The following is a 230686-nucleotide window of genomic DNA, read 5'->3' as shown; positions in this document are numbered from 1 at the left end:
ACGGCGCGAGCTTCTCGGCAGCGTCGAGCAACGCCGGCGGCGCGTCGACACCGCGGCGTACGGCGAAGATGATCTGTGCCCGCAGCTGGGCCAACTGCGCACGGCCGAGGCCGTCGAGCGGGGCGCCTTCGGCCATAGCCAGCAGCCGCTGCGCACCTTCCAGTGCGCCTGATCCGACCTTGGCCTCGGCCGCAGCGAGCGCCCGCCGGCCACGACGGCCGGGATCCGGCGTCAGCTCCGCCGCCCGCTGGAGGAACGCGGCGGCAGCGGCGATCCCGCCGCGAGCCCGCGCGCGTCCGGCCGAGCGCTCCAACTCGTCGGCGACCGACTCGTCCAGGCCGGGCGCCGCGTGGCCGTGATGCCAGGCACGCCGATCGGCATCGAGTTCGGCGTCGGTCGCGTCAGCCAGCGCCGCATGCACCCTCAGTCGGTTGGCCGTGGGCGCAGTCCGGTAGACCGCGGACCGCACCAACGGATGCCGGAACCGAACGTAAGCGCCGAGTTCGATCAGCCCGGCCTCCTGCGCGGGAACCCCGGCCGCGATCCTCAGTCCGAGCAGGGCTGCCGCGCGCCACAGCAACGCGACGTCACCCACCGGCTCGGCTGCTGCCGTCAGCAGGAACAGCCGAGTCTCCTCCGGGAGCGCCTCGACCTGTCGCAGGAAGTTCCGTTCGAGCTGATTCGTCAGTGGCGACGCGTTCGGAAGCTCGAATCCGCCGGCGAGCTCGGCCGGGCTCAGACCGCGCGGAAGTTCGAGCAGCGCGAGCGGATTGCCCCGCGACTCGGCGATGACGCGATCCCGCACCTGGTCGTCCAGCCGCCCGGGCCACGCCGCGTCGAGCAGCCCGCGCGCGTCCCGGTCCTTGAGCCCGCTGAGGATCACTTGCGGAAGCCCGGCCAGTTCGCGCATCTCACTGGACCGCCGTACGGCGAACACCAGCCCGACCGACTCCGCCAACAGCCGGCGGGCAACGAACGCGATGGTCAGCGCCGACGCCTCGTCCAGCCACTGCGCGTCGTCGACGACGCAGATCAGCGGCTGTTCCTCCGCGGCCTCGGACAACAGCCCGAGTACTGCGAGACCGACGGCGAACCGATCCGGAGGCGTTTCCGCCCGAAGCCCGAACGCCGTCTCGAGCGCCAGCCGCTGCGGCTCGGGCAGCCGCTCCCGCAACGGAAGCATCGGCGCACACAACTGGTGCAGCCCCGCGTAGGGGAGCTCCATCTCGTACTCGACCCCGACCGCATGGGCCACCCGGCAACCGACCGCACCGTGCCGGATGTAGGCCAGCAAGGCCGACTTCCCCGCACCGGGATCGCCCCGAACCACCAGCACCTGGCTCTGCCCCGACCGCACACTCTCCACCAGCCGGTCCAGCACCAAACACTCGTCCTGCCGACCCCGCAACCCGTACCGCGGATTATCAGTCGACATGAACTTGGACGCTACAGCCGCCCACCCGCCGCTGCCAACGCTGATAAGTTCGAAAAGTTCCCTCCGTTAGTTTCTTGCGCGCACGGTGGGTGGGGCGGAAAATCACCGTACGGTCGCCCTCCACGTCCGCGTGATGCCGCTGCCCCGGTTAGGAGTGACGTGAGATTTTCGTTCCGTGCTGTCCCTGCTCTTGCCATCGGTGGGCTTGTCGCCGCGATCCTGGTTCCACAGGTTTCCGCTGGCACGCCCGCCACAACCGCTGGGTCCCCTGTGTCAGCTGAAAGCGTCAACCTCTCACTGCTGCCGGGTGCTGTCGCCTCGGCAAAGTCCCAACGCACGACCGCGCCGGCGTTGACGTACGCGCCGGCCAACGCCACCGACGTGTTCGTGCACAACGGCTGGACGTCGAACTACGCGTCGGTCGGTAACGGCTACGACCCGACCCAGGACTGGTTCCAGGTAAAGCTGGCCACGCCGTCGCCGGTGTACGAGGTGTTCACCCGGTGGACCTCGCCGGCCAAGCCGTCGGAGTACGAGCTGCAGGTGTCCACCGACGCCGACTGCCAGACGTGGACGACGGTGGCCCACGTGCTGAATCCGGCCGACAAGGATTCCCAGGTGATCGATCACCAGGATCCGGTCACGTGTGTCCGGATGCAGGCGCTCGCCACGACGTCAACCGTCGGGTACACCATCAATGAGTTCGAGCTCTGGACCGGTCCGAAGCCGCCGCCGACGGTGGGACAGATCATCCCCGTGCCGGTGAAGCAGACGCCCGGCAGCGGCCAGCCGTGGCAGCTCACGAACAAGTCCCGCATCGTCGTCTCGAGCAGCGCGCTGACCGCGACGGCCGAGGTACTCGCCGGCTACCTGCGGCCTGCCACCGGGTTCGTCCTCCCGGTCGTGACCGGTTCACCGACCACCGCTGACATCGCGCTCAGCACCGGCTCGGTCGCCGGGCTGCCGGCCGACAAGACCGCCGAGGGGTACTCGCTCACGGTGTCGAGCGGCGGCGCGAAGATCGTCGCTCCCCAGCCGCACGGCCTGTTCAACGGGTTCGCCAGCCTGCGGCAACTGTTGCCAGCGGCAATCAACGCACAGACCGAGGGAACCGGCCCGTGGACGGTCCAGCCGATCACCGTGCTGGACTACCCGCGGTACGAGCACCGCGGCCTGCAGCTGGACCCGGCGCGCAACTTCATGACCGTCGCCGAGATCCGGTCGATGATCGACCAGCTGGCCGCGCTCAAGGGTGACAAGCTGCACCTGCACCTCAGCGACTCCCAGTCCTGGCGCCTCGAGATCAAGGGCTACCCCGCCCTGGACGGCACCGGCTGCAACGGAGCCGCCTGCATCGCGGGCTTCTACACCCAGGAGGACTTCAAGGGCCTGGTGAAGTACGCCGCCGACCGCTTCATCGAGATCGTCCCCGAACTGGAAGGCCCGGCCCACGCCACGGCCGCGGTCCGCTCCCTGGGCGGCGTCGCGGTCATGGGCTGCCAGGGCCAGACGCAGACCGACCGGTTCTGCACCAACCCGAACGACCCGGCCAGCGAACGCGCCCTCGCGTTCTGGCGGGACGCGATCGCCCAGCTCGCCGCGATCTCCCCCGGACCGATCATCCACATCGGCGGCGACGAGGCCATCGGCATGCCCCACGAGGACTACAAGTGGTGGATCGGCCAGATGGAGAAGATCGTCAACGACAACGGCAAGCAGCTGATGGGCTGGAACCCGGCCCTCGAGGGCTACGCGCCGGGCTCGACGTCGATCAACCACTACTGGTCGGACTACACCGGCGGCGGTCCGCCGCTGATCAAGCCCGAGTGGTTCAACCAGCACCGTCCGGTCATCACCACCCCGGAGTGGAACGCGTATCTCGACTTCGGGTACGACGGTTCGCCCGGCCGCACGCCGCGGACCGAGCTCGACAAGGCGTACGGATGGGACCCGGAGTGGGTCTACGAGAAGTACCGCTCGGTCTGGGCCCAACCGGCGTACGGCGGCCCGAAGGCGGAGGACATCATCGGCATCGAGGCGCCCATCTGGGGCGAGCAGATGCGCGGCCTGGCCACCAACGAGTACATGGTCTTCCCGCGGCTGGCCGGGATCCTGGAGAAGGCCTGGTCGCCGAAGGTGCTGACCCAGGACTACGACTCGTACGTGCAGCGGCTCAGCGTCGCCGGACCGCGGTGGGCGTTCGCGAACGTGAACTACGGCTCGATCGCCCAGGTCAACTGGACGCCGGACTCGATGGGCACGGTCACCCGCTTCGGCGTCGACCGGACCATCACCAACGCACCGCTCGGACGTCTGGCCGCCGGCTCGATCCCGCCGGGTGAGGTCACCGCCTCGATCGACTGGGGCGACGGCTCTGCCGCCGAGACCGCCGCTGTCGCCGGACGCGACTACGTGGCAAGTCAACGCCAAGGCAGAAGCCTGATGACCGTCAGCGGGAGCCACACCTACCCCGCCGACGGGACCTACCACGGCACCGTCACCTACACCCGCCAGTCCCAGACCTGGGTCGTGCCGTTCGTCGCAACCGGCGTCCCGTCCTGTACGACGATGCTCAGCGGCACGCACAACGGCCCGCTGACCGTCTCCTCAGGCGTCGCCTGCTTCGACGGCGCCACGGTCTCCGGACCGGTATCCGTCGCCTCCGGCGCCGGGCTCTACGCCACCGGATCCGAGTTCCGCGGCCCGGTCTCAGCATCCGGCGCAGGCAACGTCCTCATCTGCGGTACGACGGTGTCCGGCCCGGTCAGCGTCTCCGGCCGGACCCGGGTCTGGCTCGGCAACCCGGCCGGCGAATGCGGACCGTCAACCATCAAGGGCCCGGTGTCGCTACAGAACAACACCGGCTCAACCGTCGTCGCCGGCAACCGCATCAGCGGCCCGCTGTCCTGCAGCGGCAACAACCCCGCCCCAACCAATGCAGGCCAACCCAACAATGTGTCGGGCCCGAAGTCGGGCCAGTGCGCCAAGCTCTGACACATAGCTGACCGAGGTCGAGCCACCGGCCGAGAGGCTGATGGCTCGACCTCGGCATGCCGGGGTCGTGTCCGGGCGACCGCTCTCCTAAGTTGTTTACAAGCGAACTGAGGAGGCGGGCTGTGGCTGAGACGGTTGCGGATGTTGTGGTGGGGACGCTGCGGGAGTCTGGGGTGCGGCGGGTTTTCGGGGTTCCTGGGGATTCGTTGAACGGGTTTACCGATGCGCTGCGGCGGGACGGGGGCGTTGCCTGGCAGCACGTGCGGCATGAGGAGGCGGCGGCGTTTGCGGCGGCCGGTGAGGCCGCGTTAACGGGTGAGCTGGCTGTTTGTGTCGGCAGTTGTGGGCCGGGGAACCTGCATCTGATCAACGGGCTGTTCGACGCGAATCGCAGCGGCGTACCCGTCCTCGCCATCGCGGCGCAGATCCCGCGTGAGGAGATCGGCGGGAGTTACTTCCAGGAGACCCGCCCGGAGGAGCTGTTCCGGCAGTGCAGTGTGTACTCCGAGCTGGTCAGCGTGCCCGAGCAGCTGCCGCGCACGCTCGCGATGGCCATGCGTGCCGCGCTCGAACGGCGTGGGGTCGCGGTTGTCGTCGTACCGGGTGAGATCTTCCTGGCTCAGGCGGAGCGTGGTGCGAAGGCGCTCGAGATCCGCGCGTCGAAGTCGATCGTCCGGCCGGCCGACGAGCCGCTCGCCGCGGCGGCCGACGTACTGAATGGTGCGAAGGCCGTGACGATCCTGGCCGGGGCGGGTTGTGCCGGGGCGCACGATCAGCTGATCGCGCTTGCGGAGGCGCTGAAGGCTCCGGTGGTGCATGCGTTCCGCGGCAAGGAGTTCGTCGAGTACGACAACCCGTACGACGTCGGCATGACCGGGCTGATCGGGTGGAGCTCGGGCTACCGGGCGATGGAGCACTGCGACGCGCTGCTGATGCTCGGCACCGACTTCCCGTACCGCCCGTTCTACCCCGACGACGTGCCGGTCGTGCAGGTCGACGTACGCGGGGAGAACATCGGCCGCCGGGTCCACGTCGACGTGGCGCTGGTCGGGACCGTCGCGGCCACGGTCGACGCGCTGCTGCCGCTGATCAAGTCGAAGAGCGACTCGGATCACCTCGACCGGATGACGGCTCATCACCGCCGCGCCCGGAGCCGGATGGACTCGCTCGCCGAGCAGGGCCGGAAGGAGTCGCCGCTGCACCCGCAGTACGTCGCCGCGACCATCAACCGGCTCGCGTCCGACGACGCGGTCTTCACGGCAGACGTCGGTACGCCGTGCATCTGGGCGGCACGCTACGTGACGATGAACGGTCGGCGTCGGCTGATCGGCTCGTTCAACCACGGCTCGATGGCGAACGCGCTGCCACATGCGATCGGCGCGCAGGCGGCGTACCCGGACCGTCAGGTGATCAGCCTGTCCGGCGACGGCGGGCTGGCGATGCTCCTCGGCGAACTGCTGACGCTCCGCCAGCAACGGCTCCCGGTCAAGGTGGTGGTTTTCAACAACGGCGCGCTGTCGTTCGTCGAGCTCGAGATGAAGGCGGCCGGCATCGTCACGTTCGCCACCGACCTCGACGACCCGGACTTCGCCGGCATCGCGAAAGCCACCGGCCTGTACGGCGCCCGCGTCGAAACCGCCGACCAACTCGAACCGGCCCTCCGCGCCGCCTTCGACCACGACGGGCCGGCCCTGGTCGACGTCATCACCGCCCGCGAAGAACTCTCCCTCCCCCCGAAGATCACCCTCGAACAGGCCAAGGGCTTCACCCTCTTCGCCACCAGAACAATCCTCTCCGGCAACGGCGGCGAACTGATCGAACTCGCAAAAACCAACCTCCGCCAACTCCAACGCGAGTAGCAGCTACGGCTTCGCTTCCTCGACCAGACGACGGTGCAGCTCGACCGTGAGGGTGTGGATCTCGCGGGTCAGCTGGGTGTTCGACTTGAGCTCGAGCTCGGACTCGCTGAAGTCGTGGTCGGCTTTGGCCTGCTGGAAAGCAGCCTGCCGGTTCTGCCCGATCATCACGAACGTCGACAAGAAGATCGCCTCGAGCGAGACGGCCAGCGTCAGCGTCGGCCACGGATTGGACTCGAAGACCAGCATCCAGACAGCGAACAGTACGACGTGCACGTACACGAAACGCATCGACCCGGCGAACGCCGTGATCTGGTCGGCGATCCGCAGTTGCAGACTCTCCGCCCGCTTGGCCGCCAACTCGACCACGACCGGGTGGTGGGGCCGCTCATGAACCAGCTTGTCTTCCACGTGACCTCCCAGGATGATGCCAGCGCTGCGGGCGAGTCCGGGCTGTGGGCTGGACCCGGGTCGTTCAGGAGAGCTGAATGTGGTTATGGACAACTCGTACTCAAGCCTGCCCAACCTGCGGGTCACGGGCGCGAACGGGATCGACTACGCGTATCGCGACGCCGGCGCCGGCGCCGGCGCCGGCGCCGGGGACGGCGTACCGCTCGTGTTGCTGCAGCACTTCCGGGGGAATCTCGACAGCTGGGACCCGGCGTTGATCGATGCGCTCGCCTCGGGGAAGCGGGTCGTCACGTTCGACAACGTCGGGGTCGGCGGATCGAGTGGTACGACGCCGCGGACCGTGGAGCAGATGGCGTCGGACGCGGTCGTGTTCCTGGAGGCCATGGAGTTCGACCAGGTCGATGTGCTCGGGTTCTCGCTCGGCAGTTTCGTCGCGCAGGCGATCGCGCTGACCCGGCCCGCCATCGTACGGCGGCTCGTGCTGGCGTCGTCAGCGCCGCAGGGCGCCGACGGAATGCACGGGTGGGCGCCCGAGGTGATCGGTGCCATCGGCAAGCATGAGACGAGTGCCGAGGAGTACTTGAGCGTCTTCTTCGCCGACTCGCCGTCGAGCATCGCGGCCGGCAAGAAGACACTGCAGGGCGTCTACGGCCGGACCGACGGCCGGGATACCGCGACCAGCTGGGAGACGCGCAATGCGCAGTACGACGCGGTCTGCACGTGGGGCATCCCCGATCACGCGGCGCTCCAGCGACTCAGCTGTCTGACGCTGCCGGTGTTCGTTGCTAACGGCAACAGTGACCCGATGATCCTGCCGCACTACTCCTATCTGCTCGCGGGCCTCATCCCCCACGCGCAGCTCAAGATCTACCCCGACTCGGCCCACGGGTTCCTGTTCCAGCATCACGCCGAATTCGCGACCGACGTCGGGAGCTTCCTCAACGGCTGAGTTGTTCGCGGGCTGCCGCGATGAGTTCCTCGTTGGTGTTCGCGTGGCCGCCCAGGCCCCAGCCGCCGGGGACGGCTTCGGTGAGCAGCACCCAGGTGCGGTCCGTGAGCGTCGGGTCGCCGGCTGCGTCCGCGATCATGCTCGTGAACCTGCTGACCACGGCGAGCTGCTTGTCACGGTCCAGAGCGCCCGCGTTCGTCAGCACCTGCACGCGGACGTAGTTCGACTCGCCGTCGACGTTCGACAGATCGCCGGCCGGCAGCTCGTGCACGAACCCGGCGGTGTTCTGCCGGAACATCGGAATGTCCGGAACCTCTTCGATGCCCATCAGGGTCGCGGCGAGATCCTTCGCCAACTGATGCTTGTCCGCAAACGTGCCGGCAGTCGCGTATACGTCGATCATGGGCATGGTCGTCCTCCTTGGCTGTGACGCCCAGCATCCGACCACGCGCACCTCGTCAGGTATCCGCAACCTGACTGCACTCTCGCGCCGGGGGCGGTAGGTTGCCGGGCATGGACTGGAAGCTTGAGTTGGTGTCGGTGCCGGTTTCGGATGTGGACCGGGCCAAGGCGTTCTACACCGAGCAGATCGGATTCGTTGCCGACCATGACCACCAGGTGACGGACGAACTCCGGTTCGTGCAGCTCACGCCGCCCGGTTCGGCGTGCTCGATCGCGCTCGGCAGCGGGATGGACCAGGCCGAGCCCGGCTCGGTCCGCGGGCTGCAGATCGTCGTCCCCGACGTGGACGCGGCGCGGGCCGAGCTGACCGGGCGTGGGGTGGAGGTGTCGGAGGTCCAGGAGTTCCCCTGGGGCCGCTTCGTCTTCTTCAGCGACCCCGACGGCAACTCCTGGGCCCTGCAACAGATCACCAACCGTTAGGGCGGTCAACAGTCTGCCGGACCAGTGCGGCGTACTCCGCTGGTGACTCCTCCCAGGCGTAGTGCCCGGTGTCGAGGACCGCGAGGTGGTTGTTCGGCAACCGCTGCGCAAGAAACTCGGCGTTCGCAAGCGGTACGACGTGATCGTTGCGAGCGCCGACGATCGTGACCGGAGTCGTGATCGTCGGGAGAAGCTCCGCCAGCTCAGGCAGCTGCGACGGGTACCGGCGTACGTAGCGCATCGACTCGACGAAGCGGTCGCCCTCGTACGACGTGAGGTAGTCGGCCCGGATCTCGTCCGGGACGCCGCCGGCGTGGGCGTTCATCGCCGCGTTGACGACGGCATGCGGGTCGACGTGCCGGTACTTGTCGAAGTCGGGGTCGACCACCCACGACAGCAGCGGCTCGCCGAGCTGGAGCGGAACGGCGACCCCGCCGGCGCCGACCACGACACCCGCGAACAGGTCGGGATGGTCCGCGGCAGCGAACAACGCGGCCGCCGTACCGACGTCGGGCGCAACGACGTACGGCCGGCCCAGCTCGAACTCGGCGACGAGGTGGCTCAGGAATTCGCCCATGGCCCGCGGCGACAGCAAGTCGTCGCGCCGTTCGGACTGGCCGAACCCGGGCAGATCCACGGCGACCACTCGGAAACGCTCGGCCAGCGTCGTCCAGATGCGATCGAAGGCGTACAGGCTCTCCGGCCAAGGGCTGGTCAGCAGGATCGTTGGCTCGTGGGAGCCCTCGCTGTCGGCGTAGCGGATCCGGACGCCGTCGACAGTACGGAACCGGACCTCGGGAATCGTGGTGGTGTTCATGTCCTCCAGACTGGCCGCGGGACAGGCAGAGTCGCGCCCGTGCAACCCACTGGTGGTCCAGGCCCGGGACGAGGCCCGTCATTGTCACTGGTGTGAGCGTGCGCCGTGGGCGAGACGGTGGTGGCAGGAACAAGGAGGTCACCATGAAGCTCTTCCGCGGGCGGCGCGAGGCCGTCGCGGTGCGCGAGGCCCAAGCAAGGCCGGACGACGGACCGGTCATCGTGCTGGTCGGCGGGCCCGACCACGACGCGCTGGACTGGGCCGCGGCCGAGGCTGCTGCGCGGGGATCCGAGCTGCAGCTCGTGTACGCGTTCCGGTGGCCGCCGCAGCTGCTCGACCCGCTGGCCAACTCCGCAGTGGATCTTCGCGCTCGGGACGATGTCGACGCGGTCCTGACCAACGCCACCCACCGCGCCCGCCGCATCGCGCCCTCGCTCCGGATCACCACCACCGCCTTCCCGGGCAGGCAGACGCAGGCCCTCATCAGCGTGGCCCGCGAGTCCGAGCGGGCCCTGGTAGTGCTCGGCCACGGTCGCGGCCGCCTCGAACGGGCGCTGGCCCGCCGCCTCAACCGCCGTACGACGGCCTCGCTCGCCGTCATCGGGCTGTCGGCCGAGGGCGCCATCGGTACGTCGGCCGGCCGGGTGGTCGTCGGCGACGGGTCGCCGGACGCGGTCGGCTTCGCGTTCCGGGCCGCCCGACGCCGCGGCACCGGTCTCACGGTCGTGCAACCCACGGTGCAGGTCGAGGACGCCGTGATCATCTGGCGCATGGCGTACCCCGATGTCGACGTCCGCTGGGAGTTCGCGCCCGGCTCGATGGACAGTCTGGTCCTCTCCGAATCGGCGGGCGCCGCGCTCACGGTCCTCGGTCCGGGCCAGTCCTCGTCGTACGACGTCCTGCGGCTCGCCCGCGGTCCCGTCGTACTCGTCGGAACCACCGCTGCCTGACCGTTTGCCTTCGAGGCATTGCCGGTGAAAACCTGATCGAATGGCGGAGCGTGAATTGCGGGGGCGGCAGCACGAGCTCGCCGTGCTGGACCGGATGCTCGAGGCCGCACGCCAGGGACGCAGCGAGGCCCTGGTGCTCCGCGGCGAGGCCGGCACCGGCAAATCGGCGCTCCTCGACGCGCTGACGGCGAACGTCAAGAGCTGCATCGTCGCGCGCATCGTCGGGATCGAGTCCGAGATGGAGCTCGCCTACGCGGGCCTCTACCAGCTCTGCCGCCCGTTCCTCGACCGGATGGAGCGGCTCGCGCGCCCGCAGCACGAGGCACTGGGGATCGCGTTCGGCCAGCAGGACGGACCGGCCCCGGACCGGTTCCTGATCGGCCTCGCCGTCCTGAACCTGCTCTCCGACGCGGCATCCGAGCGGCCGGTGCTGTGCGTCATCGATGACGCACAGTGGCTCGATCTGATGTCCGCGCGGATCCTCGCGTTCGTCGCCCGGCGGCTCGAGGCTGAGTCCGTCGTGATGGTGTTCGCCGTTCGCGACGGGGTGGACCACGAGCTGACCGGGTTCAACGAGCTAGAGATCCGCGGCCTCGACGACGCCGACGCGCGGGCCCTGCTCGACTCGGTCCTGCCCGGACCGGTGGACCCGCGGGTCCGCGACCGGATCGTCGCCGAGACCCGGGGCAACCCGCTGGCCCTGATCGAGCTCCCCCGCACCTGGACCGCGGCCGAGCTCGCCGACGGCCTCCGCAGTACGACGCTCGCGACCCAGATCGAGGACAGCTTCGTACGACGGGTTGAAGGACTGCCCGCCGATACCCGCCTGCTTCTGCTGGTCGCAGCGGCCGAACCGCTTGGTGACGCGACCCTGCTCTGGCGCGCGGTCGAGCAACTCGGTCTGGGCGCCGACCCGGCCGCGGCGGCGATCGAGGCCGGGCTGATCACGTTCGGTCAGCACATCGCCTTCCGGCACCCGCTCGTGCGCTCCGCGGCGTACCGGACGGCGACGGCGCAGGACCGGCAGGCTGTGCACCGGGCCCTGGCCGACGTCACCGATCCCGAGATCGACCCGGACCGCCGCGCCTGGCACCGCGCCCAGGCGACTGTCAGGCCCGACGAGGATGTCGCGGCCGAGCTCGAACGTTCCGCGCACCGGGCGCAGGGCCGCGGCGGCTTCTACTCCGCCGCGGTGTTCCTCCAACGCTCCGCCGAGCTGACGCCCGATCCAGGCAGCAGAGCCCAACGGATGCTGGCCGCCGCCGTCGCGAAGCGCAGCTCCGGCGCGCTCGACTCGGCCCTGGAGCTGCTCCGCGCGGTAACCGCCGGTCCCCCGGACCCGCTCCGGACGGCCGAGGCCGAACACCTCCGCGGTGAGATCGCCTTCGACCAGGGCCGTGCGCGCGAGGCCGCCAGCGGTCTGCTCGCCGCGGCCAAGCAACTCGAACCGCTCGATCCCGAGCGCTCCCGGGTCGCCTACCTCGAAGCGATGTCCGCCGCCATCTGGGCGAGCGGACCGAACGCGCCGGGCATCGTCGCCTACGCCGCAGCCGAAACCCCGCCCGTGCCTGCCGACTCCGAGTCGCCGATCGACGTTCTGCTCGAAGCCCTCGCGCTGCGCTACACCCGCGGCTACGCGGCGGCCGCGCCCCACCTCATCGCGGCTCTCGACCGGGCGCGCGCGGCGGAGGTCGGCACCGAGGACGTCGGCGACTGGTTCTGGCTCACCGGCAACCGCGGTATCGGCATCGTCGCGATCGAGGTCTGGGACCACGAGGCCGCGCTCGAGCTCGCGACCCGCCAGGAGCGGACCGCTCGCGCGACGGGTGCGCTCGTACAACTGCAGTTCGCGCTCAACTTCCGCGCCAACATGCTGTGCGCGACCGGCGATCTGGAGACCGTGGTCCGTCTCGTCGAGGAGGACGCCGGCATCGCCGCCGCGACCGGCAACCCCAGCGTCGGCACCGGCCGGCTGTTCCTCGAGGCGTACCGCGGCAACGAGACCACCGCGCGGAAGCTCATCGAGACAGCGATCCAGCGGGCGACCGACCAGAGCCAAGGCAGGGTCGCCGCGTTCGCGACGTTCACGAACGCCATCCTGCACAACAGTCTCGGCCGCTACGACATCGCCAAGGACGCCGCCCTGCAGGTGTTCGAGCAGGACGTCCTCGGGTACGACGTACTCGTCGTCAGCGAGCTGGCCGAGGCCGCCTCCAGGACCGGTGACACCAAGCTGGTCGAGACTGCCCTCGCCTGGTTGACCGAGCGGACGACCGCCACCCCGACGGACTGGGGCCTCGGCATCGAGGCACGCGTCCGCGCCCTGCTCACCTCCGACGAGAGCGGCTACGTCAAATCGATCGAGCACCTCGGCCGGACGAACCTCCGCATCGAGCTCGCCCGTTCCCACCTCCAGTACGGCGAATGGCTGCGGCGCGAAGGCCGACGGGTCGACGCCCGCGAACAGCTCCGGATCGCGCACGAGCAGCTGGACCAGATGGGTCTCGAATCCTTCGCCGAACGCGCCCGGCACGAGCTCCTCGCCACCGGCGAGACCGTCCGCAAGCGCCGCCCGGACACGCTCAACGACCTGACCGCGCAGGAGGCGCAGATCGCCGGGCTGGCCCGCGACGGGATGACCAATCCGGAGATCGCGGCCCAGATGTTCATCAGCCCGCGCACGGTTGAGTGGCATCTGCGCAAGACGTTCTCCAAGCTCGGGATCACGTCCCGCCGGCAGCTTCGGGGTGCGCTGGCTCGCTGACGGACACCAGTGTGTTCCACGGGGGCGACGCCGTACGGCGGAACGCACCATGGGCCTCGTGGACAGCAAACTCGAAGCAGTCGTCGTACCCGTTTCCGATGTCGACCGGAGCCGGCATTTCTATCGTGCCCTGGGCTTCCGCCTCGACGGCGACAGAACGGTGGACGCGGGACTGCGGGTTGTTCAGCTGACCCCACCGGGCTCGTCGTGCTCGATCCTCATCGGCACGGGGCTCACCTCCGCCACGCCGGGCTCGGCCTGCGGCGTACTCGCGGTGGACGACCTCGAGTCGGCCCGCGCCGAGCTCGAGGCCTGCGGCGCGGCCCTCGGTCCCGTCTCCCGCTGCGAGACCGGTGCGGAGTACGTGGAATTGTCCGACCCTGACGGCAACCGCTGGTTGTTGACAGCCTGAAACGACGAACCGGCCGGAGCATCGTTGCTCCGGCCGGGGTTCGTGCGATGAGCGATCAGCGGGCGGCTCGCTCGATCACCTTGGTGACTGCCGCGGGCTGCGAGACCAGCACCAGGTGGGAGGCGCCGTCGATCTCGGTGATCGAGGCTCCGGCGCGCTTGGCCATGAAGCGTTCCGCGGCCGGCGCGATGGCGTGGTCACCGGTCGGGACGACCGCGTACTTCGGCAGCGCGGCAGGCGCTGTCTTCTCAACCGGCTCGCTGAACGCGGCGGCCGCGATCGGACGCTGGGCGGCGATCGCCGCGGCTCCGACCCGAGCGGGGATGTCGGCAGCCAGCACCGGGCCGGCCGTCTTCGGGTTCAGCGCGAGGTCGACGCCACCCGGGTAGCTGATCGTGTAGGTCACTGGACCGAGCTCGCTACCGGGGAACTGCGAGTTCAGCGCACCCAGCGTCTCGCCCGCCTCGGGGATGAACGCCGCCACGTAGACGAGCGACTTCACGTCCGGAGTGGAGGCCAGCTCGCTGACCAGCGCGCCGCTGTACGAGTGCCCGACGAGCACCTTCGGACCGGGGATCCCGGCGAGTACTCCGCCGAGGTACGACGTGTCGGACGCGATGCCCCGCAGCGGTACGGCCGGAGCCACGACGTTGTAGCCGTCGCCCTGGAGCCGGGTGATCACCTGGGACCAGCTGGAGCCGTCGGCGTACGCGCCGTGCAGCAGGACGATGGTCGGCTTCGGCTTCGAGACCGAACTGGTGGCTTGTGCGGTGGTCGCACCGGCGAGCAGCAGGGCTCCGCCGAGGACTGCGAGGAGTAGGTTCCTGAGCTTCTTCATTGCGGTCATGCCTCCGAAACAGTGGTGGTGAGGTTGCGGTTCTCGATGGCCTTGACGGTGTTGTCGAAGGCCTTGCGCAGGACGTTCTTGCCGCCGAGCGCGAACAGGGTGGCCAGCAGGTGGCCCTTGAGGTTCTTGCCTTCGCGGACGATCACGACGTCGATCGAGGTCGTGCCGTCGGCGCGGCGGGTGAAGGTGTAGGTGTGGCCGGACGCGCCGCCCCAGGTGTTGGAGTCGGTGGTCGTCAGTACGACGTGGTTCAGGTCGGACCAGTCGTAGTGCAGGCGCTCCCAGACGCCGCCCGAGCCCTCGGTCACATCGGCGTACCCGCGGCCCTGGTCGTGCACCTTCAGGTAGTCGTCGTGGCTGTTGGCGAAGATCTCCGCGCGGCCCGGCCCGAAGTCGGTGAGCGCGGCGACGAACTGCTCGGGCGTCGAGGTGGTGGTCTCGGTGAAGTGGATCGTGGTCATTTCGGTTCCGTTCCTTGGTTGGTGATCCGATGGCTCTACTGTTCGGCGTTCGCGGACGCGTCACGCCAGGGGAAACCACGGGTCCGCCCGCGTGCGGCCATCGATGCGTCGGCACGTGCGTGGGCGCACGTCACGGGGCCAGGGATTGCAACGGGCGCGAAGGGAGCAGTGCAGGGGCGATCGTCGATGGCATGAACACCAACCGGAAAACCCTGGCGAACGCTCGCCGCGTGCAACTCAACGACCGGGCCGACCTGGCTCGTCTGACCGCCGTTCCGCAGCCGCGCACGGACCTGGTTGCCCGGCTCGCCACCGTTCCCGGCCTCGTCCGCCCCGGTGTCGCCCACTGGGACATGAAGGAACGCCTCCCGCTGCACCCGCTCTCGGTCGAGAACGCGTACGGCGACCCGCGGCTGCTGCCCGACCTCGGTGCCGCTGCCGTGGACTTCGCCCGGCGTATGGGCGTCGAGGTCGTCGTCGGCGCCGAGACCGGCGGTATCCCGCTCGCGACCGCGGTCGCGCTGGCCGCAGGCCTCCCGTTCGCCTTCGTCCGCAAGCCCGGGTACGTCGGCCACGAGGACCACGAGCCGAGCGTCCGCGGTGCCGCCGTCGCCGGCCGTAGGGTGCTGCTCGTCGACGACGCGGTGTCCTCCGGCGGCGCGCTCGAGGCGTTCGCGGACGAACTGCAGGCCGAGGGCGCGATCCTGGTCGGCGCCTTCACGCTGGTCGACATGCGCGACGTCGCCACCTCGGTCGCGCCGATCGCCAAGACCCTCCCGATCGAAGCAGTCGCCACGTACCTCGAGGTCCTCGACGCCGCCACCGATCACGGCGTACTCGATCCGGCCGTTCACCGCCTGGCCGTCGACGCCCTGGTCAACCACTGGTCGAACGACGACCCCCGCTGGTCCCTGCTCGACCATGCCGCCTGAGGCCGCCTGAGGCTGCCTGAGCCGGTTTGTCCGCAGGCCCCGGTAGGGTCCTGGCCGTGGACGTTGGGGAGCGGATTCAGGAACTTGCCGATCAGATCGTCGTACTGCGGGACGCCTACTACCGCGGTTCGCCGACGGTTGCCGACGCGGAGTACGACGCGATCGAGGACGAGCTGCGGTCACTGATCGAGGCCAACCCGGAGCTCGCGCCGGACCCGAACCCGCTGGAGCAGGTGGGCGCGCCGACCGTGCTGCACGCGCCGGTCCGGCACTCACGGCCGATGCTGTCGCTGGAGAAGGCGACCCGACCTGAGCAGGTCGAGGCGTTCTTCAGCCGCTTCCCCGGCCAGTCGGTCGTCGTGATGCCGAAGCTGGACGGGCTGTCTCTCGCCCTCGTCTACGAGAACGGCCGCCTGGCCCGAGCGGTCACCCGCGGCGACGGGACGACCGGCGACGACGTGACACCGCTGGTGCGGGCGCTCACCGACGGAGTCCCGGCCAAGCTCGACGTCCAGGACCGCGTCGAGGTGCGTGGCGAGGCGGTCATGCTCCGCTCGACCTTCGCCGCCTACAACGCGGCCCACCCCGACAAACCGCTGATCAACCCTCGGAACGCCGCCGCCGGCACGCTGCGCGCCAAGGACCCGGCGACCGTCGCCGAGCGGCGCCTGCAGTTCCTCGCCTTCGATCTCCTCAGCGACCAGGCCGAGGCCGATCTGGAAGAGGCGCTGCAGACGATGGGATTCACCGTCGCCGACATGCGGCACTGCGACGACGCCGCCGCGGCGCAGGCGGTCATCACCACGATCGAGCAGCAGCGCAACGAGCTCGACTACGACCTCGACGGCGCCGTACTGCGGTTGGCCGATCGTGACGCGTTCGCCGCCGCGGGCACCCGGTCGAGCTCCCCCCGCGGCGCGCTGGCCTTCAAGTTCGCCGCCGAGGAGAAGACGACCGTCCTGGCCGACGTGGTCTGGGACGTCGGGAAAACCGGCAAGATCGCGCCGGTGGCCTGGCTCGAGCCGGTCTTCGTCGGCGGTACGACGGTCACGCGCGCAACCCTGGCCAACCAGGAGGTGATCCGCGCCCGCGACATCAAGATCGGCGACACGGTCCTGGTGCGCCGGGCGGGCGACGTGATCCCGTTCGTGGCCGGCGTACTCGATGCGTCCAAGCGGACCGGCGAGGAGCAGGACATCGTGCCTCCGGTCGTCTGCCCGTCGTGCGGCTTCCCGTTGACCGAGCAGGGCAACAGCCGCGAGCTGTTCTGCACGAACGTCTCCTGCCCGGCCCAGACCGTACGGCGGCTGATCCACTGGGCGTCCCGCGCCGCGGCCGACATCGACGCGATCGGCGGGGTCTGGATCGAGCGGCTGGCCGAGGCAGGGATCCTCGAGAACCCGTCGGACTTCTACCACCTGACCGCCGAGCGGCTGCTGGAGTTCGACCGGATCGGCGAGGTCTCGGCGGCCCGGATGATCGAGTCGATCGACGCCAGCCGCCAGGTCGGCCTCCGCCGGGCCATGATCGGCCTTGCGATCCCGATGGCCTCCGAGGGCACCGCAGCCCGGCTGTGTCGCGCGGGCTTCGGCTCGCTGGAGGCGGTCGCCGACGCCGGCGAGGAGGGCCTGGTCGCCGTCGACGACATCGGCCCGAAGGTCGCCGCCTCGCTGATCGAGCACCTGACCCGACTGCGCCCGGAGCTCGAGCGGCTGCGGGCGGCCGGCGTATCGCTCGACGTACGCGAGGAAGACCTGCCGCCGGTCGTTGCCGCGGGTGCGCCGCTGGCGGGCAAGACCGTGGTCGTTACCGGCTCGATCAGTGACCCGCGCTCGGGTGAGAAGGTCGCGCGGCCGGCGTTCCAGCGACTCTGCGAGAAGGCCGGCGCGACCATCGCCTCGTCGGTCTCGGCCAGCACCGACTTCCTCATCACCGGTGCCGACGTCGGCGCCGCCAAACTCACCAAGGCCGAGAAGCTCGGAGTCGAGGTGGTCGACCAGTCGGAGATCTGGCAGCAACTCCAGGCGGCCGACCTCCTCAACTAGAAGCAGGTGGTGTCCGGTTCCTGACAGCACGCTGGCGTACGGCGTGCCGGAGGGGAAAGGGTTGAGGTATGACGGACAAGCACCGTGAAGCGACCGGCTTTCAGGAGCAAGCGCCGTACGACGAATCGATCGACCTGCGCACCGATTTCGTCATGGTCTACGGCCTCAACGACACGACAGCGCAGCGCATCGCCCGGTGGCGGGAGGCCGGGTACCGCGTCCACTTGATGACCGGCATCTCGTGGGGCACCTACCAGGACTACCTGGACGGGCGGTGGGACGGCACGGATCACTGGGCCGACGCTCAGACGACGGGCGACGGCAAGCCGATCCTGCACGGTCACAGCACCGATATCCCGTACATGGTCCCGACATTCAGCTTCACCGAGTACCTCGTCCAGAAGCTCCGCCCGATCATCGAGCTCGGCGTCGAAGGCATCCACCTCGAGGAGCCCGAGTTCTGGGCGCGGGCCGGGTACTCGGAGTCCTTCAAGCGGGAGTGGCAGGCGTACTTCAAGGAGCCGTGGCAACCACCGCACAGCAGTCCCGAAGCGCACTTCCGGGCCGGGCAGCTCAAGCAGCACCTCCTGTCCCGCAGCCTCGACCGGGTCACGTCCGTACTGCGCGACGAAGCCCTCCAGCAGGGCCGCGACGTGCACTTCTACGTTCCGACCCACAGCCTGCTGAACTACACGCAGTGGCAGATCATCAGCCCCGAATCCCGCCTCCGGACGCTCCCCTCGATCGACGGCGCCATCGCCCAGGTGTGGACCGGCACCTCCCGCACACCGAACGTGTACGCCGGAGTCGTCGCCGAGCGCACCTTCGAGACGGCGTACCTGGAATATGGCATCGCGCAGGATCTGACCCGCGGTACCGACCGGCGGATGTGGTTCCTGCACGACCCGATCGAGGACCACCCGGACCGCACCTGGGAGGACTACCTCGCGAACTACCAGCGCACCCTGATCGCGTCACTGCTGCACCCTGGCGTCTCCCGGTACGAGGTCGCGCCGTGGCCGAACCGGATATTCAACCGGCCGTACCTGCGCGAGGGAACCGACGAGCGAGAGCTCATCCCGCCGGACACGGCCACGAGCTACCTGATCGCGATGAACAGCCTGCGCGATCTGGATCAGCCGGACGTGCGGTGGGATCAAGAGGGGCCGCGGATCGGGATCGCGCTGTCGGACACCGCGATGTTCCAGCGCTGGTCGCCTGGTGGTGAGAGCGGTCATTACGACGGTCTGCAGGATGCGCTGGCGCTGGAGGGCCGGGAGCAGCTGCACTTCTCGGACTTCTACGGTCTCGCGTTGCCGCCGCTGTTCGACGGGCAGCGGGTCGCGCCGGTGCAGCTGGAGAACGTGATCGATACACCGGATGCGCTGGACGACGTCGACGTACTCGTCCTGAGCTACGAGTTCCAGAAGCCGCTGGCGCCGAGCATCCACTACGCGCTGGCCGGCTGGGTCAACCGCGGCGGCAGTCTGTTGTACGTCGGCGACGGCGCGGATCCGTACCACGAGATCCGATCCTGGTGGACGGGTCGGTACGAGACCTGTGCCGACCACCTGGCCGAGGCGCTCGGCGCGGACCGCGACGGTATTCAGTCGATCGGGAAGGGCCGGGTCCGCTTCCTGCCGGTCCGGCCGGCCGAGTTCACCGAGTCGCCGGAACGCGCCGCCGAGCTGGTTGCGGCCATCCGCGAGCTGGCCGAGGCCGGTGGTCATACGTGGCAGTCGACGAACTGGTTGTCGGTGCGGCGTGGTCCGTACCTGATCGGGGCCGTGCTGGATGGGAACCATGTTGTCGAGGGCAACTACCTTGACCTGCTCGATCCGGGGCTGGGCATCGTCCAGCGGCGGGAACTGGGCCCGGGGCAACTGACTTGGTTGCGTGATCTCAGCTATGACTCGCAGCCGCTGCTCGCCTCGGCCGGACGGGTCGTGGACTGGGTCTCAGACGAGGGCGGCATCAGCTTCACCTGCGAGGCGCCGCGTGGCGTCCAGGTCACCACCGCGCTGCGCGTGCCCTCCGAGCCGACAGCTGTGAGCACGGAGTACGAGTACGACGCGGGCGTGATTTGGCTGCATCATCCTGGCGAACCGGGCGGGACCCGCGTAGAAATCAGGTTATGACTGATGCGGTTGTCTTCGACCTCGACGGGGTCCTGATCGACTCCGAGCCGCTGTGGGACGACGTACGGCGAGGTGTCGTGGCGTCCGCGGGCCGGGACTGGCCGGCGGACGCCACCGAAGCCTTGCAGGGTATGAGTACGCCGGAGTGGGCGGCGTACCTGACCGATGTGGTCGGCGTACCCGGGCCGGCTGAGGACGTGGCGGCCAGGGTGATCGACGAGATGGTGGCGCGGTATCGCTCGGAGCTGCCGCTGTTGCCGGGCGCGGTCGAGGCGGTACAGCGGCTCGCTCGCGATTGGCCGTTGGGGCTCGCTTCGTCGTCACCCCGACGGCTGATCGACGCCGTGCTCGAGGCCGCTCAGCTGACTGACAACTTCCGGGTCACGCTCTCGACCGAAGAGGTCGAGGCGGGCAAGCCCTCCCCCGCGGTCTACAACGAGGTGGTCCGTCGGCTTGGGGTCGATGGGTCGCAGGTCGTCGCGATCGAGGACTCCAGCAACGGACTGCGCTCGGCGTCGGCGGCCGGGCTGCGGGTGATCGCAGTACCGAATGCGAACTACCCGCCGGCGAAGGACGCGCTCGCGCTTGCTGATGCCGTCGTACATTCGCTCGACGAGGTGACCACAGGCCTCGTCGGCTAGAGCGCGCGGACGCGGTTGTTGCGGGGGTTGTGCTCGAGTTCGACCAGGCCGAGGGCTTCGAGGACGGGTGGGACGTAGTTGGCGAAGCGGCCGCGGTAGCCCTTGCGGAGGCCGTACCAGCCGCCGAGCGGGTTGTCCTCCGAGCGCGCCCAGGCCTCGACCGTGCCCGGTGCGGCCGGCTTCTGCTCGTCGGCGTTGCCGAGCGGCATCCAGTCGCCGTACGCCTTCAGCATCGCGTGCAGGTCGTCGATACAGCGCACGTCGTAGCTGAGCTTCGTCGAACCGACCTGGCAAACGAGGGCGGTCTCGTCGCGATACACCTGGTACTGCGAGCTGCCGGGCGGCGTGGTCAGCACCCACGGATCCGCCGCCGTCCCCGAACCTTGTACGTCCATGACTCCCCCTCTTGGTCCACTTTCGGTTACCGTAACACTCAAGTTACCGAGATGGGAGTCTGCCAGTGGAACCGCGTGAGGCCGCACCCGCACTCGACGCGCTGGGCGATGCGAACCGGCGGGCGATCGTCGAGATCCTCGGCAGCGGCGCGCTGTCGGTCCGGCACATCGCCGAGCAGTTGCCGATCAGCAGGCCGGCCGTGTCGCGGCACCTGCGGCTGCTGAAGGACGCCGGGCTCGTGAGCGACGCACCCGATGGGAATCGACGGGTGTATCAGCTGCGCGAGGAGGGCGTGGACGCTGTTCGCGCGTACTTCGCGGAGGTGTGGGGGTCGGCGGCGACCCGGTTCCGGATCGTTGCCGAGAACACGTCGGAGGAGCGGTGATCGAGCCGCTGGTGGTCGAGTTCGAGGTGGACGCGTCGGTCCCGCATGCGTTTGACGTGTGGACGCGTAAGTGTGCGAGTTGGTGGCCGAGCGGTCACACCGTCAGTGGTGATCCGGCGGCGATCAGCTTCGAACCGCAGTCCGGCGGGCGGATCGTCGAGACCGGGCCGGACGGCGCGGAGCACCTCTGGGGCGAGATCCTCGATTGGGAGCCGCCGGGACGGTTGCGATTCCTTTGGCATCTCTTCTTCGACCGCAGCGAGGCGACCGAGGTCGAGATCACGTTCAGCCCGCGCGGCGACGGCACCGTCGTACGCCTCGAGCAAACCGGCTGGGACAACCTCGGTCCGGCCGGTCCCCCACGTCGCGAGCGCACAGGTACTGCGTGGGCGATGATCACCTCCCGCTATATCGCCGCACTGTAGGACCGTTGGCCCCACCCACGATTGCTCGATTTCCCCTTGTCCGCCTTGCATACGAGCACCGAATCAATTCGGTTCAGTGTGAACCGGTCGGCGTCGGCGCCCGTGTAGGGCCCATACATTCGTGAACCACAGGGGAGAAAGCATCATGGGTACAGTGGCAAAGCGTCTTCGGCGTGGACTCGCAGTGGCGGCCGTCGGGGCCGGCATCGCGGTGAGTCTTACCGGTCCGGCGTCCGCGTCGCCGTCGGGCAGTGTCGTGATCGACACCGGCCAGTTGATCGTCACCGGCACGAACCACGCCGACAACATCACGCTCAGCGTGCCGGCCGCGGACACGTCGGTCGTCGAGGTCGACTTCGGTGACGGTACGGCGAAGCGCGTCGTCAAGCGGGCCGATTTCGGCCAGATCCACGTGACCAGCCTGGGCGGCAACGACGTCGTACGGATCGACTACGGCGCCGAGGTGCAGCCGGCCACGATCATCGACACCGGGAACGGCAACGACACCGTGTTCGGTGGCAGCGGCAACGAACTGATCCGCACCGGCGCCGGCAACGACTCCGTCGACGGGAACCGCGGCGCCGACACGGCCCTGCTCGGCACCGGTCGGGACACGTTCACCTGGGATCCGGGCGACGGCAGCGACGTGATCGAGGGCGGGCGCGACCAGGACACGATGGTGTTCAACGGTGCGGCCGCGGCGGAGAAGTTCGTTGCCGCTGCCAACGGTCGGCGACTGCGGTTCACCCGGGACGTGGGCAACATCGTGATGGACACCGACGATGTCGAGCGGCTCACACTGAACGCCCTCGGTGGCGCCGACACCGTCACGGTCGGCGATCTGCGCGGCACCGACGTCCAGAAGGTTTCCGTCGACCTCGGCGCACAGCTCAACACCAGCGGCGGCGACGCAGCTGTCGATGCGGTGACCGTGACGGGGACGCCTGGGAAGGACCACGTCCGGGTCTCTGGTTCGCACGGCAACGTGCGGGTGTCCGGGCTGCGAGCCGACGTACAACTGAAGGACGCGGAGCCAACCGACCACCTCACCGTGAACACCCTGGCCGGCAAGGACCGCGTCTCCACCGGCGGGCTCGCACGAGGCACGATTCAGGTCAGCATCCTCTGACCAGCGCGCGCCGCCGCCTCAGGAGACTTTGGCGGCGGCGTGCAGGGCCAGGCCGTCGGTGGCTGCGATGTCGGCGTGGAACCAGCCGGTCGAGTCGACGGTGTACGTCGGGCCGGTGCAGTGGCCGGGGGGTAGTCGCCGTGGAAGACGTCGCAGTACACCCCGGCCGGGAGGTTGGTGTGGAAGCTGCGGCCGGTCAGCGCGGAGCTCTCGTCGTTGAGGACGAGGTACCCCTTGTTGCCGCGGCCGAAGGCGATCGCGTCGTTGCCGTTGTCCCACCATTCGGTGACTGCGGTCCCGCGAACGGCGTTGTGGAAGCCGACCATGTTCGCGATCACGCGCCACTCGTGCTCGCAGCGCCAGCGGTTCGTGAAGCAGGTCGTGTCGACCGTCTGCCCGGTGCTCGTCGACGGCGGGCCCTCGTCGTTCGAGCTGAACTCGTAGCTCGACATGACCTTCGGCGTACCGTAAGTCCAGGCCAGCATCAACGCGTTCGCCATCGCGTAGCGGCCGTTGTCGCGGAACGTCAGTACGCCGCTCCCCCGCTGCGTGTCGTGGTTGTCGGTGAACACGACCGCGCGATCCGAGGGCAGCGGCTCGGCGAACGTGCGCAGATACGCGAGTCGCTCGGTGTCGAAGATCTTCGCGAGATCCTTGCCGTAGCGGAACTCGAGCACGTCACCGTTGCCGACGTACTCGTCCGGGGTGATCGGCTCGCCCGCGCCGTAGATGACCTCCTGATAGAGGTACGCCGGACGCGACAGCTTCGCCTTGATCGCCGCGATGTCCGCGGCCGGCATGTGCTTCGACGCATCCAGCCGGAACCCGTCGACGCCGATCGACAACAGATCATTCAGGTACACCGCGATCCGCCCGCGCACGTAGTCGGTGTCGGTCGCGAGATCCGCCAGGTCGACGAGCTCGCAGTTCTGCACCTCGTACCGGTCGTTGTAGTTGACGATGTCGTCGTTCCCGTTACGGCCGCAGTGGTGGAAGTCCTGGTTCTGGTAGATGCCCGGGTGGTCGTAGTGCGTGTACGACGAACCCGCGCTGCCCACGCCACCGGACGATCCGCCGGTCATGTGTTGATCACGGAGTCGACGTACACCTTGACGCCGGCGGCGTGGCAACTGTTGACCATGGCAACAAACTCGGCACGGGTGCCGCGGCGGGTGTTGTCGAGCTTGTAGCTGACCGGCTGATAATCCTGCCACCACGGATACCCCGACCCCGGCAACACCACATGCTCCTGCGGCGGCGAGACCTGGACAGCGCCGTACCCCTTGGGGCCGAGGACCGCACCACACTCGCGGCCCACGCTGTTCCAGTTCCACTCGAACAGCTGGACGATCACGTCCCGGTCGCCGGGCGGCGCCGCCTGCGCGGTCGGCACGCACACCATCGACAAACCAACCAGCAGCACAACCAGACGACGAATCATCAGCTCTCCCCAGGGGCGTTGGGAACCCACATCAAACCAGACTCCAGGGTGACCGATTCCTTTCGGGGGTGTGCGGGGTCTACCTGGTGGATTGACGGCGAGAAGGAGTTGATGAGGATGCGGGCGTTGGTGCAGGCAGGCTTGGGTGGGCCTCAGGAGATGCGGCTGGTGACCGATGCGGAGGTGCCGGTGGCCGGAGCGGGTGAGGTGTTGGTTCGGGTCGGGGCGGCCGGGGTGAACTTTGCTGATGTCTCCAAGAGTTATGGGGTGTTCGGGGGCGGGCCGCAGCCGCCGTATGTGGCTGGGTTCGAGGCGGCGGGCGAGATACTTGCGGTGGGGGCTGGGGTGAGTGAGGCGCGGCTGGGCGAATTCGTCGTGGGGGTTGGTGACGGTGCGTTTGCGGAGTACACGGTGTTGGCGGCGCCCGTGCCCGTACCTCCGGGCTGGTCGGCGCAGGAGGCGTTGGGGATGGTGGTGAACTGGCCTACGGCGCTGGCGGCGCTGACGATCGGCCGGGTGGCTGCCGGGGAGACCGTGGTGATTCATGCGGCTGCGGGGGCGACCGGGCAGGCGGCGGTGAAGATTGCCAAGCATTACGGCGCTACCGTCATCGGCACGGCGTCTCCGGGTAAGCACGAGGTCGTGCTGGCTCTCGGCGCCGACCATGTGCTCGATTCCCGGAGCGACGACCTCGCGGCCGACATTCTGGGGATGACCGGCCGCGTCGATCTGGTGCTGGAGTCGGGCGGGAACCTCGAAGCCAGCCTGGCCGTAGCCAAGCGGGTCACCGGTAGGGTGGTGGTCACAGGACTTGCAGGTGGCGAAGCGGCGATCACCAACTGGGACCTCGTGTATAAACACCAGGTCCACGTGATCGGCTTCAACCTCGGCGTACTCATCGAGACCGCGCCGCAGATCTTCGGCGAGCTACCAGCCCTCATCGCCGCCGGCGTCCTGTCCCCGACCCGGCCCACCACCTACGACCTCGCCGACGGCCCGAAAGCGCTTGCTGAGCTCGAAGCCCGCGCGACGGTCGGAAAGCTGGCCCTGCTGCCTTGAGAGAATTGCGTATGGGCTCGGACGAGCAGTTCGCCGCCGACACCGAGCGGTACCGTCGGGAGCTGCTAGCGCTCTGCTACCGCATGGTCGGCTCCGCCCACGACGCCGAGGACCTCGTGCAGGAGACCTATCTGCGCGCCTGGCGTTCGTACGCCGGTTTCGAGAGCCGGGCCTCGATCCGCTCCTGGCTCTACAAGATCGCGACCAACGTCTGCCTCACCGCGCTGGACACCCGACGCGGCCGGATGCTGCCGTCAGGTCTGGCAGGCCCGTACGACGGACCCGACCGCCCACCGCTCCCCGCCGCACCGGGCGAGGTCTCGTGGCTCGAGCCCCTCCCGGACAGCTGGATCAGCTCCGACGACCCGGCCGCGGTCGTCGTCGCGCGTGAGTCCGTCCGGCTCGCACTCATCGCCAGCCTCCAACTGCTGCCGCCACGCCAGCGCGCAGTACTCATCCTCCGCGAGGTCCTCGCCTTCCCGGCGACCGAGACCGCAGAGATCCTCGGCACGACTACGGCGGCTGTGAAGAGCGCCCTGCAACGCGCCCGGTCCGCGTTGGACGACGTACGACCCGACGACCTCCTCGAGCCGACCGACGAGCGGGCACGTGCGCTCCTCGACGGCTACATCACCGCCTTCGAGCGGTCCGACGCCAACCTCCTGGAGCAAGTACTCCGAGCAGACGCCACGCTCGAGGCAACCCCGTTCCGCGACTGGCAGGCCGGCAAGACACGGTGCATCCACCTGCTCACAACGCACGTGTTCGGCAAGCCGGGCGATTGGCGGCTGATCCCCACCACCGCCAACGGCCAGCCCGCCGCAGTCGTCCATCACCACGGTCAGGCCAGCGGCATCGTAGTACTCACCGCAACCACCACCGGCATCTCCAAGGTCGTCGAGTTCCAGGACGCCACCCTGGTGGCAACCTTCAGCTGTCCTCGGGGCGGACCTCGTAGTGGGTGACGGTCAGTTCGCGGTCGAGGAGGTAGGCGTCGTCCTCGGGGTAGTACTTCGCGTGCGTGATGTCGTCGCCGGCGAAGGCGCGGATGCGGTCGAGGTCGGTCCACCAGCTGAGCGTGACGATCTCGGTCCGGCCGTCGCCGAGGTCGCGGGTCAGCAGCTGCGCGCCCTGGTTCCCGGGCGTACGGCGGTAGCCGGACATGCCGGTGCGTTCGACGATCTCGGCGTACTCCGCGGCCTTCTCGGTGGGCACCCACCCTCGCCACATCCGCGCGATCATGCGGCCGTCAGGAGCGGTCGTAGTGCGACGGCGGGAACGGGTGCCGGTCGGTGAGCGGATAGATCTCGCCCTCGGACTCCTCCCGGTCCAGCTCGGCCTTGGCCTCTTCGTAGACCTCGGACTGGGTGACGTCGGTCGGGACCGGTTCGTCCGTCGCCGGCGGTACTTCGTCCGGGTCGTACGCGTCGACGCCCGCCTCGACCCGCTCCTCCTCGGTCCGGCGGTCCAGCTGGTCCTGGTCCGGGTGGATCGAGTCGCCGCCACCGTGCTCGCGCCGATCGCGATGCACGTTCTCCGACGTCTCGAAAGGTTCGTCCGACATCGTTCCTCCTCAACCGGGGGCTCAAGGGGCCGTCACGAACCACAGTAGGCCACGACCTACAGATTGGTCTGGGCCTCCAGCTCATCCGGGTACCGGCCGCCCTCGATCTCGATCCGGGCCGACGCCTCGGTCAGCCGGTCGAGCTCGTCGGCGGACAGCGTGACATCCGCGGCCTCAAGGTTCTCCTCCAGCCGGTGCAGCTTCGTCGTACCCGGAATCGGCACGATCCACGGCTTGCGCGCCAGCAGCCAGGCGAGCGCGATCTGCGCGGGCGTGACGCCGTTCGCTGTTGCGAATGACTGCACCAGTTCAACCATTGCAACGTTGTGCTGCAACGCGTCCGCGCCGAACCGCGGGATCCGCGCCCGCAGATCGTTGTCCTTGTCAAAGGTCGTCCCGACCGTTCCGGTCAGGAATCCCTTGCCGAGCGGGCTGTACGGCACGAACCCGATCCCCAGCTCCTCACAGGCAGCCAGGACCTCTTCCTCGGGCCGACGCCACCACAGCGAGTACTCGCTCTGCACAGCAGTCACCGGCTGTACGGCGTGCGCCCGCCGGATCGTGCTCGCCGCCGCCTCGGACATCCCGTACCGCTTGACCTTCCCGGCCTCGATCAGCTCCTTCACCGCCCCCGCGAACTCCTCGATCGGGTACGCCGGGTTCACGCGATGCTGGTAGTACAGGTCGATCGCCTCGACCCCGAGCCGCCGCAACGACCCTTCCACCGCGCTGGCGACCTCGTCGGGCCGCAGCATCCGCCCGATGGGCTTCCGCTCCACCGGATCGATCGCGTTGGCGAACTTCGTTGCCACCGTCACCCGATCCAGGTACGGCGCCAACGCCTCTCCCACCAGTTCCTCGTTCGCGTGCGGCCCGTAGATCTCCGCGGTGTCGAAGAACGTGACACCCAGATCCACCGCAGCCTGCAGAAGCTTGACCATCTCGGCCCGATCCGGCCGACCGCCGTACCCACCGGTCATCGTCATACAGCCGAGCCCGATCGCCGACACCACGGGACCGTCGGCCCCAAGAGTGCGTTCCTTCATCCCAGTCCTCCTAGTTGCTCACCGCCCAGACAACCCCTGTCGGGCGACGTGCGGGAGGTCGGGTTGAACGGGGTACTGACAGAACCCCTCTCGCCGGCGCCGGAGTTCGTAAGGTGGAAGCGTGAGCACGGAGAACCGGAAGCAGGTGCGTGACTTCCTCGTCAGCCGACGCGGGAAGGTCACGCCGCAGCAGGCCGGGCTGCAGTACTACGGCGGCAACCGGCGGGTGCCGGGGCTGCGCCGGGAGGAAGTCGCGATGCTGGCCGGGCTCAGCGTCGACTACTACGCCCGGATCGAGAAGGGCAACATCTCCGGCGTCTCCGAGACCGTCCTGCACTCGATCTCCGACGCGCTCCAGCTCGACGAGGCCGAACGCACCTACCTGTTCGACCTTGCTCGTACTGCGAACGCCGGCCACCGCACCCCGCGCCGTGAACCCGCCCGGCGGGTCAGGCCGGCCGTCCAGCGAATCCTCGACGGGATGGCGGCCACGCCCGCGCTCGTCCGCAACGGACGCCTCGACATCCTCGCCGCCAACCCACTCGGCCGCGCCCTCTTCGCACCGGTCTTCGAGAGTCCGACCGCCGCGCCCGGGCAGGCGCCGAACCATGCGCGATTCGGGTTCCTCGACCCGAAGGCGCACGACTTCCACCCGGACTGGAATCTGTCCGCGAACACCAATGTCGCGATCCTGCGCACCGAGGCCGGACGGGACCCGTACAACAAGCATCTGACCGACCTGATCGGCGAGCTCAGCACCCGCAGCGAGGACTTCCGCACCCGCTGGGCCGATCAGAACGTCCGCCTGCATCGCACCGGCACCAAGGCCTTCCGGCACCCGGTCGTCGGCGTGGTCACCGTCGATTTCGAGGCAATGGAACTGTCGGCGGACGCCGGCCTCACGCTCACGGCGTACTCCCCCGAGCCCGCATCCCCGTCGGCCGAAGCGCTGGCTCTGCTCGGCAGTTGGACGATGACAGCGAGTCACGCCGGAGAAAGTGCCTGACTTTTGGGGGGTGGCCGCGCGTAGGCTCTGGGAGTGACGTGCCCGTAGCCAAGGGGGGACCCGTGAGTCAGCCTGATACGCAAGCCGAATACCCCGATCAGATCGATGCCGCGGTTCTGAAGATCGCCGGTGTCGTGGTGCTCGGGGCGATCATGTCGATCCTCGACATCACCGTGGTCAACGTCGCGCTGCCGACGTTCCAGGACGAGTTCGGGACGCCCAGCAACCCGATCGCGTACTCCACGGTCGCCTGGACGGTCACGGCGTACACGCTCGCCCTCGCGACCGTGATCCCGCTGACCGGCTGGGCCGCCAACCGGTTCGGTACCAAGCGGCTGTACATGACCGCGATCTTCCTGTTCACCGCCGGCTCCGCCCTGTGTGCGACCGCCACCGGCATCAACATGCTGATCGGCTTCCGGGTCCTGCAGGGTCTGGGCGGCGGCATGCTGATGCCGCTCGGTATGACGATCATGACCCAGGCCGCCGGCCCGCGCCGGATGGGCCGGCTGATGGCGATCCTCGGCGTGCCGATGCTGCTCGGCCCGATCCTCGGCCCGATCCTGGGCGGCTGGCTGATCCAGGTGGCGAGCTGGCACTGGATCTTCCTGATCAACGTGCCGCTCGGCGTGATCGCGCTGATCTACGCCCGGTTCGTCCTGGCCAAGGACCACGCGGAGCCGTCGGAGTCGTTCGACTTCGTCGGTGTGCTGCTGATGTCGCCCGGGCTGGCGCTGTTCCTGTTCGGTATCTCCTCGCTGCCGGCCGAGGGCGGTGACTTCGGGGCACCCCGGGTCTGGGTGTCGATCCTGATCGGCGTGCTGCTGATGGCCGCCTTCGTCTGGCACTCGTTCCGGCCCGAGCATCCGCTGCTCGACCTCAGGCTGTTCCGCGACCGCAACCTCACTGTCTCGATCGTCACGATGTTCCTGTTCGCGGCCGCCTTCTTCGGCGGCCTGCTGCTGGTCCCGACGTACTTCCAGCAGATCCGCGGCGAGTCCACGCTGCACGCCGGTCTGCTGGTCGCGCCGCAGGGCATCGGTGCGATGGTGACGATGCCGATCGCCGGACGGCTGGTGGACAAGGTCCCGGTCGGCCGGATCGTGCCGTTCGGGATCGGGTTGATCGTGATCGGCATGTTCGGTCTGACGCAGATCACCGAGACCACGCCGTACGGCATCCTGATCGCGATGCTGTTCGTGATGGGTCTGGGCATGGGCGGCACGATGATGCCGCTGTTCACCACCGCCCTGCGGACCCTGCGCGGTGCCCAGGTCGCGAGGGGCTCGACACTGCTCAACATCACCCAGCAGATCGCCTCGTCCTGCGGTGTCGCGACGATGTCGGTGATCCTGACCAACCAGCTCAACAACTCGCCGATCATCCCCGGTACGGAGAATGTCCCAGGGCTCGGCGAGGGGCTCCGCGAGACGCAGGCAGCGATCCTGTCCAACACCCGTCCGGAGAGCATCGCCCCGCTGCACCTGGACCCGGCCGTGATCGCGCGTGGTCTGGCCGATGCCGCGTCGTCGTTCGCACACAGCTACTGGGTCGCCTGGGTGCTGGTGGTCATCACGCTGATCCCGGCGCTGATGCTTCCGCGCAAACGCGAGGTGGTCAACCTGACCGACGAGAAGGCCCCACCGGCAGTCATCGACTAGAACCTGAGACCAGGGATTTCCACTGGGGCGACGCCGGCGGAGGCAGAGCAACCTTTCACGTATAACCGCTACCTCGTGAAAGGGATCAAAATGTCTTCGTCAGCGTCCCCCAGGCCCAGCCGGCGCACGGTGTTGTACGGCGGCCTCGCAGCAGGGCTCGCCGTACCTGCCGTCACGGCACTGGGCGACCAGGCCGTAGCAGCCCCGGCTGCCCTCTCGTCAGCGTCCGGCTCCACAGCGATCCGGCCGTTCCACTTCACCGCTTCCCGCGACCAGCTCAACGATCTTCGTCGTCGCGTCGCCGCGACCCGCTGGCCCTCGGCGGAGCTCGTCGCGGACCGCTCGCAGGGCGTCCAGCTGGCCACCAGCCAGGCGCTGGCGAAGTACTGGAACACGCGGTACGACTGGCGCAAGTTCGAGGCCAAGCTCAACAAGCTGCCGCAGTACACCACCGAGATCGACGGCGTGGACATCCACTTCATCCACGTCCGCTCCCGGCACGCCGACGCGCTGCCGCTGATCATGACCCACGGCTGGCCCGGCTCGATCGTCGAGTTGCTCGAGACGATCGGCCCGCTCACCGACCCGACCGCTCACGGCGGTAGCGCCGCGGACGCGTTCCACCTGGTCCTGCCGTCGGTCCCCGGGTTCGGCTTCTCCGCTCAGCCGACCGAGACCGGCTGGAACACGGCCCGGACGGCGCGGGCGTGGGACGAGCTCATGCGCCGCCTCGGCTACCCGAAGTACGTCGCCCAGGGCGGCGACGTCGGGGCCGCGGTCACCGACAACCTGGGCCGTCTCGCGCCCGCGGGTCTGCTCGGCATCCATATGAACCTGCTCGTTCCGGCCCTCGGCGGCGCCCAGTTCCCGGCGACCACTCCGGAGGAGATCGCCGCGTCCGCGGCAGTCGGCGAGTTCGGCCGGACCGGCAACGGCTACATCGTCGAGCAGTCCAACCGCCCGCAGACGATCGGCTATGCACTGCTCGACTCGCCCGTCGCGCTGGCCTCCTGGATGCTCGACCACGACACCGACAGCTACTACAAGATCTCCAAGGCGTTCCGGGGCGGACTGGTCGCCGGCAACCTGACTCGCGACCACATCCTCGACAACGTCACGCTGTACTGGCTCACGGGCACCGGTGTCTCGGCCGCCCGTGCCTACTGGGAGAGCGGGATGGCCCGTGCGGGCGGCGGGACACCGCCGCCGGTCACCGTGCCGGTCGCGTTCAGCGCCTTCCCTGGCGAGATCTTCCAGGCACCGCGCAGCTGGGTCGCGCTCGCCTACCCGACCCTTGCCTACTACAACAAGCCCGCCCGCGGCGGTCACTTCGCCGCCTGGGAGGAGCCGCAACTGTTCACCGAGGAGGTTCGCGCAGCGTTCCGATCGCTCCGGTAGCACCTTCCGGCGCTACGGTGAAGGCGAGCAGGAGGGGCAGGCATGCTGCGGATCCGTTTCACCAGCGCCGACCTGGCACGCGTACGGGTGGCGAGCGGACCGCATCCGTTGTGGGAGTCGGTGCTGAGCATCAACGGCCTGCAGTACCACAACCTCCCCGCCCGCTACTGGGCCTGGCGAAGCGCGCTGAGCGAGCATCAGGACATCCTGCGCGCGGCGTACTCCGTCGTACCGGCGTCGGGTAACTTCGCCGACTTCCTGACCCCGACCAGCCCGGCGACGGACGTCGACGAGCAGTTCGATGCGATCCGGCGGGTGCCGCAGGCCGTCGTACGAGATGACCTGGCCCGCACGTATCCCGCCGAAGTGCCGACGCCGCGGTGGGCGGAGCAGGTGTATGACAGCGGTCGCGTCGATCCCGTCGTACAAACCCTGGAGCGGTACCACCACACCGCCGTACGCCCGGTCTGGGGCGCGGTCCAGACCGGGGTCGAGCAGGCCCGGCAACGGCTCACGGCGCTGCTCCTGAGCGCCGGGGTCGAGGGCCTGCTCAGCCGGCTGCACACCTCGATCCGCTGGCGTGATCCCGTCCTCGAGGCCGACTACCTCACCGATCAGACGCTGGATCTCGACGGCCGCGGGCTGCTCATCGTCCCGTCGTACTTCTGCTTCGGGGCGCCGGTGACGTTCATCGACGGCGATCTGCCGCCGACCCTGGTCCTTCCGATCCAGCCGGACGACGCGCCCGTCGACGAGTCGATCGGCGACCTCGACGTACTCGTCCGGCTGCTCGGCCCGACCCGCGCGAAGTTCCTGGCCGGCCTGGAGAGCGCCGCATCGACCAGCGAGCTCGCCCACCGCCTCGGCGTCTCACCGGGCTCGATCAGCCAGCACGCGAAGGTGCTGCGGGAGAGCGGCCTGATCACCACGACCCGCTTCGGACACTCCGTCAACCACACCCTCACTCCCCTGGGCCGCGCAGTACTGCGAGGGCTCTAGCAACTCGGCCTGATTGGTGGACTCCTGAGGGGGCAGATGTTCTAGGCTGGCGCGATCATGAGGTCGACGATGCCGGATGCCGGGGACCAGACCCGGTTGCGGCAGCTGAACGAGCGCGCCATCCTTGCGGCCGTGCGCTCCGCCGGTGACGTGCGGGTCGCCCAGATCGTCGAGCAGAGCGGGCTGGGACGCACCGCGGTCGAAGAAGTGCTGTCGAGTCTGGTCAGCCGCCGCTGGCTGGTCGAGGAGAGCCCGGCGATCCGGGGCCGCGGCCGGCCGGCTCGCAGCTACCGGTTCCGGGCCGACGCCGGGTACGTCGTGGGGCTCGACATCGGGGCGTACTCCGTTCGTGGGGTGCTCACCGACCTGAACGGGCAGACGCTCGCGAACCAAAGGCAGTCCGTCTTTCCGGAGACGCCGCGCCTCGACCGGCTCGCGGCGGCTGATGAGGTGGTCGCCGCCTGCGCGCGTGAGGCCGGCGCGGAGGTGTGGGCGATCGGCGTCGGCACCACCGGGCTGGTCGACACGGCCGGCACCGTCGTCCGGGCGAACGCGATTCCGGACTGGGCCGGCACCGACCTCGCCGAGTACTTCGGCCGATCGGCACGACTCGTTGTCGTCGACAACGACAGCCAGCTCGCCGCACTCGCCGAACAACGCCGCGGGGCGACGGACATGGTGTTCCTGCACGCCGGCCGTCGTACCGGGTTGGCGCTGGTGCTCGAGGGCCGGTTGCGGCGCGGTGCGTACGGCGCGGCGGCGGACATGTCGGCGCTGCGAGGTGTCGCGTGGGAGGCGGCGCTCGAGCACCTGCATGCCGCCGTACCGGCTGAGGTTCCTGAGATGGACAAGGCGGAGCGTGCCTTCGCCGCCGCTCGGAACGGCGATCGGGCCGCAGTCAACGCCGTACGGAAGTATGCGCGGGCGATGGCGGTCGCCGCGGCAACGGCCATCTCGATCGTCGATCCACGACTGCTGGTGCTCGGCGGCGCCTTCTCGCAGTCGGCCGACGTACTGATGGAACCGCTCGCCGCCGAACTGGATCGACTGTGCCCGCGCGTGCCGGAATTGCAGGCTTCTTCGTTGGGCGCGTTGTGTGTCGCGCTCGGCGCCTGCTCACTCGCGCTCGACGCCGTCGACGAGCGGCTGCTCGCCCGGTCGCGTGGCCCGCTGCCGACGCTGGCGGCCGGCAGCCTCGACTCCCCCAAGCGCTGACTCGCGTTCTCCGATTGTTCAGTCAGGCGTTGACGCCTGCCCTCGGCGAGGCTATTAATGTCGGAAACAGGCAATAAACCGACAGTACTGCGCACACACGAGCGCCCTCCCCCAGGAAGTAGGTTCGCAGTGAACAGACGGATCCGCCGCCGGACGTTCCTCACCACCACCGGAGCGGTCGCCACCGCCGCGGCGGTCGGCGACCTCGCGTATGCCACCCCGGACGCACTCGACGACGCCGCCACTGCCGGGTACGTCGACGTACAGCTCCTCAACATCACCGACCTGCACGGCTACCTGCAGCCGACCACGCCCAGCCAGGGCAGCGTGATCACCGGCGCCGGCGGTGTCCAGGTGACCGTCGGCGGCGCCGGGTACATGGCGACGCATCTGAAGCGGTTGCGCGAGGGCCGGCCGAACTCGATCTTCTTCTCGTCCGGCGACAACTTCTCCGGCTGGCCGTTCGAGATCGACGCGCACGCGAACGAGCCGACCGTCGAGGCGCTCAACGCGCTCGGGCTGCAGTTCAGCACGGTCGGCAACCACGAGCTGGACCAGTCGGTCAGCTTCCTCGTCGACCACATGGAGCACGGCAAGCCCTACCCGGTGAACGGGCGCGACGACAACTTCGTCGACTCCACCGGTCACCGCTTCCGCGGCGCGAACTTCCGCTTCTACACGGCGAACATCGTGCACGCGGATACCGGCCGGACGATCGTCCCGCCGTACAACATCGAGTGGGTTGACGCGGGCCGTGGGCGCAAGTTGCCGATCGCCTTCATCCACCTCACGGTGATGGACACCCCGACCGGGTCCACGTCGTACCAGCCCGAGCTGCGGTCACTGTCGGACGTGGGGCAGGCCAACAAACTGGCCGCGCAGCTCAAGAAGCGCGGTATCAATGCGATCGTCATCAACATCCACGACGGCGGCGTCGCCGGTAACGACTACAACGCCGGTACGAACCCGTCCGGGCCGATCTTCCAGCTCGCCGCGCAGGCCTCGCCGGACATCGCCGCGATCGTCACCGGCCACTGGCACTGCCGGTTCAACATGATGGTGCCGGACCCGAACGGCGTACCGCGTCCGGTCGTCGAGGCCGGCAACCACGGCTCGCTGATCAACGAGATCAACCTCAAGCTCGACCCGCGGACCGGCCACGTCATCCGTGAGCTCACCACGTCGACCAACCACGCCAACACGCGCGACGTACCGGTCGACGAGGAGCTGCAGTACATCGCCGACTACTGGACCGCGAAGGGCGCGAAACGGTTCGCCACCCCGCTGGCCAAGGTCACCGGCGACTTCACGCGTACGCCGAACGCGTCGGGCGAATCGACGATGGGCAACCTGGCCGCGGACTTCGCGTACTGGGACGCGAACCAGCACCGCGGCGGACGTGCCGACCTCGCGCTGATCTCGGTCAAGCCGGTGTCGGGGTCGAACGCACTCACCGGCGATCTTTTGTTTGCCAAGGGCACCAATCCGGCCGATGCCGACGGCACCGTTCTGTTCGGCGAGGCGTGGAACGCGTTCGGCTACGGCAATCCGGTGCTGACCGTGACGCTGCCCGGCACGCAGCTCCACGCGGCCTTCGAGGCGCAGTGGGTGGCGCAAGCCAACGGGACCGAGAAGTTCGCACCGTTCGCGGTGTCGCACAACGTGAGCTACACCTACGACACGACGAAGCCGATCGGTCAGCGGGTGGATCCCGGTGCCGTCCGCATCGATGGCAAGCCCCTCGATCTGACCCGCAACTACCGCGTCGCCGCCCTCGCCTACACCCTGATCGGCGGCGACGGCACCCAGGTCTTCACCGGCTTCACCGACCCCTACCGCAACGACCGCGACCACGAGGGCTTCATCGCCTACCTGCGCGCCCACCCGACGCTGACCCCATCCACCCTCGACCGCGCCCGTCCGGCGGGCTGATTGCGGAGTGGTCTTGTCCGGTTAGCGGTCAAGTCTGGGTAAATCGGGGACAAATCGGTACTTGTCGGTCCGTACGGTCCTAGGGTGGAAGTGTTCGCCTGGCGGTATACCCCACAAAACCGGGCTGACAGGCCGATTGTGCAGACCGCGCGACCCTCATCCCCGAGACGTGCAGGTGCCCCCGTCGGTCCGAGTCCACGCCCGAGCCGCCAGGCGAGCCTTGATCCGCCGCGTGCCTTCGAAACGTTTGCGGGCGGCGACCAATCCAGTGGATTCGTCGCCGCCCGAGCGCCGAAGGCGCGGCTAGAGCGAGTGGAGCTTGTGGAAGGGTGCGGGGACTCGCAGGAGGCGGCCTTTGCCGAGGTCGACCACTACTGCTTCGGTTCCCTCGACAATGGTGATCCGGCCGATGCCCTCCTTGTCGTGGGACACCCGGTCGCCAACCTCGAACGTCTCTATCGGGGCGGGCACCCGGCGCTGGAACGGACTCGTGGACAGGTGACGACGCGTCGTCGCGCGTGAGGACTCCATAGCACCTCCAGTATGTGCCCAACCCGGCCGCATCCGTGCACCGAGGGCCGATTCTTTACGGCAGCATGGACTTGACCAGCCCGCCACGTGAGACGGAGACCTGTCGATGGACCCAGCCGGAGAGCGCAGTCCCGCCCTGCAGGGCGTCGCGTTCGGCGTCTCGATCCTGAGCTTCTTCGCCCTCGGCTGGCTCGGCTGGGGAACCGGAGGCCATCTGCCGACAGGTGCGCAGATCGCACTCATGGTCGTGGCCGCGCTCCTCTCCGTCGGCCTCGCCGCGTTCGCCTGGCGGCGTTGGCGGACGACCAGGCTGCCCGCCGTACCTGACACCGAGCGCCGGCTGTCCGGCCGGGCCTTCGGCATGATCATCGGGGTCGAGTGGATCGGCCTCGGCATCGTCTCCGGCATCCTCGGCGGCACCGGCCACACCGACGCCATCGCCCCGGTCATCTGCGCCGGCGTCGGACTGCACTTCATCCCGCTCGCCCAGCTCTTCGGCGTCCGGGCGTACTACGTCACCGCGGCCGTCATGTGTCTCCTCGCCGTACTCACGTTCGTCCTGGCGCCGTCGACGCCCGCACTCTGGACGGTCCTCCCCGGCGTCGGTGCCGCGATCACCCTCTACGCCACTTGCATCGCTCTCCTCGCCTGGAATCCGACTAGAGGAACGTTGACAGCAGCAACGTCATCGCCAGCCCGATGACCGAGATCAGGGTCTCCATCACCGACCAGGTTTTGATGGTCTCGCCAACGGTCATGCCGAAGTACTCCTTGACCAGCCAGAAGCCGGCGTCGTTGACGTGCGAGAAGAACAGCGAGCCGGCGCCGATGGCGAGCACGATGAGGGCGATGTGGGTGGAGTTCTCGCCGACGGCCAGCGGTGCGACGATGCCGGCGGCCGTCACGGTGGCGACCGTGGCCGAACCGGTCGCGAGCCGGATCAGTACTGCGACGATCCAGCCGAGCAAGAGTGCGGACAGGTTCGCGGCGATCGCGATCTTCGCGATCGCGGTACCCGTCCCGCCGTCGACCAGGACCTGCTTGAACCCGCCGCCGGCGCCGACGATCAGCATCACCCCGGAGATCGGCATCAGGCTCGACCCGATCTTCTTGCTCAGTTCGGGGATGCCGAAGCCGATCGCCGTACCGAACGTGTACATCGCGAGCAGTACGGCGAACAGCAGCGCGAACACCGGGTCACCGATGAACTGCAGGACCGGATAGAGCGCGTTGTCCTTGCTCATCCACACGTCCGACGCCGCCTTGAGCAGCATCAGTACGACGGGGCTCAGCACCGTCACGATCGTCCAGGTGAAGCTCGGCGTCCTCGTCCGCTGCGTCTGCTGGGTCTGCTCCGTCTGCTGCGTCTGCTCTGTCGCGACCTCGACCCCGCCGTGACCCGACGGCGACCCGCCCGACTCACCGTCCCGCGCCCCGCCCGAAACCTCCAGCGCAGCACCGGCCGCCCCGATCGGCACCCAGCGAGCAGCCACCTGGCCGAACAGCGGCCCGGCGATCACCACAGCCGGGATCGCCACCAGCAGACCCAGCGCCAGCGTGACTCCCACGTTCCCGTGCAGTACGCCGATCGCCGCCAGCGGTCCCGGGTGCGGCGGAATGAACCCGTGCAGCACCGACAGCCCGGCGAGCGCCGGGATGGCGAGCAACATCGCCCGCGAACCGGTCCGCCGGATCGCCAGCACGACCACGGGGACCAGCAGCACCAGACCGATCTCGAAGAACATCGGGATGCCGATGATCGCGGCGATCAGCGCCATCTTCCACGGCAGCACGGAACGTTTGCCGCGGAGCAGGGTGTCGACGACCTGATCGGCGCCACCGGAGTCCGCCAGCAACTTCCCCACCATGGCGCCGAGCGCTATCAGCACACCGACGTACCCGAGGACGCTGCCGACGCCGTTCTCGTACGACTTCGTGACATCGGCGGCTCCGATACCGGAGGCCAGCCCGACGAACAGGGCACCGATCGTGAGCGCGAGGAACGCATGCAACTTCAGCCCTACGATCAGCGCGACGATGATCCCGATCCCGATCACGGCGACGATCAGCACCCGCGTGTCGTGCCCGTTCCAGGGGGCGTGAACGTCGGCGTCAGCCGCCAGAGGTATCGCTTCGATGAGACCCACAGCTTCACGCTCCTCGAGACCGCGTTGCCCCCTCCCCGCAGTCTCCCACCGGGCCTGCGCCGAAACCTCCCAACGGCGCGCCGCTCACTCACCGGAACAGATCCAGGCCCTTGCCGATCAGAACGGTCGACAGCACGGCCAGCAGTACGACGGTGATCGTGTTCAGATTGGCCAGCAACCACGCCTCGACCGACCGCAGGCTCCGCGCCGACCGGTCCGGTCCGACAAGTACGACGGCCAGCAGCGGACCGAGCACCGTCAACGACGCCGCGACGACGAAGATCGCCACCGAGGCGATGAGCTCGACCGACGACAGACCGGCGCCGCCCAGCAAGCTGCCGGCGCTCAGCACGAGTGGAAGGTTCTTCACGTTCGCCAGCGCCGCCGCGGCCCCGGCGAGCACGAGCCCGGGCGCGGACAGCGTCGCCATCCGGTCGACGATCGCCGGCCGCGGCGGCTTCGTCCCGGGCTCCGGCCGCTTCCGCCAGTACCGAACGGCAAGGACACCGAACAGTACGCCGATCGCCAGCTGCACCACGTCGATCCCGTCACGCGCGGACTCCTCGTGCCCTTCCGCGACCGTGTCCGTGAGCCAGGCGATGAGCCCGACAGCGATCGCCAACGCAGTGACCCAGCCGACGGCGAAGCACAGCCCGGCGCGAACCGGCTGGTCGGACAGCAGCACGAGCACGATGCAGATCATCGGCACGGGGCTCAGCGCAATCGCCATCGCCTGCGGCAGGACCGCGCCGACAACAGGCCACACGTTCTCAGTGCCCGTTCGCCGGTGGCGGGACCTGCAGGACCTCGACGATGCTGATGCCGAGCATGTCCAGATGGTTCAGGATGCCGGCGAGCGCTGCTTGGTCGTCGAGGTACCCGTGGAGAACGGTCTGCGGGGGCTCGGTATCAGCGGTCATCGACGGGAACGCGTCGGTCAGGTCGCGCGACAAGGTCCCCTTCACCCGGATGACGTAGTGGCCCATAGGACGCCCCTTTCACGGCCGTCCCTTCGACTCTGCTGCCGCGGTGGCGAACCCGGCTCCCCCGGATCGGGGGATGGTGGTTGTTCGCGCGGTCAGCAGGCTGAGAGTTGTGGCCGAGTCCTCTCCACCGGCGGTGCCGACCCCTCGAGCCGCTCGGCGGAAGATTCCGAAGCCGGTGGTGCAGCTCGCCCGGCTCGTGCTCATTGCCGTGGTGGCCTGGCTGCTGCTGCGCTTGCTCCGCGGTGTCGACTGGGCCGAGGTCGGCCACGCCCTCACCCATCTCAGTGCGTGGCAGATCGCGGTCCTGCTGGTCGTGGTCCTGATCCGCCGGGCGATCCTGGCCGCTCCGCTCGCGCTCCTCATCGCCGGCCTCAGCTACCTGAAGGCGATGATCAGTGATGTCGCGGCGGCCTCCGTCGCCACGATCGCACCCTCCCCCGGCGACGTCGTACTGCGACTCGCGATGCTGCGCTCCTGGCGGATCGACAACACCGACGCCGCCTCGGGCCTGACGCTCAGTACGACGATCTTCTACATCGCCCGCCTCGCCGCGCCGGCGATGGGCTTCGTGATCTTCTGGGCGGCGCGTGGCTTCTACGCTCCGTTCGCCTGGGCGGGCCTGATTTTCGGCGCGGCGGCCGCCGTACTGCTGGTCGGCCTGCTCTATGCGCTGCGCGCGGAGCGCTCGGCCGCGACGATCGGGCGGCTGCTCGGACGACTGATCCAGCGGGTGCGGCCCGCCAGCGCGGGTCCGGTGGTGTGGGAGGAGCGACTCGTCTCGTTCCAGTCCCACAGCGCGGGACGGATGCAGGAGCGCGGGTGGCTCGCGATTCTCAGCCAGCTGCTGCTGGTCGGGGTCGAGGCGGGTGTTCTCGTTCTGTGCCTGGGGTTCGTGGGGGTGAAGCTGGACAGCTCGACCGTGCCGGTCATGTTCTGCAGCTTCATGGTCGTCTATCCGCTGACCGGTCTGCCGTTGATGGGAGCCGGGATCATGGACGCGACGTATGCGGCCTTCGTGTCCAACCACAGTGCCATCGAGGCGACCGACCTCGTGGCGGGACTGCTCGTCTGGCGGGTCGCCGTACAGCTCCTGCCGGTTGTCGTCGGGCTGCTGACGATCGTTGTGTGGCGGCGGTTCACCTGGAACGGGTGACCCGGCCGGGAACCGTGGATGCACACCCTGGTCGCATGACGGTGCGCTGGACCCGACCGCTGGTGCTCGCCCTTGCCACCGTGCTGTTCGCCGGGCTGTTCGTCGGCGCATCCCAGCCGGCCGCCGCGGTCTCGCCCGAGGACACCGCCGCACAGACACTCGCCGAGCGCTACTCCCCTGTCGTCCGGTTGCAGAAGCTCGGTACGCGCTGCGACGACGGCGAGCAGTTCCAGCCCACCGACGTCAACGCCGTACTGGGTGATCAGCAGGTCGCCCTGCGCGGTCCATGGCGGCCGCCCGATCTCGTCAAGACCCAGCCTGAGGCCTCGGACCTCGGCCGCGGGTACCCGGGCCATTTCCTCGACTTCCCCGGCGACCCGTTGCGGCCCGGCTGCGACTACGCCGAGTGGTCCGCGCAGATCAACAGCACGCATCCGGCGACCGTCTACGCTCACGTGACCGGCGACCCGGCGTACCCCGGGAAGCTGTCGCTGGAGTATTGGTTCTTCTACATCTTCAACGACTACAACAACACCCACGAAGGCGACTGGGAGTCCGTTCAGCTCGTCTTCGACGCGGCGACGCCGGAGGCCGCGCTGGCCACCAAGCCGACGGCGGTCGGGTTCAGCCAGCACGGTGGAGCCGAGCGGGCGCGGTGGGGCGACGCGAAGCTCGAGATCGTCGACGGCACCCATCCGGTCGTCTATCCGGCCGCCGGTTCGCATGCCAACAAGTACGGCCAGCGGTTGTACCTCGGTCGCGGCTCGGAGGGTCTCGGCTGTGACGACACGACCAGGCCGGCGACCGAGCTCCGCCCGAACGTCGACTATGTGCCGATGGCGCGTGCAGACTACCTGAAGGAGTATCCCTGGCTGGCGTTCGAGGGCCGCTGGGGCGAGCGGCAGCGGTCGTTCTTCGACGGGCCGACCGGGCCCAACCAGAAGGCCTCCTGGGTGACGCCGATCCAGGATGCCGAGGCAACCTGGCGCGACGACAGCACCGTCGTACCCGCCGGCAAGGTGCTCGGACCGAGCGGCACCGGCGTCTTCTGTACGGCGGTCGGCACCGCATCGAACCTGCTCCGAGAGACCCTCGACCGGATCTGGTTGCTCGCCCTGATCCTGGCCGCGCTGATCGCGCTGATCTGGTTCGCCGCCAGCCGGACCCGCTGGACCGATGCCGAGCCGTTGCCGGCTCGCAGGCGGCGCGCTTGGGGTCAGACGGTGGTGTCCGCGCTCCAACTGCTCCGACAACGACCTGGCCTGTTCGGCGCGTTCGCCGCGACGTTCGTCGTACTGGGTCTGGCCACCCTTCTGCTTGCGGACCTTCAGGCGGCGCGGCGCGATTCACCCACCGATCTGGGCGCGCCGACCGAGACCGCGACCGGCTTCTGGGCTTCCCTGGTCGCGCTCGCGATCACGATCCTCACCGCCGCGACGTACGTCGCACTCCTGGCCGCCGTCACCTCGACCCTCGACCGCCTGGACCGGGGCGAACCGGCAACCGCTGCCCTCACCTGGCGTGACGTCAGAGGCCGCGCCCGACCACTGACCGCTGTGGCAGTGCGGTACTTCGTCGTCATCGCCGTACTGACGATCATCGTCGCGACGATCCCGCTGGCCATCTACTACGCGGTCAGCCGGGCCTTCGCGATACCGGCCGTGATGGCCGAGCAGGCCTCCGCGAGTACGGCGCTGAAACGCAGCCGGCAACTGGTGAAGGGCCGCTGGTGGCGAACCGCCGGACCGCTCGCGATCATCGTCGGGCTCGGCCTCTCGGTCGGACCGATCGCCGGCATCATCCTCCTGCTTGCGACGGACTGGCAGCCCACGCTGATCAACGTGGTGTCGTCGCTGCTGTTCGCGCTGGCCATGCCGCTCGTGGCGGCGGCCGTCGTCTACCTGTACTTCGACCGGTCCGTCACCCACCGGGAGTCGCCCGGATCAGGTGACCTCCCGGATCCCGACCGTACCTATTCTCGGCAAGGGAGGTAAGGCATGTCCCAGGCTGACGGCGGATCGCAACAGCCCGCGGAGAGGCGCGGCCCGAACCGGCTGCTGATCACCGCCATCGTGGAAGGCGTGATCGTCGCCGCGCTCGTCGCGACGCTGATCATCGTCAGCATCCGCCGCAGCGGCGACACCGCGAACGCGTCACCCGCAAGCGGTCAATCCAGTACGGCGATGTGCGCGGCGATCCCGGTCGCGAACCAGGTCCTGCCCTCGGTCGTGACGATCTCGGCGAGCGGCAGCGGCGCGGCCGGCACGGGATCGGGACAGGTGTTCCGGGACGGCGGCTACATCCTCACCAACGACCACGTCATCTCGTCGGCGGTCGGAGGCGGGTCCGTCACCGTGCAGTACAGCGACGGTCACAGCTCCGCGGCGACGATCGTCGGACGCGATCCGAGCACCGATCTCGCCGTACTGAAGGCAGCCGACGAGGCGAAGGGCTATCCGGTGATCGGCCTCGGCTCGTCGGCCAATCTCCAGGTCGGCCAGCCTGTCGTCGCGCTCGGCGCTCCACTGGGTCTGGCGAGCACGGTGACGTCGGGCATCGTCAGTGCACTCGACCGGTACGTGCCGGTGCCGGGCGACACGGTGACGCACCACCTGATCGGCGCGATCCAGACCGATGCGGCCATCAACCCCGGCAACAGCGGCGGTGCGCTGGTCGACTGCTCCGGGAAGCTCGTCGGAGTGAACGCCGCGATCGCGACCGTCCCGAACGCGTCGGGCGTCAGCGGTGGCGGAAGTGTCGGTCTCGGCTTCGCGATCCCGATCGATCTCGCGAATCCGATCGCGGACCAGCTGATCAAGACCGGGAAGCCGGGGCACCCGACGACCGGGTTGCAGGTCCAGGAGATCCCGCCGGCCCTTGCGCAGGCGTCGGGTTCACCGAGCGGCCTGTTCGTTCTCGCCGCGACCGGGCCGGGTGCGGAGGCCGGGCTGAAGGCCGGCGACGTGATCACGAAGGTCGACGGTCAGCAGGCCGTCAGCAGTGAGCAGATCGTGGTCGCCACGCTCACCCGCAAGGTCGGCGACAAGATCGAGCTGACCTACGTACGCGCAGGCACCTCGGCCAACGCGACGCTCACCCTCGCCGCGCCGTAAACGGCTCAACGGGCTGCGAGGCCAGCAGATCGAGGCCGAGCTGCCGAGCCAGGAACTGCGCGGCAAGCTGACCCTGCACGCTGTTCCCGGCCTGATCCAGCCGCGGCCCGAATGTGCCCAAGGCGCCCTTGCCGGGCGAGACCGTCACGATGCCACCACCGATCCCGCTCTTCCCCGGTACGCCGACATCGAGCAGCCAGTCACCCGACGTCTCGTACAGCCCCGCGATCGCCATCACCACCAGCGTCACCCGGGCGACATCGGCATCGACCACCCGCTCCTGTGTCAGCGGACAAACCCCACCGTCCGCCAGCGTCGCCCCCATCACCGCCAGGTCCGTCGCCGCAACGCTCAAGCAACTCTGCCGCGTATAAAGCTCCGTCGCCTCGGCAGCATCGCCGGCCAGGCCGCCGACACTCTGCAGGAGAGCCGCCAGCGCGCGGTTGCGATGATTCGTCGCCAGCGCCGACTCCAGCACCTCGTGGTCCAGCTCGAGCGTACGACCCGCGAACCGGGACAGACCGTCGACGATGAACTGCCACCGATGCTCCAGCGAGCTGCCCGGCGTCAGACTGGTCGTCGCGATCGCGCCCGGATTCACCATCGGGTTGGTCCGCCCCGCGGTCGACTGTTCGACCGCCTGCACGGAGTTGAACGGCAGACCGGTCGCGTTGACCCCGACCAGCTCGCGGATCGCATCGATGCCGACGGCCTGGCACATCAGCGCGAACACGAACGGTTTCGCGACGCTCATGATCGTGAACGGCCGCCGCGCGTCGCCCGCCTCGAACAGCCGCCCGTTCGTCTCAACCACACACAGTCCGAACGTGTCCGGATCGACCCGGGCCAACGCCGGGTACACGCCCGACACCGTCCCTTCGGTGACATCGCGGTACAGCTCGTACGCCACCCGCACCAGGTCGTCGACGGTCGACGCGTCGGGCAGTCCGCCCGTCGAGATGTACCTGCCGGCGGACACCTCAGAACGACCAGACGAGCGGGACGATGATGATTGCCGTCAGCAACCACCACGCCATCACGACCAGGCCGAGTTTCCAGTAGTCGCCGAACCGGTAGCCCGCCGGGCTCATGATCATCATGTTCGCGGGCGTGGAGATCGGGGTCAGCAGCGAAGCGGCACCGGCGACCGCGATCAGCATCAGTACCGGCTTGACGTTGGTCCCGGTGCCTTCGGCCGCCGCGACCGCGATCGGCGCCACGATCAGCACGGTCGCGGTATTGCTGACCATCTGACCCAGCGCGGCCGTGACCACGAAGAGCGCCAGCAGCAGCAAGTACGGACGGCCCGACCCGACCGCGTCGATGATCAGGTCGGCGATCCGGTCCGCGCCGCCACTGGACTGGATCGCGCCGGACAACGGGATCAGCGCACCGATCAGGACGACGATCTGCCAGGAGATCGCCCGGTAGGCCTGCGCCGGACCGACCACCCGGGTCAACACCATCGCCGTCGCCGCCAGCAGACCAGCCATCGCCGGCGGTACCGCGCCGGTCGCCAGCAGCACGACCATCGCCGCGAGGATCGCGACCGCGATCGATGCCTTCGGCCCCCACGGCACCGCCTGCCGCCGGACCAGCTCGGGCGAGTCGACGAGCAGGATGTCCCGGTCCCGGCTGAGCTCGTCGAGGGTCTCCCACGGCCCGTGCACGAGGAGCGCGTCGCCCTCGGCGAGTTGCGTGTGCCGATTGCCCCGGTCCTTGCCCATCCGCTGGACGGCGATGATCACCAGGTCGTGCCCGCGGTGCATCCCCGGGAACACCGTCTCGCCGACGAGTGCCGACCGCGGCGGGATCACTGCCTCGACCACGCCCGAATCCCGAGTCAGCAGATCTTCGACCGGTGTCATGCTGACCGCGAGCAGGTTGTCGACAACCAGACTGCTGATCTTGTCCGACGGCCCTGTCACCACCAGCACGTCCCCGGCGTCGATCGCCGCGTCCGTCCGGTTGTGGCCCTGCCCGTCCTGTACGCCGACGATCGCCACCCCGGGGTACGGCGTGAGGTCGAGCTCGCGCACGCTCTGCCCGAGGAACGGCGACAGGTCGCGTACCTGCAGGCGGTAGAAGCCGTCCTGCAGCGCGTAGTGAACGTCGAGTGTCTCGGCATGTACGGCGAGGTCGGCGGCCGGATGCGCCGGCCGCGTGACCGGCAGCAGTTTGGGGCCGAGCAGCACCGAGATCGCGATCGTGCCGATCACCAACGGCACGCCGACGACCGCGAAGGCGAAGAACGGGAACGGACCCGCGCCGGCATCGCTCGCGGCCTCCGACACGATGATGTTCACCGGTGTTCCGGTCAGCATCAGCAACGAGCCGGCGCTGCCCGCGAACGTGAGCGGCATCAGCATCTGCGACGGCGGCTGCCCGATCCGGATCGCCAGCATGACCACCAGCGGGAGGAGTGCCGCGACGGCCCCGTTCAGCGTGATCAGGGCGGACAGCACCGCGCACAGTGCGGTCACGGCGATCAACAGGCGGGTCCGCGTGGTTCCGGCGTACCGGACGATGGTCTGGCCGGCCCACGCGGTCACGCCGGTCGAGTCGACCCCCTCGCTCACCACGAACAGCGTGGCGATGAAGATCACCACCGGGTCGCCGAAGCCCGCGAGGACGTCGGTGAAGCCCAGCACGCCCGTCGCCCACAAGGCCAGGGCGACGAGCACCGCGACGACATCGACGGGCAGCCGGTTCCAGACGAACAGGACGACGGCCAGCCCGAGGATGATCAGGCTGAGTGTGCCGTCATCCATCGCCGGGGCCTACCCGAGGTGAACCGGAGCGGACGGACCCCAGGGAATCCCGATCAGGTACCAGGCGATGTAGAACAGCGTCCACGCGACCAGCACGATCCCGGTGTACGGCAGCATCATCGACACCACCGTGCCCATCCCGGCCTTCTTCCGGTACCGCTGGCAGACCAGCACGATGAACGGCAGGTACACCATCAGCGGCGTGATCACGTTCGCCGGACCGTCCCCGACGCGGTACGCCGCGATCACGGTCTGCGGCGCGATCCCGAGCCGGTAGAACAACGGGATGAAGATCGGCGCCAGGATCGCCCACTTCGGGATCACACCGGGCATGATCAGGTCGATGATGAAGACCAGCAGGATGAAGCCGATCAGCAACGGCAACGCCCCGATGTCCGCACGCTCGAGCAGATCGGCCAGCCCGGTCGCGGCCAGCGTCGACATGTTCGTGTAGTTGAAGTAGGCAATGAACTGCGCGATCAGCAGCATCAGGAAGATCAGTCCGCCGAGGCCGTTGAACGTCTTCACGATCGCGTTGATCACGTTCGTACTGCCGGTCAGCGACTTCGCGCCCTTGCCGTAGCCGAGGCCGGCGGCCAGGAACAGCATCGAGATGATGAAGAGCAGGCTGCTCATGAACGGCGAGGACCCGAAGATCTCGCCGGTGTCCGGGTTGCGCAGCGGGGCGTTCGGGATGAACGTCAGTGCCGACACGATCGCGACCGCGACGAGCAGGTAGTAGACCGACCAGCGCAGCCCGCGGGACTCCAGCTTCATCTCCTCCTCGCTGGGCTTGTGGTCGACCGGCGCGTCGTCCGGGGCCTCGGACGGGTCGTACTTGCCGAGCCGCGGCTCGAGGAGGCGCTCGGTGATCACCGTCATCACCGCGGCGCAGAACAGCGTCGCGGCGATGCTGAAGTAGAAGTTGTGCGTGACGTTCAGGTGGGTGTCGGGCGAGACCAGTTTGATCGTCTCGTTGGTGACCTCGGTGATGATGCCGTCGGCCGGAGTGATCAGCACGTTCACGAAGAACGCCGCGCTGACCCCGGCGTACGCCGCCGCGATGCCGGCCAGCGGATGTCGCCCGAGGGAGGCGAACGCCGCCGCGCCGAGTGGTATCAGGACCAGATAGCCCGCATCTGACGCGACGCTCGAGATACCGCCGAGCAGCACGATGATGAACGTGATCGCCCCCTTGGGCGCCACTTTCACCATCTTCCGGATGAGCGCGGCGATCAGCCCCGCTTCCTCGGCCACGCCGACCCCGATCATCGCGACCAGGATCACCGCGACCACGCCGAAGTCGTTGAAGTTCTGCACGGCCGTGGTGAAGATGAACCGGATACCGTCGCCGGTCAGCAGACTCTCGGCGGTGATGGTCTCGTGCTTGACCGTGTAGTCCGGGATCGCCGGCGCGGGTGGCGCGTCGTTGCCGGCGACACTGGAGCCGCCTTCGTACTCGGGTGCGACCTGGACCGTGGCCGGCTCCGCGACCTCGGTGGTGACGCTCGTCCCGGCCCAGGACAGGATCTGGGACAGCACGATGACGATCACGATCAGCGCGAGGAAGATCAGCGCCGGGTGCGGGACTTTGTTGCCGACCCGCTCGATCCCGTCGAGGACGCGTTGCATCCCGCCCTTCTTGACGGGCTGCTCGTCCGGGACGACCGACTTGGCGTTCATGCCGCGCCGCCCGTCGGCCGGGCGAACCTGAGCGCGAACTCGATCAGCAGCTTGGTGCCGAAGCCGGTCGCGCCCTTGTTCCGCCACGTTCGCGGCGCCGGGAGTTGCGCCGTACCGGCGATGTCGACGTGGGCCCAGGGTTTGCCGTCGATGAATTCCTCGAGGAACAGGGCGGCGGTGATCGAGCCGGCGTTGACGCCGCCCATGTTGGTGAGGTCGGCGATCGTCGAGTCGAGCTGGGACCGGTACGACCGGTGCAGCGGCAACTCCCATACGGGCTCGTCCACCGAGTCACCCGCCCGCCGCAGTTGCTCGACCACACCGGAGTTGTTGCCCATCACACCCGCTATCTCGACCCCGAACGTCCGCAGGCACGCGCCGGTCAGTGTCGCGATGTCGACGATCGCGTCGACCGGTTCCTCGGTCGCCAGCGCCAGCGCGTCGGCCATTACCAGCCGGCCTTCGGCGTCGGTGTTGAGGACCTCGACCGTGGTGCCGTTGCGCATCGTCAGTACGTCGCCGAGCTTCATCGCCGACCCGGACGGCATGTTGTCGGTACACATCAGGTAGCCGGTCACGGCCGCCGTACAACCGAGGTCGCGCAGCGCCGTCATCGATGCGAGTACGGCGGCCGCGCCGGTCATGTCGTTCTTCATCTGTGCGTGCGACTCGTCGCTCGGCTTGAGGCTGATACCGCCCGAGTCGTACATGACGCCCTTGCCGATCAAGGCGATCCGGCCCGTCGGATCGGCGGGCTGGTAGCGCAGCCGGACCATCCGGGGCGGCTCGACGCTGCCCCGGTTCACGCCGAGGATCCCGCCGCAGCCCATCGCGATCAGCTGCTCCTTGTCGAAGATCTCGACCTCCAGGCCCGCGGCGCCGCCGACCTCGGCCGCGACCTCGGCCATCCGTACGGCGGACAGCGTCGTCGCCGGGCAGTTCGCCAGGTCCCGGCCGAGACTGCAGGCCGCCGCGACGATCCGGCCGCGTTCGACGCCGGCCTCGGCCGCGGCGGTGTCGTCGTCAGAGGCAACGATCAGCAGCGATTCCAGCGTCGGTTGCTCGGCGTCGCGGCCGACGAAGTACCGCCAGCGTGCCAGCAGCACACCTTCGGTCACGGCCTGCGCGAAGTCCGCCACCGAGACGCCGAAGTCTTCGGACGCGACCTCGACCGCGAGCTTCTTGTGCCATGGAACGGCGCGCGCGAACTCCGCGGCCAGATCACGGACCAGCGTGGCGTCGGCCTCGCCGCGGTCGCCGATCCCGACCGCGACCCGGACGGGACCGTCGGCTCGCGGCAGAACCAGCGTTTGACCGCGTTTGCCGGTGAAACCGGCGGACTCCAGCCCGGCCAGGTCGGTCCCCAGCTCCTCCGGGGGTTCGACACCAGCTGACGACATGGGGACCGGTACGGCGAGCGCGTCCGCCTCGTCCGCGGCCTGCTTGAGCGGGACGACAGCGACCCGAACCTGGTACCGGGTCGAAGGAATCGGATCGAAGTCGCGTGGGATCGTGTTCACGAAACCTCCTCGGCCGGACCGGGATCAGCTCTGCAGCGCCTCGACGAGTTCTTCCTCGCGCTCCTTGGTCAGGTTCGTCTGGATGATCGTCGGGCTGAACGGCTTGAGCGCGTCGACGACGCGATCGACGGTGGCCGACCGGGCCAGCAGGAACACGGCGGCGTGGCCGTCCTGCAGCTCCTGGCCGACCTTCTTGATCAGGTCGTCGTTGATGCCGACGTCGGTGAGCTTGCCCGCGACTGCTCCGGAGGCCGCACCGACGGCGAAGCCGGCCAGCGGGTTCAGGAAGATGAGTCCGATCAGCGTTCCCCACAGCGCGCCGCTCGCGGCGCCGGCCCCGGTCAGGTTGACGGACTGGTGGATGCGGACCTTGCCCTTGGCGTCCTTGTAGGCGTACGCCGCGTCTTCCCGCTGCAGCAGCTGCTGTTTCGCCAGATCGTCGGTCAGCGCGACGACGCGCTCGGCGTCCTCACGACTGTCCAGACCGAGAACCACCAGATGGGTCATGCGAACTCCTCGATGGCAGGCGCGTCCCTGTGCCGCGCTGGACGGCCTCATCCCATCAACCGGGCCCGCCGCCGACCTCCACCGATTAGGGTGAACCCCGCTCATGGCGGGCCAGGAACGCGGACAGCGGGCCGGGCAGCTCGGCCGGGCGGTCGCCCCAGTCGTAGACGATGACGGTGCCCGCGATCAGGTCGTGCAGGGCCCGATGCTCGCGCTGGAACACGACCGGGACGAAGCCCAGTCCGAGCGGTATGACGCTGATCGGGAAGCCGATGACCCAGCGCAGGGCCTGCCCCGGGTGGATCGCGCCGCCGTCGGTGCGGATGACCCGGAGGCCGACGATGCCCTGGCCCGGTGTCCGGCCGGCGACCGCGAGGAACCCGAACGCGTAGCCGAACGCGAACACCGCCAGTGCGATCGTTGCCGGGAGCGCATGTCGTACCTCGACGCCCCAGAACGAGGTGGTCAGCAGGTTGACGCCGGCCAGGCCGATCGTGAACGTGGTCGCGATGATCAGGATGTCGAGTGTGGTCGCGATCGCGCGACTGACGGCACCGGCGTACTCACCGGTCACTGTTCGGGATCTCGGCGCGGGTTCCCGGCGCAGCAGGCGGGTGACGCCACGGTTGAGGATGGCGTCCAGGCCGGCCAGTTGCCGCCGAACCAGGTCGACGAGTGAGCCTGCCAGCCGGGTCTGGCTCTCGACCACGATCTGCGGCACACCGGACCGGCGGACCAGGCTCTCGACGTCGACCCGCTCGAGCAGACGGCCCAGGTCGACGCGTTCGAGCAACCGTTCGACATCCACCCGGTCCATCAAGCGCTCGACATCGATCCGGTCGATCAGGGCATCGAGGTCGACGCGGCTCAGCACCCGGTTGATGTCGACGCGGTCGAGCAAGGCGTCGAGGTCGATATGGGACAGCACCACGTCCGGTTGAACCGTTTCGATGACCCGGCCGGTGACCTTGCCGGCGAACCGCCCCAGGACCCCGCCGGGACGGGCATTCACCCGCTCCGGGTGATCCACGGCTACAACAACCCGACGGAACGAGCGGTCCGCAACGCCGCGGATCTCTTGTCCACGCCGAGCTTGCGGTAGAGCGAGATCAGGTGGGTCTTGACAGTGTTCTCGGTGATGAACAGGGCCTGGGCGACTTCGGCGTACGAACTGCCCAGCGCGAGCTGGTCCAGTACCTCGGCCTCGCGGGCGGTCAGCCGGATCCGTGCGCCGTTCACGACCGCGTCGAGGCGGCGCGGCGGCGGAGTGTTCGCGTCCGGCCTCGTCCGTCCCAGCGGGGTCATCCCGCCGGCCTGGCTCCATCCGGCCTGGTAGTCGGACAGCTTCTCCAGCGCGGCCGCCGCGAACGGGTGCGGGTTCGGACCGGTGACGTGTCTGCGGAGGCGGTCCAGGAAGGCGGGCTCGTCGCCGGCCGAGGTGAGTACGTGCAGCATGCGTTGCGGCGTGACGCGGTTCAGGGTGTCGACCAGCGCGGCCTCGGCGGCCGGGTCGTCGCCGGTCCGGTCCAGCAGAACCGTCCGGAACGAGGCGGCGGCCGACGCCAGCGGCGGGTAGATGTCGGGGTGCTCGAGACCTGCCTCGATCAGCTTCAAGGCGGTCGGGACGTCCTCCTGGATCATCGACGTCATCGCCCGGATCAGCTCGGCCTCGGTCGCGTTGCCCGTGCGCTCGAGCACCGTGAGTTGCGCGTCGACCGTGATCTTGTCGCCCAGCAAGGTCGCCAGCCAGGACCGCAGCAACGCCAGGTCCCGCGAGAGGTACGTCGGCAACGGGCCTGCGGCAACCGGGTCACTGGTGAGCTCGGTGAGCGCCTCCGCCAGCCGACCTCGCTCGACCAACAGCACCGCTCGCAGCATCGCACGCAGCCCCGCGACCACGGTGTCGGATCCGGCCACGTCGGCATCCGCGACCTGTTGGAGGTAGCCGCACGCGGTGTCCAGCTCCAGCTCGCTGACCGCCGCGAATCCCAGCACGACCTGCGCACGTACGGCGTACTCCGGCGGAAGGCCGCGCTCTCCCCCGGCGTCGACGGCCGCCTGCGCCGATTGGGCCGCGCTCTGGACCTGGCCGCGGACGTGCTGCACGACCGCCCGGTGCGCGAGACCGCCGGCGATCAGCTGGTGATGCCCCGCCATCCGCGCGGTCACGAGCGCCTCGTCCAGATGGCTGAGCGCCGCGTCCAGCTCGTCCGCCCAGGTCTCCGCGGCCGCGAGCTCGATCAGCAACCACGCCAACCGCTCAGGACCGAGTACGGCGCGCGTCAACAGCGACCTGGCCCGCTCGATCGCCGCGTGCACGTCATGCCAGCCGTAGCGCGACTCCCACAACCGCAGCAGTACGGCGTCCGCCAGCGCGTCCGGCGCCGATTCGCTCGCGACCTCGTCCGCCAACGCCGCATCCTGTACGGCGCCCGCGACGTCGCCGGTGACTCGGCGCAGCAGCCCTCGGACTCCGAACAGCTGCGGATGCTGGTCGACGTACCCGGCTGGGAGCGCGTCGAACGCGGCCTCGACCAGCTCGGCCTCGCCCGCGGCAAGGAGTGCCGGCCCGTGGCCGAAGAGGATCCGCTCGACCAGCTCGACGTCGTCGGCGTCCAACGCGCTGCGCAACGCCGCTTCGCTGGCGCCGTGGCTCTCGTAGTACAGCGCCGAGCGGTGGTGCGCGGTGACGACGAACTGCCGGTCCTTGGCGCTCGTCGCGATCCGCCGTCGTAGCAGCTCGACCAGGAGCGGGTGGTAGCGGTAGAGAGGGTTACTCGCCGACTCGTCGGCGTACGCCGTCACCAGGAGACCGCTACCGGCCAGGTCCTCGAGCATCGAGCCGGCCTCGCTGTCACCGCTCAGCACAGCTGCCAGCTGACCCGTCAGCGAAGTGGTCGCGAAGGTGCTCAGGAGCATCGCCAGGACCCGCTCGTCGAGCGTGTTCAGCGTCTCGCCGAGCAGCAGGTCGAGCACCGGCCGCTGGTTGGCGAGCGGCCACACGACATCACCGGACGCCTGCAGCGTGCGGGCGGCGAGTACGAGCGCAGCGGCCCAGCCGGCCGTCTTCTCCTGGACCAGCGAGATATCGTCCGCGGTCGCGTTCCCGGCATGTGCCTGCACGAGCTCGGTTGCCTCGGCGTCGTTGAAGCGCAGGTCCCGCGAGCGCAACGTCAGCGCCATCCCTCTGATCTCGAGCTCGGAGATCGGCAGCGGCAAGTCGTAGCGGGTGGCGAGCAACAGCCGGAGCGCGTGCGGCGCCTCCTGCAGGACGCGGGCCAACGCGGCGACCGTTGACGCCGGCAACAAATGGGCGTCGTCGACGACGATCGGGTCCAGCAGCTGCGAATCCTCGGCGCCGGCAACCCGCTCGAGGAATCCCTGTAGCGAGCCGGGCGCCTGCCCGGGTACCCAGACCACCGGCTCCCCTGCGCGTCGCCGGCGCGTCACCCAGTCCGAGAGCAGGACCGTCTTGCCGGTGCCGGCCGGTGCGATCACCATGGTCAGCGGCGAACCGACGCCCAGATCAAGGGCCGAATGCAACCGCTCGCGGGTGACAAGTGTGAGCGGCGGTCGCGGAGTCTTACCGTCCGCCGACTGCCGGAACGCATCGCGCTCTCGATCGAGCCCCGGGCTCGTCACGCGCGTCACCCCTCCCCTGGGCGGGCGTGCTCTGTCCGAAATCCTTGGAACCCAACTCCTCGTACGTGCCTCGAAAATCGAGACTAACCGGTTCGTGCCGATTGTGGCAGGGGTCGACACACCCTCGTTCGCCGGTGGGGAGCCGCGGCGACGCTCAGTCGCGGCGACGGATCCGCGGCACCTTGGCCCCGATCCAGACCGCGACCACGACGAGCAGACCGATACCGATCAACCAGCCCCACAGACCCTCGGAGACCGGTCCGAGCCGCCCGAGGCCGAATCCGCCCGGGTCGTTCGCCTGCTGCAGGGCAACGATGTAGGCGATGATCGCGCGCTTGTCCTCGGGGAGCATCACGCTGTCGGAGAAGACCGGCATCTCCTGCGGGCCGGTGAGCATCGCCTGGTACATGTTGCGCGGCGTCGTCCCCATCAATGACGGCGCGTAGCGGCCGTTCGGGAGCGCGCCGCCGCGGCCGGCGAAGTTGTGGCAGGCGGTGCAGTTCGTCCGGAAGAGCTCGCCGCCGCGGACGATATCCGCCTGCGTCACCTTGCTCACGTCGTACTCGTCGGACGACGGGATCGCCGGCCCGGGGGCGAGCGAGGCGACGTACGCCGCCAGCTGGGCGATCTCTTCCTCGGTGTAGACGGGCGGCTTCTGCGGGATCTGCGCCTTGGTCTGGGCAGCGGGCATCCGTCCGGTGCTGACCTGGAAATCGACCGCGGCCGCGCCGACGCCGATCAGCGAAGGTCCGGCGATCCGGCCGCTACCGTTGGTGCCGCCCTCGGCGTGCAGGCCGTGACAGCTCGTGCAGCCGACCGCGAACAGCCGCCGGCCGGCCTCGATCTGGTCGGACTGGGGACCGTCCGCACCCGTCGCGCTGCGCGGCACCAGCACTGTGTACGCGAGACCGACCGTGACCAGCGCAGCGCCGATCACCAGTGTCTTCGCGAACCTCCGTCGACGCACCGGACCAGCAGACCCTGGTAGCACGCGCATTGTGATCCCCCGATTCGGGTGAGCTTCAGCGAGAGTCGCGTTTCGCCTGCCGGCGGGCGCCCATCGCCCGCGTCGAGGCGTCCTTCTTCAGACCGCCGGTGGTCTTCTTCGCCGTCCGCGGCCGGCTGACCGCTTCCGACTTGGAGCCATCGGTCGCACGCACGGCAGGTGCGGCGGCCTTGGCCGCCCGCGCCGCTTCGAGCCGCTCGGTGCGCAGCTGCATCGAGGCACGGTTGGCAACGACGGAGACTTCACGACTGACCTTCGCCAGTACCGACTCGAACAACTCGGCCTTGTCACGGTCCCGCTGGTTACGCGGATACGACATCCCGCGGCCGCCGACGCCCGCCACTGCTGCGCTGGCGCCACGCCGGTAGTTCTTCACGTACTTCGTGCGTGCGCGCCGGATACGCTGGTGGAGGTCCAGCAGTTCGTCTTCGTCCAGGCCCTTCAACGCGTCCCGCTCGGTCTCCGCGACGAGCAGACGCTCGGCCTCTGTCAACGAGTTCAGCAAGCCTTGGTTCATTGGATTCTCCTTAGCCGCTCTCGCAGAGTACGGACATTTGTACAAGACCGACAAGCCGCCACACGCGCATTGTGATCGACATGAGTGAGAACTCCGTCAAGCAGTCGCAGGGACTGCATGTGGTCCACAGCGGCCGGCCGGAAGCGGCTCCGCTGCTGCTGATCCACGGTTCCGGGGCGTCCGGCGCCTGCTGGGCGCCGATGGTTCCGGCTCTTGCCGAACGCCACCATGTCGTGACGATCGACCTGCCCGGTCTGGGTCATTCGGCCCCGGTGACGTCGTACGACATCCCTGCACAGGCAGCGCGGGTGGCAGCGATGATCGACGCGCTCGAACTCGGGCCGCTCACCGTCGTCGGGCATTCCAGCGGTGGGTACGTCGCTACCTCGCTCGCGGAGCAGCGGCCCGAACTGGTGAAGTCCATGGTTCTGCTCAGCACCGGCCCGCGACTCGAGGCGCTCCGCCCGCAACGGGCGATCATCCGCGCGTTGTCCGGCCCGCCGCTCGGTCGCCTCATCTGGGCGCTGCGTTCGGACAAGCTCATCCGCAAGGGCATCAGCGCAGTCTGTGCCGTCGAGGTGGATATCCCGGACGAGTTGGTCGCCGACCTGCGTGGTCTGCCGTACCGCGACTTCGTCGACGTACTGCGCTGCAACGGCGAATACATCACCGAGCGCGGCGTGCCCGAGCGGCTCGCCAAGCTCGACGTACCGCTGCTGGTCGTCTTCGGCGCCGCCGATCCGCGCTGGGATCCGGCGTCGGCCAAGGAGTACGCCGTCGTACCGGGCGCGCGGATCGAGATGCTGCCCGGGATCGGGCACGTGACTCCCCTCGAAGCTCCTGAACGCGCGGCGAGGCTCGTACTGGAGTTCACGGCCTAGCATCAAATACATGCGCTTGACCGTGTCGCCACCTGACTGGACGCAGGTGGAGATCGCCGTACCACGCTCCCCGGGCAAACTGCCCGGGGTGAGCATGGCCGGGTTCCGGCACCGGGCGCCGGCGTTCGTGGACATCGCGATGGTGGCGCATCCGTCGGTCACGTTGATCGTCGATCTGAGCGAAGACGAGGGCATCGTCTACGGCGCACACGGCCGGTCCGAGAAGGGCAGCGCCTTCGTCGGGCTGCTCCCCGGCGAGGTGCACGCCGCCGGGACGCTGGGCGAGTGCCTGCAGGTCCGGTTGTCGCCGGTGGCGGCGGCTCGCGCGTTCGGTTCATCGGCAGAGCTCACGGGAACGGTCGCGTCGTTCGCGGACGTGTGGGGCCGCGGAGCCGGGCATTTCCAGGACAGGTTGCGAGGTGCCGCTTCCTGGGACGAGCGGTTCGCCATTGTCGTGGAGGTCCTCGGCCGGCGATTGGATGCGTCGGTCGATGCGGAGGTCGCGCACACCTGGCAGCGGACCTTCGCCAGCCGGGGGCGTCTGCGCGTCGACGGCCTGGCGAGCGAGGTCGGCTGGAGCCGCAAACGGCTCTGGGCACGCTTCCGCTCCCAGCTCGGCATCACCCCAAAGCGAGCAGCCCAACTGGTCCGCTTCGACCACGCCGCCCACCTCCTGGCAGCGGGCCGAGCGGTAGCCGCGGTCGCTGCCGAGAGCGGGTACGTCGACCAGTCCCACCTCCACCGTGAGGTCACCGCCTTCGCCGGTACGACGCCGGCCGTGGTCGCCGCTGCTCCGTGGCTGGCGATCGACGACATCGCCTGGCCTTCGACACCGAGGAAGTAGTCCCGTCCGGCGGCTACTGTCGGGGGCATGGACCAACTCGTGGTGGATGCGCCGATCGTTGCTGTCACTGTCTATCCGGGTCGCGCACGAGTGACGCGCCGCGGACAGATCACCGTGCCCGCCGGGGATCAGACCGTGTACGTCGAACCCCTGCCACTGTCCCTCGAAGAGGACTCGGTCCGCGTCGCCGGCCGTGGACCCGCGACCGTCCTCGGCGTGGACGTCGCGATCCAGCATCACCCGCAGGCGCCGGACGAGACCGTCGCCGCGTTGGAGCAGGCACGACTCGATGCCCAGGACGAGGTCACGCAGCTCATCGACGCCGATCACGTCCAGGAGCAGCTCGACACGTTCCTCGCGCAGTTGGCCCGGCGCGCCGGCAACAGCTTTGCGCGAACGCTGGCGTCCGGCGAGGCAGGGGCCGAGTTGGGCGGGTTCACCGAGTCGCTCACCGACCGGTTGTCCGCCGTACGGGCGACGCGTCGCGAGCTCGCCGCGCAACGTCGCGAAGCCGAGAAGCGCCTTGCTGCCGCGGACCGTCGGCTGGCCGCGATCGTGCAGCAGCGCACACCCGACCGCCGCGCCGCTGCGATCGCGCTCGCGTTGGAGACCGAGGCCGAGGTGGAGATCGAGCTCTCGTACGTCGTACCCGCCGCCAACTGGACCAGCTCGTACGACGTCCGTCTGACCGGCGACCGCCTGACGCTGAGCTGGTACGGCCTGATCACGCAGCACAGCGACGAGGACTGGCCGGAGTGCGACCTGACCCTGTCGACCGCACGGCCGACCGTCACCGCGAAGGTGCCCGAGCTCGACCCGTGGTACCTCGACCGCTTCCACCCGCCGATGCCGATGGCGGCCCCTGGCGCGCCCGTCTCACTCGGAATGCAAGTGGCCGGCGGGGCTGAGCGCCTGAAGTCCCGACGGGCGTCCGCGGGCTTGATCCAGGAGCAGGCAGCCTTCGAGGCCGTCGAGGCGACCGTCGAGCAGGGCATGACCGCCGCGAGCTACACCCCGCCCCGGCCCGTCGCCGTACCCGCGGACGGAGCGACACACCGCGCGACGATCGCCTCCATCGACCTCGACGCCGAGCTCGACTACATCACGGCACCAGTGCGATCGACCGACGTACATCTGCGCGCCACCGTGGTGAACTCGTCCGCCCACACGCTGCCCGCCGGCAAGGCATCCGTCTTCCACGAGGCGGAGTTCGTCGGGTCGGCCGCGCTGCCGCTGTGGGCACCTGGTGAGGATGTCGAGCTCGCACTAGGCCTGGACGACCGCATCCGCGTCGAACGCAAGCTGGTACGCCGGGAAGCGAGCAAGGCGACGCTGGGATCAACGCGCCGGCGTCAGGTCGAGTACGAGACGAAGGTGGAGAACCACACCCCGCGCAACGCCCGGATCACGGTCCTCGACCAGTTGCCGGTGGCACGCGACCACGAGATCACCGTCAAGCCGCTCAGCGCCGAACCCGAGCCGGCCGAGACCACCGACCTCGGCGTCATCACCTGGAAACTCGACCTGGCCGCCGGCAAGGAGACCACGATCAAACTCGCGTTCCGCGTCGACAGCGCCAAGTCCGTCGACCTCACCGGCTGGCGCGAGTAGCCGCTCAGCTCGTCGTGCGAGCGGCCTCGAGGGCGAGGAGGAGTTCCGCCACCGAGCGGGGATCGTTGAGCGAGCGGCCGGTGCGCTCCTCGATCCGGTGCAGGCGGTGGCGGACCGTGTTCGGGTGGCAGTAGAGGAACTCACCTGTCTCGGTGGCCGAGCCGTTGTGGGTGGACCAGGCTGCCAGCGTGTCGAGCAGGACCTCGCGGTCGTCGGGTGCGAGGTCGTCGAGTCCGCCGAGGACGTTGCGAACGAAGTACTGCATCACGTCCGGTGCGGCGACGGCCGCCATCGTCAGCGGGGACTCCTCGAACAACGTCACCGCCGACGCGGCCGTCGACCCCGCGAGCGCGACGCGGGCGAACCGTACGGCCTGCCCGGTCGCGTCGAGTTCGTCGTACGGCGGACTCACGCCGACTCGGCCGGTCGCCGACTTGCTGAGGAAATCGACGAGTACGGCGAGACGCCCGGGCGGAACGCACACGACGCCGATCTGCAGCTCGGGCAGCAACCGCCACGCAGAGGCGAGACCCACGGACCGCAGCCGCTCCTCCGCCGCCGGCAGCGCCTGCCGACCGACCTCGGGCACCGCCGCCGCCACGACCACGAACGGGCCCTTGTACGGCAGCCGCAGCAACTCGGCGGCCTCCCAGACCGTTCCGCCGCCAGGCATCCGGCCCTCGAGCAGCGCCTCGACCAACGCGGAGCGCTGCTGATCCTGCTCGAGCAGCCGCCGTGACTGCACATCGCGGTACGCGTCCGTCATCGCGTCGGTGTACGACGACTGCATCTGCCACAACCGGCTCGATGCCAGCACCAGGACCTGATCGGTGATCCGCGCCGCGGCCGCCTCGGCACGCACGACGTCCCACAGGTAACGCGTCCCGACCCGGTACGCCGCCATCACGTCGGCGAGCGGCGCTCCCTGCTCGGCCCGCAGCCGACCGGTCTCGCGCGCCGACACCGGATCCGAACCGTCCCCGATCAGCGACTCGAGCATGAACTCGAAGTTCGCCCCGCACGACGCCCGCAGCGCTTCGGCCGGAACCAGCCCGCCGGTGCGGTAAAACTCGATCTCGGTCTCGATCGAGGACGCCATCGCCTCGATCAGCTCGCCGCCGCGCGCCCGCAACCGCTCGATCAGGTCCTCGATCTCGGGTTCGTCGGCGCGCCCACTCATCTTCGGAGCATAAGCGCCGTTGTTCGCGGCCACAGTCCGAGCGCGCCGACGTTGGCCGCCGCCCCATCGGTGAAAGCGCCGCCCGGCCGGATGGTGGAACCACAGCCCGAGCCACCCACCCCGGAGCACCCCCATGACGAACCTCAGCCTGAACCTGTCCGAGTCCGCGGCCATGTACCCGGACCACCCCGCGATCCGGCTGGACGACGACGTCCTCCGCTACACCGACCTCGACAACGCCGCTGCCCGCATGGTGACCCTGCTCCGCGAGTACGGCGTACGGCCCGGCGACCGGGTCGGCCTGATGCTGCCGAACGTCCCCGAGTTCGCGATCGTCTTCTTCGGCATCCTGCGGGCCGGCGGGGTCGCCGTACCGATGAATCCGTTGCTGAAGCGGCGCGAGGTCGAGTACTACCTCGCCGACTCCGGGGCGCGCGTGCTCTTCGGTTGGCACGAGGTCGCGGCGGAGGCCGAGGCCGGAGCGAAGGCGGCCGATGCGCAGCTGATCGCGGTCGCACCGCAGGAGTTCCGCGCGCTCGTCGGTGAACGTGAGCCCGCAGAACTCGTCAGCCGGGACGGCGACGACACCGCGGTCATCCTGTACACGTCCGGCACAACCGGCCGGCCGAAGGGCGCCGAGCTGACCCACGCCGGCCTCAACACCAACCAGGCCGTCACCGCCCGGACGCTGACCAAGGTCGGCCCGGACGACGTGGTGATGGGCTGCCTGCCGCTGTTCCACGTGTTCGGGCTGACCTGCGGCCTCAACTCCGCGATCGCCAACGGCGCGACCCTCACCCTGATCCCCCGCTTCTCCCCCGCCAAGGCGCTCGAGGTCATCCAGCGGGACAAGGTCACCGTCTTCGAAGGCGTTCCGACCATGTACGCCGCGATGCTCGGCGTACCGAACCGGGACGAGTACGACGTGAGCACGTTGCGCACCTGCGTGTCCGGTGGGGCCGCGTTGCCGGTCGAAGTACTGCGTGGATTCGAGCAAGCGTTCGGCTGCATCATCCTCGAGGGCTACGGCCTGTCCGAGACCTCGCCGGTCGCGTCGTTCAACCACCCGGACGCGGTCCGCAAGCCCGGTTCGATCGGTACGCCGATCGAGGGCGTGCGGATGCGGGTCGTCGACGAGAACCGGACGCCGGTGCAACCTGGTGAGATCGGTGAGATCCAGATCGGTGGCCACAACGTGATGAAGTCCTACTGGAACAAGCCCGACGAAACCGCCGCGACCATCGACGCCGACGGCTGGCTGAGCACCGGCGACATGGCCCGGCAGGACGAGGACGGCTACTTCTTCATCGTCGACCGGAAGAAGGACCTGCTGATCCGCGGCGGCTACAACGTCTACCCGCGCGAGGTCGAGGAGGTGCTGTACGAGCACCCGGCCGTCGCCGAGGCGGCTGTGGTCGGCATCCCGCACGCGTCGCTCGGAGAGGAGATCGGCGCCGCGATCGCACTCAAGGACGGTGCGTCGGCGACACCCGCGGAACTGCGCGAGTTCGTCAAGGGCCGGATCGCCGCCTACAAGTACCCGCGGGCCGTGTGGATCGTCGACGAGCTGCCGAAGGGCCCGACCGGCAAGATCCAGCGCCGCGAGGTCGTCGTACCCGAAGGAGTCCTGCGATGAGCACGCCCGCCGACGAGCTCGCCGCCCCGCTCGACCTGCTGCTCACCAGTGCCGCGGTCGGTCCGCTGAGCCGGTTCATGCCGAACGCGGCCTGGGCGCGGATGGCAGCCGGACTGGCCGCCCGGCCGCGGACGATGGCCCACCGGGTGACGGGGCTGGCCGGGGAGCTGGGACAGATCGCGATCGGCCACTCCGACCGTACGCCGTCGCGTCGTGACCGCCGGTTCGCCGACCCGGCCTGGACGCAGAACCCGGTCCTGCGCCGGATCGTCCAGGCCTACCTGGCCGCCGCCGAGGTTGCGGGCGCATTGCCTGCCGACGCCGAGCTGGATTGGCGCGATCGGCAACGAATGACGTTCCTGGTCGACAACCTCGTCGAAGCACTTGCCCCAAGCAACAACCCGGTGCTGAACCCGACGGCCTGGAAGGCATTGATCGACACCGCCGGCCTCAGCAGCGTCGCCGGGGCGCGGAATCTCGTCCGCGACCTGTCGAGCGCACCGCGGGTCCCGAGCATGGTCGAGCCGACCGCCTTCGAGGTCGGTACGACGGTCGCTGCTACGCCCGGGTCCGTTGTCTTCCGCAACGAGATCCTGGAGCTGATCCAATACACCCCGCAGACCGAGAAGGTCCGCACGGTGCCGTTGCTGATCGTGCCGCCGGTGATCAACAAGTACTACGTCGTCGACCTCGCACCGGGCCGGAGCATGGTCGAGTACTTCGTCCGGCAAGGCCAGCAGGTGTTCACGATCTCGTGGCGGAACCCGGACGCCCGGCACCGCGACTGGGACATCGACACCTACGGGCAGGCGATCCTCGACGCGATGGACGCCGTACGGCGGATCACCCGGACCGACAGCACGCACCTGTTCGCGACCTGCTCCGGCGGGATCCTCGCCTCGATGCTGCTCGGTCATCTGGCCGATCGCGGCGAGCTCGATCGGGTCGCCGGCTTCACGCTGGCGGTATCGGTCCTCGACCAGAGCCGGGCCGGGCTCGCGTCGGCCGCGTTGGACGAGCGGATGGCTGCGGCCGCGATCGCATCCTCTGCATCCAAAGGCTTCCTGGACGGTCGTGCGCTGGCGGAGGTGTTCGCCTGGTTGCGTCCGACCGATCTGATCTGGAGCTATTGGGTCAACAACTACCTGCAGGGTCGGCCGCCGGCGGCCTTCGACGTACTGTTCTGGAATGCGGACACCACCCGGATGACGGCTGGGCTGCATCGAGGGTTCGTCGAGCAGGCGATGACGAATGCGCTCACCGAGCCGGGGGCAGCGACGATGCTGGGCTCGCCGGTGGATCTGGCGAAGGTGACCAGGCCGTCGTACGTGATCGCCGGGATCTCGGATCATATTTGCCCGTGGCAATCGTGCTACCGGAGCACGCAACTGCTCGGTGGTGAGAGCCGGTTCGTGTTGTCGACGGCGGGACACATCGCGTCGATGGTCAACCCGCCGGGGAATCCGAAGGCTACCTATCAGGTGAACGACTCGAATCCCGAGGATCCGGAAGAGTGGTTGCGCACGGCAACCACGGAGCAAGGATCGTGGTGGCCGGACTACATCGGCTGGCTGGGCTCGCGAAGCGGTCGGATGAAGGCGGCGCCCAAGACGCTCGGCGGTGGCGGGCTTGCGCCGCTCGAGGACGCGCCCGGCAGCTATGTGCGGGAGTCCTGACGTGGAGATGGTGACGGTTGCCGGGCATCGGATCCGGTACGACGTGCGTCCCGGCGATGCACGTCGTACGCCGCTCGTGCTGTGTTGCGGGATCGGCGCCGGGCTCGAGGTACTGCAGCCGGTGGTCGACCAGCTCGACGGCACGGTGATCCGGTTCGACGTACCGGGTGTCGGAGGCTCGCCGACCGGAGCGTTGCCGGCAAGTATTCCGATGCTCGCGTGGATGGTCGACCGGATGCTGACGCGGCTCGGGTACGCCGAGGTCGACGTACTCGGGCTGTCCTGGGGTGGCGCGCTCGCGCAGCAGCTCGCGTTCCAGCATCGGCGGCGGGTTCGGCGGCTGGTGCTGGTCAGCACGGGTACCGGCGTACTCATGGTGCCTGGCCGGCCGACGACGCTGCTGAAGATGATCACGCCCCGGCGCTTCGGCGATCCGGGCTACGCGGCGGGCATGGCGGGCTACCTGTACGGCGGTAGCGCTCGGCGGCACTCCGACACGATTCGGAAGGTGTTCGGCGAGCAGGTGCGAGCCGGTTCGTGGCGCGGATACATGTACCAACTGGCGGCCGGGGCGTGCTGGACCAGTCTGCCGTTCCTCGGGCTGATCCGGCAGCCGACGCTCGTCCTGACCGGAGACGACGACCCGATCATCCCGGTCGTCAACGGACGCATCCTCGCCCGGCTGATCCCTGCGGCCGAGCTGTACATCTATCCCGGCGGGCATGTCGAGCTCGTCACCGAGGCGCCGACGCTGGTGCCCGTCATCACGAATTTCCTGCGGAGGACGCTATGACCACCGACCCGATCGACTTCTACGGCCTCGAACTGCTGCTCGACAACGCCGACCGCGAGCTCCTGCACGCGGTCCGCGAGTTCGGCGACAAGCAGGTCGCGCCGATCATCAACGAACACTGGACCCGGGCCACCTTCCCGTTCGAGCTGGTCCCGGCGTTGCGGGACCTGGGCATCGTCGGTACGCCGTACTCCGGGTACGGCTGCCCCGGTCGCAGTTTCCTGCTCGACGGCCTGCTCGCGATGGAGCTGAGTACGGCGGACCCGTCGATCGCGACGTTCTTCGGCGTACACAGCGGGCTGTCGATGGGCTCGATCTACCTGTGCGGATCGGAGGAGCAGAAGGAACGGTGGCTGCCGGCGATGGCGCGACTCGAGAAGATCGGCGCGTTCGGGCTCACCGAGCCTGAGGTCGGGTCGGGTGCTTCGCGCGGCCTGCAGACGACGGCCCGGCGCGAGGGCGACAGCTGGGTGCTGAACGGTCAGAAGAAGTGGATCGGCAACGCCACGTTCGCCGATCTCACCGTGATCTGGGCGCGGGACGTCGAGGACGGGCAGGTGAAGGGTTTCGTGGTGGAGAAGGACACGCCCGGGTTCACCGCGACGAAGCTCGAGGACAAGATGGCGTTGCGCGTCGTACAGAACGCGCTGATCACGTTGGACGACGTACGCGTGCCTGAGGAGAACCGGTTGGCGGAGGCGAACTCGTTCCGCGACACCGCGAAGGTGTTGTTGATGACGCGGGCGGGGGTCGCGTGGATGTCAGTCGGGTGTGCGCGCGGGGCGTATCGGCATGCGCTGGCGTATGCGCAGCAGCGCGAGCAGTTCGGGAAGCCGATCGCGTCGTTCCAGCTCGTGCAGGACCTGTTGGTGCGCATGCTCGCCAACACGACCGCGTCGGCCACGCTGTGCGCGCGGCTCTCGCAGCTGCAGGATGCGGGTGCGGCGTACGACGAACACGCGTCGCTCGCGAAGATGTTCTGCACGATGCGGATGCGCGAAACCGTCGGCTACGCGCGTGAGCTGCTCGGCGGCAACGGCATCCTGCTCGAACACAACGTCGGGCGGTACGTCGCGGACGCCGAGGCCATCTACTCCTACGAAGGCACCCGCGAGATGAACACCCTCATCGTGGGCCGCTCGATCACCGGGCACTCGGCCTTCGCGTGAGTCAGAGCGAGCCCGACAACCAGGCTCGCGCGACCTCGAACTTCTTCTCCAACCGGACGCGTACGGCGTCGCCCACGACCTGCTCGATGCCCTTGCCAACCATCGGCACCGAAGCCGTCACCTGCAGGTCGAACGCCTGGCTGGTCCCCCGCCCGGCCGGCACGATCCGGGTCGTGCCGGTCACCTTCACCGGCACACCGGTCACCTCACCATCGACGTCCGCCTCCCGCGCGCCGTCGACATCGGGCCGGTGCCACACCTTCACCTGCGCCAGCTCCAACGTGCTGCCGACGAACCGCCGAGCAACCACCGGCACGTCGAACGCCTGCGTCTGCCAGTGACACCGCACCCGCAGGTCGTCACCCGAGTCCCCCACCACCACGTCGTACGACGGCACCCGCAGCCGCTCGAACACCTGCTCCTGGAACGTGACATCGGTGATCATCGCAAACACTTCCTCCGGAGAGGCGTCGTACGACGTGGCGAGCGTCAAATGCATAGTGCACTGAATCACAAGCCCAGGCGCATCCGCAGCTTCGGCGTTTCCTCCCCCACCACGACGAACCCGAGCCGCTCGTACAGCTCACGCGCCCGATTGAGCTCCAACACATGCAACTCCACAGCGGACGCCCCTGCCGCCCTCGCACGATCGACAAGCAGACGCAACAGCGTCGTACCCACGCCGCGGCCCTGCACCTCGGGTGCGATCTCGATCCGGGACACGTAGTAGGTGGTGGCGTCGGCCGGTGCGGCCTGGATCATCCCGGCCCGCTGTCCTCCGACCAGGACGATCTCGACGGTCTCCGGCTTGAACCACGCCTGGTGGAACTTCCGTTGTACGGCGTCGTCCCACGGGCCCCAGGTTGACTCGATCACGTCGCCGAGCGTGCGGTGGTGCAGGTCGTACAGGAACTCGTTGTCGGCGGGTGTTGCCGGTCTGAGGCGGATATCTTCCATGGTGGTTGCTTGGGGCAAGGGTTAGGTGAAGAGGTCGACGAGGGCGGCGCCTCGGGTGGTGCGGCGTACCAGGATGCTCTTGCCCTGGCGGATGCGTTCGACCAGGCCGGCGGACTCCAGTGTGTTGCAGTGGTGTGTCGCGGTGCTCGGTGCGCAGTTGAGCTCGGCGGCGAGCCGGCTCATGCTCATCGGCTCCGGCAGGCGGCGCAGGATCTCGGCGCGGACGTGACCGATGACGGTTGCCAGCGCGTCGTCGGACTCGCGGACCGGTAGACCGGCCGGCGACCAGGACGCGAGCGCGCCGGGCAGCGGGTAGCCGACCACAACCGCGACCGGATCGCTGTTCTCGACGACCACGGAATCCGGCGCGGAGATCATCGGCGCCAGCACGATCTTCCGGTCCCCCACCGGCACCTTCACACGTCCGTCCAGCACGAACCCGCCGCAGTCGAACCGGATCCGCGGTGAGAGCGTGTTCAGCAAGGTATGCGCCGCACCCCGATCCAGCAGGCTCTCGTGCCGGCGCAGTTCGCTGTCAAGCGCCGTACGCGACCGCGACCAGGCGTCCCGACCCGGGCCGCTCCACACATCCGCGAGCGTGTCACCGAGAGCGCGCGACCACCGGGCCGGTCGCTCCGCCGCGGCGCGCCAAACCTGTGGGATCCGGTCGCCGTAGATCTCGACGAGGTTGCTCCGCAGACCGTCGTTGTGGTTCGACCGCAGCGCCTCGATCTGGGTCTCCATCGACAGGTCGCCGACCGGCGTCAACGGCGCGACCGAGGACGGGATCTGCCGGCGTTGCCCCGGCTGCGCGAGCATCGGCCGCAACGCCGCCCGGCCGGCCGGCGTGTGCATCACCGAGAGCAGCCTGAGCCGCAGCAGCTTCGGTATCCCCTTGCCGTCGCCGAGCAACGCCTGCAGCGCCACCGACAGCATCGACAGGTCGGGCACCAGTGCAGACCGCGGTTCGATGGCCATCCTTTTCTCCCGGTCACGCAGGAAGTCGGTCCTTACCCGATGGTCAGCCCGGCCGGGGTCATCGACCAACGTTTCAACGATCCTCGAAGTGTTTCCAGACTTGTTCTCGTGACAGGCCGGAGGGGGAGTGACACGGTGCGCGACTTTCGGTAACCTTTTCGTGATGTTCACCGCGTAGCTGACTGAGAACGGGGCTTGGGAAGCGCATGGCCATCGCAGGTGCAAGCACGGCCGCCTACAGGGTTGCCAACCACAGATACACCGATTCCGATGACGAGGACGAGCTGATCCGGCTCGCGCAAGCGGGTGACGGCGCCGCCTTCGGGCAGCTCTACGATCGGTACCTGCCATCGATCTACCGGTACACCTACAGCAAGACCTCGTCCCGCAGCGCGGCCGAGGATCTGACCAGCGAGACGTTCCTGCGCGCGTTCCGCGCGATCGCCCGCCGGCCGCGGGCGCAGCTGAACTTCGCGGCCTGGCTCGTCACCATCGCCCGGAACGTCGTGATCGACCACCACCGCTCCGGCTGGAGCCGGCTGGCGATCGTCACCGACGAGGTCGATCCGCAGATCGACGATGCGGTCGGTCCGGAGCAGGCCGCGCTGCTGTCCGTGAGCACGGCCACGGTGCGCGATGCACTCAGCCACCTGCCTGACGATCAGCGTGAATGCCTGGTACTGCGCTTCTTCGCCGGCCTGTCGATCAGCGAGACAGCGGCGGCGATGGACCGCACCGACGGGGCGATCAAACAACTCCAGTTCCGAGCCACGAACCGCCTGCGCCAGGTGGTCAAAGATCGTTGATCCCCGGACAGCCACCGTCTCAGGCGGCGAAGGCCTGCACCACAAGGGATGCGAAGCGGCGCGACGCCGTACTGCGGGTTGCCGGATCCGACACATGTAGGCCGCGGTGTGCGGTCAGCATGATCATTAGATCGCCCAGCTCGAAGTCCTTCCGCAGCCGACCACGCGCCTTCGCCCGCCGCGACAGGGTGGCGACCGACCTCAGCGTCAACTCCCGGCTCTCCGCAACATCGACCGCCTCCGGGTACGTCGCCAGGAACGCATCGGTGAACCCGCGGTTCTGCAGGTGCAGTTCGCAGATCCGCTCGATCACCGAACAGAACCCCTGCCACGGATCCGGATCCGCCAGCCCTTCGTCCACGATCGCCTGACACGCACGCATCTGCTCGGCGAACGCCTCGACCGCCAACGCCTGCTTGCTCGGAAAACGGCGATACAACGTGGCAGGTCCAACCCCCGCATGCCGTGCGATCGCCCGCATCGGAACGTCCAGCCCCTCACCGGCGAACAGCACGCGGGCCGACTCGAGAATCCGATCGCGATTGTCCTCCGCATCGGCGCGCAGCTTCTGAGTCATTTCCTCGGTCATCACTCTCACTCTAGCTAACCGGACGCCTGCGTCCACTTAGCCTCGGTGACTATGAAGGCTGTGATCATCAAGGCGTTCGGTGCGCCGGACGGACTGAGCGTTGTCGACCTACCGATGCCCGACCCCGGACCAACAGAGGTGCTGATCGCCGTGCAGGCGATCGGTGTCGGCGGTGTCGACGCGCTGATCCGCAACGGGAGCCTCGCCGGCTGGGGGTTCACCGAAGGACTGGTGCCCGGGTCCGAGGTCGCGGGCACGGTGGTGTCCGTCGGCCACGACATCGAGGAGTCCTGGATCGGTCGGCGCGTGTGGGGCTTCACCGGCCTCGGCGGCGGGTACGCCGATCACGCGACAGCCGCCATCGACGACGTCGTACCGCTGCCGGACGAGCTGTCCGCCGTCGACGCCGTGACGCTCGGCAGCTCGGGGGTCGTGGCCCACTTCGCCTTGGCACACGCGCATTTCGAGCCCGGCGAATCCGTCTTGGTTCGCGGCGCCGCCGGCAGCATCGGCATCCTGACTGTGCAGCTAGCGGCCCGCGGTGGCGCATCCGCAGTAGCGGTCACCACGTCGTCCGCCGAGCGCGGCGAACAGCTGACGAAGCTCGGCGCGACACACGTTCTGGACCGGTCCGGTGCGGGCGAGGCTCCCCCGGCGTACGACGTCATCATCGATATCGTCGCGGGTCGGGACCTGCCGAAGTTCTTCGGCAAGCTGAAGCCGAACGGCCGGCTCGTGGTGGTCGGTGTCGTCGGCGGTCAACCACCCGCCGACTTCGGTACGACGCTGATGGCAGCGTTCCGCAATTCGCTGATGTTCTCGACCTTCAGCGCCGACACCGTGCCGGTCGAGCAGCGTCGTACTGTCAGAGCTGTACAGTTCGCCGCCGCGGCCCGAGGTGAGCTGCCGCTGGTTGTGCATGAGCAACTGCCGCTGGACGACGTCGTACTTGCTCATCGGAAGATCGACGCCGGCGAAGTGTTCGGGCGGCTCGTGCTGATCCCCTAGAACTCGTCGACAGGGTCCGGGGTCGCGAGCGCGATGAGGCGTTCGGCGACGAGGGCGCAGCGTTGCTCGGCGGCGTTGCGGCCCTGCCCGGCGTACCGGAGGCGGGCTGATGCGGTCAGTGGTTCGGCGCTCACCTCAATCAGCGATCCGCCGGGACGCGGCTGGACCCTGACGGAGATCTGGACCCAACCACCGAGCCCGCTGCGCAGCCGGAGGATCAACTCCCGGTCGGGCCGCCAGCGATCGACGATCGCGACGACCAGGCCGCGGCTCTGCATGTGCCGGCCGCGCAGCTCCTTGCCGGTGTCGCGTTGCATCACGGAACCGGCCTCCGGCCAGCTCGGCCCGGTACGGAGCGCGGACGGTACGGCGACCATCCAGTCCGCGAACGTCGACGGGTCACGGATCACAGCCATCACGGCGTCAACGCTCACGGCGCCGAACCGCCATGCCATCACCATCGAAGCTGTTTCCCTGTCCGCCGCCCGTACCGAGTCTTGTGTCTACCAGGTAGCCCGGCCACCCGGCAGCTTTCACACGCCCCGTTGAACCACAACCGCCGGGAATTCCTGCATCACGGCGGTGAACTTTTCGGGGGCGTCCGGAATCCAATGCGGTACGACGGAGGCGAGGACGCCTCCGCTGAGGGGAGGACGATCCAGATGTTTCGCAAGACCGTAGGTCTGGCCTCGGCCGCAGTGCTCGCTCTGGGGCTCGGCGCGGCCGCAGCATCGTCGGCGCAGGCGAAGCCGACCGCACAATCAGGTACGACGGCCACCACCGCCGCGTGCGCGCTCCGGCTCGGGTCAGTGACGGCCAACGGCGCGTTCACCAGCCGGATGATCAACGCCGCCGCACCGATCACCGTCGGCGGCGTCCGGGGCACCGCCGGGGTGTTCCCGGCCAACGGGGTCCAGCACATCAGCACTGTCGTCGGCCGGCCGCTCGGGGGCGGCGAGGAGTCGAGGTCCGGGCTGACCGTGATGAGCGGCGCCCTGTACTCGAGCTCGTTCGTCGTCGACAGCGAGAGCCAGATCGACCCGCACTACCCGCACAACAACCTCCGGATCGGCGGCGGCTGGGCCAACTACCGGTTCATCGAGCAGTCGATCCACCGGCCGGCGGACGCCGGCAGCCCGGCCCGCACGACGCTCTACGGCCAGCAGACCAACGGCGTCATGAACCGCTGGGTCGCCGACGGCACCAGCTGGCGCTCCACCGGCGGTGTCGGCGGGCTCAGCACGGTGAAGTCGATGACGCTGATCAACCGCACCGACACCTCGGAAACCTTCATCGCCAACACCCGGGCCGGCACGCTGCTGACGGTCACCTGGCCGACGAAGTACAACGCCGTGACGACCGGTAAGACGGTGCGCTCCTCGACCTGGCAGGGCTTCGAGCAGCTCATCGCCACCAAGTGCGGCACGAACGGCACGCTGCTGCTCGGCATCGACCGGGACACCAAGTCCGGTTACCTGTACGCCGTTGGTCACGCCAACGGTGCGAGCACGGTGATCAAGAGCCTGGGCAAGGTCCCGCTGACCTTCTCCGACCCGCAGTACTTCCGCATCGCCCCGCAGTCCGACCCGCTGAACGGCTAGCACCGGACCGCCTCGACAACGCGCCGCCCTCCAGCCTGACCGGCTGGAGGGCGGCGTCTCGTCAGGGGTAGCTGACCAGATACCGCTGCTGGTTGGCGGCATTGGCCGTGCCGCCGGTGTTGTTGATGACGTTGGAGATCGTCCCGACACCGCCCAGCGAGACCGAGACCAGGTCGTGGAAGCGGACGCCCGCGGTATCCGGCACCTCGAACGATCGCGACGCCACGATCGAGGTGTTCGGGCTGAAGAAGCAGTAGCTGCCGACACCCCACGCCTCGTGCGTCGTGACGCTGTTCGCGACCTTGTACGCCGCCCAGCCCTGTGTCCCGCCGCCGCTCGACCACGACGCCTGGTCGGGGACGTCGTACGGGAACTCGTTCTGGAAGAAGTACGTGCGACCGCCGTTGCCGTTCCAGAGCACCTCGTACTGCTGGTAGTGCTCGACGAACAGCCCGTACATCGTCACGTTGTTGCCGTTGACAACGAGTCCGTTGGCCGCGGTGTTCACGTTCCAGCCGACGCCGTCGCCGTGATCGCCGCGCCACAGCCAGAGGTGGTCGCCGATCACGTCGTTGCTGTTGACCTGCAGGCTGACCGTGGCCTTGCCGACGTGGGCGCCGCCGATCCGCACGTACACGTCGTGCAACGAGGTCGGGTTCGCGGCGTGGCTTGCGGTCGAGCCGACCGGACCGACCTGGATCAGCACCGGTGAATTGGCCGGCCCGGCGTCGACGAGCAGACCGGCGAGCTTGACCCCGTCGACGTCCGCGACACTGATCGCGGCCTGACCGGTGTCCGGGATCAGCGTGGCCAGACCGAGCCCGAGTACGACGGTGTTCGCGCGGTTCACCCGGATGGTGTCGCTGAGGTGGTAGATGCCCGGCGTGAACAGCAGGTGCTTGCCCTGGTCGAGGGCGGCGTTGATCGTCTCGACGGACGCGCCGGGCTTGACGACGTAGAAGTCCGCGAGGCTGATCGACGTTCCGGCCGGCGCTCCGTGCGACCAACTCGTACCCGCCGAGCTCGATCGCAGGGCCGGGACGAAGACGTTGTAGTTGCCGGCGGCATCGACGTACAGGAAGGGCTTCTCGCGGACCTTCGGGGTCTGGTCGATCACCGTGTGGGACGGGTTCGGGAAGTGCTGTGGCGGGGCGCCCGTGGTGCCGGTGAACACCATGTTCCAGACCGAGCCGTTCCAGCCGCCGAACTCGGAGTTGCGGGAGAACCATTGCTGCTGGGAGCCGGACACGACGGTGTTGTCGATCTTGGTGTCGGCGAACAGTCCGCCGCTGGCCCAGCCGTCGCCGCCGTTCCAGAGCTGGATCTCCGGCGCGCCCTTGAGGTGCATCCGCCGGTACGGCGCTGCCTGCGAGACCGCCCAGCGCTCGATCTGGCCGGGCGGGGTGGTGACGGCGAGGTTCTCGGCGGACCGCCAGAAGTTCTGGGTCGCGTTGCCCTTGTTGTTCGGGTTGTCGCCCTGTTGCAGCCAGTCCGCCTCGACGCGTACATGACCGTTGAGGTTGACGTCGTCGGGTGACAGGCCGAGGCCGGCGGCCTGGGTGTAGAAGCCGAGGTTAACGTCCGCGGTGTATGTGCCGGGCTTCCACAGCACGGCGTACCGCTGGGTGCCGAACTGGTTGGTGTGCATCTCGGCGGCGATCTGGTTCAGCCTGTTCTGCATGTCCGCCTGCGGTGTGCTCGGGCTGAACACGGAGACGTTCGGCCCGAGGTCGGGGTTCGCCGGGTCGGTGGGCGGGACGACCGGTCCGCTGCCGCCGTCCGTCGTGTGCACTGCGACCTCCCAGAGCGAGTACCCGTACCCGGTCCCGCGTTGCGTGCCGGTGATCCGGAGGTACCGGCCGGTCCCGGTCACGTCGAGATTCTGTACGCCGCCGGTGCCGGTCGTCGTGGCGTAGACCTGCCGCCAGGTGCTCGTGTCGTCGGACAACTCGATCCGGAACGCCTTGCCGTACGCCGCTTCCCAGCTGAGCCCGACCTGGCAGACCGCAACGCTCGAGCCGAGATCGACCTGCAGCCACTGGGGATCGGCGAAGGCGCTCCCCCAGCGCGTGCCGGGGTTGCCGTCGACCGCGGCGGTGGCGGGAAGGCCCGCGTTCTCGGTGGACGACGCGGTGGCGGGGCGGTTCAACGCGACGTTGGTGGATCCACACGCGGCGGCCGTGGCGGCAGCGGCGTCACCAGCGCCGATGCCGCCGGCAACGAGGAGTAGCGCGACAAGACAGCGCAAAGGTTTCAGGGACATAGGAGACCAATCAGTCGGGGCGGGTACTGAGAGAGCGCTCTCTTCGAGCGTCGTCGGCTGTGCCCGGCAGTGTCAAGGGCCCGCCGTTCCCGGAACTGTTCCGGAACTTCTACGCGGATTCGCGGATGATGAGTTCCGGATCGAAGACGACCGAGGTCAACTTCTCGGCCGGGGTAGCGATCTGGCCCAGCAGGATGTCGGTCATCCGCGCGGCCATCTCCTCCACCGGCTGGGCGACCGTGGTCAGCCGCGGCCGGGCCATCTGTGCGGGTTCGCTGTCGTCGAAGCCGATCAGCGCGACGTCGCCGGGCACCGACCGCCCACGTTCGTGCAGCACGCGGAGCGCACCGACGGCCATCAGGTCGTTCGCGGCGAACACGCCATCGGCATCCGGTACGGCGTCGAGCAGCTCGGTCATCGCCTGCTCGCCGCTCTCCGCGGTGAAGTTGCCGCGGACAACATCGACGTACGGAACCCCGCGCCGCTGCATCGCGCGCTGGAACCCGGACAGCCGGTCGTTCGCGGCCGGCAGGTCGGCCGGACCGGCGATCGTCACGACCCGGCGGCATCCGAGGTCGGCGAGTCGGTCCGCAGCCAGCGCCGCGCCGGCCTCATGGTCCAGGTCGACGAAGCTGATCGGCACCGGAACGGCGGGCCGGGCGAACAGGACGGCCGGGATGCCTGCGTCGACGAACAACCGCGGCAACGAGTCCCCGGCGTGCGTCGACACCAACAGGGCGCCGTCCGCGTTTCCCCGGCGGACGAAGTCGACCGCTTCCCGCCGGGCCTGGTCGGAGTCGGCGAGCATCAGGGTCGGGTGCATCCCGCCGGACCGGAGGTGGCGGACCACTCCCCCGGTGATCCGCCCGAAGAACGGATCCCGGAAGATCTGGTCGGCCGATCCGTCGGACCCGGAGATCACCAGGGCCACGGTCCCCGAACGCCGGTTGACCAGCGTCCGGGCCGCGGCGTTCGGGATGTACCCGGTGTCCTCGATCGCCCGCGTGACGACGGTCCGGATCCGGGGATCGACCGAGGTGATCCCGTTGACCACCCGGGACACAGTGGCCCGCGAAACCCCGGCCGCCTTGGCCACATCCTCCAAGGTCGGCGTACGACGGGATGCGCCGCTCCTCATGACACCGGATCGTATCTCTCGGCAACTCTCACTGTTTGTACACGCCGAACTCGTAGAGCGAGTAGCCGAACCCGGTCCCGCGTTGCGTGCCGGTCAACCGGACGTACCGCCCGGAACCCGCCACCCCGAGGTCGTCGACATCGCCGTTGCCGTCAGCGGTGCTGTAGAGCTGCCGCCAGGTGTTCCCGTCGTCCGACACCTCGATCCGGTAGGCCCGCGCGTACGCCGGCTCCCAGATCAGCTGGATGCGGTCGAACGACGTCACCTGTCCGAGATCCACCTGCACCCACTGCGGATCCGACCAGTCGCTGGCCCAGCGCGTCGCCACGTTCCCGTCGGTCACGTTCGACGGCGGGTACGGCGCTCCGTCGCCGACCTGCTGGTACGACGAGGCGGTCACCGGTTTGCCGCGGGCCACATTGGTGCCGCTGACCGGAGGTGCGACCACGCGGAACGACCTGGTCTCGATCCCCACGTTGCCATGGCCGTCACGGACGTAGTCGTACAGCTTCCACACCCCGAGCCGCTGCGGCACGGTCACCGTGAACGGCCCGTTCCCGCTCGACGGCGTCGTCACCAGCGCCCCACTCCCGTCGATGTACTTCCCACCGACCTTGAACTCGTGCGAGAGCGCGTCGCCGTCCGGATCGCTGACCGCGACGTTGACCGTGATCGTCCCGCCGGCCGGCACGTCGGTGGTCCGGCTCAGGGTCATGGCGGTGATCAGTGGGGCGGTGTTCCCACCCGACGTTCCGCCGTACGCCTGTCGGACGGCGTACCACGCCGGGCTCTTCTCGTTGCCAGGCGTGAGGTTGAACCAGACCGCGCCGAAGTCGTTCTCGCTGCCGTAGTGGAACAGCGTTGCGCCCAGCGCCACGCCGGTGTGCCCGATGATGCAGTTCCAGGCTTGGGTGTAACCGTCCCGCTTCTGCAGGTCGGTCGGCTGGTTCGGTACGCCGTTCGCGTCGTTCGGCACCTCCCACTCGCCGGCCGGTCCGCTCTCGGTGAGGATGTAGGGCTTGGTGTAACCGCCGCTGATCCAGTCCTGCTTCACCTGACAGACGTGCCCGTACGAGTTCACCGCGAGCAGGTCGAGGTCCGGTGCGTACTGCTTGAAGTACGGCCACGCTCCGGTCCACGCGTCCGTCGATGTGACCGGATGGTTCGGGTCGATCGCGTGGATCGCCTTGGCGCCCTCATTGACGAACGTCGCGTAAGCGATCCGCTGCTGCTCGAGCTCGGCACCGGAGTAGCAGTTCTGCAGCCCGAGCACGGACTCGTTGCCGACGTCCCACAACAGCACGCCCTGGTTGTCCTTGTACTCCGTCGTCCAGCGCCGGATCTCGTCGAGCATCGTGGTCTTGTAGTTCGTGTCGGTGACGTAGTTGACGCAACCGCCGCTGCCGGGTCCACCACCAGGTTGGAGCCAGTAGCCGGCGACGACCCGCATGCCGTTCGCGGCCGCCGCGTCGAAGAGAGGCTTGGAGCTCGCGTCGGTTCCCCAGGTACGAACGGTGTTGACGCCGATCGACTTCAACTCGGGCAGCCGTTGCGCGGCTTCTGTTGCCGGTGGCCCCCAAGTCAGACCCTTGACCACCCAGGGCGCGTTGTTGACCAGCAGCTGCCAGTTCCCTTGACTGCCGGCGACGCGAACGGTGCCGGAGCCCTGCGGCGGTCCGCCGGTGCCGGGCGTGCCGTAGACCTGGAACTCCCACAGCGAGTAGCCGTACCCGCCGACGCGCTGGGTGCCGTAGAAGCGGACGTACCGTCCGGAACCGCTCACCGGCAGCGTCTCGGTGCCGCCGTGCCCGGTGGTGGTGCTGTACACCTGGGTCCACTGCGTGCCGTCGGCCGACACCTCGATCCGGTAGCCGGTCGCGTATGCCGCTTCCCACTGCAGCACGACCTGGTCGATAGCGGCCGTCGCACCGAGGTCCACCTGCAACCACTGCGGATCGGCGAACGTGCTCGACCACCGCGTGCCGGGATCACCGTCCACGGCGGCTGTGGCCGGCGTACCTGCGCCTTCACTGGACGAAGCTGTCACCGGTTTGCCCTGCGAGAGCAGGCTTCCGGCCTGGGCCCGTTGCTGGGCAGTCTCGTGCGCGGCCGCGGGCTGGACGAGACTGCCCAGCAACAACAGGCCGACCGCACTCACAGCCGTGAATGAGAAGAGTTTCATCGGGGCGGAACTCCTTCGGGAGAGAGATGAGAGAGCGCTCTCTCGCGGCACCGATGTTCCTGACCCGCACCCGGCTTGTCAATGCCTCGTCACGCTCCGCCGGTTCCGGAACCGGCGGAGGGTTGACACCGTCGGACGGCCGGAACAAGGTGTTTCAGAGAGCGCTCTCCCGCGATTCGTCCACCCGCGGGCTGCCCGATCCACCGCCCCGCGGAATCCCCCCGACCCGGAGGAGTTCCGTGTTCCCGAGAAAGAAGAGAATCCTGTACGCCGGTGGCACCGCCGCCGGCGTCGTCGCCGCCCTGCTGACCGCCGTCACCGGGTCAGCCGCGCAGGCCGACGACCTGGTCACGCACCACGAGTTCCAGGTCAACTGCACCGTCCATCACCGCGCTCCCGACGACCCGATCGTGTTCCCGAACCTGCCGGGCGCCTCCCACGAACACAGCTTCGTCGGTAACACGACGACGAACGCCGCCACGACGCTGGACAGCCTGAACGGCGCGGGCGCCTACTCGACGACCTGCCTGAATCCCGATGATCTGTCCGCCTACTGGTGGCCGACGATGTTCCGCGGCGACCAGCCGGTCGTCCAGACCTGGGCGCAGGTCATCTACTACAAGTCCGGAATCCTCAACTACCAAGAAGTTCAGCCGTTCCCGCCGGGGCTCCGGTTCGTGGTCGGCAGCCCGACGGCTGCCGAGGACGCGTTCCGGACCGCACCGGGTGCCGTCGAGGGCTGGGAGTGCGGGGACAGCTTCCACAACTGGGACTTCCCGGCCAACTGTCCGGCCGGAACCCAGCTCAACATCCGCTACCAGGCACCGAGTTGCTGGAACGGCCGCGACCTCGACTCCGCCGACCACAAGAGTCACATGGCGTACCCGGTCAACGGCGTCTGCCCCGCCTCGCACCCGAATCCGGTGCCGATGCTGGAGTTCAAGATCGCGTTCCCCGCGGACGGTGACCTGACCGGCATCCGGCTCGCCAGCGGTCGCGGGTACTCCTGGCACTACGACTTCTTCAACGCCTGGGATCCGCCCACACTCGCAGCTCTGGTGAGCCACTGCATCAACGGTGGTCTGCAGTGCAATTCCAAGGGTTTCGACCTCTACAAGCCCGACCGCGGCCAGGCCCTGGGCGACAACTACCGCCTCCCCGGCCGGCCCTGAAACCCCCTGCGGTGCCGGGCGTGGGCAGACCCCGGCACCGCAGGCCGATCCCCGAGGATCCCCATGCCGCTCCGACCCGCCCTTCGCCTCCTGGCCGGGGCCTGGACCACCGCCGCGCTGACCGCCGGCCTCCTCACCGCGTGCGCCCCATCCACCCGGCCCACCTCGACCCAGTCGTCCCAGGCTCCTGCGATCCAGTCAGACTTCAATCCCACCGATGCCGCCTGGCTCGAGCTGATGATCCCGATGGACGAACAGTTCCTGCAGATCCTTGAGCTCGCGCCGTCCCACTCGACCAACCCCGCCGTACGACGACTTGCCGCCGGGTTGACGCCCGCCCATCGGACCGAGCTCGCAGCGCTCACCGCGCTCCGCACCCAGGCCGGTCTGCCGACCGCGAACCCGCACGAGGGCCACGACATGCCCGGCATGATGACCGCCGACGAAGTCGTTGCCCTCAGCAATCTCACCGGCGCAGCCTTCGACCGGACCCTCACCGCGGAGATCGAGGACCACCTGAACCAGTCCGCCCTCGTCACCCGCAGCGTCAAGGCCGCCGGCCACGCCCCCGCCGTCAAGACCCTCGCCACCCGGATCGAGAAGGACCGAACCGCACAACTCGTGTTCGTCCGGACAACAGCCATTGGCAACCAAACGCCCCTACCGTGACACCCGTTCCGTCTCCGCCCCACGGAAGGCTGTCGCATGCGCTTGGTCGCAGTTGGTCTCACGGTTGCGCTGCTGGTTCCCGCCGTACCGGCACAGGCCTCGTTCGATCCGGCGTCGTACGTCGATCCGATGATCGGCTCCGCGCGGGACGGTACGACGTGGCCGGGGGCGGTGCGGCCGTTCGGAATGATCTCGTGGAGCCCGACGAGCACCCGTGGCGATCAGACCAGCACCGGGGCGGCGAACGGATACCAGTACGACGCGACGCGGGTCCGCGGGTTCAGCCTCACGCACCTCAGCGGCGCCGGCTGCAATCCGGGCGCGGCGGGTGACGTGCCGATCATGCCGTACGTCGGCGCGGTCGACTCCTCGCCGACGGCCGACACCACGGACGCGAAGTACGCGACGAACTTCAAGCACGAGAACGAGACCGCACGCCCCGGCCGCTACACCGTCACGCTCGACTCCGGCGTCAAGACCGACCTGGCCGTGACGACCCGGGCCGGCGTCGGCGAGTTCACGTTCCCGAGCGACCAGGCCGCCAACCTGCTCTTCCGTACGTCGAACTCCCTGAACGGCAGCGAGGACGCCGAGGTCACCATCGACCCGGACCACCGCAAGGTGACCGGCTCGGTGCTGACCGGCGCGTTCTGCGGTCGCCGGGCGAACGGCGGCGTGAACAACCGCAAGACCTACTACCGGTTGTACTTCACCGCATCGTTCGACCGGCCGATCGTTGCCAACGGCACCTGGAAGGACAGCACCCTGGAGCCGGGCAGCACGCACACCACTGGCGGCGAGGGCTACGCCACTGGCGCAGACCGGGCCGGGCGAGGATCCGGCGGATACGTGACGTTCGCGCCGGGCGCTGCTGTTCGCATGCGGCTCGGCATCTCATACGTCAGCCTCGCGGGCGCCGAGCAGAACCTGCGCGCCGAACTCAGGCCGAACGCGGCCGTCGGCAAGGTCGCCGCCGACGGGTACGCCGACTGGCAACGCGAGCTCAACGCGATCCGCGTGACCGGCGGGACCGATGCGCAGCGGACCACGTTCTACACCGCGCTGTACCACACGCTGCTGCAGCCCAACGTGTTCAACGACGTGGACGGGCGATACCTGGGCTCCGACCAGAAGATCCATCGCCTCGCCCCGGGCCAGAAGGCGCAGTACGGGACGTTCTCGGGCTGGGATCAGTACCGCGCGCACATCCAGCTGCTCGCGCTGCTCAAACCCGATGTCGCAGGTGACTTCGCTCAGTCGATGTACCAGTTCGCCCAGCAGAACAACGGGATCTGGGATCGCTGGCTGCACAACAACGGTGCCACTCATGTGATGACCGGTGATCCGGCCGCGCCGACGTTGGCGACGTTCGCTGCGATGGGGGTGCGGAACTTCGATACCCGTCGCGCGTTCGACTCGCTCGTGCGCCAGGCCCGGGTTCAGAACGCCGACGCCGAGAACGACGGTGGTTGCCCAGGGCAATGCACCGGGCAACGGCCCGCGCTGGACACCTACCTCGCGAAGCACTACGCGCCGCAGGACGCCTGTCACTGCTGGGGCGGCGCCGCGGAGACGCTGGAGAACTCGCTCGCCGACTTCTCGCTGGCACAGTGGGGCGAGCGGCTCGGGGCTGACTTCGCCGATCTCGAGGACCGCGGCAGCTGGTGGAAGAACACCTTCGACCCGGCGGTCGGGTACCAGCGGGCGCGGAAGGCGGACGGGAGCTGGCAGGACGGGTTCAGTCCGTCGACGGATGTCGGGTTCGCGCAGGGTACGACGTCGACGTACACCTGGATGGTCCCGCAAGATGTGTCCGGGCTGGCGGCTCTGATGGGCGGGAACGCCGTCCAGCGGCTCGACACGTTCTTCCACGATGCCGACGGCAACTGGGCCCTGAAAGGCGGGAGCCCGGTGAGGTACGACCCGACCAACGAGCCGGGGCTGCACGCGCCGTGGCTGTACAACGGTCTCGGTGCGCCGTGGAAGACGCAGGAGACCACGCGGGAGATCGTCGACACCGTGTACGGGACCGGGCCGTCGGGGCTTCCGGGGAACGACGATCTGGGCACGCTGTCGGCTTGGTACATCTTCGCGGCGATCGGCCTGTTCCCGCAGACGCAGGGGCGGGCCGAGCTGCTGGTGGGCAGTCCGCTGTTCCCGAAGGTCGAGGTACGGCGGAGCAACGGCGTACGGCTGACGGTCGAGGCTCCGGCGACCTCGGACGCGAACCAATACGTGCAGGCGCTCAAGCTGAACGGCCACGCGCGGGCCGAGTCGTGGTTGCCGGAGTCGTTCGTCAACCGCGGCGGCCGCATCTCGGTGGCGATGGGCGCCGCGCCGTCCACCTGGGGAACACCTCCGATCGACCACTGAGCGGACCCGTTATGCTGGTCGGAGTTTGACCGGTGGTGGGGCTCGCCGGACCGAACCGTCGCTTCGGCGGCCAACAGTCCCTACCTAGGAACCTCTCGGCGTGCGTCGGGAGGTCAGTCCAGGTAGGAGACCTCTGTGCAGCACCACCCCCTCAACCCCTTGCCCAAGGGGCCGGTCGACTCTGACGTCGACCTGCGGATCGACGGCCGGCAGCGACGTACGCACGACTCGGTGCTGCTGACCGTCATCGCGGTCGGCGGGGCGATCGGCGCGACCGGTCGGTATCTCGTCGGGCTCGCGTGGCCGGGACCGCTGAGCACGCTGCTGATCAACATCGTCGGTTGCGGACTGATCGGGATCCTGATGGTGCTGGTGACCGACGTACTGACCCAGCAGCGACTCGTGCGCCCGTTTCTCGGCACCGGTGTGCTCGGTGGGTTCACCACGTTCTCGACGTACGCGCTCGATATCCAGCAACTCGTGACCCGCGGGCACGCGGGCCAGGCGCTCCTCTACCTCGCCGCGACCATCGTCGGCGCGCTGCTCGCAGTCCGTGCGACGGTGACCGCGACCCGCGCCCTGATCAGCTGGAGGTCGAGATGATCCGGCTGCTGCTGGTGATCGCCGGCGGGATGATCGGGGCGCCACTGCGGTACGTCGCCGATCGCGCCGTGCAGCGGCGGCACGACTCGTTGTTCCCATGGGGGACGTTCAGCGTCAACGTGATCGGGTCGCTCGTCCTCGGATTCCTCGCGGGCGCGTCGGCGGGTCTGCCGCATGACGTGCAGCTGTTCGCCGGCACGGGGTTCTGTGGGGCGCTGACGACGTACTCGACGTTCTCCTACGAGACGATCCGGCTGTTCGAGGACCGGGCGCGGTTCCTTGCCGTCGCCAACGTTGCCGCGAGCATCGTCGCCGGACTCGGCAGCGTGTTCCTCGGCGCGGCCATCAGCCAGGCGATCTGGGGTTAGCGGTCGCGCACGGCGATGCCCGGGTAGTCGAGGACGAGTCCCGAGGCGTCGTAGACCAGCTCGCAGACGAAGTCGAACGTCGACGACTCGTAGTGGAAGACGTGCCGGTCCTCGTCCGAGCTCAGCAAGGTGTAGCGCTGTTCGAGCCGGATCACGCTCAGGTCGTCGGCCTGGACGAACGCCGCCGGGACCTCGAAGGTCGCGCCGAGGACGAACGGCAGCCGGTGGATCGGCAGCGTGTTCGTGACCGCCGACGACTCGAAGTCCACGTCGTCGCATCCGTCGAGGTCGGGCCGAGCCACCCCGTCGACGCTCCAGCCGTTGGTACTCCGTTCGAGCACGACCTCGCGCTCACCCGCCGCCGTCGAGTTCGTCGCGTGCACGGTCCGCGTCTGCCAGTCGTCGTCGACGTCGATCTCGTACCCGACGTACCAGGTCGACTCCCCCTCGCGAGCCGACGTCCGGCCGCGCAGCCGGTGACCGTCCACGAAGAGCACCTCGAACCCGACCCGCACGTCGACATGCGTCCACGAGGCGGCCCGGGGCATCGATTTCAGCTGCATGCTGAGACCCTAGCCACATGGACCTTGGGCCTGGGTACTCGAGTGGACACTACGACGCGATGCAGCCGACGGACCTGCTGTACGCCGAGGTGCGGCAGCGGCGGGAGACGGGGTACGACGTCGACGAGCTGGTGAGCGAAGCCAACCGGACCGACCCGGCAGACCGGGTCGCGGTGCTCGACCTGCTCGACCGGATGTCGCTGGCGGCCAGGCTGCCCGGCTGGAAGTACGTCGAACCGGACGAACTCGAGGACATCGCGGAAACGCTCGACGCGATCCCTGAGGCGTCGAAGGTGGACGACCTCGCTGACAAGATCCACGCCGCCTGGCTCGGGCGGATCGCCGGCTGCAACGTGGGCAAGCCGGTCGAGTCGGGTGACTACTGGACGTCGGCCCGGATCCGCGAATACCTGACGCTCGCGGACGCGTACCCGCTGCGGGACTACGTGCCGGTGCTCGATCCGATGCCGAACGGGTACGAGCTGACCTCGTGCTGGCCCGAGACCACGCGCGGGAACGTGAAGGGTTCAGCGCGGGACGACGACATCGACTACCCGATCCTGGCGCTGCATCTGCTCGAGACGCACGGCAGTCGGCTGCGGCCCGAGGACGTCGGCGCGGCGTGGCTCCGCCTGTTCCCGGTCGGGCAGGTGTTCACAGCGGAGCGGGCGGCGTACGTGAATCTTGTCGACGGGTTCACGGTTCCTGAGGTGGCGCGGCGTCGCAACCCGTACCGGGAGTGGATCGGCGCGCAGATCCGCGGGGATGTCTTCGGGTACGTGCACGCCGGCGATCCTTGGGCGGCCGCACGGCTCTCGTACCAGGACGCTGCGTTGTCGCATGTCGGGAACGGGATCTACGGCGAGATGTGGGCAGCGGCGCTGGTGGCGGCGGCGTTCACGGCGGCTTCACCGCGCGAGGCGGTCGAGCGGGCGTTGGGCGTCGTACCTCCGCAGTCGCGCTTGGCCGAGGCGATCCGGGACGTGCTGGCGTTCGAGGGGTCGTGGGAGGACGCGCTCCGGATGATCCAGGAGCGGTACGGCCACTACTCGTGGATCCATACGATCAACAACGCGGCGATCGTCGCGGCGGCGCTGCTGTGGTCGGAGGGCGACTACCTGACCGGTGTCGGGCGGGTGGTGATGAGCGGCTGGGACACCGACTCGAACGGCGCGACCGTCGGCTCGGTCCTCGGCATCCTCACCGGCACTCGGGACCTGCCGGAACACCTGATCGCACCGCTGGAGAATCGCACCCGCTCAGCGCTGTTCGGCTTCGACAACTCGGTGATCTCCGACCTCGCCGACCGGACCGTGCGGCTTGCCGTGGACGGCCTGTAGTTCGAGGGCTGACACAGTTACGCAAGATCGCTGGATAACGCCTATCGTTCGTGGCAGACGTTTTCCGTTGGAGGGGTGGATGCTGGACCGGTCGGAGTCGGCCCTGGGCACGGTGCTTCGGTCGCGGTTCTACCGTTCGGCATTCCTCTCGCTGCTGATTGCCGGCGTCGGCCTGTCGGCGGCCACTCCACAGCTGACGCTCTTCCTGGTCCGCGACCTCGGTACGCCGTTGCCCGTCGCCGGGCTGTACTACGTGACGAACGTGGCCTCCCCGATCGCCGGGTTCATCGTCGGCCGCTGGTCGGACCGCAGCCACGACCGGCTGCTGTGGTTCCGGATCTGCTCGGTGGTCGGCGCGCTCGGCTGGCTGCTGATGGCGTCGGCGAATGCGGTCTGGATGCCGTTCGTCATCAGCACGTTGGCGTTGAGCGTCGCGGGCGGATCGATGGCGCAGCTCTTCGCGGCCTGCCGCGACGAGCTCAGCCGCCATCCGACCCGCGCCGAGAACCGGGTGATCGCGACCATCCGGATGGCGTTCACGACGGGCTGGATCCTCGGGCCGGTGTTCGGCAGCTGGTTCGGCGGGGTGTTCGGGTTGCGGGCCTTGCTGGTCGCGACCGCGGCCTGCGTGTTCGGCGCGATCATCCCGCTCGGTCGTCAGCGGGTCGAGCGGTACGACGACCCGGCGAGAGTCACGTCCGTGGAGCGCGGGCGGATCGAACACATGATGCCGTTGCTGGTGTTCACCGCGGTGTGCGTACTAGCGATGACCGGCGACACCATCAAGTTCGGCTACCTCCCGATCTACATGGCCGAGCAGCTGCACGTCTCCGACTCCGTGCGCGGTCTCGTGATCGGTATCCAGCCGCTGCTCGAACTGCTCCTGCTCCCGGTCGTCGCACGCCTCGCAGACCGCTACGGCCCGATGCGAGCCATGACGGTCGGCGCCGTACTCGGGCTGGCCGGCAACCTCGCCTACGCGCTCAGTACGTCGGTCGCCGGGTTGTTCCTCGGCCAGGTGCTGAACGCGGGTCTCTGGGCCTGCGTCGGCGCGCTCGGCGTCTCCATCGCCCAGCACCTGTACCCGGAAGGCGCCGGCACCGCGTCCGGCGTCTTCCTCGGCGCGATCCCGCTCGGCTCGGCGATCGGCGGCACGATCGGCGGGATCGGCGTGGCGGCGATCGGTCTCCCGCACGTCTTCTTCATCCCCGCCACGCTCACCGCGTTCGCGATCGCCGCCTTCACCCTCCTGAGCGTCCGCGAGGCCCGCGCTAGCTGACGGCCGCCCGGATCGACTCGCGAAGTGAGCCGAGCGTCGCGACGACCGCGGTCGGTTCGTAGCCGCAGTGGGCCATGCAGTTCGCGCACCGCGGGTCCTTGCCGCGGCCGTAGCTGTCCCAGTCGGTGTCGTCGATCAGCTCCTGGTACGTCCCGACGTACCCGTCGTCCATCAGGTAGCACGGGCGCTGCCAGCCCTTCAGCGAATACAGCGGGATCGCCCACGCCGTACAGCTGAAGTCGACCTTGCCTTCGAGGAAGTCGAGGAACAGCGGCGAGTGGTTCAGCCGCCACTTCTTCCGCCGGCCGTCGCCGAACGCTTTGCGGAACAGCTGCCGGGTCTCCTCCGGGCCGAGCCAGTGCTCCTGGTCCGGCGCCTTCTCGTACGCGAACCCGGGCGAGATCTGCATGTTGTCGACCTTCAGCTCGTCGTTCAGATAGTCGAGTACGTCGATGACGTCCTGCGGGCTGTCGGTGTCGAAGAACGTGGTGTTGGTCATCACCCGGAAGCCGGCCGCCTGCGCCTGCCTGATCGCGTCGACGGCCTGGTCGAACACGCCGTCCTTGCAGACCGACTGGTCGTGCCGCTCGCGCAACCCGTCGATGTGCACCATCCAGGCGAAGTTCTTGTGCGGCTTGAACTTGTGCAGGTGCTTCGGCATCAGTACGGCGTTCGTGCACAGGAACACGATCTTGCCGCGGGCAAGCAACTGCCGGACGATCTCGTCGATCTCCTTGTGCATCAAGGGTTCGCCGCCGGCGATCGAGACCATCGGCGCACCGCATTCCTCGACCGCGGCAACCGCCTGCTCGACCGACATGCGCTTCTTCAGCCAGTCGTGGGTCTGCTGGATCTTGCCGCAGCCGGCGCACTTCAGGTTGCACGCGTACAGCGGCTCGAGCTCGAGCAGGATCGGGAACTTCTCCCGGCGCCGGACCTTCTGCTTCATCAGGTATCCGCCCAAGCGGATGGACTGCCGTAGCGGCATGCTCATGTCTGACTCACTTCTTTCGGTAGCGCGAAGCGGACGTCCTCGGTCAGCGTCCCGTTCTCGGTGACGGACACCGGGCCCAGCCCGGACAAACAGCGGATCAGGTGGTCGACCAGCTCCGGCGGAGCCGACGCGCCCGCGGTGATGCCGATCCGCTCGGCACCGGCGATCAGGTCCAGCTCCAGTTCGCTCGCGTCGTCGACGAGTACTGCGCGAGTGCCGGCCGCCTCGGCAACCTCGGCGAGGCGTTTCGAGTTGGAGGAGTTCTGGGAGCCGAGCACGATCACGAGGTCGGACTGCGCGGCGATCTGGCGGACGCCGGCCTGGCGGTTGCTGGTCGCGTAGCAGATGTCGTCTCTCTTGGGTCCGGTCAGGGTGGGGAAGCGTCGTCGCAGTACTGCGGCTGTCTCGGCAGCTTCTTCGACGGCGAGCGTGGTCTGCATGGCGTAGCCGACCTTGGTGGGGTCGGGGAGTTGGACGATCTCGGCTTCGGCGGGGTTGGCGACGACGATCACGTGATCCGGGGCTTCGCCGACCGTGCCGATCACCTCCTCGTGGTCGGGGTGGCCGATCAGTACGACGGTGGTGTCGCGGGCGGCGTACCGGCGTACCTCGTGATGGACCTTGGCGACGAGGGGGCAGGTGGCGTCGATGACTCTCAGGTGCCGCTCGTCGGCCTGGCGACGTACTGCTGGGGCGACGCCGTGCGCCGCGAGCACGACGAGGCTGCCTTCGGGGACGGCGTCCAGCTCCTCGACGAAGACCGCACCTCTGCCTTCCAGCTCACTGACGACATGCCGGTTGTGAACGATCTGCCGCCGCACATAAACCGGCGCCCCGAACCGCTCGAGCGCCCGCTCCACGGTCTCGATCGCCCGCTCAACCCCCGCACAAAACGACCGAGGCGTCGCCAGCAGCAACTGCCGCTCCCCGGCCGCCGCAGCCCAAGCATCAATAGCCGCCGCAGTACGCCGCAACTGCGCAAGCCCCCGCGCTCCCCGCACCAACATCCCAACCCGCCGCAACGGCTTCCCCGGCGTATCAACCACCACCCGCACCACCACGGTCTGCCCGTCATCCCCCACCAACAACCCAGACTCGGTATCAACCCCAATAGCCCCACTCGCAGCCAAAGCAGCCCGCTCACCAGCCGAGTCGACGACATGGTCGGTAGTAACAACCGGCCCCACATGCACAGCCATCCCCAGCCGCCGCAACTCCCCCGCTACCAGGTCGGCTGCAAAACTCTGCACAACCTTTCCGGAGTGGCAGATCTCGCTTGCGACGATTACGTCGCCGGGGGCGATGCCGTCGACGAGGGCGCCGGCTACTCCGGCTACCAGAGCTGGGCCTTGGGCGGGGGTGCCTTTCGAGCGGCCGGTGTGGATGACGGGGGTGGTTAGTTTGTCTCGGAGGGCGAAGTACTCGGCGTACAACGGGGTGCAGACGACCGGGCTCATCGGTTTCTCCCGAGGTAGCGGCCCAGGGCCCAGATCGGGAAGACCACGCGGTACAGGTGGTAGCCGATGTAGAAGTCGCCCGGGAAACCCGTGCCGGTGTAGCGGTGCTCGTCCCAGCCGCCGTCGGCGCGTTGGGTGTCGACCAGATAGCCGACCCCGCGTCGTACGGCGTCACCCCGTTCACCAGCAGCCAGTAGCGTCAACAGCCCCCACGCGGTCTGCGACGGTGTGGAATCACCCCGCCCGATCCACGACGGATCGACGTACGAGCGCAGGTCCTCGCCCCATCCGCCGTCCGCGTTCTGATGCTCCTCGACCCACCGCACCGCCCGCCGGATCACCGGATCGTTCCCCGACATCCCGACAGCAATCAACGCAGGTACGACGGCGCCGGTCCCATAAACGTGGTTCGTCCCCCACCGCCCGAACCACGACCCGTCCTTCTCCTGCGAATCCAGCAACCACCGCACCCCGCGCTGACACTCGGCAGAATCGGTCCGTCCTTCAGCCGCCAGCATCTCGACCACATGCGCGGTCACATCGGCCGACGGCGGATCGATCACCGCGCCGAAGTCGCAGAACGGCAGCTTCAACGGCGTCGTGTCGGTGTTGTCCGCATCGAACGCACCCCAGCCGCCGTCCGCGGACTGCATCCCGGTCGTCCACTCGACCGCATCATCCAACGCCTTCCGCAACCGACCCGGCTCCGGATGCTCCACCCGCCGCAACGCCAGCACGATCTCCGCCGTGTCGTCCGTATCCGGGTAACCGTCGTTCGCGAACTCGAACGCCCACCCACCCGACACCAACCCGGGCCGCCGCACCTGCCAGTCCCCCGGCGCGTCGATCTGCTCCGCGAGCAGCCAATCAGTTGCCTTGAGCACCGTCTTGTCATCCGGCTCGACACCGGCGTCCAGCAGCGCCCCGACCGCCAGCCCCGTGTCCCACACCGGCGACTGACACGCCTCCAACCACCGCGCCGGTCCCTCAGCGGTCTCCGTGTGCACCGTGAACCCTTCGAGCCCGCGCAACCCCGCCGCCATCACCGGATGGTCGATCGCGTACCCCATCAGATCCAGCGCGATCAGCGAGTACACCCACGGCGGCTGGATACCGCCCCACCCACCATCGGCCTCCTGCCGAGCCACGATCCACTCGACCGCCCGCCGCATCGCCAACCGCCGCAACCCCTTCGACGGCCCACGCGGCCCCCATCGCGAGTAAGCATTCAGTACGACGTCCAGCCGCTGGAACGCCCCTTCGAGCGTCCACGGCGCCGCCTGCGCAGTATCCGCCCTACCAGCCCGCAACCCCTCGACAGTGAAGGCCACCGGCCGCACCGGACGATGCGCGCTCACGATCGTCAACGGCACGATCGTCTGCCGCGCCCAGCACGCCCAGTTGTAGATATTCAGCGGCACCCGACTCGGCAGGAACATCAACTCCGGCGGCAGATCAGGACAGTCGTCCCACGACCACAATCCGAACAGCGCCAGCCAGATGTGCGTGAACACCCGAGCCTTCTCGACCCCGCCGTTCGAACGGATGAACGACGCAGCCCGGGCCATGTGCGGCGCACCCGGATCATCACCCGCCATCCGCAACGCGATCCACGACTCCACCGTCGTCGACAGCTCACCCGGCCCGCCCGGGAACGTCGCCCACGTGCCGTCCTCACGCTGCTGCGACCGGATCCACCGCGCCGTCTCCGCATCCGTCTGCGCAGTCGCCACGCCGAGGAAGTGCCGCAGCATCAGATCCTCGGCGTCCATCGTCACGTTGGTCGCCAGATCGCCCTTCCACCAGCCGTCGTCATGCTGCAACGAACGCAGGTACGACACCGCCGCATCCAAACACTCCTCGACGCGTACGTCGGCCCGTTCGGCGTCGGTCACCTGTTCCGCCGTCACAGCTGCCGCTCCGCGATGAACTGGGCCAACTGATCGAGCTGATCCCGATTGGCCGGCGCGATGCCCGCGGCGTCGAGCGCCTTCCCGGCCTTACGCACCCGCTCATCGGCTTCGGCCAACGCCCATTCCCGCCCGCCGGCGTCCTCCACGAGTACGGCGGCCCGTCGTACGTCGTCCTCGCTCGGTGTAGCCGTGTCCGCGAACCACGCGGCCAACTCGCGCCCGTGCGCACCGCCGTACTCAAGCGACCAGACCACGGGCAGCGTCTTCTTGTGCGCACGCAGATCGGAGAACACGGGCTTGCCGGTCTTCTCCGGTGCGCCCCAGATGCCGAGCAGATCGTCGACAAGCTGGAACGCGAGCCCGAGCTCCCAGCCGTACGTTCGGAACGCCTCGCACGTCGCCGCGTCGGCGCCGGCCAGGATCGCCCCGAGCTCGGCCGATGCCCCGAGCAACGAACTGGTCTTGCCGGCCGCCATGTCCACGCACTCCGGCAGGCTGACCGAGTCGCGCCGCTCGAACGCCACGTCGAGGACCTGCCCGCGGATCAGCTCGCGAGTGGCGACGGCCAGTGCGTGACCGGCGCGAACGGCGTACGGCGAGTTGCACTCGGCAAGTACTTCGTCCGCGAGACACGCAAGCGCATCCCCGACCAGGACCGCCGTCGCGTCGCCCCAGATCGCCCACACGGTACGCCGGTGACGGCGTTGCGTATCGCGGTCCATCAGGTCGTCGTGGATGAGCGAGAAGTTGTGGATCAACTCCACCGCAACACCGCCGGGAACCGCCGGTTCGGGTGATCCGCAGACAGCCTCGGCGACGAGCAGGGTCAGACCTGGCCGGATCGCCTTGCCGGAGTTGGCGCCGGTCGGTCGTCCGTGTTCGTCACACCAGCCGAAGTGGTACGTCGCGACCAGCCGGGTGTGCTCGTCGAGTCGGTCCAACGCGTGCCGCAGCTGCGGGTCGACCAGCTCACGCCCACGAGCCAGCAGATCCAGCACATTAGTGGCCGAAGGCATCCTCTCTACAGCCGTCACGAGACCACATCCTCAACCGACGGCGATGCCGCCGGCGACGTGCCGAGGACGGAGGCGGCGGCCGCTTCACCACTGCGGACGGCGCCCTCCATGGTGGCGGGCCAGCCGGTGGCGGTCCAGGAGCCGGCCAGGTGCAGGCCGGGGCGGGTGGTGGTCGCGTCGGGGCGGAAACGGCCGGTGCCTGGGGCCGGCCGGAAGGTGGCATGTCGCTCTCGGGTCACGAAGAACTCCTTCACACGCGCGTCGGCGGCCGCGGGGAGCAGCCGCCGGAGGGCAGGCACCAGTACGTCGCGCAGTTCGGCGACCGGGGTGTCGATCAGTTCATCGGCCGCCGACAACGAGACGGCGAGGTACTGCTCGGCCGGATTGCTTTCACTCTGGACGGTCCGGTCGAAGACCCACTGAAGTGGACTGTCGACGCCGGCAACGAACGGATCGTCGAGCACCACGCGGTCGAACACCACGTGTGCGTTGACGATCGGAGAGCTGCCGAGTGCCTCCGCCCACCCGGCCGGCAGGTCCACCGCGTCGTCCGGCAGCAGGCTCGCGGCCTCAACCGGCGGCACCGCCAGTACGACGTCGTCGTACCTCTCCCCTTCGATCGCCCACGCACCGTCCACCGCATCCAGAGCCCGGACCCGTGCCCGCAACCGCACCGCGACACCTGCAGCGACCAGTGCACGAGCTGCAGCGTCACCGTGCAACTGCTGCAACGGCACCAACGACCATCCGATATCCGCAGCATCACTCCTCTCCAGCAAACCGACTTGGAACACCGTCGCCGCAACAGCCAGCGACGCGTTGTCAGCACGCGCATTCAGCGTCGCTATGCCGATCAGCTCCCACAGCGCCTCGATCGTCCGCGCGTCCTGCCCATGCGCCGCCAGCCAACCGCCGAACGACTGCGCATCCGTCTCCGCAGCCGTCCGATCCACCCGCCCCATCGCTAACGCGCCCCGGACCGCAGCAACCCGCTCGGCCACACTCAGCCAGCGGTACGTCGCCAGCGCCGGCCCGAGATGCAGCGGCGCCGGCATCCCGTTCCGCCGGATCCGCCCGACGCCACCACGCTTTCCACTCCGCACCGGTACGTCGAGCCGCGGCTGCAGGTGCACCTGATCCCGCACTCCGAGCCGATCGAGCAGCCCGAGGTACGACGTACAACAGCGAAGAAACACATGCTGCCCGTTGTCGATCCATCGCCCGTCCCGCTCGAACGAATGGGTCAGACCGCCCAGCTTCGGCCGCCCCTCCAACAGCACGACCTCACACCCGGCATCGGCCAACTGCAGCGCTGCTGTGATCCCCGCCAGTCCACCTCCGACGACGGCGACCCTTCTCATGAGCGGGCTCCCGCCAGCGAGGCGAGCGCGACCTGTGCCTTCTCCCCCGCCGACAACGACAACCGCTGGTTGTACACGAGCACAGGGTTCGCACCGATGCGGCGGAGCAGGTGGTGGTAGATGCCCGACATCGCGCGGCAGGACGCGCCGCTGCGCCAGTCCAGGTACGGGAGCAGGCGCCAGCCGAGCGAGTACCAGTCCTGCGCGCGGCCGGCGGCGTACCGGATGTAGCCGGCCAACCGTCCTTGTGGGTCGTCGAGGTTGCCGTGCTCATCGAGTTCGATCCGGACGCCGAAGCGTTCCAGTTCGTCGGCCGGTAGGTAGATCCGGTCGTTGGTCAGGTCCTCGCGGATATCGCGGAGGATGTTGGTCTGCTGCAGCGCGATGCCGAGCTGGTCGGCGTACAGGGCGAGGGTCTCGAGATCCGACGAGCCGGTCGGGCCGAAGATCGACAGGCACAGCCGGCCGACGGAACCCGCGACGCGTCGGCAGTACACGACCAGCTCGTCGAAGTCGCCGATGCGTACGTCGGTCAGGTCCGTCTCGACACCCGCGACCAGTTCCTCGAAGGCACCAAGCGGCACCGGGTATCGGCGCGCTGCGTCCGCGACCGCGACGTACACAGGCTCGTGGATGTCGCCCAGCCGGCCGAGATCCTTGCGTACTCCGGCGAGCGCGGTGCGCTTCTCCTCCAACGGAAGGTCGCCGTCGCCGATGTCGTCGATCCGCCGCGCCAACGCGTACAGCGCCGACAAGGCGTTGCGCTTCGGCGGCGGCAGCAGGCGGATGCCGTAGTAGAAGTTGCGCGCCTCGGTGCGCGTGATGTCCAGGCAGGCTGCGTACGCTTCCTCGACGGTCGCCGTCACCGCGCGACCGCCTTGACCAGCAGCCGCACGGTATCCATCTTCGACGGCGTCGCCTGATGAGCAAGCACATCGCCACCGGTACGACGCAACGCCCGCACCGTCGCCTGACCGCCGGCCACGAACCCGGCCACGGAGATCCGGGCCCAGCCGTGCAACCGGCCAACGATCGCTGCACCTTCGTCGAGCATCTTCGCGGCCCTCGCAGTCTCGAAAGTCATCAACTCGCGCAGTTGCTGTGTCGCCTGGCGCTGATCGAGATCGGTCTCGGCCACGCCGTACGTCGTGAGGTCGGCCTGCGGCAGGTAGATCCGCCCGGCCCGGCGATCCTCGGCGACGTCCTGCCAGTGCTCGACCAGCTGCAACGCCGTACACACCAGGTCCGACAGGCCTTCGGTCTCGGGATCGTTGACGTCGAAGACGCCGAGCACCATTCGGCCGACCGGATCGGCGGAGAGCCGGCAGTAGCCGATCAGGTCCTCGAAGGTCTGGTACCGCGTGACCGTTTGGTCCTGCAGGTTGGCCTGGATCAGGCGGTGGAAGGGATCGGCCGGTAGATCGTGTTGCCGGACGATCGGGCGCAGTCGGCGCAGTACCGGATGGTCGGGCTCGTCGCCGGCCCAGATGCGGTCGAGGTCGACCATGAACGCGCGCAGTGCCGCCGTACGGTCGCCGGTGTAACTGTCGCCGAGCTCGTCGACGGTGCGCGCGTAGCCGTAGACAGCGTGCAGCGACTCCCGGTGCGCGGCGGGCAGGAGCTTCAGTACGACAGGAAAGTTCTCGGTGTGTTCCTTTCTGCCCAGTTCACGGTCGGAAGCGGCATTCTGCACTCCGTCTGGATGCACAGTTCCATGATGGGAAGCGGTTTCGTGCCAACTCTGCCCCGTTGACGAACATTCGACGAGACAGAATTTGTCACAGGATTACAGTTGGCCTCGATGGGTTCCCCTAGAGGAGTCTTCAATGACCATCGCAACCTTCGACCGTGCCCGGCTCGAGGACGCTTTGCTCGACGGACTGCCTGCCCTGGTGGCCGAGGTGCGGGACCGGCTGGCCGAGCACTGGCCGGACTACGCCGCCTTCCTCGACACCGACCGGGACGCGGTCGTCAAGCCTGCCGAGCTGTTCGTGCATCGCCTGCTGGACATGTCGATCGCCAACCTGATCAACCCGGAGCAGACCACGCTCGACCGTGGCGACGAGACGGTACGGCGGGTGTTCGAGGAGATCGGCCGACGCCAGCTGCAGGAGGGCAACGATCTCACCCGATTGCTGACAGCTTTTCAGCTCGGCGCCCGCGTCGCCTGGCGGCATGTCGCGGCGACCGCGCTCCGGCTGGATTTCGCCCCGGACAACCTCGCCGCCTTGGCCGACTCGGTATTTGTGTTCGTCAACCAACTGTCTTTCTCCGCGGCCAACGGCTATTTGCAGGAGCAGATCGAGGACGCGATGGCGCGCGAACGACGCCGCGAGGATCTCGCCAACCTCCTGCTCTCCGGCCGTGCCGGCACGGAAGCGATCCGGACCGCCGCACAGCAGGCCGCGTGGCGGATCCCCGAGACCGCCGCGGTCGTCATCTACAGCGACGGCGACCAGGAGCCGGCCGGGGCACTCGTCGCCAGGCTCGAGCCCGGTGCACTACCCATTCGCCGCAACGCGGTCGTCGTCGGCGCGATCATTCCGGAACCGTCCGGTCCGGGTCGCCGCCTGCAGTTGAGCCGCGAGCTCGCCGGAATGGGTGCGGTGGTTGGCAATTCGGTCGCGCTGGCCCAACTCCCGCGCAGCCTGGAGATCGCCCGGATCGCAGTCCGGCTGCGGAACACCGGCGTACTGACCGACGACCCGGTCTTCGCCGACGAGCATCTCGATGCGCTGATCGTCTGGCGGGACGAGGCCCTGGTCGCCGCGTTGCGCGAGGAGATGCTCGCGCCGCTCGCCGGTGAGACCGAGGCCGCCCGCGAGCGGCTCGCGGAAACCCTGGCCAGCTGGCTGAAGCATTTCGGCGACCGGCAGGCGATCGCGCACGAGCTGAGCATCCATCCACAGACCGTGCGCTATCGGATGGCGCGACTCAGGGCCTTGTACGGCGATCGCCTGGACGACCCCGAATCACGCGCTCGCCTGTTCCTCGCCCTCGAGTGGCCCGGTCCTTAACCGCGCCAACGCCTGGTTGAGCCGAGCGGCCAGGGCCGGACCGTCGATCAGCTGTGGATCAGTCGCGAGACCGATCCCGAGGATGCCTGTCCAGCTCAGCGCACCCATAGCGAGGGGCGTCCCCGGCACCAGCGGAAGGATCGGATACACCCGATCGTGGGGCACACCAGCGAACGACATCTGTTCGGTCGTGCCGGGCATGTTCGAGACCACCGCGTGCAGGAATCGTTGCCCGTACACGGTCGGCGCGAACCACCGCGCGAACGGCTCCGGCACGATCCGCAGTCCGGTCGCCAGCACGAACCGTGAAGCCAGCGCGCGGGTCGGCCGCTGCAGCCGCTTCGTCCGCGCCGACACCTCGGTCAGCAACTCGTCGAACGGACGCCCGTCCACCGGCACCTCGACCATGATCGCGGCCGTCGCATTGCCCTCCGCCGCGCTGTCAGGCCTCCGGACCATCGTGGTCACCGAGAAGCGCAGGTACCCGTTCACCGCCTGCGCGAGCCCGGGCGCGACGGCGTACACGCTGTCGGCGAGCAAGGCGATCAAGAGATCGGTGACGCGTACGCCGCGAGCGGACGCGGCCCGGCGTACGACGTCGAGCTCGATCGCTGCGGTGTCGAATTCGCGGCGGAGGGAGCTGGGCGGCAGCTTGGCCGCCGTACCGTCCGTCGCGAGTTGGGCGAGACCGATGGTGGTGGCGACGGCGCGCGTCAGCCGGCCCGGAGCGGTGCCGGACGGCAGCTCGATCTTGGTCGGGGGCTCGAACAGGCTGAAGGCCTGCAGAACCGTTCCGATGCCGTCGGCAATCGAATGGTGAACCAGCACGACCAGGCCGTCGGCGCCACCAGGGCCGATGTCGCGGACGATCGCGATCCGCCACATCGGGCGGTCCCTCGGCATCGGTTGCTCGGCGAGGTCGGCGACGTACCGGAGCAGGCCGGCGTACCCGTCGGTGGACCGGTGCTCGACGACATGCCAGTCCAGGTCGACCTCGTCGGCCTCGATCCAGCGCGGCCGGTGCCAGCGCGACGGCTTGCCGAGTCGCTGATGCATCCGCGGCAACTGTGCGAACCCGTCGGCGACCAGCTTGCGGACCTCGTCGATCGTCGGCCGCTGGTCGGAGGGTTCGAGGACGACGACGCCGCCGACGTGCTGCGGGGCGCCGGTCCGCTCGATGTGCAGGAAGAACGCGTCCGCCGACGGTACGACGATGCCGTTCACCGTGGCATCACCCGTTCGCCGAAGCGGGCCGATAGCCGCCGGTACAGCCCCGGAGCGAGTGCGCGTACGGCGGGTGCGACGCGAAGCCAGCCGGGGATCCAGATCTCGGCTCGGTCGTTGGCGATGCCATCAACCAGCGCCTGCGCGACGGTGGTGGCGGGCAGCGGACGCGGGCGCTTGCGGTCGTACGGCCGGCCGCGAGCGCTGAAGAAACCGGTGTCGACGACGCCCGGGATGGTCAGGCTCACGGATACACCACTACCACGAATCTCCAGCCGGAGGCTCTCGGCGAAGACGTCGAGCGCGGCCTTCGTGGCGGCGTACACGGCCTCACCGGCAACCGCCGTACGGCCGGCGATCGAGCCGACCAGGGCGACGTGCCCGCTCCCCCGCTCGACCATTGGCGGAAGCAAGCACCTGACCAGCTGCAGCGGCGCCAGCAGATCGAGCGCGACCAACTGGTCGATCTCCTCGGCCCGCATCTCCACGAACGGCCCGGACCACCCGAGCCCGGCGTTCGCGACGAGGATGTCGATCCGCCCATGCACAGCCAGCGCGGCATCCGCTACCTCGTCAGCGGCCCCCGGCAGGGCGAGGTCACCCAGCACCGGTACGCCGCCAACCCGCGCGGCGACCTCAGCGGTCCGCTCCGCATCCCGCCCATGCACCACCACCCGAGCGCCCGCCACCGCGAGCCGCTCCGCCACCGCCGCGCCGATCCCCGCCGACGCACCGGTGACGAGCGCAACCTTTCCGTCCAGCCGCATCGCACCTCCCTGTGCTCAGCATGATGCCAAGAGCAACCAGGTGTGCGAGGGGCGGCGTCGACGGATCAGGCTCGGACGGCCAGTGCGGTGAGCAGGGCGGACACGATCCCGCCGTACAGGACGAGCAGGGCAATGAACGGGAGCACGCTGCCGACAGGTGCTCGGCTCCGGATGCTCTTGGTCTCGAAGTAGTTCAGGCTCGGACCCCAGCCGAACGGCGACAGTGGTGGCTCGCCGTTGGCACTCCCTGGCAGCCCGTGACCGCCGTAGGTCGGGATGGATCCGTCTGGCAACGCAGGCGGCGGCGCCGCCTTCTCCTCAAAAGGCACGGTGTTCCTCCCCAGGAACCACCTGCCGTCGCTCCTCAGCATCCCCAGCCGGCAAGGTGTCAGACCCCACTCTGCACTACCAATACGAGACCTGGCATGCCACCAATTCCGGGTGTTCACGGACCGTCAACCTGTAGGCACGTGACGTATATGCGCCCGTGCATCCCGGCTGGCATCCTCGTGCCGTTCCTTTCCGCCCTGAACTAAGTTCTGAAGGAGCATTTCGATGAAAGTGTCCGCCCGCCGCACGCTCGGCGTGGTCCTCGGAACCGCCGCCCTGATCGTCACCTCGGCCGCCGTCGCGTTCGCCGCGCCGCCGCCGAGCCTCCCGCAGAACGCCGACGGCTACGAGCAGTCGTTCTCGCCGGCCTACGACTACGACGGCGACGGGTGCTACGCCACCCCCGCCATCGGAGCCGACGGCACGCTCAACCCCGGCCTCAACCCGACCGGCGCCGTGAACGGCAACTGCCGCGACCAGTCCGACCTCGACAACTCACAGACCTACTCGCGCGAGAAGTGCAACAACGGCTGGTGCGCGGTCGTGTACGCCAGCTACTTCGAGAAGGACCAGGCGTTGCCCGGCAGCAGCCTCGGCGGCCACCGGCACGACTGGGAGCACGTGATCTCCTGGATCAACCAGGCGTCGAACCAGGTCGAGTACGTGACCACGACGCAGCACTCGAGCCAGGTCACCTACGCCCGCTCGCAGGTCCGGTTCGACGGATCGCACCCGAAGGTCGTCTACCACAAGGACGGCGCGAGCACGCACTTCTTCCGCCTGGCCAACAGCAACGACGAGCCGCCGGAGAACCACTACCACAACTGGCGGTACCCGCCGCTGGTCGGCTGGAACGGCTACCCGAGCACGTCGCTGCGCGACATCCTGATGAACGCCGACTTCGGCTCGGCCACGATCAAGATCACCGACAAGGACGACCGGTTCCGCAACCTGCTGAACGCGTCCAAGCCGTCCGGGATCCCGTTCGACCCCTGGGCCTGACGATCTGAAAGGGCGCGCTCAGTCCTGCTGGGCGCGCCCGCCAGGGGTGGTCAGCGAATCCGCCACCAGATCGATCATCGCCTCGTGCCGCTCGGCCGCCGTGTCAGCCTGACCGAGCGCGACCGTGTCCAGGAAGACCCGGCTGACCACGAGCTCGGCCGCCGCCTGCACCCGGTCCGGCTCCGCGACCACATCGTCGGCCCCGGCCAGTACGTCGGCCACGGTCTCGGTCGCCTCGGCGAACAGCTCCGCCGCCCGCTCCGCGATCTCCGGATGCCCCTGCGCCTCCCGGAACACGATGGTCCGGGCAGCCCGGTCGTGCTCCAACTCCTCCGCCATCGTCTCCACGACCGCCCGCAACCGCAGCCGTACGGTGCGGCCCTGCGCGACGGACCGCAGTACCTCGCTCGGGGTCGGGCGCTCCTGCACGATCGCGAGCAGCAGGTCGAGCTTGGTCGCGAAGTGGTAGAACACCAGGCCGGACGGTACGCCGGCCTCGTGCGCGATCCGGGCCGTCGACGTCGCGTCGTACCCGTGCTCGGCGAACAGCCGCTCGGCAGTCTCGACGATGACCTGCCGTTTGGTGTGACGCGCGTGCGCGGATGCCGTCATGATTCGGCGGGCCAGGCCTCACCCTTCCGCTCGGCGCCGAGCTCGGCGGCTCGCCGCAGGGACTTGAAGACGTAGTCCGGCACCCGGAGTCCGCGCCGGTTCTCGAACATCAGCTCGTACTCCGCGCGGCCGACCTTACGCGCGTAGTCGCGCAGCTCGGCCTCGCCGCCCTTGCTGATCTCCAGCGCTTCCATCACGTCACCGAACTCGGCCCGCTGCCGCTTGTTGTACGCACCCACGACATCGAACGTACGCTTCCGCAACGCGCGCGTCAGCCACCGCTGCCAGCCGGAGAGTTGACCCCAGAGCTCCTGCGCAGCCATCTGGTAATAGGCGAAGTGCCCCGGCTCCTGCCGCTTGATCGGCGCGACCACGGTCGCTGCGATCGCACGCTCGCCGAGCTCGAGCAGTCCGGCGTGAAGCTTGTTGTAGGCAAGCACCGCGGAGCGCTCGGTCGCCAGCCCGGTCAGGTAGTAGAGCATCCGGCTGATGTCCTGTACGCCGGGCATCTTGCCGAGCGCACCGAGCAGCTTGAGCTTGAAGTCGACGTCGGTCAGGTTCGGCTCGTGCGCCTCGATCCCGGCCAGCTCCTGCATCTGGTCCAGGATCAATCCGTGCCGCGTCTCCTGCGGCATCCAGACGTCGGCGTAGAACCGCCGGTCGACCTCGGGCGGGTCCGGCAGCAGGATGTTCAGCTCCAGCACGTTCCGCTCGACCTCGAGCTCGACCCGGGTCATGTAGGCCAGCACCGACCCGAAGCGCTCGGCCAGCAGCCGCGGACGCTTCATCGTGTAGTCCACGCTCTCGAGCGGAATCGGCGGGTGTTCCTCGCCGAGACGCTCGACGTGGTCGGCCAGCTTGGAGTCTTCCCGGCGCTTGCGGCTTCGCCGGCGCGGGACGGTGGTGATATCGCTCAACGACATAAGGCGGCACCTCGCTCGTTCGACAGGGATGCCAGCTCGATCCCCCACAGGTAAGCCTAACAAAGTAACTGACTGATCAGTCAGTCAGACGCTGTGACCCCGGCAACAGGACAGCGGGCGGCGGTCCAAGAGGACCACCGCCCGCTGCCGCGGGCAAAGCTATTTAGCGATCGTGTAGCTGATTGTGTCGTTGCGCAGCACGTCGCCATCGACCTTCACGATGCGCAATGTGTGCGCTCCGTTCTTCAAACCGGTCGCAGCGAACACCTGCTGATTGGTCAGTCGGACATCACCGTGCAGGTTCACCCGGCGTACCAGCTTTCCGTCGACGAAGACGTCGGCGTTCCCCTGGTCCGGAGCCAGCTCCGTGCTCCACGCGACACCCGTGCCGGTGAAGGCGAAGTTGACCGCCGCGCCGTTCGCCGTCGTGGCGTGGATGTCGTCGCGGTAGTCACCCCGGAACCGGAAGTCCAGCGGAACCGTTCCGGCCGCCAGCTTCGCGAGGTATGCCGCCTTGATCGTCACGACGTTCCCGGCGACCGTGTAGTCGGTCCCCTTGACCAGATCCACACCGGCCTTCGAGATGCCGGCGAGCTCGCCCGGATCGCGACCGAGCTGCACGCTGACGTCGGCCGGAGAACCCTTGTCGAACGTCGCCGAGTCCGGGTTCAGCAGGCTCTCCTGCCGGATGTTCAGCTTGTCGAGCAGCATGAACTGACCGGACTTCTTCACCGCGCGGATCGTGTGCGAGCCGTTCGGGAGATCCGAGATGCTGTAGACGACCTGTTGCGGTTTGTTGTGTCCCTGCGACGGATCCAGGTACGTGCTCACCGTCTGCTTGAACTGACCGTCGATGTAGATGTCGACGTCACCCTGTCCGGGGTCGGTCTCCGTCACGTAGTCGACGCCGGTGCCGACGAAGCTGTACGAGAACGAGTCGCCGTCGGTCTCGGACCACGCCACGTCGTCCTTGTAGTCACCGAGACCACGACCCGTGCTCTGGTGCCACGTGCCGGTGTAGACGATCTGCGAGTCGTCGTTGTTGACCTCTTGCGTCCGCGAACCGACGTCCGCGGTCTTCGCCTGCGACGAGTCGGTGACCGTGACGGTCAGCGGCTCGGACACCGAAGGTACTTCGTAGTTGTTGTTGCGCTGCCACGCGCCGTCGTACCCGACCCGCAGGTCGTCGTCGTTGACCCGGATCGTGGAGCCCTTCTGCGGCGTCACCTTCAGCAGCTGGACGCCGTGGATCGGGATGTCCTTACCGGTGAAGCCGCTCGCGAACTGACCCAGGTCCTTGTGCGCCCAGAGGTCCCGCACCTTCGCCGGACCGGTCAGGCCGAGGTCGGACCAGTTGACCGTCATGTCCGAGTCGGTCTGGCCGAGGTTGAACAGGGCAACGGTGTAGCTGCTGTCCGGGTTCAGCGAGTACCAGACCTGCTTGTTGGTCTTCATCGACACGGGCTGCGCCGGACGGCCGGCCTGGTTGACCGCAATCACTTCAGGATTCGTCAGCAGGCTCAGCCCGTAGTCGTCCAGCCGGGTCATGTCGTTGCCGACGTACATCGGCGCCGCCGAGACCGCCCACAAGGTTGCCGCTGTACGGCGTTCGTCCTTCGTGAGACCGTCCATCTGCCCGTTGCCGACGTCGAGCGAGTCGAGATCGTTCCAGCCGCCCGGTCCTGCGTAGCGCCACCAGTCCGCCAGCTTCGGGAACAACCGGTTGATGTTCTGCCACTGCGTCAGCGCGACGCCCGGGCAGTAGCACTCGACGTCCCACTCGATCCGCCACCCGTTCGCGTACTGCTTCCAGGTATTGGCGTAGTTGATGTCGAGCGCCCAGGACAGCTCGAGCCAGATCTTGTGCTTGGCCAGCGCCGCGGACCACGCCTTCACGTCACCCCGGGCGTCGAGCGACAGGTCGCTGATCCCCGAGCCGGGCGTGACGCTGTCGAACTTCAGGAAGTCCAGGCCCCAGGAGCCGAACAGGTCGGCGATCGAGTCGATGTACTTCTGCGCGCAGGGCTTGGAGAAGTCGATCTTGTAGCCGATACCCCAGTAGTCCGCCTTCTGCAGCGGCTGCACCGGCAGGTCACCGGTCTTGCACTCGGGAGCGCCGTACACCGGCAGGTTGGCGTCGATGACCTCCTTGCCGATGCCGGGGATCGCGTACAGGCCGACCTTCTGGCCGTTGGCGTGGATGTGGTCGATCACCGCCTGCAGCCCGTTCGGATAGAGCTTCTTGCTCGGCACCGGACGGCCGTACCCGTCGATCCCGTCGTTCCAGCCGGCGTCGATGTTGATGTTCTTGTACCCGTACGGCTGGAGCTTCTTGTGCATCGCGTCGGACTGCTTGATCAGCTGGTCCGCCGAGATCCAGTTCCCGGCGCCGTCGTACACCTGCATGCTGTAGCTGCTCCACCCCATGTACGGGTGCAGAGCGATATCGCCGGCCGGGCCGCCGGACTGGACGGTGGCGGTCGCGACCGACGGAGCCTGGACGGCCTGCTGCGGGGCAGCCGTCTTGGGCGCGATCGGAGGCGTGCTCTCGGGTGCTGCTGCGGACGTTGTAGCCGTCAAACCTGCCGGTAGCAGTACGGCGGCGACGAGACCGGTAAGCACGGTCCGCACCCTCCTGCTCCGAACGGATCTGGTCATGGCGGTGACCTCTCTGAGAGAACCGAATCGGATAGGATATTGGTTCTATTTACTTAACCGTGTCAAGATTCTGTGCGATATCGGCTCGGATTACTTCCAGGTCGCCGGTCCGGCCGAGCCCGCGTCGTACTCGTCGAGGGGTACTTCGCCGGCGCGCCACGCGGCGAGAACAGGCTCGACGATCTCCCAGCACCGTTCGGCCACGTCACCGCGCACCGAGAGGAGTGGGTCGCCACGGAGGATGCCGCTGAGCACCTCGCCGTACGGCAGGACCGAGGACGACGGCAGCGTCGCGTCGAGGAAGACCTGGCCCATCGTGTACGGGCCGTCGACTCCGAGCGCCGGGACGGACAGGGACAGCTCGCCCGGGTTCAGGCCGATGCGAAGCGTCTCGCCGTCGCGCGCGCCGTTCAGCCCGGAGGGCAGGTGGCGCAGCGGCTTGAACTTGACCACGATCTCCTTGCGCGCGACCCCGAGCGCCTTGCCCGACCGCAGCGTGAACGGCACACCGGCCCAGCGGTTCGTGTCCACCTCGACCGTGACCTCGGCCAGCGTCTCGGTCCCCCGCTCCGCGTCGACGCCCGCTTCATCGGCGTACGACGGAACCACGCGGTCGTCGGCGATGCCCGCGGCGTACCGCGCCCGGCGGGCCGCCTCGATCGCGGAGCCGCGGTAGAGGTGGGTACTGCGCAGCGCACGCGCCATCTCGCTGCGGACCTCGACGGCGTCCATCGTCGCCGGGGCGTCCATCGCGAGCAGCGCAAGGACCAGCAGCAGGTGGCTCTGGATCATGTCCACCAGCGCGCCCGCGTTGTCGTAGTACTGCGCGCGTCCCTCGAGACCAAGCGTCTCGTCGTACACGATCTCGACGCTCTCGATGTGCTCGGCGTTCCAGACCGGCTCGAACAGTCGGTTCGCGAACCGCAGGCCGATCAGGTTCAGGACCGCGGTGCGACCGAGGAAGTGGTCGACGCGGTGCACGTTCTCCTCGGGCACGAGCGAACCGACGAGCTGGTTGAGCGCGGCCGCGGACTCGGCGTCGGTGCCGAACGGCTTCTCGAAGGCGAGCTCGGTCCCTTCCGGCAGCTCGAGCTCGCGGAGCTTCTCGACGATCGCGGTCGTCACGGCCGGCGGCAGGGAGAAGTACAGGACGGGGGCGGGCCCGGCAAGCTCCAGGAGCGCGCGCAGGTGCTCGACATCGGTCGGGTCACCGGCGACGTACTCCGTCGTCGCCAGCGTGTCCGCCGCGACCTGGCCGATCTCGCCGTGCGACTCGAAGGCGGATCGGACCCGGCCCGTCCATTCGTCGGGGGCGAGCGGTGACCGGCCGGTCCCGATGATCCGCACGCTGGTCGCGCGCGGTCCGGCGAGCAGACTGCCCAGACCGGGCAGCAGCAACCGCGAGCTCAGATCGCCGCTGGCGCCGAAGATGACCAGGGTTCGTTGGCCGGTATGTTGACCTGCACCCGCCGAGGATCGCTCGACCGGTAGCAGGGCCGCATGCGTAGTGATGATGCCTCCCAAGACTCGTGGCTCATCCGTGGAGCCACACCCAAAGACGCAACCGCGCCGAGGGTAATCGCATTCCCGTCAGGAGACGCGCTCTGTCTCAGGGGCTGGGTAGGGAGAATCCGGGAGACCGAGGTTCCGCCAGACGAAGCGCGGGACCCGGGCCAGGAAGCCGCGGAGGAACTGCGAGCTGTGCGCGATCGCGGGCTGGCTGTGCTCGCCGGGTGAGAACCAGGCCCACTCCTCCTCGATCCGGAACGAGGCCGGCGGGTTCGCCATCAGGTACTCCATCTGGCGCGGGTGGATCACGTCGTACGCGAACTTGGTGTCCTGCGCGTGCACCGCGAACTGCCGGTTGAACGCCTCGCTCTCGAAGCTGATCCCACCGCCGAAACCCTTCCGACCGACCTGTAGGCGCGGCATCCGGATCGGCAGCTGGAAGCCGAGGATCGGCTCGCTGTGGTTCTCGGTCACCGTCCGGGTCTGCGTGCGGCCCTCGCTGTCGGTGTACGACTCCGTGCGCGTGGTCTTCCAATGGTGCGTGAACGCGACGAACGGCGGCCCGTCGCCGTCCCGGCCGCGGATGACCTCGCTGGTGTTGTGATCGTGGCCGCTGCGCGTTACCGGCGTGAACTCCAGCAGGCTGTCGTCGACGCCGATCCACCACCAATCGGGGTGGTGGTAGAACGTCAGCCGCGGCTGCGGCTCCGGCTGGATCCAGCGGTCGAGCGGCGCCGCGTCGATCGCCGCCGCGACGGCACCGAGCTGCTCCAGCCAGGCGGCGAGCAGGTCGGGCTTCTGCCGCGGCGGGTTCAGCACCACGAGCTGGTCGCTGTCGATGCCCGCGTTCAGCCCCGGCAGACCCGCGGCCATCGCGCTCAGCTGCGAACACACCTGCGGATTCATCACCTCCGCGGCGAAGTCCGGCTCGAGCGCACCGACCTGCCACCCCGGACCGAGCTGCGGCGGAGCCGGTACGGCGTGCGCGAGGACGCCGTACCGCGGTCGGGTGTCGCCGCCGGAGATCCACAGCTCGGGGAGCCGGCGCGACAACGTCACCATGCCGACCCAACCCGACCAGTGCGAGGTGCTGTACTCGATCACCTGGAACGGCCGGCCGGCTGCGGTCAGGCCGGTGATCTGGTCGTCGGGCTTGCGGACGAAGCCGAGCCCGAACGGCGGATTGTTCAGTCGGGCGACGGCCTCGAACGTCGGGCTGTTGACGAAGTTCCAGCCGCGCTGCCGCAGCGAGTCGATGTACCGCTGCCGGCGTACGAGCGCGACGATGCCCCAGGTGAGTCCGGCCGCGAACAGCACGATCACGACCACCACGACGAGCTTCATCGCGCCACGATAGCTGTGGGAGGGGATCAGCCGAGGGCGCCCGGAAGCGGCTCGGCGTGGATGATCTGGAGACGGCTGACGGCGCGGGTGAGTACGACGTACAGGCGGTGCAGGCCGCGGGCTTCGGCGGCGACGATGTGGGCGGGCTCAGCGACGATGACCGCGTCGAACTCGAGGCCCTTCGCGAGCGTGGCCGGTACGCAGACGAGCCGGACCGTGTCGATCTCGTCCTCGGTCTCGCCGATCAGCGCGACCTCCAGGCCCGCGGCGGCGATCGCATCCCTGAGCGCGGCCACCTGATCGTCCGCGGCGATGAGTGCGACCGAACCTTCGCCTGCCAGCGCGGCCTTGCAGGCGGCAATGACCTCGTCCGCGAGCGTCGACCGGCTGGCCGAGACGACGCTCAACGCGTCGGCGACCGTGCGGACCCCGGTCGGCGTACGCAGCGTCGGGGCGATCTCGGGCAGCAGCTTCGCGGCGAAGTTGATGATCTGCTCCGGCACGCGGAATCCGCGGTCGAGCTCGGCGACCACACCGTCGCTCTTGCCGAGATGACCGAGCACCTGGTCCCACGGTCCCGCCGCCCAGGCCGTCGTCGCCTGCGCGAGATCGCCGAGCACCGTGGCCGAGCCGGTCCGGCAGCGCCGGCCGAGCGCCCGCAGCTGCATCGCGGACAGGTCCTGCGCTTCGTCCAGGACGAGATGGCCGAGCGATCCGGTACGCCGCTCGATCAGGTCCTCGAGCTCGTCGAGCAGGACGGTGTCGGCGAACGACCACTTCGCCGACTTCCACGACCGCGCCGGCTTGTCCCACAACAGCGCCGTACGCTCCTCGTCGGTCAGCGCGGGGGCAGCCTGGGCGAGGAAGTCCGCGTTCGAGAAGAGGCGGTGCAGGACCTGCTCGGGTGCGACGCGAGGCCAGACCGAGTCGAGCACATCCTTCACCGGCTTCGAGCGCGCGACCGCGTTCTGCACCCGGTCGTCCGGCGACTCCGCCCGCTCCTCCATCCGGACCAGTACGACGTGCGCGATCCGCTGCGCGAGTGCGTTCCGGCCGGGCGCGTACCGGGTCGACTCGCGCAGGTCCGAGACGATGTCGACGACCTCGTAGTCGTGCACCCGGTAGCGCCGGGATCCCTTGCTGTAAAGGACTCCCTCGGTCGGCGTGCCGACGTACGACCAGAGCGCACGCCGCAGTACGTCGGCCATCCGGGCGTCGCCCTTCAGCCGCTCGGGCTCGGCGTCGTCGATTGCCGCGGTCGGCCGGGTGAGCAGCTCGTCGATGGTGATCTGCCGTACGTCGACCTCGCCGAGCGCCGGCAGGACCTTGCGGATGTACGACAGGAACGAGCGGTTCGGGCCGACGATCACAACGCCGCCGCGGCCGAGCCGTTCGCGCTCGGTGTAGAGCAGGTACGCGACCCGGTGCAGACCGACCGCCGTCTTGCCGGTGCCGGGCGCGCCCTGTACACAGACGCTCGGATGCAGCGGCGCGCGGACCAGGTCGTCCTGCTCGGGCTGGATCGTGGCGACGATGTCGCGCATCGGGCCGGTGCGCGGCCGCTCGATCTCGGCCCGCAGGAAGGCATCTGCCTGGTCAATCTCTGCCACGGCTGTCAGCGACTCGTCCTCGAAGCCGGTCAGGTCGGCGTGGTCGGAGAACCCGTAGCGACGGCGCATCAGCACCCGCTGCCGGTCGCTCTGGGTCGCGCGGTAGAACGGCACCGACACCGGCGCACGCCAGTCGATCACCAGCGGTACGCCGCTGCCGTCGTGCACATGCCGGCGGCCGATGTAGATCTGGTCGAGGTCGGGGATGGTGCCGTGCTCGTAGTCGAGCCGGCCGAAGAACAGCGGTACGTCGGGCAGGTCGAGGAGCGCGTGGGTGCGCATCTCCTTGGCCCGCTGGTTGGCCTCGTTGGTGAAGCGTTCGTCGTTGTCCTCGCCGCCGATGATCTGGACGTCGCGGTCGACGACCTCGGCGTACATGCGGTGGAGAGCGAGCTGGGCAGTGGTCAGGAAGGCGCGTTCGGCCTCGAGTTCGGCTGCGGCCATGCGAGAGAGCCTCGAATCGTGAGCTGGGTCCCGCCCCGGAGCAGATCCATCCGGTTCGATTCGATCCCGAAAAGACAGGCTGGCGACGTTACCAGCGGCCGAGGTCGCCTGCCACCGAATTAACGGCGCATCCACCCCGGTACGTCGTCACGGGGAAACTCGGCCAGCTCGGCCGCGTAGATACCTTCGTCGACAGGAATCGACCAGGCCGGCTGATGGTCGTAGTCGAAGTCCGTCGAGAAGTGCCCGTCGGCGGTCACACTGATCGTCGCCGTCAGCCAGGTGCCCTTGCCCGGCTGGTACATCGACCGCCGCAACTCCTCGAAGTCGTCCTCGAGTCCTTCGGGCAGCGGATCCAGTTGCGCCGAGTCCACGGTCGCGTCCAGTTCGGCGTACGACGTCGTGCCGCGGTACACCGCGGTCACCTCACGCCATCCGGCCGGCAGGTCCGCGACCAGGGCTCGTGCGATCGTGTCGATCACGCTGATCTCGGTCATCGATCTCCCCGGGCCGTGGGTTTGGTCTCCCTGAAGATACGCCGGGGTGATCGTTTGCCCTCATGGTGGTCGATCACCGTCCGGCTGGACGGGCGGCGCGACGTACCGTTCGGGTGCTTCAGGTCGATCGCCGCGTGCACCTGGATCCCCGACGCCCGTAGCGCCTGCCAGCTCTCCTCCATCCGGCGCCAGTTCTCGCTGCCCTTGACCGCGCGGTTCTGCGAACGCGACTGCGCGGTCAGATTGATCGACTCCCCCGGTCCCTCGAACTTCGTCGCGAACACATGGCCGCCGTCGTCGGTCGGCTGCCGGTCCGCCTCGCCCGCCTCGAGTTGGGCGTCCAGGTTGCGCCGGTCCGCGTTCTCGTCCTTCGGCAGCCAGCCGAGCCAGCCTTCCGCGTGGACGACCCGGCCGACGTCGTCGGTCACGTACAGATAGCGTTCGTCGACCAGGTACACCGCGGACGGCTGCGGGTCCATCAGTCGCGGGTTCCACAGCTCCGCGCGGCCCGAGTCTTCCTTGTACAGCGGCCGATCCGCGTACTCCGCCGGCACCACCGGTACGTCGTCCGGGCCGTAACCGACGGCGCGGACGTCGGCCGGATGAGCAGGTTGCTCGATCCGGGCCGACGCCCGCGCATCAGTCATGGGGAGTTTCTACCCCATCAAGGTGTCTCAGCCGTCGCTCTCGCTGGCCGGGATCACCGCACCCGGTACGTCGTTCGGCGCGACGATCTTGGTCTCGCCGGGGTACGGCGTGGCCCAGTTGTGCGCCTCGTACCAGTCGAAGTGGTTCATCTGGGACGGGTTCGCGAAGTCGGCCTTCGCGTTCGGACCGGTGGTGCGCTGCTGGTCCTTCCACGCCGACCAGGTCGCCGCCATCGACTGCATCCCGGCCGGGACCGTTGCCGTCGGCACCGGTGCCACGTTCGGGTTCTGCGCCGCCGGAACGTCGGCGCCACAGGTCGGCAGCGGGTTCACGCCGCCGGTCAGCGAGGTCCGGTTCGGGACCGCGGTGAACGGTGCGTTGTTCGGCTTGTTGGTGAACGCGCCGAACATCGGGGTGGCGGCGGTGTCCTTCTGGTTCATCGGGTGGATCCCGAGGATCTGCTCGATGGTCCGCATCATCGTGATCTGCGTGTAGTAGTGGCTGTCCGTGACGCCGTGCTGCGCGTACGGGCTGATGATCTGGATCGGCGCCCGGTGCCCGTCGACGTGGTCGAGACCGGCCTGCGAGTCGTCCTCGACGATGAAGATCGCCGAGTCCTTCCAGTACTTGCTGTGCGTGATCGCGTCAACGGTCCGGCCGACGGCCAGGTCGTTGTCGGCCACCTGCGCCGGGCCGTTCGCGGTCCCGCCGGTGTGGTCGTTGGAGTACCAGAACATGTTCAGGTTGGCCGGACCGTTCTTCTTGAAGTCCTTCTCCCAGACCTGTTCCTTGTAGATGTCCGGCACCGTCGTGTCGAACTGCGGGAAGCCCTGGACGGCGACCTTGTTCAGCGACGGGATCGCCGAGCCGACCTGGATCGGGTACTTGGTGTCGGCACCGGTCTGCATCTGCTTGGTGTCGCAGTACAGGTTCTGCCAGCTCGCGCCGGCCGGCTTCTGCTCGATCGACAGGAACTCACCGAAGTCCTTGACGGTCTTGCCGGCCGCCTGCGCACCGGTCCAGATGAAGCCGCTCTTCTGGTGGCCGAGGGCATCGTTCTCGGTGTCGTAGCTGCGCAGGTACTCACCGGCCGAGGACTCGGTGTACTCCGGGTTGTCGGCCTGCATCAGCCAGTTGTGACCCTCGGCGGAGTTCGTGCCGACGTCGTAGGTGTTGTCGTACAGCCCGAACTGCTTGGCCAGCGCGTGCTGGTTCGGCGTCACGTTCTCGCCGTACTGCGCGAGCGCCGGGTCGCCGTTGCCCTCCGGGATGTCGCCGTACACCTGGTCGTAGGTGCGGTTCTCCTTGACCAGCAGGAAGACGTGCTTGATCGTCGACGGGTCGCCGAGCTTGGCCGGAACCGCGACCGGCTTGCGGTGGCCCTTGTCGGTCGCGAGCTGCGCCGAACCCTTCGTCCAGCCGTTCTGCTCGAAGACCTGGCCGGTGTACTGCTTCTGGATGGCGTGGTCGTCGGGCAGCCGGAACTTGGTCAGGCTCGACGTGGTGTCGTGCGTGCCGCGGCCGGCGGCGGTGGTGGTACGGCGAGCGTCGATGCCGCGGGTGTTCGAGACCACGATGTCCTTGCCGACCTGGGCGAGCTCGGCCGGGAAGTAGTCGGTCGGGAGCAGGCCGACGTAGCTGACCGGCTCCAGCGCGTTCTTGAACTTGTACACCGCGACCGCGTTGGCGCGGCCGAGCGAGACCAGCAGGTGACCGTCGTCGGTCAGCGTGATGCCGTTCGGCTCGTAGCCGACCGAGGCCTCCGGCCACGGCTGGGTGGCGATGGTCTGGGTGACCTTGCCCCAGCGGGTGTTGATCACCGAGACGGTGTTGCTGGAGGTGTTCGCGACGAACACGTTGCCGTTCTTGGCGTACACCGCGGTCGGGTGCAGACCCACCGGGATGCTGGCCACCGCGGCCGCCGGGTTCTTCAGGTCGATCACGCTGACCGTACCGGTCGTGGTGATCGAGTTCTGGTTCGCGACGACCGGCGTGCCGTAGGAGTCGAGCGTCGTGTCGCCGGCCTTCGCGGTCCGGCCACCTTCGTTGCTCACGTACAGCTTGTCGCCGACCATGACCATGCCGCGCGGTGCGTTGCCGGTCGCCCAGCTCTGCTTGATCGCGCCGGTCGCGGCGTCGATCGCGATGACGCGGTTCTGGCCGTTCACGGCGGAGTACACAGTGGAGCTGTCCGCCGAGAACACCGCCGCAGCCGCCAGCGAGTGCTTGGCGCCGTCGGCCGCGATCGGCACGAACGTCGGGTTCGCCAGCGTGCCGTCCGAATTCACGGTGAACTTCCGGTAACCGTCGGTCTGCCCCAGCCAGACCTGCTTACCGTCCGGCGAGTACGTCGGACCTTCCTGGCCGATGTCGTTGCCGGGGATCTTGAGGTCGGCGGCGGCGTTGTTGCCGATGTACTGCTGGACCTTCCAGTTCTTCAGGTCGACGATCGCCAGCGCCATTCCGCCGTCGGTCACGCCTGCGGCCAGATGGGTGCCGTCCGGGCTCACCGTGGACGACATGATCTTGCCGTCCTGGAGCACGAGGCGGTCGCCGATCGGCTTGATGTACTGGTCGGACGAGATGACCTGGCCCTTGTCGGTGACCTGGCCGACCTGCTCGTGTCCGAAGCCGGTTGTCGAGGCCACAGCGGTGCCTGCGAGTGCCACTGCAACAGCCGTAGTGCCTGCTGTTACCAGTGGTACTCTGCGCCGGAGGCGGCTCGACGAGCCCTTTTCGTCACGCCTGCGGCGGCGTGTTACCTGCATGGGAGCTATCCCTTCGGGTTGGTCTTACTTGGCAGGTAGCAGTTCGATGTTGCCGTCGAACTGCCACAGTGGGTTCGGTTCGTCTCCCGACGGGGTCCGGACCAGGAAGAAGCCATTCACTTCTTTCGGTCCGTCCCCGTCGGACACGTACCGACCGAGTGGGTTGATGTCGAGCTGGTAGATCGCCGAGCCGGCGGCCTGCACCCCCGGGATGTGCCAGCTCACGACGCACCGCCAGTCGTTGCCGGGCCCCTGCGCGGCGACCTGGTCGCCGCCCTTGGTGCACTCGGCCGCGCTCTGCAGCTGCTCCTCGGTGACATCGGCCCGATTGAGCTGCTTGGTCTGCAGGCGGTAGAGATGGGCGAACTCGGTCGCGACGGCCTTCTGCACCTTGTCCTGGTCGATGCCCGAACCGAAGCCGCTCACCGGAGCGACGACCGCGGTGCTGACGACGAGCAGTCCGACGAGGGGCAGGAGGCCGGCCGTGACCGCCAGCCGGCCGGAGCCGTCGTGGGTCGGGTTGGTGAAGTCACGCCGTACGAACAGGAAGTACGCCAGGCCGGTCGCGACGATCGCCCAGACCAGGCTGACCGCGACTCCGATCAGCAACGGGCCGAGCTGGGCCGGGCTGGTGAAGAGGCCGTTCCAGCTGATGAAGGCGTAGCCGGGAAGTGCGAGGCGGAAGGCGACCGGGACCGGGAGCTGCTGGACGATCTGCATCGCCAGGGCGACCACTGCCGGGAGTAGCAGCCCCATCGGCGAGCGGCCGAGTGCGACCGAGCCGAGCAGGCCGATCGCGGCGAGGGCGAGGGTCGGTGCGAGTGCACACAGCCAGGCGAGGAAGACCGCCCCGGCCGCGTGCCCCGGCGAGAGCATGTGCCCGTCGAGACCGATCAGCTCGCGGTTGCCGACCACCAGCAGGCCACTGATCGTGCTGGACACGACCAGCCCGATCACCAGCAGGAGGATCACGGTCAGACTGGACAGTGCCTTCGAGACGAAGATGCGGCGCGGCGAACGGACCGCCACCAGCAGGTGTCGCCAGGTGCCGAGCCGGTCCTCGGACGCGAACACGTCACCGGCGATCAGCGACGTCAGCAACGGCAGCGCCCACGATCCCGAGAAGCCGAGCAGGACAAGGGGCCCGGCCCATCCGGTCGCGTGCATCATCCGGCCGAACAGCGTGTCGACCGGGAGCGAGGCCTGCTGGCTGATGATGGCGACGAAGGCCGCCGGGGCCAGCCAGCACGCGATGATCAGAACGCGGACCCGCCACTGCGAGAGCAGTTTGACGAGCTCGAAGCGGTAGCCGCGCACGATCGAGACTTTGCGGGCCACAGGGGTTGTTGCAGGGGCGGCGGCGGTGGCCGTCATCAGTTGTTCTCCTGCTGCTCGGTGAGGGCCAGGAACGCGGCTTCGAGGGGCGAGACGACCGGTGCGAGTTCGCGTACGGCGATGTCGTCCTGGACGAGCTGCTTCACGAACTCGTCCAGCGCCGGGATCGTCGCGGAGATGACCAGCAGCTCGACGCCGTCCTTGACGGCCTCGTCGTCGCGCAGCCGGACCCCGTTGGTCTGACGGGCCAGCCGGCGCGCGGCTGCCGGGTTCGAGGTGACGACGCGGTACTCGAGTTCGCTGTCCTCGGAGGCCAGCTTGCTGATCGGTCCGGAGAACGCGACCCGTCCGGTCGACAGGATAGTCACGTCGGAGCAGAGCTGCTCGACGTCGTCCATCCGGTGGCTGGAGAGCATGACCGCCGTACCGTTCGCGGCCAGGCGGGTGAGTACGCCGTACACATGCTTCTTGCCGGCTGGGTCGAGGCCGTTGGAAGGCTCGTCGAGGATCAGCAGGCGGGGTTTGGTGAGGAGGGCGGCGGCGAGACCGAGGCGTTGGCGCATGCCGAGCGAGAAGCCGCGGACGCGGTCGTCGGCCACATCGGTGAGGCCGACCTGGGCGATGACCTCGTCGATGTTCATCGTCTGCGTCTCGTCGCCGCGGAGCGCGGCAAGTGCGGCGAGGTTCTGTTTGGCGGTCATCGACGGGTACAGGCCGGGACCGTCGACGAAGCCGGCGACCCCTTCCGGTACGGCGAGGGCTCGGCCGACCGGCGTACCGAGGATTTCGAGCGTGCCGCGGTCGGCGACGGCGAGACCGAGCAGCAGGCCGAGGAGTGTGGTCTTGCCGGCCCCGTTGGGTCCGACCACTCCGTGGATCTGGCCTGGTGCGACGTCGAGGTCGACGCCGTCGAGCGCGACGACCTCACCGAAGTACTTGGTGATTCCGCGGGCACGGACAGCGGGCGGTGTGTCCATGGTTAATACATTAGAAAGCGATGTACGGTCAGGTGAAGACCGAAGGTAAACAAATGGCGAACTGAATGCAGATCTTGTTGCCGAACCTCTCAGCGGTCTCTCAGCGGCGGGCGTCCTGAGGCACGTACTGGAAGGTCGGGCCGGCCGTGGTGTGGTCGTCCTCGCTCAGCTGCATGAGTTTGAGGGCCTCGGCCTTGAGCGCGAACATCGCGCGGACGGAGTCGCGGATCAGCGTCGGCTCGCCGGTGAACGCCTGCTCCAGAAGGTACAGCAGCGTGCAGTAGGAGTCGTCGAACTCCTCCTGCGCGGCGCGGATCTGGGCGTTGTCGGACCGGTGCGGGTTCGGCTGCATCGGAGACACTCCGGTCAGGTCCAGCGCGACCGGCTCACCTGTCGGACCGGACGCCGGGGTGTCCCCGCGCTGGTAGCGCCTGCCGAGCTTCAGCTCCATGAACCGGAAGTAGTGCGCGACCTCGTCGCGGTCGGGGTGGAAGATGTCGTGGTCGCCGTCCCAGACCTCGCCGCGCGAGGTGCCCTCCCCTTGTTCGACGATCTCTTCCAGCGCGGCCAGCGCCGACTCGAGATCGGTGACGGGTTGCACCGTGCCGCCGGTGTGATGGAACGGTCCCGCCGTCACCTGACGCTTGGGGTCGCCGGAGAAGACCTTGTCCTCGCCGAGCGTCTCGCACAGGTACCGCAGGCCTTCCTCGATCGCGTCGTAGAACTGCCCGATCGTCTCGTAGTGGTCGCTCTCCGCCGGTGATCCCGGCGCCTCGGGCTTCTCCAGCCGCAGGAACATCTCCAACGCATCCGGCCCGAACGGCAACAGCGACAGCTCGACCTGGCCGTGCGGCAGCCGGCGCGGGTACCCCGGCAACATGCCCGGGTAGTCCAGCCGCGGCTCGCCGCCAACGGCGTTCAACAGGTTCGACGCCAGCGAGAGGTGAATCATCTCCTCGACGAACACGCTACTCACCAACTCGACCGCATCCGGGTTGCGCGCCGGGTCCAACGAGTACAAGGCACACAGGTACGGCGGAAGCGTCGCGTGCTCAAGCTCGATCGCCCACTGCAGGTGCTCGTGAAGACTGTCGATCGTCGAGATGCGCTGGTTCATACCTACTGAGACAGGACAGCGGCATCGCGTGTGACCGTCACAGCCGACCTGGCTGGTCGGTCTTTCCAGGGAGACCGCATCCAACGGGAAGGTGAGCTTCGATGACCGACACGACCGAACAACGCTCCACCGCATGGCAGACCGCGCTGACGATGCTGCAGGAGGTCGAGCCGCCGTTCGTTCCCGAGAGCTTCCACGTGATGACCGTGGTGGTCGAGTATCCGGCCGGGGACCCGGGCGCGCCGCCGCACCGCCACTCCGGGCCGGCCTTCGGGTACGTCGTCGAGGGCGAGATGCTGTTCGAGCTCGAGGGTGAGCCGCCGCGGGTGATCAAGGCTGGTGAGTCGTTCTGGGAGCCGGGCGGCGACGTCATCCACTACCAGGACGGCAACAATCGGTCGGACGTGCCGGTGAGGTTCACGGTGACGATGTTGTGCGCGCCCGGGCAGGAGATGTTCGTGCTGGTGCCTGAGGACGAGCTGGCTGCGCGGGCGGATCGACGGGCTCAGCGGTAGGCGCGGGCCTGGAGTTCGAAGAGTTCGGCGTAGCGGCCGCCGGCGGCGAGGAGGTCGGGGTGGGTGCCGAACTCTTCGACGCGGCCGTTGTGCATGACGACGATCAGGTCGGCCATCCGGACGGTCGAGAAGCGGTGTGAGACCAGGACGGTGATGCCGCCGGTCTCGGAGGCGGCGACCTTGGCCGCCTCGGCGTACTGCTCGTAGAGCCGGTGTTCCGCCTCCGGGTCGAGCGCTGCGGTGGGCTCGTCGAGCAGCAACAACAGCGGGCGTTCGCGCATGAACGCACGGGCCAGCGCGAGCCGCTGCCACTGCCCGCCGGACAGCTCGACGCCGTCGGTGAACTTCTTGCCCAGCTGGGTGTCCAACCCGTGCGGCAACCCGGCGATCACCGACTCCGCATCACCGCGCAGGATCGCGGTGTGTACGGCGTCCTCGTCACCGGCCCGCGCGACATCGCCGATCGCGACGACCTCCCGCGCGGTCAGCTCGAACTTCACGAAGTCCTGGAACCCGGCCGAGAGCTGTGATCGCCAATCGTCCGGCTGGATCGTCGCGAGGTCTACGCCGTCGACCAGAATGCTGCCCGTCGTCGGGTCGTACATCCGCGCGAGCAGCTTGACCAGGGTCGTCTTCCCGGCGCCGTTCTCCCCCACCAGCGCGACCGCCGCACCGGCCGGCAGGGTCAGGCTGATGTCGCTGAGGACCGCGGATTCCGAACCAGGGTAGGAGAATCCGACGTTCCGCAGCTCGATCCCCGAGGTGAGTCGCTCCGGGGCCGGCGTCGCGCTCGAGCGCCACGAGTTCTGCTTCGCGTACTCACGCAGCCAGTCGTACCGGCTGAAGCTGCGCACGACCTCGCCGACCCAGTACACGTTCTGCGCGATACCGCCGGTCATCTGATCGACCTGTGGCGCCAGCAGCAGCACGAGTACGACGTCGCCCGCCGTGGCCTGACCGTTCCGCGCGCGGGCGATCACCCACACGATGGCCGCAGCGTACGCGAGTCCGAACACGAGCCGCACCGAGCCGTCGACCTTGCCACCCCAGCGGGCAGCCGCGACGCGGCGCTCGAACCGCTCGGTCTGCAACGCGAAGATCTTGTCCAGCAAGACCTTCCCGAGTCCGAAGACCCGCAGCTCGAGACCTGTCCGCGGATCCTTCGCCACCTCGATCAGCCGGTCGACCAGGCGCTCCTGCGGCAGCGAGTCCTCCCAGGCCTTCTGCTGCCGCGTGCTGCTCAGGTACGCCGACCAGATGCGCGCGCAACCGAGCAACGGGAGAACGAGCAGCAGCGGATGCACCGACCCGAGCAGCGTCAACACGGTCGCGGTGTTGGTCACCGTGGCGAACGCCCACAGCAGCACCTCGGCACCGACGCCCATCCGCCACGCACGCTCGCGCACCAACTCCAGCCGGTCCGCGACATCGGGCCGCTCATGATGGGTCAGCCCGGGGATCCCGGTCGTCACGTCGAGCAGGTCCGCGTGCACGCGACCGGCCATCCGCTCCTGCGCGGTGTCCTGCAGCGGCCAGCCCAGTCCGTCCGCGACGAACGAGACCGCGAGGCCGCCGATGATGATCCCGATGCCGAGGGCGATCGTGCTCGACTGGTCCGACGCGATCCCGTCGACGAGCCGGCTCACGCCGTACGTCTGGGTCGGTGCGGTGATGGCGCGGGCTGCGACCAGGACGGCCGAGATCGTCATCAGCCCCGGCGCGGCGCGGAACGACGTACTCAGCCAGAGCCAGAGGATGCGGTACGTCTTAGGCATCGACGGCCTCCGGTCCGGTGACGTAGCGCTCGGCCTGCAGCCGGAACATCCCGGCGTACTCGCCGTCCCTGGCCAGCAGCTCCTCGTGGGTCCCGTCCTCGACGATGCGTCCGTCGGACAGCACGCAGATCCGGTTCGCATTGCGCACGACCGAGAACCGGTGCGAGATGATCAACGACGCCACGCCCGAGGTCAGCTCGAGATACCGCTCGACCAACTCGGCCTCCGCGCGTACGTCGAGAGCCGCCGCCGGCTCGTCCAGCACCAGCACACCCGCGCCGGCATGGACGGCGAACAACGCCCGCGCCAGCGCGACCCGCTGCCACTCACCACCGGACAGCTCAACGCCGCCGTCGAACGTCTTGTCCAGGACGGTGTCCCAGCCCTTCGGCAGCCCGCGGACGACGGCGTCGATCCCGGACTCGCGGGCAACCCTGGCCAATATCAGCTCATCCCCCGCACGCTCGACCGCGCCGAACACGACGTTGTCCGTGACCGAGAGTGGGAACCGCAGGAAGTCCTGCACGATCGCCGCGACCCGTCGCTGCCAACCAGACAGATCCAGCTCCGCGAGATCGACACCGTCGACGACGATCCGCCCGCTCGTCGGCTTGTAGGCACCGCCGAGCAGCTTCACCAACGTGGACTTCCCGGCGCCGTTGATGCCGACCAGCGCGAGCGCCTCGTGCGAGTGCAGCGTGAGGTCGAGGCCACGCAGTACGTCGACCTCGGAGCCCGGGTAGCGGAAGCTGACGTTCTCGAAGCGGATCTCGCGGGCCGGCATCGTCTCGATCCGATGCTTCGCCTCCGTGACCGGCTCGGGGTGCCGCTCGGCGATCGTCTGCGGCAGGTCCCGCATCGCGCGGTACGCCGAGAGTCCGCGGCGGACCTGCACCACGCCGTACCCGTTGCTGGACTGCCCGATGGCGAGGATCGCGGGCAGTGTCGTCGCGACCTGGGTCAGCGGCAGCGAGCCGTTCAGCGCCGCGCGGCCGACGGCGAGGATCGCGATGCTGTTGGCGATCAGGTGCACGCCGCCGATCAGGATCGAGAACTTCACGTTCTTGCCCCGACGGCTCCACACCTCGCGGTAGCCGGCCGTCCACTCGCGGACGTACCGCTCCACCAACCAGTTGTGCAGTCCGAAGACACGCAGCTCCTTCGGGGCATCGCGCATACCCAGGTTGAACGCGTAGTTCGCGCGGCGCTGCTCCTCGGTGTTGCCCCACCAGACGTCGATCTCACGCTCGATGAGGCGACCGCCGTACCACTCCAGCAGCAGCGACACCGCGACCAGCATCGCGGCGACCCACCACTCGAACATCGCGCCGACGATCACCGCCGAGCCGATCAGCGAGATCCGGCTGGCGAGCAGGTACGGCATCTGGCTCATGCCCTGGGCGAGGTGGAATCCGCCTTTGCCTTTCGCGCGTTCCTGCACATCCAGGACTTCGGCGTCTTCCAAATGCTGCACGCGACGCGGGCGCAGCAGCGGCTCGGTGATGCCGGTGCCGATCGCGCGGACCATGCCGGCGTCCATCGTCAGCGAGGCGACCTGCTGCAGCGCCGGCGTCAGGCTGTCGATGACGAAGACGGCAAGCAAGCCACCGAGCAGCCAGCTGAACTCTTCGAGCGGCATCGCTCCGGGGCGTCCGTCGATCACACCCGGCACCGCCCCGACGACCCGACCGGTCAGCAAGGTGACCGCCATCCCCAGCAGCGAGCCGAGGACGGCCAGACCCATCGTCAGAAGGGTGCTTCCAGGTGCAACACGTACGCCGTAGCGAAGCAGAGTCAGCACTCGACCGACCGTAACCGCCCCCACCGACAAAAGCATTCGAGTTTCCGGCCGGGCCCGCAATCGCGGGCCTATTCTCATCTCAACGACGTCGTACGGGGGGTGTGATGGCCGGACCGCTGGTCGAGACCAAGCTCTACCGCCCGCGGAGCCGCGCGGGTCTGGTGCACCGGCCACGGCTCGACGAACGACTGCTGCGCAAGGACGGCACCGGGCTCACACTGGTGTCCGCTCCGGCGGGCTTCGGCAAGACGACGCTCGTCTCGGCCTGGGCCGCCGACGACGCGGCCTGGGTCTCGCTGGAGGAGAGCGATCAGGACCCGGTTGCCTTCTGGACCTACGTCCTGACCGCGCTGGATCGCGCCGCGCCGGGCATCGCCGAGGACGCGCTCGCACTGCTCCAGGCCGGTCCTACGCCGATCGAGACGGTCCTGGCCGGCGTACTGAACGAACTCAGCGTTCTGCCAGGCGAGATCGACCTCGTCCTCGACGACTATCACCTCGCCGACGGCCTGGAGATCAGCCGTGGCATGACGTACCTGCTCGACCATCTCCCACCCCAGCTCCACCTGCTGATCAGCACCCGCGCCGACCCTGCACTCCCCCTGTCCCGCCTGCGGACTCGCGGCGAGCTCGTCGAAGTACGTGCGGCCGATCTGCGTTTCACGCTCGAAGAGGTGGACAGCTACTTCACCGGGATGGGGCTCGACGCCGCCGCGATCGCGACGCTCGAGGAACGCACCGAAGGCTGGATCGCCGCGCTCGGACTGGCCGCGCTCTCGTTGCGCGGTCGCAGCGACGCGAGCGGGTTCATCGACGACTTCGCGGGCGACGACCGGTACGTCGTCGACTATCTCGTCGACGAAGTCCTCGACCGCCAACCGGAGCAGGTACGCCGGTTCCTGCTCGAGACAAGTGTCGTCGACCGGTTGACCGGCCCGCTGTGCGATGCCGTCACCGGGCAGCCCGGCGGTCGGGCCATGCTCGAATCCCTCGAGCGCCAGAACCTGTTCGTCGTACCGCTCGACGACCGTCGCCAGTGGTACCGCTATCACCACCTCTTCACCGACGTACTGCGGGCGCGTCTCCTCGCCGAGCGCGGCGACATCTCGGAGCTGCATCGCCGCGCCGCCCAGTGGTACGACGACGCGGGCGACACCGTCGCCGCCGTGCACCACGCCGTCGCAGCAGGAGATGTCGACCACGCCGCGGACCTGGTCGAGCTGGCGGTCCCTGCGCTGCGGCGGGAGCGGCAGGAGGCCACGATCCGGCGCTGGCTGGACGTCATCCCCGAAGACGTCGTACGACGCAGACCGGTGCTCGCGATCGGATTCGTCGGGGCGTTGATGGCCAGCAACGAGTTCACTGGCGTCGAGCAGCGGCTGCAGGACATCGAACGGCAGCTGGCCGGACCGGCCGACGCGCTCGTCGTCGTGGATCGCGAGGAACTCGAGCGCGTGCCGAGCGGGATCGAGACCTACCGGGCCGCGCTCGATCTGATCGCGGGCAAGCCGACCGGCACCATCGAACACGCCGCCGTCGCACTCCGGCTCGTCGTACCCGGCGACGACCTCACCACATCGGCCGCCTCGGCATTGTCCGCGCTTGCCTCGTGGTCCGGTGGAGACATCGAGGCTGCCCACCGTGGGTACGCCGCCGCCACGGCCGGGCTCGAACGCGCCGGGCACATCTCCGATGTCCTCGGGTGCTCGGTCACGCTGGCCGATCTCGAAATCACCCTCGGCCACCTGCGACAGGCACAGGCGACGCTGGAACGAGCGCTCGAAGTCGGCCACGGTGTCCGCGGAACCTCCGACATGTACGTCGGTCTGAGCCGGATCGCCTGGGAACGGAACGACCTCGACGCCGCCACCGACTACCTGCGCCGCGGCGAGGAGCTGGCGTCCGACCTCCCACAGAACCCGTACCGCTGGCGCCTCGCGATGGCCCGCATCCGCGAGGTCGAAGGCGATCTCGACAGCGCCCTCGAACTGCTGGACGCGGCGATCAAGGTGTACGTCGGCGACTTCTCCCCCAACGTCCGCCCGCTCACCGCGGTCCGCGCCCGACTGCTGATCGCCCGCGGCGAGCTTGCTGCGGCGCAGGAATGGGCGGCAGGCCTGCCGGACGAGTTGTCCTATCTCCACGAGTACGAGCATGTGACGTTGGCCCGGCTGATGATGGCTCAGCACCAGGACGCCGGACCGCTCCTCGACAAGCTACGAGAAGCTGCAGAGGGCAGGACCGGCAGCCTGATCGAGATCCTGGTGCTTCAGGCGCTCGCCGCCCGCGATCCCGCTCCGCTGGAACGTGCGCTGGCGCTGGCCGAACCCGAGGGTTACGTGCGGGTGTTCATCGCTGACGGCACCGCGATGCTGCAGCGACAGCGGTCTGCCTACGCCCAAAGACTTCTCGACGCAGCCGGCCGACCCAAGCACGTGACCGCCCCGCGGAGCCTGATCGATCCGCTCAGCGAGCGTGAGCTCGACGTACTGCGGCTGCTCACCGGCGAGCTCGACGGCCCGTCGATCGCACGGGAGCTCGTGGTGTCGCTCAACACCGTGCGGACGCACACCAAGCACATCTACACCAAGCTCGGCGTCAACAACCGGCGCGCGGCGATCCGGCGGGCTCACCAGCTCGGGCTCCTCACCCGCTGAAGATCACCACATGATGTGACGCGCGCTCACCAGGCCCGCGCCTACTTTGCGGCTATGGACCACGAATCAGCCTGGTACGAAATCCGCCTCGAAGGGCGAATCGATCCCCGGTGGGCCGCGTGGTTCGACGGAATGACCCTCACCCACGCCGACGGCACCACCGTCCTCCACGGCCGAGTGGCCGACCAGGCAGCCCTGCACGGACTGCTGCAGCGACTCCGCGACCTCGGTCTGCCGCTGCTCTCGGTCGACCGGATCGACACCAACCAACCGCAAAGGAAACCGTTATGACCATCACCGCACGTGCCCCGAGCACCACCGTCAGCTCCGCCGATCCGGACCGCGGCCACGCCCGCGCCGCCGGGATCTTCTACCTGGTGACCTTCGCCGCCTCGTTCCCGGCGCTGTTCCTGATCGGCCCGGTGCTACACGATCACAACTACATCCTCGGCGCCGGCCAGGACAGCCGGGTGCTGTTCGGCTGTCTGCTCGACTTCGTCAACGCGCTGGCCGGCATCGGCAGTGCCGTCGCACTGTTCCCGGTGATGAAGCGGTACAAGGAGTCCCTGGCCCTCGGCTTCGTCACGTCCCGGACGATTGAGGCGGCCGTGATCATGATCGGGGTCGTCAGCCTCGTCGCCGTCGTCAACCTGCGCCAGGATCTCGCCGGCACCGCCGACCCCACCGCACTCGGCATCGTCGGTCAGGCGCTCGTCGAGGTCCGCAACTGGTCCTTCCTGTTCGGAGCCGGGACCATGCCCGCGATCAGCGCGATCCTGCTCGGCACGCTGATGTACCGCTCCCGCCGCGTCCCGCGGTTCATGCCGATCATGGGCCTCGTCGGTGCACCGCTGCTGCTGACCGCGAACATCCTGACCGTCCTCGGACACAACGAGCAGCTGTCCGTAGGGTCCGCGGTCGCCACCCTCCCGGTCGCCCTCTGGGAGCTTTCGATCGGCCTCTACATGACGTTCAAGGGCCTCAAGCCGGCCGAGCTCAACCGGTGATCGGAGCCGCGTGCGCCTCGGCGTACCCGGCAGCAGCCAACCGGTCGAGGGTCTTCTCCAGTACGGCGGTGTCTTCGAGCGTCCGTACCTCGGTGATCTTCCCCCACCGGATCCGCAGGAACTGATGAACAACGTTCTCGTACGTCGAACCGTCCACGACGCCCACGTGGACGGTGACGGCCGTTGCGACCCGGGTGTTCCACGGCCAGCCGTTCACCAGCACATCCTGCACCTCGAACCGGGTGTTCGGCAGCAGCCGGAAGCAGCGCTCCCACCAGGCCCGCAGCGCGTCATGAGTACGGCGCTCGCCGCCCAGCGCGTGGTCGCCGTAGAACCGGTACGTGAACGAGGGCGCCATCCCCGCCACCATCGCCTCCCAGTTGCCCGCGCTGATCTGCGCGAACGCGTTCCGCACCTGCCGCGCCACGATCTGGTGGTAAATGCCCATGGGATCACCCTAGGGCTAGTGAGTTCAATGACGCAACTGACTACACTCAGGGCCATGCGGAACACCAGCTTCGCCTCGATGCACTGCTCGCTCGCCCAGTCCCTGGAGCTGATCGGCGACTGGTGGACACCTCTGGTCCTGCGTGACCTGTACCTGGGCCTGAACCGCTTCGACCAGTTCGTGACCGACCTCGGGATCTCCCGCAACCTGCTGACCGACCGACTGACCACGCTCGTCGACGGCGGTCTGGTACGGCGGACGCCGTACCAGCAGAACCCGGTCCGGTACAGCTACGAGCTGACCGAGGCGGGGAAGGAGCTGGTGCCGATCCTGATGGCGCTGACCGCGTGGGGCGATCGCTGGGCGACTCCCCCGGCCGGCCAGCCGATCCGGTTCACCCACACGACGTGTGGCAAGCAGACGACCCCGACGGTTTCCTGCTCCGAGTGCGGCGAGGCCTTGACGATGGACGAGGTCGCACCGTTGCCCGGGCCGGGCGGCCGGACCGCTCCCGGTACGGCGTTGATCGCGAGCGTGCTAGGACTCGAGCCGAAGCCGTAGCAGCTCGGCCAGCGGCAGCGACTCGCCGTCGCGGGCGCCCTGACCGACGATCAGCGGCGGGTCGGACGGTACGACGTGCACGCCGGCGACGCGGGCCTTCAGGCTCGCGGGTACGCCGAGGATGTAGAAGTTGCCGTCGACATCTACTGCGAGCGAGCGGTTGCGGCGCAGGTACCAGCCGGTGAGGTTGGTCCGGTAGCTCGTGTTCGATCCGACGACCTGCGCACGCAACGGCTCCGGCTCGATGCCGCGTTCCTTCAGCGTCGCGATGAAATCGATGAGGAGCTGACGAGCCTGCGCGGTCTCCGACGCCTTACGACGCTCCAACGCGGCCGCATGCTCGACCGCCGCTTGTCGTCGTTCATCCCGCCAACTCGTCACGGCCTCAGATTAGGCGACGCACAGACAGAACGGATGCCCAGCCGGGTCCAGGAAGACCCGGAACGTCGTACCGGGCTGGTGCTCGGCCTTCGTCGCGCCGATCGCCACCACCTCGGACTCCGCTTCGTCGAGGTCGCGGACCATCACGTCGAGATGCATCTGCTGCGGGCCGTCCTGGCTCGGCCACGACGGCGCCTTGAAGTTCTCGACCTGCTGGAACGAGATGCAGTTGGTCCCGTCCTCGGGCTTGATATCGGCCCAACCGTCGCGGGACTCGACCTTCCAGCCGAGCACCTCGCCGTAGAACTGCGCGAGCCGCGCGGCGTCGGGGCAGTCCATCACAAAACTCGGGTACATAGCGATCATGGCTCGAACCCTACTGACCATTCCGGACGATCCACGGCCGGAACTCGAACCAACGATGGAGTAATCCATCGCCGGTTGCGGTCGGCAAGATCAACAGCTGCGCCGATGAGGACAGTGACCCTCCACGGCCAGGCTGGGCGCATGCTTCGACTTCTCGGACTCAACGCCTACGTACGCGCACTCGTCGGAATCGGCCTGGCCGGTGTCGGCATCGGTACCCACCGCCCGCTGCTGATCGGCATCGGCGGCGCGATCGCGCTCTGGAGCGCAGTGAACATCGTGATGGAGCTCAAGAATCGCGAGCGCCGGTGAGCGCGATCAGCGTCGACAGACTGACGAAGTACTACGGGGACTTCGCTGCCGTCGACGGGATCAGTTTCGAGATCCCGGCCGGTCAGGTGGTCGCTGTACTCGGACCGAACGGCGCCGGCAAGACGACCACGCTCGAGATCCTCGAAGGGTTCGCCGACGCCACGACCGGCCAGGTCAGTGTGCTCGGCATGGACCCGCGACGCGGCGGCCGTGCGTGGCGGAGCCGGATCGGGCTCGTGCTGCAGTCCACCAGCCTCGAGACCGAGCCGACGGTCGCGGAGTTGCTGACGCTGTTCGCCCGGCTCTACCCGAACCCGCGGCCGATCCGCGAGGTTCTCGAACTGATCGACCTGGCCGCCGAGGCCAAGGTGCGGATCGGCACGCTGTCCGGCGGGCAGCAGCGCCGGGTCGACCTCGGCCTGGCGATGATCGGGAGCCCCGAGCTGCTGTTCCTCGACGAGCCGACGACCGGACTCGACCCGGAAGCCCGGCGCCGGTGCTGGGCGAGCATCGAGCGCCTCAACGGCTCCGGTACGACGATCCTGCTCACCACGCACTACCTCGACGAGGCCGACAAGCTGGCCGATCGGGTCCTCGTCCTGTCCGCGGGCCGGCTCGTCGCCGACATGACGCCGACGGCGATGCGGGCGAGCAGCGGCGTCAGCTTCGTGCGATTGCCGCTGCCGCCCGGCGTACCCCTGCCGCCGGACCTGGCCCGTCACGTCACCGGGCAGGAGCTCGCCTTGCAGACCGATCAGGTCGTGCCTGTGCTCGCGGAGCTGATCTCTTGGGCCGACCAGTCCGGCGTCGGTCTGACCGGACTGGAAGTCGGGCCGCCGAGCCTCGAAGACGTCTACCTGGCCATCACCGGGAAGGAGCCGGTCCATGTCTGATCTGCAACTGCTCATCGGGCAGCTCGGTCACCAGATCCGGCTGCTCCTGCGGACCCCACGAGCCATGAGCACCGGACTGGTCCTTCCGGTGCTGCTGCTGTTCCTCAACTCGTCCGACGGACACGTGCCACCCGCTCGGCTAGCAGGATGCGCAGTGCTAGGTACGACGATGATTGCCTGGACGACCCACGGCATCGGACTGGTCGCTGCTCGCGAGTCCGGCGTGATGAAGCGCTACCGCGCGACACCGTTGCCTGCTTGGTGCTACCTGACCGCGCAGATCGTCGCTTCGGTGATCGTCGCGATGCTGGCGGGAGCTCTCGCAGTACTGGTCGGAGTGGTGTTCTTCGGGGCCCAGCTGCAGTTCTGGCAAGCGCTCGTGATGCTCGGTGTGATTGTCCTTGGTGCGTTGGCGTGTGCGTCGGCATCGACTGCGGTCACCGGCTTCGTTCCGACGGTCGCCAGCGCGTTCCCGATTCTCGGTCTTACCTTTCTACCCGTCCTGCTGCTGTCCGGCACGGTTGGCGAGCCGCTAAAGACGCACTGGGTCAATGTGGTGGCCTCATATCTCCCGGTCCGCCCGACTGTCGTCTCTCTGGAACGTACGACGCCTGCGCCCCACGACATCCTCGTCCTGTGCGCATGGTCCGTTGGCGGTCTGCTTCTGTCGCTGGCGGTCTTCCGTTGGGAGCCGACGCGAACCCGCCAGCATCGTCCTCCTGCTACTGCAGCAGCCCACGCTGATACGCGTAGCTGACGGCGCGAGCCCGGTCGCGGGCGCCGATCTTGGCCAGCAGGTGGTTCACGTGGCTCTTGACCGTTGCCTCGCTCACCACAAGTCGCTCGGCGATCTCACCGTTCGACAGGCCCGCGGCAATCAACGTCAGTACTTCGGTCTCGCGCCGGGTCAGTAGATCGTCGACGGCAGTCGTCGCCTGCGCCGGACGAGGTGCCGCGGCGATGGCATCGACGAGATGATGCTGGACGGCCGGGTCGATCGCGGCCCGGTCGTCCAGCACCCGCAGCAAGGCCTCGTGAATCTCGGCCGACCGCGCGTCCTTCGTCAGATAACCACGCGCTCCGGCCCGCAAAGCGGACAGGACCGATTCGTCATCGGCGTACGTCGTCAACGCGATGACCTTGACGTCCGGGTACACCTGCCGCAACTGTCGCGTTGCCTCGACACCGTCGCATCGCGGCATCCGCAGATCCATCAGTACGACGTCGGGCCGCAACTCCCCGGCCATCCGCACCGCCTCCTCACCACCCGACGCGGTCCCGACCACCTCGACATCGGGCAGCAGCCCGAGCACCAGCGCGAGTCCTTCCCGAACCATCCGCTGGTCATCCACACTCAGCACCCGGATCGTCATGCCGGCACCTCCAGTTCGACCCGGAACCCGGTCGACGTCGGACCGGCTTCGAGTCGACCACCGACAAGCTCCGCCCGCTCCCGCATGCCCGTCAGCCCGTATCCTCCTGAGCCGGCGAGTGCGCCAACGCCGTAGTCCTCCACGACCAACCGCACCACCCCGGGCTCATAGCTGAGCTGCAAACAGACTCGTTCCTGCCCGGGCGCATGCTTGGCGGTATTCGTCAGCGACTCCTGCGCCACCCGATAGACCGCGAGCTGTGCATCCGCATCGAGCTGGTACACAGAACCCCGCACGTCCAGCTCACACCGATTACCGGTGTCGTGCTCGAACCGCGCCGCCAACGCCGGCAACTCCCCCGGCCCCGGCAGCGTCCCACCCTCGCGCAGCGTCGTGATCGCGTTCCGCGCCTCGTCCAGCCCCGACCCGGCCAGCCTCCGCGCCCGCTCGATCACCGGTCCGAGCCGCTCGTCGGTCGCAGCCAGCACACTCGCTCCTTCCAGCTGAATGACCATCGCCGACAACGAATGCGCCAGTACGTCGTGCATCTCGCGCGCCAACCGCTGCCGCTCCGCGAGAGCTGCCGCACGAGCATCCGCCTCACGCGTGTGCTCCAACGCAATCAACAACTCCTCGGCCTGACCGTTGGTGGCGCTGAGCCGCTCGGCCAGCCGCATCACCGCGTAGAAACTCGCCATCGCAACACCGGTCATCAACGCCGGCAACGGCGACCGGTTCTGGCCGGCAACAATCAGCGCCACCAGTCCCCCACCAACCAGCAGACTCCCCGGCAACGGCGGGAGCCGACGACCGATCACTGCCACCGCGACGAACACACCGAGCACACCCGGGCCGGACGGCTGCAACAGCAGCAGTACGACGCTTGCCGCGAACAACAGCAGGATCGACAACCACCGGCCCCCGCACCTGGTCACGAACGCACCGCCCGCACCGATGCCGAAGGCAACTATTGCCAGCAGGATCACCAAGCCCCGGCCGGACAATCCGGGCCGCGGCTCGGTCCGGCACAACGCGATCACCTGCAGCCCGATGATGACCGGACCCACGAGTCGCAGCCACCGCCAGGCCCGGGCATGACGGGTCCGCGCATGGCGAAGCGCGGTCAGCGTCGTGCTCACCGATCGACCATAGGCAGCACGACCCCGCGCGGTCAGCGATCCGGCACCGATCTCAACCCGGAGATCAACCCAGAGTTGGAGAAATCAGCCCTGAGCGCCGACCCGGCCGACGAGCATCTGCCAGGACCGGTCCAGACCTGCGGCCAGGCACCCGGCGACCACCGACTCGCGGCCGAGAACACTGGCCTTCACGTCGGGCATCACCGGAGCCATCCTGTGAAGTTGCTGGGAGACAGCTTCGAGGAAGCCGGGTGCTTGTCCGATACCGCCGCCCAACACGACCAGCTCCGGATCCACAACAGTGATCACTGTGCACACCGCTTTAGCCACAAGCTGTGCCTCCTCGGCAACAACCGCAGCTGCAACAGCGTCGCCACGAGCAGCCGCTGCGAACACCTTCTCCGCTGTCGACGCCCCACGTACGCCGGCCCGCCGCGCCGCGCGCACCACGGCCGCCGCCGACGCGGACGCATCGAAACCGCCGCGTTTGCGCGCGTCCCGCTGATCGCTACCGCTGCCTTCGGTGAACGGCAGATACCCGATCTCCCCCGCGACCCCGTGCGAACCGTGCCGCAGCTTCCCGTCGAGCACGAGGCCCATCCCGATTCCGGTACCGACCGAAACGAAGGCGAAGCTGTCGACGTTCCGGCCGTGTCCGTGCACCCGCTCGGCGATCGCGGCCGCATCCACGTCGTTCTCGATCATCAGCGACGTACCGAACCGGTCGCGCAGCGCCGCCAACGTGGCCGGCGAGTCCCACCCTGACAGGCGTCCCGTCAGCGTCAACGCATCGAGGCGGGGGTCGTACACACCAGGGCTGCCGAGCACGGTCTGGCTCAGTTGCGTGACGTCGATACCCGTTTCGGTAGCCAGGGTCGCGCTCAGGTCGGCGAGCTCCTGGATCCGAGCCATCGCGTCGCCCGCCTTGGTCCGCACGCTCAGCCGCGCACGGACGGTGCCCGCGAGATCCGAGATCGCCCCGCGCAGGTATTCCCGCCCGACGTCGAGCCCGAGCACGTACCCCGCGTCCGGCCGCACCTCGTACAGGCTGGCCGCCGGTCCGGGTACGCCGGTGCGCTGTCCGGTCACGTGCACCAGACCGGTCCGCTCCAGCGAGCCGAGCGCGGCCGATACGGTCGGCTTCGACAGTCCGGTCAGACCGGCGAGCTCGGTCCGCGAGATCGGTCCGGATCGCCGGATGTGATCGAGCAGCACCTTTTCGTTGATCTCGCGGATCAGCTGCGGGCGTGCCGCGGACGCGCCTGGCGCAACAACCGTCACGTCGACCCCCTCGCTGCTAACAACTCGGCCACCAACTCGGAGTTAAGCCTTGTGGTCCGTTGGTTGTTAAGTTAGTTTCCTATCGATTCTATTGGTCGGCACGAGGAGGTGCCACCCCTGTGGTTCCAACGCCGGTCGTCCTCGGACTCGACTTCGGCGGGACGAAGATCGCCCTGGCGGTCAGCGACCTGTCCGGACGCCGTCTGGGTACGCGGACCATCGACAGTCGCGCCGATTCGGGTGGCGCTGCCGAAGCCATGGCCCGCGGCCTGTCCGCAGGACACGAACTGCTCGCCGAGGTCGCGCCGGGCCAGGAGCTCGCCGGCGTCGGTGCGGCCACGCTCGGCATCCCGTACGACGACCGCGTCGAGCTGGCTCCTACTTTCCCGGGCTGGGACGACCTCCCGTTCGGGCGACTGGTGCGGGACGGCTTCCCCGGCGTACCCGTGCGGTTGGCAACCGATGTGAAGGCGGCCGCGGCGGCCGAGCTGCGCTGGGGCGCGCTGGCCGACTGCGACCCCGGGCTGTACGTCAATCTCGGCACCGGTCTCGCGATCGCGATCGTTGCCGGCGGCACCGTGATCACCGGCGCGCACGGCGCGTCCGGCGAGATCGGCTACAACTTGCGCTCGGCCGGCGATGTGTACGTCGGCACCGACGAGCGCACGATCCTGGAACACGTCGTCAGCGGTCAGGCACTCGAGACCACCGGGTCCGCCCGGCTCGGGCAGCCGGTCACGGCCGCTGACGTCTTCACGATGGCGCGGACCCAGCCGGACGCCGCCGTCCTCACCGACGAGTTCGTCCGGGAGCTGGCGATGCACCTCGCCAACCTGGCCATCGCGGTCGATCCGGTCCGGATCGTCGTCGGCGGCGGCCTGGTTCGTTCCTGGGACCAGATCGAAGCCGGTCTGCGTCGCGCCCTCGACGCTGCCGTCCCGTTCCCACCGGAGTTGTCGGTGGCCCGGTTTCCTTCGGACGCTCCGCTGATCGGGGCGCTCGCCCTTGGCGTCGAGGCGGCAGGAGTCGTCCTCGGCGCAGAAGCATTCGCATGAGCAGGACAACCAGTAGCGAAAGGCAGAGACGATGAGGGGCATCACACGCATCGCGGTCGCCGCGATAGCGGTCGGCGCACTGACCGCCGGATGCGGCGGCGGTGACAAGCCGATCGGGAGCGGGGCGTCGTCGGGCAACCCGTCGTCCTCGACGAGCAGCGGCGGCAGCACCGGGCAGTACAAGAAGGGCGGCACGGTCACCATCGCCAACGTCGGCGGACAGACCTGGCCGTGTCAGTTCAACCCGTTCAACCCATCGGTCAACGGAGTCGCGGGCGGCTTCGTCTACGAGCCGCTGACCTTCGTCAACGTGCTGAAGGCCGGCGCCACCACGCCGATGCTGGCCACCGACTTCGCCTGGTCGCCGAAGAAGGACTCGATCGTCTTCACGATCCGCGACGGCGTGAAGTGGAGCGACGGGCAGCCGTTCAGCGCGGACGACGTGGTCTACACGTTCAACCTGATGAAGGCGCAGCCGGCGCTGGACATCTACGCGCTGTGGACCGGTGCCGGGCTGACCAGCGTCACCGCGGCCGGCAACAAGGTCACGCTGAAGTTCAAGGGTGCGGCCGAGCCGTACTTCTTCAACTTCGCCAACCAGGTCGACATCGTGCCGAAGCACATCTGGTCGACGGGTGAGGCGGCCTCGAAGCCGGCCACCTGGGCGGACCCGAAGCCGGTCGGCACCGGCCCGTACACGGTCGAGTCCTGCACCCCGAACAACATCTCGTACGCCGCCAACGCCAACTACTGGCAGCCGGGCAAGCCGTACATCCAGAAGGTCCAGTACCCGGCGTACCTGGACAACAACCCGGCCAACCTCGACCTCGCCAGCGGCAAGGCGCAGTGGGGCGGTCAGTACATCCCGAACATCGACAAGTTCTACAAGTCGAAGGCGCCGGAGAACAACTACTGGTTCCCGCCGACCGCGAACGTGGCCCTCGTGCCGAACAACGACCCGTCCCGCCCGGCGACCAGCAAGCTGGCGGTCCGGCAGGCACTGGCGTACGCGATCGACCGCGAGCAGGTCTCGAAGATCGGTGAGAGCGGCTACCAGCCGGCCGCGAACCAGACCGGTGTGGTCACGCCGACGTTCGACAAGTACTTCGACAAGGACGCCCTGACCGCGGCCGGCTACGACAAGCCGAACGTCGACAAGGCCAAGCAGCTGCTGCAGAGCGCGGGCTACTCGGCGTCCAACCCGCTGAAGCTCAGCGTCATCACGGTCACCGGCTACACCGACTGGGACGCGTCCCTGGCCGTGGTCAAGCAGAACCTCGCGGCGGTCGGCATCGAGCTGAGCGTCCAGGACCTGCAGCAGCAGTCGTACAACCAGAAGCTGTACACCGGTGACTACGACCTGGCCTACTCCAGCCTGTCCGGCGGACCGACGCCGTACTACGAGCTGCGCCAGCTGCTGTACTCGAAGAACACCGCGCCGATCGGCAAGCAGGCCAACAGCAACTACTCGCGGTACAGCAACCCCGAGGTGGACAAGCTGTTCGACCAGTACGCCAGCGCGGATCCGGACACGCAGGTCAAGCTGATCAAGCAGATCTCGTCGTTCATGATCAAGGATGTCCCGCTGATCCCGACGACCGAGTCGGTCGACTGGTACCAGTACAACACCAAGGACATCGAGGGCTGGCCGACGCAGGACAACCCGTACGCCCAGCCGGCGCCGTACAACATCCCGGACGCCGGGCAGGTGCTGGCCAACCTGTACTCGAAGTCGGCCCAGAAGTAGTCCGGAAGTAGCCCAGAAGTAACGTCAAGCGTGAGCACGAGGAGCTGTTTGTGAGGTACCTGCTACGCCGTCTCGGGTTCTTCGTGCTCACGCTCTGGGCCGCGATGACCCTGAACTTCTTCATCCCGCGGATGATGCCCGGCAGCCCCGAACAGGCGCTGCGGGACCGGTTCAGCAAGGGTGGAAACATCGTGAGCCCGGAGCAGTTGCAGACCGTCCTGGCCGAGTTCGGCTTCGACCCGGGCAAGAACCTGCTGCTGCAGTACATCGAGTATCTGAAGGCAATGGTCACCGGGCACTGGGGCGTGTCGATCGGCAGCAGCCTCGGCGTCCCGGTGACCACGCTGATCGGCAGTGCCCTGCCGTGGACGCTCGGGCTGGTCGGCATCACGACCGTCCTGGCGTTCGCGCTCGGCACGCTGATCGGCACGATCTCCGGCTGGCGACGCGGCGGGCTGATCGACGGGGTCGTGCCGCCGGTCTTCATCGTCACGTCGGCGCTGCCGTACTTCTGGGTCGCGCTGCTGTTCATCTCGCTGTTCGCGATCGGCGACCACGCGATCCTGCCCAACGACTTCAACTACGACCAGGGACTGACGCCGGGGTTCAACGCCGAGTTCATCCTGAGCGTCCTCAAGCACGGCATCCTGCCGGCCGCGACGATCCTGATCACCGCGGTCGGCGGCTGGATCCTGACCATGCGGAACAACATGATCACCACGCTGGCCGAGGACTACGTCCGGATGGCGCGGGCCAAGGGCATCCCGAACCGGCGGATCATGTTCGGCTACGCCGGCCGGAACGCGTTCCTGCCGAACCTGTCCGGTTTCGCGATGTCGCTCGGCTTCGTCATCTCCGGCACGATCCTGGTCGAGTACGTGTTCAACTACCCCGGCCTCGGCTACATGTTCTACAACGCCACCGTGAGCACCGACTATCCGTTGCTGCAGGCCCTCTTCCTGCTGGTGACGCTGGCCGTGCTGATCTGCGTCCTGCTCTGTGATTTCGCGGTGTTCCTCCTCGACCCACGAGCCCGGACGAAGGGATAGCCGACGTGAACGAGCGAAGCGAGATCACCATCAAGCACAGCGCCCCGCGCTCATCGGCGCCCGCAGCGCAGCGAGGACGCCGATGAGCGCAATCGTCACCGGCGCCGCTGCGCCGACTACCACCACCTCCACCCGCCGGCCGCGGGGCGGGCTGTTGCGCGCGATCATGCGCAACCGCAAGGCGATGATCGGCGCCGGTCTGCTGATCCTGTTCGTCCTGCTCGCCGCGTTCCCGCATCTGTTCGTGCCCTGGCTGCACGGCGATCCGCGCGCGATCGGCGACCTTCCACTCCAAGGGCCGTCCGGCAAACACTGGCTCGGTACGACGGGCCTCGGCCAGGACGTGTACGCCGAGCTCATCTACAGCACCCGCGAATCACTGGTCATCGCGGTCGTCGCCGGTGCGGGCGCCACGATCCTGTCCGTGCTGATCGGGGTCTCGGCCGCGTACCTCGGCGGGTTCGCCGACGACAGCCTGTCGATGCTCACCGACATCTTCCTGGTGCTGCCGACGTTCCCGCTGATCATCGTGCTCGCGACGTACGCCGGTAAGGGCAACCTGACGGTGATCATCATCGTGCTGATCCTGACCGGCTGGTCGTACGGCGCGCGGCAGATGCGGGCGCAGGCGTTGTCGCTGCGGAACCGGGACTTCCTCGAGTCGGCCCGGGTCCGCGGCGAGCGATCGTCGTACATCATCGTGGTCGAGGTGCTGCCGACGATGACGTCGCTGATCGTCGCGAACTTCCTCGGCGCCGCGCTGTACTCCGTGCTCACCGCCGCCGGCCTGCAGTTCCTCGGCCTCGGCGATCCCAACTCGCTGAGCTGGGGCACGATGCTTTACTGGGCCCAGAACCAGGGCGCCCTGGTGAACGGCCTGCCCGCGTGGGCGTTGTCGCCGGGTCTGGCGGTCGCCCTGCTCGGTGTTTCCTTTGCCCTGCTCAACTATGCGTTCGACGAGATCAGCAATCCCGCGCTGCGGCCGGTTCGGAGGCGACGTGCCCGATCAGCTTCTTGAGGTCCGTGATCTCACCGTCGAGTACGACACCGGGGCACACCCGGTCGTCGCGGTCGACCACGTGGATCTCGACGTACAGGCCGGTGAGTTCGTCGGCGTCGTCGGCGAGTCAGGCTGCGGGAAGTCGACGCTGCTGTTCGCGATCGCGCACCTGCTGAGTTCGCCGGCCGCGATCACCGGCGGCAGTGTGAAGTTCCTCGGGCAGAACCTCGTCACGATGAACGAGAAGAAGCTCGCGTCGCTGCGCTGGCGGGACTTCTCCGTGGTGATGCAGAGCGCGATGAACGCGCTGAACCCGGTGAAGAGCATCGGCGCGCAGTTCCACGACACGATCATGGCCCACGACGAGGTGGTCGACGACAACCGTCCGGCCGAGGTACTGCGGCTGGTCGGCATCGACCCGATCCACCTGAAGAGCTACCCGCACCAGTTGAGCGGCGGCATGCGGCAGCGGGCGATGATCGCGATGGCGCTGCTGTTCACACCGGACCTGATCATCATGGACGAGCCGACGTCCGCGCTCGACGTGGTCGCGCAGCGGTCGCTGATGGTGCAGATCAAGGAACTGCAGCGCAAGCTCGGGTTCGCGGTCATCTTCGTCACCCACGACATGTCGCTGGTCAGTCACTTCTCCGACAAGCTCGTGGTGATGTACGCCGGTCAGGTGGTCGAGTTCGGCGCGACACGTGCGGTGTTCGACCACCCGGAGCACCCGTACAGCGAGGGTCTGCTCGACGCGTTCCCGTCGATCCGCGGCCCGAAGGTGCCGCTGACCGGTATCCCCGGCAGCCCGCCCAACCTGGCCGATCCGCCGCCGGGCTGCCGGTTCCAGCCGCGCTGCCCGAAGGCGTTCGAGGACTGCCCGAAGATCGCCCCGGAGCTCTACCAGGTCGGCGCGGTCCAGTCTCGTTGCCTACTGCACGCACCGTCGATCGAGATCGCCCGGGAGGTGTCATGACTTCGGTGGACATCACAGAAGCACGCAAGACCGACGCACCCGCCACACCGGTCATCGAGGCCAAGGATCTGACCCGGCATTTCAAGGTCGGGCGCGGGTTCTCGCGGCAGATGCTGCATGCCGTCGACGACGTGAACTTCTCGATCGGGCACCAGGAGATCGTCGCGCTCGCCGGTGAGAGCGGCAGCGGGAAGAGCACGATCGCGCGGCTGCTCGCGGGGGTGTACAAGCCGACCGGCGGTGAGATCTTCTACCAGGGCCGGCCGATGTCGACGTTCAAGTCCCGCAAGGACCAGTTGGCCTACCGCGGCGACGTACCGATGGTGTTCCAGGACCCGTTCAGCTCGCTGAACCCGGCGTTCCGGGTGTCGCACGGCATCCTGCGCAGTCTCAAACTGCACCGGCCCGAGTTCAGCCGGCCGCAGCGCGAGGAGGAGGCCGCGCGGGTGATCGAGACGGTCGGGCTGACGCCGGCCGGCGACATCATGCACCGGTACCCGTACGAGCTGAGTGGTGGCCAGAGGCAACGAATCGGGTTCGCCCAGGCGCTCGCGCACAAGCCGAAGCTGATCCTGGCCGACGAGCCGGTGTCGATGCTCGACGTGTCGATCCGGATCGGCCTGCTGAACCTGATGGCCGAGCTGCGCAGGTCCGAAGGCGTCTCGTTCCTCTACATCACCCACGACATCGCCAGCGCGCGGTACGTCGCGGACCGGCTGATGATCATGTACGCCGGGCACATCGTCGAGTCCGGCCCGGCGGAATCGGTGCTGGCGAACCCGAAGCACCCGTACACGGATCTGCTGCTCGGTGCGGTGCCGGACCCGCGGGCGCCGCTCGCCGAGGGGATCGAGGGTGACACCGGCGAGCCGCCGAAGGTCATCGATCCGACGCCGGGCTGCCGCTTCCGTTGGCGCTGCCCGCTGGCGATCGACAGATGCCACGTCGAGACGCCGCTCCCCCGCCGCCTGGGTGAAAACCACGAGGCAGCCTGCCACGTGGCCGAACCGGACCCGGGGTTCAGGGAGTGATCAGATCGTCGGGGTCATTCCGCCATCGAGGATGATGTCGGCGCCGGTGAGGTTGCCGGCGCGGTCGCTGGCCAGGAACACCACCAGGTCGGCGACCTCCTCCGGGCGGGTGAAGCGCCCGGTGACCGAGTCCTTCGCAGCCTGCGCGGCGACGTCCTTCGGTGCTGCACCTACAGCGCCGCCGACAGTCTCCGCGACCCCGCCCTTGCCCAGCCACAGATCGGTCGCGACCGGGCCGGGGCTGACGGTGTTGACCCGGACGCCCTGCGGCCCGAGTTCCTTCGACAGTGACTTGAAGAAGCTGAGGCACGCGGCCTTGGCGGCGCTGTAGTCGATCACCAGCGGGTCGGGCAGCGTCGCGTTCACCGAGCAGACCGTGACGATCACGCCGGACCGCTCGATCAGCATCGGCAACGCGGCACGCGTCGTACGCACCGCCGACATCAGGTCCAGGTTGAGCGTCTCTAGCCAGTCGTCGTCGGTGACCGAGGCGAACCCGCCCGGGCGCGGGTGCACGCTGCCGACGTTGTTCACCAGGATGTCGAACCCGCCGGCCCTGGCGATCGCCTCGTCGACGAGCCGGCCCGGACCGTCCGCCGTACCGAGATCGACGGCGAAGGCGTCGACCGGCATCGACTCGAGGTCGCCGCCGATGGTCCGCGAGCCCGCGACCACCTTCACGCCTTCGTCGACCAGCGAACGCGTGATCGCCAGGCCGATCCCCCGCCCGGCGCCGGTCACGACTGCCGTCTTCCCACCCAGGTGTAAGTCCACAGCGAGCACGCTAGCCACTGATCCGGCTGCTGGATATTGTTCGACGCGCGTCGAACAGCGACGTAGGGTGGGTGGCATGCCCTTCGAGCACCGACGGTCCGTTGTCGCGCTGGCCCTGATCGCCTCGTTCATGGTCTTCGTCGACAGCACGATCGTGAACGTCACCCTCGCACAGCTCGCCACCCATCTGCACGCGTCCCGCGCGGAGCTCGAGTGGTCGCTCAACGCCTACACGCTGTCGTTCGCAGCGCTGATGCTCGGTGCCGGGGCGATCGCCGACACGCTCGGCGCGAAGCGGGCGTTCCTGACCGGGCTCGTGGTGTTCACCGCGTCGTCCGCGGTCTGTGCGGCAGCCGGCTCGATGCTGATGCTGAACCTCGCCCGGCTCGTCCAGGGTGCGGGCTCAGCTCTCCTGCTGCCGAGCGCGCTCGTCCTGGCGACCGCGTCCGCAACCGACGAACACAGCCGGCACCGCCTGGTCAGCTGGTGGGCCGCGGCCGGCGGCGCCGGGATGGCAGCCGGCCCGCTCCTCGGCGGCGGCCTCGTCGCGCTCGCGAACTGGCGAGCCGTCTTCGCCGTCAACGTCGTGATCGGCATCCCCGCCGCGATCTGGGCACTGCGCTCGATGCCCTCGGTCGTACGCCGGGCTCGTCGCCTGGATCTGGCTGGAATGGGCACGGCTACGTCGTTCATCGGCGGGCTGGTGTTCGCACTGATCGAGGCGCCGACGCGGGGTTGGCTCGATCCCGCGGTGCTTGGTGCGGTCGCGCTGACGGTCGCCGGGCTCGTCGCCTTCATCCTCGTCGAGCGATCCGTCAGCAAGCCTCTGCTCCCGCTCAAGCTGTACTCCGATCGGGGGTTCGCGGCGGCCGCGGCCCAGGGCACCCTGCTCAACTTCGCCTTCTACGGCGTGCTGTTCACGATGAGCCTGCTGCTCCAACAGGGCCGTGGACTCAGCCCGCTCGTCACCGGACTCCTGTTCCTCCCGCTGACCGGCCTGATCTCGATCGCCAACCTCTGCTCCGCACCCCTCACCCGCCGCCTCGGCCGCCCCGCCGTACTCGCCATCGGTCAGGCCGTCCTCACCCTCGCGCTCCTCGGGCTCGCCTGGGCCAGTACGTCGTCCGCGGTCTGGCCGATGGTCCTCGCCCTCGTCCCGATCGGCTTCAGCTCCGGCCTGCTCGTCCCGACCATGACCGCCCAGTCCATCGCCGCCGTCGAACCCGACCTCCACGGCGCCGCCTCAGCCGCCTTCAACACCTCCCGCCAGATCGGTGGGGCGATCGGCGTAGCGACGTTCGGGCCGCTCCTCGGCACCGCCCACAACCTCACCACCGGCTTCGTCACCTGTACCTTCGTGGCCGCAGCCGCGAGCATCGCCGGCCTGTGCGTCACCGCCGTCGCCGCCCTCCCCCGGCGTACGCCGATCCCCGTGCCCTCCGCGGCGTGCGATTCTTAGGCCAGGGTGCCGGATGCAACGAATCGGGTGGGTCCGAGCGTTGTAGGGGTAAGGGCGGGCAGGAGGGGGACTGGGTGGCTCCGCAGCGCGAGAGGCGGTTGAGCACGACCGTCGCGCTGACGCTTGCCTGCGTCCTGGTGTGTGGGGTCGCTTTCGCCGGTGCCGTGGTCGTGCTGATGCCCGGCACCCGCGACCGCAGTACGCCGATCGTCGCCACCGGCTCGCCGACCCCGAGCAAGCCGAAATCCAGTACGCCGAGCCCGAAGGCCACCATCCCGGATTCGACCGACGAGCCGCTGCCGGGCGTCGACACCCCGGCCACTCCCCCGCCGGCCACACCGGTCGCCAACACCGGCACCTACGAGTGTTCCGGGTACAGCGGTATCCAGGCGAAGGTCCCCGTGTCGATGCTGATGAACGACACGTTCTCGTGGGGCGACGATCCGCCGTACAAGGTCGGCAACGGGAACGGCGACATCAACTGGCGCTCGGACCCGTACAAGAAGCCGAGCTGGTACATGTGGCTGCATTCGCTGCGCTGGCTGGGGCAGGGCATCGAGGCCGGGCAACGCGGCGACCGCAAGGTGCTGGCGCACACGATGGCGATCATCCACGACTGGGTGCAGGACAACCCGTACTCGTGGAAGGGCGACGTCGGCGCGTGGGAGGCCACGATGCACCGCACCAACGTGCTGCTGTGCGCCCGCCAGGCCGTGCTCACCGGGATGCACGTCCGCACGCTGCCCACGCAGTACGCCTGGCTCGACAAGGCGCTGGTCGACCATGCGCAGTTCATGATCGTGAACTGGAGCGGCCCGTCGAACCACGGGACCGACGAGAGCATCGCGCTGTTCGGGGTGGGCTGCACCTTGAAGCGGCCGGAGTTGAAGACGCTCGCCGTCAACCGGCTGACCGAGGCGATCACCACCGCGATCGACACCCAGGGCTCGACGAACGAGCAGTCGGTCGGGTACGCGATGTTCAACTACCTGTTGTGGGGCCGGGCGACCACGGCCTTGCAGCGCTGCGGCTCGAACCCCGGACCGGTCATCTCCCAGCGACGAGCCGCTCTGTCGGAGTGGCTGGCGCTCGCGACCAAGTCGACGGGCGAGCTGGCGCAGGTCGGTGACGCCGTGGCGCAGAAGCCCACCGGCGCGGCCGGGACGGCGCTGGACTACGTCGCCACACTCGGGAAACGCGGGACGAAGCCGCCGAAGCGCGTCGCGGTGTACGACGCGGGGTACATCTTCGGCCGGACCGGATGGGGCGAGACGCGACCGTTCGCGCAGGAGTCGACGTACAGCATCCGGTACGGCGTGGCCCGCACGCTGCACGGTCACGACGACCACATGTCGATCACCTACTCGTCGCACGGCCGCGACGTCCTGATCGATCCGGGGCACTCCGGCTACCAGCTCGACAAGTGGCAGGCGTGGTCGAAGAGCGCGGCGGCGCACAACGTGATGACGATCCCGTCGGCGGACATGGCGTCGGTGGAGACGCAGCTGGTCCAGGCGTCGATCACGCCGACCGCGGAGTCGTACTCGCTGGCCGACTCCCCGGCGCCGGGCGTGATCCGCAAGCGCGACGTACTGGTGCTGAAGGATCCTGACCTGATCGTCACGCTGGACCGCGGGCAGTCGGTCGTCGGCTCGCAACGGTACGAAACTCTCTGGCATCTGGCGCCGGGCCAGAAGGTCGCGGTCCAGTCCCCCACGACGGCCATCGCCGCCAAGCCGGGCGACAAGTCCAAGACCTACCTGCTGCAGATCCCGTACCAGCAGCAGCCGCCGAAGGACGGCATCAAGGTGGTCGAGGGCCAGCAGGACCCGGTGCAGGGCTGGTACTACCCCGACATCTTCCACCGCGAGGCGGCGCCGGTCGTGAAGTTCGGCCGCGACGGGACCAGCGCCAACATCCTGTCCGCCATCGTCCCCGCCAATTCCGCCGAAACGGTCAGCTACAAGACCCGCACCGTCGGCACCATGTTCTTCGTCGATCTGACGGTCGGCGCCCGCAAGACCACCATCCGGATCCTCCCTGACGGTCGTCTGACCCGCATCAACTGACGCGCCCGGTCACAAGGGGCATGCTTGGGCTGTCTTCCTCTGTGGATCGGAATCTTCGGGAGGTTGGGAATGACTACACATCCGGCGACGCGGGACCATTGTCTGAGCTTGGCGCGCAGCGTGGATCGGCCGACTGGTGGGGCGCGGTACGGGCGGATGTTTCCCAGACTCGAGCCGTTGGGGACGGATCCGCACGTGTTGATGCGGGCCGGCAGCGACGGCGGGATCTGTGATGCCGCGGCCGCGCTGGATCTCGGCGCCGGCGGGGACGACGCGGAGCAGGCGGCGGGGTGGCCGTTCTTCGGGCAGTTGCTCGCGCACGACACCACCGCGGACCGGTCGCCGCTGATGGGCGGCGTCGAGACCGACGCCTTGCGGAACTCGCGATCGCCGCGGCTCAACCTCGAGATGTTGTACGCCGACGGACCGATCGGCTCGCCGTACATGTTCGACCTCAACGATCCGGCCAAGTTCCTGCTCAGTCCCGACGGGTACGACGTACCGCGGAACCCGCAGGGGATCGCGCTGATCGGGGATCCGCGCAACGACGTCCACATCTTCACCTTGAGTCTGCACGTGGCGTTGCTGCACGCCCACAACCGGATCGTCGATCACCTGCGGGCGCACGACGTGCCCGAGGAGGATGTCTTCGACAAGGCGCGGATCGCGCTGACCTGGCACTACCAGTGGATCGTCGTGCACGACTTCCTGCCGCGACTGGTCGGGCCGGAACTGGTCGACGAGGTGCTCGAGGACGGCGGCAAGTGGTTCAACCCCGAGCCGATGAACGCGTTCATCCCGCTCGAGTACGCCGATGCCGCGTACCGCTACGGGCACGGTCAGATCCGGCACGCGTACCACCTGGTCGAGGGCGGTCCCGAGCTGCCGCTCTTCCCGGATCTGGTCGGCTTCGGCCCGCTGCCCGCCGATCGGCGGCTCGATCTCGCCCAGATCTTCGACGTACCGGGGCGTCCGCCGGCGCAGCGGGCGAAGCGGCTCGACGGGCGGCTGGCCGCGAGCCTGATCGGCTTGCCGGAGCGGATCACCGGCGCGGTCGACGAGTCGGCGTACCGGTCGTTGGCCGTTCGGGATCTGCTGCGGGGTGACACGACCGGTCTGCCGAGCGGCGAGGAGGTCGCCAAGCTGCTCGGCGTACCGCCGCTGACCGAAGACACCTGGCCTGGCGGTACGCCGTTGTGGTTCTACATCCTCAAGGAGTCCGAGTACCTCGGCGACGGCGACCGGCTCGGTCCGGTCGGCGGGCGGATCGTGGCCGAAGTATTGATCGGGCTGCTGCGCGCCGACCCGGCCAGCTACCTCAGCCTCGAGCCGGACTGGCAGCCGATGCTGCCGGCCGCCGGCGACACGTTCGGCCTGACCGACCTGCTCATCCCGGCCGGCTCGCGCTGAGCGCCCGCGCCTTGGCCTCGGACTCGAACGCCTCGCGCGGACTCTGGACCGAGGCCAGCGAGACGATGTCGCGACCGTAGAAGAACGCCACCAGCCAGATCGCCAGCACCCGCACCTTGCGGTCCCACGTCGGGACCGCAAGGACGTGGTATCCGCGGTGCATCAGCCAGGCGAGCAGACCCTTGATGACCAGCCGCTTGTACTGGAAGATGCCGGACCCGAGGCCGAGCGTCGCGATCACGCCGAGGCTGTGGTGCTCGTAGGCCTTCGGCGCCTTCCCGCGCAACGACCGCAGCAGATTCTTCGCCAGCAGCTTCCCCTGCCGTACGGCGTTCTGCGCGTTCGGCACCGTGTACGCGCCCGGAGTCGACGACGCGAGATCGGGAACCGCGGCATCGTCACCGGCCGCCCACGCGTCCTCGATCAGCTCGTCGTCGGTCCCGATCCGCAGGTCCGCCCGCACCTGGACCATCCCGCGCTGGTTGTGCGGCAGGTCGGTGTGGTTGCGCAGCAGCCGGGTCGCGGCGTTGCCCGCCGTCCAGACGATCAGCTCCGAGTCGAACTCGGACCCGTCCGACAGCACCACGTGTCCGTCGTCGGCCGAATCCATCGTGGTGTTCAGATGCACGACCGCGCCGCGCTTCTCGAGCATGTTCACGACCCACTCGCCCGGCTTGTCGCTCACCTCGGGCAGGATCCGGCCGCTCGCCTCGACCAGGTGGAAGGCGAGATCGCTCTCGGTCAGCTCGGGGTACTTCTTCAGCAACGCCCGCGCCAGCGACAGCAGCTCCGCGAACCCTTCGACCCCGGAGAAGCCGCCGCCGACGAACGTGACCGTCAGCAGCTTCCGCCGCTGCTTGCCCGGCTCCAGCCCGGCCGCCTCGTCGAACGCGGTGAACATCCGGTCCCGGATCGCCACCGCTTCCTCGACGTGCTTCATCCCGATCGCCCGATCGGCCACACCCGGTACGTCGAAGGTCCGCGTCACCGCACCGGCGGTCACCGCGATCACGTCGTACGTCATCGTGAAGTCGGCGCCGTCCGCGGGCCGGATCGTCACGGTGCGGTCGGCATGCGCGATGTTGACGACCATCCCGGACACGATCTTCGTCCGCTTCAGGTTGCGCCGCAGCGACACCGCCGCGTGCCGGGCCTCGACCGAACCGGCGACCACCTCGGGCAGGAACGGCTGGTACGTCATGTACGGCCGCGGGTCGACCAGGACCACCTCGGCCTCACCCCGCCGCAGTTTCTTCTCCAGCCGCCAGGCCGTGTAGAACCCGGCATACCCGCCGCCCACCACCAGGATCCTGCGCACCGTATCTCCGTCCATAGCATCCATAGAGAGTTCTCTGTCAGGTAAGACAACCCGCGCCTGCCGATTGTGACGGGCTCAGGGGCGGAGCTGTTTGCGCGAGGTGATCCCCAGCTTGGCGAAGACCTTGCGCAGATGCCACTCCACAGTGTGCTGGCTGAGGAACATCTGCGCACCGATCTCGGCATTCGTGAGACCCGTGCCGGCCAGCTCCGCGATATGCGCCTCCTGCGCGGTCAACGAGTCCCGGCCGGGACTGCCGTCCGCCCGGCGTTCGTCCAGCACCTCGCCGGTCGCGGTCAGCTCCCGCCCGGCCCGCTCGGCGAAGGCTCCCGCACCCGCCGCGGAGAACAGTTTGTACGCCGTCCGCAGCTGCCCGCGAGCATCCTGACGACGACCTTCCCGCCGCAGCCATTCGCCGTACACGAGGTGTGTCCGGGCGAGATCCATCCGCATCCGGGTCCGTCCGAGTCGCTCGATCGATTCCTGGTACGCCGCCTCGGCCACCTGACCCGTCGACAGCAGACCGGTCGCCCGCGCCAGCACTCCGAGACCCCAGTCCGTGCCACACGCCACCGCCTGTTCACGGAGACGCTCGTACCCCTCGGCCGCGCGCTCCGGCCGGCCGACCCGGACGGCTGCCTCGATCAGGTCGGGCAGCACCCAGTTCGCCGGGCCCAGTTCCTCCGGATACTCGGTGGCGACGAAGGCCGCGTCCAACGCCTCCGCGTACTGCGACTGGCCGATCCGCAGCAGGGCTTTCGTCATATGCCCGAACGACACCGCACCGCCCTCGCCGCGTGCCGCCGAGTCTTCCAGGCTGCCTGCGATCATCGTCGCGGCATCCGGCCGTCCCCGCCAGGCCGCGAGCGCGAGCTGGCCGTACGAGGCGAGCTCGACCCCCGTCGCCTCGTGGATTGTCCGGACCTCGGCCAGCAGCGCCGCAGCGGCGGCCAGTTCGCCGGAGAACAGGTTGAGCATGACCCGGTGGTGCAGGACGAGCGGCAGCTGGTTGAGATCGCCGAGCTCGCGGGCGATCCGCAGGTGCCGTGCGGTGAGCACCTCCCAGTTCTCGTCGTCCCAGAGGTTGACCGCGAGGAGAGCAGCCAGCCACATCCAGGTCAGATCGTCGGCGTCGGTCGTCCCGTTCTCCGCCGAGAACGCGTGCATCGCCTCCCCGGCCGGCTCGACCACGTCGGAATAGCCGTCCGCGAACAACGTCGTCACCGCGCGGTACACCAGATCGCGCTTGCGCGGCGGCTCCGACGTCGGCACGGCCTGCGCGAGCCTGCTGATGTACGCGATTCCTGCCTCGCTGCCGTACCGGCCGGCGAACTGCCCGGCCGCGATCGCCTCCAGATACGTGTCGCGAGCAAGGCCGAGATCGAGCGGCTCCAGCCGACGGGCGGCCTCGAGCAGCAACGGCAGGGCCGCGACGCTGTGGCCGGAAGCGAAGGTCAGCTGGGATCGCACCAACTTCACCCGCGCCTGGTGCAAGCCGTTGAGCGGGCCTTGTGTCGCGGTACTCAGCAGGCCCAGCGCGGTCTCGAAGGCACCTGCCGCCAAGCTGACCTGGGCCGCGGCGAGGGCGCGGACCGAGCGGGTGGCCGGATCGGGGGTCAGCTCCGTCGCGCGCTGGAGGAACGCGGACGAGGCGGCCATGCCGCCTCGTCGTTGTGCCCTGGCCGCCGAGCTGACCAGCTCGGCGGCGACGTCCTCGTCCGGTCCGTCGGCCCCTTGCGCCCGGTGCCAGGCCCGCCGGTCGGGATCGAGATCAGGGTCGATCGCCTCGGCGAGGGCCTGATGGACCGCGCGCCGATCGGCCGGATCAGCCGAGCGGTACGTCGCCGACCGGACGAGCGGATGCCGGAACCGGACCCGCGCCCCGATATCGATCAACCCGGCGGTCTCCGCGGCCTCCGCCCTACCCATCGGCACGTCGAGGATCGTGAGCGCGCGGACCAGCAGCGGTACGTCGCCGACCGGCTCGGCGGCCGCGGTCAGCAGCAGCCGCTGGGTGTCCGCCGGCAGGGCCTGCACCCGGCGGGCGAAGTTCTGCTCGATCTGATTCGCGATCGGACGGGCATCAGGTCGCTCGAAACCGCCGGCCAGCTGCGCCGCGGTCAGGCCGCGTGGCAGCTCCAGCAGGGCGAGCGGGTTGCCGCGGGTCTCGGCCACTATCCGGCCGCGGACGTGCTCGTCCAGCCGACCGGGCACGACGGAGTCGAGCAGCGAACCGGCGTACTCGTCAGCGAGACCGCCCACCGACAGCTCGGGGAAGCCTCGCCACTCCGGTCCGGTGACCGGCTCGCGCAACGAGAAGACCAGTCCGATCCGGTCGGCGAACAACCGCCGCCCGACGAACGTCAGGGTCTGGCCCGAAGCCTGGTCCAGCCATTGCGCATCGTCGATCACGCACAGCAGCGGACTCCGATCCGATGCCGCCGACAACAGACTCAGCGTCGCGGCGCCGACCAGGAACCGGTCCGGCGGTCCGCCGACGCTCAACCCGAACGCCACCCCCAGCGCGTCCCGTTGGGGATCCGGCAGGCGGTCGCGGAACTCCAGCAGCGGCAGGCAGAGCTGGTGCAGGCCGGCGAACGGCAACTCCATCTCGGACTCGACACCGGATGCCCGGACGACACGACAGCCCTCGGCACGGCTGACCAAGTACTCGAGCAGGGCAGACTTGCCGACCCCGGCCTCGCCGCGAACGACCAGCACCTGGCCCGAACCGGAGCGCACGCCGGCCACGACCTGGTCGAGGCGCGCGCACTCCGGCCGGCGGCCTCGCAGTTCCAGCTCGTTGCCGCTCGTGGTCATCGCTCCCACCCCCTCAGCAGAGGCTAAGGGCGAACCGCGATACGGGTACAGGACCATCGCGTACCGGAACTGCTGTCAGACCGCCAGATCTGCCATCCGATCACGCGCCCGCTTCACCAGTTGCCGGGCGTTCGGCGCGCCGATCCGGAGTGTCTCGCCGATCTGGCGGTACGGGCAGTCGAAGCCTTCCCGCAGTACGTACGTCGCTCGCTCGGCCGGCGACAACCGCTCCTTCATCACGTGGACGGCGATCGCATACGCCTCCTGCGTCTCGGCGTACTGATGCGGGTCGACGCCACCGGCGGCCCGCTCGTCCGGCAGCCAGGCCACCGCCGTCTCGTGCCGGCGCCGGGCCGACTGCACGACGTTGATCGCGAGCCGTGACACCGTGGTCGACAGGAACGCCTGCGGGTCGGCAACGACCGTACGGTCGGTCCGTTGCCAGCGCACCCAGACGTCCTGGACGAGCTCCTCCGCTTCGTGCGGGTTGCCCACGATCCGGTTCGCGATCCGGAACAGCCGCGGTCGTGCCTGGAGGAACTCGTCCAATCCCGTACTCATGATGAGGACTCCTCGCGCTGGGGGTACTCCCAGCGTCGCCGCCGGCAGTCCCCCTACGCGCCCTGGAGGCTCGTGGTCGAGTACGTGGTCCGTGGTCTCAGGCGTTCACCGCCGCCAGGATCGTGGCGGTGACCGCCTCGGGCTGGGACACGCTCAGGGCGTGCGAGGCACCGGCGATCTCGCGGGTGTCCTTCGCGCCGGCCCGCTCGGCCATGAAGCGGTGCAGGGCGACCGGGATGTTCAGGTCCTGGTCGCTGAACACGAACCACGACGGTGTCGACTTCCAGGCCGGGTCGTCGGTCGCCAGGTTGGCGGTCAGCGCGGCCTCGGTGGCCGGGCGCTGCGTCGCAGCCATCAGCGCGGCCACGTCTGCCGGTACGTCGGCGCAGAACTGCTGGTGGAACACGTCCGGCCGGATCGCCAGGTCGTTGCCGCCGGTGCTGACCGGATAGGCGTTCAGCGCGTCACCGAGCGTGCTGCCCGGGAACTTGGCGGACAACGCGAACGCACTCTCGCCCTGCTCGGGTGCGAACGCGCAGACGTAGACCAGTGCCTTGACCGCGTCGTTGTTCGCCGCGGCCTCGGTGATCACCATGCCGCCGTACGAATGGCCGACCAGCACGACGGGCTTGCCGATGCCGGCGATCACGTCGCGGACGTACTGCGCGTCGCCCTCCAGGCTGCGCAGCGCGTTCGGGGCCGCGACGGCCTCGATCGACTGCGCCTGCAGGCGCTCGATGACGCCGTTCCAGCTGGCGGATTCGGCGAAGGCGCCGTGGACCAGGACGACGACCGGATTCTCGCTCATGGGTTCCCTCTCGTTAGGACTCTCTGAAGAGACCGAACAGACACGCCGGTTGTGACCGGCGAGACAGTCACAACCGGGCACCCTGCGTTGTCCTGATTGGTGAGAGCACCGAACGCGAGGGAGAACCAATGAGCATCACCGAACAGCAGATCGCCACGTCGGTTCTGGTGATCGGAACCGGTGGTGCCGGCCTCCGGGCCGCGATCGAGCTGGCGGAACAGGGCGTCGAGGTTCTCGCCCTCGGCAAGCGCCCGCGGTCCGACGCGCACACGTCGCTGGCGGCCGGCGGCATCAACGCGGCGCTGGCCACGATGGACCCCGAGGACACCTGGCAGCAGCACGCGGCCGACACCTTGCAGGAGAGCTACCTGCTCGCGAACCCGATCACGGTCGAGATCGTCGCGAGGGGCGCCGCTCGCGGGATCGAGGACCTGGAGCGCTGGGGTATGCCGTTCGCACGCGAGGCGGACGGCCGGATCTCGCAGCGGTTCTTCGGCGCCCACACCTACCGCCGTACTGCGTTCGCGGGCGACTACACCGGGCTGGAGATCCAGCGCACGTTGATCAACCGCGCGGTGCAGCTCGGCGTCCCGATCCTGGACACGGTCTACGTGACGTCGATCCTGGTCAAGGACAACACCGTCTTCGGGGCGTACGGGTTCGACCTGACGACCGGGCGGCGCTATGTCATCCACGCCGACGCGGTGATCCTGGCCGCCGGCGGTCACACCCGGATCTGGCGCCGTACGTCGTCCCGTCGCGACGAGAACACCGGCGACGCGTTCCGGCTCGCGGTCAACGCGGGCGGGAAGCTCCGCGATCCCGAGCTCGTCCAGTTCCACCCGTCCGGGCTGATCGAGCCCGAGAACGCCGCCGGCACGCTCGTCTCCGAGGCGGCCCGTGGCGAGGGCGGTCAACTGCGCAATGCCCTCGGTGAGCGGTTCATGGCCCGGTACGACGCGGACCGGATGGAGCTGTCGACGCGGGACCGCGTCGCGTTGGCGGAGTACACCGAGATCAAGGAAGGCCGCGGTACCCCGAACGGCGGCGTCTGGCTGGACGTGTCCCACCTCCCCCGGGAGACGATCATGCGTCGGCTCCCGCGCGTCTACCAGACGCTGCTCGAACTGCAGATGCTCGACATCACCAAGCAGCCGATCGAGATCGCCCCGACCGCCCACTACTCGATGGGCGGGGTCTGGGTCCGGCCCGAGGACCACGGCACCGGCGTCGACGGGCTGTGGGCGATCGGCGAGGCGGCCAGCGGGCTGCACGGTGCGAACCGGCTCGGCGGCAACTCGCTGATCGAGTTGCTGGTGTTCGGGCGGATCGTGGCCGAGGAGGCCGCGAAGTACTCGATCGGCCGGCAGGCGCAGCTGCGTTCCGCCGACGCGGTCGCCGAGGCCCGGGCCGAGATCGACGACCTGCTGGCGAACGACGGGCCGGAGAACGTCCGCGCCCTGCAGCGGTCACTGCGCGACACGATGACCGCCCGGGCCGGCGTCGTACGCGATGAGCACGGGCTCAACGCCGGACTGGCGGAGCTGGCCGAGCTCGACGAACGGATCACGCAGGTCGGTGTGCATCCGGACATCGCCGGCTTCCAGGACCTCGCGCACGCGTTCGACCTGAAGGCGTCGGCGATGGCCGCGCGGGCGACGCTCGATGCAGCTCTGGTACGGCGGGAGACGCGTGGCTGCCACAACCGCTCCGACTACCCCGAGCTCGACGACTCGTTGCAGGTGAACTTCGTCTGGTCCGGGCCGGGTGACATCCAGGCCGAGCAGATCCCGCCGATCCCGGACGAGTTCCGGCGGCTGATGCGGCACGTCTCGAGCGACGGCAAGCTGGTCGAGTGACGTGACCGCAGCGGCGATGGTCGCCGAGTTCGACGACGTCGCCGCATGGACGGCGGAAGCCGTCGAAGATCTGGGTGACGAGCACGCGATTCCGGCAGCCTGCCGCGGCAGCGCCAGTCCGGCCGCGCTCGCCTGGCTGGCCGAGGCCTGCGAGCTGTCCGCGGGCGATCGGCTGCTCGACGTCGGCGCGGGCAGCGGCGGTCCCGCGGCCTGGGCGGCCAAGCGCTTCGGCGTACGACCGATCCTGCTGGAGCCGATGCCGGCCGCGGGCCGGGCCGCGTCCAAGCTGTTCGGCCTCCCGGTCCTGACTGCCGACGGTCAGCGCATCCCGTTGCGGACCGACTCGGTCGATGTCGCCTGGTGCCTCGGCGTCCTGTGCACGGTCGAGGACAAAGCCGCCGTCCTGCGAGAGATCCACCGCGTGCTCGTCCCGCGGGCATCACTCGGACTGCTCGTCGTGGTCGCCGACCGCCCCATCACCGATCCTCCCGATGGCAACCATTTCCCGACGCAGTCCGAGCTCATCGACCTCCTCGAGACGAGCGGTTTCGACGTGGTCGAGCAGATCGAGCGGCCGGCCGCCGTACCCCTGTCGTGGACGCGTCGCGCGCAGGAGGTGACCGCCCTCATCTCGGCCCGCTATCGCACGCATCCCGCCTACACATTGGCCAATCGCCAGGACACTCGCCTTGCTGCTCTCTTCGACCACGGTCACCTCTCGCTGCAGCTCCTGCATGCCGTGTCGCTCTGATGGGGTACTTCGGTTCGGGTCGCACGGTCGGTGGACCGTGGATGTGCGTCACCCCGAGAGGTGACTGACCCGCCGGCCGGATTCGGGCTGCCATGGAAGCGCAAGCTGTCCCGGCCGAGCGAGGAGGGCCACCATGGCGCGTCAGACCACGGACCTCGAGGACGAGTACGAGTACGAATCCGAGTGGGAGGACGAGTACGAGTCCGAGGACGAAGCCGAGTGGGAGGACGAGCTCGAAGGCGAGTCCGAGCTCGAGGATGAGTACGAGGACGAGGACTTCTTCCCCGGCCTCGGCGGCGTCGTGAACGCCATCGGCGGACTGCTCGGCGAGGAAGAGTACGAGTGGGAAGAGGAGGGCGAGGAGGAGACCGAGGACGAGGCCTTCCTCGGTCTGCTCGGCCCGATCGCCAAGATCGCCGGCGGACTGCTCGGCGGCGGTGGCGGGGGCGGCGGTGATGGTGAGTACGAGGACGAAGCCGAGGACGAGCTCGAGGCCGAAGAAGAGGCCGAGGAGTTCTTCAAGCGGCTGAAGGGCGTGTTCCGCAAGGCCGCGCCGTTCCTGAAGACCCTGGCGAAGACGGCCGGGCCGCTGGTCGCGACCGCCATCGGCGGGCCGGCCGCGGGTGCCGTCGCCCGAGCCGTCACCTCGCAGCTCGAAGGTGAGTACGAGGAGGAGTTCGAGGCCGAGTTCGAAGAGATGGCCGCTGCTCCGCTCGCACCCTCGCAGTCCTTCGCCGAGTACCTCGCGGCACAGGCCGCGGCCACCGAGTCCGAGTCCGAGGCAGAGGCCCTCGGCGGCGCGGCGGCGTACTCCGCCATCAACCCGTCGGACCGGCGTGAGCTCGAGCGCCTGCTGCCGCACCTGTTGCGCGGCGCGGCCACGATCACGCGGATGCTGCATGGCAACCGCAGCACCCGTCCCGCCGTACGTCTGGTCCCCGGGATCGCCGATGGTGCCGCCCGGACGATCGCCCGGCGGATCGCCGCCGGTGAGCCGGTCGGTCCGGTCGAGCTCGGCCAGGTCATGGGTGCCGCGACCACCAAGGCCTTGATGCCCGGTCGTGTCCGGCAAGCAGTACTGCGGCGGCACGCCCGCGGGCTCGGCCGCAGCCGCCGGCGCTACCACGGTCGTCGCGGTAGCAGCGCCTGGCGCCGTACCGGCTCCCGTCGTGGGCGTCCGAGCTACCGCAGCAGCGGGCGGGGCCGAGGCCTGACCGTACGTCGTCAGCCGGTCCGCAGCCGGACCGTCGGCACGGGACGCGTGCCGCGGCCGCGTCCCGGGATGGTACGGATCACCACACCGGTGCGCATCCCGCCGAAGGGCGGTCGGCCCGCACGCGTGGTCCGGGTCGTGAGCGACGTCCGGGTGCCGCGTGGCGCCGTACCTGCTGGCCGGCCGACCAGTACCGCCGGGCGCCGGCCGCGGCGCTGATCGCACACCCGACTTGGAGGGGCAAGGACCATGGCATCCGCGTTGAACCGTAGCTATCCCGAGATCCAGGGCGAGTTCGAACTCGAGGACGAGTTCGAGGAAGAAGTTGAGGTCGAGGCCGAGGACGAGCAGGAACTCGAGTTCGAGGCCGAAGACGAGGACGAGGACTTCCTCGGTGCGATCGGCGGGATCGGCAAGGCCCTGGGCGGGCTGCTGAGCGGCGGAGGCGACGGCGAGTACGAAGCCGAGTTCGAGTTCGAAGCCGAGGCGGAGACGGAGGACGAAGCCGAGGAGGAGTACGAGGACGAGGACTTCGTGAACCCGATCCGGCGGATCTACCCGGACGCCGAGCTGATGGCGCACCTGTCGGCGAAGGCCGCGCAGACCTCCAGCGAGGCCGAGGCGGAGGCGTTCCTCGGAGCGCTCGTCCCGATCGCGTCCAAGCTCATCCCGCGCGCCGCGGGCGTCCTGGCCCGCAACGCACCGGCCCTGATCCGCGGTACGTCGGCCCTCGGTCGGCGACTGCGCCGGAACCCGGCCACCCGCAAGTACGTGATGGCGATGCCGGTGATCCTGCAACGGACGGCGCAGAGTCTCGCGGACCAAGCCGCCGCCGGACGCAGCGTCTCCCCCGAGACCGCGATCTCGACGATGACGCGGATCGCCGGGCGGATGTTCCGCCAGGCGCCCGAACGCAACCGCGCGATGCGTGCCGTCAGCACGTTCGACCGCCGCTACCGCCGTCGCAGCCGCACCCCGGCGACGTCCGGCATACGGCGGACGCGCCGGCCGCAGCCGACCCGGCGTCGCCGGGCCCGACGCTGACCTGTGGTGGGGAGGGACGATGCCGTACCTGACGGACCTCGCGGGCGTCGCCCGTAAGACCAGCCTCGAGGTGATCGAGGTGCCCGGCTGGCAGACCCGCGGCCGGGACGAGATGAGCGACGTCCGCGCGGTGGTGTGCCATCACACCGCGACGCTGAACAAGACCGCCGACATGCCGTCGCTGGACACCCTGATCAACGGGCGACCGGATCTGACCGGTCCGTTGTCGCACTTCGGGTTGTCGCGGTCCGGCAAGGTCTACGTGATCGCGGCCGGGCGCTGCAATCACGCGGGGACGGTGCGGGATCCGTCGTGGGGCAACAGCCACTCGATCGGGATCGAGGCCGAGGCGACCGGTACGGACGCGACCTGGCCCGAGGTGCAGATGGCGGCGTACGCGCAGCTGTGCCGGGTGCTGATCGATCACTTCGGGTTGAACGTCAGCGCGGTGCTCGGGCACAAGGAGGTCGCGGATCCACCGAAGCGGAAGATCGACCCGAACTTCGACATGGACGCCTTCCGCACCCGCATCAGTTCACTCAGCGGCATCACTCCCCCGCCGCCTGCGCCCTCCACACCTGCCCCTACTCCGGCTCCGGCTCCCCCTACATCGTCCTGGTTGTCCTGGTTGCCGTCGTTCCCGTGGTTCGAAGGCGAGGCGGCCGCGACGCCCATCGCCTCGACGCGGCCGGCGCGTGACGTGCTTCCGGCGTACCTATCGGGACAGGCGCTCAACGTCCGCCGGCACCTGACCGCGCTCCGCGACTTCAGCCGCGACGAGTTCGGCGGCCAGCCCGCGCGTCCCAGCGAAGGACACGTGCAGGCGGTCAACGCTTTGCTGGCGACGTTGCGCGGACCGCTGAACACGATCGTCGAGCGGCTGGATCGCGCCACCGACGCCGCGCAGACCAACCCGTCGCCGCACCGCGTCGGCCTGGCCCTGGACCTGAAGTCACAGGCCCACGACCTGGTACGCGCCACCGAACGCGTCTGGGACTTCTACTTCGAGCTGTTCGGGCAACGGCAGAGCGCGTTCGGCGAATGGCTCGACGCCTGCGACCGGATCACACTTGATTGCTATCAGCACGTATTCATGCACCTGGGCAACGAGCGCAGCATTCCGGCGCCCCCGCCATTCTGCTACATGCGGACCGGGTTCTCGCCGGCGACGTTCCGGCGTGGCATCCCGCTGCGCCGGCTCGGACGGCAGCTCAACCCGTTTCCCCTTGTGCAGTTGCCGTATCACCGGCTCGTCAATCCGTGGACGATCGGCGCGATCCTGCACGAGGTGTCGCACAACCTGCAGAACGAGTTGCAGCTCGAGCAGGCGATTCCGTCGTCGATCGGGCGGCGGTTGCGCGACGCCGGCGTACCTGTTGCCATTAGCAACATTTGGGTCAGGTGGAACCGGGAGATCTTCGGCGACATGGTCGGCGGTCTGCTCGGCGGCGAGGCGTTCGTGTCGTCGTTGATGGACGTGATCGGGCGCGGGCCGGCGCAGAGTTTCGGCTACTCGCCGCGGTCGGTGCATCCGACGCCGTACCTGCGGACGTTCCTGTCGTGCGAGCTGTTGCGCCGGATGGGGTTCCCGGAGCGGGCCGCGGAGTTCCGGCGTGCGTGGTCGCAGCTGTACCCGGCGCCGCGCGAGTCGACGATGCCGCCGAAGCTGCTCGCCACCGCCCGGACCGCGATCCCCGCTGTCGTCGAGGCCGTCTGCTACACGCCGTTCCAGGGGCTCGGCGGGAAGTCGCTGCGCGAGGTGATCTTCTTCGAGCCGCGGCACCAGGCGATGATCGACGAGGCCGGCGTACGCCTCGCCAAGGGTGTCGATCCCGGCGTCGTCCCGGAACGGTTCCTGATCGGCGCCGTCCGTTCCGCGCTCGACCACCATCGCGCCGAGCCGGATCGCCTGATGCGCAACTTCTACGCGCAGCTGGCGAGGCGGTGACCGCGATGACGATCGAAGACCGCCGTACGGCGTTGCACCAGGCGCTACGGGCTTTGTGGCTCGCGGTCGCCGAGCTGGTCCTGAACGCGAACGACGACCAGCCGGACGAGAGCGACCTGGCATCGGCTGAACACGCCGCCCAGCTCACCGTCGAGATCCAGGGCCGGCTGGCCGAGGCGATCGCTGCTCAGAAGGAGCCGACCGCCGTCGAACTGGCCGAGGTCGACCGGCTGGTACGGGAAGCAAGTCTCATCTACTGGCGCGATCTGCGCGCCCACGAGGCGGTCTCGCGACTGCGCGGCTCCACGAGACGCCGGGGTGGTCCCTGGCCGTCGTGGTGGTCGGGCGTCGAGCAGAGCCTCGAACGCTGTGAAGAACCGCTCGTCGCCGCCGGTCTCGCGATCGGCGACGCGTGGCATGAGCTCGTCACCGGATCGTCCCTGACGGGGACCGGGACGAATACCTCCAGGAGGTCGTCGTGACCAATGACAAGTTGCAGCCAGGACTCCCGGTCGTCGAGGTCGACCAGGCCTTCCCGCTGATGACCACGGACTCGGTCGCCCGCCCGACGGCCACCTCCGGCACCGGCGACCAGGGCCCGGTGGTGAGCGCAGCCATCCGCGACGTCCTGGGCTGGCGCCCCCGCGTCCAGGACCCGAAGGCCTTCACCGCCGCCCTCTCCGCCTCCTTCGAACTCTCCACCTTCGAGGACCACGTCGTCACCAAGTACGTCCCCCGCGGCGTAGCGGTCCAGGCCGACCTCGGCGGCGTCACCGGCGGCCAGGCCTCCCTCTACCTCCGCGCCAAAGCCGCCCACGAACAGATCACCCGCATGCTCGACAGCCTCCAACCCCTCCGAACCGACGCCGACCCCCAGGACTGCGAGGCCTACCGAACCCTCGTCCGAGACTCGGTCCGCCGCATCGTCCTGGAATTCGGCCGCGAAGGCGGTCCCCGCGTCGCTTTGGTCGACTCGGCGTTCGGAGTGCTGACCGGCTTCAGCCCGAACACGATCACAGGATCCGTCGGCGCCCTGCCGGGCATGGGCAGCAAGCAGCCCGGCGTCGTGGCGCAGCCTATGGCGCCGTTCGGCGGCTCGCCGCCTGCGCCGCCCGTGGTGCTGGCCGCCGTCGCCGAGGTCGACCCGGACAGCGTGCCCGGTCAGCTCGGCGCGCTGCGCGATCGGTTCGGGCTCGACGACGATCACGTCAACACGGTGGATGAGGAGAAGCAGCGGACGAGTTTCTGGACGCTGGTCGAGCTGGTCACCGACCTCCAACGCTCATGGGCGTTGCGGCGTACCGACTTCACCCTCGGCGCCGGTAGCGGGTTCCTCGGCACGGACCTCGTACAGATCAGCAGGTTGCTCGCGGCGGCCTCCGAACAGGTCGACGAGTTCGAGGCGGTGCTGGACTCCGTGCTCGTGTCGGGTGCCGAGCGGCAGACCGTGATCCTCGACCGCGGCACCGGGCTGACGCTCGACGACCTGACCCAGTGGCTGCGCGTGTTCGTCACCGAGGACGGGCCGAACATCATCCGCGACACCGGCCGCGACGGCCTGGTGTCGAGCTTCACGCCGACTGCCATCGACCTGCTCGTCACCCTTCGCGACAAGCTCGTCCGACGGCTGATCCCGTGTGGAAGCTCTGGGTGTGCGGGCGGTTGCCACTGCGGTTCTCGCGGCAAGGTCACCTGCATCCCGCTCGGTTGCTGTACGCCGTTGCCGCCCGGCATGTACTCCGGCCGCGTCAAGATCGCGGTGTCGACCCTGTGCGGGCTGATCGAGCGGTTGACCGCGAAGGCGATCCGCATCGGCCGCTTCTCCGGCGTGGTCCTCCTCGACATCGCGGTCATGCCGTTCGAGAACGATGCCCTGCTCTCGGGGCAGGATTTCGTCCGAGTCGAGGTTCGGGGTCTGCACCTGCGTCCGACGTACGTCCCGGCCTTCGTCGCCGACGGCCTGCAACCCGTCGACCTCTCGACACTCGTGCTGCCGCTCCAGGGCAGCGCCAGTGCCGACGACGACCACCTCGGCGGAATCTTCCAGCGCGGTGCGTTGCCGCTCTCTCTGCAGCAACTGCTCGACACCGCCGGCGGCCGAGGAGTCCTACTGGCTGCCAGCGAGGTGCCGATGGCGATCGTCGACGGCGAGCTCGGCCGGATCATCCAGGGCCCGAGCGTCACCACCTGGCCACGGCTGCGGCCGGCGTACGACGTGGATCCCGACAGCGCTCCGGACGCGTGGGACGACATTCCGCCGAACCAGCGGTTCGTCCCCCAGTCCCCGCTCGACCCGATCGAGCTCGAACCCGAAGAGGACTGCCTGGACGACTGTGACGACGACTGCGAGGACTGCGGTTGCGGGTGCCACGGATACAAGGTGTCGCACTCGGCGCTGGCGCGGTTCCGGGCGATTCTGGCGGACGACGAGGTCCAGGAGCAGGCCCGGAAACTCAGGCAGGACTGGCCGACCTTCGCCAAGCTCGTGAAGACGCTCGGAAGCGACGAGCTCGGCGATCTCCTGACGTCGGTCGATGCCGCGAACACACGTCGTACCGAGGACGAGGCCGCCGCTGAACGTGCCGAGCGCGCCGGGGCAAGGACCAGGCAGCGGATCAAGGAACTCGAGGCCCGCGCGAACGCCTTGACGTACAGCGCGATCCAGGCACGACGCGCGCTGGAACGGGCGCAGCAGGCGGCAGCGATGCGCGTCGGTCCGGCGCCGTTCCTGGTCCTGAGCAGCCAGCCGGCTCCAGCGGCGCCGGCGGCGCCGGCCAAGAAGGCCGCAGCCAAGAAGGCCCCGGCAGTGCCGCCGGCGAAGAAGGCCGCGGCCAAGAAGGCTGCGAAGAAGGCGCCGGCCAAGAAGGCCCCAGGTTCGCGCGGAGGAGGGAGCTGACATGCTTTCCGAGCGGGATTATCAGGACTTGCTGGATCGGATGCAGGCGCTGCGGAGTCAGGTGGCGGAGCGGTTGTCGGGGAGTTTGGTTTCCAATCCGGCGTTGGCCGAGGAGATCAACAAGCAGCTCGACGATCTGGTCACGGCGGCTCGGGAGGCGGATGCGGCGGGGCCGCGGCCGCCGGACCGGGGGCTGGCGGAGTTGGTCGGGGTCGGGCCGGATGCGGCGCAGGAGTTCGGCGACGTCAAGATTCCGCAGGGTGTCGCGGAGTACGACGAGAACGTCAACTCCGAGCGCGTCGTCGCGGTCGGCGATCTGTACTACATCTATCAGCACGAGAAGATCGGCGTCTTCAAGGTCGTGCAGCGGCTGAAGCAGCTCTTCGAGGGCGGCGCGATCCGGCTGTCGGGCGGCGAGGGCGCGTACCGGCTCTACCAGTTCGACCGTCGTGACGTACTGCGCTACACCGCGAAAGACCGGCTGGCGGCGTACCGGCGGGTGCTCGGCTACGGCCGCGGACTCGGCGCCGGGCAGAGCCGGCCGAACACCGACTTCCACATGCTGTTCTCGCACTTCATCAACCAGGTCACGCTGTTCTGGCGCGACAAGCGGATCAGCGACGTGATCCGGGAACGGGCACTGGATCCGAGCTTCGGGTCGATCGCGGTCGTCCGCCGGGCCGGGCTCGATCTGCGCAACAACCTGAAGTTCACGTCGTACGGTCACCTCAACGTACTGCGGGTCGAAGTCATGCAGCTGCTCGAGGAATGCTTCGCGATTCTCGGCTCCGACGACGTCAAGGACCTGTTCGGCGCCGCCAACGCGTGGGACGTCGTCGACGAGGTGCTGATCAGGTACTTCGACGTACGCCTGCAGAGCAGTCCGCGGCAACGGATGGCGGTCAACGGCCGCGACGTACTGCGGTGGCTGTCCGGCAACCACGTGATGGAAACCGGGCGCGGCCAGTTCGAGGCGTTGCTGATGGAGATCGCCGAGCCGTCCGAGGAATGGCTGACCTCGGCGCAGGCAATGAGCCTCGCCCGGCGTTCCGGGACCGACCGGGTCATGCCGTGGGAGCAGCTGGGACAGTCCGGCGTCGCCGCGCGGTACAGCGAACGTACGCCGGCGCAGATGCCGCCGAGCGCCCGCGGGCCGATGTACCCGCAGCGCGGGGGCACCGGTACCTATCGGGGTGGCCAAGGCGGCGTGCCCGTCCGGACCCGCCCGTGACTGAACGATGATCCCTGCGCAGGTGCTTGCCGCTGCCAAGCAGCGGCAAGCACGACGTCTGACCGAGCTGCTGGACTGGCTTGCCATCCCCTCGGTCAGTGCGGACCCGCGCCACACCGACGACGTACGCCGGGCCGCCCGCTGGCTCGCGTCCTGGCAGCGCGCTCGCGGCGCGACGGTGGACCTGCGGCCGACGCGCAACGGACGCGACGTCGTCGTCGCCCGTTGGCCGGCCGCGCCGGGCGCCAGGCAGGTGGTCATCTACGGGCACTACGACGTACAGCCGGCCGGCCCTGGCTGGTCGTCGCACCCGTTCCGCCCGGTCATTCGTGACGGCGTCATCTACGCCCGCGGCGCCAACGACGACAAGGGGCAGCTGTTTGCGCACCTGTGCGCCCTGGACGCGTGGCCCGGCGTACTGCCCGCCGAGGTCATCGTGATCGCGGAGGGAGCCGAAGAGGTCGGCAGCCCGGGCTTCGCGCAGGTCATCGGCGAACTCCGCGGCCTCCGCCCGACGGCCGTGATCGTGTCCGACACCGAGCGGTACGACGACGGCACGCCGACGGTGACGATCAGCCAACGCGGCCGCCTCGCCGCCTCGCTCACCGTCGACACCGGCGGTACGGCGGTACACGCGGGGCGACTCGGCGGCGCCGTCGTCGACCCGAGCCTCGTCCTCGCCGACGCGCTGCGCATCTTGCAGACAGAACTCTTCGCGGACACGATCGCCGTCCGCTCCACCGCGACGACGAGGACCGACGACTCCATCAAACGAGCCGCGCCTGGCCGGGCCACGGTCGGTCGCGGTCTCGACAAGCGGGTCACGCTGCGCGGATCGGTCGGAGTCACGCAGCTCGTCGCCGGCACCGGCGGTGCGTCGCTGCCATCGCGCGCGGTCGCGACGCTGGACCTCCGGCTGCCACCACGATCAGACCCAGCAGACGTCGTACTGCGTGCCCGTCGTCTGCTCGCATCCTTCGCGCCGCACGTCCGGCTCCGATTCACCGGCGGCGTGCCGGCGATCGAGACCGTGCCGGACGATTTTGTCCGGCGGGCGGTCGATCAGGCGTGTACCGCGATCGTCGGCCGGCCGGCGGTCGACGTACGGTCCGGTGGCACCATCCCGGCGGTCGGCATCCTCGCGCGGGCGTTGCGGATTCGCCCGCTGCTGCTGGGATTCGGGCCGCCGGCGGGGAACGCACACGGGCCGGATGAGGCGATGGACATCGCCGGATGGGCCGCCGGAGTACAACTCTCCGCGGCATTGCTGTCGGCATTGACCCGGCCTATTAGAGCCGAGCCGGTACCGGTATTGCGGCGAAAGGATCACCATGGTGAGATCCGGCAGTTTCGTTGCGGCGGATTGCCGGTGCAGCTCGAGGGGGAGGGACGATGACCGCTACCGCTACGCCTGCGTCGACCCGGGGGTCCGCGACCTTGGCGCACTCCCCTCCCCCACCCCGCACCACCTCGGAGGAGACTGCCGACGCGGAGTTGCAGCAGTGCATCGTGGCCGCGCTCCGGGCGATGATCGATCACGTCGAACTGACCGTCGTGGAGACGACGACCAGCGACGGCACGGTCTCGGTCATGCTCGAGCACGACAACGTGCGCTGCGTGCTGGTCGTCTCGGCTCAGGTTCCCCGCCACAGCCTGAGCCCACGCGAACTCCAGATCGCCCGCCTGGTCGCCGACGGCGCCACCAATCGCGCCATCGCCAGCTCACTCGAGATCAGCCCCTGGACAGTCTCCACCCACATGCGCCGCATCTTCGCCAAACTCGACGTCTCCAGCCGGGCCGAGATGGTCGCCCAATTCTTCGGCGCGTGATCCGGGGTCAGTGCAGCAGCTTGAGGACGAGAGACAGCGGGGACCAGTTGGTGCGGCCCCGGCGGGTGAGCGCGTAGGCGCGCATCCGGGGTTCGGGGGTGCGGAGGCGGCGGAGGGAGATGCCGGTGGTTTTGGGGTAGGCGGCGGGCATCAGGGCTACGCCCAGGCCGGCGATGATCATTTCCTGGACCAGTTGGAGGGTGTCGGCGCGTTGGGTGATCTGAGGTTCGAAGCCGGCGAGGGCGGCCAGGGTACGGACGACGTGCTCGTCGGCGGTGTGGCGGGAGTTCACGATCCAGTCGCTGTCGGCGAAGGCGGCTAGTACTTCGGCCGACGTACCGCTGGTGCGGCGGGACTGGGACGGTACGGCGAGGCCCCAGGTGGACTCCCAGAGCGGAGTGGATTCGAGCGCCGGATCGACCGCGGCGGGTGCGAGGTTGTAGTCGTAGCTCAGCACGAGGTCGACCAGGTCCCGCTCCAGCAGCGCGAGCGCCTCGGGTGGCTCCTGCTCCTGGATCTCGAGCCGTACGGCGGGGTGCTCCGCGGCGAGCCGGTGTACGACGGGCAGCAGGCTGTCCCGGATGACCGTATGGAACGCCGCCACGCGAACCGTACCGGCCGGCTCGGCCGACGGATCGAGGTCGGCGCGCGCAGCCTCGTGGGCCGCGAGGATCTCGACCGCGTGCCCGGCCAGTCGCCGACCCGCCGGGGTGAGCCGGACGCGGCGGCCGTCGGGCTCGATCAGCGGCGTACCGACCTCCCGGGCGAGCGCGGCGATCTGTTGCGAGACGGTCGACGTGGTGACGCCGAGCGTCGCCGAGACCGCCTGCATCGAGCCCAATCGGGACAGGGCGAGCAGCAGTTCCAGACGCCGTACATCCATTCATGAATCATGAACGATTTGTCCAGGATTAACACGTGGACGCGAATAAAATCGCGAGCTTCACTGGAAAGCATGCGCACACGAGACAGGCAGACCGGCGTAGCGTTCGCGGTCCTGTCGATGACGATGGTCCAGCTCGGACTGGCCGCCTCCGTCGGGCTCTTCGACCGGGTCGGCCCGGAGGGCGCGGCCTGGCTGCGGCTGGCCTGCGCCGGCTTGATCGTGCTCGTGCTGTTCCGCCCGCGACCCAGCTCGTTCGACCGCAAGTCATTCCTGGCCGCGGTCGGTCTCGGCATCGCAACCGCCGGCGTGACGCTCCTGTTCATGGCCGCCGCGGCCCGGCTGCCACTCGGTACGGCGAGCGCGCTCGAGTTCCTCGGCCCGCTCACAGTCGCAGTACTGCGGAGTCGCGGCCGGCTGATCTGGCCCGGGTTGGCGTTCGTCGGGGTGATGCTGCTGACCCAGCCGTGGCACGGTTCGGTCGACGGACTCGGCGTGCTGTTCGCGCTCGGCGCTGCCGCCTGCTGGGCGGCGTACATCGTCCTCACCCAGCACGTCGGCGGGAATGTGACCGGTCTGCAAGGCATGGGCGTATCGCTGCCGGTGGCTGCCGTCGTCGCCACCGCGGTCGCCGGGCCGAGCACGATCCCGGTGATGACGTGGCAGCTGGTCGCGATCGGTTTCGGGCTGGCGCTGCTGCTCCCGGTGATCCCGTTCAGCCTCGAGTACCTGGCTCTCCGCAGGCTCGACGCCGGCGTGTTCGGCACCCTGATGAGCCTCGAGCCGGCGCTTGCGCTGCTGGTCGGCTGGATCTTCCTCAGCCAGGCGCCGGGGCTCCTGCAGGTGGTCGGCATCGCCTCGGTGGTGGCCGCAGGCGTCGGCGCCGAGCGGTCGGTCAAACAAACCGACCGGCTCAGCGGCGACGTGGACCGGGTGTCCGTGTAACTAAGCGGCGGAGCGGGCTTCGGCTACCTCTTGGCCTCTGACGGTTTCGGGGTACCGGGCCAGCATGTCGCGGAGTTCGTCCGCGCCGACGTTGGCGCCGAAGGACTCGGCGCCGGGCTCCAGGCTCTTGCCCTCGGCAAGCGGACCGGCGAGAACCGGGTCGAAGCCGAGAGCGTCGACGATGGCCGCCGCCTCAGCCGCGTCGGCGGCCTCACCCGCGACCGCGATGGCCTTGCGGTCGGCCGATCCGGCCGGACGGGCGCCTTCGTCGAGGTCGTGGTAACCCATGTGGTTGAAGGCCTTCACGACACGGGACCCGGGCAGGAACTCCTGCACGAGCTCCGACGACGAGGTCCGCGGGTCGGTCAGGTCGGAGCGGATGCCGTCGACCTCCCACCAATAGTTCATGGCGTCGATGACAAGCTTCCCGCGCAACGCGTCGACCGGGATCGTCTGGTACTTCCCGAGCGGCAGCGCCAGGATCACCACATCGGCCTCGGCCGCCGCCTCGGCAGCAGTCGTGGCCACGGCGCCCGGCGTGACAACCTCCACGATCAGCGCGATCTTCGAGACGTCACCCGACCCCGCGATCAGCACGCGATACCCAGCGGCGATCGCGAGCCGGGCCAGGACGGTCCCGACCTTCCCGGCTCCCAGGATCCCGATCGTCGTCACTTCGAGTCCGCCAGCATGTCGCGCACCAGCGGGATCACCTTCGTGCCGTACAGCTCGACAGCCTTCAGCCGAGCGCTCACCGGCAGCGGACCACCCGAGTAGATCAGGTCGAACCGCGAGACCCCGAGCGTCCCGACAGCATCCGCGATCCGACGAGCCACCGTCTCCGGCGACCCGACGTACATCGATCCGTGCAGTACTTCGGACTCGAACTCCTCGCGCTTCAACGGCGGCCAGCCGCGCAGCGCGCCGATCCGGTCCCGCATCACCTTGTACGGCGCGTAGAAGATCTCCTTCGCCTGCTCGTCGGTCTCCGCGACGAACCCCGGCGAGTGCATGCCGACCGGATGCGCGACGGTCCCGAACTGCTCGGCCGCCCGCTTGTACAGATCCAGGTACGGCGCGAACCGGTCCGGTGCCCCGCCGATGATCGCGAGCATCAGCGGCAACCCGTAGTACGCCGTACGTACGACGGACTGCGGCGAGCCACCGACCCCGACCCAGGTCTTCAGCCGCCCGGACTCGGTCTTCGGATAGACATCGGCGTTGTCGAGCGCGGCGCGAACCGTGCCCTCCCAGGTGACCGGCTTCTCGTCGAGCAGCTGCACGAACAGCTGCAGCTTCTCCTCGAACAGCTTGTCGTAGTCGGCCAGGTCGTACCCGAACAGCGGGAACGACTCGGTGAACGACCCGCGCCCGAGGATCACCTCGGCCCGCCCGTTCGACAGCGCGTCGACGGTGGAGAAGCGCTGGAACACCCGCACCGGGTCGTCCGAGCTCAGCACGGTGACACCGGAGCCGAGCTTGAGGTTCGACGTCTTGGTCGCGATACCGGCCAGCACCGTCTCCGGCGAGGAGATCGAGTACTCCGGCCGATGGTGCTCGCCGAGGGCGATCGCGTTCACGCCGATCTGGTCGGCCAGCACCGCCTCCTCGACGACCTGCCGGATCGCCGCCGCGTCCGTGACCGGCGCGCCGCTGTCGTCCACCGGGATGTCCCCGAAGGAATCCAGCCCGAAATCCAACGTGGCCAACTCGGCCATGTCTCCACTCTCCTGTCCGCTCACCCGTTAAGTCTAGGTTGACACGTCAACACCAGACCAGGGGGTGTTCATTCCCCGGAGAGGGGTCACACCCAGTGCCGCAGCTTGTCCGGGTTCAGCACGATCCAGACTGCGGCAACCTTCGCACCCGTCACCTTCAGGCTCACCACGGCGACGACCCGGCCGGCGGCACGCAGTACGACACCGGGCTGGCCGTTGACCGCTTCCACGGTCGGCGCCATGTCCGGGTGCAGGCCGAGCACGTTGCACACCGACTCCGCGACCTGCGCGATGCCCCGCACCGGTCCCGGCGCCGCGAACACCTGCCCGCCGCCGTCGCTGACCGCGACCACGTCAGGCGTCAGCAAGCTCCGGATCGCGCCCGCACTGCCGGCCCGGCACGCCGTCGCGAACCGGTGTACGACGGCATGATCGCCCCGCTTGAACACAGCTCCTCCAGCTCAAGCGACAGCGGTGGCGTGGGTGATCTTGGCCGGGTTCATCATCCACAGCACCTCGTCGATGCCGTCGTCCGACGCGATCACCGTGCAGACCGCGAACATCACGCCGTCGCGCTCCAGCATCGCGATCGCGCGACCGTTCGCCCGGCCGAACTCCACCGTGACGCCGACCCAGAAGCGGTCGTGGAACGCCCGGTGGTACTTCGCCACCCGATCCCGCCCGACGACCGGGAACTTCGACGCGCGCGCCGCCCCGCCGCCGTCGGAGTAGCTGATCGCGTCCTTCGCCAGCAACTGCTCCAGCACCTGGAGATCACCCGACCGCGCCGCCTCGACGAATGCCGAGAGCAACTTCTTCTGCTGGCCCCCGCTGACCTCGGTACGGCGTTCCGCGCGGATCCGCTTCCGGGCCCGGCTGACGAGCTGCCGCACCGCCGGCTCGGTCGACTGCAGCATCGTGGCCAGCTCGTCGTACGGATAGTCGAACGCCTCACGCAGGATGTACGCCGCCCGCTCGGTGGGTGACAGCCGCTCGAGCACGAGCAGGACGGCGAAACTCAGCGCCTCCCCGCGCTCGGCACCGAGGTACGGATCAGCGCTGGTGTCGACCGGCTCCGGCAGCCACGGCCCGATGTAGGTCTCCCGCCGGGCACGCGCGGACTGGCTCGCGTTGATCGCGAGCCTGGTCACCGCCGTCGACAGGTACGCCACCGGGCTCTGGACCGCACTGCGGTCCGCGGCCTGCCAGCGCAGCCAGACCTCCTGGACCAGGTCCTCGGCCTCGGTGTGGCTACCCAGCATCCGGTACGCGATCCCCATCAGGCGCGGCCGCACCTCGTTGAAGACCGCGACCGCCCCGTCAAGATCGTCGAGCTCCATCGACACCCTTCTGTCACTCTCCTGCCGGAGAATACGGTGGTTCGTCGCCTTCGAGCGCCTCGATGGCGCCGTGCAGGCTGTTCAGATCGGCGGTCTCGGCCTGCGCCTCGTACGGATCGAGCGCCCAGTCGAGCTCGTCGTCCTCGGAAGGTGCTCCCGCCGCGTCCAGCTCGATGTCGGCCTCGACCTCGACCTCGAGCTCCTGCAACTCGTCGTTCGTGCCCATGGTCATCGACCGGCCTGCGCGGCATACCACTCGTCGTAGTGCAGCTCGCCGAGGGTGGCGGGGCCGACGGGGACCAGGCTGCGCTCCTTCAGCTCGGCGCCGAAGTACAGGGCGTGGGGGTCGGAGACGACCTCGCGGGCGTCGCCGCGCTGCGCCAGCGCCTTCCGGAAGAACTCGTCCATCCGGTACTCGTCCGGACCGGCGATGTCGATCCGCGCGTTCAGCGGCTCCCCCACCGCGACCTTCCCGAGGTTCTTCGCGACGTCCTCACCGGCGATCGGCGCCCACGCGACCGGCGCGATGTGCACCTTGCCGTCGTCGCCGGTGCCCGAGTCCGCGGTCGGCCCGACGAACTCGAAGAACTGGGTCGAGTGCACCAGCGAGTACGGCAGACCGGAGGCCTTGATCAGCTCTTCCTGGGCGATCTTCGCGGCGAAGTACGCGTTCTCCGGCATCCGCTCGGTGCCGACGATCGAGATCCCGACGTGGTGCCGGACGCCGGCCGCGTCCTCGGCCTGCAGCACGTTGCTGGTCGAGGTCTTGAAGAACTCCATCACCGGCCCGGCCTCGAACGACGGCGAGTTGGCCACGTCGACGACGACGTCGACGCCCTTCAGCGCATCGGCCAGACCCTCTCCGGTGATCGTGTTGACACCGGTGCTCGGTGCCGCCGGCACCGCCTCGTGGCCGTGCTCGGTGAGCTTCGCCACCAGCTTCGTGCCGATCATGCCGGTGCCGCCGATCACGACGATCTTCATCGCAGAACCCCTTCGATTGTCTTTGGCTGTCACAGGTAAGACAGGGCACCTCTCCCGGCTGTGACAGTCACAGCCGATGCTTGTGTCCTGTCTCACTGATTGACACCTGACGAAGGGACACCCCGTGCCGAACGCCACGGTCCGGATCCGCGTGCGGATGACCGCGCGGCCGATCGACGAGCCGAACCGCGTCTCCAGCCAGCTGGAGCTGCTGTTCGACCTGACCTTCGTGGTCGCGGTCGCCGCGGTCACCGAGCAGTTCGCGCACACGATCGCCGAGGGCCACGGCGGCGACGGCGTCCTGCCGTTCCTGCAGGTGTTCTTCGCGATCTGGTGGGCGTGGATGAACTTCACCTGGTTCGCCTCGTCGTACGACACCGACGACGTCACGTACCGGATCCTGACGATGGTGCAGATGGCCGGCGTGCTGCTGCTCGCCGCGGGCGTCCCGGCGGCCGCGGACCACGGCGACTACCTGATGATCACGATCGGCTACCTGATCATGCGGCTCGGGCTGATCTCGCTCTGGTTGCGTGCGGGCATCGAGGATCCGGACTCACGACGTACGGCGTTCCGCTACGCGTTCGGCATCGGGGTGTTGCAGCTGGGCTGGTTCGGGCGGTTGTATCTGGCCGACGCCGGCGCGTCCGACACCGTGCTGCTGGTCGCGTTCGTCGCCCTCGCGATCCTCGAGCTGTCCGTGCCGCTGTGGGCCGAGCGGCCGCGGGCGACGCACTGGCACCCGCATCACATCGCCGAGCGGTACGGGCTGTTCACGATCATCCTGCTCGGCGAGGCCGTCCTGGCGGCGTCCAACGCAGTACGGCGGGCCGTCGAGGAGATCAACGTGAGTGCCGAGCTGATCGCGGTCGCCGCCTGCGGTCTGGTGATCCTGTTCGCGTTGTGGTGGCTGTACTTCCTGCGTCCGGCCGGTCCGCGGCTCGAGGAACGCCGGGATCGCTCGTACCGCTGGGGCTACGGCCACTACGGGATCTTCGCGTCGCTCGCCGCGCTCGGCGCCGGGCTGGAGGTCGTCGTCGAGCAGACCAGCCACGAACTGCACATCTCCCCGACCGCCGCGAGCTACTCCGTCGCCATCCCGGCCGCCTGCTTCGTCGGGCTGCTCTGGGGCGTGCACCGAATCATCTCGGAGCCGTCCCGCGTCCACCTCGGTACGTCGTTCGCCGGCGTGGTGATCCTGCTGCTCCTGCCGCTCGCGACCCCGCTGGTCGGCTCGCTGGCAGACCTTGCCCTGATCGGGGCCACCTGTGTCGCACTCGTCGCGGTCGCCTCCTGGGACGAAGGCGTCAGGCAGTCAGACCGGACAGTGTCTTCAACGTCGACCGAATGACATCCACGATCGGCTCGCCCTCGGGGTCGTTGATCCACCGCTCGAACGACACCCGGAACACCGCAACCCCGGTCTCGGCCGCCAGCGGCGCGACGTCGGGAGCGACCCCGCGCTCGAGCAACCCCTTGGTCAGCGCGGTTGTCAGCGCAGCCATCTTGATCAGCTCGCGCTCGCGCAGCTCGGGGGTGGCGTTGATCACGCCCTGACGGCGCCGCGAGTACTCCCGGCGGATGTCGTCGAAGAACTCGGCCGACGTGAGGACGGCGGCCGCGACCGCCTCCATCGGCGTCGCGTCCGCCGGCGCATCCGCCAGCGCCTTGACCATCAACTGCTCGAGGAGCTCGGATCCGGCGAACAGCACCTCGCGCTTGTCGGCGAAGTGCCGGAAGAACGTGCGGGCGGTGACCCCGGCCCGGTCGGCGATATCGGCAACGGTCGTGCCGTCGTACCCGCGCTCGGCGTACAGCGCCATCGCCGCCTCACGCAGCCGCCCGGCCGCATCCGGTTCCCACCGTCCCATGGGTCGATCCTAGCTGATGTCATTGACTGACATCAGAGTGTGTAGCATGGTGATGTCAGTCAATGACATCACTCTCTGGAGGGAATCTCCCATGCGCGTGTTCATCACCGGAGCATCCGGGCACGTCGGTTCGGCGCTCGTCCCGGAACTCCTGCACAACGGCCACTCGGTCCTCGGCCTGGCCCGCTCCGACGAGTCGGCGAAACGGCTGACGGACTGGGGCGCCGAGGCCGTCCGCGGTGACCTCGACGACCTCGATCGCCTGCAGGCAGCGGCCGCCGCCGCGGACGGAGTCGTGCACCTCGCGTTCCGCCACGACGCCATGCAGGCGGGCGATCTGGCCGGCGCGGCCGCGTCCGATCTCGCCGCACTACAGGCGATCGGCGACACTCTTGCCGGCACCGACAAGCCCCTGGTCAGTACGTCGGGCACCGGCATGCTCGCCGGCATCGTCAAGGACCGGACCGGGACCGAGGACGACTTCGACCCGTCCGGCGGCTACCGCATCGACGCGGAGAACTTCGTGATCGACCTGGCGGCCAAGGGCGTTCGCTCCTCGATCGTCCGGCTACCGCAGATCACCCATAGCCGGCTAGACCACCACGGCTTCGCGCCCTCGCTGATCGGATTCGCCCGGCAGAACGGCTTCTCGGCGTACGTCGGTGACGGGTCGAACCGCTGGCCGTCCGTGCACACCCTCGACGCCGCGCGGCTCTACCGTTTGGCCCTCGAGTCGGCACCTGCGGGCAGCCGCCTGCACGCCGTCCAGGACGAAGGCATCGAGTTCCGGGCGATTGCCGAGGCCATCGGCGCGGGTCTCGGTCTTCAGGCCCGCTCGGTGACGGCGGACGAGGCACCGCAGTACCTCAGTTTCCTCGCCCGCTTCGCCGGCATGAACAGTCCGACGTCCTCCGCCCGGACGCGTGAGCTGCTCGGTTGGCAGCCCACGCACCCGGGTCTGCTCGCGGACATGGCGGAAGGGTTCTACTTCGCCTAGACCTTCAGTACGGGCGCGATCGTCTTCGAGCGTGAGCCTTCGTACGCCGCGAGCAGGATGCCGAGGACGGCGATCCCTTCCTCCTCGGTGTGCAGCGGACGGGTCTTGCCGAGCAGGGAGTCGGCGAAGTGGCCGACCTCGGCGACGAAGGTGTCGACCGGTTCGAAGTCGAAGGTCTCGGTCTCGCCGGACCGGAGGCGGTAGGACAAGGTCGTACCGTCGCTGGTCAGTGAGCCGAGCTCGCCGACGGCGGAGAAGCGTTCGGTCGACGCGGCCGGCTGGTAGGCCCAGCTGGTCACGAGCTGACCGACGACCCCGTTGTCGAACTTGATCAGGACCTGCGCGGAGTCCTCGCCCTCCATGAACTTCAACCGGTGCGTGGAGAGCATCGCGGTCGCCTCGACCGGCAGCCCGCCGGCGAGGTGCAGCATCAGATAGGTGGGGTGGTACCCGGTGTCAATGAGCTCGCCACCGCCGCTCGTCTTGCTGCTCGCGCGCCAGCCCATCGAGCTGGGGTCGAAGTCGTTGTAGAAGCTGTCGGTGGTCCGTACTTCGTAGACCGTGCCGATCGTGCCGGCCTCGAGCAACTCCTTGGCCTTCGCGACCGCCGGCATGAACAGCTGGTTGTGCGCGCACATCAGCGTCACGCCGTTCTTCACCACCGCTTTGCGCACATCGGCTGCTTCCTCGGCCGACAGGCACAGCGGCTTCTCGCACAGGATGTGCTTACCCGCCTCGGCCGCCGCGACGATCGCGTCGCGGTGGAGGTGGTGCGGCAGACAGATGTCGACCGCGTCCAGCTCCTCGTTGGCGAGCATCTCGCGATAATCGGTGTACGGCGTTGCGCCCAGCTCCTCGCCGCGCTTCTTCGCCGTCTCCTCGACCGCATCCGCAACCGCCGTCACGCCGATCTTGTCGGCGTGCGCCCGGTAACCCTTGATGTGCGCCGAAGCGATCCCGCCGGCGCCGATGAGTCCAACCTTGATCATCGAACTCTCCTCACTTGTAGGCGATGGCGTTGCCGGTCTTGGCGGCCTCGTTCGCAGCCACCACCAAACGGGTCAACTCGACTGCGCGCGCGATGTTCTCGTCCGCGCGGGTCCCGTTGTTGATGTGATCGACCCACTGCGCGAACGCGTCCGTACCGTGCTCCGGCACGTCCACCTGCTCGCCGTTGACCAGCAGGACGTTGCCGGCATCGGTGTACGTGAGCGTCCCGTCCGTACCGAACAGCTCGATCGTGAACGGGTTGTTGCTCGCGAACCCGGCCTCGATCACGCCGATCTTCTGGTCCGGGTACCCGACGACCACGACAGCGTTGTCTTCCAGACCGCGCTCGGCGATCGAACGGTACGTCGCACTGACCGTGTCGGGCTGCGCGCCGAGGAACAGCTGGGTCAGGTAGACCGGGTGGCAGCCGAGGTCGGTCAGCGCGCCGCCGATCGCGGTCGACGGCTCGAAGAACCGCTGCGGCAGCCAGCCCTCGACACCGTCGCGCGGGATGGCGCCGTCATGCGAGAGCCGGACCCGGCCGTACGTGATCGTGCCGAGCGTGCCGTCGTCGATGACCTCGCTGATCGCCTGCGTGTAGCCGTGGTAGAGCCGCGGCAGCGACACCGTCAGCTTCACGCCGGCCGCGTCGGTCGCGGCAACGATCTCCTCGGCCTCGGCGACCGTCGGGGCGAGCACTTTCTCGGTGAAGATGTGCTTGCCGGCTTGGGCCGCCTTGACCATCACGTCGCGGTGCACGTCGGTCGGCGTCGTGATCACCACGCCGTCGAGGTCGTCGCGCGCGAGCAGTGCATCGAGGTCGCCGGTGAACTCGACGCCGAACTGTTCGGCAGCGGATTTGCCCCGGTCGGCATCGTCGTCCCAGACGGCCACCAGGTCCGTCCCGGGGTGCGCCTGGGCCTGCCTCGAATAGTCGCCGGCATGCACGTGCCAGAAGCTGAGGGTCGCGATCTTCAGTGGGTTGGACACCTGGTCCTCCTGAGGCGAAAACGTTTCGGATCGACCGTCAGCAGACGACGGTACAACGTTGTCAGGAGGTCTGGACAGGGGTGCGGCGCGCCCTTTCACACGGTGAGATCCGTGCGCAGTCGGAGTGCTTATAGTTATCCGGGAGTCCTGGATAACTGAGGAGCCGCGATGAGTGAGGAGCCGATCGGCGGGGATCTCTCGCGGTTGCGTCAGCTCAACGCATCCGCCGTACTGCGGGAGTTGCGGGGCGATCAGCCGCTCACCCTGACCGAGTTGTCGAAGCGCACGGGGCTGTCGCGCGCGTCGACCGAGGATGTTGCACGCGACTTGCTCGGACGCGGGTGGCTGGCCGAGGTTGCGCCCGCGCTGGGGTCGGTCGGGCGGCCGGCGCGGCGGTACCGGTTCAACGCCGGGGCGGGGCGGTTGCTCGGGGTGGACATCGGCGGACACAAGGCGCTCGCGCTGGTCACCGACCTCGACGGCGAGGTCCTCAACCAGACCCGCATCGCGGTCGATCCCGAGGCGGGGCGGCGCGAGCGGCTCGCCGTACTCGACCGCTGCGTGGCGAAGGCGCTGGCCGGCGCGGGCGTCGAGGCGAGCCAGATCTGGTCCACCGGCGTAGCCACCACCGGCCTCGTCGACGCCTCCGGCAAGGTCATGCTGTCGGACTCCCTGCCGGAATGGAGCGGCGTGGACCTGACCGCTCATGTACGCCGGTTGGTGCCGGGTCCCGTCCGCGTGGAGAACGACTGCAAGCTCGCCGCCCTCGCGGAAACCTGGCGAGGCGTCGCCCGCTACGCGAAAGACGTCGTCTTCCTCCTGGCCGGCCTCCGCACCGGCGCCGGCCTCATCATCGACGGCAAACTCCACCGAGGCTTCGCCAACTGGTCCGGCGAAATAGGCGCCCTCCCTGCCGCAGGCTGGCTAAGAGCCCCCGAACACCTCACCAACTGGCTCGAGACCACCACTCAGGCGGCGCCCGCCTCCCCCACCACGGCTGGGTTCGAGCGTGTGTTCCTCGCCGCCCGGGGCGGGGATCCGGAGGCTGTGCAGGCGGTTGGTGACTACGTTCGCGATCTTGCGGTTGGGGCTTCAGCTCTCGTGCTGACTCTGGATCCGCAGTTGGTGGTGATCGGGGGTGGGTTTTCGCGGTCGGCTGACGTGATGGTGGAGCCGTTGCGGCGGGAGTTGGACCGGTGGTGTCTGCGCACACCGGAAATCCGTGTGTCCGCGTTTGCCGACGAAGGGGTCGCGCTGGGGGCGGTCCGGCTCGCGCTGGATGAGGTGGAGGCGACGATCAGGACCGGCCTGAGACCTTGACATAATTTTCCTGGACTCCATGATTATTCCATCGCCCCGCCCAGCGAGAGGAAGCATCATGATGCGTCCGTTCCGTCTGCTCAGCGCACTCGTCATCGGTGCGCTGCTCGCCGCCCTCCTGGTCTCCCCCGCCCAGGCGACGATCAGTGGCACCTCCGCGACCAACACCGCCACGACCGTCACCTACCGCTTCTCCTACACCGGCGCCCCGCAGTTCCTCCGCGTGTACGTCGACACCGACCGCAACGCCTCGACCGGCTACGCACAGGCCGGCACCGGCGCCGACTACCTGCTCGAGAACGGCAGCCTCTACCAGCACACCGGCACCGGCTGGAGCTGGACGCTGATCCGCACAGTCACGTTCTCCAACGCGAGCAACGTCGCCCAGTGGACGGTGAACCGCGCGGATCTCAGCGAGACCGCGACCCCCGGTGATGCCGACCTGATCTTCCAGGTCGAGTCACCGCTGGAGACCTCCACGAAGCTCACACAGACCTATTCGTCCGGCGGTGGTTCCATCACCTACACGCCGTCGACCGAGAACTTCGCCAACCCCGAGCGCGGCTTCTACCACCACACCGGCGACTGCGACAAAGCCGACTTCTCCCAGAGCACCCTGCAGAGCTACCGCACCAGTCAGGGCATCTCGCTCGTGATGTGCGTCTTCTACCTGGCCGAGTACAAGAACGGCCCGATCGCCCAGGCCGCCCTCGACCAGCTCCAGCAACAGATCAACACCGTGCGAGCGGCCGGTCTGAAGATGGTCCTCCGCTTCGCGTACACGACCTCGACGGCCGGCGACGACACCACGAAGGACCGGATCCTGGCCCACCTCGACCAGCTGGCGCCGTACCTGAACTCCGGCAAGGACGTCATCGCCGTGGTCCAGGCAGGTCTCATCGGCGCGTGGGGTGAGTGGTACTACACGCAGAACTTCGGCAACGCCGGCACGGTCACCTCGACCGACTGGGCCAACCGCAAGGCCGTCACCGACAAGCTGCTGAGCGTCGTCCCGTCGCCCCGGATGATCCAGCTCCGTACGCCGAAGTTCAAGCGCACCATGTACTCGACGACCGCCGTACAACCGGGTAACGCCTACAACGGCTCGGCCCTGTCGCGGATCGGTCACCACAACGACTGCTTCCTCGCCAGCCCCGACGACTTCGGCACGTACGAGAACACGTCCGTCGAGTACCCGTACCTGCAGGCCGACACGACGTACGTCCCGATGGGCGGCGAGACCTGCGGCTCGAACCCGCCGCGCTCCAGCTGCCCGACCGCGACCGGCGAGCTCGCGCAGTTCCACTGGTCGTTCATCAACACCGACTACGAGCCGACCGTCCTCAACTCGTGGAACACCGGCGGCTGCCTCGCCGACATCAGCAAGAACCTCGGCTACCGCTTCCGCCTCGAGTCCGGCACCTACCCCGCCACCGCCTCGGTCGGCGGCAGCCTGCCGATCTCGTTCACCGTCCACAACGACGGCTACGCGACGCCCTTCAACCCCCGCAACCTCGAGCTGGTACTGCGGAACACGTCGACCGGCTCGACGTACAAGCTCGCGATGAGCTCCGACCCGCGCCGCTGGACCGCCGGTACGTCGACGACCGTCTCGCAGACGCTCACGCTGCCCACGAATCTTCCGGCAGGTTCGTACTCCCTGCTGCTGAACCTGCCGGATCCTCTCCTGTCCACCCGCCCCGAGTACTCCATCCACCTCGCGAACCAGGGCACCTGGGACGCAGGCACCGGGATGAACTCGCTCCTGCACACGCTCACCGTCAGCTAGCTCGAGGAGACACACGCATGAGACGGCTTGCCGCAAGCCTCGCGGTGGTTGGGTTACTGCTACCGACCCAGACCGCGATGGCACACCACGCTCCGCCTGCCAGCACTGTCACCTACACGACCTCCGACGAGGTGATTTCCAACCAGGAGCGGGGTTTCTACCACCACGCCGAGACGCACTACTACGCCGACAACTCCGGCTACGTCCCGCTCGACGTCACCAAGCTACGCAACTTCCGCACCCAGGAGCACATCACCCAGATCCTCCGGCTGTTCTACCTGGAGAAGTTCTCCAAGCAGGACGTCATCGACAAGCACTACCTCGACCTGATGCAGGCCGACTTCAACACCGCCCGCACAGCCGGCGTGAAGATGATCGTCCGGTTCGCCTACGCGCTCCCCGGTGACGGCTGGCCGCCGCCCACGCCGTACGGCGATGCGCCGGTGGCCCGCGTCGTCAAGCAGATCAAGCAGCTGACCCCGATCCTGCGCAAGAACGCCGACATGATCGCGGTCGTCCAGTCCGGCTTCGTCGGCCTCTGGGGCGAGGGCTACTACACCGACTACTTCTCGAACCCGGCCGACCCGAGCCAGGTTTCGGACCAGAACTGGGCCGACCGCAAGGCCGTCATCGACGCACTGCTGCAGGCGTTGCCGAAGGACAAGATGGTCCAGGTGCGGACGCCGTACATGAAGCAACGGATGTACGGCGTGCCGACCGGGACCGCCGGCGGACTGACCGCGCAGCAGGCGTACAACGGCTCGGCGGTGGCGCGGATCGGGCAGCACAACGACTGCTTCCTGGCGAGCCCGGACGATTTCGGGACGTACCTGAGCGACCCGATCCAGCTCGACAAGGACTTCGTTGCCCAGGACACCAACTACGTGCCGGAGGGCGGCGAGACCTGTGGCGTTGACGCGCCGCGGTCGGAGTGGCCGTCGGCGTCGGCCGAGATGGCCGCGCTGCACTTCTCGTTCCTGAACATCGAGTACCACCCGGACGTGCTGGCCAGCTGGGGCGACAACATCAACATCGCCAAGCAGAAACTGGGCTACCGGTTCGCGCTGACCCAGTCGACGGTGAGCGAGTCGCACGGCAAGGCCCAGGTCGGTGTGAAGATCCGGAACGACGGGTGGGCGGCGCCGTACAACCCGCGGCAGGTGCAGCTGGTGTTCCAGAACTCCAAGCACACCTACCGGGTGAACGTGCCGGCCGATCCGCGTCGTTGGGGCGCCGGCCAGACGGTGAGCCTGAACTGGAGCGTCAAGCTGCCCAAGGGCAAGTACAAGGTCCTGCTCAACATCGCGGACCCGAAGCTGCAGTCCCAGGCCCACCTGCCAGGTTCCACCGAGACCTACAACGCCGTGTATGCGGTGCAGTTGGCCAATAACGGAACCTGGCAGTCGAGCACTGGTTACAACGATCTACAGCAGACGGTGACTATCGGATAGGCGCCCAAGGCCCGTACTGGTCGCCCGGAGCCTGGTTCCGGGTCCACCACTTGGCCTGATAGCGCTTGTCCTTGTAGAGCACCACGTCACCCTTCTCGAAGATGCGGGACGGCGTCCACAGCGTCGTCCCGTCTTCGGTCATCGCGAGCTCCTGCCAGGCGCCGTACGCGTCGCCCGGCGGGAGCAGGATGCTCGCCCAGGCCGCCTCGTACGGCTTGCCCTTGTAGGACACCTTCGCGCCGGCCTTGTACAGCGTCTTCGCGTTCCACGCCTGCGGCAGGTTCACGGTCACCCCGACCGTGGCCTGCGCCGGCTCGAAGGTGTCGCTACCGGTGTACGACGCGGTCAGCGCGTGCGCCCCCGCCGCGAGCCCGACCGGCAGCGTGAACGTCGCCTTCCCGTTCGTCACCGGCGCCGTACCGCGCACCTTCGTGCCTTCACGGAGCTCGACCGTCCCGGTGACCGGGAACTTGCCTGCCGCAACGTTCACGACGACCTTGGCCGCATTACCCCATTGAGCGGCAACGGCCGGAGCGGTCAGCGTCGGCTGACCCTTGCGGGTCCGGAACACAGCCGGCTGTGCGACCGCGATCCCGTCGTCCGCACTCGTCGCGGTGACGACCCAGCCGTACGACGTCGCAGGCGCCAGGCCGTTCCACGTCGTCGTCGCCGTACCGTTGGCGACCACGCTCGCTGTGCCGATCACACCGTTCGGCACGTACGCCGCCAGCGAGTCGGTGGTGAACGACGTCTTCCGCGTGGTCAGGTCGACCGGCAGCGTGAGGTTGTCCTCGGCGCCGTTGTACCGCGGCTTGGTCTGGCTGCCGTCCTGGCGGATGTCGTACTCGGTCGCCCCGAAGTTGTTCAAGAACGGCGAGTACGTGTCGATGTGCATCTCGGCGCGCTTGACGTCGAACTGCAGCAGCCGGAGGAAGCTCGCCCCGAACTGCAGCCGATCGGTCGCCTTGTGGTCCGGCGTACCATCGCCATTCACATCAATGTTGCCCGCAGCATCGACCAGCGCAGGCCAGAGCTCACCGGCGGGCACCGTGTAGAACTGGTAGTCCGCGAGCAACTCGACCACGTCGTGCGCGACCGTCACGCCGACCTTCGTCTTGAGGTTGGTGCCGACGCCGTGCTCGTGACCGGCCAGCACCAGGAACACGTTCGGGTTGCTCTCGACAACCTGCTTGTACAGCGGCGAGCCGTCCGGTGCCGAGAAGCCCGTGTCCCGGCCGTCGGGGTTCGTCGAGGGACGCAGGTAGTCGTGCGACAGCAGGATCCCGTTGCGGTCCTTGTACCGCTTGAAGATCGAGTCCGCCCAGTTGGCTTCCTGCGGCGTCACGCCGTACGACAGGCCGACCGCGACGAAGTCCAGACCGCCGGCCGAGAACAGCACGTAGTTGTTCTGGTTGTCCTTGCCCGGCGTGACCGATCCGTCCGGATTCACCTTCTCGTCCCAGGCGTGGTACTCCGAGCCGGCCGGCCAGCCCTTCGCGACCTCCTGGTACCGCTCCGCGCTGAAGGTCTTGCTGAACCGGGACGCCGGCCCGGTCTCCGCGCCGAGCTGGTTGTCGTGGTTGCCGGCGATGACCTGGTTGACGACGCCCTTCTTGTCGAGGATGTCCTGGTACGACGACGCGAGCGCGAGCTCCTTCTCGACCTCCTCGTTGAGGCCCGGCCGCTGCAGCGAGCCGTCCGGGTTCTTCGCCAGCGGGTCGTAGTAGTCGTTCTCGATCACGTCGCCGGTGTGCGCGGCGTACTGGATCTTGCGGCCGGCACTGTTGTCCGCGATCCACTGCACCTCGTTCCGGTACGCGGCGGCCCAGATCGCCTGCTCCTCGGCCGTCATCACGTCGCTGGGTTCCTTGGCGCCGTCCCAGTCGTCGTACGTCCCGCCCGCCGCACCCTCGGTCAGGTACTGCGTGTCGGTGAAGTGCGCGATCGAGAAGTCGTACGACGCGGGGTCCTCGAAGTGATCCTTGTCGTCCTGCGCCGACGCATCGCGCGGCGACAGGTCATCCGCGAACGGATCCTCCCCCGTCAGCAGCACATGCACGACACCACCATCGCGGTACTGCGCAGGCACCGGCGCGGTCAGCACCGCAGTCTCCCCGGCCACGCCCCGTCCGCTGGTCAGCACGACCCACTTCTTCGCAGTCGGGTCCCACGCCCTCAGCGCAACAACTCGCTTCGGGTCGATCGTCCCCTCCCACCGCAGCGTGCTGTCCTTCGCCACGCTCAGGTCGTACCGCTGGAAGACCACGTCCCGGCTCGACGCCGTGTCGACCGTCTTCCCGTCCAACGGCTTGAGCGAGTTCACATCGACGACCTTGTCGTGCGCGACGTCGAGCGCGGTCGGCACGTCGGCAGCCTCGCCCTGATACCCCTGGGACGGGGTAACCACGTCAGCCTTCGTGAAGGTCGCGGTCAGCGGGACACCTGCTTCGCCGGGGATCTTCGCCGACAGCGTGGCGGTCTGCTCGTTGACACCGGCAACTGAAGCACCAAGATCCGTGGGTACATCGGGGATGCTCGCGCTGGTGAAATGGATCTGGCGAGTGGCCGTGTTGCCCAGCGTGTCCGCGGCCGTCACCGCGATCGTGTGCGCGCCGGCGGGCAGACCGTGGCCGATCTGGTCGCCCTGCTTCACCGGTGTGCCGTCCAGCGTGATCAACGGCGTACCAGCGAGCCCCGTCGCGTCCTCGACATTCACCATCAGCGCGATGGTCGACGTGATCCGCTGGCCCTCGGCCGGGACGCTGCTGTCGACCGTCGGCGCCGAGTTGTCAACGGTGAAGTGGCGGGTCGCGGTCTTGTCCGCGACGACCGCCTCGATCGTGTGCGCGCCGTCCGCGATCGCGGTGGTGTCGACATCGGCGCGGCGGCCGAGCGCCGGCAGTGGCGTCCCGTCCTCGGCGGTGACGCCGAAGGTGATCGTCTTCCGCAGCTCGGCGTTGTGGCTACTGCCGCAGGTGCCGTCGCCGATGTAGACGGTCACCGGCGTACCGACCGGGTACGTCGCCGAGCCGATCGTGACGTTGCTCTCGGCAATCTCCTTGCTCAGCTGGGTCGCCTTGGCGCCGTTCGGCGTGAGCTCGAAGTCGCGCATCGTGAAGTCGTCGTAATTGTCACAGCCGGCGGGCTTCGCGCTTCCCCGGTCGTTGCCGGCCACGAACTCGAGCACGTTGACGCCCGGCACGAGCCACTCATTCGGGAACGTCAGCTCGGCGGTCTCCTTCTCCCAGACACCGAAGTCCAGCGGGATGCCGTTGATCAGCACCTTGTTGTCGTACCCGTTGTCCGAACCGTTGCCGCCGACAAACAGCTTCAGGTGCGCGTCGCCACCACTGCCGAGCGTGTCCACGGTCCTCGTGGTCGGCGCGTCGGCAACCGTGAAGTGGAACTCGGCCTCCTTGTTCGGGCCACAGGTACCGTCGCCCAGGGCAAGGATCGCGTCAGTCGTCTCGGTCTTCGTGGTGGTCGAACCGGTCGTCGTCAGCAGGTACGTCGTACCGCGGGTGACCGCACCAGCGGCGGCGAGGCTGGGCGCACTGAGCTTGAAGTCGTCGTGGTTGGCGCAGGTCGCGCCGTTCAAGGTGCCGTTGTAGTCGCCGGTCTTCACCTGAACGGTGTTGTCACCGAGCTTCAGATAGCGCTGCGGGAACTTGACCGCTGCGGTCTCCGCGCCGCTCACGCCGTAGTCGCCACCGAGATCGACACGGTTGCCGTTGACAAGCAAGTAGTTCTGGTAGCGGGCCTCGACCGAGTTCCCCGCCTCGACGGTCACGCCGAACGTCGCCGTACCGGCGGCCAGGGTCTCGTCGTTCTGCGCGGGGCTGCCGTCGATCGCGAGCGACTCGACGCCGGACTGGCCGCCGGTCGGTACGGCGGCGATCACCGGCTGCTCGCCCTTCACGACCGTGCCGTCGGCCGGGGTGATCTTCGGGGCACCGGCCGGAGCGTTGTTGACCTGGACGGTCGCGACGGTGGTCGCGCCGGAGGTGGTCGTCGCGGCGATCGTGTGTTCGCCGTTGCTCAGCTGGGTGGTGTCGAGGTCATTGCGGAGTCCCGCCGTACTGCCGGGCTCGCCGGAGATGACGAAGGTCAGGTCCTGGGCGAGCAGGTGCTTCGCCGTACCGCAGGTGCCGTCGCCGAAGCTGTAGCTGAAGTCGTTCTGCTCGCCGTCGATCGCGATCCCGAGCAGGCTCAGGCTGATGCTGCTCAGCGGGAAGTCGTCGTAGTTCGGGCAGCGACCGCCCTCGCCGTACGGCAGGACCTCGTAGCCGACCGCGGCGGTGTTGGTGGTGTCGACCCAGGCCGCGCCGGCGTGCACGGTGACCGTGTTGACGCCGGTGTGCAGCCACTCGCCGGGCAGGTCGAGCTTGCCACTCTGACCGCCGGCGATGTCCGGGAAGAAGACCTTGTCCGTGCGGCCGTTGACCGTGAGGTAGTTGTGGTACCGCGCCTCGGTGCCGTTCCCACCCATGTCGAACGCGAAGTGCGCCGTACCGGCGGTCTTGTCGGCGTCGATCTGCTGACCGTCGACCTTCAGCGCGACCACCGAGTCGTTCTCGGCGCTCGGCTCGGCCGTCACGGTGGTCGTACCCTCGAGGGTCTGGCCGTCACGAAGGTTCAGCGTCGGCGCACCGGTCGACTCCGCCGCGGCGGCAGCCTCCGCGCCTGATGTCGTCGAGACGATCGCGGCGCCGGAGCCGGCGACCAGTGCGGCCGCGAGCATCGCTACGGCGGCTCGCCACCGTCTGAATCGGAACGTCATGGCAGGGATCTCCTTTTACAGGCGGGCCGCGAGCTGCGTTGCGGCGTACGCGGTCATGACGACGCCGGCCAGCGTGATGCCGGCGGCGGCGAGCAGTGGTGCCACACGCGTGGCGACGTACAAGAGGTGATGCGAGCGACCGCCGCGGACGACGACGTTGCTACCGGCAACAGCCAGCAACCCGACGCCGAACAGCACGACGGCCATACCGATTCCGAACGTGATGACGAGCAACAAGGCGAAGCCGGCCCGGCCGAGGAACAACCCGGCCACCAGCACGAGGAAAGCCGAGGGCGACGGCGTCAATCCACCCGAGATCCCCAGCATGAACAACCCCGGCCGGGACACCTCATGCCCATGTCCATGCCCATGACCGTGTCCACGTTGGCGCCTGTGCCGTCTGAACAACCAGATGCCCGTAGCAACTACCAACAAGCCACCGACCAGTTGCAGCCCAGTCGTCAACTGCTCCATCTGCACAACATCCGCCAACGACAAGAACGTCCAAGCAATCCCGATGATCAGCACCGACAACGTATGCATGACCGCAACCGACCCACCCAGCCAGGCGGCATCCCGCACCCGCCCGCGCTCCCCCGCCAGATACGCCGCCGCCAGACTCTTCCCATGCCCCGGCATCACCGCGTGCCCCGCCCCCGCCGCGAACGCCAGCAGAAACGCAACCGGCGGGACTCCCGGCGAATGAATGAACCCCTCGAGCTGATCAGCAAGACTCATGAGCGCCGCCGCCGTACGCCGAACACGCCCAGGGCAACCAGCAGAACCGCACCGGCAACAGCTCCCAGCTGAACAGCCGCGCTGCGCCCGAGATGCGACTCCTCGACAGCACCCAGCGTCCAGTCGTGCCGATCATTCCCGTCGCCGTACACCGCACGCGCACCGTTCGGCCCGGTCGCAAGCGTCTTGTACGCCGGGTTGAGATCCGTCAGCGTCTTCACGGTCACCGACACCTCGCCGACCGCGGCCGGGCAGGTGTAGTCGATGGACACGCCGCCCTTCGCGAGATCAGCCGCGGGCTGCACCGACCCCGCGCACTCCTTGCCCCGGCTGGCAACCGTGATCTGCCGGAGCAGGTACTCGCTCAGCTTCGGCGACGGACCCATCGCGATCGCGTCGGCCGGCTGGTAGATCACCGCGCCGTCCATCATCACCCGGTCCCGCGGCAGTACACCGAGCGCGACCCCGAGCAACGTCAGGTCGTCGAGCCCGCCGACCTTCCAGCGCAGATGAACGACCGCACCGTCACCCGCGATGACCACGGTCTGCGGATCCCCGAACGGATGCGCAGCCGCCGGCAGCACTCCACCGGCCATCGCCACGGCCGCAACAGCGATCCCCAGCAACAGCCGTCCGAACCTGGGCAACCGTCAACGCTCCGAGCACTCGCGGTCCCCCAAGACACGCGCCACACGTAACCGCGCCGGACTCTGTCAACGCCCAGGTAACGAACCACCCCTCTCAGGTGGTCCTCAGGGAACGCGCAGGTGAACGGTTCCCGTCGTCACCATTCATTCGGAAACTATCTTCCGGCGAACGTCAGCCAGCCGTGTCGTCGCGGGCCGACGTCTGCGGTTCCGGGGTCAGCTCGGGTCGGTTGTTGTGCGGGATTCCCGCCGCGGCGTACGCGTCCGCCTCGTCGAGCGTCTCGTGCAGGAGGAGTTGCTCGGCGATGGAGTCGAGGCGCGGGCGGTTGTCACGGAGCAGGCGGCGGGCCTCGGCGTAGCACTGTTCGATCAGGCTGCGGACCTCCGAGTCGACGGTGTTGAGCAGCTCGTCCGACACACCCGCCGTACGCGCGTCGCCCTCGGACGGAAGGATCGACACCGGCCCGATCGCGTCGGACATGCCCCACCGCCCGACCATCGAGCGAGCGATCCGGGTCGCCGTCTCGAGGTCGCTCTCGGCGCCGGTCGTGACCACGCCGAGGACCTCCTGCTCGGCCGCCATCCCGCCGAGTGCGCCGATGATCCGGCCGCGCAGGTACTCCACGTCGTACCCGTAGCGGTCGGTGTCCGGCGTCGACAGCGTCACGCCCAGCGCACGGCCGCGCGGGATGATCGACACCTTGCGGACCGGGTCCGCGCCCTTCTGGATCATCCCGAGCAGCGCGTGCCCGCCTTCGTGGTACGCCGTCCGCCGGCGCTCCTCCTCCGGCATGACCACGTTCCGCGCCGCGCCGAGCTGGATCTTCTCGAGCGCGTCGGTGAGATCTCGCTGGGTGATCTGCGACTCGCCCTGCCGCGCGGCCGCCAGCGCCGCCTCGTTCAGCAGGTTGGCGAGATCGGCACCGGTCATCCCCGGCGTGGACTTCGACAGCGCGTTCAGGTCGGCGTCCGACGCGAGCGGCTTGCCACGCGCGTGCACCTTCAGGATCGCCTCGCGGCCCGGCTGGTCCGGCGCGTTCACGGTGATCGTCCGGTCGAACCGCCCGGGCCGCAGCAGCGCCGGGTCGAGGACGTCGGCACGGTTCGTGGCCGCGAGCGTGACGACGCCCTCGGTGCCGGAGAAGCCGTCCATCTCGGTGAGGATCTGGTTCAGCGTCTGCTCGCCCTCGTCGTGGCCGCCGATCGAGCGGGCACCGCCGCGGGCGCGGCCGATGGTGTCGATCTCGTCGATGAAGATGATCGCCGGGGCCACCTTGCGCGCCTCACCGAACAGCTCGCGGACCCGGCTCGCACCGACACCCACGATCATCTCGATGAACTCCGACGCGCTCGCGGAGAAGAACGGTACGCCGGCCTCACCCGCGGTCGCCCGCGCCAGCAAGGTCTTCCCGGTACCGGGCGCACCCTCCAGCAGCACGCCCTTCGGCGCGCGTGCCCCGAGCCGCCGGTACTTGTCCGGATCCTTGAGGTAGTCGACGACCTCCTCGATCTCGGCCTCGACCTCGTCGATCCCCGCGACGTCGGCGAACGTCACCCGGACCGTGCTCGGGTCGACCGGCTTCTTCTGCTGACCGCCGCCGCCGAACAGCCCACCGACGCCGCCGAGCCCGCCCGCGGCCCGCTGCCGCCGGAACAGCCACCAGTAGAACGCCGCGATCAGGATGAACGGGCCGAGCGAGATCAGCAGGTTCACCAGCACGCCACGCTGCGCGACCACCGGCGTCGCCCGGACCGTGGCGCCGCCCTTCTGCAGGTCGCCGTACAGGTTGTCGTTCGCGAACGTCGGCCGCTCGGTGGTGAACTTCGTGAAGGTCTGGTCGGTCTTGCCCGGCACCGGCGCAGCCGCCTTCAGCCGGCCCTGGATGGTGTCACCCCGGGCGAAGATCTCGGCGACGTTCTGCTTCTGCACCTGCGCGGTGAAGTCGGTGTACGCGATGGTCTGCTCGCCGCCGGCCAGCTGGTCCTGCATCGTCGTGAGCAGGAACAGCACGAGGTAGCCGCCGACGATCCACGCGGCCCACTTCCACCATTTCGGACGGCGCGGCTTGTCGCCGTCACCGTGCCCGGGCGGCAGTCCCTCGGTCCGCCACGGCTTGTGCGGAGGCCGCTGCGATCCGTCGCCCTGACCAGAGCCCTGCCCGGAGCCTTGACCGGAGCCTTGGTCCCGACCGGAGCCCGGCCCGCGGTCGGCCGTGGACTGATCCTGCGCCGGCGGCTGATCCTTCTCGCTCATGAAGCCAACATAGGACCTGAATCGCCCGGGAAACAGCAACAACTCCAGCGTCGTACCCTGGCGCATGGTCAGACGTCTCATCCTCGACTGCGATCCCGGGCACGACGACGCGATGGCGATCCTGCTGGCGGTGGCTGATCCGGCGGTGGACCTGGTCGCGGTGACGACCGTGGCCGGCAACCAGACCGTCGACAAGTGCACGGTGAACGCTCGCCGGGTCCTGTCCCTCGCCGGTGTGTCCGACATCCCGGTCGCACGCGGCGCGGATCGGCCGTTGGTACGGCGGTTGCGTATCGCGGACGACGTACACGGGCAGACCGGTCTCGACGGGCCGCTCTTCGACGACGAGCCATCGGTACCGGAGTCGCCGTACTCCGCGCACGAGCTGCTGGTCGACGTACTGCGGACAACCCCGGCGACGATCGTTGCGACCGGGGCGCTGACGAACATCGCGCGACTGCTCTCGGAGGAGCCTGGGCTCGCGGCGAACATCACCGAGATCGTCTGGATGGGCGGATCCACCGACCGCGGCAACATCGCCCCACTCGCCGAGGCCAACGCGTACGTCGACCCCGAGGCGGCCGACCTCGTCGTACGGTCCGGGGTGCCGTTCACGATGTGCGGGTTGAACGTGACGCATCAAGCGCTGGTGACGGCCGACGTCCTCGCCCGCTTCGAGCAGATGGGGACGCCGTTGGCGCGGGTCTGTATGGAGTGGATGACGTTCTTCGCGTCGACGTACCGCGACTTGTTCGGCTTCGAGGCGCCGCCGCTGCATGATCCGGTCGCGGTCGCGCGGGTGATCGACCCGGCGATCGTCGGCTGCGTCGAGGCAAACCTCGTCATCGAAACCCAAGGCGAGTGGACTGCGGGCGCAACCGTCGTAGACCTGGATGGCTACACGGGCCGCCCACCCAACGCGCGGATCGCAATCGAGCTCGACCGCGACGCGTTCTGGGATCGCATGGTCGGTGCCGTGGCCTCGTTCGTCTGCTGACAGCGGAAGACCCTTCTGCGGTCGGCCGCCATGCCGCAAGGTGGAGAGGACGAAGCAACCGGAGGAAAGCATGTACCTGGAGAAGCCCGCCGCAACCTGGCCACCCGGCCCGGAGATCCCGAGCCCAGGAGTCCCGCAAAGGCCTGGGGTGCCGGCTCCGGCCCCTGGAGCTCCCCAGCCCATCCTCCCGTCCTGGTACGAGCCGACCTCGATCAGTCTCGAGCGGGAGCTGGCTGATCGGCTGCTTGCGCAGCGGACGATCCTGGTCGACGGACGGCTGGATGAGCTGCTGGCCAGTCATGTGGCGGCGCAACTGCTGCTGCTCGATGCTCGCAGCAACGATCCGATCGTGCTGCATCTGTCCTCGGCGGAATCCGAGCTGGACGCCGCGCTCGCACTCGTCGGCGCGATCGACCTGATCAGCGCTCCGGTCCATGTCGTTGCCCGGGGCACCGTCCGCGGTCCGGCGATCGCCGTACTCGCGGCCGCAGCGCAGCGGGAGGCCCATCGGCACACGGTGTTCGTCCTGTCGACGCCCAAGATCACGGCCGACGGCACGGCCGACCAGCTCGCCGCATTCGCCGACGAGCACCAGCGGCAGCTCGCGCGCCTTCGGGAGCTGATCGCCGCCGCAACCGGGCGATCTGCCGACGAGGTGGCCGACGACCTGGATCCGGGTCGCGTCCTGAGCGCCGAGGAGGCGAAGGACTACGGTCTGATCACCCGGCTGCTGTGATCGTGAGCACCAGGCGGCCGGTGGTATCGCCGGTCGTCTGACGCTTCCACGCGTCGGCGACCTCGTCGAGCGTGACCGTCTCGTGAGCCACCGCGATCGCACCGAAAGCCGCATGCTGCAGTACGGCGGTCAACGCATCCCGCCGCTGATCCGACGTCAGCGCGTTGTTCGTGTACCCGAGCACGCTCGCCGTCCGGCTCCGCAGTACCGCCGAGGAGAACACCGCCTCGTCCCCCGACGACCCACCGAGATTGACCAGCCGCCCACCCGGAGCCAGCACCCGCGCCGCGGCCGTCGCCGCCACACCGAACACCGGATCAACCACCACGTCGTACGACGCCGAGCCGAGCCGACCCGTCAGCTCGTCCACATCGGTGCTCGCGGCAACAACCTCGTCCGCACCGGCCGTCCGCGCACGCTCCTGCGCCGCCTCGGACCGCGCGACCGCCACCACCCGCGACGCCCCGAGAACCCGCGCCGCACCGATCGCCACCTGCCCGACCGCACCGCCACCACCGAGCACGAGCACCTGCTCCCCCGGCTGCAACTGCGCCCGCCAGGTCAACGCCATCCAGCCAGCCACTCCCGACAACCCGATCGCCGCCACCGCCGCGTCCGCGACCGGTGTGTCCAACGCAATCAGGTCATCGTCAGGTACGGCGGCCCGCTCGGCGAAGCTCCCGTCGCCCGACGCCATCCCGGCCGACGTCGCGAAGAACACCCGCGTCCCCGGCGCCACCACCTCGGACTGCTCGACCACGCCGACGCCCTGCACACCAGGCACGTACGGCAATGCCGGCGGCCCGAAGTACGACGTACCGGAAGCGCACAACAAGTCCAGCGGCACGACCGGAGCAGCCGTCACGCGCACGATCGACACGCCCTCCCCGGCAACCGGATCCGGATGCTCGACGTGCTTCGGCGGCTCGCCGTGAGTGTGCAGTACTGCGGCTCGCACGCGCCCTCCTCAGGTAGCGATGTCGGGGTACGGCAACGAGTGCACCTGCAAGGCCCGCCCGTACGCCTTCTGATATTCGAGCGGCCCGTGATCACGCTCGAACATCGCGATGAACAACGTCAGCGTCAGGAACGGATGCGCACCCAGCCCGAACAGTGCGACGTGATCGTGCTCCCGCAATGCACGCCGCTCCTCGTCGGTGAACTCGAGCCAGGTCGACTTCTCCGCCACCGCACAGTTCAGCAGCTGGTTCGCCATCTCCTGCTCCCACCAGTTCACCGTCCCGGCGGCATCCTCGCGGTAACGCTCGACCAGCTCAGGATCCCGATCGACGGTGTAGAGGAACTTGTTCAGCAGGTACTTACTCATGCCGGCACCCCGTTCGGGTACCAGGTGAAGTACGCCTCCATCGTGTGGAACAGGTCGAGCGAATCGACGTGATCCGCCTTCGCGCCCGCACCCGCGACGCCCATCATCAACATGAAATCCATGAAGCCGTGCGTCGCGTTGCCCGGCTGGTGCAAGCTGTCCAGCGTCACCTCGGACAGGCATCCGTCGAGATCACCGCTCGCGATCCAGTCCACTGCCTTCCGGTCGAACTCCGGATCCGGCCCGTGCTCGCCGAACTGCCGCGGCCCGCCGAGCTCGAGCGACAGATGCCCGGTGCCGATGATCGCCACCCGCTTGTCGATCGGCCACGACTCGACCAGCTGCCGGATCGTCCGGCCCAGCTCGACGAAGCGTCCAGGACGCGGCAGCGGCGGCGCGAAGATGTTCGTGTAGATCGGCACGATCGGCAGGTCCGCGTCCGGGCGCAGCGTGATGATCGGGCAGGTGATGCTGTGGTCGATCCGCAGTTCGTTGCTGAAGGCAAGATCGAAGCCGGCGTCCAGCCCGTTCCGCAGGATGTGCGACGCCAGCTGCTCGTCCCCGGCCAGCCGCATCCGCGGCAGCCCGAACTCGCGTTCCTCGTTGTACCAGTTCGCGTCGAAGTACGGCGCCTTGCCGACCAGGAACTGCGGCATGTTGTCCAGCCACAACTGGTGGAAATGATCGCTGCCGACCATCACCAGGATGTCCGGCCGGGCCTTCGTCAGCGTCTCGCGGAACGCCTCGATCTTCGCCACCCACTCGTCGGCGAACGGTGGCCGGTCCGCGCCGGTGGCGGTGCTCGCGCGGTAGTAGAACGGATGGTGGGTGGAGGCGATCACCGCGGCGACCGTTGCCATATGGTCTCCTTCAGCTTTCCGGATCGACGTAGACGGCGTTGCGGTCGACAGTGGAGTAGATGTCCATGCCGATCGGCCGGCGACGCTCCTCGGCCAGCTGCCCAAGGAGCCCGGCGGCCCTTGCCAGCAAGGCGAATCCGCGCAGCAACTCGACCGGCAACCCGAGGTCGGCGAGCGCCGCGCCACAGACGCCAGCGCCGTTCAACGGCAGCTTGCGGCCGAGGACCTGCTCGTGCACGCGACCGATCGCCTGGAAGAGCTTGAGATGCGGGCCTTCGAGGCCCTCCTCGCGGGCGAGGTCGATGAGTACGGGCGTTCGAGGGTCCTGCACCTTGTGGACCGGATGTCCCAGGCCGGGGATGAAGGTTCCGTTGGCCCGGGACTGCTTGACGACATCCAGGGCGAGCGAGTCCCAGCCCGCCTCGTCCGTCGGCGGCTCGCCGCCGGCCAATGCCTGGTGGAGGAACATCCCGCAGTCCTCGGTCACGCCGAGGAAGCGGGATCCGCCACCGAGCAGTCCGGCGGCGAGCGCCCCCTGCAGGGAATCCGGTGCCGACAAGTAGGTAACCCGCGCGGCGATCGCGGTCGGTGTGAACCCGTGGTCCGCCAGCGCGACCAGCACCGCCTCGAAGACGCGGGTCTCGGACGGTGTCGGCCGGCGCAACGTCACCAGCCAGAACGCCAACTCGCCGAACCCGACCTTCCCCATCAGGTCTGCGGTCAGGTCCTGCCCGAGGAGCCGGATCTCGTCGGCAGTCGACGTACCGAGCGAGGTCGGGAACGACGGCGGAGCCACCTGGTCGTCGCTCATGCCTCAGCCTCCAGCCATTTCCTCAGCTCGGCGCCGTGTTCGTCCAGCGACGGCGGCGGGAGCCGGTACGACGCCGCCTCGTCCTTGTCGCCGGTGAAGGTGATCGGGTTCCGGATGGTCGGGATCCCGCCCACCGTCACCACCGGATCCAGCCCGATGTCCTCCGCGAACGCGACGCCGCCGTCGACGGTGTTGATCGGTCCGCACGGCACCCCGGCCGCGATGATGTCCCGGAACCACTCCAGCTTCGTCCGCGTCGACAACCGCTCGACCAACAGCGGCCGCAGTTCCTCGCGGTTCGCGGTCCGCTTCTCGTTCCGGTCGAACCGCGGATCATCGGCCAGCTCCGGTACGCCGAGAACCTCGACCAGCTTGCGGAACTGCCCGTTGTTGCCGGCTGTGATGATCAGTTCCCCGTCCGCACACGGCAGCGGCTCGTACGGGAACAGGCTCGGATGGCTGTTCCCCATCCGCAGCGGTATGACGCCGCCCGCGACGTACGCACTCGACTGGTTGACCAGCCCGGACAGCGCCGATGACATCAGGTTGACCTCGACATGCTGACCGCGACCGGTCTCGTGCCGCGCGTTGAGCGCCGACAGGACGCCGATGGTGGCATGCAGTCCCGCCATCACGTCGAAGACCGAGATCCCGGCCCGGAACGGCTCGCCCTTCGGGTCGCCGGTCAGGCTCATCAACCCGGAGATCGCCTGCACGATCAGGTCGTACCCGGGCAGCTCGGCGCCCTTCGGCCCGGAGCCGAACCCGCTGATCGAGGCGTAGATCAGCTTGGAATTGCCCTCGGCAACGGTCTCGTAGTCCAGCCCGAACCGGGCCAGTCCGCCGGGCCGGAAGTTCTCCACCAGCACGTCCGCCCGGCGCGCCAGCTCCTGCGCGGCCGCGAGATCCTCGGGATCCTTCAGGTCGAGCGCGATCGACCGCTTGTTCCGGTTCACCGCGAGGTAGTACGTCGAGATGCCGTCGCGGACCGGCGGCTGCCAGGACCGCGTGTCGTCACCGCCGGGCGCCTCGACCTTGACCACGTCGGCCCCGAGGTCGGCCAGCAGCATGGTCGCGTACGGCCCGGCCAGGATCCGGGAGAAGTCGGCCACCAGCAGTCCCGAGAGCGGACCCGTCACACGACCTCCCGAAACATTTCGGACATTTGTCCGCGCGGCTAGACCACTTCAGTCTCAGCCGCCCTCTCGCGCCTGTCAACCACTCATCTGAACCCTTGACACCCTGTACCGGCCCTCAGATAGTGAGTCTCATCGCCCCGATGACCGCCATACGGACGTATGTCCGGACACTCTGCTGGAGGGGAATCATGACCATTGCCGAGACGCCGCTGGCGGGCCGGCCGATCCTGCTGCGCGGCGGGACCGTGCTGACCATGGACGACGCCCACACGATCGTCGACAACGGCGATGTCCTGATCGTCGACGACCGGATCGCGGCCGTCGGACCGGCGCTCGACGTCCCCGAGAACACCCAGGTGGTCGACGCGTCCGGCGGGATCGTGATGCCGGGGATGATCGACACCCATCGGCACATGTGGCAGACCGCGATGCGCGCGTACGGCGCCGACTGGACCCTGACGCAGTACTTCGTCTGGTACTACCTCGAGCACGGCAAGACGTTCCGGCCGGAGGACATCCACGCCGGCAACCTGACCTCGGCCTGGGAGTCGCTCGAGGCCGGTGTCACCACGACCGTCGACTGGTCGCACGGGTTGCAGAGCGTCGACCACGCCGAAGCGGCCGCGGACGCGTTGCGCGCCGTACCCGGGCGGTTTGTTCTTGCCTACGGCAACATTCAGGCCGGACCGTGGGAGTGGACCGCGGACCCGGCGGTGCGGTCGTTCCTGGAACGGATGCGGGACGACTCGCAGCTCGGTCTCCAGCTGGCCTTCGACGTGACCGGCGATCCGGCGTTCCCGGAGCGGGCCGCGTTCGAGGTCGCAAGAGAACTCGGGCTCGGAGTGACCACGCATGCCGGGGTCTGGGGTGCGACCAACGACAACGGCATCAAGCTGATGCACGAGAACGAGTTCATGACGCCGCAGAACATCTACGTCCACGCGGCCACCCTGACCACGGACTCGTACCAGCGGATCGCCGCGACCGGCGGCTCGATCTCGGTCTCCACCGAGTCCGAGCAGAGCGCCGGCCAGGGCTACCCGCCCACCTGGCAGGTCCGCCGGCACAACATCCCGGTGTCGCTGTCGATGGACACCAGCGTGTGGTGGAGCGGCGACCTGTTCAGCTCGATGCGGACCACGCTCGGCGCCGACCGGGCGCGCGAACACCTCGAGGCGCACATGAAGGGCGCGACCGTGACCCACAGCCATCTGCGCGCCGAGCATGTCGTCGACTGGGCGACCCGCGGTGGCGCGAAGGCACTCGGTCGCGACGACCTCGGCAGTCTCGAACCGGGTAAGAAGGCCGACGTCATCCTGATCAAGAACGATTCGTCGCCGGTGTCGTTCCCGCTGATCAACCCGTACGGCCAGGTGGCGTTCCAGTCCCAACGCGGCGACGTACACACGGTGATCGTCGACGGTCGCGTCGTGAAGTACGACCACCAACTCGTCGGCTGCGACCTGACCGCCGTACGACGCGAGGTCGAGTCGACCGTGGAGTACCTGCGCGAGGCGCTCGGCGAGGAGGCGTGGCGGAGCGGGATGAATCCGGAGCTGCCGGAGGGCGAGGTGCTCGACAACCCGTACCAGTACACCGACTACAAGTCCGACTCGACCCGCGAGGCTCGTGGCACCATCTTCGGTGAGCGATAGCCGAGGACCGGAGGATCAACTCATGGCAGGGCGTGGTGCAGGACCGGATTTCGTCGAGTCGCTGGCTCGCGGGCTGGATGTGCTGACCTGTTTCGATGCCGGCCACCGGACCATGTCCCTCAGCGAGGTGGCGACCGCGGCCGGCCTGGCCCGGCCGACGGCGCGCCGCCTCCTGCTCACGCTCGAAGAGCTCGGCTTCGTCCGCTCCGCTGACGGCGCGTTCCAGCTCACCCCGAAGGTCCTCACCCTCGGGATGGCGTACGTCGGTTCGCTCGGACTGTGGGACATCGCGAAACCGCACCTCGAGTCACTCGTCGCGCGGACCGGTGAATCGTCGTCGATGGCACAACTCGACGGCTCGGACATCGTCTATGTGGCCCGGGTCTCGGTGCCGAAGCTGATCGCGCTGCGCGTCGACATCGGCACCCGGTTCCCGGCCGCACAGACTTCACAGGGCAAGGTGCTGCTCTCGGCGCTCTCTCCCGCCCAGCTCGCCGACGTCCTCGCGTTGCCGAGCCGCGCCGGCCTCCCGGCGTACATCGGCCGGACGGCTGATCAGTTGCGCGACGAACTGACCGAGATCCGGGCCCGCGGATGGGCGCTGGCCGACGAGGAGCTCGCGCCCGGCGTCCGCTCGGTCGCGGCACCGGTCCGCGACGGCACCGGCACGGTCCGGGCGGCGATGAACGTGACCGTCCATGCCGCCGAGACCACCGTCGACACGCTGCTGCACGACCATCTTCCGCTGCTGCTGCGTACCGCGGGCGACGTCAGCGCGGAGTGGGCGCTGTGGCAATCTCGTCCTCATGTCGAGATCGAGCAGCGGCACCAGACGACTGCTTGAATGACTGCATGACCGTTCTCGACTCCCCCATCCCCCGCTTCCACCTCGCGATGCCGGTCGACGACCTCGACGCGGCGCGGCATTTCTACGGCGAGGTCCTCGGCCTCGAGCAGGGCCGCAGCTCCGAGACCTGGATCGACTGGAACCTGCGCGGCCACCAGTTCGTCACGCACGTCGCACCGGAGCGCCAGCAGCGGATCCACAATCCCGTCGACGGTCACGACGTACCCGTGCCGCATTTCGGGCTGATCCTGACCGTCGAGCAGTTCCAGGCGTTCGCGGAGCGGTTGAAGGCGGCCGGCACCGAGTTCGTCATCGAGCCGTACGTGCGGTTCCAGGGTCAGACCGGCGAGCAGTGGACGATGTTCTTCCTCGACCCGGCCGGGAATGCCCTTGAATTCAAGGCGTTCGCGGACGATTCGCAGGTCTTTATGGCGTGATCCATCCGGTAAGGATCGTGGTGCCCGAGGTGGTCGTGCATACCAAACGGTATGGAACGTTCGGCGGCGGGTGGAGGACGAAGAAGCCGAGATCGTCGATATCCGTGGTGGCCAGCTTGCCACTTTCGCCGCGGGCACTGACCACGCCGGCTTCGGGCGGATCCAGCTGACCGAGTACGGCGTCGGGGGTCAGTTCGAGCTCGACGGTCCAGCCGTCCGAGGCGAACGTGAGCGACCGCAGGATCGCGCTCTCGGACCGGATCGCCAGCGCGTCCAGCGAATCCCAGGCCGAGTCGTAGGTCAGTGCGGCCAGTTCGGCGTCGATGGTTCGCCACGAAAAGGCGGCCTTACCAGCGTCGACGAACGCGGCCGGCACCTCGTCGGAAGACGCCAGCGCGTCCCGCAGGGCGTCGATCAACTTCTCGTCGTCGTTCCAGTCCGGATTCATCACGGTTCTCACCCCCTCGTCCCTTGATCAAAACCATCGGGTCCGTCCGCGGCCAGCAACGCCAGCGCGGGTGTCTGCCGCAGCTTGGTCAGACAGCGGGCCCGGTTCGGCCCGATACTGCCGATCGGCACATGCAGTCGCCGGCTGATCTCGTCGTACGGCGCCGGCGGGTCCTGGACCAGCAACGCCAGCAGCACCTGGCACCGCCGGGACAACTCGGCGAACGCGGTCCGCAGGATCGTCCGGCGTTCGTGCCGCAGCACTTCTTCCTCGGCGATCGCCTGCTCGGGTACTTCGGGCGACTCCGCCAGGTCGATCGGCTCGACCCGGCTGGTCGCTCGGATCAGCCGGAAGCACTCCCGCTGCGTCGTGGTCGCGATCCAGCCCGGCAACGCGGCCGGTTCGCGCAGGCCGGGCAGATGCTCGACCAACCGCAACCAGACGCTCTGTCCGACATCGTCGATATCAGGCTGTGCCAGCCGATACCGTCGGCAGACCGAGAAAACCAGTGGCGCGTAGCGCTCCACCAGCTCGTCCCAGGCACTCTTCTCGCCGTCCCTGGCCCGGGTGACCAGGTCGACGACTGTCGGGTCGTCCCGCATGCCGCCCCCTCTCTCACCGGACCGCTCTCACTAGTACAGAGTCGGTCCGGACCACCGCTGATACATCTGGGCACTAGGCGCCGAGGGCGACGAAGGATCGCGCCGCGGCGACCGTCACCGGATCGCCGCGCGCCTCGGTCTGCGCACCGGCGAACGCGGTCGCCAGCGACTGTCCGGCCTGCAGGTTGTCGTGCAACGCGAGCATCAACGGCGCCGTCGCCGGATCGTTCACCGGTACGACGCTGGCCAGGATCCCCGCCGCCCCCAACGGGATCAGACTGCTGCTCAAACCCAACAGCTCATCCGCACCAACAGGCTTCGCCAGCCCGGAATCGCAACTCGACAAGACCATCCGGTACGGCGCTCTGCGCAGCCGCTCGAAGTCGTACACGGTCAGCGGCCCGTCGTCGAGCCGCAATGACGAGAACAGCGGACTGTCCGCGCGGAATGTCCCGTGCGCCGCGATGTGCGCGATCCATGCGCCGTCGAGCTCACGCAGTACCTTCTCCGCGGTCGCGTCACCGTTGGCGAGCACAGTCGCGTCCGGGTACTTCTCGGCCAACCGCATCACCTCGGCCCGCCCGGCCGACAACCCCGGACCGAGGACCAGTACGACGCGTCGATCGGCCGGCGGTCGCAGCCGCCGCGCCCGCAACCACGTCGCCGCCGACGGCACCACGTTGACCGGCCGCTCGGCCAACGCCGGCATCAAACCCCAGGGCAACGCCTGCAAACGACTCGGCGGCACCATCACCACGGCTCGATCCCCCAGCCGCTCAACGGCGGACCCGAGAATCGCACCGCCCAACCGCTCGCCCAGCACGTCCAGCGATGGTCCTCGTTGTACCTGCCCGCGTGCCCCTCGACCATGAGCCAGCCAGCGAAGGCGGAACCGTGATCGCTCGACCTCGACGGCCGCTGATGCCATCGGACCGACCTCATGCCGAGTGATCCGCCCGTCGCACACGACCACCGCATGCAGCACGCCGTCGACCTCGATCAGCTCGACGAGCACCGTCTCGCCCAACGCGTCCACCAGAGCATCAACGTCGAACCGTGACGCCGCACCACCCAGCGCACCACCTTGTGCCCGCAGCGCCCGATCCCGGACAGCCTTCTCCAGCCGCCGACGTTCCTTCTCCAACGAAGGATCCGGCGACGCATCCAACCGCCGTACGACGTCCCGCAACGCCGCCAGGTCAGCACCCAACTGCTCGTCATCCGACGGCCGGACCGGCGGAACACCCAACGCCGTCGCCCGCCACCGCTCGCCCCAGACCAACAACCGCCGCGGATCATCCCGCCGCAACGCATCCCGCAGCGCCAACTCCGCCAACTCCGCGCCCTGACCCGTCGCCAACGCCCGCAGCTCGGTCGCGCCCATCGTCAGCCGGTGCTCGTCCAACGCATCGAGCCCGCGACCACACGCCGACAACATCCCGCGCACATCGGACCGAGCCTCCGCGCGCAACGCCTTCCCCAGCCAGGCCGCGCTCCGAGCCATCGGCGGCGTGTCCTTGCTGTGCTGCCCGGCCAACTCCAGTTCACGATCCGCGGTCCGCGACCGCCCATCGGCCAACGCAAGGCGACCGGCCAGCAGATGCGCCGCCGACGCTTCGGACGCACCCAACGCATCCAGCCGCCGAGCCGCCGCACTCACCCGACGCAGCAACGGCTCACCCCGCTCGCCGGCCTGGTAGCGCGCCTCCAACTGCACCATCGACGACCGCACCGACCACCACTCCCGGTGCTGCGCGGAGAACAGCCGCCTCGCCCGATCCGCGCGGTCCTGCGCGGCCTGCGGATCGCCCGCCGCGAGCGCGGCCGTCGCCGCCGCGAACCACAGCTCGCCCCGCTTGGTCGCCGTACCGCCTTCTGCTTCCATCTGGGCGATCGCCTGATCCATCTCGGCCAACGCCTCGGCGCTGAGCCCGGCAGCGAGCAGTACGCCGCAGCGGTCGATCGCGAGGTCCGGCCAGACGACACCGACCGCGGCGAACCGTCGCCCGGCTTCGTCGAGGTAGCGCAACGCCGACGGCAGATCTCCCCGCGAGTACGCGACCAATCCGCGATTCTGTCGCGCTTCCGCGTATTCGAACTCCTGACCGGTTGCGGCGTACAACTTCTCGGCAACGGCAAAATCCGCATCCGCGCGCTTCGTTCCACCTAACGCCAACTGGATGAATCCGCGATAGTTCCGCGACCGGGCCTCCCAGACCTGATCGCCCGAACGCCGCAACCGCGCGATCGCCAACCGCAGATCGTCCAGCGCCTCGCGATGCCGCCCGAGCACCAGCAGTACGTCGGCACGCCGCACCAGCACGCGCCCGGTCAACGCGCCGCGACTGAGCTCGACCGCACGATCGAGGCGCGCCAGACCTTCGCGACTCCGGCCGGCCCGACCGAGCGTTGCGCCCAATGTGGCAAGGACATCCGCCTCACGCTCCGACCGTCCGGACTGCTCCGCGAGACGCAGTGCGGTACGCAATTCGCGGACCGCCGCCGGGATATCGCCGAGCTGCCGCAGACTGATGCCCCAGGCCTGATGCGCGATCGAGGCATCGACAGCCAACGGGTCCAGGGAGAGCACCGTGCGCGCGGAGGCGATCGCGTCGTGCGGACGCGACAAAGCCAGGGGCAGCAGATTTTCTACCGCCCCGGCACTCCCCCCAGCCGTCGGCATTCTGAAATGATAACGGCCATTCATTGATCGAGGGGGGAAGGAAAGAAATGGCGGATCAAACCGGCGACCGAAAATACGTCGCCCAGATCGAACTGATTCTGGCCGCGTTCGGGCGCGAGGTCGAGATCTATCCCGAGGACTGGCAGAAGCGGCCGGAAGGGGCCGACTATCTGTACCGCACCGGAGTCGTCCTGGTCCGGGACGAGGACCTCACCCGGGTGATCGAACTGTTCCAGGGCGGGCGCCCGGCCGAGGGTGGGATCGGCGGCGTCACCCGGCTGCTGCTGCCGGAAAAGGTTCCGGGTGACGCGCCGGAGGACCGGTCGGTCACCCAGCGATTCCTGAAGTACGCCGATCTGCGACTCGGACGTGGCGTGGTCACGCCCGAGCATTTGTTCTATGTGTCGCCCAGCGTCAGCCCGTGTCCGGCCACCGAACCGGAGGAGGTGCCGCCCGGGATCGCGCCGGACCCGATGCTGCCGGAGCCGTTCCCGTCCGCGGACAACCCCGACGGCCGTGGCGTGAAGGTCGTCGTACTCGACGTCGGTTGGTCGGACGCGCCGGCGGCGTACTGGCTGAACGGGGTGACCGGTGACCCGGAGAACGCGTTCGACGGCTCGGGGCGGATCCGGCCGTACGCCGGGCACGGCACGTTCATCGCCGGTGTGATGCGCGCGATCGCCCGCAACGTCGAGATCGTGGTGAAGAGCTACTTCACCTCGGCCGGAGCGATCTGGGAGTTCGATCTCGCCGCGGCGCTGGACGAGGTACTCGATCTCGCGCCGGACATCATCAGCCTGTCGGCCGGCACCCGGACGCGGTTCGACCTGCCGGCGCTCGGGCTCGACGTGTTCATCCAGACCCGACTGAACCGTGTCAACGGCCTCACGCTGGTCGCCGCGGCCGGTAACGAAGCGAGCCGTGACTACTTCTGGCCGGCCGCCTTCCCGGAGACCGTCGGCGTCGGAGCGCTCGCGGAGAACGGACGGGACCGGGCGTCGTTCAGCAACTTCGGCAGCTGGGTCGACGTCTATGCCCCGGGCGAGAATCTGGTGAACGCGTTCCTCACCGGCGACTACCTGTGCACCGAACCGCCGAACACCGGCCAGTTGCGCTCGTTCGCCGGCATGGCGCGCTGGAGCGGTACGTCGTTCGCGACGCCGCTCGTGGCGGGTCTGATCGCCGGGCGGATGTCGATCACCGGCGAGAACGCCAAGCAGGCCGCCGACGCGTTGCTGGCCTTCGCGCTGACCCAGTCCGAGCCGGGTGTCGGTCCGGTCCTGCGGGCCGGGGATGCGATTACGTCAATCGGCTAGATCAGCCGGATCAGTCAGGTGACGCACTGACGCGGTGCGGGACCCACCGGCCTGACCGCCGGTTCTCCCGCACCGCCTCAGCCTCCCCCTCTGCGCGCCCTCGCGTTGTCCTCCCCCCTGCAACAACTTGAAGGCATCCCCCATTTGTGCGGAGTCACCCTCGGTGCCGATTGATACACCCGGTCATCAGGAAAGTTTCCAACGCGACTGCTACCGCGGATGCTCACAGAGGAACGGCGCCCGGCCCGCGCCGGAGTGGTAGTTGTACTGCGTACCGGCGACCTCGAGGATCGTCCGGTTCCCCGGCACCAGTGCCTGGGTGTAGAGCATGTCCGGCTCCGGGCAGCCGAGGCTGCCGTCGGACCAGGTGACCTCCTCCGAGCTGACCACGGTCACCTGCGCGGGATCGATCCCCAGCCGCTTACTAAGGTCAGCCTTGGCTTGCTCGACAGGGCCGCCGGCCGGTGTACTGCTGCTGCCACTACTGCTGCTGCTCGTGGGACTGGGTGTCATCGAAGGAGTCTCTCCCGTTCCGGTGTCATTGCCGCAAGCAACCAAAAGGCAGGCTGTCGCGAGTGCGACGCTCACTGTCCGCATCACCATCACCTCCCACAGTAGACGGCGGGACAGCTGTATTCGTTGCAGATATATCGGACAAATGCTGTTCAGGTGCTGTTTCCCGCGCGTGACCCGGCGCACTGAAGGATCAGGGCAACTCGGGAACAGTCTCTCCAAGGAGCATTGCATGTCTGTCGATCGTCGTTCCGTCCTCCGTGGAGCCGCCGTGGGCGCGGCCGGAGTCGGTTTCACCGCAGTCGGCGCCGTACCGACCCTGGCCGAGGCCACGCCCGCTTCGCGTGGCGGCCACACGCCGTTCCCGCAGCACCGGCCCTTCCCGCCGCTGCTCGACGACCCGAAGGGCCTGCTCGCGCTGCCGGCCGGGTTCAAGTACCGGGTCGTCACCAAGGCCGGCGAGACCAAGCTGAAGAGCGGTCAGCCGACGCCGACCCTGCACGACGGCACCGCGGTCTTCGACGGCAGCCGGCACGGCACCTACACGCTGATCCAGAACCACGAGATCGGCGCCGCGGACCCGCTCGGCGTACCGCCGATCGAAGGCACCGTCTACGACAGCGGCGTCGGCGCGGCCGGCGGCTGCACGGTCATCTCGGTCGACCGCGACGGCAAGAACCTCGGCGAATGGGTCGGCATCTCCGGCACGATCACCAACTGCGCCGGCGGCCCGACGCCGTGGGGCACCTGGATGACGTGCGAGGAGACCGAGAACAAGGCCAACGGCACCACCCGGCTGAAGGACCACGGCTACGTCTTCGAGGTCTGGGCCGACGGCAAGACGGCCCACCCGGTGCCGCTGAAGGCACTCGGCCGCTACGCGCACGAGGCGCTGGCGATCGACGAGGACCGCACGCACATCTACCTGTCCGAGGACGCGTCGGGCCCCAACGGCACCTTCTACCGCTGGTCGGCGCCGCGCGGCTACCGGCTCAGCTCGCGCAGCTGGCAGGACCTGCAGAACAAGGACTTCGGCACGCTCGAGGCGCTCGCGATCCTCGGTGACGACGGCAAGCCGATCCCGGATGTCGCGTACCTGACCTCGGCCCAGCTGCTCCGTCCGTTCCGCACCACCTGGGTGCCGGTGCCGGACCGCGACGGCGCGACGACCTCGGTGCGCAAGCAGTTCACCGACGGCCAGATCACCCGCGGCAAGAAGTTCGAGGGCGTCTACGGCACCAGCAAGGGCGTGTACGTCGTGAACTCGTTCGCCGAGGGCGGCACGGCCGACCTGCCGGCCGACGCCGTTCCGCACGACGGGATGGTCTGGTTCTACAACTACGACGACAGGACCATCCAGCTGGTCACCTACTTCCCGGAGAACGCCGCCGCGCTCTCACTGGACTCGAAGTACCAGGACCTCAACTTCGACGGCCCGGACAACGTCACCGTCACCCCGTGGGGTTCGCTGATCCTCGCCGAGGACGGCAACGCCGCGAGCCACGTCCTCAGCGCGACGCCGGGCGGCCCGACGTACGCGATCGCCCGGAACATGCTGAACGACTCCGAGTTCACCGGCCCGACGATCTCCGCGGACGGCAAGGTGCTGTTCGTCAACATCCAGACGCCGGGTATCACGCTGGCCATCACCGGCCCGTGGCGCGACTACCTCGGCTGAGTGCTTCGAGCAGGCTGAGCGAGCGTTCGTCCGGTCCGACCCGGACCTCGTTCATCAGATAGGAGTAGGCGGTCTCGCGACCCGGCCAAGCGCCGTGCCGCGAGCCGCCGGCTCCGGGGTGACCGAACGCATCGTCCTGCAACTCGAACCCGGCGGCGTAAACCATCGGACTGCCCCACGTCGGCTCGATGCCACGCTGGATCTCCCGGCGACCGAGCTCGACGATCTCCGGCGACAGCACACCGCCTCCTAGTAATGACGCGTAGAACTTCGCCATCCCGCGCGCCGTCGCGTAGCCACCGACCGCCGCCAACCCGGCTTTGCGGTACTCCTCGCTGTTCCAGATCTTCTCCGAGCCAGGCACCCACAGCGGGTTCGGCCGATTCAGCTCCGACCAAGGCCCGTCGACGAGAACACCTTCCGGCGCGACCATCGTCGCCACCCGCCAATGCAGTTCCTCCGGCAGGCCGATCCACACCTCGAGCTCCAGCGGTACGGCGAACTCGTCGGCAAAGAACTGTCCCACGGTGCGGCCGTCGACCCGCCGTACCAGCTCGTCGAGCAGCCAGCCCCAGGTCACCGCGTGGTACATGAACCCGGCGCGCGGATCGGACGCCGGCGCCTGCGCGGCGAGATGCGCTGCCATCAGGTCGTGGTCGAGCAGGTCGGCGTACCCGGCCTCGACCCAGGGCAGGCGGGCCTGGTGGGACAACACCTCGGCGATCGTGATCCGATCCTTGCCCTCGGCACCGAATTCGGGCCAGTAGCGGGACAGCGGATCCTCCAGCTCGAGCTGACCGCGTTGCACCAGCAGCAGGATGCACGCGCTGGTGAGGCCTTTGGTGCCGGAGAACATCAGGTGGATCGTGTCCTGGTCCCAGGCCCGGCCCGTCTCCGGGTCGGCGATCCCACCCCACAGATCGACGACCAACTCGCCTTGGTGGTACGCCGCGAACGCTGCGCCGAGCTCACCGCGCTGGGTGAAGTTCCGGTCGAAGGCTTCGGCCACGTGCTCGAATCCTGGTGCTGTCCACATGCCGTTGATAGTACCGATCATTCTTATCTTGGTCCAGCTCGGTACTCTGGGACGCGGAGGTGGTTGCACGATGCCGGTCAAGGCTGGGGAGCGGTTGGATCCGGAGGCTACGAAGGCCCGGATCCTGAAGGCGGCGGCGGACGTGTTCGGCCGGCGCGGGATCCACGCGACCGGGATCAACGAGATCGTCGAGGCCGCCGGCGCGTCCAAGCTCACCATCTACAAGAACTTCGGATCCAAGGACGGCCTGGTCGAAGCGGTGCTTGCCGATCGCACCCAACGCGTCCGCGCGTGGCACAACGCGGCGGTCGAAGAAGCACCGCCCGGCCGGGATCAGATCCTGGCCGTCTTCGACCTGGTCGCAAGCTGGTACGCCGAAGCCGGGTTCCGCGGTTGCGCGATGATGAACGCCGCGACCGAGGACCGTGGCCAGGACGGCGCACCGCGACGGCTCGCGCGCGAGCATCTGGCCTTCTATCGCGAGCTTTTCGAGCGGTTGCTGACGAGTGCTGGAGCTCATGATCCGGAGCGGACGGCGCGGCAACTGGTCGTCGTACTGGAAGGTGCCACGCTGATCAGCGCGGTCGACCAGGATCCGGGACTCGGCGCGGAGGCTCGGGCGATCGTAGAGACGTTGCTCGCGTCGGCACTCTGAGAGCCACGAGGACACACGCCAGGCCGGCTGCGGCCGCCACGAGGAACGCTTGTTGGTATCCGGCCTGCTGGGCGATCAGCCCTCCGAGCGGACCTGCGGCCATCACCCCGAGATCCCAGAACGACGTCATCACGCCGATCGACACGCCCGGCCGCAGCCCACGGACCCGGTCCAGCGTCATCGAGATGCAGGCCGGATAGACCAGCGCCAGTCCGACCCCGGCCAACGCAGTACACACGACTGCGGTGACCGGCCCCTCGGCCAATGCGAGACCCACCAGCGCAATGATTGCGAGCGGGACGGTCGAGGCTGCCACCGCGCGACCGCCGAACCGATCGACCAACGGGCTGCCCACGAACCGCGCAACCAGGAACGCAACCGCGAAGACCGCGAGGACGATGTTGTCGACGCCGATCCCACCGGCACGTAACCGCAGCACCAGCAAAGCGGCCACCGTCCCGTAGCAGTACGCAGCCAGCCCGATGGTTGCCCCAGGCAACCGCACTCCGGCCGGCAAGAGGCGCCGCGGCCGACGGATGCGCACGGACTCGCGCTGGCGTCGCTCACCTCCCGGCCTCCCGATCTGACCTGGGTCGGACCCGGTCGTCAGCACGAGTGCCGCCGACGCGAGCGCCAGCCCGACGACCACCCACCAGACCTGGTCGCCGACGAGTGTCGCGATCACCGGGCCGGCGGCCAGTCCACCCCACATCGACAACCCGAACCAGCCGGCCAATCGCCCGCGCCGCGCGGCTTGCGTACCCGACAGCACCCACGGCAAGGCCGCGGAGAACAGCGCCGCCTCACCGGCACCCATCACCAGCCTCGCGACCAGCAGGAGGGCCAGGTCAGGCGCAAGCAGTTGCCCAAGGCCCCCAACCGCCGCCAGTACTCCCCCGGTCACCACGACCGGGCGCGACCAGCCCGCATCTGCCAGCCAGCCGGCGAACGGCCGGCCGCACGCCGTTGCCAGGAACGCGATCCCGACCGCGGTCCCGCTCGCCAGCGCGCCGCCGCCGAACTTGTCCGGAACGTACGACGGCAGCGCCTGCAACGTGGCTCCGAACGCGAGGTACCCAGCCAGCACCGCCACCCACAACCGCCGTACCGGAACGCTCATGGATGGGATAGTACCGCTTGTTACTATCTCTGTCGCAGGCGGTCCAGGAGAACGACCTCACACGTGTAGTGCTGCGAGGCGGTCATCTCGCCGCGGAACCAGAGCAGCGGTATCCGGCCGGGATCGCCGGGCGCGACGATCGGGCGGAGGTTGTCGACGGTGGAGTTCTCGGTCACCGGCGTCCACGTCGTACCGCCGTCGTTGACCTGGGCGTGGAAGATCTCGTGATGCTTCAGCGTGGCGCCGTCGCGCGGGTCGATCGGTGTCGAGACGTAGAGCGAGTCGAGGTCGTACGGGTCGATCGCGACCAGGCCGGTGTAGTCGTTCTCGTGCACCAACAGACCGTGCCCGGCCTTCGCCAGCTGCTGCACCCGCCACGTGCCGCCGGGCGCGAGACGCCCGTAGAAGAAGCGGTGATCCGGCACCGGATGCTGTCGCGCGAACGCATCTTCCGGTTTCTCCGGTACGTCGTGGCGGGCGAGCATCACCGCCGCGAGCGAGCCGTCGTCGCCGCGACGGATGTCGACGGTCCAGCAGTGCGTCATCGGTTCGCCGTCCCAGACCGAGTCCGCGGCGAGGACCTTGGTCAGCTCCACCTGCGACGGGGCATCGGCATCGAGCGCTGTGTGGTCCACGACCGTGCCGTCGGTCCGATGCAGCCCACCGCCCTCGAGATAGCCGTGGTAGATCGAGTTGTTGTAGTCGCGCGGGTGGTGGTCGGTGGTGATGAGGTCGACGCGCGTGGGCGTCGAGACGTAGCGCGTGTAGCCGTTGACGTATCCGACCTTCGGGCGGGTGAACAGCTTGCCGGCGTACTCCCAGGTGTCACCCTCGTCGTCGGACACGAGTGCGCACGGGTCGTCATTCACCGCGCGGGCGAAGCAGTAGAGGCGGCCGTCGAGCTCATGCAGGTTCGAGTATGTGACGCCTCGCCCGCCGGTGAACTCGCTCCAGTCGAACGTCTGCTCCGGTCCCCACTTGCGCGGATCGCCGGGCTCGCTGATCCGCGAACGGGTCAGGTCATCGGTCTTGTGCTTCGTGTACACCGCCAGCCACCGACCGTCCCGCCGTCGCCACAGCGCGGGTACGTCGTGATCGTCCGCTTCGAACCGCTCGTGAAGCACGACGACCTCGGTCGAGCCGGACCGCAGGTCGACCACGGTCAACTCGACGTTGCCGGCCCGTTCGTCTCCGCCGGGACCCTCCGGCGCAGCGATCGAACCGACGGCCAGCACGCCGTTCTCCGGATCGATCAAGGCCCGCTCGTCCTGGAACCAGCACCAAGCACCGTTGTCATTGATCACTCGAGGCGCATCCATGGTCACCCAGTGTTCCATCGCTAGTGCGATGTGGGTAAGCGTTTGCCCGCATCCGGCCAGAAGTGTCCGATGGTCGTGCGACGATCGGGTTATGCCGATCGACCAGCACCTCTTGCTCGCGTTCCTGCTCACGACGACCGTCGCGATGATCACGCCCGGGCCGGACATGTTGTTCATCCTCGGGTGCGGGATGCGCAGCGGACCGCGGGCCGGGTTGCTCGCGACGGCCGGGGTTGCGACGAGCGAGGCGGTGCATGTTGCGGTGGCGGCGGCTGGTTTGGCTGCGTTGTTCGCGGCGGTGCCGGTCGCATTCACCGCAGTACGGATTGTTGGTGCGGCGTACCTGATCTATCTCGGGGTGCAGATGATCCGGCACCGGAATGATGCCGTCGATGACGGGCCGGCCGGGGCCGCGATGTCGGGGCGGAAGGCGTATCTGACCGGGCTGACCACGAATCTGCTGAACCCGAAAATGGTGACGTTCACGATCGCGTTCCTGCCGCAGTTCGTGGTGCCGGAGCACGGTCGGGTCTGGCTGCAGTTCGCGGTGCTCGGGGCGATCCTGATCGTGCTGGAGTTCATTGTCGACGGGACGGTCGGGCTGCTGTCCGGGCGGATCGGGGGCTGGCTGCGCTCCCGGCGTACCGCCCGCCGCCGGATCGACACGGCGACGGGCGGGATCTTCATCGGCCTCGGCGTACGGCTCGCGTTACTGCGGTAATCCTCAGACCAGGCCGAAGCCGCCGGTCCACTCGACCTTCTCGCCGACCGCGAGGGTGAGCTGCAAGAACCCGAGCGCCTCGAGCTCACGCGCACGCTTCAACGACCCCGCGTCGACCGTCTTCAGACCGCCGTCGGACACGATCCCGGCGAACTGCGCCTTGGCGTCGGCGTCATCACCCGCGATCAGCACCGTGGTCGGAACCTGACCCGCCTGACCCGACGCGACCGTCGCCGCGAACGTGGTGTTGAAAGCCTTCAGAACCTTGGATTCCGGCAGCTTCTCGGCCAACTCGGCCGCCGCCGAACCGTCCGCCGCGACGACCAGCGAGTCGAACGTCTCGAAGTTCAGCGGGTTGGTGATGTCGACGACGACCTTGCCGCTCAACTGGTCGGCGCGGTCGGCGAGGACCTGGTCGATCGCCGGGTACGGCACCGCGAGGATCACGACGTCGCCGGTGACCGGCTTGCCCTTGTCGGTGGAGTCGAACAGTTCGACGGTGTTGCCGCCCTTGGCGACGACCGACGAGATCGCCTGCCCCATGTTGCCGCTGCCGATGATGCTGACGTGCGTCATGCTCAAGCTCCTTTTAGTTGTGCGTTCAACCATCACGGTAGCGCAGGAAAGTTGTAGCTACAACCTTTTGCTGCCAGAATGTTGGGATGAGTACTCGATGGCTGGACGACGCGGAGATGACCGCGTGGGTGCGGCTGGCTGCCGTACTCGAGCTGCTGCCCGGTGTCCTCGACTCCCAGCTCCGGCGGGACGCGGAGCTGACGCACTACGACTACTACGTGATGGCGATGCTGTCCGAGGCGCCGAAGCGCACGCTCCGGATGACCGCGCTCGCGCAGCGAACCAACGCGACACTCCCCCGGCTGTCACACGTCGTGAAGCGTCTGGAGGATCGCGGTCTGATCGAGCGCTTCCCCTGCCCGGAAGACGCACGCGCGACGAACGCCCGTCTGACTGCCGATGGCTGGAAGAAGATCCGCGCCACCGCTCCCGGGCATGTCGCAACCGTCCGGCAGCACGTCATCGACGTACTCACGCCCGAGCAGATCTCGCAGCTCGCCGACATCACCGGCGCGATCCTCGAGTCGGTCGACCCGGAGGGCAACCTCAGCGACGTGTATCGGCGCTGAGGTCGAGCAGCACCTTCGACGCGACGGTGCGATCACTTGCGAGGTCGAACGCGGTGGTTGCATCGCCGAGCGGGAACGTGTGCGTGACGATCGGCGCGACGTTCAACCCATTGGCCAGCAGCGCGATCGCACTGTCGAACTCGTGGTCGAACCGGAACGCGCCTCGCAGCGTCAGCTCCCGCGTCATGAGCACATTGCCTGCGAACGGGGTGTCGCCGGGCGGCAGGGTTCCGACCTGTACGACGGTGCCTCCGCGGCGTACTCGCTCCAGACAGGTACGCAGGCCAGCCGCCGTACCGGACGCCTCGATCGCAACGTCGATCTCATCCGGCCAGTCAGTGTCGCCAACCTTGATCGTCTGCGTCGCACCCACCTGAGTCGCCAGCGCCAACGGCGTCTCGTGCAGATCGGTGACGATCACCTCGACCGCGCCGGCCTGTCGTAGCGCGGCCACCACCAAGAGGCCGATCGGTCCCGAGCCGGTGACCATCGCTCGTTTGCCGTCGACGTCGCCTGCCTGGCGGACGGCGTGGATCGCGACCGACAACGGCTCGGCGAGCACCGCCGTACGAAGGTCCAGTCCAGCCGGCAAGACCCGCACCTGGTCGGTTCGGACGATCAGTTGCTGGACGAAACCGCCTTGGATGTGCGGGTTCCTCGCCGCACTGCCCAGGTAGTTGCTGTAGGCACAGATATTGCGCCGGTCGTTGAGGCACTCGGAGCATTTGCCGCACGGCGTCGCCGGATGGATCCCGACCGGCGTACCTTCGGGCAGCCCGTCCACGCCGCCGCTGATCCGCCCGACCACTTCGTGCCCGAGGACGAGCGGCTCGCGGATCCGGAAGTCCCCGACGCCGCCGTCGTGGTAGTAGTGCAGGTCCGAGCCGCAGATCCCGCCGTACTCGATGCCGACGGCAACTTGCCCCGGCCCGGGCTCTGTCGTACCGCGCTCCTCGATCCGCAGATCCCCCGCGGCATGCACCACACACCCGAACACGTAACCCACCACCCTCAAGTCGCCGTCCGCCGAGAATATCTGGCGTCGGAGCTGGGTGTATCGCCGCGGGTTGCCGGTGCCTCCGTCTGAATAAGGGGAGGAACTGTCATGAGCAACACACTCGAACCACACCGGAGGCGGACCAGGACCGTACGGCGCTCGCACCGTCGGCTGATCGTCACGATCAACATCGCCCAGGCTCTCGTCGCGCTGCCGTGTCTCGTTGCGGCGTACGGGCTGGCCGAACACCTGGTCGCAGCCCAGGAGGCCGTCGGCCCGCACCAGGTCGCAAGCCGATCAGCCCATTGGCCGGTCGACTTCGCGATCACACTGAACATGAGCCTGCTCATCGTCGGCGCCGCCGCCGGCGCGGTCGGCAGCGTCATCCAGCAGAGCATGACGTTCGCCCGCACGACCGGCGCGAATCACCAGGTCGCGTGGTACATCATGCGTCCACTCTGGTCGGCCCTACTCGCCTCCGTCTCGGTGATCGCCGTCAACACCGGCCTGATCAGCATCGGCGACGAATCCACCTCCAGCGCCGGCGTAGCCGTCCTGGTCCTAACCGGCGCCCTAACCGGCCTCTTCACCGACCAGGCCCTAGCCCGCCTCCGCCGAATCTTCAACCGCCCACCCCGCACCTGACCTCACACCCGCCGAAGCCGCAGAACGCTGGTCAACATCGGCAGAGTGAACTCACCGCGAGCGGTCTCCGGGCGGCTCGCCAGGTAGGCGTGGATGCGGGTCAGCGTGGCGTCTCGTTCGTCGTCTGGCATGACCAACATGCCCGCGCGGGTGGCGAGGGTCGCGACAAGAGAGTCCGCAGTACGCCGCTGCCCGTGCGCAAACTCAGCCTGCTCAGCCGGGCCGAACCACGCCTCCGGAAAGTGCATGCCGGCCGCCTCCACCCGCCAACTCCCAGGCGTATCACGCGGACCGATCGCCGCACTCCCACTCACCCGCGCCAGCCCGTCGACCCATTCCACCCGGTCGTCCACAACATTCCACAGCCCCGCCAGAACCCCACCAGGCACAAGCACCCTGGCAATCTCCGGCCCTGCCACCGCCATGTCGAACCAGTGCATAGCGTTCCCGGCGACCACGACATCCACCGCCCCATCCGCGAGTGGTATCCCCTCGGCTCCACCCGCCAAGGCGCGTACCCCGGGCAACCCCCGCCGCAACTCCCTCAACATCCCCGGATCAGGTTCAACGGCAACAACGTCGACCCCCATCTCAACCAACGTCGCCGTCAACTTCCCGGTCCCAGCCCCAAGATCAAGCACCCGCGAGCCCGGCGCCACCTCCAACACCCACCCCACCGCCGCCCGCGCATAATCCGGCCGATGCTCCGCATAAGCCCCCGCCACCTGCCCAAACCCCGACCCAAGCCCCACCCGCTCACCCTCACCCATCCCCCGAACCTACCCACCACCCACCCACGGCAACACTCACGCGCCGCCAGAGGCAGCAGATGATGAGCCACCCCGAACGGCGTCGGATTCCGCGGGACCAGTCGTCCCGGCAAGATCAGTCGCCCAGGGAACATCCACGCCCGCCGCGAAGCGGCCAACAAAACAGCCGCCGCGAAGCGGTGACCGATTCCGCGGGACCAGTTGCCGCAAAGCGCAGTCGCCGGAGGAACATCCGCGTACGCCGCGAAGCGGCCAACAAAACAGCCGCCGCGAAGCGGTGACCGATTCGCGGGTGTCCGGGGTGGGGTTAGCGGAAGTCGCGGGATTTGGTGCGGGCGGCTAGGGGGAGGCGTTCTAGGTGTTCGGCGGAGAGGTTGGTTACTTCGCCGGCGCGTTCTACCCGGCCTCGGATGATGAGGGCGGCGGCGTTGCGGGCTACGGCGGCGTGGTGGTGCCAGCAGCCTACGGTGATGACGATGTTGGCCATGCCGGTCTCGTCTTCGAGGTTCATGAAGGTGACGCCGGAGGCGGTGGCGGGCCGTTGGCGGTGGGTGACGACGCCGGCTACCCGGACGCGGGAGCCGTTGGGGGCTTCGCGGAGTTGGGCGGCGGACAGGATGCCTTCGGCGCGGAGTCTTTCGCGGACGCGCTCCATCGGGTGGCTGGTGGTGGTGATCGAGGTGGACCACAGGTCGGCCATGTCGGCCTCGATGTCGCTCATCCCGGGCAGCGTCGGCGGCGGGCCGACGGCGGTGATGCCGGCCAGCTGACCGGGACGCTCCTCGGCCGCGCGCCCTGCCTCCCACAACGCCTGCCGCCGGTCGAGTCCGAAGCAGTCGAACGCGCCGGCCGTCGCGAGCGCCTCGACCTGAGCCGCACTGATCCCGGTACGCCGGACCAGGTCGGCCATCTCGCTGAACGGCCCACCCCGCTCCCGCTCCTCGACGATCAGCTTCGCGCCCTTCTCCCCCACCGTGCGTACTTCGGACAACCCGAGCCGGACCGCGAACACACCGTCCCGGCGATGCGCGGTGTTGTCGAACGGAGCCTTCGGGTCGAACGGACCCACCAACGGCTGCGGGTCCGCCAGACAGTCCGGCGAACCGGTCGGCCCGGTGCGCTCCTGCCCGTCGACCAGCAGCTCGAGCCCCGCGTCGACACCCGAGAGATGCAGGTGCGGACGGCGTACTTCGACGCCGTGGCGGCGGGCGTCGGCCACCAGGGACTGCGGCGAATAGAACCCCATCGGCTGGGCTCGCAGCAGTGCGGCCAGGAACGCGGCCGGGTAGTGCAGCCGCAGCCACGTGCTGGAGTAGACGAGCAGCGCGAAGCTGATCGAGTGCGATTCGGCGAATCCGAAGTTCGCGAACGCTTCGATCTTCTCGTAGATCTCGTCGGCCAGGTCTCCGGTGATCCCGTTGCCGGCCATCCCGGCGTACAGCTTGTCCTTCAGCGACGAGATCTTCTCGATGCCGCGTTTGGACCCCATCGCGCGGCGGAGCAGGTCGGCCTCGTCGCCGTCGATCTCGCCGACCGCCATCGCCATCTGCATCAGCTGCTCCTGGAACAGCGGCACGCCCATCGTCCGCTCCAGCACTGGTCGCAGCTTCGGGTGCAGGTAGGTGATCGGCTCCTCCCCGGTCCGGCGGCGGATGTACGGGTGGACGGCGCCGCCCTGGATCGGGCCTGGGCGGATCAGCGCGATCTCGGTGACCAGGTCGTAGAAGCGTCGCGGTTTCAGTCGCGGCAGGGTCGCCATCTGTGCGCGGGACTCGACCTGGAACACGCCCACCGAGTCCGCCCGGCAGAGCTGGTCATAGACGCCTGCCTCCTCCCGCGGGATCGTGTGCAGCTCCCACGACTCGCCGATCTGCTCGCGGACCATGTCCAGGCAGTACTGCAGCGCGGCCAGCATGCCGAGCCCGAGCAGGTCGAACTTCACCAGCCCCATCCACGCACAGTCGTCCTTGTCCCATTGCAGGACGGTCCGCTTCTCCATCCGGGCATGCTCGATCGGCACCACCTCGCCGACCGGGCGCTCGGTCAGCACCATCCCGCCGGAGTGGATCCCGAGATGCCGCGGGAACTTCAGCAGCTCGGTCGCCATCGACACCACCTGCGGCGGGATGTCGTGCTCGGTCGAGGTGACCTCCGGACTCCAGCCGTCCACCTGCTTCGACCACGCGTCCTGCTGACCGACGGAGTACCCCAGGGCCTTCGCCATGTCGCGGACGGCGGACTTCGGACGGTAGGAGATCACGTTCGCCACCTGGGCGGCGTTGTGGCGTCCGTACTTCTCGTAGACGTGCTGGATCACCTCTTCCCGCCGGCCCGAGTCGAAGTCGACGTCGATATCCGGCTCCTCGGCCCGGGTGGTGGCCAGGAACCGCTCGAACGGCAGGTTGTAGAGGATGCTGTCGACCGCGGTGATCCCGAGCGCGTAGCAGACCGCCGAGTTCGCCGCCGAGCCGCGACCCTGGCAGAGGATCCCGTTGTCGTGCGCGAACCGGACGATGTCCTCGACGATCAGGAAGTACCCCGGGAAGCCCTTCTCCTCGATGACATCGAGCTCCCGCTCCAGCCGCTCATAGGCATCCGGCCGCTGCGCACGAGTCCCGTACCGGCTGGCGGCGCCGGCGAACGTCAGCTCCCGCAACCACGACATCGGATCATGACCATCAGGTACGTCGCGGAGCGGCAGCTTCGGCTTCGCCCGCGCGAGGTCGAACGCGAGCTGGTCGGCCAGCGTCACCGAGCGCGCCACGGCCCCGTCGTACCGCCGGAAGCGGGCCGCCATCTCCTCCCCCGAGCGCACGAACGCCATCCCGCTCGGTGGCAGCCAGCCGTCCATCGAGTCCAGGTCGCGCCTGGCTCGCACCGCGGCCAGCGCGGCGGCGAGCTTGTGCTTGGCCGGGACCGCGTAATGAACGTTGTTTGTGGCAACTACCGGGAGGCCGCGGTCGGCGGCGAGGTCGGCCAGGATCCGGTTCCGTGTGGTGTCCGCGGGCAGATGGTGGTCGATCAGCTCGACGACCACGCGGTCCTTACCGAACAACGCGGTCAACCGGTCGAGCTCACGGGCCGCGGCGGCCGGACCGTCGGCATGCCCACCGAGCTCCAGCGCCTGCCGGACCAGGCCTTTACGGCAGCCGGTGAGGATCACCCACTGGTCGCGGCCGACAGCAGCCAGCTTCTCCAGCACATAGACCGGCTTCCCCTTCTCCCCTCCGGCCAACTGCGCCTCGGTGATCGCACCGGCCAATGTGTGATACCCGTCCTGCCCCTCCGCCAGCACCAGCAGGTGACTGCCCTCCGGATCGGCCACGCCGTTCTGCGGGCCGGTCAGCCCCAGCGACAGCTCGGCTCCGAAGACAGTGGGCAACGAGTACGCCGCGGCGGCCTCGGCGAACCGGGCCGCGCCGTAGAACCCGTCGTGATCGGTCAGCGCCAGCGCATGCAGCCCTTGGCGGACCGCCGCCTCGACCAGGTCCTCGGGCTGGGAGGCGCCGTCCAGGAAGGAGAAGTTCGAATGGGCGTGGAGCTCGGCATACGGCACCGCGTGCTCGGGGCGTCGCACGACGTCGGGGACATACGGCCCGCGGTGCTGCGACCACGCCGGGCTGTCACCGCCGTCGCCCGTCACCGGCCGGCCGCCGTGGCTGCCCGGGCGGGAGCGGTCCGACAGCTTGCGCTCCAGCTCCGACCACTTGATCGGCGGATTGTTGTAGCCCATCGCACTCACCTCCCGTTGGGATCAAGACTAGAACATATGTTCGACAGCACGCAAAATGAGTGGCAGCCGGGTGAGGGATTGGATACCTTGCCGTGGTCCGTGACATCACACCCGGAGGTGAGGCCCCCATGAACGCTGTAGCGCAGCGGGTGCTCACCCCCTCGTGGTCACGGGCGGGCGACTGACGTAGGTGTCGGTCGGGAGCGCCTCGAGAAGCTCCCGGAAGGAAACACCTATGAACACTTTGACGCTCTCGCGTGTCGCCGAGAACCAGTGGCACGCGATCGAGAACGACCTGGTCGTCGGCCGTGGGCACGCCTCACGGCGGCTCGACGGCAGGACCTTCCTCAGCATCGACACCTGGCGCGACTCGGTCTTCGACCAGCTCGCCACCGCGATGCTCGCCGACCAGTCGGCACCGCTCTACACCGTGGTCGACGAGACCGACCACGACCTCACAGCCAAGTGGGAACGCGCCGGCTTCACCCGCGAGCGCCGCGAGTCGGAGTTCGTCGTACCCACAAACCTCACACCGGCCGACCCGCCGTCAGGAGTGGTCATCGAGACCGCCCCGACCGAGGCCGAGCTGCGCGAACTCGACCGTGCGATCCGCGCAGAGGTCGAGGCGACCGTCGGCTGGCAGACCATGCCCGCCGAGGTGCTGCCGTGGCAAGGCGGGACGAGACCGCTCGACCCGTCGAAGTACACGGTCGCGACAAAGGACGGCCGGTACGTCGGACTGGTCCGCGTCGCGACCAGGACTCGGCGCCCGCGGATCGGGCTGGTCGCAGTACTGGCCGCCGAACAGCGGCACGGCATCGGCCGCGCCGTGCTGACCCAAGCGCTCAGCCGGCTGCATCAGGCCGGTTTCGAGGCCGCCACGACGGAGGTCGACGAGACCAACACGGCCGCACTGGCGCTGTTCGAAGAGATCGGCGCCGAACGCACCGGCGGCAGTCTCGAACTGATCAGCGGGAAGGCCTGACCATGCCCAGGAAAGCAGGCGCCATCGAGGTCGAGGGCACGGTCGTCGAGTGCCTCCGCAACGCCAACTTCCGGGTCGAGCTCACCAACGGCCACAAGGTGCTGGCGCACATCAGCGGGAAGATCCGGAAGAACTACATCAAGATCCTCCCCGAGGACCACGTCCTGGTCGAGCTCAGCCCCTACGACCTGAACCGGGGCCGGATCATCTTCCGCTACCGAACCTGATCCATCTCACACACCTCCCGTCGGGATCAAGACTAGAACATGTGTTCGATCAAGCGGTAATCTGAAAACATGCTTGGTCGGTTCACGGTTCGCCCGTCCGACGACGGATCCAACGGGTTCGGCGTCTGGGACGGTGCGGTCAACGGGTGGCGTGCGACAGGTCTCGACGACGAGGAGAAAGCCTACGAGTTAGCCTCCGATCTCGACGTGCAGTACGACGCGCACGGGCCACGCCCGGCCGACGCGATCCGTCACGTCGAGCCTGCCCAGGACGTCCAGCAAGCCAGCTGGTCGACCGGCAAGCTCGACGTGTGGATCCGCGACAACGGCGAGTGGCTCGGGCGGGTCCGCGACAAGGACGGCCACATCACCTGGGTCCCCGGCGGCAACCTGCGTCCGCTCTAGACCGCCCTGGACGCTCGAGGGCCGGGGTGCCAGACTCCGGAGATGAGCCGCTACGGTCAGCAGTTCGGCCCGGACTTCACCTTCCTCGGCGTCCCGGCCTGCGACCTGGACGACCCGGCGTCGTACGCGGATGCTCAAGTGGTCATCCTCGGCGCGCCCTTCGACGGCGGTACGTCGCACCGCCCGGGGGCGCGCTTCGGCCCGATGGCGATCCGGATGCGCGACTACCTCGGCCACGACGGGTCCCGGCCCAGCCTGGCGCTGCGTACCGACGGCCTGGTCGACCTGAACGTGGTCGACGCCGGTGACGTGGAGATGTACTCCGGTGACATCGAGGTCGCCCTGCCCGCGCTCGAAGCAGCGGTCGAGAAGGTGACCCGGTCGGGCGCGATCCCGATCGTGCTCGGCGGCGACCACTCGATCGCGTTCCCGGACGCGAAGGGGGTCGCGAACGTGCTCGGCCACGGCCGGGTGTCGATGCTGCACTTCGACGCGCACGCCGACACCGGCGACATCGAGTTCGGGTCGTTGTGGGGTCACGGGCAACCGATGCGCCGGCTGATCGAGTCCGGTGCGTTGCGCGGTGACCGGTTCCTGCAGATCGGTCTGCGCGGTTACTGGCCGCCGCCGGACACGCTCGACTGGATGGCCGAACAGAACATGCGGTCCTACGAGATGACCGAGATCGTGCACCGCGGGCTGGACGAGTGCCTGACCGAGGCGTTCACGATCGCGACCGACGAGTGCGACGGCGTGTTCCTGTCCGTCGACATCGACGTGTGCGATCCCGGTCACGCTCCCGGCACCGGCACGCCCGAGCCGGGCGGTCTGACCGCGCGCCAGTTGCTGGACGCCGTACGCCGGATCTGCCTCGAACTGCCTGTCGCCGGGATGGACGTGGTCGAGGTCAGCCCGCCGTACGACCACGCCGACATCACCGCCGCGCTGGCCAATCGCGTGGTGCTGGAGGCCGTGTCGGCGATCGCCCGCAAGCGTCAGGACGAACGCGACGGGACCCGCTGGGATCCCGGCCGGCCGCTGCTGGGTGGCCGGCCCACGCCGGGCTGACCTGTTCCCAGCACAGGCGGCCGGGTGCCACACTCCGAAGAGGGTGGGGAATTGCGGGCACCTCCATCGAGGGGAGGCAGCATGGCGATGACCGCGCGGCAGCTGTTCCGCCGCAAGCCGGTTCCGGAGATGTCGCAGGAGAGCGGGAGCGACTCCGGCCAGAGCGAGCTGGTCCGATCGATCGGGTTGTTCCAGCTCTCCATGTTCGGTATCGGCGCCACCATCGGTACCGGTATCTTCTTCGTTCTCGCGCAGGCCGTCCCCGTGGCCGGACCGGCGGTGATCTGGTCGTTCGTGATCGCCGGTGTGGTCGCCGGACTGACCGCGATCTGCTACGCCGAGCTGGCCAGCGCGGTCCCGGTGTCGGGTTCGTCGTACTCGTACGCCTACGCGACGCTGGGCGAGCTGCCCGCGATCGGCGTGGCCGCGTGTCTGCTGCTGGAGTACGGCGTGTCGGCCGCGGCCGTCGCGGTCGGCTGGTCGCAGTACCTGAACGAATTGTTCGACAACCTCTTCGGCTTCACGCTGCCGGACAAGCTGTCCCAGGCGCCTGAACAGGGCGGCGTGTTCAACCTGCCCGCGGTCATCCTGGTCGCGCTCTGCACGCTGCTGCTGATCCGCGGCGCGAGCGAGTCGGCCAAGACCAACGCGGTGATGGTGTGCCTGAAGATCGGCGTGCTGATCCTGTTCATCGTGCTCGGGCTGAAGGGCTGGAACTCCGACAACCTGTCGAACTTCGCGCCGTTCGGCATCACCGGGATCACCTCGGCCGCCGGCATCATCTTCTTCTCCTACATCGGTCTGGATGCCGTCTCGACCGCCGGTGAGGAGGTCAAGAACCCGCGGCGGACGATGCCGCTGGCAATCCTGATCGCGCTCGTCACGGTCACCGGGCTCTACATCGTGGTCACGCTGGTCGCGGTCGCGGCCCAGCCGGCAGACCAGTTCAAGGACCAGGAGGCCGGGCTGTCCGCGATCCTGGAGAAGGTGACCGGATCGTCCTGGCCGGCCACGGTCCTGGCCGCGGGCGCGGTGATCTCGATCTTCAGCGTCACGCTGATCGTCATCTACGGCCAGACCCGCATCCTGTTCGCGATGGCGCGCGACGGGATGATCCCCGAGCTGTTCCACAAGGTGAACCCGCGCACGCACACCCCGGTACCGAACACGCTGATCGTCGCGGTGCTGATCGCGCTGCTGGCCGGGCTGATCCCGATCAACTTCCTCGCCGAGATGACCAGCATCGGCACGCTGGTCGCGTTCCTGGTCGTGTCGATCGGCGTGATGGTACTGCGCCGTACGCACCCTGAACTGCCGCGCGGCTTCAAGGTGCCGGGCTATCCGGTCACGCCGGTCCTGTCGATCCTGGGCTGTCTGTGGATCATCAAGGACCTGCGCGCGGTGACGATCTACGTGTTCCTGATCTGGCTGGCCGTCGCCTTGATCTGGTACTTCGTCTACGGCTTCAAGCACTCGCATCTCGGCCGGAACGAGCACGTCGGGCTGATCCACGACGAGGACGGACCGCAGCCATGACGATGATCGTCGGCTACGCCCCCGACGAGCGTGGAAAGGCAGCGCTGCACCTGGCCGGCATGCTGGCCAGGTCGGCGGGCGACAACCTGATCGTGTGCAGCGTCGTACCCGCGCCGTGGGTGCCCGGGATGGCGCGGGTGGACGCGGAGTACCAGGAGTTCCTGACGCAGGGCGCCGACCAGGCGCTGGAGCGGGCCCGGAGCTTTCTGCCCGGGGACGTTCCGGCGACGTACGTCCGGCACAGCGCGCGGTCGGCGCCGGCCGGGCTGCTCGAGCTGGCCGAGCAGAACGACGCCCGGCTGATCGTGCTCGGGTCGTCGTCGGCCGGCGTGTTCGGCCACATCGCGCTCGGCAGTGTCACCGACCGGCTGCTGCACAGCTCGCACGTCTCACTCGCACTGGCCACCCGGGGCTTCCGCTGCCCGGCCGACCGCACGGTGTCCCGGGTGACCGCGGCCTTCGGCGGCACCGAGAGCGCCGAGGACCTGGTCCTGGCCGCTGCCTCGGTCAGCGCCGACGTCCACGCATCGTTGCGGATAGCAACGTTCGCGGTCTGGAACCGGCCCGCGTACACGACCACGCTGGGCACGGACTCCGAGGACCTGGTGATGCAGGAATGGCGGTCCGAGCTGGACAAGACGGTGAGCGCCACGCTCGCGCAGGTGCAGGAGCTGCCCGAGCGCCCGCGCACGATCGAGACGGTGGTCGGGTCCGGTACGACGTGGGCCGAGGCGATCGACGAGATCGGCTGGGAGGCAGGCGACGTCCTGGTGGTCGGGTCGAGCGAGCTGGGACCGATCGCCCGCGTCTTCCTGGGGTCACGGGCGACCAAGATCCTGCGCCACTCCCCTGTCCCGGTGCTGGTGATCCCGCGCCGGCGGGCCGAACAGCTGGCCGAGCAGGCCGGCGAGAACTGACCACTCGATCATGAGTGATCTGCTCTCGCTGTTCCCACCCGGGAGCCGGCTCGATGTCGACGGCACAGTTGTGGTCGGCGGGTGCCGTGCGGACGACCTGGCGGCCGAGTTCGGTACGCCGGTTCTCGTCGTCGCCGAGCAGGCGCTCCGGGCCCGCGCCCGCGAGTACCGCGACGAGCTGGCCGCCCGCCGGCCCGGCTCGCGCGTCGTCTTCGCGTCGAAGGCGTTCCCGTGTACGGCGGTCCAGCGGGTCATGGTCGAGGAAGGACTCGGCCTCGACGTCGCGGGCGGCGGCGAGATCCTGACCGCGCTCAAGGCCGGGGTCGATCCGGGCCTGATCGTGCTGCACGGCAACGCGAAGAGCGACGAGGAGATCGCGCTCGCCGTCGAGCACGGTATCGGCCTGGTCGTGGTCGACAACGCCGATGACGTGGACCGGCTGGAAGCGACCGGGCGGCCGCAGGACGTGCTGGTGCGGATCATCCCGGGCGTGACCGCGGACACCCACGCACATGTGCTGACCGGGCACGCGGGCTCCAAGTTCGGTCTCGCCCCGGCGGACGCGGCTGCGCTGATCCGGCGGATCGAGCACAGCCCACGGCTGCGAATGCGCGGTCTGCACGTTCATGTCGGTTCGCAGATCCTCGACGTCGAGCCGTTCGCGGAGTCCGTCGCGCCGATCGCGCGGCTCGGCGAGTTCGAGATCTACGACCTGGGCGGTGGGCTGGGGGCGCGCTACACCTGGGCGGACAAGCCGCCGAGTGTGGCGGCGTACCTGGACGCTCTGATCGGCGCGGCGAAGCAGCACCTCCCCGCATCCGCGCAGCTGATCATCGAACCTGGACGCAGCATGGTCTGTACGGCGGCGACCACGATCTACCGCGTCACCACGGTGAAACGCGGCGCGATCACCTTCGTCGCCGTCGACGGCGGGATGGGCGACAACCTGGAGGTCGCGTTGTTCGAGCAGCGGTTCGAGGCCGGTATCGTCGGGCGCTTCGACGGGCCCGGCCTGGAGAGCGTGACCGTGGTCGGGCGGCACTGCGAGAGCGGTGACGTGCTGGTCGACGGCGTACCGCTGTCCGCGCCGGCGGTCGGGGATCTGCTCGCGATCCCGGCGACCGGGGCGTACTGCTACACGATGGCGAACAACTACAACGGCAACCGCCGGATCCCGGTCGTCTTCGCGAACGAGGGCGTCCCGCGTCTCGTCGTCCGCCGGGAGACCTGGGACGACCTGATGGCCCGGGACGTCGACTAGCCGACGAGGAGAAGGCCATGGCGACCCATCCACTCGAGCCGCTGGACGAGCACGAGTTCCGGCAGACGGCCGCGATCCTGCGGCGGGACGAGGAGCTCGACGGGTCCTGGCGGTTCGCCGGGATCGAGCTGCTCGAGCCGGACAAGGCGGCGGTCAAAGCCTGGCGGTCCGGTGACGCCGTACCGCGGACCGCGTTCGCCGTGCTGTGGAACCGGGCCGACAACCAGACCTGGGAGGCGGTCGTCGACCTGACCGGCGACCGGGTGGTCTCCTGGACGCACGTCCCCGGCGTGACGCCGAACTTCACCACCGACGAGTACTACGAGGTCGACGCGGCGATGCGGGCGCACCCGGACGTCGCCGCCGCGCTGGCCGTGCGCGGCATCACCGACCTGTCCCTGGTCCTGATCGAGGTCTGGACGTACGGCAAGGCGCTGATGCCGGAGAAGTACCGTGACCGCAGGCTCGGCTGGTGTGACATCTGGTACCGCGAGACGCCGGAGAGCAATGCGTACGCGCATCCGGTGTCCGGTCTCAAGGTCGTCGTCGACATGAACACCCTCGAGCTGCTCGAGCTCGAGGACGACCACAATCACGGCCAGCCGGACGTCACCGCGGAGTACGTCCCAGGACCGTGGACCGGGGCGCTGCGCACCGACCTGAAGCCGCTGGAGATCAGTCAGCCCGAGGGCGTCTCGTTCACGCTCGACGGCACCGAGCTGCGCTGGCAGAACTGGAACCTGCGACTCGGTTTCAACCACCGCGAGGGCCCGGTGATCTACCAGGTCGGGTACGGCGGCCGCGACATCGCCTACCGGATGTCGTTCGCCGAGCTGATGGTCCCGTACCGCGACGCGTCGTTCGACCACTACCGGCGTACTGCGTTCGACATCGGCGAATGGGGTCTCGGGTTCATGACCACGTCGCTCGAGCTGGGCTGCGACTGCCTCGGCGAGATCCGCTACCTGGACGCCGTGCTGCACGACACCCGCGGCGAGCCGTACACGATCAAGAACGCGATCTGCCTGCACGAAGAGGACAACGCCGTGCTGTGGAAGCACGTGGACCACACCAACGGCGCCGAGGTACGCCGGATGCGCCGGCTGGTCGTGTCGTGCCACGTGACGGTCGCGAACTACGAGTACCTCGTTTACTGGCGCTTCTACCAGGACGGCAATATCGAGTGCGAGGTCCGGGCCACCGGGCTGATGGTGACGACGCCGTACGCCGGTCCCGCGCCCGCGACCGGGACCGTGGTCGACAAGCAGACGTACGCGCCGTTCCACCAGCACTTCCTGGTCGCCCGGCTCGACCTCGACGTGGACGGCGACGGCAACACGGCGTACGAGGTGGACTCGCGTGCGCTGCCGGTGTCGGAGAGCAATCCGTACGGGCTGGCCGTCGTCACCGACGCGACGCCGATCCGGTCCGAGTCCGAGGCCGGCCGGGACTTCAATTGGTCGACCCAACGGTCCTGGAAGGTGGCGAACCCGAACCGGGTGAACGCGCTCGGCACGCATCCGGCGTACAAACTCGTCCCGAGCGCGTCGATCCCGCCGCTGATGGATCCGGGTACGCCGCAGTTCCTCCGCGCGCCCGTCATCGGGCACACGCTCTGGGTCACCCGCCACCATGACGAGGAACGCTGGCCGTGCGGTGACTACCCGACCCAGTCCAGCACCGACGACGGCATGAGCCGCTGGATCGCCGACGACGAGTCACTGGAGAACACCGACCTCGTGCTCTGGTACGTCTTCGGCATCCACCACATCACCCGGGTCGAGGACTGGCCGGTGATGCCCGCCGACACCGTCTCGTTCTGGCTCAAACCGTTCGGTTTCTTCGACCGGAATCCGTCCATCGACGTCCCGCCCTCGATCAAGGCCGACGGCAAGGTCTGCCACCACGACTGAAGCGCCTACGTGTTCGGCCTGGGCTTTACCGGTTTCGTCCCCGGCTTCTTCGAGTCGGGCGGCTTGGGGTTCGGGTTGCCGATCATCTTCTTCGGCGGATTCACGAAGCGTTCGACCGGGAACCCGCGGATGGCACCCTGCATGGCGCTCTCCCAGAGCGGGCCGGCCGTGCCGGAGCCGGTCGGGTCGGCGATGTCCACGCCGTTCAGCGTGTGGTGGAACATCAGGTTCGTGTACGGCAGGCTGGCGTCCGCGACGACGGCCGCCGCGGCGAGGTTCGGGGTGTAGCCGGCGAACCAGACCGCCAGGTTCTGCTGGATCGTGCCGGTCTTGCCGGCCATGTCGCGGCTGCCGAAGCGCAGCCGACCACCGGTGCCGCCCGGCATCATCACCTGGCTGAGGACCCGGTTGACCCCGTCCGCCACCGCCCGCGGCAACACCTGCTTGCAGGCGAAGCCCGGCCCGGGGATCGCCTTGCCGGCCTTGTCCCGGATCGACGTGACGACGAGCGGCTTGCAGTACTTCCCGCGCGCCGCGAACGTCGCGTACGCGTTCGACAGCATCAGCGGTGTCACGTACCCGACGCCCAGCGTCATCGACGCCACCTGGTCGAGCGGCTCGCCGGTCTGGCCGTTGTACATCCCGAGCTTGGCCGCGATCTTCGCGATCGGGCACAGCCCGGTCCGCTGCGACAGCTGCAGGAAGTAGGTGTTGGTCGAGAACCGCGCCGCCTCGACCATGGTCAGGTCACCGCTGTGCGTCGAGTTCCTCGGCTGGTACGTCGGATCGCGCGTGTACCCGGTACAGGTCTTGAACTTCTTGTTCCGCAGGTCGATCTGCTCCGGCGAGTTGATCCGGTAGTCCATCGGGATGCCTCGCGACAGGGCCGCCGCGATCGTGAACGCCTTCATCGTCGAGCCGTTCTGGAACCCGCCGAACCCGCCGGCGTACGACTTCTCGACGTTGTAGTTGTAGTTGGTGTGGTTGCGCCCGTTGCCGTACGGCTTGCTCTGCACCATCGCCTTGACCAGCCCGGTGCCCGGTTCGACGATTGTGATCGCGGCCGCGGACGTGTCGGTGCGCTTGCTGTGCTTGTCGATCGACGCCTGCGCGGCCGCCTGGAGCTGCGGGTCGATCGAGGTCCGGATCAGCAGGCCGCCGGTCTTCAGGTAGTGGTCGCGGTCCTTCGGGGTCACGCCGAGCGCCGGGTTGGCCAGCAGCTTCGAGACCACGTAGTCGCAGTAGAACGGGTACCGCGAGTTGGCGCAGCCGTTCGGCACCGGCTCGACGGTGGCCAGGTCGATCACCGGCGTCCGCAGCGCCTGGTTGGCCTGGTGGACCGTGATCACGCCGAGTTCGAGCATCCGCTTGATCACCACGTCGCGGCGCGCCTTCGAGCGGGTCAGGTCGTTCGTCGGGTCGTACCCGGTCGGGTTCTTCACCAGCCCGGCCAGCAGCGCCGCCTGCGGGAGCGTGAGTTTCTCGGCGGTGGTCCGGAAGTAGTGCTGCGCGGCGGCCTGGACGCCGTACGAGCCGTCGCCGAAGTTCGCCAGGTTCAGGTACCGCTCGAGGATCTCGTCCTTGGACAGCTGGCTCTCGACCGCGATCGCGTACCGCAGCTCGGTCAGCTTCCGCTGGTACGAGACCTCGGTGGCCTTCGCCCGGTCGGAGGCCGTCCGCGCCTTCTCGACCAGGCTCATCTTCACGAACTGCTGGGTGATGCTCGACCCGCCCTGCTGCACCTCGCCGCCGGTCTGGTTGCGCACCATCGCCCGCAGCGTGCCTTTCAGGTCGAGCGCGCCGTGCTCGTAGAAGCGCGAGTCCTCGATCGCGACGATCGCCTTGCGCATGATCGGACTCACGCTGCCGAGCGGGACCGGGACCCGGTTCTGCTCGTACAGCGTGGCGATCAGCGTGCCGTCCGCCGCCAGGATGCGGCTGCGGACGGCCAGCGGATCGGTCTGGAACTCGACCGGCAGATTCTCGACGGTCGCTGCGACGTCAGCAGCACCCTGCCCGGCGAATCCGGCGAACGGGACCGCGAGGCCCGCCGCCAGGGCGCCCGACAACACGCTCACGCCGATGAACAAGATCAACGACCGAGCCCAACCGCGACCGCCCCTGTCGGTTCGCACCACCTCTACAGAGTAGGCGAGAGATCACTCCGCGGGTACCCCGGAATTGATTGCCTCGATCAACTTTGGTCTCAATTCCCTTGCAGTGATGACCGCATCGACCGATCCGACGTCGCGCGCCCGCTCGATACTGTGCACCCGATCGAACTCGGTCGCGACCTCGCCGAGCTTCTCCGCCCGTACGACGGTTCGCACATCCGCAAGCTCGGTGGCCAACGCAGCCCGCTCCGCCCCGGTCGCCTCGCCGACCCGTTCGGCCAGCGTCGCGACCCGCGGATCCGCGGCGGTCCGCGCGTCGACCTCACCCGCGAAGACAACCGCGGCGGCCGGCGCGCCGCCGAGCACCGAGGCGAACGATCCCTCGACCGCGAGCACGGTCATTGACGGATTCAGCGACTTCGAGAACACCACGAACGCGCCGCCGTGGTACCGCGAGACGACGCAGAAAACGATCGGTCCCCGGAAGTTCACGATCGCGCGGCCGATCTCGGCGCCGTACTCGAGCTGCAGGTTCCGCATCGAGTCCGGTGATCCGTCGAAGCCGGACAGGTTCGCCAGCACGACCAGCGGTCGGTTGCCGCTGGCCGAGTTGATCGCCCGCGCCACCTTCTTCGACGACCGCGGGAACAGCGTGCCCGCGGTGTAGGTGTCCGGGCCGTCGGTGGGCGGGAAGCCCCGCCGCGGCACCGACTTGGACTCGATCCCGACCAGACAGACCGGGAACCCGCCGAGCCGCGCGTCCTGCACGACCGCGGTGTCGGCGTCGGCCATCCCGGCCCAGCGCTCCAGCACCGGGTGGTCCTGGTCGGTGACGGCCCGCATCAGCGTGCGGATGTCGAACGCCTTCTTCCGGTCCGGGTTCGTCGCAGGCGAGAAAATCTCACCGATCGTCTTGAAATCGCTTCCGGCCACCTCGTGCGGGTACGGCGTGACGTCGCGATCCACCGGGTCCGACGTGACGGCCCGGCGCGGACCGCGCTCCCCCGGTACGACGTACGTGTGGTCGTAGTGCGTCATCAACACGTCCCGGGCCGCCTTCAGGTCGGGCGCCCAGTACTGCGCCTGGCCGTTCGGGCCCATCACCCGGTCGTACCCGCCGATGCCGAAGTTGTCCTCGGCCGACACGCTGCCGGAGAAGTCCAGCGTCTGCTTGCCGGTCAGCACCATCGCGCTGTCCGGCGTCATCACCAGGATGCCCTTGGTGTGCATCAGCATCGTCGCCTCGGCGTTCCAGTACGGCTGCGCGCCGACGTTGATCCCCGCGACCACGACGTTGATCTCGCCGCCGTCCTGGGTGAACTCGACGATCCGCTTCAGCGCCTTCGCGACCCAGTCCATGTTCTCGGTACCGGAGTCCATCGAGATCCGGGCGCCGGCCGACAGCGAGTACCACTCGACCGGGACCTGCATCCGCTCGGCCAGGTCGAGCGCGGCGATGATTCGCGCACACTCCCCCTCGGCGACCGCACCGAGCGCCATCGTCGGGTCGCCGCTCATCGCGACCCGGGTGACGCCCTCGGGGTACCGCTCACTGGGCGTGGTGACGATGCCGACGATGATGCCGGCCTTGTTCAGCCCCTTCGGCCGCTCGACCGGGACCAGGTTGCCGGCGTCGTCGAGGTCGTGCTCGACGAACGAGCCGCCCTGACCGGCGACCATCCCGCTGACCTCGTACGGGTAGATCGTGTTGCGCCGCCGCGACCGCTGCACCTTCTGCGCGTAGTCGTCCAGCGGCAGCAGCCGTCCGGTCGGCGGCTGCTCGATCGACGTGACGACACCCGCGCCGTGCTGGTAGTAGAACCGGGCCGCGACCGGGTTCGTCGTACCGTCCGGGCCGGGGACCTGGCCCTGGACCAGGACCTCCTCGATCCCGGCGCCCGCGGTCATCGGGGCGATGTTGCGCTGCAGCGCGGTCACCTCGTCGACCTGGGCCTCGACCACCGGCCAGATCTGCACCCAGACGTGGTTCATGTCCAGCTTGGCGCCTGCCGCACCGCGCGCGGAGCGAGCCCGGCGGATCGCTTCCAGGCAGTTCGCGATCGCCCGCTCGGCGTGCGGCAGCGACGTGACCTGGCCGTCCTCGTCCCGGACCACGGCGAACTGGCGGACCTGGGCCAGCGCGACGAGCCGTCGGTCGGCCGGGTTGTCCCGCGCGACGCAGTAATAGAGGAGAACGTCCTCGGGCGCTTCGAGGCGGGTGATCCGGAAGTCGCGCAGCCGCCACAGGTTCAGGCGGCGGCCGACCATCGGGTGTACGCCGCGGACGTTGTCGTCCTCGGTCATCGACCCACCGGCCGGACGGTACGTGAAGTACGAGACCGGTCGGCCGTGTCCCGGCGCGACGGCGACCGAGATCCGCCGTACCCGCTGCGCGACCGGGAGTTCGGCGACCATCCGGCGGTACAGGTCGGAGGCCTCCTGCTGCGACTCAGGCAGGTCAGGGCCGTAGAGGTACAGCTCGACGACGGCCTCGTGGCCGGCTGTACGGGCGTCGACCTGCGCGGTCAGTACGCGGGACAGGGCGCTGTCGCGGTCGGCGAGCTCGGCCACCGTCCCGACCGTCGTGACCAGGTGGCTCGGGCGGTCGTCGATCGAGTAGTCGGCGGTCGCGACCGGCCGGCCGTCGACGGCGAACTCGCGCAGGTCGTGCAGCTCGTACTCGCGGTAGTGCCGCCGTACGAGCACCTCCAGCATCGGCTCACGCTCGCCCCAGCCGCCTTCCAGCCGCTGCGCGAGGAACCGGACGATCGGCTCCGGGATGGCGGCCAGCGCGTCGATCCGCTGCTGCCGGTCCGGCGCATCCGGATTCGCGGCGAGGTCGGCGACCTCGTCGCTCACGCCGGCGATGATCGATGCGCGCTCGGCGTCGACCTGCGGTTGGTCGAACCAACGGAAGCGAACGCTCCGGGCCAGGTCACCGACCACCGGGAACCGCAGCTGCGTGGCCGGCACCAGCCGGTCCAGCAGCTCGTGCACCGACTCGTCGAGCGGCGACTCCGGCAGCGGCTCGGCGATCCACCGCTGAAGCACGGACGTCACCAGCAGTACGTCGGGATTCGAGCGCAGCTGGGCCAGGAAGATCCGGAAGACCGCCTCCTCCAGCTCAGGGCTCCGCTCGAGCCCGGTCACGCCGTAGTTGCTCAGCACCCGCGTGAGCCGGGCCTGGAACTCGGCCGGCAACCCGCCACGGTCCGGATCCAGACTCTGCAGGTACGTGTAGAAGTACTCGCGCGGGCTGTGCACCCGGTTCTCGATGCTCGTGTCAGTACCGGCCGGACGGTTCCGGCTCAGCTCGGCGAAGTCGGCGAACACGCTGAGCAGCTCGATCTCCGGCCCTACCGGAGGCCCGGCCTGCTGATGCGCGAGCTCGGACCGCGCCGCGAGGTAGTCGGCCAGCATGCCGCCCTCGTCCTGCGGGTCGATGTCGAACCCGAGCAGCATGCTCCGCAGATCATCGAGCCCACGCTCAACCCGCTCCGCCGCGGACTTCTCCCCGGTCCCGTTCGGCAGATCCAGCTGTACGCCGTTGGTCGTCGGAGCGACCGCCTCCGCACCGGACTCGTCCGCCACCGGCTCCAGCCGGAGCAGCGGCGCACCCGTCTCCACCTGGCTGCCGGTCGAGACCAGCAGCTCCTTCACGGTCGCCTTGAACGGCGCGTACAGCACCGTCTCCATCTTCATGCTCTCGAGCACGAGTACCGGCGCGCCGGCCTCGATCTCGGCACCCGTCTGCACCGGCGTCGCCACCACGAGCGCGGGCGCGGGCGAACGCAGTACGCCGCCCTCGTCGCGACTGACGCGGTGGGTCACGCCGTCGACCTCGATCAGGTGCACCGGGCCGTGCGTCGCGGTCACCAGGCGGAACCGCTGCCCGCCGACGACCAGGCGGCTCGTGTAGTCGTCCAGCCGCTCCAGCTCGGCGTCCACCATCTTCAGGTGGCCGTTGCCGTTGCCCACGCCGACCCGGAACCGCTCCGGACCGATCCGCGCCACCGTCACCCGGTAGCTCGCGCCGCGCAGCTTCAGATCAATCGCGCGGCCGACCTCGTGCTGCACCTGCGGGCGACCGCCGTGCGCGGTCTCCAGCAGCCGGGTCCGCTCGACGGCCTCGGCGTCCTCGTATCCCTCGATCGCCGCCGCGACCAGCGCGATCCCGGAATGCCGGTGCGAGATCAGCCGGCCCTCGCCGCGGACCCGGTCGATCCAGCCGGTGTCCGCACTGCCGTCGATCACCTCGGGCTGGTCGAGCAGCTCGAGGATGAAGCTCTTGTTGGTCGCGCCGCCCTCGATCAGCACGGTCGTCGCCTGCATGGCCCGCCGCAGCCGGGCGAGCGCCTCCTCGCGGGTCCGCCCGTACCCGATGATCTTCGCGATCATCGAGTCGAAGTCCGCGGGGATGCTGTCGCCCGCGCTCACCCCGGTGTCCACCCGGATCCCGGGCCCGGCCGGCAGATCGAGTACGGCGATGCGCCCGGGCGACGGCGCGAAATCGCGATCCGGGTCCTCGGCGTTCAACCGGGCCTCGACCGCGTGACCGCTCTCGACCGGCTTGACGCCCTCGAGCCGGCCGCCGGAAGCGACGTGCAGCTGGGCCTTCACCAGGTCGAACCCGGTGGTCAGCTCGGTGATCGGGTGTTCGACCTGGAGTCGCGTGTTCACCTCGAGGAACGCGAACGACTTCTCGCCCGGGTGGTACAGGAACTCGACCGTCGCGGCGCCCCTGTACCCGACCGCGAGCGCCAACCGCTCGGCGGATGCCTTCAGATCCTCGACCTGCGAGGCCGACAACAGCGGGGACGCCGACTCCTCGATCACCTTCTGGTTGCGGCGCTGCACTGAGCAGTCCCGTACGCCGAGCGCCCACGCCGTGCCCTGGCCGTCTGCGATGACCTGCACCTCGACGTGCCGCGCGCCGGTGACGAGCCGCTCCAGGAACACGACGCCGCTACCGAAAGCGCGGGCGGCCTCGTCACTGGTCCGCGCGTACGCGTCGGACAACTCGTCTGCTGAGCGGACCACCCGGATACCGCGGCCACCGCCGCCGGCCGTTGCCTTGAGCATCAATGGGTAGCCGATCTGCTCGGCCGCCGCCAGCGCGGCGTCCAGCGACTCGACCGCGCCCCGGCTCCACGGCGCAACCGGTACGCCGACCTCCTCGGCGATCAGCTTCGAACCGATCTTGTCGCCGAGCTTGCGCATCGCCTCGGCCGACGGGCCGATGAAGGTCACGCCGATCCGGTCGCACAGCTCCGCGAACGCGGGGTCCTCGGCAACAAAGCCCCAGCCGACCCAGGCCGCGTCGGCGCCGGTCTCGCGCAGCGCACGTTCGAGGACGGCGAGATCCAGGTACGGCCGGGCCGACGCCGGGCCGAGCGGATAGGTGATGTCCGCCGCGCGTACGAAGGTCGCGGTCCGCTCGCCGTCAGTGAACAAGGCCACGGTCTCGATCGGGTCACCGCCTTCGGCGTTGACTTCCCGGACCGCGTTGATCAGCCGCATCGCGGCCTCGCCCCGGTTCACTACTGCGATACGCTTGAACATCGACCGCCTCCGTGTCTCACCCTGCTTGTACAGAAGGGATCGCCCTCTGCTGGCACAGGTTTTCAGTCCATGGCCGTTACCGTCGAGTCGGCCCCCCGTTCAGGCGTGTTTGTGGCTCGGATCGAGCCTGACCCCGGCCTGGTGAAAGACTTCCGGGCAGTCGACGGAGGGGAAGCATCGTGTCGGATGAATTGATCGGCCGGCTGCGGGGAGCGGTCGCGGGACCTGTGCTGGCGCGCGGGGACGACGGCTTCGCGGAAGAGCTCGCGGGATTCAACCTCGCGGTTACACACAGTCCTGAGGCGGTTGTCGGGCTGACGTCCGAGGACGACGCGGTAGCTGTGGTCCGGGCGGCGGCCGAGACCGGTACGCCGGTTCGCGTGCTGGCGACGGTGCACGGCGTACCGAACCCGATCCAGGACGGGATCGTGGTGACGACCTCGCGGCTCAAGGGCGTGACGGTCGACCCGCAGACCAGGATCGCGCAGATCAACGCCGGCTCGGTGTGGGCCGACGTCATCAGCGCCGCCGCGCCGCACGGACTCGCACCGATCGCGGGCGCGTCCGACGTCGTCGGCTGCATCGGGTACACGCTCGGCGGTGGACTCGGCCCGCTGGCCCGGACCTACGGCTTCTCGTCCGACTGGGCGCGCGGGTTCCGCGTCGTGACCGCGGCCGGCGAGGTCGTCACGGCCAACGCCGACGAGCACGCAGACCTGTTCTGGGCGTTGCGCGGCGGCAAGGGCGGCTTCGGCATCGTCACGTCGATGGACTTCGAGCTCGTCGAGCTGAGCACGCTGTACGGCGGTTCGGTGTTCTTCGACGCGGAGCACATTACTCCCGTGCTGAACACCTGGACCGAGTGGACCAGGACGTTGCCGGAGAACGCGAACTCGTCGGTCGTGATCCTGCGTCTCCCGCCGCTCGAGTTCATCCCGGAACCGCTGCGTGGCAAGACCGTGCTCAACGTGCGCTTCGCGTACGTCGGAGATGTGGCCGAGGGCAAGCAACTGTTCCAGCCGATCCGCGACGCCGGTACGACGCTGATCGACGCGGTCGGCGAGATGCCGGCCAGCGACATCGCGCTGATCCACAACGACCCGAAGGACCCGACGCCGTCGTGGGACCGCGGGATGATGCTCGACAGGATCGATCCCGACTTCGTCGCGGCCTTCCTCGAGGCGGCCGGTCCGGAGCAGCAACTTCCGTTGATCGCGGTCGAGGTCCGGCATCTCGGCGGCGCGACGGCACGCGACGTACCCGAGGGCAGTGCGGTCGGCGGCCGTGGCGGGGCGGGCACGATGACGCTGATCGGCGTACCGGACCCGAGCCTGTTCGAAAAGGTGCTTCCGGCAACGGTCGACGGGCTGATCGCGAAGCTCGGGCCGTGGATCAGTGAGCAGACCACGGTGAACTTCGCGGGCGGGTTCGCGCTGCCCGGATCGTACGAGGCGTCCTGGCCGGCGGACACATTCGCGCGGCTGGCCGAAGTACGTGCGGACTACGACCCGGACACGCTCTTCCCGTTCGGACCTCGCCAGGAGAACTCGGGCTCGTAGCCGAGCAGACGCCGCGCCTTGTCGATCGACAGCAGCGTCTCGTTCGGCCCGAACGGCCGATTCACCTCCACGCCGGGGAACACCTCGGCGAGGAGTTCCTCGTTGGGCCGGGACATCACGGTGTCGGCGTTCGCGACGATGAAGACATCGGTCCCGGTTACGTCGTACTCAAGTGCCTTGCGGACCGCCTGTGCCCCGTCGCGGGCGTCGATGTAACCCCAGAGGTTCCACTTGCGGGCCTGGGCGTCGACGTCGAACGACGGGAAGCGGGCGTAGTCCTCGGGGTACATGACGTTGGAGAAGCGCAGCCCGATCAGCTTCAGGTCCGGGTGCCACCGGCACAGCTGGCGGGCCAGCTCCTCCTCGAGCGTCTTCACCAGCGAGTACGTGCTGTTCGGCCGCGGCGGATAGTCCTCGTCCACCGGCACGTACGGCGGGAACTCGTCGAACGGCAGACCGAGCACGGTCTCGCTCGACGCCCAGACGATGTTCCGGACGCCGGCCCGCAGCGCCGCGGAGAACACGTTGTACGTCGCGGTCATGTTGTTGTGGAACGTCGCCGCGTTCGGCCGCAGGCCCGGGGCGGGGATCGCGGCCAGGTGCACGACCGCGTCGACCCCGTCGTGCCGGTCGTCGATCCCCGCGATCGCCTCGTACGTCTGCCCGAAATCGGTCAGATCGAGCCGGGTCGACGTCACGTCGGTGCGCGCCGGCGGAGCCTGGTCGAGCGCGACCACATCCCAGCCGTTGTCGTTGAGGTGATCGACCACCGCGCGGCCGAGCTTGCCGCTGCTTCCTGTCACCGCTACCCGTGCCATGTTCTTCATCGTTGCAGATTAAAGTTGGTGTCGTGAAACTTGCTCAGCGGATGGAACGGCTCGGGACCGAATCGGCCTTCGAGGTGCTGGCCAAGGCGAAGGCGCTGG

At 68.6% G+C, this 230686-nt stretch carries 202 protein-coding genes (2 of these 202 only partly in view); 99 read left to right on the top strand and 103 right to left on the bottom strand.

Annotated elements, in window-relative coordinates:
- Nucleotides 1-1435, bottom strand: partial view of an AAA family ATPase gene (locus tag ACFWUU_RS11560; RefSeq protein WP_380174864.1) — the 5' portion only. 1334 nt of this gene lie to the left of the window's left edge; 1435 of the gene's 2769 nt are visible here — the first part of the coding sequence; its start codon is at nt 1433-1435; its stop codon lies off the left edge, out of view.
- 270 nt (nt 1436-1705) lie between these two features.
- On the opposite strand from ACFWUU_RS11560, the gene ACFWUU_RS11555 reads away from it, so the two are divergent.
- Together ACFWUU_RS11555 and poxB are read left to right on the top strand one after the other, a co-directional pair.
- Nucleotides 1706-4429, top strand: coding sequence for a family 20 glycosylhydrolase (locus ACFWUU_RS11555; RefSeq protein WP_380174863.1), 2724 nt, complete (start codon nt 1706-1708; stop codon nt 4427-4429).
- A 122-nt stretch (nt 4430-4551) separates the two neighbouring features.
- On the top strand, nt 4552-6288 hold the full coding sequence (poxB, locus tag ACFWUU_RS11550; RefSeq protein ID WP_380174861.1) for a ubiquinone-dependent pyruvate dehydrogenase: 1737 nt from the start codon (nt 4552-4554) through the stop codon (nt 6286-6288).
- Nucleotides 6289-6291: 3 nt separating this feature from the next.
- Here poxB and ACFWUU_RS11545 read toward each other — a convergent pair whose 3' ends face one another.
- The gene (locus ACFWUU_RS11545) at nt 6292-6696 is read right to left on the bottom strand and encodes a DUF1003 domain-containing protein (protein WP_137257212.1); all 405 of its coding nucleotides are present in this window, start codon (nt 6694-6696) and stop codon (nt 6292-6294) included.
- A gap of 85 nt (nt 6697-6781) precedes the next feature.
- On the opposite strand from ACFWUU_RS11545, the gene ACFWUU_RS11540 reads away from it, so the two are divergent.
- On the top strand, nt 6782-7645 hold the full coding sequence (locus ACFWUU_RS11540) for an alpha/beta fold hydrolase (RefSeq protein ID WP_380174860.1): 864 nt from the start codon (nt 6782-6784) through the stop codon (nt 7643-7645).
- Here ACFWUU_RS11540 and ACFWUU_RS11535 read toward each other — a convergent pair.
- Entirely contained in the window at nt 7635-8054 is a 420-nt protein-coding gene (locus tag ACFWUU_RS11535; protein ID WP_380174858.1) for a 4-oxalocrotonate tautomerase family protein, read from the bottom strand. The two genes, ACFWUU_RS11540 and ACFWUU_RS11535, sit on opposite strands and share 11 nt — an antisense overlap.
- A 104-nt stretch (nt 8055-8158) precedes the next feature.
- Here ACFWUU_RS11535 and ACFWUU_RS11530 point away from each other — a divergent pair, with 104 nt between their 5' ends.
- Nucleotides 8159-8527, top strand: coding sequence for a glyoxalase superfamily protein (locus ACFWUU_RS11530; RefSeq protein ID WP_137257215.1), 369 nt, complete (start codon nt 8159-8161; stop codon nt 8525-8527).
- Here the strand turns inward: ACFWUU_RS11530 and ACFWUU_RS11525 are convergent.
- The gene (locus ACFWUU_RS11525; RefSeq protein WP_380174856.1) at nt 8514-9344 is read right to left on the bottom strand and encodes an alpha/beta fold hydrolase; all 831 of its coding nucleotides are present in this window, start codon (nt 9342-9344) and stop codon (nt 8514-8516) included. The two genes, ACFWUU_RS11530 and ACFWUU_RS11525, sit on opposite strands and share 14 nt — an antisense overlap.
- A gap of 143 nt (nt 9345-9487) precedes the next feature.
- Here ACFWUU_RS11525 and ACFWUU_RS11520 point away from each other — a divergent pair, with 143 nt between their 5' ends.
- Genes ACFWUU_RS11520 through ACFWUU_RS11510 form a run of 3 tightly spaced genes read left to right on the top strand, consistent with a single transcriptional unit; the run spans nt 9488 to nt 13470 of the window.
- A complete protein-coding gene (locus ACFWUU_RS11520; RefSeq protein WP_380174854.1) occupies nt 9488-10294 on the top strand; it encodes a universal stress protein in 807 nt (268 codons plus the stop codon).
- A gap of 40 nt (nt 10295-10334) precedes the next feature.
- A complete protein-coding gene (locus tag ACFWUU_RS11515; RefSeq protein ID WP_380174852.1) occupies nt 10335-13058 on the top strand; it encodes an AAA family ATPase in 2724 nt (907 codons plus the stop codon).
- A gap of 58 nt (nt 13059-13116) precedes the next feature.
- The gene (locus tag ACFWUU_RS11510) at nt 13117-13470 is read left to right on the top strand and encodes a VOC family protein (RefSeq protein ID WP_380174850.1); all 354 of its coding nucleotides are present in this window, start codon (nt 13117-13119) and stop codon (nt 13468-13470) included.
- 55 nt (nt 13471-13525) lie between these two features.
- Here ACFWUU_RS11510 and ACFWUU_RS11505 read toward each other — a convergent pair whose 3' ends face one another.
- On the bottom strand, nt 13526-14308 hold the full coding sequence (locus ACFWUU_RS11505) for an alpha/beta fold hydrolase (RefSeq protein WP_202877877.1): 783 nt from the start codon (nt 14306-14308) through the stop codon (nt 13526-13528).
- 5 nt (nt 14309-14313) lie between these two features.
- The gene (locus ACFWUU_RS11500) at nt 14314-14778 is read right to left on the bottom strand and encodes a hypothetical protein (RefSeq protein WP_380174848.1); all 465 of its coding nucleotides are present in this window, start codon (nt 14776-14778) and stop codon (nt 14314-14316) included.
- A 191-nt stretch (nt 14779-14969) separates the two neighbouring features.
- On the opposite strand from ACFWUU_RS11500, the gene ACFWUU_RS11495 reads away from it, so the two are divergent.
- The 4 genes from ACFWUU_RS11495 to ACFWUU_RS11480 all read left to right on the top strand — a co-directional run bounded on the left by ACFWUU_RS11495 (nt 14970) and on the right by ACFWUU_RS11480 (nt 20534).
- Nucleotides 14970-15710: an orotate phosphoribosyltransferase gene (locus ACFWUU_RS11495; protein ID WP_137257221.1), complete on the top strand. Its 741-nt coding sequence runs from the start codon at nt 14970-14972 to the stop codon at nt 15708-15710.
- A 56-nt stretch (nt 15711-15766) separates the two neighbouring features.
- Nucleotides 15767-17755 carry an NAD-dependent DNA ligase LigA gene (gene ligA / locus ACFWUU_RS11490; RefSeq protein WP_380174846.1) on the top strand — a complete coding sequence of 663 codons (1989 nt, stop codon included), beginning with the start codon at nt 15767-15769 and terminating at the stop codon, nt 17753-17755.
- Between the two features lie 68 nt (nt 17756-17823).
- Nucleotides 17824-19893, top strand: coding sequence for a hypothetical protein (locus tag ACFWUU_RS11485; protein ID WP_380174844.1), 2070 nt, complete (start codon nt 17824-17826; stop codon nt 19891-19893).
- Nucleotides 19890-20534: an HAD family hydrolase gene (locus tag ACFWUU_RS11480; protein ID WP_380174842.1), complete on the top strand. Its 645-nt coding sequence runs from the start codon at nt 19890-19892 to the stop codon at nt 20532-20534. Before ACFWUU_RS11485 ends, ACFWUU_RS11480 begins: the two co-directional genes overlap by 4 nt.
- Here ACFWUU_RS11480 and ACFWUU_RS11475 read toward each other — a convergent pair.
- A complete protein-coding gene (locus ACFWUU_RS11475) occupies nt 20531-20929 on the bottom strand; it encodes a DUF6855 family protein (protein WP_137257225.1) in 399 nt (132 codons plus the stop codon). The genes ACFWUU_RS11480 and ACFWUU_RS11475 overlap by 4 nt on opposite strands.
- 65 nt (nt 20930-20994) lie before the next feature.
- Between ACFWUU_RS11475 and ACFWUU_RS11470 the strand changes: the two genes are divergently transcribed.
- From ACFWUU_RS11470 to ACFWUU_RS11460, 3 genes are all read left to right on the top strand, one after another.
- Entirely contained in the window at nt 20995-21315 is a 321-nt protein-coding gene (locus ACFWUU_RS11470) for an ArsR/SmtB family transcription factor (protein WP_380174839.1), read from the top strand.
- Entirely contained in the window at nt 21312-21740 is a 429-nt protein-coding gene (locus ACFWUU_RS11465; protein WP_380174836.1) for an SRPBCC domain-containing protein, read from the top strand. Before ACFWUU_RS11470 ends, ACFWUU_RS11465 begins: the two co-directional genes overlap by 4 nt.
- A 145-nt stretch (nt 21741-21885) precedes the next feature.
- A complete protein-coding gene (locus ACFWUU_RS11460; protein ID WP_380174834.1) occupies nt 21886-22869 on the top strand; it encodes a calcium-binding protein in 984 nt (327 codons plus the stop codon).
- On the opposite strand, the gene ACFWUU_RS11455 is transcribed toward ACFWUU_RS11460, so the two are convergent.
- Together ACFWUU_RS11455 and ACFWUU_RS11450 are read right to left on the bottom strand one after the other, a co-directional pair.
- Nucleotides 22851-23951, bottom strand: a complete 1101-nt coding sequence (locus tag ACFWUU_RS11455; RefSeq protein WP_380174832.1) for an alpha amylase C-terminal domain-containing protein — start codon at nt 23949-23951, stop codon at nt 22851-22853. The two genes, ACFWUU_RS11460 and ACFWUU_RS11455, sit on opposite strands and share 19 nt — an antisense overlap.
- The gene (locus ACFWUU_RS11450) at nt 23948-24310 is read right to left on the bottom strand and encodes a hypothetical protein (RefSeq protein WP_380174830.1); all 363 of its coding nucleotides are present in this window, start codon (nt 24308-24310) and stop codon (nt 23948-23950) included. Before ACFWUU_RS11450 ends, ACFWUU_RS11455 begins: the two co-directional genes overlap by 4 nt.
- 117 nt (nt 24311-24427) lie before the next feature.
- On the opposite strand from ACFWUU_RS11450, the gene ACFWUU_RS11445 reads away from it, so the two are divergent.
- Nucleotides 24428-25369, top strand: a complete 942-nt coding sequence (locus ACFWUU_RS11445; protein ID WP_380174828.1) for a zinc-binding dehydrogenase — start codon at nt 24428-24430, stop codon at nt 25367-25369.
- Nucleotides 25366-26334, top strand: a complete 969-nt coding sequence (locus ACFWUU_RS11440; protein ID WP_380174826.1) for an RNA polymerase subunit sigma-70 — start codon at nt 25366-25368, stop codon at nt 26332-26334. Before ACFWUU_RS11445 ends, ACFWUU_RS11440 begins: the two co-directional genes overlap by 4 nt.
- Here the strand turns inward: ACFWUU_RS11440 and ACFWUU_RS11435 are convergent.
- Genes ACFWUU_RS11435 through ACFWUU_RS11425 form a run of 3 tightly spaced genes read right to left on the bottom strand, consistent with a single transcriptional unit; the run spans nt 26300 to nt 27979 of the window.
- Nucleotides 26300-26599 carry a hypothetical protein gene (locus tag ACFWUU_RS11435; RefSeq protein ID WP_380174824.1) on the bottom strand — a complete coding sequence of 100 codons (300 nt, stop codon included), beginning with the start codon at nt 26597-26599 and terminating at the stop codon, nt 26300-26302. The two genes, ACFWUU_RS11440 and ACFWUU_RS11435, sit on opposite strands and share 35 nt — an antisense overlap.
- A 19-nt stretch (nt 26600-26618) precedes the next feature.
- Entirely contained in the window at nt 26619-26933 is a 315-nt protein-coding gene (locus tag ACFWUU_RS11430) for a hypothetical protein (protein ID WP_380174823.1), read from the bottom strand.
- Between the two features lie 56 nt (nt 26934-26989).
- On the bottom strand, nt 26990-27979 hold the full coding sequence (locus ACFWUU_RS11425) for an aldo/keto reductase (RefSeq protein WP_380174821.1): 990 nt from the start codon (nt 27977-27979) through the stop codon (nt 26990-26992).
- A gap of 121 nt (nt 27980-28100) precedes the next feature.
- On the opposite strand from ACFWUU_RS11425, the gene ACFWUU_RS11420 reads away from it, so the two are divergent.
- The 6 genes from ACFWUU_RS11420 (at nt 28101) to ACFWUU_RS11395 (ending at nt 36190) form a co-directional block, all read left to right on the top strand.
- Nucleotides 28101-28985, top strand: a complete 885-nt coding sequence (locus ACFWUU_RS11420; RefSeq protein WP_380174819.1) for a helix-turn-helix domain-containing protein — start codon at nt 28101-28103, stop codon at nt 28983-28985.
- Between the two features lie 62 nt (nt 28986-29047).
- On the top strand, nt 29048-30646 hold the full coding sequence (locus ACFWUU_RS11415) for a DHA2 family efflux MFS transporter permease subunit (protein WP_137257235.1): 1599 nt from the start codon (nt 29048-29050) through the stop codon (nt 30644-30646).
- Between the two features lie 90 nt (nt 30647-30736).
- Nucleotides 30737-32044 (top strand): epoxide hydrolase family protein, encoded by a 1308-nt coding sequence (locus tag ACFWUU_RS11410; protein ID WP_380174817.1) that lies wholly within the window; start codon nt 30737-30739, stop codon nt 32042-32044.
- Between the two features lie 42 nt (nt 32045-32086).
- On the top strand, nt 32087-33043 hold the full coding sequence (locus ACFWUU_RS11405) for an ArsR/SmtB family transcription factor (RefSeq protein WP_380174816.1): 957 nt from the start codon (nt 32087-32089) through the stop codon (nt 33041-33043).
- A 57-nt stretch (nt 33044-33100) separates the two neighbouring features.
- A complete protein-coding gene (locus ACFWUU_RS11400) occupies nt 33101-34258 on the top strand; it encodes an ROK family protein (RefSeq protein WP_380174815.1) in 1158 nt (385 codons plus the stop codon).
- Nucleotides 34259-34387: 129 nt separating this feature from the next.
- Complete coding sequence (locus ACFWUU_RS11395; RefSeq protein ID WP_380174813.1) at nt 34388-36190, top strand: bifunctional metallophosphatase/5'-nucleotidase; 1803 nt, start codon at nt 34388-34390, stop codon at nt 36188-36190.
- A gap of 303 nt (nt 36191-36493) precedes the next feature.
- On the opposite strand, the gene ACFWUU_RS11390 is transcribed toward ACFWUU_RS11395, so the two are convergent.
- Entirely contained in the window at nt 36494-36721 is a 228-nt protein-coding gene (locus ACFWUU_RS11390) for a hypothetical protein (RefSeq protein WP_137257240.1), read from the bottom strand.
- A gap of 106 nt (nt 36722-36827) precedes the next feature.
- Between ACFWUU_RS11390 and ACFWUU_RS11385 the strand changes: the two genes are divergently transcribed.
- Nucleotides 36828-37424: a hypothetical protein gene (locus ACFWUU_RS11385; RefSeq protein WP_380174811.1), complete on the top strand. Its 597-nt coding sequence runs from the start codon at nt 36828-36830 to the stop codon at nt 37422-37424.
- On the opposite strand, the gene ACFWUU_RS11380 is transcribed toward ACFWUU_RS11385, so the two are convergent.
- The 3 genes from ACFWUU_RS11380 to ACFWUU_RS11370 all read right to left on the bottom strand — a co-directional run bounded on the left by ACFWUU_RS11380 (nt 37381) and on the right by ACFWUU_RS11370 (nt 39854).
- Nucleotides 37381-38844, bottom strand: a complete 1464-nt coding sequence (locus ACFWUU_RS11380; RefSeq protein ID WP_380176843.1) for a gluconate transporter — start codon at nt 38842-38844, stop codon at nt 37381-37383. The two genes, ACFWUU_RS11385 and ACFWUU_RS11380, sit on opposite strands and share 44 nt — an antisense overlap.
- A gap of 112 nt (nt 38845-38956) precedes the next feature.
- The gene (locus ACFWUU_RS11375) at nt 38957-39634 is read right to left on the bottom strand and encodes a GAP family protein (protein ID WP_380174809.1); all 678 of its coding nucleotides are present in this window, start codon (nt 39632-39634) and stop codon (nt 38957-38959) included.
- 4 nt (nt 39635-39638) lie between these two features.
- Nucleotides 39639-39854: a hypothetical protein gene (locus ACFWUU_RS11370; RefSeq protein WP_130447591.1), complete on the bottom strand. Its 216-nt coding sequence runs from the start codon at nt 39852-39854 to the stop codon at nt 39639-39641.
- A gap of 109 nt (nt 39855-39963) precedes the next feature.
- Here ACFWUU_RS11370 and ACFWUU_RS11365 point away from each other — a divergent pair, with 109 nt between their 5' ends.
- Genes ACFWUU_RS11365 through ACFWUU_RS11355 form a run of 3 tightly spaced genes read left to right on the top strand, consistent with a single transcriptional unit; the run spans nt 39964 to nt 44120 of the window.
- Nucleotides 39964-41007: a lysylphosphatidylglycerol synthase domain-containing protein gene (locus ACFWUU_RS11365; protein WP_380174807.1), complete on the top strand. Its 1044-nt coding sequence runs from the start codon at nt 39964-39966 to the stop codon at nt 41005-41007.
- A 35-nt stretch (nt 41008-41042) separates the two neighbouring features.
- A complete protein-coding gene (locus ACFWUU_RS11360; RefSeq protein ID WP_380174806.1) occupies nt 41043-43001 on the top strand; it encodes a hypothetical protein in 1959 nt (652 codons plus the stop codon).
- Between the two features lie 3 nt (nt 43002-43004).
- The gene (locus ACFWUU_RS11355; RefSeq protein WP_380174804.1) at nt 43005-44120 is read left to right on the top strand and encodes a S1C family serine protease; all 1116 of its coding nucleotides are present in this window, start codon (nt 43005-43007) and stop codon (nt 44118-44120) included.
- On the opposite strand, the gene glsA is transcribed toward ACFWUU_RS11355, so the two are convergent.
- From glsA to ACFWUU_RS11310, 9 genes are all read right to left on the bottom strand, one after another.
- The gene (glsA, locus tag ACFWUU_RS11350) at nt 44101-45099 is read right to left on the bottom strand and encodes a glutaminase A (protein ID WP_380174802.1); all 999 of its coding nucleotides are present in this window, start codon (nt 45097-45099) and stop codon (nt 44101-44103) included. The two genes, ACFWUU_RS11355 and glsA, sit on opposite strands and share 20 nt — an antisense overlap.
- A gap of 1 nt (nt 45100) precedes the next feature.
- On the bottom strand, nt 45101-46891 hold the full coding sequence (locus ACFWUU_RS11345) for an SLC13 family permease (RefSeq protein WP_380174800.1): 1791 nt from the start codon (nt 46889-46891) through the stop codon (nt 45101-45103).
- Between the two features lie 9 nt (nt 46892-46900).
- Nucleotides 46901-48574, bottom strand: a complete 1674-nt coding sequence (locus tag ACFWUU_RS11340) for an AbgT family transporter (RefSeq protein ID WP_137257248.1) — start codon at nt 48572-48574, stop codon at nt 46901-46903.
- Nucleotides 48571-50094, bottom strand: coding sequence for a leucyl aminopeptidase family protein (locus ACFWUU_RS11335; RefSeq protein ID WP_380174798.1), 1524 nt, complete (start codon nt 50092-50094; stop codon nt 48571-48573). The genes ACFWUU_RS11340 and ACFWUU_RS11335 overlap by 4 nt, the downstream gene beginning before the upstream one ends.
- Before the next feature lie 24 nt (nt 50095-50118).
- Nucleotides 50119-50601, bottom strand: coding sequence for a DUF1269 domain-containing protein (locus tag ACFWUU_RS11330; protein WP_137257249.1), 483 nt, complete (start codon nt 50599-50601; stop codon nt 50119-50121).
- 85 nt (nt 50602-50686) lie between these two features.
- On the bottom strand, nt 50687-51613 hold the full coding sequence (locus ACFWUU_RS11325; RefSeq protein ID WP_380174796.1) for an RDD family protein: 927 nt from the start codon (nt 51611-51613) through the stop codon (nt 50687-50689).
- Between the two features lie 20 nt (nt 51614-51633).
- A complete protein-coding gene (locus ACFWUU_RS11320; protein ID WP_380174794.1) occupies nt 51634-54243 on the bottom strand; it encodes a LuxR C-terminal-related transcriptional regulator in 2610 nt (869 codons plus the stop codon).
- A gap of 154 nt (nt 54244-54397) precedes the next feature.
- Nucleotides 54398-55240, bottom strand: a complete 843-nt coding sequence (locus tag ACFWUU_RS11315) for a c-type cytochrome (protein WP_380174793.1) — start codon at nt 55238-55240, stop codon at nt 54398-54400.
- Between the two features lie 25 nt (nt 55241-55265).
- Nucleotides 55266-55766 carry a hypothetical protein gene (locus ACFWUU_RS11310; protein ID WP_137257253.1) on the bottom strand — a complete coding sequence of 167 codons (501 nt, stop codon included), beginning with the start codon at nt 55764-55766 and terminating at the stop codon, nt 55266-55268.
- 80 nt (nt 55767-55846) lie between these two features.
- On the opposite strand from ACFWUU_RS11310, the gene ACFWUU_RS11305 reads away from it, so the two are divergent.
- The 3 genes from ACFWUU_RS11305 to ACFWUU_RS11295 are packed head-to-tail and all read left to right on the top strand — an operon-like array spanning nt 55847 to nt 59102.
- Nucleotides 55847-56647, top strand: a complete 801-nt coding sequence (locus ACFWUU_RS11305; protein ID WP_380174791.1) for an alpha/beta fold hydrolase — start codon at nt 55847-55849, stop codon at nt 56645-56647.
- A 10-nt stretch (nt 56648-56657) separates the two neighbouring features.
- Nucleotides 56658-57491 carry a helix-turn-helix domain-containing protein gene (locus ACFWUU_RS11300; protein WP_380174789.1) on the top strand — a complete coding sequence of 278 codons (834 nt, stop codon included), beginning with the start codon at nt 56658-56660 and terminating at the stop codon, nt 57489-57491.
- 27 nt (nt 57492-57518) lie between these two features.
- Nucleotides 57519-59102 (top strand): DUF4139 domain-containing protein, encoded by a 1584-nt coding sequence (locus ACFWUU_RS11295; protein ID WP_380174787.1) that lies wholly within the window; start codon nt 57519-57521, stop codon nt 59100-59102.
- A 4-nt stretch (nt 59103-59106) separates the two neighbouring features.
- Here ACFWUU_RS11295 and ACFWUU_RS11290 read toward each other — a convergent pair whose 3' ends face one another.
- Entirely contained in the window at nt 59107-60282 is a 1176-nt protein-coding gene (locus ACFWUU_RS11290; RefSeq protein WP_380174785.1) for a PucR family transcriptional regulator, read from the bottom strand.
- Nucleotides 60283-60415: 133 nt separating this feature from the next.
- Between ACFWUU_RS11290 and ACFWUU_RS11285 the strand changes: the two genes are divergently transcribed.
- The 4 genes from ACFWUU_RS11285 to ACFWUU_RS11270 are packed head-to-tail and all read left to right on the top strand — an operon-like array spanning nt 60416 to nt 65556.
- Nucleotides 60416-61918, top strand: a complete 1503-nt coding sequence (locus tag ACFWUU_RS11285) for a long-chain fatty acid--CoA ligase (RefSeq protein ID WP_380174784.1) — start codon at nt 60416-60418, stop codon at nt 61916-61918.
- Nucleotides 61915-63594, top strand: coding sequence for a PHA/PHB synthase family protein (locus ACFWUU_RS11280; RefSeq protein ID WP_380174782.1), 1680 nt, complete (start codon nt 61915-61917; stop codon nt 63592-63594). Before ACFWUU_RS11285 ends, ACFWUU_RS11280 begins: the two co-directional genes overlap by 4 nt.
- 7 nt (nt 63595-63601) lie before the next feature.
- On the top strand, nt 63602-64387 hold the full coding sequence (gene phaZ, locus ACFWUU_RS11275) for a poly(3-hydroxyalkanoate) depolymerase (protein ID WP_380176841.1): 786 nt from the start codon (nt 63602-63604) through the stop codon (nt 64385-64387).
- Nucleotides 64384-65556 carry an acyl-CoA dehydrogenase family protein gene (locus ACFWUU_RS11270; RefSeq protein ID WP_380174781.1) on the top strand — a complete coding sequence of 391 codons (1173 nt, stop codon included), beginning with the start codon at nt 64384-64386 and terminating at the stop codon, nt 65554-65556. The genes phaZ and ACFWUU_RS11270 overlap by 4 nt, the downstream gene beginning before the upstream one ends.
- 1 nt (nt 65557) lies before the next feature.
- On the opposite strand, the gene ACFWUU_RS11265 is transcribed toward ACFWUU_RS11270, so the two are convergent.
- From ACFWUU_RS11265 to ACFWUU_RS11255, 3 genes are read right to left on the bottom strand one after another with little or no spacing between them, the layout of a single operon-like run.
- Nucleotides 65558-66055, bottom strand: a complete 498-nt coding sequence (locus ACFWUU_RS11265; RefSeq protein ID WP_380174779.1) for a DUF2505 domain-containing protein — start codon at nt 66053-66055, stop codon at nt 65558-65560.
- Nucleotides 66056-66066: 11 nt separating this feature from the next.
- Entirely contained in the window at nt 66067-66513 is a 447-nt protein-coding gene (locus ACFWUU_RS11260; protein WP_380174777.1) for a GNAT family N-acetyltransferase, read from the bottom strand.
- Nucleotides 66514-66534: 21 nt separating this feature from the next.
- A complete protein-coding gene (locus ACFWUU_RS11255; RefSeq protein WP_380174775.1) occupies nt 66535-67491 on the bottom strand; it encodes an ArsR/SmtB family transcription factor in 957 nt (318 codons plus the stop codon).
- Nucleotides 67492-67697: 206 nt separating this feature from the next.
- Here ACFWUU_RS11255 and ACFWUU_RS11250 point away from each other — a divergent pair, with 206 nt between their 5' ends.
- Nucleotides 67698-68297: an RNA polymerase sigma factor gene (locus tag ACFWUU_RS11250; protein ID WP_380174773.1), complete on the top strand. Its 600-nt coding sequence runs from the start codon at nt 67698-67700 to the stop codon at nt 68295-68297.
- Nucleotides 68298-68316: 19 nt separating this feature from the next.
- On the opposite strand, the gene ACFWUU_RS11245 is transcribed toward ACFWUU_RS11250, so the two are convergent.
- Nucleotides 68317-68886: a TetR/AcrR family transcriptional regulator gene (locus tag ACFWUU_RS11245; protein WP_380174771.1), complete on the bottom strand. Its 570-nt coding sequence runs from the start codon at nt 68884-68886 to the stop codon at nt 68317-68319.
- 51 nt (nt 68887-68937) lie between these two features.
- Between ACFWUU_RS11245 and ACFWUU_RS11240 the strand changes: the two genes are divergently transcribed.
- Nucleotides 68938-69894: a zinc-binding dehydrogenase gene (locus tag ACFWUU_RS11240; protein ID WP_380174770.1), complete on the top strand. Its 957-nt coding sequence runs from the start codon at nt 68938-68940 to the stop codon at nt 69892-69894.
- Here ACFWUU_RS11240 and ACFWUU_RS11235 read toward each other — a convergent pair.
- Nucleotides 69891-70328: a hypothetical protein gene (locus ACFWUU_RS11235; protein ID WP_380174768.1), complete on the bottom strand. Its 438-nt coding sequence runs from the start codon at nt 70326-70328 to the stop codon at nt 69891-69893. The genes ACFWUU_RS11240 and ACFWUU_RS11235 overlap by 4 nt on opposite strands.
- Before the next feature lie 228 nt (nt 70329-70556).
- Here ACFWUU_RS11235 and ACFWUU_RS11230 point away from each other — a divergent pair, with 228 nt between their 5' ends.
- Nucleotides 70557-71495 carry a hypothetical protein gene (locus ACFWUU_RS11230; RefSeq protein WP_380174767.1) on the top strand — a complete coding sequence of 313 codons (939 nt, stop codon included), beginning with the start codon at nt 70557-70559 and terminating at the stop codon, nt 71493-71495.
- A gap of 61 nt (nt 71496-71556) precedes the next feature.
- Here ACFWUU_RS11230 and ACFWUU_RS11225 read toward each other — a convergent pair whose 3' ends face one another.
- The 3 genes from ACFWUU_RS11225 to ACFWUU_RS11215 form a co-directional block, all read right to left on the bottom strand.
- Nucleotides 71557-73758, bottom strand: a complete 2202-nt coding sequence (locus ACFWUU_RS11225) for a discoidin domain-containing protein (RefSeq protein ID WP_380174765.1) — start codon at nt 73756-73758, stop codon at nt 71557-71559.
- Nucleotides 73759-73867: 109 nt separating this feature from the next.
- The gene (locus ACFWUU_RS11220; protein ID WP_380174763.1) at nt 73868-74896 is read right to left on the bottom strand and encodes a LacI family DNA-binding transcriptional regulator; all 1029 of its coding nucleotides are present in this window, start codon (nt 74894-74896) and stop codon (nt 73868-73870) included.
- Between the two features lie 28 nt (nt 74897-74924).
- Nucleotides 74925-77078, bottom strand: coding sequence for a discoidin domain-containing protein (locus ACFWUU_RS11215; protein ID WP_380174761.1), 2154 nt, complete (start codon nt 77076-77078; stop codon nt 74925-74927).
- A 239-nt stretch (nt 77079-77317) separates the two neighbouring features.
- On the opposite strand from ACFWUU_RS11215, the gene ACFWUU_RS11210 reads away from it, so the two are divergent.
- From ACFWUU_RS11210 to crcB, 5 genes are all read left to right on the top strand, one after another.
- The gene (locus ACFWUU_RS11210; protein WP_380174759.1) at nt 77318-78250 is read left to right on the top strand and encodes a DUF1996 domain-containing protein; all 933 of its coding nucleotides are present in this window, start codon (nt 77318-77320) and stop codon (nt 78248-78250) included.
- Between the two features lie 63 nt (nt 78251-78313).
- Complete coding sequence (locus ACFWUU_RS11205) at nt 78314-78919, top strand: DUF305 domain-containing protein (protein ID WP_380174758.1); 606 nt, start codon at nt 78314-78316, stop codon at nt 78917-78919.
- A 36-nt stretch (nt 78920-78955) separates the two neighbouring features.
- Nucleotides 78956-81292, top strand: coding sequence for a GH92 family glycosyl hydrolase (locus ACFWUU_RS11200; protein WP_380174756.1), 2337 nt, complete (start codon nt 78956-78958; stop codon nt 81290-81292).
- Nucleotides 81293-81427: 135 nt separating this feature from the next.
- Nucleotides 81428-81895, top strand: coding sequence for a fluoride efflux transporter FluC (locus ACFWUU_RS11195; RefSeq protein ID WP_380174754.1), 468 nt, complete (start codon nt 81428-81430; stop codon nt 81893-81895).
- Nucleotides 81892-82263, top strand: coding sequence for a fluoride efflux transporter CrcB (gene crcB / locus ACFWUU_RS11190; protein ID WP_380174752.1), 372 nt, complete (start codon nt 81892-81894; stop codon nt 82261-82263). The genes ACFWUU_RS11195 and crcB overlap by 4 nt, the downstream gene beginning before the upstream one ends.
- Here crcB and ACFWUU_RS11185 read toward each other — a convergent pair.
- The gene (locus ACFWUU_RS11185; protein WP_380174750.1) at nt 82260-82826 is read right to left on the bottom strand and encodes a putative glycolipid-binding domain-containing protein; all 567 of its coding nucleotides are present in this window, start codon (nt 82824-82826) and stop codon (nt 82260-82262) included. The genes crcB and ACFWUU_RS11185 overlap by 4 nt on opposite strands.
- Before the next feature lie 17 nt (nt 82827-82843).
- Between ACFWUU_RS11185 and ACFWUU_RS11180 the strand changes: the two genes are divergently transcribed.
- Both ACFWUU_RS11180 and ACFWUU_RS11175 read left to right on the top strand, forming a co-directional pair.
- Entirely contained in the window at nt 82844-84166 is a 1323-nt protein-coding gene (locus tag ACFWUU_RS11180; RefSeq protein WP_380174748.1) for an ADP-ribosylglycohydrolase family protein, read from the top strand.
- A gap of 79 nt (nt 84167-84245) precedes the next feature.
- Nucleotides 84246-85445, top strand: coding sequence for an MFS transporter (locus ACFWUU_RS11175; protein WP_380174746.1), 1200 nt, complete (start codon nt 84246-84248; stop codon nt 85443-85445).
- On the opposite strand, the gene hpnH is transcribed toward ACFWUU_RS11175, so the two are convergent.
- From hpnH to hpnC, 7 genes are read right to left on the bottom strand one after another with little or no spacing between them, the layout of a single operon-like run.
- A complete protein-coding gene (gene hpnH, locus ACFWUU_RS11170) occupies nt 85438-86439 on the bottom strand; it encodes an adenosyl-hopene transferase HpnH (RefSeq protein WP_137257276.1) in 1002 nt (333 codons plus the stop codon). The genes ACFWUU_RS11175 and hpnH overlap by 8 nt on opposite strands.
- Entirely contained in the window at nt 86436-87896 is a 1461-nt protein-coding gene (ispH, locus tag ACFWUU_RS11165) for a 4-hydroxy-3-methylbut-2-enyl diphosphate reductase (protein WP_380174744.1), read from the bottom strand. Before ispH ends, hpnH begins: the two co-directional genes overlap by 4 nt.
- The gene (shc, locus tag ACFWUU_RS11160) at nt 87893-89806 is read right to left on the bottom strand and encodes a squalene--hopene cyclase (RefSeq protein WP_380174742.1); all 1914 of its coding nucleotides are present in this window, start codon (nt 89804-89806) and stop codon (nt 87893-87895) included. The genes ispH and shc overlap by 4 nt, the downstream gene beginning before the upstream one ends.
- Nucleotides 89803-90843 (bottom strand): polyprenyl synthetase family protein, encoded by a 1041-nt coding sequence (locus tag ACFWUU_RS11155; protein ID WP_380174740.1) that lies wholly within the window; start codon nt 90841-90843, stop codon nt 89803-89805. The genes shc and ACFWUU_RS11155 overlap by 4 nt, the downstream gene beginning before the upstream one ends.
- Nucleotides 90840-92186 carry a hydroxysqualene dehydroxylase HpnE gene (gene hpnE / locus ACFWUU_RS11150; protein ID WP_380174738.1) on the bottom strand — a complete coding sequence of 449 codons (1347 nt, stop codon included), beginning with the start codon at nt 92184-92186 and terminating at the stop codon, nt 90840-90842. The genes ACFWUU_RS11155 and hpnE overlap by 4 nt, the downstream gene beginning before the upstream one ends.
- Entirely contained in the window at nt 92183-93052 is an 870-nt protein-coding gene (locus tag ACFWUU_RS11145) for a squalene/phytoene synthase family protein (protein WP_380174736.1), read from the bottom strand. The genes hpnE and ACFWUU_RS11145 overlap by 4 nt, the downstream gene beginning before the upstream one ends.
- Complete coding sequence (gene hpnC / locus ACFWUU_RS11140; protein ID WP_380174734.1) at nt 93049-93894, bottom strand: squalene synthase HpnC; 846 nt, start codon at nt 93892-93894, stop codon at nt 93049-93051. The genes ACFWUU_RS11145 and hpnC overlap by 4 nt, the downstream gene beginning before the upstream one ends.
- 118 nt (nt 93895-94012) lie before the next feature.
- Here hpnC and ACFWUU_RS11135 point away from each other — a divergent pair, with 118 nt between their 5' ends.
- Nucleotides 94013-95203, top strand: a complete 1191-nt coding sequence (locus ACFWUU_RS11135; RefSeq protein ID WP_137257281.1) for a CdaR family transcriptional regulator — start codon at nt 94013-94015, stop codon at nt 95201-95203.
- Here ACFWUU_RS11135 and ACFWUU_RS11130 read toward each other — a convergent pair.
- The 3 genes from ACFWUU_RS11130 to ACFWUU_RS11120 all read right to left on the bottom strand — a co-directional run bounded on the left by ACFWUU_RS11130 (nt 95159) and on the right by ACFWUU_RS11120 (nt 97523).
- Nucleotides 95159-96427, bottom strand: a complete 1269-nt coding sequence (locus ACFWUU_RS11130) for a wax ester/triacylglycerol synthase domain-containing protein (RefSeq protein ID WP_380174732.1) — start codon at nt 96425-96427, stop codon at nt 95159-95161. The genes ACFWUU_RS11135 and ACFWUU_RS11130 overlap by 45 nt on opposite strands.
- Complete coding sequence (locus ACFWUU_RS11125) at nt 96424-97194, bottom strand: SDR family NAD(P)-dependent oxidoreductase (RefSeq protein WP_380174730.1); 771 nt, start codon at nt 97192-97194, stop codon at nt 96424-96426. The genes ACFWUU_RS11130 and ACFWUU_RS11125 overlap by 4 nt, the downstream gene beginning before the upstream one ends.
- Nucleotides 97195-97259: 65 nt before the next feature.
- On the bottom strand, nt 97260-97523 hold the full coding sequence (locus tag ACFWUU_RS11120; RefSeq protein WP_137257284.1) for a hypothetical protein: 264 nt from the start codon (nt 97521-97523) through the stop codon (nt 97260-97262).
- A 226-nt stretch (nt 97524-97749) separates the two neighbouring features.
- Between ACFWUU_RS11120 and ACFWUU_RS11115 the strand changes: the two genes are divergently transcribed.
- Entirely contained in the window at nt 97750-98526 is a 777-nt protein-coding gene (locus ACFWUU_RS11115) for an NPP1 family protein (protein ID WP_137257285.1), read from the top strand.
- A gap of 18 nt (nt 98527-98544) precedes the next feature.
- Here ACFWUU_RS11115 and ACFWUU_RS11110 read toward each other — a convergent pair whose 3' ends face one another.
- From ACFWUU_RS11110 to ACFWUU_RS11055, 12 genes are all read right to left on the bottom strand, one after another.
- A complete protein-coding gene (locus tag ACFWUU_RS11110) occupies nt 98545-99138 on the bottom strand; it encodes a TetR/AcrR family transcriptional regulator (RefSeq protein WP_380174727.1) in 594 nt (197 codons plus the stop codon).
- Nucleotides 99135-100061, bottom strand: coding sequence for a GTP-binding protein LepA (locus tag ACFWUU_RS11105; RefSeq protein ID WP_380174725.1), 927 nt, complete (start codon nt 100059-100061; stop codon nt 99135-99137). The genes ACFWUU_RS11110 and ACFWUU_RS11105 overlap by 4 nt, the downstream gene beginning before the upstream one ends.
- A 159-nt stretch (nt 100062-100220) precedes the next feature.
- Nucleotides 100221-102719: a X2-like carbohydrate binding domain-containing protein gene (locus ACFWUU_RS11100; RefSeq protein ID WP_380174723.1), complete on the bottom strand. Its 2499-nt coding sequence runs from the start codon at nt 102717-102719 to the stop codon at nt 100221-100223.
- 90 nt (nt 102720-102809) lie between these two features.
- Entirely contained in the window at nt 102810-104243 is a 1434-nt protein-coding gene (locus ACFWUU_RS11095) for a glucose-6-phosphate dehydrogenase (protein WP_380174722.1), read from the bottom strand.
- 66 nt (nt 104244-104309) lie between these two features.
- Complete coding sequence (locus ACFWUU_RS11090) at nt 104310-105572, bottom strand: hypothetical protein (protein ID WP_380174720.1); 1263 nt, start codon at nt 105570-105572, stop codon at nt 104310-104312.
- A gap of 26 nt (nt 105573-105598) precedes the next feature.
- The gene (locus tag ACFWUU_RS11085) at nt 105599-107626 is read right to left on the bottom strand and encodes a HelD family protein (protein WP_380174718.1); all 2028 of its coding nucleotides are present in this window, start codon (nt 107624-107626) and stop codon (nt 105599-105601) included.
- Between the two features lie 119 nt (nt 107627-107745).
- Nucleotides 107746-108123: a hypothetical protein gene (locus ACFWUU_RS11080; protein ID WP_380174716.1), complete on the bottom strand. Its 378-nt coding sequence runs from the start codon at nt 108121-108123 to the stop codon at nt 107746-107748.
- Nucleotides 108120-108770 (bottom strand): DNA/RNA non-specific endonuclease, encoded by a 651-nt coding sequence (locus tag ACFWUU_RS11075; protein WP_380174714.1) that lies wholly within the window; start codon nt 108768-108770, stop codon nt 108120-108122. Before ACFWUU_RS11075 ends, ACFWUU_RS11080 begins: the two co-directional genes overlap by 4 nt.
- 27 nt (nt 108771-108797) lie before the next feature.
- Nucleotides 108798-111440 carry an alkaline phosphatase family protein gene (locus tag ACFWUU_RS11070; protein WP_380174712.1) on the bottom strand — a complete coding sequence of 881 codons (2643 nt, stop codon included), beginning with the start codon at nt 111438-111440 and terminating at the stop codon, nt 108798-108800.
- Nucleotides 111441-111563: 123 nt separating this feature from the next.
- Nucleotides 111564-112913 carry an ABC transporter permease gene (locus ACFWUU_RS11065; RefSeq protein ID WP_380174711.1) on the bottom strand — a complete coding sequence of 450 codons (1350 nt, stop codon included), beginning with the start codon at nt 112911-112913 and terminating at the stop codon, nt 111564-111566.
- Nucleotides 112913-113851, bottom strand: a complete 939-nt coding sequence (locus ACFWUU_RS11060; RefSeq protein WP_380174709.1) for an ABC transporter ATP-binding protein — start codon at nt 113849-113851, stop codon at nt 112913-112915. Before ACFWUU_RS11060 ends, ACFWUU_RS11065 begins: the two co-directional genes overlap by 1 nt.
- Before the next feature lie 100 nt (nt 113852-113951).
- Nucleotides 113952-114968 carry a ferritin-like protein gene (locus tag ACFWUU_RS11055; protein ID WP_380174707.1) on the bottom strand — a complete coding sequence of 339 codons (1017 nt, stop codon included), beginning with the start codon at nt 114966-114968 and terminating at the stop codon, nt 113952-113954.
- Between the two features lie 101 nt (nt 114969-115069).
- Here ACFWUU_RS11055 and ACFWUU_RS11050 point away from each other — a divergent pair, with 101 nt between their 5' ends.
- Nucleotides 115070-115483: a cupin domain-containing protein gene (locus ACFWUU_RS11050; protein ID WP_380174705.1), complete on the top strand. Its 414-nt coding sequence runs from the start codon at nt 115070-115072 to the stop codon at nt 115481-115483.
- On the opposite strand, the gene ACFWUU_RS11045 is transcribed toward ACFWUU_RS11050, so the two are convergent.
- On the bottom strand, nt 115474-117258 hold the full coding sequence (locus tag ACFWUU_RS11045; protein ID WP_380174703.1) for an ABC transporter ATP-binding protein: 1785 nt from the start codon (nt 117256-117258) through the stop codon (nt 115474-115476). The two genes, ACFWUU_RS11050 and ACFWUU_RS11045, sit on opposite strands and share 10 nt — an antisense overlap.
- Nucleotides 117251-119002 carry an ABC transporter ATP-binding protein gene (locus ACFWUU_RS11040; protein ID WP_380174701.1) on the bottom strand — a complete coding sequence of 584 codons (1752 nt, stop codon included), beginning with the start codon at nt 119000-119002 and terminating at the stop codon, nt 117251-117253. The genes ACFWUU_RS11045 and ACFWUU_RS11040 overlap by 8 nt, the downstream gene beginning before the upstream one ends.
- 161 nt (nt 119003-119163) lie before the next feature.
- On the opposite strand from ACFWUU_RS11040, the gene ACFWUU_RS11035 reads away from it, so the two are divergent.
- From ACFWUU_RS11035 to ACFWUU_RS11025, 3 genes are read left to right on the top strand one after another with little or no spacing between them, the layout of a single operon-like run.
- On the top strand, nt 119164-121716 hold the full coding sequence (locus ACFWUU_RS11035; RefSeq protein WP_380174699.1) for a LuxR C-terminal-related transcriptional regulator: 2553 nt from the start codon (nt 119164-119166) through the stop codon (nt 121714-121716).
- 54 nt (nt 121717-121770) lie between these two features.
- Nucleotides 121771-122007, top strand: coding sequence for a hypothetical protein (locus ACFWUU_RS11030; RefSeq protein WP_380174697.1), 237 nt, complete (start codon nt 121771-121773; stop codon nt 122005-122007).
- A complete protein-coding gene (locus tag ACFWUU_RS11025) occupies nt 122004-122723 on the top strand; it encodes a DUF4386 domain-containing protein (RefSeq protein WP_380174695.1) in 720 nt (239 codons plus the stop codon). Before ACFWUU_RS11030 ends, ACFWUU_RS11025 begins: the two co-directional genes overlap by 4 nt.
- Here the strand turns inward: ACFWUU_RS11025 and ACFWUU_RS11020 are convergent.
- Nucleotides 122713-123171, bottom strand: coding sequence for a nuclear transport factor 2 family protein (locus ACFWUU_RS11020; protein ID WP_233714982.1), 459 nt, complete (start codon nt 123169-123171; stop codon nt 122713-122715). The genes ACFWUU_RS11025 and ACFWUU_RS11020 overlap by 11 nt on opposite strands.
- A 54-nt stretch (nt 123172-123225) precedes the next feature.
- Between ACFWUU_RS11020 and ACFWUU_RS11015 the strand changes: the two genes are divergently transcribed.
- Entirely contained in the window at nt 123226-123732 is a 507-nt protein-coding gene (locus ACFWUU_RS11015; protein WP_380174692.1) for a winged helix-turn-helix transcriptional regulator, read from the top strand.
- Here ACFWUU_RS11015 and ACFWUU_RS11010 read toward each other — a convergent pair.
- Nucleotides 123709-124113, bottom strand: a complete 405-nt coding sequence (locus ACFWUU_RS11010; protein ID WP_137257302.1) for a hypothetical protein — start codon at nt 124111-124113, stop codon at nt 123709-123711. The two genes, ACFWUU_RS11015 and ACFWUU_RS11010, sit on opposite strands and share 24 nt — an antisense overlap.
- 9 nt (nt 124114-124122) lie before the next feature.
- Nucleotides 124123-124479: a VOC family protein gene (locus tag ACFWUU_RS11005; RefSeq protein ID WP_380174690.1), complete on the bottom strand. Its 357-nt coding sequence runs from the start codon at nt 124477-124479 to the stop codon at nt 124123-124125.
- 141 nt (nt 124480-124620) lie between these two features.
- Here ACFWUU_RS11005 and ACFWUU_RS11000 point away from each other — a divergent pair, with 141 nt between their 5' ends.
- From ACFWUU_RS11000 to ACFWUU_RS10990, 3 genes are read left to right on the top strand one after another with little or no spacing between them, the layout of a single operon-like run.
- The gene (locus ACFWUU_RS11000; RefSeq protein WP_170989911.1) at nt 124621-124791 is read left to right on the top strand and encodes a hypothetical protein; all 171 of its coding nucleotides are present in this window, start codon (nt 124621-124623) and stop codon (nt 124789-124791) included.
- The gene (locus ACFWUU_RS10995) at nt 124788-125684 is read left to right on the top strand and encodes an ABC transporter ATP-binding protein (protein WP_380174687.1); all 897 of its coding nucleotides are present in this window, start codon (nt 124788-124790) and stop codon (nt 125682-125684) included. The genes ACFWUU_RS11000 and ACFWUU_RS10995 overlap by 4 nt, the downstream gene beginning before the upstream one ends.
- Nucleotides 125677-126441, top strand: a complete 765-nt coding sequence (locus ACFWUU_RS10990) for an ABC transporter permease (RefSeq protein ID WP_380174685.1) — start codon at nt 125677-125679, stop codon at nt 126439-126441. The genes ACFWUU_RS10995 and ACFWUU_RS10990 overlap by 8 nt, the downstream gene beginning before the upstream one ends.
- Here the strand turns inward: ACFWUU_RS10990 and ACFWUU_RS10985 are convergent.
- The 3 genes from ACFWUU_RS10985 to ACFWUU_RS10975 all read right to left on the bottom strand — a co-directional run bounded on the left by ACFWUU_RS10985 (nt 126407) and on the right by ACFWUU_RS10975 (nt 129477).
- Nucleotides 126407-127057 carry a response regulator gene (locus ACFWUU_RS10985; protein WP_380174683.1) on the bottom strand — a complete coding sequence of 217 codons (651 nt, stop codon included), beginning with the start codon at nt 127055-127057 and terminating at the stop codon, nt 126407-126409. The two genes, ACFWUU_RS10990 and ACFWUU_RS10985, sit on opposite strands and share 35 nt — an antisense overlap.
- Nucleotides 127054-128196, bottom strand: coding sequence for a sensor histidine kinase (locus ACFWUU_RS10980; RefSeq protein WP_380174681.1), 1143 nt, complete (start codon nt 128194-128196; stop codon nt 127054-127056). The genes ACFWUU_RS10985 and ACFWUU_RS10980 overlap by 4 nt, the downstream gene beginning before the upstream one ends.
- Before the next feature lie 84 nt (nt 128197-128280).
- Complete coding sequence (locus ACFWUU_RS10975) at nt 128281-129477, bottom strand: ROK family transcriptional regulator (protein WP_380174679.1); 1197 nt, start codon at nt 129475-129477, stop codon at nt 128281-128283.
- A gap of 119 nt (nt 129478-129596) precedes the next feature.
- On the opposite strand from ACFWUU_RS10975, the gene ACFWUU_RS10970 reads away from it, so the two are divergent.
- The 6 genes from ACFWUU_RS10970 to ACFWUU_RS10945 all read left to right on the top strand — a co-directional run bounded on the left by ACFWUU_RS10970 (nt 129597) and on the right by ACFWUU_RS10945 (nt 136335).
- Complete coding sequence (locus ACFWUU_RS10970) at nt 129597-130532, top strand: ROK family protein (RefSeq protein ID WP_380174677.1); 936 nt, start codon at nt 129597-129599, stop codon at nt 130530-130532.
- Between the two features lie 31 nt (nt 130533-130563).
- A complete protein-coding gene (locus ACFWUU_RS10965; protein ID WP_380174675.1) occupies nt 130564-132279 on the top strand; it encodes an ABC transporter substrate-binding protein in 1716 nt (571 codons plus the stop codon).
- Between the two features lie 50 nt (nt 132280-132329).
- Nucleotides 132330-133328: an ABC transporter permease gene (locus ACFWUU_RS10960; protein ID WP_137257310.1), complete on the top strand. Its 999-nt coding sequence runs from the start codon at nt 132330-132332 to the stop codon at nt 133326-133328.
- Between the two features lie 82 nt (nt 133329-133410).
- Complete coding sequence (locus tag ACFWUU_RS10955; protein ID WP_137257311.1) at nt 133411-134346, top strand: ABC transporter permease; 936 nt, start codon at nt 133411-133413, stop codon at nt 134344-134346.
- Nucleotides 134327-135304: an ABC transporter ATP-binding protein gene (locus ACFWUU_RS10950; protein WP_233714983.1), complete on the top strand. Its 978-nt coding sequence runs from the start codon at nt 134327-134329 to the stop codon at nt 135302-135304. Before ACFWUU_RS10955 ends, ACFWUU_RS10950 begins: the two co-directional genes overlap by 20 nt.
- Nucleotides 135301-136335, top strand: a complete 1035-nt coding sequence (locus ACFWUU_RS10945) for an ABC transporter ATP-binding protein (protein WP_380174673.1) — start codon at nt 135301-135303, stop codon at nt 136333-136335. Before ACFWUU_RS10950 ends, ACFWUU_RS10945 begins: the two co-directional genes overlap by 4 nt.
- Here ACFWUU_RS10945 and ACFWUU_RS10940 read toward each other — a convergent pair whose 3' ends face one another.
- Nucleotides 136336-137109 carry an SDR family oxidoreductase gene (locus ACFWUU_RS10940; RefSeq protein ID WP_380174671.1) on the bottom strand — a complete coding sequence of 258 codons (774 nt, stop codon included), beginning with the start codon at nt 137107-137109 and terminating at the stop codon, nt 136336-136338.
- Between the two features lie 76 nt (nt 137110-137185).
- On the opposite strand from ACFWUU_RS10940, the gene ACFWUU_RS10935 reads away from it, so the two are divergent.
- The 3 genes from ACFWUU_RS10935 to ACFWUU_RS10925 all read left to right on the top strand — a co-directional run bounded on the left by ACFWUU_RS10935 (nt 137186) and on the right by ACFWUU_RS10925 (nt 142047).
- Nucleotides 137186-138568, top strand: a complete 1383-nt coding sequence (locus ACFWUU_RS10935) for an MFS transporter (protein WP_380174670.1) — start codon at nt 137186-137188, stop codon at nt 138566-138568.
- 74 nt (nt 138569-138642) lie between these two features.
- Nucleotides 138643-140637, top strand: coding sequence for a heparinase II/III family protein (locus tag ACFWUU_RS10930; RefSeq protein ID WP_380174668.1), 1995 nt, complete (start codon nt 138643-138645; stop codon nt 140635-140637).
- A 69-nt stretch (nt 140638-140706) separates the two neighbouring features.
- The gene (locus ACFWUU_RS10925; protein WP_380174666.1) at nt 140707-142047 is read left to right on the top strand and encodes a peroxidase family protein; all 1341 of its coding nucleotides are present in this window, start codon (nt 140707-140709) and stop codon (nt 142045-142047) included.
- Here ACFWUU_RS10925 and ACFWUU_RS10920 read toward each other — a convergent pair.
- The 4 genes from ACFWUU_RS10920 to ACFWUU_RS10905 form a co-directional block, all read right to left on the bottom strand.
- A complete protein-coding gene (locus ACFWUU_RS10920) occupies nt 142025-143365 on the bottom strand; it encodes an NAD(P)/FAD-dependent oxidoreductase (protein WP_380174664.1) in 1341 nt (446 codons plus the stop codon). The genes ACFWUU_RS10925 and ACFWUU_RS10920 overlap by 23 nt on opposite strands.
- Nucleotides 143366-143440: 75 nt before the next feature.
- Nucleotides 143441-146185, bottom strand: coding sequence for an ATP-binding protein (locus tag ACFWUU_RS10915; protein WP_380174663.1), 2745 nt, complete (start codon nt 146183-146185; stop codon nt 143441-143443).
- Between the two features lie 75 nt (nt 146186-146260).
- Nucleotides 146261-146746 (bottom strand): sigma-70 family RNA polymerase sigma factor, encoded by a 486-nt coding sequence (locus ACFWUU_RS10910; RefSeq protein ID WP_137257319.1) that lies wholly within the window; start codon nt 146744-146746, stop codon nt 146261-146263.
- A 97-nt stretch (nt 146747-146843) separates the two neighbouring features.
- Nucleotides 146844-147554: an alpha/beta fold hydrolase gene (locus ACFWUU_RS10905; protein WP_137257320.1), complete on the bottom strand. Its 711-nt coding sequence runs from the start codon at nt 147552-147554 to the stop codon at nt 146844-146846.
- 128 nt (nt 147555-147682) lie between these two features.
- Here ACFWUU_RS10905 and ACFWUU_RS10900 point away from each other — a divergent pair, with 128 nt between their 5' ends.
- From ACFWUU_RS10900 to ACFWUU_RS10855, 10 genes are all read left to right on the top strand, one after another.
- Complete coding sequence (locus ACFWUU_RS10900) at nt 147683-149413, top strand: L-aspartate oxidase (RefSeq protein WP_380174661.1); 1731 nt, start codon at nt 147683-147685, stop codon at nt 149411-149413.
- A gap of 1 nt (nt 149414) precedes the next feature.
- Nucleotides 149415-150164, top strand: coding sequence for a class I SAM-dependent methyltransferase (locus ACFWUU_RS10895; RefSeq protein ID WP_380174659.1), 750 nt, complete (start codon nt 149415-149417; stop codon nt 150162-150164).
- Between the two features lie 133 nt (nt 150165-150297).
- Nucleotides 150298-151596, top strand: a complete 1299-nt coding sequence (locus ACFWUU_RS10890; RefSeq protein WP_380174657.1) for a hypothetical protein — start codon at nt 150298-150300, stop codon at nt 151594-151596.
- Nucleotides 151597-151626: 30 nt separating this feature from the next.
- A complete protein-coding gene (locus tag ACFWUU_RS10885) occupies nt 151627-152421 on the top strand; it encodes a hypothetical protein (protein ID WP_380174655.1) in 795 nt (264 codons plus the stop codon).
- A gap of 19 nt (nt 152422-152440) precedes the next feature.
- Complete coding sequence (locus tag ACFWUU_RS10880; RefSeq protein WP_380174653.1) at nt 152441-154369, top strand: N-acetylmuramoyl-L-alanine amidase; 1929 nt, start codon at nt 152441-152443, stop codon at nt 154367-154369.
- 5 nt (nt 154370-154374) lie between these two features.
- Nucleotides 154375-154851, top strand: coding sequence for a hypothetical protein (locus ACFWUU_RS10875; protein ID WP_380174652.1), 477 nt, complete (start codon nt 154375-154377; stop codon nt 154849-154851).
- Nucleotides 154848-157265, top strand: coding sequence for a hypothetical protein (locus tag ACFWUU_RS10870; protein ID WP_380174650.1), 2418 nt, complete (start codon nt 154848-154850; stop codon nt 157263-157265). Before ACFWUU_RS10875 ends, ACFWUU_RS10870 begins: the two co-directional genes overlap by 4 nt.
- A 1-nt stretch (nt 157266) precedes the next feature.
- Nucleotides 157267-158496 carry a hypothetical protein gene (locus tag ACFWUU_RS10865; protein WP_380174649.1) on the top strand — a complete coding sequence of 410 codons (1230 nt, stop codon included), beginning with the start codon at nt 157267-157269 and terminating at the stop codon, nt 158494-158496.
- Between the two features lie 7 nt (nt 158497-158503).
- A complete protein-coding gene (locus ACFWUU_RS10860; protein ID WP_380174647.1) occupies nt 158504-159892 on the top strand; it encodes a M20/M25/M40 family metallo-hydrolase in 1389 nt (462 codons plus the stop codon).
- Nucleotides 159889-160326, top strand: a complete 438-nt coding sequence (locus ACFWUU_RS10855; RefSeq protein ID WP_137257330.1) for a helix-turn-helix transcriptional regulator — start codon at nt 159889-159891, stop codon at nt 160324-160326. Before ACFWUU_RS10860 ends, ACFWUU_RS10855 begins: the two co-directional genes overlap by 4 nt.
- A 7-nt stretch (nt 160327-160333) precedes the next feature.
- On the opposite strand, the gene ACFWUU_RS10850 is transcribed toward ACFWUU_RS10855, so the two are convergent.
- Nucleotides 160334-161209 (bottom strand): LysR family transcriptional regulator, encoded by an 876-nt coding sequence (locus ACFWUU_RS10850; protein WP_380174645.1) that lies wholly within the window; start codon nt 161207-161209, stop codon nt 160334-160336.
- Between the two features lie 72 nt (nt 161210-161281).
- Between ACFWUU_RS10850 and ACFWUU_RS10845 the strand changes: the two genes are divergently transcribed.
- Entirely contained in the window at nt 161282-162154 is an 873-nt protein-coding gene (locus tag ACFWUU_RS10845) for a DMT family transporter (protein WP_380174643.1), read from the top strand.
- Here the strand turns inward: ACFWUU_RS10845 and ACFWUU_RS10840 are convergent, their stop codons facing one another.
- From ACFWUU_RS10840 to ACFWUU_RS10815, 6 genes are all read right to left on the bottom strand, one after another.
- Entirely contained in the window at nt 162155-162829 is a 675-nt protein-coding gene (locus ACFWUU_RS10840) for an NADPH-dependent F420 reductase (RefSeq protein ID WP_380174642.1), read from the bottom strand. It lies immediately after the preceding gene.
- Nucleotides 162826-163896 (bottom strand): LLM class flavin-dependent oxidoreductase, encoded by a 1071-nt coding sequence (locus ACFWUU_RS10835; protein WP_233714985.1) that lies wholly within the window; start codon nt 163894-163896, stop codon nt 162826-162828. Before ACFWUU_RS10835 ends, ACFWUU_RS10840 begins: the two co-directional genes overlap by 4 nt.
- A gap of 62 nt (nt 163897-163958) precedes the next feature.
- Nucleotides 163959-164321: a hypothetical protein gene (locus ACFWUU_RS10830; RefSeq protein WP_380174640.1), complete on the bottom strand. Its 363-nt coding sequence runs from the start codon at nt 164319-164321 to the stop codon at nt 163959-163961.
- A 12-nt stretch (nt 164322-164333) separates the two neighbouring features.
- Entirely contained in the window at nt 164334-165212 is an 879-nt protein-coding gene (locus tag ACFWUU_RS10825) for an RNA polymerase sigma-70 factor (protein ID WP_380174638.1), read from the bottom strand.
- Between the two features lie 13 nt (nt 165213-165225).
- Nucleotides 165226-165444: a hypothetical protein gene (locus ACFWUU_RS10820; protein WP_380174636.1), complete on the bottom strand. Its 219-nt coding sequence runs from the start codon at nt 165442-165444 to the stop codon at nt 165226-165228.
- Nucleotides 165441-166196: an SDR family oxidoreductase gene (locus ACFWUU_RS10815; protein ID WP_137257337.1), complete on the bottom strand. Its 756-nt coding sequence runs from the start codon at nt 166194-166196 to the stop codon at nt 165441-165443. Before ACFWUU_RS10815 ends, ACFWUU_RS10820 begins: the two co-directional genes overlap by 4 nt.
- Nucleotides 166197-166320: 124 nt before the next feature.
- On the opposite strand from ACFWUU_RS10815, the gene ACFWUU_RS10810 reads away from it, so the two are divergent.
- A complete protein-coding gene (locus ACFWUU_RS10810; protein WP_380174634.1) occupies nt 166321-167547 on the top strand; it encodes a low temperature requirement protein A in 1227 nt (408 codons plus the stop codon).
- On the opposite strand, the gene ACFWUU_RS10805 is transcribed toward ACFWUU_RS10810, so the two are convergent.
- Nucleotides 167504-168067, bottom strand: a complete 564-nt coding sequence (locus tag ACFWUU_RS10805) for a TetR/AcrR family transcriptional regulator (RefSeq protein WP_380174633.1) — start codon at nt 168065-168067, stop codon at nt 167504-167506. The two genes, ACFWUU_RS10810 and ACFWUU_RS10805, sit on opposite strands and share 44 nt — an antisense overlap.
- Before the next feature lie 91 nt (nt 168068-168158).
- On the opposite strand from ACFWUU_RS10805, the gene ACFWUU_RS10800 reads away from it, so the two are divergent.
- Entirely contained in the window at nt 168159-169064 is a 906-nt protein-coding gene (locus tag ACFWUU_RS10800; protein ID WP_380174631.1) for an SDR family oxidoreductase, read from the top strand.
- On the opposite strand, the gene ACFWUU_RS10795 is transcribed toward ACFWUU_RS10800, so the two are convergent.
- Both ACFWUU_RS10795 and ACFWUU_RS10790 read right to left on the bottom strand, forming a co-directional pair.
- Nucleotides 169061-170053 (bottom strand): Gfo/Idh/MocA family protein, encoded by a 993-nt coding sequence (locus ACFWUU_RS10795; protein ID WP_380174629.1) that lies wholly within the window; start codon nt 170051-170053, stop codon nt 169061-169063. The genes ACFWUU_RS10800 and ACFWUU_RS10795 overlap by 4 nt on opposite strands.
- Before the next feature lie 10 nt (nt 170054-170063).
- Nucleotides 170064-171044 carry a Gfo/Idh/MocA family protein gene (locus tag ACFWUU_RS10790; protein WP_380174627.1) on the bottom strand — a complete coding sequence of 327 codons (981 nt, stop codon included), beginning with the start codon at nt 171042-171044 and terminating at the stop codon, nt 170064-170066.
- Between the two features lie 168 nt (nt 171045-171212).
- Between ACFWUU_RS10790 and ACFWUU_RS10785 the strand changes: the two genes are divergently transcribed.
- Genes ACFWUU_RS10785 through ACFWUU_RS10775 form a run of 3 tightly spaced genes read left to right on the top strand, consistent with a single transcriptional unit; the run spans nt 171213 to nt 175604 of the window.
- Nucleotides 171213-172364 (top strand): ROK family protein, encoded by a 1152-nt coding sequence (locus ACFWUU_RS10785; protein WP_380174625.1) that lies wholly within the window; start codon nt 171213-171215, stop codon nt 172362-172364.
- 58 nt (nt 172365-172422) lie between these two features.
- Nucleotides 172423-174153, top strand: coding sequence for a DUF4832 domain-containing protein (locus tag ACFWUU_RS10780; protein ID WP_380174623.1), 1731 nt, complete (start codon nt 172423-172425; stop codon nt 174151-174153).
- Between the two features lie 17 nt (nt 174154-174170).
- The gene (locus ACFWUU_RS10775) at nt 174171-175604 is read left to right on the top strand and encodes a DUF4832 domain-containing protein (RefSeq protein WP_380174621.1); all 1434 of its coding nucleotides are present in this window, start codon (nt 174171-174173) and stop codon (nt 175602-175604) included.
- Here the strand turns inward: ACFWUU_RS10775 and ACFWUU_RS10770 are convergent.
- The 4 genes from ACFWUU_RS10770 to ftsH all read right to left on the bottom strand — a co-directional run bounded on the left by ACFWUU_RS10770 (nt 175594) and on the right by ftsH (nt 184023).
- Nucleotides 175594-180384, bottom strand: coding sequence for an Ig-like domain repeat protein (locus ACFWUU_RS10770; RefSeq protein WP_380174619.1), 4791 nt, complete (start codon nt 180382-180384; stop codon nt 175594-175596). The genes ACFWUU_RS10775 and ACFWUU_RS10770 overlap by 11 nt on opposite strands.
- A 15-nt stretch (nt 180385-180399) precedes the next feature.
- Complete coding sequence (locus tag ACFWUU_RS10765) at nt 180400-181122, bottom strand: cobalt transporter (RefSeq protein WP_380174618.1); 723 nt, start codon at nt 181120-181122, stop codon at nt 180400-180402.
- The gene (locus tag ACFWUU_RS10760) at nt 181119-181769 is read right to left on the bottom strand and encodes a hypothetical protein (protein ID WP_380174616.1); all 651 of its coding nucleotides are present in this window, start codon (nt 181767-181769) and stop codon (nt 181119-181121) included. Before ACFWUU_RS10760 ends, ACFWUU_RS10765 begins: the two co-directional genes overlap by 4 nt.
- Before the next feature lie 172 nt (nt 181770-181941).
- The gene (gene ftsH, locus ACFWUU_RS10755) at nt 181942-184023 is read right to left on the bottom strand and encodes an ATP-dependent zinc metalloprotease FtsH (RefSeq protein ID WP_137257346.1); all 2082 of its coding nucleotides are present in this window, start codon (nt 184021-184023) and stop codon (nt 181942-181944) included.
- A gap of 64 nt (nt 184024-184087) precedes the next feature.
- Here ftsH and ACFWUU_RS10750 point away from each other — a divergent pair, with 64 nt between their 5' ends.
- Both ACFWUU_RS10750 and ACFWUU_RS10745 read left to right on the top strand, forming a co-directional pair.
- Nucleotides 184088-185020, top strand: a complete 933-nt coding sequence (locus ACFWUU_RS10750) for a nucleoside hydrolase (protein ID WP_380174614.1) — start codon at nt 184088-184090, stop codon at nt 185018-185020.
- 70 nt (nt 185021-185090) lie between these two features.
- On the top strand, nt 185091-185756 hold the full coding sequence (locus tag ACFWUU_RS10745) for an ATP-dependent Clp protease proteolytic subunit (protein WP_380174612.1): 666 nt from the start codon (nt 185091-185093) through the stop codon (nt 185754-185756).
- Here the strand turns inward: ACFWUU_RS10745 and ACFWUU_RS10740 are convergent.
- From ACFWUU_RS10740 to ACFWUU_RS10720, 5 genes are read right to left on the bottom strand one after another with little or no spacing between them, the layout of a single operon-like run.
- The gene (locus ACFWUU_RS10740) at nt 185740-186714 is read right to left on the bottom strand and encodes a zinc-binding alcohol dehydrogenase family protein (protein ID WP_380174610.1); all 975 of its coding nucleotides are present in this window, start codon (nt 186712-186714) and stop codon (nt 185740-185742) included. The two genes, ACFWUU_RS10745 and ACFWUU_RS10740, sit on opposite strands and share 17 nt — an antisense overlap.
- Nucleotides 186715-186723: 9 nt before the next feature.
- Nucleotides 186724-187083, bottom strand: coding sequence for a hypothetical protein (locus tag ACFWUU_RS10735; RefSeq protein WP_137257350.1), 360 nt, complete (start codon nt 187081-187083; stop codon nt 186724-186726).
- Entirely contained in the window at nt 187080-187943 is an 864-nt protein-coding gene (locus ACFWUU_RS10730) for an extradiol ring-cleavage dioxygenase (protein ID WP_137257351.1), read from the bottom strand. Before ACFWUU_RS10730 ends, ACFWUU_RS10735 begins: the two co-directional genes overlap by 4 nt.
- A gap of 10 nt (nt 187944-187953) precedes the next feature.
- Nucleotides 187954-188754, bottom strand: a complete 801-nt coding sequence (locus ACFWUU_RS10725; protein WP_380174608.1) for a citryl-CoA lyase — start codon at nt 188752-188754, stop codon at nt 187954-187956.
- Nucleotides 188751-189893 carry a CaiB/BaiF CoA transferase family protein gene (locus tag ACFWUU_RS10720; RefSeq protein WP_380174607.1) on the bottom strand — a complete coding sequence of 381 codons (1143 nt, stop codon included), beginning with the start codon at nt 189891-189893 and terminating at the stop codon, nt 188751-188753. Before ACFWUU_RS10720 ends, ACFWUU_RS10725 begins: the two co-directional genes overlap by 4 nt.
- A gap of 188 nt (nt 189894-190081) precedes the next feature.
- Here ACFWUU_RS10720 and ACFWUU_RS10715 point away from each other — a divergent pair, with 188 nt between their 5' ends.
- Genes ACFWUU_RS10715 through ACFWUU_RS10705 form a run of 3 tightly spaced genes read left to right on the top strand, consistent with a single transcriptional unit; the run spans nt 190082 to nt 192832 of the window.
- Nucleotides 190082-191548 carry an amidohydrolase family protein gene (locus tag ACFWUU_RS10715; RefSeq protein WP_380174605.1) on the top strand — a complete coding sequence of 489 codons (1467 nt, stop codon included), beginning with the start codon at nt 190082-190084 and terminating at the stop codon, nt 191546-191548.
- Nucleotides 191549-191570: 22 nt separating this feature from the next.
- Nucleotides 191571-192392, top strand: a complete 822-nt coding sequence (locus tag ACFWUU_RS10710; RefSeq protein WP_137257354.1) for an IclR family transcriptional regulator C-terminal domain-containing protein — start codon at nt 191571-191573, stop codon at nt 192390-192392.
- An 8-nt stretch (nt 192393-192400) separates the two neighbouring features.
- Nucleotides 192401-192832: a VOC family protein gene (locus ACFWUU_RS10705; RefSeq protein WP_380174603.1), complete on the top strand. Its 432-nt coding sequence runs from the start codon at nt 192401-192403 to the stop codon at nt 192830-192832.
- Here ACFWUU_RS10705 and ACFWUU_RS10700 read toward each other — a convergent pair.
- From ACFWUU_RS10700 to ACFWUU_RS10690, 3 genes are all read right to left on the bottom strand, one after another.
- Entirely contained in the window at nt 192822-193292 is a 471-nt protein-coding gene (locus tag ACFWUU_RS10700; protein ID WP_380174601.1) for a hypothetical protein, read from the bottom strand. The genes ACFWUU_RS10705 and ACFWUU_RS10700 overlap by 11 nt on opposite strands.
- Nucleotides 193289-193882 carry an RNA polymerase sigma factor gene (locus ACFWUU_RS10695; protein WP_137257357.1) on the bottom strand — a complete coding sequence of 198 codons (594 nt, stop codon included), beginning with the start codon at nt 193880-193882 and terminating at the stop codon, nt 193289-193291. The genes ACFWUU_RS10700 and ACFWUU_RS10695 overlap by 4 nt, the downstream gene beginning before the upstream one ends.
- A gap of 73 nt (nt 193883-193955) precedes the next feature.
- Nucleotides 193956-196565, bottom strand: a complete 2610-nt coding sequence (locus ACFWUU_RS10690) for a CHAT domain-containing protein (protein WP_380174599.1) — start codon at nt 196563-196565, stop codon at nt 193956-193958.
- Nucleotides 196566-196612: 47 nt separating this feature from the next.
- On the opposite strand from ACFWUU_RS10690, the gene ACFWUU_RS10685 reads away from it, so the two are divergent.
- Complete coding sequence (locus ACFWUU_RS10685) at nt 196613-197881, top strand: S8 family serine peptidase (protein WP_380174597.1); 1269 nt, start codon at nt 196613-196615, stop codon at nt 197879-197881.
- A 210-nt stretch (nt 197882-198091) separates the two neighbouring features.
- On the opposite strand, the gene ACFWUU_RS10680 is transcribed toward ACFWUU_RS10685, so the two are convergent.
- Nucleotides 198092-198394, bottom strand: a complete 303-nt coding sequence (locus ACFWUU_RS10680; RefSeq protein ID WP_380174595.1) for a hypothetical protein — start codon at nt 198392-198394, stop codon at nt 198092-198094.
- Nucleotides 198395-198626: 232 nt separating this feature from the next.
- On the opposite strand from ACFWUU_RS10680, the gene ACFWUU_RS10675 reads away from it, so the two are divergent.
- Nucleotides 198627-200072 carry an alkaline phosphatase PhoX gene (locus ACFWUU_RS10675; protein ID WP_380174593.1) on the top strand — a complete coding sequence of 482 codons (1446 nt, stop codon included), beginning with the start codon at nt 198627-198629 and terminating at the stop codon, nt 200070-200072.
- Here ACFWUU_RS10675 and ACFWUU_RS10670 read toward each other — a convergent pair.
- Complete coding sequence (locus ACFWUU_RS10670; protein ID WP_380174591.1) at nt 200041-201108, bottom strand: serine hydrolase domain-containing protein; 1068 nt, start codon at nt 201106-201108, stop codon at nt 200041-200043. The two genes, ACFWUU_RS10675 and ACFWUU_RS10670, sit on opposite strands and share 32 nt — an antisense overlap.
- Nucleotides 201109-201178: 70 nt before the next feature.
- On the opposite strand from ACFWUU_RS10670, the gene ACFWUU_RS10665 reads away from it, so the two are divergent.
- Entirely contained in the window at nt 201179-201763 is a 585-nt protein-coding gene (locus tag ACFWUU_RS10665; RefSeq protein WP_380174589.1) for a TetR/AcrR family transcriptional regulator, read from the top strand.
- Here the strand turns inward: ACFWUU_RS10665 and ACFWUU_RS10660 are convergent.
- Both ACFWUU_RS10660 and ACFWUU_RS10655 read right to left on the bottom strand, forming a co-directional pair.
- On the bottom strand, nt 201684-202883 hold the full coding sequence (locus tag ACFWUU_RS10660; RefSeq protein WP_380174588.1) for an MFS transporter: 1200 nt from the start codon (nt 202881-202883) through the stop codon (nt 201684-201686). The genes ACFWUU_RS10665 and ACFWUU_RS10660 overlap by 80 nt on opposite strands.
- A 23-nt stretch (nt 202884-202906) precedes the next feature.
- Nucleotides 202907-204202: a BNR-4 repeat-containing protein gene (locus tag ACFWUU_RS10655; protein ID WP_380174586.1), complete on the bottom strand. Its 1296-nt coding sequence runs from the start codon at nt 204200-204202 to the stop codon at nt 202907-202909.
- A gap of 91 nt (nt 204203-204293) precedes the next feature.
- Between ACFWUU_RS10655 and ACFWUU_RS10650 the strand changes: the two genes are divergently transcribed.
- Nucleotides 204294-204923, top strand: a complete 630-nt coding sequence (locus ACFWUU_RS10650; RefSeq protein WP_380174584.1) for a LysE family translocator — start codon at nt 204294-204296, stop codon at nt 204921-204923.
- Between the two features lie 3 nt (nt 204924-204926).
- Here the strand turns inward: ACFWUU_RS10650 and ACFWUU_RS10645 are convergent, their stop codons facing one another.
- Nucleotides 204927-205499 carry an NADPH-dependent F420 reductase gene (locus tag ACFWUU_RS10645; RefSeq protein ID WP_380174582.1) on the bottom strand — a complete coding sequence of 191 codons (573 nt, stop codon included), beginning with the start codon at nt 205497-205499 and terminating at the stop codon, nt 204927-204929.
- Between the two features lie 86 nt (nt 205500-205585).
- Here ACFWUU_RS10645 and ACFWUU_RS10640 point away from each other — a divergent pair, with 86 nt between their 5' ends.
- Nucleotides 205586-206068, top strand: coding sequence for a MarR family winged helix-turn-helix transcriptional regulator (locus ACFWUU_RS10640; protein WP_137257368.1), 483 nt, complete (start codon nt 205586-205588; stop codon nt 206066-206068).
- Here the strand turns inward: ACFWUU_RS10640 and ACFWUU_RS10635 are convergent.
- Entirely contained in the window at nt 206046-207077 is a 1032-nt protein-coding gene (locus ACFWUU_RS10635; RefSeq protein WP_380176839.1) for an L-idonate 5-dehydrogenase, read from the bottom strand. The genes ACFWUU_RS10640 and ACFWUU_RS10635 overlap by 23 nt on opposite strands.
- Nucleotides 207078-207173: 96 nt before the next feature.
- Between ACFWUU_RS10635 and ACFWUU_RS10630 the strand changes: the two genes are divergently transcribed.
- Complete coding sequence (locus ACFWUU_RS10630) at nt 207174-207710, top strand: hypothetical protein (RefSeq protein ID WP_380174580.1); 537 nt, start codon at nt 207174-207176, stop codon at nt 207708-207710.
- A gap of 2 nt (nt 207711-207712) precedes the next feature.
- On the opposite strand, the gene ACFWUU_RS10625 is transcribed toward ACFWUU_RS10630, so the two are convergent.
- Together ACFWUU_RS10625 and ACFWUU_RS10620 are read right to left on the bottom strand one after the other, a co-directional pair.
- On the bottom strand, nt 207713-208480 hold the full coding sequence (locus tag ACFWUU_RS10625) for a class I SAM-dependent methyltransferase (RefSeq protein ID WP_380174579.1): 768 nt from the start codon (nt 208478-208480) through the stop codon (nt 207713-207715).
- Between the two features lie 307 nt (nt 208481-208787).
- Nucleotides 208788-212213, bottom strand: a complete 3426-nt coding sequence (locus tag ACFWUU_RS10620; protein ID WP_380174577.1) for an error-prone DNA polymerase — start codon at nt 212211-212213, stop codon at nt 208788-208790.
- A gap of 235 nt (nt 212214-212448) precedes the next feature.
- Between ACFWUU_RS10620 and ACFWUU_RS10615 the strand changes: the two genes are divergently transcribed.
- The 8 genes from ACFWUU_RS10615 to ACFWUU_RS10580 all read left to right on the top strand — a co-directional run bounded on the left by ACFWUU_RS10615 (nt 212449) and on the right by ACFWUU_RS10580 (nt 220525).
- The gene (locus tag ACFWUU_RS10615) at nt 212449-213198 is read left to right on the top strand and encodes a GNAT family N-acetyltransferase (RefSeq protein ID WP_380174575.1); all 750 of its coding nucleotides are present in this window, start codon (nt 212449-212451) and stop codon (nt 213196-213198) included.
- Between the two features lie 2 nt (nt 213199-213200).
- Complete coding sequence (gene infA / locus ACFWUU_RS10610) at nt 213201-213425, top strand: translation initiation factor IF-1 (RefSeq protein ID WP_137257373.1); 225 nt, start codon at nt 213201-213203, stop codon at nt 213423-213425.
- Between the two features lie 69 nt (nt 213426-213494).
- Nucleotides 213495-213830 carry a hypothetical protein gene (locus ACFWUU_RS10605; protein WP_137257374.1) on the top strand — a complete coding sequence of 112 codons (336 nt, stop codon included), beginning with the start codon at nt 213495-213497 and terminating at the stop codon, nt 213828-213830.
- 42 nt (nt 213831-213872) lie between these two features.
- Complete coding sequence (speB, locus tag ACFWUU_RS10600; RefSeq protein WP_137257375.1) at nt 213873-214898, top strand: agmatinase; 1026 nt, start codon at nt 213873-213875, stop codon at nt 214896-214898.
- 81 nt (nt 214899-214979) lie between these two features.
- Nucleotides 214980-216434, top strand: a complete 1455-nt coding sequence (locus ACFWUU_RS10595; protein WP_137257376.1) for an amino acid permease — start codon at nt 214980-214982, stop codon at nt 216432-216434.
- A complete protein-coding gene (locus ACFWUU_RS10590) occupies nt 216431-217351 on the top strand; it encodes a universal stress protein (protein WP_380174573.1) in 921 nt (306 codons plus the stop codon). Before ACFWUU_RS10595 ends, ACFWUU_RS10590 begins: the two co-directional genes overlap by 4 nt.
- 10 nt (nt 217352-217361) lie before the next feature.
- Nucleotides 217362-218612, top strand: a complete 1251-nt coding sequence (gene lysA, locus ACFWUU_RS10585; protein ID WP_380174571.1) for a diaminopimelate decarboxylase — start codon at nt 217362-217364, stop codon at nt 218610-218612.
- Nucleotides 218579-220525, top strand: coding sequence for a primary-amine oxidase (locus ACFWUU_RS10580; RefSeq protein WP_380176837.1), 1947 nt, complete (start codon nt 218579-218581; stop codon nt 220523-220525). The genes lysA and ACFWUU_RS10580 overlap by 34 nt, the downstream gene beginning before the upstream one ends.
- A gap of 5 nt (nt 220526-220530) precedes the next feature.
- Here ACFWUU_RS10580 and ACFWUU_RS10575 read toward each other — a convergent pair whose 3' ends face one another.
- Both ACFWUU_RS10575 and ACFWUU_RS10570 read right to left on the bottom strand, forming a co-directional pair.
- On the bottom strand, nt 220531-222663 hold the full coding sequence (locus ACFWUU_RS10575; RefSeq protein ID WP_380174570.1) for a transglycosylase domain-containing protein: 2133 nt from the start codon (nt 222661-222663) through the stop codon (nt 220531-220533).
- 21 nt (nt 222664-222684) lie between these two features.
- On the bottom strand, nt 222685-228201 hold the full coding sequence (locus ACFWUU_RS10570; protein WP_380174568.1) for a carboxyl transferase domain-containing protein: 5517 nt from the start codon (nt 228199-228201) through the stop codon (nt 222685-222687).
- Between the two features lie 179 nt (nt 228202-228380).
- On the opposite strand from ACFWUU_RS10570, the gene ACFWUU_RS10565 reads away from it, so the two are divergent.
- Nucleotides 228381-229760: an FAD-binding oxidoreductase gene (locus ACFWUU_RS10565; protein WP_380174566.1), complete on the top strand. Its 1380-nt coding sequence runs from the start codon at nt 228381-228383 to the stop codon at nt 229758-229760.
- On the opposite strand, the gene ACFWUU_RS10560 is transcribed toward ACFWUU_RS10565, so the two are convergent.
- Entirely contained in the window at nt 229703-230587 is an 885-nt protein-coding gene (locus tag ACFWUU_RS10560; protein WP_380174564.1) for an NAD-dependent epimerase/dehydratase family protein, read from the bottom strand. The two genes, ACFWUU_RS10565 and ACFWUU_RS10560, sit on opposite strands and share 58 nt — an antisense overlap.
- 23 nt (nt 230588-230610) lie before the next feature.
- On the opposite strand from ACFWUU_RS10560, the gene ACFWUU_RS10555 reads away from it, so the two are divergent.
- A protein-coding gene (locus tag ACFWUU_RS10555) for a pyridoxal phosphate-dependent aminotransferase (RefSeq protein WP_380174561.1) crosses the window boundary here: on the top strand, nt 230611-230686 show its start. Its footprint extends 1088 nt past the window's final position; only the first 76 of its 1164 coding nucleotides appear in the window; the start codon lies at nt 230611-230613; its stop codon lies off the right edge, out of view.

This window comes from Kribbella sp. NPDC058693 (assembly GCF_042715335.1).
GTDB classification, from domain to species: Bacteria; Actinomycetota; Actinomycetes; order Propionibacteriales; family Kribbellaceae; genus Kribbella; species Kribbella jiaozuonensis.
Note: the sequence above shows the minus strand (reverse complement) of the source record. Positions and strands in the feature narration are given on the sequence as shown.

Coding starts and splice junctions, on each gene's coding strand:
- ACFWUU_RS10590 (WP_380174573.1), top strand. CDS start 216,431: ATGACGATGATCGTCGGCTACGCCCCCGACGAGCGTGGAAAGGCAGCG.
- ACFWUU_RS11485 (WP_380174844.1), top strand. CDS start 17,824: ATGACGGACAAGCACCGTGAAGCGACCGGCTTTCAGGAGCAAGCGCCG.
- ACFWUU_RS11495 (WP_137257221.1), top strand. CDS start 14,970: ATGAACACCAACCGGAAAACCCTGGCGAACGCTCGCCGCGTGCAACTC.
- ACFWUU_RS10780 (WP_380174623.1), top strand. CDS start 172,423: ATGATGCGTCCGTTCCGTCTGCTCAGCGCACTCGTCATCGGTGCGCTG.
- ACFWUU_RS10860 (WP_380174647.1), top strand. CDS start 158,504: ATGATCCCTGCGCAGGTGCTTGCCGCTGCCAAGCAGCGGCAAGCACGA.
- ACFWUU_RS10640 (WP_137257368.1), top strand. CDS start 205,586: ATGAGTACTCGATGGCTGGACGACGCGGAGATGACCGCGTGGGTGCGG.
- ACFWUU_RS11240 (WP_380174770.1), top strand. CDS start 68,938: ATGAAGGCTGTGATCATCAAGGCGTTCGGTGCGCCGGACGGACTGAGC.
- ACFWUU_RS10915 (WP_380174663.1), bottom strand. CDS start 146,185: ATGACCACGAGCGGCAACGAGCTGGAACTGCGAGGCCGCCGGCCGGAG.
- ACFWUU_RS11355 (WP_380174804.1), top strand. CDS start 43,005: ATGTCCCAGGCTGACGGCGGATCGCAACAGCCCGCGGAGAGGCGCGGC.
- ACFWUU_RS10945 (WP_380174673.1), top strand. CDS start 135,301: ATGACTTCGGTGGACATCACAGAAGCACGCAAGACCGACGCACCCGCC.
- ACFWUU_RS10800 (WP_380174631.1), top strand. CDS start 168,159: ATGCGCGTGTTCATCACCGGAGCATCCGGGCACGTCGGTTCGGCGCTC.
- ACFWUU_RS11075 (WP_380174714.1), bottom strand. CDS start 108,770: ATGACTGATGCGCGGGCGTCGGCCCGGATCGAGCAACCTGCTCATCCG.
- ACFWUU_RS10820 (WP_380174636.1), bottom strand. CDS start 165,444: ATGACCATGGGCACGAACGACGAGTTGCAGGAGCTCGAGGTCGAGGTC.
- ACFWUU_RS11285 (WP_380174784.1), top strand. CDS start 60,416: ATGACGAACCTCAGCCTGAACCTGTCCGAGTCCGCGGCCATGTACCCG.
- ACFWUU_RS11065 (WP_380174711.1), bottom strand. CDS start 112,913: ATGACGGCCACCGCCGCCGCCCCTGCAACAACCCCTGTGGCCCGCAAA.
- ACFWUU_RS11080 (WP_380174716.1), bottom strand. CDS start 108,123: ATGACCGAGATCAGCGTGATCGACACGATCGCACGAGCCCTGGTCGCG.
- ACFWUU_RS11265 (WP_380174779.1), bottom strand. CDS start 66,055: ATGCATTTGACGCTCGCCACGTCGTACGACGCCTCTCCGGAGGAAGTG.
- ACFWUU_RS10770 (WP_380174619.1), bottom strand. CDS start 180,384: ATGACGTTCCGATTCAGACGGTGGCGAGCCGCCGTAGCGATGCTCGCG.
- ACFWUU_RS10620 (WP_380174577.1), bottom strand. CDS start 212,213: ATGGGCTACAACAATCCGCCGATCAAGTGGTCGGAGCTGGAGCGCAAG.
- ACFWUU_RS10795 (WP_380174629.1), bottom strand. CDS start 170,053: ATGATCAAGGTTGGACTCATCGGCGCCGGCGGGATCGCTTCGGCGCAC.
- ACFWUU_RS11035 (WP_380174699.1), top strand. CDS start 119,164: ATGGCCGGACCGCTGGTCGAGACCAAGCTCTACCGCCCGCGGAGCCGC.
- phaZ (WP_380176841.1), top strand. CDS start 63,602: ATGGTGACGGTTGCCGGGCATCGGATCCGGTACGACGTGCGTCCCGGC.
- ACFWUU_RS10815 (WP_137257337.1), bottom strand. CDS start 166,196: ATGAAGATCGTCGTGATCGGCGGCACCGGCATGATCGGCACGAAGCTG.
- ACFWUU_RS11290 (WP_380174785.1), bottom strand. CDS start 60,282: ATGAGTGGGCGCGCCGACGAACCCGAGATCGAGGACCTGATCGAGCGG.
- ACFWUU_RS11245 (WP_380174771.1), bottom strand. CDS start 68,886: ATGACCGAGGAAATGACTCAGAAGCTGCGCGCCGATGCGGAGGACAAT.
- ACFWUU_RS10665 (WP_380174589.1), top strand. CDS start 201,179: ATGCCGGTCAAGGCTGGGGAGCGGTTGGATCCGGAGGCTACGAAGGCC.
- ACFWUU_RS11110 (WP_380174727.1), bottom strand. CDS start 99,138: ATGACGGCATCCGCGCACGCGCGTCACACCAAACGGCAGGTCATCGTC.
- ACFWUU_RS11410 (WP_380174817.1), top strand. CDS start 30,737: ATGTCTTCGTCAGCGTCCCCCAGGCCCAGCCGGCGCACGGTGTTGTAC.
- ACFWUU_RS10910 (WP_137257319.1), bottom strand. CDS start 146,746: ATGAGTACGGGATTGGACGAGTTCCTCCAGGCACGACCGCGGCTGTTC.
- ACFWUU_RS10660 (WP_380174588.1), bottom strand. CDS start 202,883: ATGAGCGTTCCGGTACGGCGGTTGTGGGTGGCGGTGCTGGCTGGGTAC.
- ACFWUU_RS11185 (WP_380174750.1), bottom strand. CDS start 82,826: ATGCAGCTGAAATCGATGCCCCGGGCCGCCTCGTGGACGCATGTCGAC.
- ftsH (WP_137257346.1), bottom strand. CDS start 184,023: ATGAGCGAGAAGGATCAGCCGCCGGCGCAGGATCAGTCCACGGCCGAC.
- ACFWUU_RS11315 (WP_380174793.1), bottom strand. CDS start 55,240: ATGCGCGTGCTACCAGGGTCTGCTGGTCCGGTGCGTCGACGGAGGTTC.
- ACFWUU_RS10630 (WP_380174580.1), top strand. CDS start 207,174: ATGAGCAACACACTCGAACCACACCGGAGGCGGACCAGGACCGTACGG.
- ACFWUU_RS11540 (WP_380174860.1), top strand. CDS start 6,782: ATGGACAACTCGTACTCAAGCCTGCCCAACCTGCGGGTCACGGGCGCG.
- ACFWUU_RS10865 (WP_380174649.1), top strand. CDS start 157,267: ATGCTTTCCGAGCGGGATTATCAGGACTTGCTGGATCGGATGCAGGCG.
- ACFWUU_RS11135 (WP_137257281.1), top strand. CDS start 94,013: ATGACCATCGCAACCTTCGACCGTGCCCGGCTCGAGGACGCTTTGCTC.
- ACFWUU_RS10885 (WP_380174655.1), top strand. CDS start 151,627: ATGGCATCCGCGTTGAACCGTAGCTATCCCGAGATCCAGGGCGAGTTC.
- ispH (WP_380174744.1), bottom strand. CDS start 87,896: ATGAGCCCGGTCGTCTGCACCCCGTTGTACGCCGAGTACTTCGCCCTC.
- ACFWUU_RS10595 (WP_137257376.1), top strand. CDS start 214,980: ATGGCGATGACCGCGCGGCAGCTGTTCCGCCGCAAGCCGGTTCCGGAG.
- ACFWUU_RS10775 (WP_380174621.1), top strand. CDS start 174,171: ATGAGACGGCTTGCCGCAAGCCTCGCGGTGGTTGGGTTACTGCTACCG.
- ACFWUU_RS10715 (WP_380174605.1), top strand. CDS start 190,082: ATGACCATTGCCGAGACGCCGCTGGCGGGCCGGCCGATCCTGCTGCGC.
- ACFWUU_RS10730 (WP_137257351.1), bottom strand. CDS start 187,943: ATGGCAACGGTCGCCGCGGTGATCGCCTCCACCCACCATCCGTTCTAC.
- ACFWUU_RS11225 (WP_380174765.1), bottom strand. CDS start 73,758: ATGTCCCTGAAACCTTTGCGCTGTCTTGTCGCGCTACTCCTCGTTGCC.
- ACFWUU_RS11040 (WP_380174701.1), bottom strand. CDS start 119,002: ATGGGTCTGGCCGTCCTCGGCTCGCTGCTGGGGATGGCGGTCACCTTG.
- ACFWUU_RS11260 (WP_380174777.1), bottom strand. CDS start 66,513: ATGGAAGATATCCGCCTCAGACCGGCAACACCCGCCGACAACGAGTTC.
- ACFWUU_RS10765 (WP_380174618.1), bottom strand. CDS start 181,122: ATGAGTCTTGCTGATCAGCTCGAGGGGTTCATTCATTCGCCGGGAGTC.
- ACFWUU_RS10845 (WP_380174643.1), top strand. CDS start 161,282: ATGCGCACACGAGACAGGCAGACCGGCGTAGCGTTCGCGGTCCTGTCG.
- ACFWUU_RS10560 (WP_380174564.1), bottom strand. CDS start 230,587: ATGAAGAACATGGCACGGGTAGCGGTGACAGGAAGCAGCGGCAAGCTC.
- ACFWUU_RS11025 (WP_380174695.1), top strand. CDS start 122,004: ATGACCATCACCGCACGTGCCCCGAGCACCACCGTCAGCTCCGCCGAT.
- ACFWUU_RS11055 (WP_380174707.1), bottom strand. CDS start 114,968: ATGAACCAGCGCATCTCGACGATCGACAGTCTTCACGAGCACCTGCAG.
- ACFWUU_RS10855 (WP_137257330.1), top strand. CDS start 159,889: ATGACCGCTACCGCTACGCCTGCGTCGACCCGGGGGTCCGCGACCTTG.
- ACFWUU_RS10670 (WP_380174591.1), bottom strand. CDS start 201,108: ATGTGGACAGCACCAGGATTCGAGCACGTGGCCGAAGCCTTCGACCGG.
- ACFWUU_RS10695 (WP_137257357.1), bottom strand. CDS start 193,882: ATGCGGGACGACCCGACAGTCGTCGACCTGGTCACCCGGGCCAGGGAC.
- ACFWUU_RS11535 (WP_380174858.1), bottom strand. CDS start 8,054: ATGCCCATGATCGACGTATACGCGACTGCCGGCACGTTTGCGGACAAG.
- ACFWUU_RS11220 (WP_380174763.1), bottom strand. CDS start 74,896: ATGAGGAGCGGCGCATCCCGTCGTACGCCGACCTTGGAGGATGTGGCC.
- ACFWUU_RS10735 (WP_137257350.1), bottom strand. CDS start 187,083: ATGAGTAAGTACCTGCTGAACAAGTTCCTCTACACCGTCGATCGGGAT.
- ACFWUU_RS11330 (WP_137257249.1), bottom strand. CDS start 50,601: ATGACCCATCTGGTGGTTCTCGGTCTGGACAGTCGTGAGGACGCCGAG.
- ACFWUU_RS10955 (WP_137257311.1), top strand. CDS start 133,411: ATGAGCGCAATCGTCACCGGCGCCGCTGCGCCGACTACCACCACCTCC.
- ACFWUU_RS10675 (WP_380174593.1), top strand. CDS start 198,627: ATGTCTGTCGATCGTCGTTCCGTCCTCCGTGGAGCCGCCGTGGGCGCG.
- ACFWUU_RS10650 (WP_380174584.1), top strand. CDS start 204,294: ATGCCGATCGACCAGCACCTCTTGCTCGCGTTCCTGCTCACGACGACC.
- ACFWUU_RS10690 (WP_380174599.1), bottom strand. CDS start 196,565: ATGCCGACGGCTGGGGGGAGTGCCGGGGCGGTAGAAAATCTGCTGCCC.
- ACFWUU_RS11455 (WP_380174832.1), bottom strand. CDS start 23,951: ATGACCGGCGGATCGTCCGGTGGCGTGGGCAGCGCGGGTTCGTCGTAC.
- ACFWUU_RS11090 (WP_380174720.1), bottom strand. CDS start 105,572: ATGAAGCTCGTCGTGGTGGTCGTGATCGTGCTGTTCGCGGCCGGACTC.
- ACFWUU_RS11300 (WP_380174789.1), top strand. CDS start 56,658: ATGCGCTTGACCGTGTCGCCACCTGACTGGACGCAGGTGGAGATCGCC.
- ACFWUU_RS11475 (WP_137257225.1), bottom strand. CDS start 20,929: ATGGACGTACAAGGTTCGGGGACGGCGGCGGATCCGTGGGTGCTGACC.
- ACFWUU_RS10875 (WP_380174652.1), top strand. CDS start 154,375: ATGACGATCGAAGACCGCCGTACGGCGTTGCACCAGGCGCTACGGGCT.
- ACFWUU_RS11450 (WP_380174830.1), bottom strand. CDS start 24,310: ATGATTCGTCGTCTGGTTGTGCTGCTGGTTGGTTTGTCGATGGTGTGC.
- ACFWUU_RS10745 (WP_380174612.1), top strand. CDS start 185,091: ATGTACCTGGAGAAGCCCGCCGCAACCTGGCCACCCGGCCCGGAGATC.
- ACFWUU_RS10625 (WP_380174579.1), bottom strand. CDS start 208,480: ATGGGTGAGGGTGAGCGGGTGGGGCTTGGGTCGGGGTTTGGGCAGGTG.
- ACFWUU_RS10925 (WP_380174666.1), top strand. CDS start 140,707: ATGACTACACATCCGGCGACGCGGGACCATTGTCTGAGCTTGGCGCGC.
- hpnH (WP_137257276.1), bottom strand. CDS start 86,439: ATGAGCATGCCGCTACGGCAGTCCATCCGCTTGGGCGGATACCTGATG.
- ACFWUU_RS10725 (WP_380174608.1), bottom strand. CDS start 188,754: ATGAGCGACGACCAGGTGGCTCCGCCGTCGTTCCCGACCTCGCTCGGT.
- ACFWUU_RS10645 (WP_380174582.1), bottom strand. CDS start 205,499: ATGACGCACGTCAGCATCATCGGCAGCGGCAACATGGGGCAGGCGATC.
- ACFWUU_RS11345 (WP_380174800.1), bottom strand. CDS start 46,891: ATGGATGACGGCACACTCAGCCTGATCATCCTCGGGCTGGCCGTCGTC.
- ACFWUU_RS10680 (WP_380174595.1), bottom strand. CDS start 198,394: ATGACACCCAGTCCCACGAGCAGCAGCAGTAGTGGCAGCAGCAGTACA.
- ACFWUU_RS11505 (WP_202877877.1), bottom strand. CDS start 14,308: ATGAAGAAGCTCAGGAACCTACTCCTCGCAGTCCTCGGCGGAGCCCTG.
- ACFWUU_RS11215 (WP_380174761.1), bottom strand. CDS start 77,078: ATGAAACTCTTCTCATTCACGGCTGTGAGTGCGGTCGGCCTGTTGTTG.
- ACFWUU_RS11310 (WP_137257253.1), bottom strand. CDS start 55,766: ATGAACCAAGGCTTGCTGAACTCGTTGACAGAGGCCGAGCGTCTGCTC.
- speB (WP_137257375.1), top strand. CDS start 213,873: ATGAGCCGCTACGGTCAGCAGTTCGGCCCGGACTTCACCTTCCTCGGC.
- ACFWUU_RS11525 (WP_380174856.1), bottom strand. CDS start 9,344: ATGAACACCACCACGATTCCCGAGGTCCGGTTCCGTACTGTCGACGGC.
- infA (WP_137257373.1), top strand. CDS start 213,201: ATGCCCAGGAAAGCAGGCGCCATCGAGGTCGAGGGCACGGTCGTCGAG.
- ACFWUU_RS11400 (WP_380174815.1), top strand. CDS start 33,101: ATGAGGTCGACGATGCCGGATGCCGGGGACCAGACCCGGTTGCGGCAG.
- ACFWUU_RS11000 (WP_170989911.1), top strand. CDS start 124,621: ATGCTTCGACTTCTCGGACTCAACGCCTACGTACGCGCACTCGTCGGA.
- ACFWUU_RS11180 (WP_380174748.1), top strand. CDS start 82,844: ATGGACCTTGGGCCTGGGTACTCGAGTGGACACTACGACGCGATGCAG.
- ACFWUU_RS10710 (WP_137257354.1), top strand. CDS start 191,571: ATGGCAGGGCGTGGTGCAGGACCGGATTTCGTCGAGTCGCTGGCTCGC.
- ACFWUU_RS11425 (WP_380174821.1), bottom strand. CDS start 27,979: ATGAAGGAACGCACTCTTGGGGCCGACGGTCCCGTGGTGTCGGCGATC.
- ACFWUU_RS11175 (WP_380174746.1), top strand. CDS start 84,246: ATGCTGGACCGGTCGGAGTCGGCCCTGGGCACGGTGCTTCGGTCGCGG.
- ACFWUU_RS10965 (WP_380174675.1), top strand. CDS start 130,564: ATGAGGGGCATCACACGCATCGCGGTCGCCGCGATAGCGGTCGGCGCA.
- ACFWUU_RS11005 (WP_380174690.1), bottom strand. CDS start 124,479: ATGATCGCTATGTACCCGAGTTTTGTGATGGACTGCCCCGACGCCGCG.
- lysA (WP_380174571.1), top strand. CDS start 217,362: ATGAGTGATCTGCTCTCGCTGTTCCCACCCGGGAGCCGGCTCGATGTC.
- ACFWUU_RS11390 (WP_137257240.1), bottom strand. CDS start 36,721: ATGGAGTCCTCACGCGCGACGACGCGTCGTCACCTGTCCACGAGTCCG.
- crcB (WP_380174752.1), top strand. CDS start 81,892: ATGATCCGGCTGCTGCTGGTGATCGCCGGCGGGATGATCGGGGCGCCA.
- ACFWUU_RS11500 (WP_380174848.1), bottom strand. CDS start 14,778: ATGACCACGATCCACTTCACCGAGACCACCACCTCGACGCCCGAGCAG.
- ACFWUU_RS11305 (WP_380174791.1), top strand. CDS start 55,847: ATGAGTGAGAACTCCGTCAAGCAGTCGCAGGGACTGCATGTGGTCCAC.
- ACFWUU_RS11405 (WP_380174816.1), top strand. CDS start 32,087: ATGCTGCGGATCCGTTTCACCAGCGCCGACCTGGCACGCGTACGGGTG.
- ACFWUU_RS11050 (WP_380174705.1), top strand. CDS start 115,070: ATGACCGACACGACCGAACAACGCTCCACCGCATGGCAGACCGCGCTG.
- ACFWUU_RS10705 (WP_380174603.1), top strand. CDS start 192,401: ATGACCGTTCTCGACTCCCCCATCCCCCGCTTCCACCTCGCGATGCCG.
- ACFWUU_RS11115 (WP_137257285.1), top strand. CDS start 97,750: ATGAAAGTGTCCGCCCGCCGCACGCTCGGCGTGGTCCTCGGAACCGCC.
- ACFWUU_RS10905 (WP_137257320.1), bottom strand. CDS start 147,554: ATGAGCGAGAATCCGGTCGTCGTCCTGGTCCACGGCGCCTTCGCCGAA.
- ACFWUU_RS10785 (WP_380174625.1), top strand. CDS start 171,213: ATGAGTGAGGAGCCGATCGGCGGGGATCTCTCGCGGTTGCGTCAGCTC.
- ACFWUU_RS10655 (WP_380174586.1), bottom strand. CDS start 204,202: ATGGATGCGCCTCGAGTGATCAATGACAACGGTGCTTGGTGCTGGTTC.
- ACFWUU_RS11280 (WP_380174782.1), top strand. CDS start 61,915: ATGAGCACGCCCGCCGACGAGCTCGCCGCCCCGCTCGACCTGCTGCTC.
- ACFWUU_RS11460 (WP_380174834.1), top strand. CDS start 21,886: ATGGGTACAGTGGCAAAGCGTCTTCGGCGTGGACTCGCAGTGGCGGCC.
- ACFWUU_RS11430 (WP_380174823.1), bottom strand. CDS start 26,933: ATGTCGGACGAACCTTTCGAGACGTCGGAGAACGTGCATCGCGATCGG.
- ACFWUU_RS11020 (WP_233714982.1), bottom strand. CDS start 123,171: ATGGGCATTTACCACCAGATCGTGGCGCGGCAGGTGCGGAACGCGTTC.
- ACFWUU_RS10750 (WP_380174614.1), top strand. CDS start 184,088: ATGGTCAGACGTCTCATCCTCGACTGCGATCCCGGGCACGACGACGCG.
- ACFWUU_RS10850 (WP_380174645.1), bottom strand. CDS start 161,209: ATGGATGTACGGCGTCTGGAACTGCTGCTCGCCCTGTCCCGATTGGGC.
- ACFWUU_RS11480 (WP_380174842.1), top strand. CDS start 19,890: ATGACTGATGCGGTTGTCTTCGACCTCGACGGGGTCCTGATCGACTCC.
- ACFWUU_RS11445 (WP_380174828.1), top strand. CDS start 24,428: ATGCGGGCGTTGGTGCAGGCAGGCTTGGGTGGGCCTCAGGAGATGCGG.
- ACFWUU_RS11340 (WP_137257248.1), bottom strand. CDS start 48,574: ATGAACGCCAAGTCGGTCGTCCCGGACGAGCAGCCCGTCAAGAAGGGC.
- ACFWUU_RS10805 (WP_380174633.1), bottom strand. CDS start 168,067: ATGGGACGGTGGGAACCGGATGCGGCCGGGCGGCTGCGTGAGGCGGCG.
- ACFWUU_RS11520 (WP_380174854.1), top strand. CDS start 9,488: ATGAAGCTCTTCCGCGGGCGGCGCGAGGCCGTCGCGGTGCGCGAGGCC.
- ACFWUU_RS11230 (WP_380174767.1), top strand. CDS start 70,557: ATGTTTCGCAAGACCGTAGGTCTGGCCTCGGCCGCAGTGCTCGCTCTG.
- ACFWUU_RS11030 (WP_380174697.1), top strand. CDS start 121,771: ATGGACCACGAATCAGCCTGGTACGAAATCCGCCTCGAAGGGCGAATC.
- ACFWUU_RS10615 (WP_380174575.1), top strand. CDS start 212,449: ATGAACACTTTGACGCTCTCGCGTGTCGCCGAGAACCAGTGGCACGCG.
- ACFWUU_RS11205 (WP_380174758.1), top strand. CDS start 78,314: ATGCCGCTCCGACCCGCCCTTCGCCTCCTGGCCGGGGCCTGGACCACC.
- ACFWUU_RS11045 (WP_380174703.1), bottom strand. CDS start 117,258: ATGCCTAAGACGTACCGCATCCTCTGGCTCTGGCTGAGTACGTCGTTC.
- ACFWUU_RS10825 (WP_380174638.1), bottom strand. CDS start 165,212: ATGGAGCTCGACGATCTTGACGGGGCGGTCGCGGTCTTCAACGAGGTG.
- ACFWUU_RS11125 (WP_380174730.1), bottom strand. CDS start 97,194: ATGCGGCTGGACGGAAAGGTTGCGCTCGTCACCGGTGCGTCGGCGGGG.
- ACFWUU_RS11105 (WP_380174725.1), bottom strand. CDS start 100,061: ATGTCGTTGAGCGATATCACCACCGTCCCGCGCCGGCGAAGCCGCAAG.
- ACFWUU_RS11200 (WP_380174756.1), top strand. CDS start 78,956: ATGCGCTTGGTCGCAGTTGGTCTCACGGTTGCGCTGCTGGTTCCCGCC.
- ACFWUU_RS10570 (WP_380174568.1), bottom strand. CDS start 228,201: ATGTTCAAGCGTATCGCAGTAGTGAACCGGGGCGAGGCCGCGATGCGG.
- ACFWUU_RS11085 (WP_380174718.1), bottom strand. CDS start 107,626: ATGGCCGCAGCCGAACTCGAGGCCGAACGCGCCTTCCTGACCACTGCC.
- ACFWUU_RS11360 (WP_380174806.1), top strand. CDS start 41,043: ATGACGGTGCGCTGGACCCGACCGCTGGTGCTCGCCCTTGCCACCGTG.
- ACFWUU_RS10990 (WP_380174685.1), top strand. CDS start 125,677: ATGTCTGATCTGCAACTGCTCATCGGGCAGCTCGGTCACCAGATCCGG.
- hpnE (WP_380174738.1), bottom strand. CDS start 92,186: ATGAGAAGGGTCGCCGTCGTCGGAGGTGGACTGGCGGGGATCACAGCA.
- ACFWUU_RS11295 (WP_380174787.1), top strand. CDS start 57,519: ATGGACCAACTCGTGGTGGATGCGCCGATCGTTGCTGTCACTGTCTAT.
- ACFWUU_RS11370 (WP_130447591.1), bottom strand. CDS start 39,854: ATGGGCCACTACGTCATCCGGGTGAAGGGGACCTTGTCGCGCGACCTG.
- ACFWUU_RS10685 (WP_380174597.1), top strand. CDS start 196,613: ATGGCGGATCAAACCGGCGACCGAAAATACGTCGCCCAGATCGAACTG.
- ACFWUU_RS11255 (WP_380174775.1), bottom strand. CDS start 67,491: ATGGCCATCGAACCGCGGTCTGCACTGGTGCCCGACCTGTCGATGCTG.
- ACFWUU_RS11060 (WP_380174709.1), bottom strand. CDS start 113,851: ATGGACACACCGCCCGCTGTCCGTGCCCGCGGAATCACCAAGTACTTC.
- ACFWUU_RS11250 (WP_380174773.1), top strand. CDS start 67,698: ATGGCCATCGCAGGTGCAAGCACGGCCGCCTACAGGGTTGCCAACCAC.
- ACFWUU_RS11015 (WP_380174692.1), top strand. CDS start 123,226: ATGCGGAACACCAGCTTCGCCTCGATGCACTGCTCGCTCGCCCAGTCC.
- ACFWUU_RS11515 (WP_380174852.1), top strand. CDS start 10,335: ATGGCGGAGCGTGAATTGCGGGGGCGGCAGCACGAGCTCGCCGTGCTG.
- ACFWUU_RS11385 (WP_380174811.1), top strand. CDS start 36,828: ATGGACCCAGCCGGAGAGCGCAGTCCCGCCCTGCAGGGCGTCGCGTTC.
- ACFWUU_RS11435 (WP_380174824.1), bottom strand. CDS start 26,599: ATGTGGCGAGGGTGGGTGCCCACCGAGAAGGCCGCGGAGTACGCCGAG.
- ACFWUU_RS11100 (WP_380174723.1), bottom strand. CDS start 102,719: ATGACCAGATCCGTTCGGAGCAGGAGGGTGCGGACCGTGCTTACCGGT.
- ACFWUU_RS10900 (WP_380174661.1), top strand. CDS start 147,683: ATGAGCATCACCGAACAGCAGATCGCCACGTCGGTTCTGGTGATCGGA.
- ACFWUU_RS10890 (WP_380174657.1), top strand. CDS start 150,298: ATGGCGCGTCAGACCACGGACCTCGAGGACGAGTACGAGTACGAATCC.
- ACFWUU_RS11530 (WP_137257215.1), top strand. CDS start 8,159: ATGGACTGGAAGCTTGAGTTGGTGTCGGTGCCGGTTTCGGATGTGGAC.
- ACFWUU_RS10985 (WP_380174683.1), bottom strand. CDS start 127,057: ATGACGATCCGGGTGCTGAGTGTGGATGACCAGCGGATGGTTCGGGAA.
- ACFWUU_RS10935 (WP_380174670.1), top strand. CDS start 137,186: ATGCCCTTCGAGCACCGACGGTCCGTTGTCGCGCTGGCCCTGATCGCC.
- ACFWUU_RS10605 (WP_137257374.1), top strand. CDS start 213,495: ATGCTTGGTCGGTTCACGGTTCGCCCGTCCGACGACGGATCCAACGGG.
- ACFWUU_RS10880 (WP_380174653.1), top strand. CDS start 152,441: ATGCCGTACCTGACGGACCTCGCGGGCGTCGCCCGTAAGACCAGCCTC.
- ACFWUU_RS11270 (WP_380174781.1), top strand. CDS start 64,384: ATGACCACCGACCCGATCGACTTCTACGGCCTCGAACTGCTGCTCGAC.